Raw genomic sequence first — 230,686 nt, 5'->3', positions numbered from 1 at the left:
TCATTCCATAAAACATCACGGCTGTATGCCTTAACGTTTTCGAATAAGTTCCATTCTACACCATCTTTAGACCAAATGTGGATGCCTCCACCTTCTTCTCCGCAAATTTCACCAGAACGATCTTTCATCACTCCTTCATATCTATCACCTGCCCACCAAATGTATGGATCTTCAACATCTACATGGCTATTTCCTGGCGTTTCAAACCTAAATACGGGCTCTTCACTTAAACGTTTATACTCACCTCTTGGGCTATCTGCCATAGCAACCCCCAATAATAACGGTGGTTTTGGAGTTACAGAAGATTTATACATCAATAAAATTTTACCTGTTTTTGGATCTACTGCTGGCGAAGGGTTGGATGTAATAGTAGCATCCCAATATCCTGGTCTAGGCTCTATAACTGGTTTATCAACACGTTCCCAAGGACCAAAAATAGAATCACTAATAGCCAAACCTACACGCTTGTTTAACCATGCTTTATTCCAATCATAACCATCTGGTTTCGGATTATCTTTTGTTGGTTGATCAAAATCGTAAGTTGTTCCAAAATGATATAATAAATACTTGTCTTTATATTTTACAATTCTTGGATTATGCGTACACATACCATCGAAAAACTCCTTTCCTCGAACAGGAAGCACAACTTCTTGAAATTCGTAAGGTCCAACTGGAGTATCGGCAACTGCACGAACAACTTCAGAATTTGTAACCCAATTACCAAAACCAACATCTTTAGACCATCTAGAAGCAAACATATGGTATTTACCATCCTCGCCTTTTATAACCGAAGATCCCCAAATCCAGTAATTATCATCACGAAAACCACCCCCTATCGGTGCAGGTAAAACACGATCTATAAATGCTTCGGGTGTTTGGTTTCCCGACATACAGGATAATAAACTTACCGATGATAAAGCGATTGATCCTTTTATAGTTGTTTCAATAAATGTTCTTCTTTTCATGTCTTCTTTTAAAATCTTAAAATTCTACTACGGCTCCAAAAACCAACATATTTTGGTTTCCTTCAAAACGAGTATTACCACCTAGCGTATCTAAACTAGCATTGTCTAATTTCTTTAAAATATTGGTAAAACCATAAATATATTGCGCTTTTAACTTAAAGTTTTTAATACCAACAGAAGCACCTACTGCACCATTAAAATTGAATTGAGAAATATTAAGAATATCTGCTGCCGATAAATTAGTGTAGTTAGCAATGTAATATCCATCTTGGTTTCTATCATTTAACTCCAATTTACCATTGTATTGTAACATGGGTCCAACATCTATTGTAAAATATTTTGGAATCACTTTTATATGCATCAATAAAGACAATTGAGCCGCAAACATTTTATAATCAATATAAGTTTCATCGAAACTAATTAAACTTGGTCGTCCTAGTATTTCAATATGATTTTCAGAGAGCTGCATACCAAAACTCATATTATACCATCTGTGTGGTATATCAACTATTGCACTCATTCCTCCTAAAAAACCTTGTGCACTTTTTGTGTTAAAATTATCTGTAGTCATATCAAATTGGGTAATACCACCACCTATATTTATATTGTTAGTAATTCGCACATTACCATGTTGTGCAAAGTTTTTTGTAACAAAACATAGTGTAATGGCTACTAATAGTAAAAGTCGATTAAATTTCATACGAGTTGAGCTTATAAACGACCAAATATAATATAATTTTTGTATCTTAAATTTTCTAATCATTTAATATAAAACCTATGGATTTCCTTTTAATTCCCCTAATTGTATTTGGGCTATTTATTTTAATTTCATCATTCTTTACGGTAAAACAACAAACCGCTGCAATTATAGAACGCTTCGGGCGCTTCCATAGTATTCGTCAGTCTGGTTTACAAATGAAAATTCCGTTAGTAGATCGCGTTTCAGGCCGTTTAAGCCTAAAAATCCAACAATTGGATGTTATAGTCGAAACGAAGACGAAAGACGATGTATTTGTTCGTCTTAAAGTTTCTGTGCAATATAAAGTTATTAGAGAAAAAGTGGAAGATGCTTACTATAAACTAGATTATCCCCACGATCAAATTACAAGTTATGTATTTGATGTGGTACGTGCCGAAGTTCCAAAAATGATTTTAGACGATGTATTTTTACGCAAAGACGATGTTGCCATTGCTGTAAAAACAGAATTGAATGAAGCCATGCAAAATTATGGTTACGATATTATAAAAACATTAGTAACCGATATTGATCCAGATGCACAAGTAAAAGCAGCTATGAACCGTATTAACGCGGCCGACAGAGAAAAAACTGCGGCACAATATGAAGGTGATGCGGCTCGTATTTTAATTGTTGAAAAAGCAAAAGCTGAAGCTGAAAGTAAACGTTTACAAGGGCAAGGTATTGCCGATCAACGTCGTGAAATTGCACGTGGTTTAGAAGAATCTGTAGATGTATTAAACCGTGTTGGTATTAACAGCCAAGAAGCATCTGCGCTTATTGTTGTAACCCAACATTATGATACATTACAAGCCATTGGTAGTGAAACTAATAGTAACTTAATTCTATTACCAAATTCTCCACAAGCTGGTAGCAATATGCTAAACGATATGGTTGCTAGTTTTACAGCAAGTAACCAAATTGGAGAGGCCATGAAAAACTCTAATAATAATAAAAAGGAAAAGGAAGAATAGAATATCAAATTTCCTTAAATTGAAATTAAATCCTCAAAGTTCAGCTTTGGGGATTTTTTATGTTTAGGAAAGTTTATTAACTTTTAAAAGGATGGCGCTCTTCCCACTCTTGTGATGGATTCATCAATTTAAAAATCTGTTTCAGTAATGCATTCATGATACCATTGGTGTGTTTTAAATACACCAGCATAGGTTTAGCCTCTGCACCTACCGAGCTTTTAATTTCCATGGCTGTACGTGCATAAACTATACTTTTAAAACTATTTTCTATACCAAATTTTAGCATATCATAAAGCATGTTTAAATAGAGCTGATGCGAATATTGGTGTTCACTATCATACCCTAAAAAATAGGTTTCCAAAGCTTTATTATTCAAGATTAACGTGTAAAAACCAACAAGTTTATCATCCAAATAATATCCAAAAATTCTAAAATTATCTTTTAGTTGAAATTTCAAACTATAAAAATGATTTTCGGGTAAAATGAATGTATTAAACTTAGCATTATCTGAAACATTTAGATACAATTTATGTAATACTTCAGAATTGTTTTTAACATCATCTAAAGATAATTCTATAGCTTTAATTGAGTTAAATTTCTTCTTGGCACGTTTATATCTATCTCTGTATTTTTTATGTAATGAAGCCGTATAATCTTCGATAGTAAACCAATCCTTTCTAAGAGAAAGTATCATATTAGGCTGCATGTGCACCTGATGTAATTTGGCAGCATTTAAGCTTTCTTTTTCTTTGTGAATAGGATCGTTTTCAAAATAATCTTTCAACACAAACATTCTAATTGTTTTATTTTGTTTGGTTTTTATAATCGTTTTAATTTCATTTAAAGCCTTATCAATAACTTCAAAAAATTCTCGATTAGATAGATCTTTCTTTCCAAAAAACAAACCATGTTGCCCAGTATGTGTTAAGTTTCCTATAACTAAAATATTACCTTTTAAAATTTTAGAAACTAAATCCCGAACATAAGCTTTAAAACAAGACAGCTCCGTTTTTCTAAACATATCTTGCAAATACAACTGTACACGTTGTGTAACGGCTGCACCAACCAAAACACCTTCTTTAAAAACACCAATGTAAAATAACTCTAGGTTATTTGGCGAGGCTTCTTCCAAAGCTTGTAAATAGGGCGTTTGCAAGAAAACATCGTGTTTTACAAGTGCGTTCCAGCCTTCTGGAAGTTTGTTAAATGAATTATAAATTTTATAATGTATCAATAGAAAATAAAAAAGACCGAAAATTACACTTCTCAGTCTATAAATATGTTAAAAGTTTACAAAAATTTTATTTCCAACCACATATAATGCCTCCCATAATACCTAAAGTCACAATCCAATATCCAGAGTTCACCAAAATGTATTTAGTACTTTTTCTTTCGAATAATGCATTGGTGCCTAATATTGGTAAAGCCACAAATACGCCTGCTAAAACACCGTGTAACGCACCGTGTTTAAAAGTTCTAAAATGATTACCATAATCGGCCATAAACGCAGCATAAGAAGGCAAAGCTTTTGAAGGATCTCCACCAACCAAACTCAACGCTCCGGTTTGATGAATACTCATTTGCATCATGGTCATCGCTAATAAAAAGGCAAAAATAAAAGCCATAATAAAAATTTTAGCCATGTTTCCCCCTTTCATATTTTCTACACTCATTCCAGCTTCTTTCATCCAAATGGTTCCAAAAACTTTTGGGTTGTACCAAATAAAACCAACAACCAAGGCAGAAATAGCAGCTACTAAAAGTGCTATTGGGTTAAAAAAATCCATAATATTTTAAGTTTAGTTAGTTTTTAAAGATAGTTAAATTTAGATAATAACTTATTTATTATCAATAAATTACTCTTACCAACTTCCGCTAGAACCACCGCCACCAGAACTTCCTCCACCACCAGAAAAACTACTGCTTGAAGATGAACTGCTATAACCTGAACCTGAACTACTATAACTTGAGCTAGAACCACTAGAAGAAAAATTCTTGCTCATAAAACTTTTATCACTTTTTAGTATTGATAATTTAAAAGGCTCATGATTTTTATTAGAACGGGTTAAAAAAACTATAATTAAAGGAATAGCAATAAACAAAACAACTACGAAAATAATTAAGTTAGCTATGTTTAAAAATGAGGCATTTTCTATAAACATAAAAGGATCACCAATTTGATTATTATTCATTCCAATATTAATAAAAATGGCGCCAAAAATCAAAGGCATAATAATAAATGGCAAACTAAAAGCAACTGTAATTATGGAGAAAAAAAGGAAAAATGGAAATGAAACAATACTAACCTTCCCAGTAATTAAACCTCTAAATAAATTTATTAATTGCTTATATCCTTTATAAAACAAAGTCCCTCCCGCTCCTATAAAAAGACCCAAAAATATAAGTAAAATAAACCCTATTATTATTTTTCCCCATAACGGCATTTCACTTCCTTCTTCATTTAAGTTAGCAAATTCTTCACGGTATTTAGGGTCGTCTATAAGTTTTATAATTTCCGATGTTGCTAAATCTACACCCTTGAAAAAATCACCCTTTTTAAATTCGGGCGTCATGGTTTCTCTAATAATTCGAGACGCAAAAGCATCGGTAATTATAGGTTCTAGACCATAACCTACTTCAATTCTAAACTTTCTATCATTTTTAGCTATTAAAATTAAGAGTCCATTATCAGCTTCTTTTTGTCCTAGTTCATTGTTTTCAAAAACCTTTAAAGCATAATTTTCAACAGTATTATTTTCTAAGGAATTAATTGTTAAAACTACTATTTGATGTGTGGTTTCAGTTTCGTAAGCCTTAAGTTTTTCTCGAAGTTCTAAAGTTTCGCTTTCGCGGAAAAGTGCCGCATTATCGGTTACAATTTCGGTTAAAACAGGAAAATCCTCTTGCCCGTTGGTATATTGAAACCAAACAAAAAACAAGAGGATTATTATTTTTATTTTACTCAAATGCTGTTAGTAACCTACGATTTAATTAAATGTTTTAGCTTCTTTCACTAATAACTCATTTTTATCATCTAATGCCTTTTCAATAAACGCATTAATATCATCATTTTTAGCTTGTCCGTTTTCCAACAAAACTTTTAAAATAAGGGTCACAGCAATACGTGTTCCTACTTTTTTAACAGCGGTGTTAAAAAGCGGTTCTACCTCATGGTAAGTAACATCTTTGGCTAGTTCTAAAATTTCAGTTCTAACTTTTAGTCGTTTCTCTTCAGGTAGATTCGTGTATTTTTTTCCTAATTTTTGAATCACATCAATCGCTTTTCTTTGCGACTGTTGTTGTGGTTTTTGTTGATTATTATTTGCATTTTTATTCGCTTCTGCCTGCGGCTTCACCTTTGCCCAAGAATCGCGTAAACCAACCGTTTTATTAAATACTAATTTATCTGAAGACGAATCGTTATCTACATTAAAATATCCTAAACGTTGAAATTGGAACCTTTGCCCTATTTCAGCATCTTGTAAACTTGGCTCAACAAAAGCTTCCACTAATTTTAAAGAATCTGGATTTATAAATTCCATAAAGTCTTTATCTTGATGGCTATCTGGAGCTTCATCTAAAAATAAACGATCGTATTCTCTAACTTCAGCTTTTACAGCATGCTTTATAGATACCCAATGTAATGTTCCTTTTATACGGCGTTCGGTATCATCAGAATAGGTGCAATGTACTTCTGTAATGTTTCCTTTAGCATCTTTTACAACCGATTCTGCTTTTATAATATAAGCGTTTTTTAAACGTACTTCTCCGCCTAATTTCAAACGGAAAAACTTATTACTTGCTTCTTCTTTAAAATCCTCTTTTTCAATATAAATTTCACGAGAAAATGGCACTTTTCTAAAACCAGCGGCATCATCTTCTTGGTTATTTTCAGCTTCAAACCATTCCTCTTTATCTTCAGGATAGTTTGTAATAACCACTTTAATCGGGTCTAAAACCGCCATAACACGTGGTGCCGTTTTGTTTAAATCTTCGCGAATACAAAATTCTAAAAGTGATACATCAATCATGTTTTCTCGCTTGGCAACACCAACCGCTTCCACAAATTTTCTAATAGAATTTGGTGTATAACCTCTACGACGCAAACCAGAAATGGTTGGCATACGTGGGTCGTCCCAACCATTCACCACACCATCCTCAACCAATTTAAGCAACTTACGTTTACTCATAATGGTGTAACTTAGGTTTAAACGGGCAAATTCGCGCTGTTTTGGGCGTAATTTATCAGTTGTAACTACTTGGTCCAAAAACCAATCGTAAAGCTCTCTGTGAGGTTTAAATTCAAGTGAACATAACGAGTGTGATACCTGCTCTAGATAATCACTTTCACCATGCGTCCAATCGTACATTGGATAAATACACCAATCGTTTGCCGTACGGTGATGATGTTTCTTTAAAATACGATACATAATAGGGTCACGCATTAACATATTTACATGTTGCATGTCTATTTTAGCACGTAAAATATGTTCACCTTCGTTAAATTCTCCCGCTTTCATACGTTCGAATAAATCGAGATTTTCTTCAACAGTTCTATTTCTAAAAGGTCCATCTACACCTGGTTGCGTTGGTGTTCCTTTTTGTTCGGCCATAGCTTCACTAGACTGCGAATCTATATATGCTTTGCCATCTTTTATAAATTGTACTGCCCAATCGTATAATTCTTGAAAATAATCGGATGAAAACAATTCCTTATCCCATTTGTACCCCAACCAAGAAACATCTTCCTTAATTGAATCTACATATTCCTGCTCTTCTTTAGCTGGATTGGTATCATCAAAACGCAAGTTTACTGGTGCATTATACTTTTCACCCAAACCAAAACTAATTCCGATAGCTTTGGTATGGCCAATGTGTAAATAGCCGTTTGGTTCTGGTGGAAACCTAAAACGAAGACTGTTTGTTGGCATTCCGTTTGCCAAATCTTCTTCTATAATTTGCTCTAAAAAGTTGAGTGATTTTCTTTCTTCCGACATATTTAAATAAATAAGCTTCAAAATTACGTAAATTCAAGTTATTTTTGACCTAATTCTAGCTAAGAAGCGTAACAAATTTGGATTTATTGTAACTAATATTTTAAAAGCTATGCTATGAAAAATAATAATTACAGTTGTCCAAAATGCGCAAACAGAGAATTTGAAACCAGTGAAATGCGCGCCACTGGTGGTCGATGGTCTAAAATATTTGATGTACAAAACAAAAAATTTACTTCGGTAACTTGTAAACGTTGTACATATCCCGAATTTTACAAAGCCAAAACCAGCGCCTTGAGTAACATTTTTGATTTATTTACAAACTAATGGGAATAATTAAAGTAGAAAACATTCGCGTATTTGCATACCACGGCTGTTTAAAAGAAGAAACAAAAATTGGTAGCGATTACCGTGTAGATTTAAAAGTAAAGGCGAATTTACAAGAATCGGCAAAATCGGATAAACTTAGTGATACTGTAGATTATGTGTTTTTAAACCGTATTATAAAAGAGGAAATGGAAATTCCATCGTATCTTTTAGAAACGGTAGCTAAGCGTATTTTAGATCGTATTTTTAAAGAAGATACTATGGTTACAAAAGCAACGGTTTGGGTAAGTAAATTAAACCCTCCAATTGGCGGAGATGTTGCTCGTGTTACCGTAAAAATGACCGAAAAGCATAAAAAGTAATTTAAAGTGTTGGAAATTGTAATTTTTTTTTAAATTTGCACCTCCATTAAGGTGTCGTGGCCGAGTGGCTAGGCTCAGCTCTGCAAAAGCTGCTACAGCGGTTCGAATCCGCTCGACACCTCAACAAAAAAGCTTTCTATTTATTTAGGAAGCTTTTTTTATGCCTTATATTTTCTAAGACAAAATCTCATTTTATTTAACTTAAACGCACAATTACGCTATATTGATTTCCAACCAAGCCGTTTAAACTGTAAAAAATAGATGAATTATGAAGGAAATGCTTTTAATTAATTATTTTCTCCTAATGGACTAATTTGTTCTAACTTTTCTTTTAAAAGCTCCTTTTCCTTCGGAAAAAATCCTTGCACTAAAAGCAATACACCAAAACCTAAAATAACCAAAGCAATTACCTTTTTTGTTTTATATATAAGGCGTGGTGTTAATTTGTTTTTAAGTTTTTTAGCGACTACAATTTTTGCTAAATCAGTCAAAAAGTAAACAATTAAAATAGTACTCAAAAATACAACTACTCCATTTTTAGATGTGGTTAACGAGTTTGCTAAAACAATAAAAGCCACCCAACCAAGCAACACACCAATATTTATAAAATTAAGCAAAAAGCCTTTTAAAAATAATTTTCCGTAGCCTTTTTTAACTTCAACTTTATGATATTCTCTAACAATTTCACGAAAGGATTTTGAAGTTTTTATGAATGAAATTAATCCGTAGACTAATAATAATACACCACCAAATACTAAAAAATTTGGATCGTCCTTTATCTTCTCAAGAAGCTTATTGGTACTAAAAAATGCAACCAAAATAAAAATAATATCGGCTAGCATTACGCCACTATCAAAAATTAACGCGCTCCGAAAACCTTTTGTGGCACTCGTTTCCAACAGCACAAAAAATACTGGACCAATGGTGAAAGCTAGAATAATTCCGAAGGGAATAGCTCTTAAAATATCGTCAAACATAAACTTAATAGAAGTTTATACAAAGTAATGAAATATTTTAAAACTTTCTTGTTAATAACAAAAGAAACCCATAATCAAAGTTTACTTAGCGTTCAATAACAAATAACAGTGTAATATTTACACACTCTCCTACCATTTTACACACTTTTTACACATAAAATATTATCACTCATTTTTTCATGAAACCATAAAATACTATTAATCAGTTAATTAAAAATAAAAAAACATTTAATTCTATTTACGGCATATTTATTTCTCTTAAGTAATCGTAAAACAATTTACAGTAATCAAAAAACAAAAATCATGAAAAAATTAATTTTAACAGTAGCAATCGTAGCAAGTGGATTTTCAACTTTCGCATTATCAATCAATCCTATTCAAAATGAAATGATAAGCGTTTCTATTACAGAAGAATTTAAGGAAATTACTTTAGAAAGTTTACCTGCAGAAGTTACAACAGCTATAGCAAAAGATTTTGCTTCAGCTACGCTTAACAAAGCATATGTAAACGGGAAAGAGCAATTTAAACTTGAAATGACTATCGATGGTACAGACAACGTAGCATATATTGATAAAGATGGTAACTGGTTGAAAGCAAGTGATGTTGAAGCTACTGAAAATAGCGAGGAATAATATTTTATAAATAATTAAGTATATAATAATCAAAAAACAAAATCATGAAAAAATTAATTTTAGCAGTAGCAATCGTAGCAGGTGGATTTTCAACTTTCGCATCAACAATTAATCCTATTCAAAATGAAATGATAAGTGTTTCTATTACACAAGAATTTAAGGAAATTACTTTAGAAAGCTTACCAGCAGAAGTTACAGCAACTATTGCAAAAGACTTTACTTCAGCTACGCTTAACAAAGCTTATGTAAACATTAAGCAACAATATAAACTTGAGATAACTATCGATGGTACAGACAATGTAGTATATATTGATAAAGATGGTAATTGGTTGAAAGCAAGCGATGTTGAAGTTACTGAAGAATAATATATTCTATCACATTTATTATAAAAAGACGTTTTGAAATAAAACGTCTTTTTTTCTGTTTTAAAAATATACCAATCAACTAAACTTAATACATTTGTTGATCAATCACTTTTTATGAAGCAAATCTTATTAATTGAAGATGATGTCTCCTTTTCTAAAATGCTAAAACATTTTTTAGAACGGCATAATTATGCAGTTACTGTAAGTTATAATATTAATAGTGCGTCTACGCTTTTAAAACAACAGAACTACGATTTAATTTTTACAGATTTACGCCTTCCCGATGGAAATGGTATAGATTTACTAAAACAAATAAAGGATAGTAAAAACACGGTTCCTGTAGTTTTAATGACTGGCTACGCTGAAGTTTCGACCGCAGTAAAAGCGATGAAACAAGGTGCTTTCGATTATATTTCTAAACCCTTTAATCCAGAGGAAGTCTTAGAGGTTATTAGTAACGCTTTAGAAAAGAAAACCATTGATTCTAATTTTGAAACAACTAAACCTCCAAAAGACAAAACTAATATAGATTTTGTTAAAGGTATTAGTGCAGCTTCTACCACTCTAAACGAATATATTCAATTAGTAGCACCAACAGATTTATCTGTGTTAATTACCGGCGAAAGTGGTACAGGTAAAGAAGTTGTAGCAAAAACTATACACTTAGAAAGTTTACGAAACGGTAAACCATTTATACCTGTAGATTGCGGTGCTATACCTAAAGAAATAGCATCTAGTGAGTTTTTTGGACATAAAAAAGGAGCTTTTACAGGTGCAACAGACGATAAAATAGGCCATTTTGAAGCTGCCAATGGCGGTACTTTATTTTTAGATGAAGTTGGCAATTTAACCTATGAAAATCAAATACAATTACTGCGAGCTTTACAAGAAAGAAAGGTTAAGCCCGTGGGAAGCAATAATGAAATTAATGTTGATATCCGGTTAATAACAGCAACAAACGAAGATTTACTTGAAGCTGTTGAAAAAGGTACTTTTCGTGAAGATTTATACCACCGTTTAAATGAATTTTCTATTAAAATTCCCAATCTAAAAGATAGAAACAACGACTTAATTCTTTATGCAGATTTCTTTTTAGAAAAAGCGAATAAGCAATTAAATAAATCGGTAATAGGTTTTTCAAAAAGTGTTTTAAATATTTTTCAAGATTACCAATGGCCAGGTAATTTAAGAGAATTATCTAATGTGATTAAAAGAGCCACTTTATTAACGCAAACTGAAATTATTGATACAAATGTTTTACCCGTTGAGTTAAAACAACCCAAAGAATCGAATACAATTAGCAACACATTTTCAACTAAAGAAAATGAAAAAATGCTTATTATAAAAGCTTTAAAAGAAGTTGGAAATAATAAAACTAACGCTGCAAAATTATTAAATATCACAAGAAAAACACTCTATAATAAAATTAAGGAATACAACCTTAACTAAGGTAAGCTTCTAAATTCTTTATAAACTTATCTAAATAATTTTTAAAATCTATAAAATCATTATTTTCAATAGTTTTACCTGATTCAAATTTTTCTAAAAAAGGAATAACTGTATCTACATTTAACTGTTTAAACATAGTAAGCATTTTATGGCTTGTACCATTTATGGTATCCATATCGTTACTGTTTTTAGCAACTTCTAATAGTAGGTAATTCCTTTTAGTATCTTCTAAAAAAGTATCTAATATACCTTCTATTGCAGCAGTATCATTATTAAAAAAAACGTTCAATGAATCGAGACTAAATCCTTCTGTTTGTATGCCACTATCCGTAATAGAGTTAATTGTTTTATGAGATGCTTTACTACTAAAAAAAGATTGTAAAATACCTTCAATTTTACTAGAACTAAATGGTTTTATTAATACTTCGGAAAAACCACTATTTATATAATCTTTGGTAGCCATATTTGCCCTTCCAGTCATTGCAATTATAGGTTGATTTTTATAAGACGAATCATTTTTAAGAACTTCCATAAAATGAATACCATTCATTTTTGGCAACTGAATATCGGTTAAAACAAAATGGTAATCTATATGTTTTATTTCATCTAAAGCCGTTTTTGCATTATTAAACATATAAACCTCAACACCGTATTGTTTTAGCACATCATGAATAAGTTGTCGCATAGAAACATCATCTTCTACTACTATGGCTTTCAAATTAAAATTTAAGGCTTCTAACGGCTTACTAGACGTATTTAAAACCTTATCCGAAAGCTTTACAGGTATCTTTAAAGCAAATACACTTCCTTTATTTATTTCGCTCTCTAACGTTAATTTTCCTTCTAAAAGTTCAACTAGTTTTTTAGAGATTGTTAAACCTAATCCAAAACCAGTATGGTTAATATCCTGGTTATTATCTGCCTGTGCAAATTCCTTAAAGATATGTTCCTTTTGGTCTTCACTAATACCAACTCCTGTATCAGTAACTTTAATTTCTAAAGTGTTATTTTTTAGAGAACTAGAAATTGTGATACTACCTGCATTAGTGAATTTATAGGCATTAATAATTAAATTAAACAAAATCTGCTTTAATCTAAATGGATCGGTAATTATAAGTTTACTTATAGATTTATCGTGTTCTATAATAAAATCAACAGGTTTATATTTAACAATATTTTTTACGTTTTGGACAATTTCATCTATATGTTTTTCTAAGTTAAACGGTACAGGCTCTATAGCTATATTTCCATTTTCAAGTTTCGAAAACTCTAAGAGATCATCCACTAATTTCCCCATATAATTAGAAGCACTAAAAATGTGTTCTATATAATTCTTATCCTTTTTATCTTGTATTGAATTTTGAAGTAATTCACTAAAACCTGTAATTGTGCTTAAAGGTGTTCGTAAATCATGACTAACCATAGATATTAATTGTTCTCTACTTTTTAATAAAGAAGATGCAGTTTCATTAGCGGTTTCCAATTGTTTTCGATAACGTTGGGTTTTTCTAAACTCATTTAAAATGATAATTGAAAAAATAATGATAACTACAAAACTAATGCCTGCAGCAAATAAAATAATATTTTTACTACGGTTAATCGTTACTTCTCTTTGTTTATTGATATTACTAGTGTAACGAATAATATCACGTTCTAAAGCGCTTAATAATTCTTGTAATTTTTTAAAAATAATTAAATCATTCTCTATAAGCTCTCCTTCTTTTTTCTGTAAAAATGCACGCTGATTATTAGATTTAACCTGAGCATCTTTTAGCATGTTTTTTGAAATAGATAATAATGAATCTATTTCTTCTTGATCCACTTTATTTATTGAATCTCTAGGGTTATATTTATTTAGTATTTTTACGTATTCTTCAAAATTTAAACGTGTTTTTTTATCTAAAGCTTCAGGGTTCTTAACAAGATCGTTAATAGAAACCTTTCCTAAATGAGAATCGATTGAGGTAAGTTTACTAATTGCTTTATTTATAGATTCATTAGAGTTATCACCGTTTTTTAAGTTTTTCAAATACGTAATGTTTTCAAACTTTCTATCTACAAATACTCTAATACTATCTAAAATATTTTTTTGAGAACTACTATTAATAAGCAAGTTAAGCGAATCTATTTTTAAAAGTAGTTGATCATTTTCAAAAACATATTCCTTAAACTTTTCCGAAGAATTTAATTGAATTGCAGCTCTTGCTAAACTTTCATTTTCATAAATATCGGCGATTAAACTTCCTGTTTTAATAATTTTACTACGATCTGAAATATCTTGTTTTTGTAAGCTTGTAAATGTTTTTATTTCGTAAAAAATTAAAAACCCAGAAGTAACAGCCAAAATAACTAGTATAATATAACCAATTATAACTTTAAAAGTAATAGCACGTTTAGCATATTTCATAAAAAATAAATAATGTTTAACCTTATAAAAATTGGTTAATAATACTGTTTTTGCTTTATACTTAAATCTAATTTTTTAAATAAAAAAAGTAATAATATTAATTACTATTCTTTCAACTATAAACTGTTTAACTTATTGTTTTTTTTACATACTTTTTGCAATAAAAAATACTAGTTTAACTTATAAGCTAGCATAAGACCACCACGATAAGGTAACCACTCCCCACTTTTATTATACTTTGTAGCACCTTCAAGACGCTCACCAGTGTCTATGTGATAGCCTTTATAGAACCCTTGATGCCATCCACCACCAAGAAAAATATCGAGCATCCACTTATCATTTATTTTTTTCTGAAAACCAATAGTAGAACCAAGCATATAACCCAAACCTTGTTGATATACATAATCCCGATCTCTAAAATTTTTAGCTATTTTAAACGTTGTACCAGCTAAGTGTATTCCCGCATAAAAACCATGAAAACGCTCTTTAAAATGATATCTTAATTCTGAAGTTGCTATGCCGAATTTATATGGTAATCCGTCGATAGAATTCCAAAAAGAAGCCATAATATCAAATTGGTAACTAAATTTTTCACCAACAGTAGTTTCAATTCCGAAGTGTGGAACCGCTAATAAAATAGTTGCAGCATTACCTTTAATGTAAGTTTCTCTTTTAGGTGAATTTCTTTCTTCTACATCTTGAGCATGTATTTGAAATGTTCCTAGAAATAAAACAATACTGAATAGATAAAAATTAAAATTCATATAGTTAGTTTTTTAGTTTTAAAACACCTAGGACACTTTTTATCAGAGATATTACAAATCTAAAGTTTTTAACTACATGAATTTTAAAAGAATTTTTATTGAAATAAATGAGACTATTATAATAACCTAATCTACGTATATAACACGTCCACCAAAAGCTTTATTTTCGGTAACATTTTTTGGTTTACCATAAATAAATACATCGCCTCCAGCTCTAATATTAACATCAATTTCATCGGTAGCGGTAACATGAGCATCACCAGCTGCTTTAATAGCTACTTCAGTTTTAGTAGTTTTAAGTTCTTGACCTTGGTATATTCCACCACTAAATAAAGAAATTTTCTGACTTGTTGACGTTCCCGTAGTTTCAATAATACCACCTGTAATAGCTTTAATGTTAGCAAAAGTAACATCTAGAGCTAAATTTATAGATGCACCTTCCTGAGCTCTTAAATCGATTTCAAATTGCTTTAAAACATCATTAGAAATCACTTTGGCTCCTTCGTTAACATCAATAACATCCACAGCTGTATAATGTAGTTTTATTTTTATATTGTTACCATCGAAAATCTTATCTAAACTCATTTTTATTTTTAATAATCCGTTTTTATTAACGATTACAACATCTTGAGAGTTTTTACCCGAAATCTCAACCTTATTAACATTATCTTTTACAAGCTCTACCTCTATTAAATCGTAAACTTTTAAGGTTGTAAATTCTCCGATTTCTTTGTCTATACCGTTATTCGCAAATAAACTTGTAGTGATACAAAGCACTAAAATTTTAACTATTGTTTTCATCTGTATTTTATATTATTTGATTCCTGTTTCTATTAGACGTAAAATTATCAATAATTGTTCCGAAGTTTTAAACTTTAGCAAAACATTATCATTCATTTGCAATATAAAAAACTAAACCACAGTAACAGCGGTACCTGTAACAGAAACCACAATAATACCCGAACTTGGTAAAGTTTCTACATCTATGCCAATACCAACAACTGCATTTGCCCCAAGTTTACTAGCATTATCTTTTAATTTCTGAAATGCCTCTTCTTTAACTAGATTTATTTTATTCTCGTAAGATTCATAATATTTTTCCATATTAAACGTAAGCGTTGTTTTTGGCATACTTACATCTACGCCTGTTACGATGCCTAAATAATTTTTTATATTGTGATCTTCTATAGTGTCTGTTGTTGTTAAAATCATATTCTTGTATTTTTTATATTGGTGTTTAATTAGCCGATAATGTTACAAGTTCTTAAATTTATTTAAAAAAAATGTATCTTTTTTACCTTTTCTAGGTCTCCTTAATGAATAATAAAATTTAAAAGATATGACTACTTGTAAATGTACTAATTGCGATTGTACAAAATGCAATTGCACAAATTGTTTAGAAAAAAATTGCTCTTGTAATACATGCGAATGCAATAAATGTAATTGTTGTTAAACCCTTTATAAAGGTTAGTATTAATACTAACCTTTTCTTTATTTTTGAATATGGAAACTAAAAACATATGGAACAATTTCAATGACGAGCTTTATTTTTTTATTCTTAAAAAAGTAAAAAACGAAAACGATACCAAGGATATTTTCCAGAATACATTCTTAAAAATTCATAAAAATCTAACGAAACTTAAAAACAACGAAAAAGTAAAAGCTTGGGTTTTTCAGATAGCGAGAAATGAAATAATAAACCATTTTAATAAAGAATCTGTTTACGTAAAAGAAGTAAATACAAATAAAGAAACTCCACAAAACATATATCAAGATGTATGCTGTTTTGATCGCTTTATAACCGATTTACCAAAAATTAACAGAGACGTTATCGAGCTCGTTTATATAAAAGGTTTAAAACAAAAAGAAGTTGCAAATACTCTAGATATAAGCTTAGAAAATGTAAAAGTCAGAATAAAAAGATCTAAAGAAATTTTGAAAAACAACTTTAAAGCATGTTGTAAATACGACCTAGATAAAAACGGTAATTTAACTGGAGAGCCAAATTGTTCGGTTTGCAACCGTGTTTAAGGTTTTTCCTAAATTTTTCTTATTTTTTTCACTAAACTTTCCGATAAGCTATATAACCATCTTACTTGTTCGAATACTAATTGCGTTTCATGTAATTGCATTCTCATTTCTTTTGAAATAGGTAATCCTTTTTCAATTTCTTTATCTCTTTGTGTAGATAAATTATGAAAATAGTTTTCATAATTTCCAGTTGCCATGGCTAATTCTTTATTATCTAAACTTATATTAGATTCCTCTTCATTATTTAATATTCCATTTGCTATTTCTAAATTAGATAAAATATGTTTTACATAAATTTCAAATTGTTCCGGAACTTTACCAGTTTCATTGGTTCTAATGTACATTCCTAATGCTGAAAGGGATGATAAATAAGTATTAAAAACAGTCATTAACTCATAAACTATAGCACTATTTTCTTGTTTAGATTTTGGTTCTTGAATTAATCTTTGATATGCTGCATTTAAATTTCCTACTTGTAAAAAAGCTTCTTTTCTAGCTAACTTATATGCTGTAGATGCTTCACCTTTTACATGATATAATTTATCTATTTCCTTTAAAAGCTCTAAAAAACTTTCAATCGAATTTGAAAAGAATTCTTTAATGTTTTTAGATTCCCAAGCGGGCCAAAAAAAGTAATTACCCACAAAAGCCAATAAAGAACCAATTAAAGTATCGAAAACTCTAAACTTTATAACTGTTAAAATATTCGGGTTAATTAAAGCAAACATAAAAATTACATACACTGTAATAAATGCAGCCGCATTTCTGTAGTTGTTTTTGACTAAAGAAAACCCTATTATTAACGACGAAGCCGCTATTAAAGCATAAATTATTGGGTTTTGAGTTAAAAAAACAATTCCAACACCAATTGCAGCTCCAATTAACGTTCCTACTACTCTGTGCTTAGTTCTCTCTTTAGTTAAACCATAGCTAGGCCTCATAATAACCACCACGGTTAATAAAATCCAATAAGGTTGTTGCATTTCAATTACATAACCAATAATAAAACCAATTAACATAGTGAGTGTTAACCGCAATGAATGCCTAAATATTGGTGACTCAAAACTAAAATTGGCTATTAATTTTTTAAGATCATAATCTTGAGGTGTAATAAATTGTTCGGCGTCTTTTATACCTCTAATTGTATCGTTTTTAGAGTAACCATTTAATATTCTAAAAATATCTATTAGGTTACTTATTTGCTTTTCTTGGTATGTTTTGTAGTTTAATAAAAATATAGTGCCTTCTCTAGATTCTGATATGCCAATGCTTACTTTATAAATTTGAATATGATTTTCTATTTTTTTAAGTAAAACTTTAAAATTGTTTTTAAACGAAAGCTTTTCCTCATTTAGAATAACTTTAGAAACATGTTTTAATCTATTTGAAATTTCAAAAATTAATAGTTTAAACTCATCTATTATTTCAGGATGTTCTTTAAACGAAGCATCAAGCTTATCATAATCAATAGTATTAGAAATAGCCAACTCATATATTTCCATTATTTTGGAAAAAATTAACTGTTGTCGTCTTGTTCTATTACTAAAACCAGAGCTTAATCTCTTTTCTAAAATAACTTCTCTTATGGTTTCGTGAAGCTCATTTATTTCTGTTTGAAGTTTAAAATTCTGTTCTAAAAGATTACTTCTATCATCGATTTCAACTAATAGCTTCCCTCTAATTTTTACAAATTCCGAAGTTTTTTCAATCAGTTCAATAAATAAATAATCTACTTGAACTCTTGGTAATACCAATTGCGTTAACATGGTTAAAAATAAAAACCAAACTCCACCTAAAGCTATAAATAATGAATGTTCTAAAATAGAAATTTCTCCACCTTGATGCGCAAAAGCTAAAACCAAGGATAATAGTCCAACTAATGAGATTAGCGATGCTCTAAAACCAAATACAGAAATATAAGAAACTGAGAAAACTAAAACGATTATTAGAGGCACTAATACTATAACATAATTACTAAAATAACCTATTAAAAAAGTTATTGAAAAAGCCAAAATTATCGACACCAATATACCGTAAAACTTATGTTTTAAACTACCTGGAACATCTGATGGTGCACATAAAATAGCTCCTAAAGCAATGCTAAATCCTATATCAAATCTATCGAAAAAATAAATGGATATTAATACAGGTATTGCCATTGCTAAAGCAACCAAAAGTGCTTTAATAAAATGTATACTTTTAAAGTATCTAATTAAATTATTAACCATAATTAGGATTAAGTTTCAAATTTAAGAAGGATTTTTAGGTAAGTCTACCTATTTGGAATATTTAAACTTAAAATAATGCTAAAATTACTTTAAGCGGATTAACTACTCTTAAATTTTATAAATGATTAAAAAAAAGGGTAGAAATTTATAAATACGGTTTAGGTATAGCTAGTAATTTAATTAAGTAAACTTATTAAAATGTTTTATTAGTATTATCAAAAAAACTAAGAAACAACTAAAAAAGTAAAGTTTGTAGCTTATAAATTTCTTAGATATTTTAAAAAAATAGGTTTTATAGTTTTGGATTCTGATTGTAATAAAAAAACCCTTCAATACCCCATGAAACACAGTAAATATGTGCGTTAGGGATTGAACGGTTTGTTTGAAATCCTTTTTGTTTTTTCTTTAAAAACAAAAAGATTGAGTAGTGAAAGCCCGACTCTAACCACGCCTTAAAAGCGTGGTTAGAGTAACGCCCAAATTATTATTTTATATTTCTTATTCTGGTTTTCCTATTAAATGAAAATCTAAATGCTTTTTAACTAAATCGGCATTTTTAACGCTTACAATAATCTCGTCTCCAAGTTGATAAGAAATTTTATTTTTACTTCCAACCATGCTGTAAGTATCTTGATCAAAGGCGTAGTGATCGTCTTTCATGTCACGAACACTTACCATACCTTCGCATTTATTTGAAATGATTTCTACATAAATTCCCCAATCGGTTACTCCAGAAATAACACCCACAAATTCTTCATCTTGATGATCTTGCATGAATTTAATTTGCATGTATTTTATAGAATCGCGCTCGGCTCTAGTTGCCAAACCTTCCATGTTACTGGAATGTTGACATTTTTCTTCGTAAACATCTTGGTTTGCCGATTTTCCACCGTCTAAATACAACTGTAATAATCGATGTGCCATAACATCTGGATAACGACGAATTGGCGATGTAAAGTGACTGTAATAATCGAAAGCTAAACCGTAATGCCCAATGTTTTTGGTAGTATATTCGGCCTTACTCATGGTTCTAATTGTTAAAGTATCTACTAGGTTTTGCTCTTTTTTACCGTTTACTTCTTTTAGCAAATTATTAAGAGATGATGATACGGATTTACGATCTTTAAAATCTAATTTATAACCAAATTTACTCACTACATTTTGTAGTGTTTCTAATTTACTATCGTCTGGCTCATCGTGCACACGATAAACAAACGTCTTTTTTGGATCTTTTTTACCAACAAATTCCGATACTTTTCGGTTTGCTAATAACATAAATTCTTCAATTAATTTATTAGCATCCATACTGGTTTTAAAGAATACGCCTACTGGATTTGCGTTTTCGTCTAAATCGAATTTTACTTCTACTTTATCGAAAGAAATAGCACCAGAACCCATACGTTTTCCACGCATTATTTTAGCTAGATCATCCATTTTTAAGATGGCATCGGCTACTTTTTGATCGGTTTTATAGGCTTCGCCTGTTAACGAAACTTCTTTTGGAATGTTATTGGTTTTACTTTCTATAATGGCTTGCGCTTCCTCGTAAGCAAAACGCGAATCGCTATACGTTACTGTACGGCCAAACCATTCGTTTTTAATCTCACACTTATCATTCATCTGGAAAACGGCAGAGAAGGTTAATTTCTCTTCGTGTGGACGCAGAGAACAGGCGTTGTTCGATAATACTTCTGGAAGCATAGGAACTACACGATCGACTAAATAAACCGATGTCGCACGCTCGTAAGCTTCATCGTCCAAAATAGTACCTTCTTGTAAATAATGAGATACATCGGCAATGTGAATACCAATTTCGTATAAACCGTTGTCTAATACCTCAAAAGATAAGGCATCATCAAAATCTTTGGCATCTTTTGGATCTATTGTAAAGGTTAAATCTTTACGCATATCTCTACGCTTTCCAATTTCTTCTTCGGTAATTGTAGTATCGATATTGTTAGCAAACTCCTCGACTTCGTGCGGAAATTCCATTGGTAAGCCGTACTCTGCTAAAATAGCGTGAATTTCTGTATTATGTTCGCCTGGTTTACCAAGTACTTTTATTACTCTTCCGTTAGGAGAATCGGATTTTTCTGGCCAATCTTCTAATGAAACAAGTACTTTATCGCCATCTTCGGCTTTATTAATTTTGTTGATAGGTACAAAAATATCTTTGCTCATTTTGTTGCTATCGCAAACTACAAAAGCAAAATTCTTTTTTTCGTGAATTTGGATTACCCCAACGTACTCACTTTTAGCACGTTTGATAATGTTGGTAATTTCACCTTCCATTTTACCACGTACTCTACGTTTATAAGCGTAAAATTCTACTTCATCACCATTTAACGCTTTATTGATATTGTTTGCGGCAATATAAACATCGTCTTCAAAATCGTCGCAAATAATATAGCCGTTACCTCTAGCTGCTAAATCTAAAATTCCGGTATGGTATTCTGCATTAATAACAGCTTTAAACTTACCGCGTTCTACTTCTTCAATTTCATTTTTACCTTGTAAATCGCGAAGTTTTTTTATAATTTGATTTCGACTACTAGCATCGTTAACACCAATTTTTGCTGCAATTTGCTTATAGTTAAAAGTTTGGTTTCTTTCTTTTTTTAATATACTTAAGATTGTATTTGATAGGTTGGAAATCCCTTTACTTTTGGATTTTCCTTTTTTCTTTCTTGTCATTTAATTTGTAATCATTTTGATTTCCTAAGATAATGGAAATTCTGTTATCTAATAGCGTAATTTTAGAGAAGATGCGCTATTTATTTTATACAAAGCTACAATTTATATATTAAATGACATTTTGATAGCGTTAAATTTCTGAAAACAAAATGTTAAAAACATAAATTTAATAAATAATTAAGCCTCATAATATTATTTAATTAAAAACAATATCTACAGGCTTAAATTTTAAACTTGAATACTTAATTTATTGCTTTACAATGCGTTTTATCACTGTTTTATAATCACCTTTCATTTTTATAAGATACATGCCCGAAGATAAATGGGCTAAATTTATTTCTAATTTTTAGTGAATTTTAATCTTAAAAAAACATTAATTATTTGATATATAGATATTTAATAATAAACTTTCTAATACAACCCTTATTTTAATAAAACTAAATAAAAAGAATTCAACACCTTTAATAGTTAATCTATCTTATTAACAAACTTTTATTTATAGACTAAATTATTTTAAATTGAAAAAGGTTAAACGAATTTAGAAACTAAAATTTATTTAAAACAAAGTGAGTTTTACTATTCACAATTCGTTTTATAAAAAATTTAATTTTCCTTAAATTTTAGAGTTATCCACATATATATATATATAATCAGTTTTTCTTTTAAATTTAAAAAAATAAATGGTGCTTATTATAGCTTGTGAATAGCGGTATAACTTTTTCAAGCTTTATTTTGATTTGTATTTTATTGAATGTTGTTGATAACAAATGAACAGCTTTAAACACTCTAACTCATTTAATTTAAAGGTTTTTAAAAACACTATTAACAATTGTTAATAACCTATATTAACAACAATTTTTAATAACTAAAGCTATTAACAAATCTAAGAAGTACCCTTTTTGATGCTAATAACTTAACCAAAAATTTACATTAACTTATTTGCATGTTACCTAAATGTTATTGATTGTGAAAATTATTGGATATTCAATGTTTTTCTTTTACAAACTAATGAACACTTATTAACAACTAATGAATATTTTAATACACATAATTGTTAATTGTTAATAACCTAAACGGTAATTATGCTTTATAATTTTCAAGCTATTGATTTGTAAAGTATTAATCCATTTTAGCACAAATTTAGCATTTGTACATATAGATAGCACGATGCAAATATATAATAGGACTACATTATTTAGTACCTTTGTTTAAGTTTACTTTAATATATATATAATGACAATTTCCATAGGAAACGACCACGCAGGAACAGAGTACAAATTTGCAATTATAAAGCATTTAGAAGCAAAAGGAATTACAATTATTAACCACGGAACAGATGCTAACGATAGTGTTGATTATGCCGATTTTGTACATCCAGTTGCAGACGATGTTGAAAACAAAACTTCTACTTTTGGCATTTTAATTTGCGGAAGTGCTAATGGTGTGGCTATGACGGCTAATAAACACCAAAAAATTCGTGCAGGTTTATGTTGGAATAAAGAAATTGTACATTTAATACGTAGCCATAATAACGCTAATATTTTATGCATACCAGCTCGTTTTACTGCGGTACAACAAGTTATAGAAATGGTGGATGTTTTTTTAAATACTGAGTTTGAAGGCGGACGTCACCAAAACCGCATCGATAAAATTCCATTATCATGTTAATTTAAATTTTGCTTCTATATAAACTACAGTTTAAATAAAAAATGGGGCACAATCACGAACATAGTCATTCGCACAATCATAATGATATGAAGGATAAAAATCTTATGATTTCTATTCTTTTAAACATTGTAATTACAGTAGCGCAGGTAATTGGTGGATTAATTTCTGGTAGTTTATCCTTGTTAAGTGATGCGCTACATAATTTTAGTGATGTTATATCGCTAGTGGTAAGTTATGTAGCTTCTAAATTATCAAAAAAGGAAGCATCAGAATATAGAACTTTTGGTTATAAACGTGCCGAAATTTTAGCAGCTTTCATCAATGCATCTACCTTAATAATTGTTGCTGTTATTTTAATAAAGGAAGCTGTAATACGATTTCAAAATCCGCAGGCTATCGAGTCTAATTTAGTTATATTCTTAGCCTTACTTGCTATTGTTGGTAATGGATTTAGCGTATTATTATTGAAAAAAAATGCCGAGAATAATATCAATATAAAATCTGCTTACATTCATTTATTGACAGATATGTTGGCTAGTGTAGCCGTGTTTATTGGTGGTATGTTAATGAAATATTATCAACTTTTTTGGGTAGATAGTTTATTAACTTTTCTTATAGCATTGTATTTAATTTGGATGGGTTTAGATCTTTTAAAAACCTCCACCAAAATGCTTATGCTCTTTACACCCGAGCATATCGATATTAAAGAATTGGTGGTCGATGTTGGTACCATTAAAAACGTAAAACTATTGCATCATGTTCATATTTGGAATTTAAGCGATGATGAGTTGCATTTAGAGGCCCATTTAGATTTAGAAGAAGATGTTTCTATAACCGAATTCGATGCTGTTTTATGTGAAATTGAAGCCTATCTTCATAAAAAATACGATATTAATCACGTTACCATTCAGCCAGAATTTAATAAAAACGATTCTAAAGATATTATTGTTCAGGATTGATGATTATTGAGTTAATCGAAACCAATCAGAATTAAAAATTTATGATAAATATTACAGTAAAAACTTTCGAAGCACTCACTAAAATAGAACTGTATAAATTACTTCAATTACGAAGTGAAGTTTTTGGAGTAGAACAAGATTGTGTATATCAAGATATTGATGGTAAAGACCAAAAATCACTACATGTTTTAGGTGTTAAAAATGGCAAAATTGTAGCTTACACACGTATTTTTAAACCAGGCGATTATTTTAAAGAATCTAGTATTGGTAGGGTAGTAGTGGCTAAAAATCAAAGGCAGCATAAATATGGTTACGATATTATGCACGCTTCCGCGGAAGCGATACAGTTACATTTTGGAGAGACTGTTATAAAAATTTCAGCACAGTTATATCTTAAAAAATTCTATAATAATTTAGGTTTTTCTGAAATTGGAGATCCTTATTTAGAAGATAATATTCCACATATTGCGATGATAAAGCAGTAATACACTAGCGTTTTAGCGTAAAGTGCCCTTTTAAAGTTTCTTTTGTATTTAAGGTAATAACATACCAATAATCTGAAGGTGGTAGTAATTGTCCATTATAAATACCATTCCAACCAATAGAATTAGTATTAAACGCTTTTAAAAGCTTTCCATGTCTATTATACACATAAATGCTCTCTACCAAATTTAAAGTGTCGTAAACCTGCCAAAAATCGTGATTTCCATCATTATTTGGTGTAAAATACTTCGGAATATAAAAAGCATCATTAATAATAGTTACATTAAAAAAGGACTCGTTACTATGGCACGCTGTGTTGTTAAAAATAAATATATTTTGTGTTGTGTTAATAACTTCGTTAGGCTTTAATGATAGGCCGTTCCCGTTAGATTCTGTAAAATAACTTCCGTTGGTAATTTCTGGTAAAACATAACTTATACCAACAAAATTATTTAAGCTATCTACGGGAACATTAAAATGGCATTCTGCTGTAGAATTAACATAATCAGTAAATGAACTAGGTTCCCAATACGAATATTTATTTCCGGGATTATCGACAACCACACAGCTTAAATTAGAATTTGTACTAAAATCTAAAGCATTTAAATTGTTGTTGTTTCCATTTTTAATATTCAAACTACACAAATTATTATAACTGCAATTTAGCTCTACTAAATCGGGATGTTCCGAAGCATCCAATTGTTCAATCTGGTTGTTACTGCAATCTATAGTTCTTAGTTTTTTAGTTATGGAAATATCTAAAGTTTTTAATGCGTTAAAACTACAATCTAAAATGGTTAGTATATTATTTTCCGAAAGATCTATATTGGTAAGGAGATTTCCATTGACTAATAGTGAATTTAAATTTTTATTTTCAGTAACATTTAAGTCTAACAAACCGTTATTTGAGCAGGATAATACAGTTAATTTTTCATTTTCGCTAGTATCTAAATAATTTAAATAATTAGTGTTACATACTAACGAAATTAAATTAGGGTTTTTAGTAATATCAAGTTTTGAAAGTAGATTATTATCGCACCAAAATATTTTTAGATCAGGAAGTGAGGTTACGTTTAAATCTGTAATAACATTACTATTACAGTATAATTGTGTTAAGTTTATATTTGTAGAAATCGATAAACTTGATAAGTTATTATCCGAGCAATTAAGTATGGATAAGGCATTAAAATCTTCAATTCCGGTAAGGTCTGCAATATTTTTAGAGTCAATTTGTAAATTAGTAACTGTGTTAATATTTGCAGTAGGTACAAAGTTGTCTAAAGCTCCAGAGTCGAAGCCAGAATCTATTAAAAATTGTTCGAAATTATCGTCAGGAATAAAGGTGTTTTGCGATTGTATATAATTACTAAATACACACAGGCAAACTAATAAAAAATAGATTTTCCTGCGCATAATATATTAATTAGAGTCACCAACATAGGTTACTAAAACTTCTACGCGCCTATCTAATTTTGGATCGCCACCAAGTGGAAACTTTCGGCGCATGCCCATGTATCGCATACGTCTTTTATTCACGCCTTTTTTAATAAAATAGTCGTAAACAAATTTAGCTCTTGTTTCCGATAGATTACGTTGTTTTGTTTTTCTATCCACAGCATCTCTAGTAAGTTGTGTACAGCAAACGTGACCTTGTATCGTAAAGTATAGGTTCTTACGGGCTACTAAAATTTCAGCAAGCGTATCTAATGTTTTTTTAGATGAAGATAAAATAGTGCTATATCCTGTTTTGAATAATATATTTTCTAGAATAATTTTATCACCAACCTTAAGTTTACCTTGAAGTTTTTCTGGCGCATTTTTAGGTTTTGGTGGTTCTACAACTTCTATAATTTCTTCAACTACAACCTCTTCAATAACTGGTGGTTTTGGCTTAACGTTAATTTCTACTTTTCGGTTTAAACCGCGAATGTTTAATAGATTATTTTCTTCAATAATTTTGAGTAAAATTTCTCCTTTGCCATCAACATTGGTAATTAAATCTTCGCTAATTTCATTGTCCGAAAAAATAATTTTTATAGCATCTGCACGATCTTGAGATAGTTTTAGATTATAAGTATCGGCACCAACATCATCACAAAAACCATAGATGGAAATAGACTCTATTTCAATATCTGATAAGGTTGAAATAAAAAGGAGTAGTCTGTTTTTTTCAGTAGAAGGCACATCAAATTTATCGGTATCAAAATAAACGTCGTGGCTTAGTTCACTTTGTGAAAAAGTAATACCAATGGTTAAAATGGAAAGTATCGATAAAACGAGTTTATGCATTGTTTGGAGGCTATTTTGACTGTAAATATACTGTTTTTAAGATTTTTAATATTTATAATGAAACTAAGAGAACTTTTTAAAGCAATTAATACTGCATTTTCCTATTTTAAAAACTCCGAATATTTGTTAGGATTATTTAGAATTTCGGTTGCTTTTTTAATTCGAGCATCGTGTGTTTTATAGTAATCGAATAAACCTTCACGATATGCATAATGCTTCACAATATCTTCAGTTATAGATTCCATTAAAAATGATTTATTCTCGTCAATAACATCAGATTTAGATTGTTTTAAATTCGCAATTAAAGTGTTATAATCTTTTTCAATATTATCGTTAAGTTCTTCGTTAGTAGCTATTTCAAAGGCTTTATAAAGTGCCTTTTCTGTTTCGGTTTCAAAAGAAAAGTTATTTGTTTTTAAATATTTTTTAAAATCTGAAAAATCGGCATCCGATAATTCAAACGTATTAATATCATCAATTTTATGTGAATAATAATAGTTGGTAGCGTAGTTAAAAATTAAATCGTTATTAACAATTGCAGTAGCTACAGGCGATTTTTTATTTTGCCCAACTAATACATCTGGATAAACACCACCACCATCGAAAACTTGGCGACCGTTTTTGGTTTTAAACGCATTATATTGTTCTTGTTTTACACGAACAGCATCTCCTTTTTCGTCACGATGCCAATAATCTAAAGCCTGAATACAACGTCCAGAAGGTGTATAATATCTAGAAATTGTAATTTTAACCTGTGTACCATAAGTAAGTAGTTTTGGGCGTTGTACAAGTCCTTTTCCAAAACTTCTAGAACCAACAACCACGGCGCGATCTAAATCCTGTAAAGCACCCGAAACAATTTCACTTGCCGATGCACTTCTACCGTTAATTAAAATTACTAACGGTATTTCTGTATCAATAGGTTCGTCTTGGGTATAATAGGTTTTATTGTATTGTTTAACTTTAGATTTTGTGGTGACTACCAGTTGGCCTTTTGGTACAAAAAGATTCACAATTTTAATCGCTTCGTTTAATAAACCACCAGGATTTCCGCGTAAATCTAAAATAATACGCTCGGCACCTTGAGCTTTTAAATCGCGCAGTGCATAATTAGTTTCCTTATGTGCTTTTTTATTGAATTTACTTAAAACAATGTATCCCGTTTTTTCGTTAATCATTGAAAAATAAGGCACAGCTTTTATTTCTACTTCGGCTCTTTTTATAGTGGCTGTTTGTGTTTTACCTTGGCGTATGTAAGTAACTTCAATTTCAGAATTTGGTGCACCTTTTAATAAATCGCCAGCGTAATCTTTATAAGTTTCAATTAGCACAGATCCTACTTTTATAATTTTGTCACCCGCTTTTAATCCGGCTTTATCGGCAGGATAATCTTTGTATGGTTCTACAACAACTAGTTTATCTTCAAAAGTTTTTATTTTTGCACCAATACCTGTATAATCACCAGTATTGTTAATTCTAGCAGCTTCCACATCTTGCTCGTTCATAAAGTTTGTGTACGGGTCTAAACTTTCAAGCATACTTTTTATGGCAATATCCATTAAATCACCAGGGTTAGTTTCATCAACATAATTCATATTGATTTCTTTGAACAATGTGGTAAAAATTTCTAATTGTTTGGCAATTTCAAAAAAGTCGTTTTTAAAAGCTGTAGTCGATAAAAACAGGATACCAGCTAAAACTGGAATTATTATTTTCTTTTTGAAGAATTGTTTCATGGAGCGTAATTTTATTCAGAAATTTTATTTGAAAATTTTTCGAAAAGTTGTTTCATTTTGGTTTCAACTTGTAAAAATTCAGGCTTTTCTTTGCCAATGTACAAAATCATAAACGCATGTTGTGCCGTTAAATTGTTAAAATACTCGGCTTTATTTAACCTATAAGCTTCACGTAACAAACGTTTTATACGGTTTCTATCTGGAGCTTTTTTAAAGTTTCGTTTACTAACCGATACACCAGTTTTAGCTAAAACACCATCATCAAAACTGGTTGACAAATAAACCATGCGCAAAGGATATGCCGAAACCGATTTTCCTTCGGTAAACAGCTTTTCAATTAGCTTTCTACTTTTTAATTTTTCTTGTTGTGGGTATGTAAAACTCAATGCCTTTATATTATTGGTCAAAGGTAATGAAATAAAAAAACCACTGTGAAGTGGTTTGTAGTAAATATTTGGTTCTTTTAGAATGATAAAGGAATATTTCTATCTTAATTAAGCCTTTATAGAATCTTTTAAATTACCCAACGAGTCTACAATAGCTTGTGTATTAAAAGTAAAAATAGAAGCACCCAACGTAACAACATGTGTAGATATGTCGATGGCTTTTTGAACATCTTGTAAATCCTTATACGATTTATTAATTTTTTCGGTAATACCATCCAGAGTTTCCAATGATGCTGTAACATCGTCCATCACGAAGGTTGCCGACATAGTAAATAAATCATCTGAATAATCCAATGTTTTTCTATGAGTTTCTCGTAGTTTTTTATTCTGAAGTTTAGTTAAATTATCGAAGTTTAAAATTCTATAATCACCCATAGATTGTGCAAATGCTAAAAATTTGTTAGCGAGCTCATTCACCTGTTTTGAAGTTAATTTTGCCATGGTTTTCTATATTTTTTTTAATTCGGTAATAATCGATTTAATTTCACTTGCCGACTGGAATAGTTCTTGTTGAATGGCTTTTACGGATAGATGCTCGATATCATCATAAAGTTTTTGATGACCATTAGATATCGCTGATAAGGTTTTAGAATAAGCTACAAATTTGGCTTGTTGCTGTTCAATTTCTAATATATTGTTGTAATATTCCTTTATAGCGTTTCTTTTTTCAAAACTTGAAAGTGAACTATCTTTTATTAAATCGAAATAATCTGCTTTAAGTCTGTTTTTTTTCACCTCTAATTTTCCGCTTAAATTCGATGAAATATTAAAATCTAAAAATAAAATTAATTCTTTTACCGGTTCATTTGCATCTTTAACGTATGTTTTAATTTTCTTTTTTCTATAAGAATCGGTAAAGGCATGAATTAAAAGTTGGGATACTGTAGTGTACGATTCTACATGTTCTTTTTTTATGGTGATTGAGCCAAAATCACCTTCGGATAAAGCATTTGTTAAGGCATCTGTTTTATAAGATGTTAAATCGTTATCCGAAAGATTTGTTAAGCCATCAAAATAACCAAAAACAGAAGCATAAATCTTTAATGTAATACTATCGGCAACTTTTTCTTGTTCACAATCGCAATTTTGATCTAGAAATTCTAAATCGATAATTTTTTGTTCAAAACATTTATCCAAACAACTTTGTTGAAAGCTATAGTTTATTGCTTCAAAATATTGAACACCTTCAAGGGATTCTAAAGAGTAGGCATTAACATGTTTTAGGTTTACACAGCTTGAAATGCTAATAAGGCATATAAATAGAATACCATAAATTTTAAGATGTTTTATCATTTGGAAAAGATTTTTAATTAACCTTGTTTAAAGATAAGTATGAATAAGTAAATTGAAGCGAGTGTTTTTACTAAATTATATATTTTTCTGACAAATTAAAAATTTTTTCAAAAATAGTAGTTGTTAAAATTATTTTAAACCATTGATTATTAAGTGTTTTTGTTTTTTTTACATGAGTTTATTAAATAAAAAAGCCTTTTCGTTTTCACAAAAAGGCCTTTAAAACTGTATTAAAAAATTATTACTTTTTATTGTTTGTGCTATCAACATCGGCCATTAATCCCGACGGATCAATTTCAACCGTTTTTACAGCTTTTTTTGCATCGAAGCTATAAGTTGGGTAGGCCCAAGCCCAATCGCTAATTATGGTAGCCGTGGTTGGTTTTTCACCACGCATCATTTGTAAAGGAATGTAGAAATCTTCCGAAGAACCATCAACATACGTTACTTTTAAATCTATAGGCATCGGCATTAGTCCAATACGCTCTAGAGTAATTGTTTTTCCTTCAACCGTTTTTACGCCATAATCAATAGTATTTGTAGTTTGCCCAAAATCGGTTAAATACCAATCAAGTTCTAAACCAGAAACACGTTCTGCAGTGCGCACAATATCTAATGGTTTTGGATGTTTAAAAGAAAAATCTGTAAAATACTTTTTAATAGTTTTCTTTAAATTTTCTTCACCAATAACATAACCTAACTGACTTAAAAACACAGCGCCTTTACTGTATGCTGCGATGCTGTAAGATCTATTATAAGCGTAACGATCAGAATGGGTAGTTAAGGGTTGCTCTTTGCCAGAATTGGCTAAATAAATATAACCTTTGTAAGCGTTGGCTAAAGGATTTGCTTTTCCTTCGTCCATAATATCGTTCATGGCCATATTACTTATATAAGTTGTAAAACCTTCGTCCATCCATTCGTGTTTAGACTCATTTGAAGCTAATAAAAACTGAAACCAAGTGTGTGCTAATTCGTGAGCTGTTACACCAACTAAGCTTCCGTAACTTCTATTTCCAGTAATTAAAGTACTCATCGCGTATTCCATACCGCCATCGCCACCTTGAATTACCGAATATTGTTTGTATGGATATTGGCCAATATTTTTACTGTAGTATTGCATAAGCTCAACCGTTTTAGGTTGCATTTTTTTCCAATTAGCTTTATGCTCGGCATCTAAAGTGTTTTTGTAGAAAAAATGTAAAAGAGGTCCGTTTGGTACTTGTTTAGTATCGTGAATATAATCGGTATCTGCAGCCCAAGTAAAATCGTGCACGTTTGGTGCAACAAAATGCCAAGTCAATTTATCTGAATTTGTTTTGCTAACTGTTCCGGTTTCGTAACCATGACCAATTTGGTTTGGGTTTTGTAAATAACCAGATCCAGCAACCGTATAATTTTTATCAATAGTTAAGTTTACATCAAAATTACCCCAAACACCGTGAAATTCACGTCCAATATAAGGATCTGCATGCCAACCTTCAAAATCGTATTCGGCTAATTTTGGATACCATTGAGCCATAGATAAAGCTACACCTTCTGCATTATTTCTACCAGAACGTCTAATTTGTGCAGGTACTTGTGCATCGAAATCCATGGTAAAAGTTACTTTTTCTCCTGGTTGGATAGGTTTTACTAATTGAACTTCTAAAACAGTACCAACTGTTTCGTGCTCTAATGTTGTTCCATTTTGTTTTAAACTGTTAACTTTTATATAACCAATTTCGTTTGGTTTTAGTTCACCAATTCTATTACCAACGCGAGAATCTGGATCGGGAATAGTTTGAGAGCGTATATCCATTTCACTACCTGGTTGAAAGGCATTGAAGAATAAATGATAATATACACGATCTAAAACGTCGGGAGAATTATTGGTATAAACCAATGTTTGTTTCCCTTGGTATTGAAAGTTATTTACATCCATATCAATATCCATTTTATAATCCACATGCTGTTGCCAATAGGTTGCAGTTGCAGGTGAATTTAAAACCATTGATGTACTAGAATTTGTTGTAGATGTTACTGTTTTTGTTGTTGTACAAGAAGAAAGTAAAGCGATACTTAGAATAGAAAGATAGATTTTTCTCATAAAAAATTGAATAAAAAAAAGAGGCTGTTTAAAGCCTCTTTTTAAGTTTTGATTAATGTGTTTTCGAGGCTAAAATTAATGCGTTATAAGCGTTTACTATTTTACCGGATTTTGATAAATCGGCAAATGGTTTTATATTATTAGTGTCGCCACCAACAATCACTTTGCTTTTAATAGCTAAACCGGAATCCATAAGAATTTGTTTTACTTGAGCAGCACTTAATTTAGGATAGTAAGAGCGTATTAACGCTGCAACACCGGCTACAGCAGGAGCAGCCATAGACGTACCACCTTTTGTATCGTATTCGTTTTCTGGAACAGTAGAATATATTTTTGCTCCTGGAGCAAATACATCTACATTTATTTTTCCATAGTTAGAAAATCCTGCAACAATTCCAGAACCATATTTAGGCTCTAAAGCGCCAACAGTAATAAAAGTATCTGATACTTCTGGACCAACACCAACAGCATCATTAGGATACACATTTTTCTCATCTAAATTAGCACCTTCGTTACCTGCTGCATTTACGAAAAGAACATCGTTTTTTCCTGCGTAAGTAATCGCTTCGCGTACCCAATCACTATGTGGTGAGTAGTATTTCCCGAAACTTCCGTTTATAATAGATGCCCCATTATCAACAGCATAGCGAATAGCTAAAGCAATATCTTTATCGTACTCATCACCGTTTGGTACTGTACGAACACTCATAATTTCAACGTTATTAGCTACACCGTTTACACCTTTACCATTATTTCGCTCTGCAGCAATAATTCCGGCTACGTGTGTACCATGGCTTTCTGTTTTTACGGTTGGTTTTACATTACCATTTCCGTAATATTTAGTAGACATATCATCTGGGTTATCTCCATTAATACGTCCTTTAAAATCTTTATTTAGGTTGTAGTTTAAACGATCGTTAATTTGAGTTGAGCTATTATCAATTTGTTTTTTAGCTTCAGTTAAAGACTCCATACCGTTGCTGTAAAAATATTTTGCAATTTGCACAGCTTTTAAAAGTGTTTCATCTTCAGTTTTAATAGCGTTTACATCTGCTTTCGTGTAATCTTTTTTATTTAAATGTTTAGCTAGAGTTTCATCGGCATTCGCAATTTGAAGAGCCATTTGATCATAATTAGTTTTATAACCCATGTATTTTTGGTACTCAGCATCATATTCAGCCTTAGCTTTAGCATAATCAGGATCACTTGTGTCTCCTTTTGCTAAAACTCTAACAAATTCTAATTGTTCGTTGTAAGTATCTCCTAGAAAATTCCATCCGTGAATATCATCAATGTATCCGTTTTTATCGTCGTCTTTTCCATTGTTTGCTATTTCTTTTGTATTGGTCCAAATAACATTTTTTAAATCTTCATGGTCAATATCAATACCTGCATCGATAACGGCAACAATAACTTTATTTCCTTTTTTGTTCTTAATAATTTCAGCGTAAGCTTTATCAACACTCATTCCAGGAATGGTATCTTTTACTAAATCTAAATGTCCCCAATTATGTTTTTCGATTAGTGTTAAATCCGAAACTTTTAATGGTGTATTATCAATGCTTTCAACTGGTGTAGAAATTATTGGTGCTGCACCTCCACAGCCTGTAATTAGTAGTGCTGCAAAAGCAGATACGGTAATTAATTTAAATGTATTCATGTTTGCTATTTGAATTAGTTTTATTTATTTGAAAATATCTTGAGTTGTATAAGTTTTGTTTAAGCGTACACCTTTTTCGGTGTGTTTTACGGTAATAATTTCGTTATGTGCATCGTGTTCTAAAAACATATAGAAATTATTATCGGCAGCTAAATTAAGGAAGGTTTCCTTTTCATTTAAAGTAAGTAAAGGTCTGGTATCGTACCCCATAACGAAAGGTAAAGGCAAGTGCCCAACGGTTGGTAACAAATCTGCCATAAATGCGATGGTGTTTCCTTTGTAATTTATAAGCGGAATCATTTGTTTATCGGTATGGCCATCAGCAAAAAAGATATCGAATCCTAAATCTGAGTTTTTAAGTAGATTAGAATCAGGAAGTCCAGTAAACTTTAGTTGTCCGCTATCTTCAATAGGAAGAATATTTTCTTTTAAAAAGGATGCTTTTTCACGATTATTGGGTTGCGTTGCCCATTGCCAATGGTCTTTATTAGTCCAATAGTGCGCATTTTTAAAAACCGGTTGGTAACCAGTTCTATCCTTATTCCATTCAATGCTTCCACCAGAATGGTCGAAATGTAAATGCGTTAAAAAAACATCGGTAATATCATCACGATGAAAACCATGTGATTTTAAAGAACGATCTAGCGTGTCGTTTCCCCAAAGAAAATAGTAACCAAAAAACTTATCGGACTGCTTGTCTCCCATGCCTGTATCGATCAAAATGAGCCTGTTGCCATCTTCAATAAGCAAGCAACGTGCTGCAATATCAATCATATTATTAGCATCTGCAGGATTGGTGCGTTGCCATAAAGATTTGGGTACAACGCCAAACATAGCGCCTCCATCTAGTTTAAAATTACCGGAGTTAATAGGGTATAAATTCATAGAACCGTAAAATTACGAAATCTATTGTTAATTGTTCAAAACGTTAGGAATTTATTAAGAGATAACTGCTTTTAAACGTTTTCCAAAATCGAAGAGAGCTTTTATCTCTTTCATACCAGCCAAACGTTGTCTGCCAAAAATAAGTAGGGCAGAGCCGTTAGATTCAACGTGATAGTAAGGGTTACTTTCAAAAAAGTGGGTAATATCATCATTAAAAAACTGACTAATTTCGTTTACGTTTTCACCTAAAAGGTAGAAACGATCCGAGAAATCATCATGGTTTTCAATATCAATATCTTTAAATCCGGCAAAAGCAGATACTTTTTCTAAGAAGCCTTCTTTATCTAAGGTAAACTTAGGGATATCGGTATTTAAGTTAATATAAAGCATGGTTTTTCTAATAACTTCTTTTGCTATAAATTCTCCTTCGGAAAATTCAATATCAAAAAGTTTCATCTTTTTATCTTCATGCGATAATTTGTTATAAATATGATTGATATTTTTGGTGTTGAAAAATTGGAAATTATTTAAAAACGAAACTTCTTTTTCTTTTTCAGGATTGTAGTTATAACGATAATCGTTTGCTAAACTTTTCATACTAGTTTGGCGTCTCGTCAAGCTGTTTTTAATAATTTTAGGTACAGGAAGCATGCGTCGTAAAGCGAATGGATGCTTAGAATCTGTATCGTGCATATCTAAACCAATAACATCAAAATGGCCACCACGTTTTTGAAACAATTCTTGGTAACTATTCATGTTTTCCATTACGGTATGGTCCACAAATTCGCAAAGCGAAAAATCTACAATTATATCTTGGTCTTCGGGTACCTCATCTAGTTGTTCTTTAAGTCTGTAATAATTTAAAAAACTACAAAAATGCTTTACACTCACATAGAAATTATTTTCCCCATCTGTTTCTTGATACATTAAAACATTGGGTTTTAAAACATTTCTTATAAACAACCCAACACTTTTATTAATGATAATATGAATAATTAATGTTGCAATTACTCCAGAGATAATACCAGAAATTAATCCGATTTTTAAGGTGATAATAAGCGTTACAAAAAAGATAACAAGCTGCTCTTTTCCTATAGAAAATATTTTGGTAATTACGTTTGGTGATGCTAATTTATAACCTGTATAAACCAAAATAGCCATTAAAGCTGGTAACGGAATTCGGGTAAGTTGTGTACTAAATAATACAATAAATAAAACCAAGAAAAAAGCATGGAAAAAATTTGCCGATCGGTTAGTGGCTCCATTATTAACGTTTACCGAACTACGTGCAATTACAGTAACTACATTTAATCCGCCTAAAAAACCACTACCAATAGTTGCTAAACCTAGGGCTTTTAAATCTCTGTTTACATTAGATCGTCTTTTTTCTGGATCAAGTTTATCAACGGCTTTAATACTTAAAAGCGATTCTATACTGGCTATAAGCGTAAGCGCTAAAACACTTGCCCAAAATGAAAAACTCCAAATACCATTAAAGTTCGGGGTTGGTATATCGGCAATAATATCCTGAAAACTCGGTATGCCAGAAATCATGTATTCTTTAGCAATTGGGTTGGGTTCGTGCAAGCCAATTTCAAAGTAATAACTAAACCCAATGGATAAAATAACAATCCACATTGGTGCAGGAATAAGTTGTAAATATTTATTTCTAATTTTAGAATAAAATAGCATAATAGCTAAACTAATTACACCTGCCAAAGCCGCAAAAACAAGGCCCTTACTCTCGTAATGTAACGCGTCGTTAATTGTAAAGGGTATTTCTAATAAATAATCTATGGTGTCTTCGCGCTTTATTTTGTGCGCGAACATAATATGAAATTGTTTTCCTAAAATAATCAAGCCAATGGCTGCCAACATACCTTGTATGGCCGATGACGGAAAGAAATTAGCCAATGCGCCCATGCGTAGAAAGCCAAGACCCATTAAAAGTACACCCGAAAAAATAATGGCGATATACGCGTTTTGCAATCCTAAAGTAGTGATTGCTACTAAAATTACGCCTACCAAACCATTTCCCGGACCAACAATAGTTACATGACTTCCACCTAGAATAGAGACCAAAACACCACCAATAACGGCCGAAATTATTCCAGCAATTGGAGGTGCATCACTTGCCATAGCCAACCCTAAACCTAAAGGTAGAGCTATGAGGCTTACCACAAAACCAGAAAATATGTTTTTGGGTAAGGTTTGAAAAAAGGTGCTTATGTTATTTTTTTTTGAACTCATTGCAAAATTAGGACGTCGGTTGGTAATTCGGTTAAAATATGTTCAATGTCGTGTGGAAATAAACGGTCCCAAAAAGTCATTTTTGTTGGCGCGTTCATAACTAATAAATCGGCACGCGAAATTTGAGCATAATGCCCAATAGAATATCCTTTTTTACCAAAAATAGGTTGTAATTTTATGGTTTTATTGATTGTGTATTCTTCTGGAATATGACTAATTATTTCCTTTATTCTTGAGTTCTCTCTTAGCTTAATACGCTCTTTGGTTATTGTAGATCGACGTAAGGACTTATCATCATTAACTTTTACTTGTCCTTCGTTAATTTCTTCAACAATGGTTAGTTTGTTAGCTTTTAATTGGTTGGCTACATAAAAAGCTGCCGTAATGGTGTTTTCGGTTTTGGGATCTTTCAATCCATTAACAACAATATGTTGACAAGGCGCACGAACAACCGATGGCTTAACTAACAATAAAATAGAACATTTAGCTTGACGGGTAATTTTCCGAGCAATCGAACCTACATAATATTTTAAAAAGCGTTCACGTTGTACTGCACCAAGTATTAATAAATCTATTTTTTTTTCTTCCGAAGTAGATAAAATTACATCTACAGGATCACCTGTTTTAAAAACAACTTCAAAATTTAAATGGTCTTTTTCAAAACTTTTAAGAATTTCGTTTAGTGTCTTAGTTTTATCTTCGGAAGGATTACCAACATGGATTAAAAATAACTTGGCCTCAAAAAATACCGAAAGCCTTGCAGCCTCAAAAAGGTTCGCTTTTAGGTTTGGCGAAAACGCCACACCAATCCCAATACTTTTAAAAGGCTTTAAATTCACGTGCTTTACTATATTTTTGCTAAAAGTTGAAAGATAACATTTTTTAAAAACATCAAGTCGTCTGTTTTACTTAAATTAGTCTTTTTTATAGATTTTTCAATATGATAGAACTCGCAGGAATTATAATTTTAGGCATTTTGGCGCAATGGGTAGCTTGGAAATTTAAGATTCCAGCTATTTTACCGCTTATTTTAATTGGCTTATTAGTTGGGCCTATTGCAGCCGAATTTTTGAGTGGAGATGGAACCAAATGGATAGAACCTATTTGGAATGGTACCGAAGGTTTGTTCCCAGGGGAAAGCTTATTTTACTTTGTGTCCTTAGCTATTAGTGTTATATTATTTGAGGGCGGATTGACCTTAAAACTAAGTGAAATTAAAAATGTTGGACCTGTAATAACCAAGCTTATTACTGTAGGTTCTATGGTTACTTTCTTTGGTGCGGCTTTAGCTGCTCATTATATTTTTGATTTAAGTTGGCAAATTTCTTATTTATTTTCAGCATTAATTATTGTTACTGGCCCAACAGTTATTACGCCTATTTTAAGAAATATACCAATGAAGAAAGATGTTTCGGCTGTTTTAAAATGGGAAGGTATCTTAATAGATCCTATTGGTGCTTTAGTTGCCGTATTGGTTTTTGAGTTTATAAGCGTGGATGCAGGTGGTGAGTTTACCAAAACAGCATTGACTGAATTTGGTAAAATTGTACTATTTGGCTCCACTTTTGGTTTTGCTTTTGCACATGCCATGAATTTTATAATTAATAATAAGTGGGTGCCACATTATTTATTAAATGTATTTGCATTAGCTGCTGTTTTGGGTGTTTTTGTATTATCGGATGCTTTTGCTCACGAGTCTGGTTTATTGGCTGTTGTAGTTATGGGGATGGTTTTAGGTAACTCAAAATCGCCGTATTTAAAAGAGTTGCTTTATTTTAAAGAATCGTTAAGTGTATTACTGATTTCTATACTATTTATTCTTTTAGCTGCCAATATAAATGTTTCGGATTTAATGTTAATATACGACTGGAAAACAGCTATTCTTTTTGCTGTAATTGTTTTTGTAATTCGACCAATTGGGGTGTTTCTAAGTACACATGGTTCGTTATTAAAGTTAAACGAAAAAATATTTATTAGTTGGGTTGGCCCTCGTGGTATTGTTGCCGCAGGTATTGCATCTTTATTTGGGTTGAAACTGGCAAAAAAAGGTGTTCCAGGGGCTGAATATATTACGCCTTTGGTATTTATGATTGTTCTAGGAACTGTATTATTAAACGCAACTACAGCTCGGTTATTTGCGAAATTGATTGGTGTTTTCTTGAACAAATCTGAAGGTGTTTTAATAATTGGAGCATCTAAAGTATCTCGATTATTAGGACATTATTTAGAATCTAGTGGAAGAAATGTTGTGCTTATTGATAGTAATGAGCGTAATATCCAAAAAGCAAAAGAATTAGGTTTAACAGCTTTAAATATGAATATTTATTCTGATAGTTTAATGGATGATATTGAATTAAATAATATGGGGTATTTAATGGCCTTAACAGCAAATTCTGATATTAATAAATATGCTATTAATAAATTTAGTAAACAATTTGGCGAAAATGGTTCGTTTAGGTTAATAACTAAGGAAGAAATGCTAGATGAAAATAACAACCCTAAGGAAGGTTTATTTAGCAAAACCGATGATTACCGTGCGTTGAGTGATATTACTAGAAACCATCCATCAATTCAAGAAATTGATTTACTAGACAAAGCACATTATGAAAATTTAATTGAAATCACCAATCATGATAAAGATATTATCCCGCTCTTTATTAAAGATAACGAGGGCGAATTACATATTATTTCTTCTAATAATTTAAATGTAGAAACTATAGAAAAAGGTTTTCAGTTGGTGTATTTAGGTAAACCTATTGATGTTGAGAAGGTTTAATATTATAAAATAACAGTGAAAATTCTTTCAAATTTAGTAAACTTGGTATAATTATTGGTATTGTTTTAATTTAAATTCTTTACTATGAAAATGAAAATTTTACTTGCTTTTTTTATTGGAATTACGGTTTCTAGCTATTCACAAGGTGTTAATTATTTATGGGAATATACCTTAATTAATAAATTAAACGAAGATATTACTGTTTATGGTTTTGAACTACCCATAAGTAAATTACGTGGTGGTTTTGCTGTGTTAGATAAGGCAGGAAAGCAGACTGGCGAACATATAAATCCTGATGATTTTGAGTATCTTATATTCAAAAATTCAAAGGGAGAGGTTGTTAGATTAAAATCTTTACCTATTAAAAAATCTATTAGATCTTATATTTATTCCAATGCTTTTATGCTTACTTATATTGAGAATTTATCTGCAGATATGGAACAAGGAAAAGTTAATTTTTATGTTGATGAGTTTTCAGATATAAGAGCTTATTCATTTGGTGATAATGGAATAGATATTGCAGGAGAAAGTCGTCAAGGCTATAAGCGTAAGTATTTTAAGTCTTTTTATTTTGAAGATTTAAATGGATTACACAAAATAAACAACAAATCTGATTTTAATAAATTCCCTGAATTATTAGGGAAAGAGCTTTATAGAAAAATGAGACTTTCGGATATGGAATATGAAGATTTTTTATTCAATTATTTTACTAATTATAACAATTCTATAGATAGCACATTGGTTTCTGAAAACCTATAAACAGTTTTCTTAGAATATAATACTTGGTTTTAATGTTTATGTTAAATCTGTTTTTACACGATCTTCCGTAGGGTGAATTAGAGCAAGATATATAATTATTAAAATTCCAAAGAGTACAAAATCTTTATTCAGGAATAAAATTATAAAAGCAGCGCCTTCAAGGATAGCCCATCTTATTATAGATGCGGTTTGATATAGCGCCATGTTATCTTCTGGCTTTAGTTTACGGTCGGCATTTTTTAACTGTGTTTTAAACATAAAATTACTAAACACATAAGCTATTACAGGAATAAGCACATAAATAATATTAGACTGACTTAGCGGTGGCATATTAAAGTTTATAGACGTTACATTGCCTACTAGAATATACGCCATTACTAAACCTGCACATAAGGCTAAATGAATAATTTTAATAACTTTTAGTTTTTCTTCCATGAGTAATAATATCTAGTTGTTATTTCGGTGAACGAATTTAGATAATTTTTATTTGAATAGAAAGTTTACATTACAAGTAAACCAATTGCTTTAATTATTAATAAATTTAGCGGATTGCTGCAAAAGCGATAGTAGTGGTTAGCTTTTGGCGAGGCGCGCATCGAGCCAAAACTAGTAACGGATAGCGCGGTGGCTTGCCATTTGCTCTAAAAAGAAAAACCTCTTCGTTTTCACAAAGAGGTTTTAGCACTATTGGTATTTTGATATTAACCCTTAATTTGAAGGTTTGTAAATTCTTTAGTTACCACTAGGGTGTTATCTTTAAATTGTACGTCTTTTAAATCCACATATTCGTTATCTACTTTTATAGATTTTACTTCGAAAGGTAAACCATATAAGTTAATTTTAAAAGTGCTATAATTGGTGATGTATTGACCTGTTTTATGGATACGGATAATTAATTTATCTTCTGTTCCAGCTAAGTTAAATTTCTTTAAACTGTAACGGCCTTTAGTGTAATCATAACCATCGTCGGCATCTTCATAAAGCTCAGAATCTTCTTTACCATTTTTATAGTAAACATCTAGACCAAGTTCTTCAATAACTTTTTCGCCTACGTACTGTTGTATAGGGTATTTTGGAATAACAGCACCTGCTTTTATAAATATTGGCATGCTATCTAAATCGGCATCTACCCACATTTCTTTTCCACCAATTACTTGTTCTTTGCTCCAGAAGTTAAACCATTCGCCTCTTGGAATATACATGCGTCTTCCTTTAGCATTTGGCTCGTTTATTGGACAGACTAATATTTGATTACCAAAGATAAATTCGTCTATTCTGTAATGCGTTTGTACATCCTCTTGATCGAATAAAACCAAAGATTTTAGCATTGGTATATTGTCTTGTGAGTATTGGTAAAACGACGTGTATAAATACGGTAATAATTGGTATCTAATTTCGATAAATTTTCTAACAACATCGGTAATTTCTGTATCGAAAGCCCATGGTTCTTGATCACCATGATCTCCAGAAGAGTGTGTTCTACAAAATGGGTGGAAAGCTCCTAGTTGAATCCAACGGGCGTATAATTCTCCATTAGGTTGTTCTGCAAAACCTCCAATATCCGATCCTGCGAAAGAGAATCCAGACAGGGCTAAACGTTGTGCTTGAATATTTGCTATTTGTAAATGTTCCCAAGAAGCGACATTATCACCCATCCATGTGGATGTGTAACGTTGTGTTCCAGAATAAGCCGAACGTGTAATTACAAACGGACGTTTAGGGTAATTAAATTTTTTCACACCATGGTAAGTGGCTCTGGCCATTTGCATACCATAAATATTATGCGCTTTGTTGTGGCTACATGGGTTACCGTCGTAATCATGACGAACATCTGGCGGGAAGGTTTTCCCTGGCACATCCATTACAGCTGGCTCATTCATGTCGTTCCACACGCCTTTAACACCTATATCTTCAATAAGTTCTTTAAATAAACCGGCCCACCATTCGCGAACTTCTGGTCTCGTAAAATCTGGGAAATAACACTCACCTGGCCAAACTTTTCCTTTCATGTAAGGGCCATCGGCACGTTTACAGAAATAATCTTTTTCAAGACCTTCTCTAAATACGCTGTATTCGTTATCTATTTTAATTCCTGGATCTATAATTACAACGGTTTTAAAGCCATCGTCTGCCAATTCCTTAACCATACGTTTTGGGTTAGGGAAATAGTCTTCACTCCAAGTAAAACAACGGAAACCTTCCATGTAATCGATATCTAAATAAATAGCATCACAAGGTATTTTAAGTTCTCTAAATTTTGCTGTTATTTCCTTTACATTAGATTCTGGATAGTAACTCCATTTACATTGGTGGTATCCTAATGCCCATAATGGTGGTAATTCTGGAGTTCCTGTTAAATCTGTATAACTTGTTACTACATCTTGCATTTTAGGACCGTAAATGAAGTAATAATTCATTTCACCACCTTGTGCCCAGAAACTAGTTACATTTCTACGTTCGCTACAAAAATCGAAGTAAGTTCTAAATGTATTATCAAAGAAAATTCCATAAGATTTTCCGTTATGTAAGCCTGTATAAAACGGGATGGCTTTGTAAATAGGATCGGTGTGCTTTCCGAAGGCATAAGAATCTGTTGCCCAGTTCTCAAAACGACGACCTTTTAAGTTTAAATGCTCTGGCTTATCACCTAGACCATAGTAACTTTCACCATTTTGAGCGGCTTTACTCATTTTTACAATATCTCCACCAAGCTCGTAACTTTCTTCCCAGTGAAAACCAAGTTCGTCTTCACAAATAATTTTATTATCAATAGCATCAAACAGAGAAATTCTTAAATCTGATTTGTGAACGTGGCAAATTAATTTTGATGTAGTAATGACGTATTTTTCATCATCATTAGTAATTTCTAAATGGTTGTAACCTCTACTTGCTTTTTCATCTATGGCATAAGAGAAGTCTCTTTCAAATTTACCAACAGTACTGTAAGTAAATCGAAGTACACTATCGCGTAGAACCGTAAGTTTAAGAATGACATTATTTGAAGTTGAAAAATGTAGAACATCAACATCTTTGCTATAGTTTGTTATATCGGCTGGAAATAAATTTCCTTTATATTCTAGTTCTGTATTTAATATCATAAAGAAGGTATTAAAATTAATTTTCGAATTTACTGATTTTTAAAGCGCCAATAGGCTTCTTTTTGCTAAAAATTGAAATGAAATAATGTGTAAAACTCAAATATATAGTGGTTTATTGAAATATACTTAAATAATAGCAAAAGTTCCGTTTTTCGAATTTCGAATTTTTAATAAAATGTTAAATGTGTTGAGTTTTTTTGAAAATAATCAATTAATATAATAGAAAACACCAATTAGTATTTTTTCAATATGAAAATATATGCTAATTGGCATTAATCTTTTTAAATACAATAACTTGTTTTAAGTGAGTGTATTACCTCTTTTTTATTTAAACTGAAAAATAGTAACCGATAAAGGTGACAAAGTAACTTCAGCTGAAAAATCTTTGCCATTCCAAGGCTCTTTCTTGATAGTAATTTGTTTTTTGTTTGAAACACCACTACCGCCAAACTCTTTAGCATCACTATTAAAAATTTCTTTAAGCTTTCCTTTTACAGGAATTCCTATTTGGTAATTTTCACGTATGGTTGGTGTTAAATTACAAACTACAACCACATCATTTTCGGCTTCATAACCTTTTCTAACGTATGATATTACACAGTTTTCATGATCGTCGTAACTAATCCATTCGAAACCTTCTCCCGAAAATGCTTTTTCATATAAAGCTGGTGTTGTTTTGTATATTTTGTTTAATTCTTTAAAGTAATTCTGAAAGTTTTTATGAGGTTCGAATTCTAATAAATTCCAGTTTAAACTACCTTGGAAATCCCACTCATTATACTGTGCAATTTCGCCACCCATAAAGTTTAATTTGGTTCCAGGATGTGTAAACATATAACCGTAAAGTAAACGCAAGTTTGCAAAACGTTGCCACTCATCGCCAGGCATACGACCTATAATAGAGTTTTTACCATAAACCACTTCATCATGTGAAAGTGGGAGCATAAAATTCTCTGAGAACGCATAGGCTAAACTAAAGGTAATATCGTTTTGATGATATTTTCTATATACTGGATCTTTGGCAAAATACTCTAGTGTATCGTGCATCCAGCCCATCATCCATTTCATTCCAAACCCTAAACCGCCTAAAAAAACGGGTTTTGATACGCCTGGAAATGCTGTAGATTCTTCGGCAATGGTTTGTACATCGGGAAACGATGCATATATCTCTTGGTTTAATTCTTTTAAGAAATCTATAGCGGCAAGGTTTTCTCGGCCTCCATAAATGTTTGGTTCCCACTCACCTTCTTCACGAGAATAATCTAAGAATAACATGGACGCTACGGCATCTACACGCAAGCCGTCGGCATGGTATTGATCCATCCAAAAAGCAGCATTACTTATTAAAAACGATTTTACTTCGTTACGTTCGTAATTAAAAATTAAACTTTTCCAATCTTGGTGATAACCTTTTCTAGGGTCTGGGTGTTCATATAAGTTGGAGCCATCGAAAAAGCCTAAACCGTGGGCATCTTCTGGAAAATGAGATGGTACCCAATCTAAAATTATTCCAATATCATTTTGGTGTAATTTATCCACTAAATATTTAAATTCTTCAGGATAGCCAAATCTAGATGTTGGAGCAAAATAACCTGTAAGTTGATAACCCCAAGATGGATCGTAAGGATATTCCATAATAGGCATGAGTTCTACGTGAGTAAAATTCATTTCTTTTACATACTTCACTAAATCTTCGGCTAATTCAAAATACGACAAAAATCGGTCTTCTTCAACCTGTCTTTTCCAAGATCCTAAATGAACTTCGTAAACAGAGTAAGGAGCATCTAAAGCGTTGTGGTCTTTACGCTTTTTCATCCAATCTTTATCTTTCCATTTATAAGAATCATCCCAAACAATAGAAGCTGTGTTTGGTGGGTGCTCACAACGACGTGCATATGGATCTGCCTTTTCTGTTTTTATATCGTTATTATTACTTTGGATTTTATATTTATAAGTATCGCCTTTTCCAACGAGAGGAATAAAGCCTTCCCAAATACCACTAGAATCCCAGCGCACATTAAGTTGGTGCTCGCCTTCCATCCAGAAATTAAAATCGCCTATTACAGAAACTTGTTTTGCTGTGGGTGCCCAAACGGCAAAATAGGTGCCTTCAATACCATCTACGGTTACTAAATGCGACCCCATTTTTTCGTAAAGCCTGTAGTGTTTTCCTCCTTTAAAAAGGTCGATATCGAATTCTGTAAATAAACTATACGGTTTTACTTGTGCCATAAAATTATTTTGTTAGTTCCTATTTAAAGGAAAATTATGTCGTTTTTTAGTATGGGATTTTAACCCTTAATTTTTACTTATTAATCTTGAAAATATGAAATGGCATAGTAGGGTGTAACTCTACATAATTCCATTCGCTATGCCAATTATAACGGCTATCGGTTATTAAATCGTGCATTTCAAGATTGTGTCCGTTATGGACTGCTATATCTTGCAATGGTAATTGCACATTGGCTTGTTGCGAGTTATGTGGATCTAAACTAATAATAACTAGAATTTCGTTTGTTCTATCATCGTTCCATTTATAGAAAGCTAATAAATTATCATTCTGAATATTACAGAACTTAATATTATTAGTTTGCTGCAAAGCTTCGTTGAGGTTTCTAATAAAATTAATTTTCGAAATTATTGTTATTAGTTTGTTTTTAAGGTTCCAATCGTAATGTGTTATTTGGAATTTTTCTGAATTTAAATATTCTTCTTTTCCCAGTAATGGATCGGAAAGCATATATTCGAAAACAGGTCCGTAAATACCAATACTAGAGCTTAGTGTTGCTGCTAAAGCATAACGTTGCATGTGTTTAGACTCGTTGGCGCCCTGCAAGTGATATGGGTTAATATCTGGCGTGTTTGGCCAAAAATTTGGTTGCATATATTCTTTAAGTTCACTTTGTGTTAACTCTTCGACATATTCGGTTATTTCGTGTTTGCTTTCTCGCCATGTAAAATAGGTGTACGATTGTGTATAACCTTGTTTTGCTAGCTGCTTCATTACTTTTGGAGCAGTAAAAGCTTCGGCTAAGAAAATAACGTCTGGATGTTTTGCTTTTACTTCAGAAATAATCCAATTCCAGAAATAGAAAGGTTTTGTATGTGGGTTATCAACTCTAAAAATATTTACCCCACAGTCTATCCAATAGAGCATAACGTCTAAACATTCGTTCCAAAGTGCTTTATAATCTTCACTTTCCCAATATATAGGAAGAATATCTTGGTATTTTTTAGGTGGATTTTCAGCATATTGTACTGTGCCATCTGGTCGCCATTTAAACCATTTTGGATGATCTTTTACCCAAGGATGATCTGGTGCGGCTTGCAAGGCATAATCCATAGCAATTTCGAGATTGTTATCTTTTGCTGCTTGAATAAGTGATTTAAATTCGTCTAGATTTCCTAATTGTGGATGGATGGCTTTATGGCCGCCATATTGCGAACCAACGCCCCAAGTAGAGCCAACATCGCCTTCTTTAGCTTCGGTGGTATTGTTTTTGCCTTTACGGTTTACTTCACCAATAGGATGGATAGGAGGCAGGTAAACCACATCAAACCCCATATCTTTTACTCTTGGTAGTAAGCGTTTACAATCGTTAAATGTTCCATGAACACCCTCGTGCTCGGAAGCTGAACGTGGAAAAAACTCGTACCATGTGCTAAATCTTGCTTTTTTTCTATCTACATAAACTTGATATGTTTTAGAGGTGTTGGCAAGTATTTTTGTTGGGTTAGCAAAAAAGATATTGTATAATCGTTCCTTTACAGCTTCGGTAATAGCTTCTCCATAGCTGTTTTCATCTTTAAAAATGTGATGTAAATGCTCTAAATATGTTTTGTCTTCAGCGTTTACTTTTTCTATTAATGGCTCGATATATTCTGCACCTTCTAATAATTCTGAAACCACATGTTGGCCATCGTTTATTTTACGAATTAGGCCGTATCTCCAATTTAAGGCATAATCTACCCAAGCTTCAACTTTATAGCTGTAAAACCCTTGTTTTTCAACAGAAAATGATGAACGCCACTCATCGTTCGAGCTTAGCATCATTCTAGTTTCTTGCCAAGTTGTCTCATTTTCGTGTTTGTATAATACAGATGCTCCTAAAACATCATGGCCATCGGCCATAATATGTGCATCAATATTTACAATTTCATTTACAACACGTTTTATATAAAATTCGCCACCATTAACGGTTGGTGAAACATAATCAATTATAACTCTTTTTTGATTTTGCATTATTTGCTTAGTTATGTATGGTAATGAGTATATGGTTTTAATTCCTGCTTGGATTAATTAGTTTAATACAGGCAGAAATAACCTTTTTCTAAGAATATTACTAGATTTTATTTCGATTAAATAACGTATCCTGAAGGAATAGTTGCTCCGCTTTTAACTACAACAATACCATCTTTAATAAAGTACATATCGGTTTCTTTATCTTCTAAATGTTTACCACCGTTAATACGAACATCATCACCAATACGACAGTTTTTATCTAAAATACAGTTTTTTATAAAGCAACGCTCTCCAATACCTATAAGGACTTTAATATGATGATTTTCAATTTCATCTAAAGTTTCATAGTAGTCATTACCCATCATATAGGTGTTAATTACTGTAGATTCTTTGCCTATTCTTGATCGAATACCAATTACGGATTTTTCGATTTTTGCAGCGCCAATAATACAACCTTCAGAAACTACACTTCTGTCTAAAACGGTTCCTGCAATTTTTGTGGTAGGTAACATTCTAGCGTGCGTATAAATACGTTTTTTTTCATCGTATAAATCGAACTTCGGAATATCATCAGTTAAACCTAAGTTGGCTTCGAAAAAGGAATCAATATTTCCAATATCGGTCCAGTAACCTTCATATTGGTAACTTAAAGTTTTATGATCGCCTATAGATTGTGGGATAATTTCTTTACCAAAATCAATGGTATCTGGGTTTTCCATAAGTTTAACAAGTAAATCCTTGTTAAATACATAAATTCCCATGGAGGCTAGATAATTACGGTCTTGGCCTTTCATTTCATCGCTTACTTCCGAAGTCCAATCTGGTAATAATTCGGCATCGGGTTTTTCTATAAATGATGTAATAACATGTTCTTCATTCGCTTTTAAAATACCAAAAGAAGTAGCATCTTTTGCGTTTACAGGAATGGTTGCAATAGAGATTTCTGCATTAGAGGCCTCATGAGCTTCAATCATTTTATCGTAATCCATTTGATATAATTGATCTCCCGAAAGGATTAACGCATATTCAAATTCGTGACTTAAAAAATGATGCATACTTTGTCTAACCGCATCGGCAGTACCTTGAAACCAAGTTTTACTTTCTGGAGTTTGTTCGGCAGCTAATACATCTACAAAAGCACTACTAAAAAAACTGAAGTGATATGTGTTTTTAATGTGCCTGTTTAATGATGCCGAATTAAATTGTGTTAAAACGAAAATACGTTTAATATCGGCGTTTATACAGTTAGATATTGGGATATCTACAAGTCTGTACTTTCCCGCAATAGGAACTGCTGGTTTAGATCTTCTATCGGTTAGTGGATAAAGTCTGGATCCTTGACCACCACCTAAAACAATGGCTAAAACTTTGTTATTTATCATATTTTTAGTTTTTTAGTGCTTAGTTGTTAATAGTTATATTAGTGTTTTGTATAGTGTTTCTACTTGTTTAGCAATGGCCACCCAATCGAAATAATCTTCAACGCGTTTCCTTCCATTTTTCGCCATGGTTTCTCGTAAGTTTTTGTCGCTAATAACTTGGTTTACACCGTTGGCTAAATCTCTAGAAAACTTGTCGGGATCAATAGGCTCAAAAGGTGCTTCGGTTTGTTGTTCTAGTGGAATTAAAAGTCCGGTTTCACCGTGAACAACAACTTCTTTTATACCACCAACGGCACTTGCTACAACAGCAGTATTACAAGCCATAGCTTCAATGTTTATAATACCAAAAGGTTCGTAAATAGAAGGGCAACAAAATACGGCAGCATGAGAATATAACTGAATAATTTCTTCTTTAGTAATCATTTTATCAATCCAAATCACGTTTTTACGCGTTTTTTTAACTTCGTTAACCGCATTCTCCATTTCTTCACCAATTTCAGGTGTATCTGGAGCGCCTGCACAAAGTACAATTTGAGTATCTGGATCTATATATTTTATAGCATTCACTAAGTGGATAATACCTTTTTGGCGGGTAATTCTACCCACGAAAAGCACATAAGGTTTTGTTTTATCTACACCGTATGTATCTAAAGTTGCTGTTTCGTTTGTTTCAATATATTGTTCTAGGTTAATACCGTTATATATAACGTGTACTTTGCTTTCGTCTACATCAAAATGTTTAAGAACATCTTCTTTAGTTTCTTTGGATACGGCAATAAGTGCATCTGCCATTTCAATAGCTGTTTTTTCTACCCAAGAAGAGGCATCGTAACCACGACCCAATTGCTCGCGTTTCCATGGACGCAAAGGTTCTAAAGAGTGCGTGGTGATCACTAGTGGTGTGCCATAACAAAGCTTTGCAATAATGCCGGCAAAATGCGCATACCATGTGTGGCAATGAACAACATCTGCATCGATAGGTTCCGTGTTCATTTGGATGCCTGTGCTTAATGTTTTAAATACCGATTTTAACTTATCATCTGCACCATCAAAAATGGGGTTATCAAACGGGTAACCCTTTACACTTAAATTTTCCGATTTAGAGTCTTGGTCTCCAAAACATCGAACATCAATTTTCATTAGTTTAGACAGCTCATCAGCTAAATATTCAACATGTACGCCGGCTCCTCCGTATACGTACGGTGGAAATTCTCTTGTGTAAAAAAGTGCTTTCATTTAGTTGTTTTTGTTTTTTATGTCAATAGAAACATGTATATCAAAATGGTTTGGAGCAATTGTATTTTGAATATTTAAATTTTTCATGATAGGAGTATCAATATAACTTGTTTAGTATCACAATAAAAGTAAAAACAATTTATCTAATTACTTCATTTTTTTAAGACTATTTAAAAAAAATATTAACATCATTTTATATGATGTGTTTTGTTGTAAAAGAAACAAAACGATGTCTAGATTTTGAAAAATTGGTAGTAACTATTAATGTGAAAAAATATTAATTAATTGGAAAAAAGGCTCAGGAAAACACAGTATTAATAAGTGTTTTTGCAAGTTTAAATATTATTAATATTTCCTATGTTATAAACATACAAAATTATTGTTAACAAATTTGGCGGAATTTTATTTTTAAAGAAAAAAAGGTGTTATCGATATTATTCAAAATATTCAATAATTAATTTTACATAAACATCAAAAGGCTTGAAGAATAGTGATTGTATTTTGTTAGTACTGAAAGAAAACAACCACAAGCTTGGGTTGGCTTATATAATTTATATATTTAAGGTGTTTAATAATTAGAAAAAAGAAAGAATAAATGGGTGTAATTATATTTTTTTAATGAAAAGGAGCTTAACTTTAAATAGAACCCATTCAACCTTTTTTTATCCCATTTTAGATAATTGTATTTTATTTACTATCTATTTTTATTCAGATTTGTGATATCAAAAAACCGGACAATTATGGATACAATCATTAAATCACTCATTATTTTTCTTATAGGAATTGTTTCAGCTTATGCTCAAAACGATATTTCTGGTCTTATTTTAGACGTTAACAACAAGCCTTTAGAGTTTGCTAATGTTATTCTGCATCAGACAACTTCAAAAGAAACCATTACAGGTGTTATATCTTCGGAAGAAGGACTTTACAGGTTTGAAAGTGTAGAAAATGGAAATTATTATTTAGAAATTTCAGTATTAGGTTTTAAAACAAAAACATCCGAAGCTTTTCAACTAGAAAATAATCCAGAAACTATAAATTTTATATTAGAGGAAGATGTTTTAGATGAAATTTTAATAACTCACAAACGCCCCGTAATTAGACAAACGGCCGAAAAATTGATTATAGATTTAGAACAATCGGAAATGATTAACTCTAATTTACAAGATGTAATGCGAGGTGTGCCAGGAATTATTGTAACCAATAATGGTATTAGTTATGGCGGACAAAGTAATATTAGAATTCTTATAAACGGGAAAACCACCGATTATATGGATATTGATACTTTATTACGTGATATGCCTGCCGATAATATAGCAAAAGTAGAGTTGGTAGAACAACCAGGTGCTGAGTTTGATGCGGCTGGTTCTGGACCAATTATTAATATTATTTTAAAGAAAAACGTAAAACTAGGCACGCATGGTAATGTGGCAACTTGGGTTGGAGAGGATGAAGGTTTTGAGCATGGTACAAGTGCGTCTATTGCAAGTTATAAGAATAAACTAAATTGGCAAGCTAGTACTGGATATTCTAGCCCAACATGGCGAGAGGATTTATTTATTAAAAGAACGGTTGGAGATGAAACCTACGATCAAGCCACCATAGAGCCATATAACCCAAAAAGCTTTCGTGTTAGCGGAAGTGTAGATTATTATATAACCGATAAACATTCGGTTGGTATTGGTGTTAAAAATAGTAGTACAGATTCCGATAGGATTTCTAATAGTTCAAATATTATTACAACATCTACCACTACCGATTATTTGTATTCTGAAAATAGTTTTAATCGCGACCAAAAAGTGTTTAACGTAAACCCGTATTACGAGTTTAAAACCGATGCGCATAAGCTTACTGCCGATTTTAATTATGTAGATTATAAAAATGATAACGTAAATACGTTATCATCTGTGGAAGGAAGTACTATTTCTTATAATAACCAACAATATTTACAAAATGGAAATTATCAAATTAAAACTTATAAGAGTGATTATAGTCGGATGTTTTCCGAAGATTTTAAACTTAGTTTTGGCGCAAAATATTCGCAAGTAAATACAGATAGTGATTTACAATCTTTTACTCAAAATGAAAATGGCGGATTTGATTTTGAAGAAGCGTCGAGTAATACCTTTTTAGTAGATGAAAATATTTTTGCACTCTATTCAAAAATAAACATCACTAAAGGAAAATGGTCTTTTTCTGGTGGTTTACGTTTTGAGGATAGTAACACAAAAGGTACGTCTAGTAGTGATAATGAAGTTCGAGAACGAAAGATTTCTAAATTATTTCCAAGTGCGGCATTAAGTAGGAAAGTAAATAAAAATTTAGCTGCAAGTTTGGCATACAGTTACCGTATTAGCAGGCCTAATTATAATACTTTAAACTCGTTTGTAACGTATTACGATCCCTTGTCTTCCGATGTTGGAAACGAGAATTTAAAACCATCTTTTACCAATAATTATCAATTTAATTTAACTTTCGATGGGCAGCCGTTTTTTACTATAGCTTATAGTGAAACTAAAGACGATATGTTTCAGTTTGTTTCACAAGATAATGATACGGCGCAAATTGAACGAACAACAATTAACCTAGATGAGAGTAAGAATTTGAATTTTCGATTATTTGGCCCGCTAAGTTTTATAAAGGATGTAGAGGGTTATACAGGTATAATTGTAAGTCATAATAAATTTGGATCTAACCTTAATAATTTAAAATTAGAAAAATGGAGTTTAATTTGGATTGCTCAAGCTAGTTATGAGCTGCCGTGGAAAATTAATGCAGAAATAAACGGAAATTATGGAACGGGTGCATTGGAAGGTGGTATTGATGCAGATTGGTTTGCAGATTTAAATTTTTCTTTTGGAAAAAAGTTTTTAGACGATAAACTAAAAGTAAATTTAGCTTTTAGTAAAATGCTAAATAGAGGATTTGTTGGTGTTATCGATTATAACAATTTATATGCTAACATTGAGAGCAACCAGTCCAGACAAAATATTCAATTAAGGTTATCGTACAGTTTTGGTTCTAAATTTGGGAAAAAGACGAGTAGAAAAAATGCATCGGAAGATGAAGAAAACAGAATTAATGATAATAATTAATATGTTTGTATAACTATGAATAAGAAAATAAATAGAACCGATTTTTTAATTTTAGGCGTTTATTTTTTGGTGTCGTTTATTATTCAAGGCAAGTATTATATTGAACGTGATGCGTTGCTGAGAGAATATTTAATCGATTTTCCTGTCGAGATTATAAGTGTTACAAGTGTTATTTTTTTATTTACATTTTGGTTAATACCAAAAGTAGTTGTTCAAAAAAAATACGTTTTGTTTATAATTTACGGCGTTTTAATTTTACTTATTATTCCAGGGATCGATTATACTATCGGTTTTTGGACAGGGGCTAACGATTGGGCGAAATTTCCAAAAGGCATCGATTTTGTTTTACAAATGATTAGTTTAGGAACTCAGCAATCGGCCTTTCCATTTGCTTTATTTCTAACTAAAAAATTCTATGAAGGGCAAACCGAATACTTGAAAATTGAAAAACAGCAGAAAGAAAACGAACTTAAATTACTTCGCTCACAAATAGACCCGCATTTTTTGTTCAATAATTTAAATACCCTAGATGCACTTATTGATCGCGATACAATAAAAGCTAAAGAGTATATTAATAGGTTGTCGCTTATTTACAGGTATTTAATAAAAACCAAAGATGCTGAGGTTATGGAGTTATCTGAAGAAATTGAACTAGCCGAAAATTATATGTTTTTAATTAAAACACGTTTTGCAACAGATTACGATTTTAAAATAGAAAAGAAAATTGATATTGAAGATAAGTTTATACCAACAGGAGCAATACAAACATTACTAGAAAATGTGGTGAAACATAATAAACCCGTTGACGGTAGTGCTATAAAAACGGTAATTTGTATTGATGAAAATGAATTAACGGTGGTTAACACTAAGTCTAATATTATATCTAAAAACGAATCGTTTGGAACAGGTTTAGAGAACTTGAGAACACGATACAAATTCTTATCGGATAAAGAGGTTGTTATTGTTAATACTGAAGAGGAATTTAAAATAACAATTCCGATTATTAAATTAGTTGAAGAAAATTGAAAACAGTATGAAGATTTTAATTTTAGAAGACGAAATACCAGCATACCAAAAGCTAATATCTTTTGTAAACGATTATTTTGAAGATGAAATTCCTCACGATTGGGCGCGTTCTTTAAGTGAAGGGAAAGCTTTGTTGATTAATAATACTTACGATTTTATTCTGTCGGATATACAATTGTTAGATGGACTTTCATTCGATTTATTTAATGACGTTTCTATAAATACGCCCATTATTTTCTGTTCGGCTCACGATGATTATTTATTTCAAGCTTTTAATACCAATGGTATTGCTTATATCTTAAAACCATACACAGAGTCGGACTTTAAGAAGGCTATCGAGAAATACCAGTCACTTTTTAAACAAGGGTATTACACAGCATTAAATCAAGAAACAATAACCGAACTAAAGTCGGCTTTAAAAGAAGAACACGCTAGTTATAAAAAACGATTTGTTATTAAAAAAGCCAAAGGAATTCAGTTATTAAACGTTTTGGAAATAACAAAAATTGAAGCTTCTGGAGATTTTTGTATTGCAACCGATTTAAAAGGAAAACGACATACTATTTCTCAAAATTTAGGATCTATTAATCAGCAATTACATCCTAATAAATTCTTCAAAATTAATAGAAGTGAAATTATATGTATTGATGCTATCGAAAATATAGAAAGTCATTTTAAAAATCGCTTATTAATTACTATTACAGGAATTAAAGAAAAAGTTATGACGAGTTCGTCAACAACTTCCGATTTTAGAAGGTGGTTGGAGCAGTAAATAAAAAAAGCCTGATTAAATTAATTAATCAGGCTTTTTTCTATTGTTATCTATTTTCTTAGTTTAATCATTCAACTTTAAAACAGCCATAAACGCTTGTTGAGGTATTTCTACATTACCAACTTGACGCATACGTTTTTTACCTTTTTTCTGTTTTTCAAGTAGTTTTCTTTTACGAGAAATATCACCACCATAACATTTTGCTGTTACATCTTTTCTAAGGGCTTTAATTGTTTCTCTCGAAATAATTTTTGCACCAATAGCAGCTTGAATTGGAATATCGAATTGTTGGCGTGGAATTAATTCTTTTAATTTCTCACACATTTTCTTACCAATATTCTGTGCATTATCGGCATGAATTAAGGCAGAAAGCGCATCAACAGTAAGTGCATTTAAAAGAATGTCTAAACGTACTAATTTAGATTCTTTCATTCCAATAGGATGGTAATCGAAAGAAGCATACCCTTTAGAAACTGTTTTTAAACGATCGTAAAAATCGAATACAATTTCAGCAAGAGGCATTTCAAAAGTTAACTCAACACGTTCTGGTGTTAAATAGGTTTGATTAAGAACGATACCACGTTTTTCAATACAAAGAGACATCACATTACCAACAAAATCGGCTTTGGTAATAATAGTCGCTTTAATATATGGTTCTTCTACACGGTTTACGGTAGAAGGATCTGGTAAATCCGATGGGTTATTTACAATAAAAGCTTCGTTCGGGTTTTTGTTCGTAAAGGCGTGGTACGATACATTGGGAACAGTAGTAATTACCGTCATATCAAACTCACGTTCTAAACGTTCTTGGATAATTTCCATGTGTAACATTCCTAAAAATCCACAACGGAAACCAAAACCTAAAGCTGCAGAACTTTCTGGAGCAAACACTAACGATGCATCGTTAAGTTGTAGTTTTTCCATCGAGTTTCTAAGTTCTTCGTAATCTTCAGTGTCTACTGGGTAAATACCAGCAAATACCATAGGTTTAACATCTTCAAAACCTTCAACGATATTTGTTGTAGGGTTGTCAAAATCTGTAATAGTATCACCTACTTTAACTTCTTTTGCAGTTTTTATACCAGTAATTAAATAGCCAACATCACCAGTTTTTACACTTTTTTTGGCAACTTGAGTTAGTTTTAAGGTGCCAACTTCGTCTGCATAATATTCTTTATCCGTTGCAACGAATTTAATTTTTTGTCCTTTTTTTATTTCGCCGTTAAAAACTCTAAAATAAGTTTCAATACCTCTAAAAGTATTATAAACGGAATCGAAAATTAAAGCTTGTAAAGGTGCATTTGGATCTCCTTTAGGAGCAGGAACACGATCGATAATAGCTTTTAAAATATTTTCGACACCAAAACCTGTTTTTCCACTAGCGTGAATTACTTCTTCCGGAGAGCAACCTAATAAATCTACAATATCATCGGTTACTTCTTCTGGGTTTGCACTTGGTAAATCTATTTTATTCAGTACTGGAATAATCTCTAAATCATTTTCTAGAGCTAAATATAAATTAGAAATAGTTTGTGCTTGTATACTTTGTGCGGCATCTACAATTAGAAGTGCACCCTCGCACGCTGCAATAGATCTAGAAACCTCATAAGAGAAATCCACGTGGCCAGGAGTATCAATTAAATTTAATATATATTTTTCACCATCTAATTCATAATCCATTTGGATGGCGTGCGATTTTATGGTAATACCACGTTCGCGCTCCAAATCCATACTATCAAGTAGTTGGGCTTGTTGCTCTCTAGCGGTTACAGATCCTGTAAAATCTAACAAACGGTCGGCAAGTGTGCTTTTTCCGTGGTCAATATGTGCAATAATGCAAAAGTTTCTAATGTTCTTCATAGTCAACAGTCTTCATAAGGAAGATTTGCCAAAGATAGCTGTTTTCATTGAGTTTTACGATTAGACTTTTTAGGTTTCTTACAATGTTTGAATTTCAATTTAATATGAAGTAAAAATTATTCGTCACTTTCATGTGCTTTCAAATCTTCGGTTAAATCTAATTTTCTAAAAGAAGGTGAAGCTAAGCCGGTGGCAACTACAGTAATTAAAGTCATTGTGCCTCCAAAAACCACAGCGGTAACCGCTCCGAAAAGTTTCGCGGTAACACCACTTTCAAAAGCACCTAATTCATTGGATGATCCTACAAACATAGAGTTTACTGAGGATACACGCCCACGCATATGATCGGGTGTTTTTAGTTGAAAAATAGTTTGCCTAATTACCATAGAAACTCCATCCGTCATACCGCTGAAAAATAGAGCTATTGCCGAAATCCAGAATATATTTGATAATCCAAATACAATAATACATACTCCAAAACCAAAAATGGCAACTAATAATTTCATGCCTGCATTTTTACTTATCGGAATATAAGCTGTAATCAACATGGTAATAAAAGCTCCAACGGCTGGTGTAGCGCGTAATACGCCAAAACCTTCGCTTCCCACTTTTAAAATATCTTGAGCAAAAACCGGAAGAAGTGCGATGGCACCTCCAAAAAGTACGGCAACCATATCTAAAGTCATCGCACCTAAAATGGCTTTGGTTTTAATTACAAAGCGTACGCCTTCTTTTAAACTTTCTATTACCGGTTCGCCAATTTTAGGATTTAAAATAGGCTTGCGTTTTATTTTTAGTAAGATGAAAAGGGAAGAAAGTATTAACCCAAATATGATACAAAGCGACCAATGTACGCCAATCCAACCAATGGTGAAGCCTCCTAAAGCGGGGCCTAAAACACCAGCCATTTGCCATGTAGAACTGTTCCATGTGGCGGCGTTTGGATATACTCTTTTAGGCACGATTAAAGCTACGAGTGAAAATATTGTAGGTCCAAAAAATGAACGTAAAAAGCCGCCAAAAAATACTAAGGCGTATATGGAATATAATATGCTTTTAGAATTCCAATCTCCAACAATTTTATTCCAAGTGAGTAAAAATAAACCTAAACTAATTAAGGAAAAGGCGGCAATACAAGTTGCTAAGAGATTTCGTTTTTCTTTTTGATCTACAATATGACCCGCAAAAAGCGCCATGGTAAAGGCTGGTATAATTTCCATTAAACCAATAATACCAAGAGATAATGGATCTTTTGTAAGGCTGTAAACTTGCCATTCGATAACAATAAATTGCATAGACCAACCAAAAACTAGTAGAAAGCGGACTAATAAAAATATGTTGAATTCTTTAATACGCAATGCTGCGTAGGGATCGGTTTTTGCCATGATTACCTTTCTGTGAAGACAGAAATTTTAGTTTTAACTTATGCTATATTAGCTACTAAGGTTTTGTTTTTAAGCCTTAATATCGCGTATTTTCATTTGTAAGCTTACATTACCTTGCCATTCGTTTTCGTCTATAGAATAAACGGCTTTAAATGGTTTGCTATTTGAAATTATTTCAAATTTATCTGCCATGCTAAAACCGATACCAACTATTTGTTTTGAAGTACCTTCTTGTGTTGCTGTTAATCTTAAATGGGTTTGATCTGCACCAACTGGTTTTCCGTAGCCTGTATCGATGAGGTTTTCTGTTAAAAAAACGGGTGTCATATTACTTGGTCCGTAAGGTGCAAATTGTTTTAAAATTCTATTAAATTTAGGCGTAATGCTTTCTAAATCTATTTCGAGATCAATTTTTATTTCTGGTGTTAGCAAATTTCTGTCGATGGTTTTAGAGACTTCATCTTCAAAAGCTTGCTTAAAAGCTTCGTAATTTTCTTCTTTTAATGTTAATCCCGCAGCGTATTTATGTCCACCAAATTGTTCAATATGTTCAGTACACGCTTCTAATGCATTGTAAACATCAAAACCTCTAACCGAACGTGCTGAAGCAGCTAAAAATTCACCACTTTTAGTAAAAACTAAAGTTGGTCTGTGGTATGTTTCGGTTAATCTAGAAGCTACAATGCCAATAACACCTTTGTGCCAATCCTTATGATAAACTACGGTTGTTATGCGGTCTTGTTCTTTATTTTCTTCAATTTGTATAAGTGCTTCTTCGGTTATTCTTTTATCGGTTTCGCGACGTTCAAGATTATAATCGTTAATTTCAGCAGCATATTTGGTAGCCAACTCATCATCATCCTCGGTTAATAAGGTTACAGCGTAATTACCATGTTTCATGCGGCCAGCAGCATTAATGCGTGGAGCTACAATAAAAACAACATCGGTTATGGTAAGTTCTGTTTTTTCTACTTGAGTTAAAATCGCTTTAATTCCTGGTCGTGGATTGGTGTTTATAATCTGTAATCCAAAGTAGGCGAGAACACGATTTTCACCATCTATAGGAACAATATCTGCTCCAATAGCCGTGGCTACTAAATCTAAATATTCGGTTAAATCCTCAGCTGTTTTTCCCTTTTTAGACGCTAAAGCTTGAATAAGTTTAAAACCTACACCACAACCACAAAGTTCTTTATATGGGTAGTTACAGTCTTCTCGTTTTGGGTCTAAAACAGCAACTGCATCTGGAATTTTATCGCCTGGTCGGTGATGATCACATATAATAAAATCTATTCCTAATTTTTTTGCATGCTCTACTTTATCAATCGCCTTAATACCGCAATCTAGTGTGATTATTAATGTGAAGTTGTTTTCTAAAGCAAAGTTTACACCTTTAAATGATACACCATAACCTTCATCATATCGATTTGGAATGTAGGTGTAAACAAGGTTATGTAGGGTTTTTAAATAAGTAGACATTAAAGCAACCGAAGTGGTGCCATCGACATCATAATCACCATAAACTAAAATGTTTTCTTGGTTAGCAATCGCTTTTTCAATGCGCACCACAGCTTTGTCCATATCTTTCATTAAGAATGGATCGTGCAAATCTGTTAAACTGGGGCGGAAAAAAGTTTTTGCTTCTTCAAAAGTTTTAATGCCACGTTGCAAAAGTAATGTTGCCGTGGTAGTGTCTACTTGTAGTGCTTTTTGCAAAGCTTCAGTTTCTTCTACTTGTGGTTTTTCTTTTAATGTCCAACGCATTTTGTGTTTATTTAAGAACCTTCAAATGTAGTTAAAACTTTATACTTTAATGTGCTTCAACTAAAAATCTAAATTTTCGAACTTAAATACTTTTGCATTTTTAACTTCAATAAAGATTATTTTAAATGAAAGTGGGTTTCAATGGTTAATTCTGAAAATTGACGGAACATTTCCATAACGCCACAATATTTTTCAATAGATAAATCGACTGCTTTTTGAAGTTTCTTTTCGTTTAAATTATTTCCATAAAAATGGAAATGCATAGCTACTTTATCGTAATATTTTGGGTGTTCTTCTGTTAAATTAGCTTCAGTTTCAATTTTGAAAGTATCAACATCTAGTTTCATTTTTTTAATTAATGATGCTACATCAAGTCCAGAGCAACCTGCTAAAGCAGACAGCATAAGTGCTTTTGGGCGATAGCCTTCGCTTTTTCCACCGTTTTCTTCACCTGCATCTATAAAAAGGTTGTGTCCGGATGGGTTAGTGCTTTCAAATTTCATTTCACCTAACCAGGTTGTAGTAACTAAATTTTTCATTTTTCTTAATTTGTTTGCTCAAAAATAGTATAAAATAATGTAAAAATGATTTTTCTTAAAGTAAAGGTCTATGGCTTCAATACTCATTCAAAACCTCGCAAAGCGTAGTGATATCATCTTCCGTATGCGCTGCACTTATAACAATTCTACTCATTATAGGTGAAGTTTCATCTGGATACCGAAAACTTGTTACTATAATGTTGTTGTTTTCGAGGTGTTTATTTAAGTTTTCTTCGGAAAAGGTAAACGCCGGGTGTCCTTTCATATAATTAAAACCTTCAAGATTTTTTACATGTTTCAAGAAAAGTTGTGTATTGCGTTCTAAATCATTTCGTTTAGATTCATATATAGATTTTGCATTAATTACAGTTGCTAAGTTTGCGGGTGAGGCAGGACTTGCTCCTCCAAAAAATGAAGTGTTTTCAAATGAAGTAATTCGCTTTTTTGATCCAAATATAACACCAGCTTGAACCCCGAAACCCTTCCCTAAGGAGCTGCAAACTATTAATTCCATTGGGTTTAAATTTTTAATAGTTTTATAAATACCTCCACCATTTGCACCAACAATGCCAATGCCGTGTGAGTCGTCTATAACTAAAAGAATTTTAGAAAGCGGAAGTGTTTTTAACCCTTCAAAATCAGGGAAATTATTACCTTGAAAATCAATAGCATCTAAAAACACAACAGGTGTTTGTTTTTTATTACTTTTTAAATGAAGGTTTAAAGCGATTTTTAACTCTTGATAAGATGATGCAGATTTATTTTCTGTAATCGATAAACTTAATGCGGAATGTGTGTTTGGAGCATAAAAAAAAGTATAATCTTCAGTATTTAGAGCTTGAGCAACAAGTTGTCCTGCTAGATATCCAGAAGATAAACTAATGCAGGATTCACCACCAATATATTTTGCTAAGTAAGTCTCCACTTCATCATAAATAGAAATACGAATATTAGATTTTCGTGAAGCACCGTAATTTGTGCCGTACTTTCTAATGTTTTCAATAAATATATTTTGGAATTCAGTGTCAAATTGAAGTCCTAAATACGAGGTTCCGCCAAAATAAAGATAGGTTTTACCTTCAATTGAAATGTGACTAGATGGAAAAGAATTTAGATTAAAGATCATTATTTTAAAGTTACACCACTGCCTCCTAAAGTCGGAAATATCACACTCGCATCTTCTTGAATAATTACACCGTTTGCAATATCTTCTTTAAGTAAAAGCGCACCATCCATATCAACATAATCTAGTTGAGGTATAAGTTGGGCAATAGCCGAAATACCAACGGTAGATTCCGTCATGCAGCCAACCATAACTTTTACGCCCATGGCTTTACCTTTTTTAATCATGCGTAGTGCAGGCGTTAAGCCTCCGCATTTAGTAAGTTTTATGTTTATACCGCTAAAATGTTTGCAGCAAGCTTCTACATCGTCTTCAACAATGCAACTTTCGTCTGCAATTACGGGTAAAACAGAATGTTTCATAACTTTTTTCATGCCTTCCCAATCATCTGCTTTTAGCGGTTGTTCTAAAAATTCAACTCCTAACTCTTTTAAAAGAGGTGCGTTTTTAATAGTTTCATCTGCTGTCCAAGCACAATTAGCATCAATTCTAAAAACGGCATCGCTTTCTTTTCTTAGCGCTTTTACAATGTTAACATCGTCGTTGGTGCCTAGTTTTATTTTGTAGATAGGCCATGGCATTTCTTTCATTTTAGCAACCATTTTATCTATGCTAGCAATGCCAATGGTGTAATTTGTGGTCGGGAATGCTTCTAAGGTTGTTCCCCAAATATCGTAAAGAGGTTTACCTTCTAGTTTGCCGTATAAATCGTGAGCAGCTAAATCTAAAGCGCAAATAGCGAAATTGGTTAAGCCTTTTTTTACTAAAAATGCATGAAAAACTTCGGGTGTTGTAAAGTTGAAGTTTTCAATATCCTTCGAAATCGCGTTAATTTCTGTCGTCATACTTTCAACAGTGATGTTGTAATACGGATTAGATGTTGCTTCTCCATAACCTGTTTTTCCGTTTAGGGTAAGACAAGCGATTAAGCTAGGTTGAATGTCGTGCGACTCTCTAGATATGGTGAAGGTGTGTTTTAGTTTAAGGTTGTACGGCTTTAATTCTATTTGCATGTATGAGTTTTTAAAACTTAAATAAAGTTAATGAAAATAATGTTTGTGACGAATGCATGAATTCGTTTATTTGAAATCTTTGCAGAAATGGGCGTTTTTGTTGTCGTAAAATGAAGGAAGCATAATTATAATAACGTTTCAACCCTTTTTTGCAACATGGGTATAACTTCTGTTTCAAACCAAGGATTCTTCGTTAGCCAAAATCTATTTCTAGGTGAAGGATGTGGTAAGGGTAGAAATTTGGGTAGATACTCTTGGAAATTATCAACCGTTTCTGTCAACGTTTTTTTCGCTGTTTTCCCTAAATAATATTTTTGTGCATACATACCAATAAGAATAACTAACTCAACGTTTTTAAGTTTATTAAATAAGAGCTCGTGCCATTGTGGTGCACATTCTGGTCTTGGTGGTAAATCGCCTGTTTTTCCTTTTCCAGGATAGCAAAACCCCATCGGGATTATGGCGAATTTTGTTTCATCGTAAAAATCTTCAACGGAAACATTTAGCCATTTTCTCAGTTGTTTTCCACTAGCATCATCCCAAGGAATTCCAGACAAATGCACCTTGATTCCTGGTGCTTGCCCGATAATTACAATTTTAGAATCTGGGTGAGCAGAAAGCACAGGTCTTGCGCCTAAAACGAGATGTTCTTCGCAAATTTTACATTGTCTTATATTGGATAAAAGTTCCTGCAGAATAATTATTTTTTGGTTAGAGGATTACCTTCAAAACTTAAACCATTAAACCCGGTTTTCATAAAGTTTCTAATATTTTGGTGTCCGGTTCCATTTGGATCTTTTAGAACATCATCAAAATAAAACTGACCAAAACATGCTAAAGTGTCTTCTTTCATTAGTTTCTCGAGTTTTGCAAAAGCAAATAGTTTACAAGACCCTGAGTTTTCTCCAACACCATTTTCTAATGTTCCATTTTTAAAAGCGGTTGGTGTAAAGTTATATTTTGCTTCAATTACACTTGTAGTATCAGTAAAAACAATGGTTTCAGGAGTGTTTTTTAATTTTTCTATAAATAATTCTAATGTCATTTTCTATTTCTTTTTTCCTCCAACAATAATTACTATTTCTCCTTTTGGTGGTTTGTTGGTGTAATGTTCTAAAACTTCTTTTGCGGTACCACGAATGGTTTCTTCATACAATTTTGTAAGCTCGCGGGATACCGAAACCTGTCGGTCATCACCAAAATACTCACAAAAATGCCCTAGAGTTTTTATTAGTTTATGCGGACTTTCGTAAAAAATTATGGTTCTGGTTTCTTCAGCTAAAAGAAGTAAACGTGTTTGGCGTCCTTTTTTAACGGGTAAAAAACCTTCGAATATAAATTTATCATTTGGTAATCCAGAATTCACTAAAGCTGGCACAAAAGCTGTGGCACCTGGCAGGCAATCTACTTCAATACCATTTTCAATACAAGCACGAGATAATAAAAATCCAGGATCAGAAATAGCAGGTGTTCCGGCATCGCTAATTAAAGCTACGGTTGTTCCGCTTTTTAATTTCTGAATTATATTTTCGACCGTTTTATGCTCGTTATGCATATGGTGGCTTTGCATGTGGGTCGAAATTTCAAAATGCTTTAAGAGTTTTCCAGATGTTCGGGTATCTTCAGCTAATATTAAATCGACATCTTTTAAAATTTCAACAGCTCTAAAAGTGATGTCTTTTAGGTTTCCAATCGGTGTTGGTACAATATAAAGTTTACTCATTATTCAAATTTACCTTCAATAATTTCCATGAAGCGGGTTTCAAATTCTTCTTTATTGGCCCAATTATTATAGTCTGGTTTAACCATAGTTTCAATAAAATCTTTGGCGTTTGGAAAAGATTGCTTGGTGTTTAATTGCGATATTACACGATCGTAATCTTCGTTTTTACCATCAAATAAATGTTTAATAAAAGCTATTTTATCATTTAAGCCAATTTTCAATCCGCCCGATTTAAGCTTATCATTCAACGATTTTTTATCGCTTAATACGCCATTTTCATTTTTCTTAACCGGATCAAAAATAGGTGTTTCTTCAAAGCCTAAAGTAAGATCTTCCAAATTATGTTTTATAACAGGAGTTTTAGGTTCTGTTCTTTCAAACAATTCATCTACTTCTTGCGTTTCATAAGGCATTTGGGCTACCATATCTTTAATAGTTTCCATTAAAGGTTCGGTAATCTCTTCATTTTCATTTTCTTCTAAATTTGTGTAAATATTATCTTCATGCTCAATATTATCACTAAATTTATTATTGAAAGCCGTATCTAGCATGCTAAAAAACGACGAATCGTTACCAATACTCGGGATGCTATCTTCAAAATTTTCCTGAGCAAATTTTAAAACCGATAGCTTTTCAAATAATTCTTTAGCTTCGGTATGCATTTTAATTACATCTTCTTTACCTTTCAGTTTCAGAATTCTATGGGCTATGCTTACAAGTTCAGATTCTAATTTCTTCTTCATTGTTTATAAATTTAAAATTTAAAGGTATTAAGGCGTTTGATTTTTAATAAATTTGCGTCACCTTTATACAAACCAATTTTAGTGTTAAAATTACGAAATGTTTCTTGAAAATACGGTAAATCATAAAGAACAATTTGGATGGATTGAAGTCATATGCGGCTCGATGTTTTCGGGAAAAACCGAAGAACTCATCCGTAGACTTAAACGTGCCCAATTTGCAAGGCAACGTGTTGAGATTTTTAAACCTGCCGTAGATACGCGTTACGATGAGGAAATGGTAGTGTCTCACGATTCTAACGAAATACGTTCTACACCAGTGCCAGCAGCTGCAAACATCCCTATTTTAGCCGATGGTTGTGATGTAGTTGGCATAGATGAAGCTCAGTTTTTCGATGATGAAATTGTGCGCGTTTGTAACGATTTAGCTAATAAAGGTGTGCGTGTTATTGTTGCCGGATTGGATATGGATTTTAAAGGAAATCCTTTTGGACCTATGCCAAACCTTATGGCAACCGCAGATTATGTTACCAAAGTACATGCTGTTTGTACCCGAACAGGGAATTTAGCACAATACAGTTACCGGAAAGCAAAAAGTGATAGTTTGGTGCTTTTAGGTGAAGTTGAAGAGTATGAACCTTTAAGTCGAGCGGCTTATTACAAAGCTATGGAACGTGATAAGGTGCGGAACATGCAAGTTAAAGATGAAGAGGAGGTTGGATCTAAAATAAAAGATTCCGATGTCTAAAGCAAAAGAAACTGTTCTTGAGATCGATTTAAAAAAACTAAAACATAATTTTGAGTATTTAAAATCGAGACTTAATAAGGACACACTGTTTTTAGCGGTTGTAAAGGCATTTGCCTATGGTAATGAAGCTTCGGAAATAGCAAATTATTTAGAAAATCTTGGAGTCGATTATTTTGCTGTAGCTTATATCGATGAAGGTGTTGCATTAAGAAAATCGGGTGTTACTAAGCCTATTTTAGTGCTACACCCACAAACTGTTAATTTCAAAATCTTAATTGAAAATGATTTAGAACCAAGTATTTATAATTCAAAAATATTAAAAGAATTTATTGATATCGCTTCCGCGGAAAAAACACAAAACTACCCTATTCATATTAAGTTTAATACGGGTTTGAATAGATTGGGCTTTTGGCATGGTGATGTTGAAATGATTCATAATATTATAGGTGAAACCAAAAATATTGCTGTAAAATCTATCTTTTCGCATTTAGCTGCGAGTGAAGATTTAGAAGAAAAAGTGTTCACTTTAAATCAAATTGATATTTTTAAAACGATTGCTTATAATTTTGAAGTCGTTTTTGGTTTCAAACCCATGCTTCATATGTGTAATACTTCAGGGATTTTAAATTATCCTGAAGCACAATTTAATATGGTGCGTAGCGGTATTGGATTGTACGGTTTTGGAAATTCCGAAGAAGAAAATAAAAATTTTAAACCTATTGCGACATTAAAAACGGCCATTTCACAAATTCATCAATTAGAAAAGGGCGAAACTGTTGGTTATAATCGTGCTTTTAAAAGTGATTCCGTATTAAGAAGTGCAACTATACCAATTGGTCATGCCGATGGTATTGGTAGAATTTACGGAAACGGTAAAGGCTTTGTTACTATAAATAATAAAAAAGCAGCCATAATTGGTAATGTTTGTATGGACATGATTATGGTGGATGTTACGGATATAGATTGTAGTGAGGGTGATGAGGTTATTGTTTTCGATGCTAATTCTACCGCAGAAACTTTAGCACAAACGGCAAACACAATCTCTTATGAGCTGATAACGAGTATTTCCCAGCGAGTAAAGCGACGAATTATTGAAGCTTAAGTGAATACATTTTATTAAGACTGTGACTTTTTAACTATATTGGGGTCTTAATTATTATTAACCAAGAAAATTATAAAATTTAAAATTATGCTTAAAGAATTTAAAGAGTTTATTACAGGTGGCAACGTTATAGAGTTTGCTGTCGCTGTTATCATGGCAGGAGCTATTGGTGGAGTTGTAAAAGGTTTCGTTGATAATATTGTAATGCCGGTTGTTGGTCATTTTACAGGAGGAACCGATTTTGCTAACATGAAGATTGTATTAACAGAAGCAGCAGTTAATGCTGAAGGTGCGGTAACTACTGCAGAAAATGCAATTATGTATGGTGCTTGGATTAACACTATTGTTAATTTAATTATTGTAGGTCTTGTAATGTTCTTAATTGTAAAAGCATATAATAAAACAAAGAAACCAGTAGAGGTTAAAGAAGAAGCTCCAGCTGGACCATCTCAAGAAGATTTACTTGCTGAAATTAGAGATTTACTTAAAAAATAACAATCTGTTAAATATTTAACACGCTGTTATTTGTTGTTAAAAAGCCCTCATTTTTATAAAATGAGGGCTTTTTTTAGATTTTAAAATGGAATTAATACTTAATTTTGCTAACAGAATTTTAATAAATAAAGAATTATGAAAATAGCAGTTGTAGGCGCTACTGGAATGGTAGGTGAGGTGATGCTAAAGGTTTTAGAAGAACGTAACTTTCCTGTTACCGAATTATTATTGGTTGCTTCAGAGCGTTCTGTTGGAAAAAAATTAACTTTCAAAAATAAAGAATATACTGTTATTGGTTTAGCCGATGCTGTTGCTGCAAAGCCACATATCGCTATCTTTTCTGCTGGTGGTGAAACATCTGAAGAATGGGCACCTAAATTTGCTGCAGTTGGTACAACGGTAGTCGATAATTCTTCTGCATGGAGAATGGATCCAACTAAAAAATTAGTGGTTCCAGAAATTAATGCAAGCGAATTAACAAAAGAGGATAAAATTATAGCAAACCCAAACTGCTCTACCATCCAAATGGTGATGGCTTTGGCGCCGCTACATTCAAAATATAAAATGAAGCGTGTTGTTGTTTCTACATACCAATCTGTTTCCGGGACTGGTGTAAAAGCTGTAAAGCAACTAGAAAACGAAATTGCTGGTATTGAAGGCGAAATGGCTTATCCTTATCCAATTGGTAGAAATGCATTGCCACATTGCGATGTGTTTTTAGAAAATGGATACACCAAAGAAGAAATGAAATTGGCTAATGAGCCTCAAAAAATATTTAACGATCGTTCATTTTCTGTATCTGCTACAGCGGTACGTATTCCTACAGCTGGAGGACATTCTGAATCTGTAAATGTAGAATTTGAGAATGATTTCGATTTAGCCGATGTTCGTAAATTATTAAGCGAAATGCCAGGAGTTGTACTTCAGGATGATACTTCTAAAAACGTTTATCCTATGCCAATTTTTGCACACGATAAAGATGAGGTTTTTGTTGGAAGATTAAGAAGAGATGAAACACAACCAAATACATTAAATATGTGGATTGTTGCCGATAACTTACGTAAAGGTGCTGCAACAAACACCGTACAAATTGCTGAATATTTAGTAGCAAATAACTTAGTGTAATTTACACTTTTTTAAATATTTTAAGCTCCTGTAAATTTTACAGGAGCTTTTTTTTGGTGTTAATCTTGGTTTATAAATTCAATATTATCAGGTGTTGAAGCTTTGTTTAAAATAGTTTGAAAAATATATTCGCAAACCAGTTTTTCACCTTCTAAATTTATAAGTTCTAAAGTGTCTTCGGGTGTGTGGTATTGCGGATGCCCGCCAGTATGTACACCTAAAACCGATATGTTTTTCTTATAGAAAGAAACATGATCGGAACCGCCAACAGACCCTGCATGAACTATAGGGTTTAAGCCTAAAGATTTTCCGAGATTCTTCATAAAATCCACACCATCAGTAAATGTGCCTGCGCCCCCAGCATATACATGTTTTTTCTCGTTTAATCGACCAACCATATCCATGTTAATCATTAATTTTATTTGAGAAAGTGGAATTAGCGGGTTTTCTGTAAAATATTTACTTCCTAGCAAGCCTTGTTCTTCGGCTCCAAAAGCAATAAATAAAACACTTCGTTTTAGTTGGTCTTGTTTTGAAATTAATTTTTCTGCAATTTCTAATAAAGCGGCAGTTCCGCTAGCGTTATCATCAGCACCATGATACACCACGCCTCTTTTATCCGATTTGGACGATGGTCCACCAAGTCCCAAATGGTCGTAATGCGCTCCTAAGACAATGAATTCGTTTTTTAATTCGGGATCATTCCCTTCAATAAAACCAACAACATTACAGGTGGTTACTTCTGGTTTTTCGTCTAGACCTTTATCAACTCGTAATTTGGCTTTAAAACGCTGTTCGTAATTTTTACTTAAAGATTTTAAGCCTATAGTTTTAAACTCTTTTTTAATATATTTCACAACACGTTTAGCGCCTTTTTCTCCTGGAAATCTTCCGCCGTTTTTATCTAATATTAAAAATTCTATATGGTCTTTTATTTCATTTTCGGTTATTTCAGCTTGAGAAAACATACTGAAATACGATGCGATGGATAATACGAGTAGCACTGTTTTTTTCATCATTAGGGTTTTGAATAACATTGTCAAATATATAATTATACCGCATTTTAATTCCATAATTATTGAATAAATCTAGAGCTTTAGCTTGTGTTTTTTGCGTATTTTTGAATGATTAATATAATAAATCATGAAAAAAATAGTGTTAACGTTTTTCTCATTAAGCTTGTTAGTCGCTTGCGGAAATGATAAAACAGAAAAAAAAGATATTGTTGTGAGTTACCCAGAAACAAAAACTGTAGATACTATTGATACTTATTTTGATGTTGAGGTAAAAGACCCATACCGTTGGTTAGAAGATGATAGAAGTGAAGAAACCGAAGCTTGGGTAAAGGCCGAAAACGTGGCTACAAACGCATATTTGGATAAAATCCCTTTTAGGGAAGCATTAAAAAATCGCTTATCCAAATTATGGAATTACGGAAAAGTAAGCGCTCCTTTTAATGAGGGCGATTACACGTATTTTTATAAAAATGATGGTTTACAAAATCAAAGTGTTCTTTATCGTTTTAAAAAAGGGGGCGATTCTAAAACGGCAACGGTTTTTTTAGACCCGAATACGTTTAAAGAAGATGGAACAGTATCTTTAGGAGCAATAAGTTTTTCTAAAAACGGAAAAATTTTAGCCTATACTATTTCTGAAGGAGGAAGCGATTGGCGAAAAATTCTAATTATGGATGTAGAGTCTAAAGACATCATAGAAGACACGCTAATTGATGTGAAATTCACACAGTTATCATGGTACAAAAATGAAGGTTTTTATTATTCTAGTTACGATAAGCCCAAAGGAAGTGAGCTTTCGGCTAAAACCGATCAACATAAAGTATACTATCATAAATTAGGAACAGCACAAAGTACAGACGAATTAATTTTTGGTGGAACACCCGAAGAAAAACACCGCTATATCTACGCTAACGTTTCCGAAGATAATAGATATCTGTTTATAGCGCCGCGTATTTCAACCTCTGGAAACAAGCTTTTAATAAAAGATTTATCAGTGCCAAATAGTAAGTTTGTTTCTATTTTAGATCATACAGATAGTGATACTGGAGTTTTAGAAAACGAAGGAAGTATGTTGTATTTGGTAACTAATTTAAATGCCCCGAACGAAAAAATAGTAACGGTAGATGCTGCAAATCCAACCCCAGAACATTGGGTAGATTTTATTCCAGAAGCCGAGCATGTGTTATCCATTTCTAAAGGGGGTGGTTATTTTTATGCGACATATATGATTGATGCTATTTCTAAAGTTAAACAATACGATTATAGTGGTAAATTTATTAGAGATATTGAGTTACCAGGCCTTGGAACTGCAAGTGGTTTTGGTGGTAAAAAAGAAGAGAAAACTAATTACTTCTCGTTTACCAATTACAATACACCGGTGACAACTTATACATTAAATGCGGACTCTGGAGTGGTTAAGTTGTACCGAAAATCTGCTATTGCATTTAATAGTGCTGATTTTGAAAGCCATCAAGTATTTTACACATCTAAAGATGGAACAAAAATACCAATGATGATTACGCATAAAAAAGGATTGGAATTGAACGGTAAAAATCCAACTATTTTATATGGTTATGGAGGGTTTAATGTGAGCTTAACGCCATCGTTTAGCACACCAAATGCTGTTTGGATGGAGCAAGGCGGTATCTACGCGGTAGCCAATCTTCGTGGTGGTGGTGAGTACGGAAAAGCTTGGCACGATGCCGGAACACAACAAAAAAAGCAAAATGTATTTGATGATTTTATCGCTGCAGCGGAATATTTAAAGGCTCAAAAATATACATCTACAAATTATTTAGCAATTAGAGGCGGTTCTAACGGAGGTTTACTTGTTGGAGCAACTATGACGCAGCGTCCAGATTTGGCAAAAGTAGCTTTGCCTGCCGTTGGTGTTTTAGATATGTTACGTTATCATACGTTTACCGCAGGAGCTGGTTGGGCATACGATTATGGAACGGCTGAAGATGATAAAACTATGTTTGAGTATTTAAAAGGCTATTCTCCCGTGCATAATGTGAAATTTGGTATAGAATACCCAGCAACTTTAATTACTACTGGAGATCATGATGATCGTGTGGTGCCAGCTCACAGTTTTAAATTTGCTGCCGAATTGCAAAGCAAACAAGCAGGACGCAACCCAATATTAATTCGTATTGAAACCGATGCAGGCCACGGTGCAGGAACTCCAATAAGTAAAACTATTGAGCAATATGCTGATATTTATGGTTTTACTTTTTATAATATGGGGTTTAAAGAGCTATCTTTGTAAGTTAATTAGAGTTAAAAATAAAACTTATGCCTGTCAGTAAATTAAAGCTTGAAATTCAAAAAAAGGAGATAAAAATTCTTTTTACTGATTATTTCGACACTTTAGTTCATCGAGATGTTCACCCTAATTATGTGATTAAAATATGGGCAAAGCACATGATAAGAGAGTTTGGTTTAAATATTTCTATTGAAACGCTTTACTTTATTAGGCAAGAGGCTGTAAGTTATTTATCTGGTAAACTAAATAAAAATAGCTTAGAAATTGAGTATGATGTTTTAAAGGGAGAAGTCTACAGTAGGTTAGTTAATAACGATATTATTTGTGATGTAGATAAAAAACAATTTTTTGACTATTTTGAAAAAGCCGATTTAAAATCCGAAACGGGAGTTCAGTATCTTAATAGTCAGATGATTGATTTTTTGAGAGATTTTAATAAAAATGGAGGTACCATATATTTAGTTTCAGATTTTTATGGCTCTATATCTTTATTTAAAAAGATGTTGAAGTATCATGGTGTTTTAGATTTGTTTAAGGCTGTTTTTAGCTCATCTTCATTGGGAGAAAGCAAGCAAAAAGGAACTATTTATGGTGCTCTAACATCTAACCTTTTATTAGATTCAAGTAAGGTTTTAATGGTTGGTGATAATAAAGTAAGCGATTATGATAACGCTATAAAATCCGGACTTAATGCTTGCCTTTTACCTCATCAAAAATATTTAAGAAAAAACCAATTCAACAAAATTGGTAACGAGAATAAAAAACTAAAAAAGATAATAAAAAAGGTCTATAAAAATTGTAATAAAAAAGACGCGATGCCATTTACGGAGTATATTCTTTTTTATCATTTTTTTGCGGAAAGATTGTATAATAAGTGTAAAAAAGATGGAGTTAAAAATTTATTTTTTTTATCAAGGGAAGGTCAATTCTTGAAAAGAATATTTGATTCATATCAAAAATATCATGGCTTAAGCGAAACGTTTAAAACAAACTCCCATTATTTAAAGATATCAAGGCAAGCTGCGATGCAAATTAGTCTTAAAGAGCTAGATTCTGAAGGTTTTAGTTACCTTTTAGAGAACTACCCCGAAATGACTTTAAGCGACTTTTTTACCTTTTTAAACTGCCCTCAAAATATTAAACTGAAAGTTGTTAATGAGTTGAATTTAGATCTTAACATGGGATTTAAAAGCTTTTTTGAGTCCGATGATTTTAATAAGTTAAAGTTAAATGTATCTTTTAAAAGTTTTTATGATAAGCACCGGAAGTCTAATATTTCTGCCTTTAAAACTTATGTAGAATCTTTTGATGTTCAAATTGAAAAAGCAGGGATGCATATTGTTGATATTGGTTGGGGAGGTACAATGCAAGACGCACTTTATCAATTTTTTCAAGAAGAAATACCTGTAATAGGGTATTATTTAGGTGTTAAGGAAAATTACGGTATAACGGAAAGTACTAAGCGGTACGGATTATTGTTTTCTATTTTACCGTATAGTAATTATGATGATAATATTTTAAAGGCAAATAGCCAATATTATGAGCAATTTGCATCAGCTAACCACGGTAGTGTTGTTGGTTACTCTAAAGATTTGCCAAATTATGCTATTGAATACTATAATCAAAACGAAAAGTCTCTGTATGAAAAATATATTTTAGAACATCAGAACGAGATGTTTAAAGTTCATTTGTTTTTATTGAAACAATTAGAAAGCATCTGTTATAATCAAGATATGGTGCAGGGTTTAATTTCAAAAAAGGCCTTATATAGTGGGTTATTTTATAGTAACAGAAAACTAAAATTTATACAGATTTTGAATTCTGGTTTTTATCAGAATATTGGAACGAATAATGTGGGTATTGCATACAAAATAAATGATGATATTAGTTTTAAAAAATTGTTTAAAAATTTCCTGTTAACCCCAGAACTTGTTTTTCGATATGTTACAAAAATTGAACCTGTAATTTTTAAAAAGAATAGGTTGTTAGCGAGATTGTTTCCGGCTTATTTTATTTATAAATACATTGTTTTTAATAGGTTTGTTCGATTTAATATTTTAACAAATAGGGTTTTGTTAAAGTTTATATATTTTAAATAAAGTTTGGTGTTTTACCACCAAACTAAAAAGGACTTGTTTAGTATACCATTTGGATGTTTTAACCAGAAAATGGGTGAAAATTTCCGTTCTAAAATGGGGTTTACAACTTCGGTAAAGGCAGAATAATTTAACCAATCTACTTGCGTATGCGGCTCAATAATCCAGTCTATTTTTTGGGGAATGTAAAATTTGTAATCTAAAAATTGAGATAGATTTTCTTTTTTTATATAATACCCAACAACACATTCTGGATTTAGAATAGATAAGTTTATTTTTTCTCCAAAAGGAATAAATAATTGCGCTTTAAAATAAACTTGTTGATCAATTTCTGAAGCTCTTAAACCTAAGTTTTCTAAGTAAGGTTCACAGCTTTTAGAATAAAGTAATGGCAATTGCTTTTCGCTAAGTTTTTTCAACTTTTCAATTAAAGCATCTTTTCTATTAGGACCAATAAAATGATCTATTTCTGAAGTTCCTACCGAAGCATCATAAACATAAAATTTGTAAATAACCTCTAGATGAATTGGTTTTTCATCCTTTAGAAGTAAACAATCAATTTCTCCTAAAGTGATTTTCCCATCTTGTATTTGAAGATTTTCCGAGAGTATTTTAACCGCTAGATTTTGGCTTAATTCGAAAGAAACTAAGCGTTCTATATATTTTCCGAGTCTAAGTTTGTCATCAATATCTAAATCTATTTTATCAGATTTAGAATGTATTTCAAACTGCTTCATGTTGAAAATCACATCCTTTTTCCATAAACTAGGTGTTTTTCGGAAGCCGTCGTATCTATTCTGTACGTCTTTGGTGTGTTTTGTCACAAACTCAAAATAATTATAGACTTGCCGAAATATTTAAAATTCAGCAAGTCTTTTAGGGTTCTAGTATTTTAATAGCCAACCTTTTCACGAACTCTGCTTAATACATCATTAGCAACCAATCGTGCTTTTTCAGCGCCAATGGCTAAAGCAGCATCAATTTCGTTTAGGTTACTCATATAATAATTGTAGCGTTCACGCTGCGTTGCAAATTTTTCAACTATTAATTCAAATAACGCTTGTTTAGCATGACCGTAACCATAATTACCATTTTCGTAATTGGCTTTCATAGCGCTAATTTGAGCATCGTCTGCTAGTAAGCTGTAAATAGCAAAACAGTTACAAGTACTCCAATCTTTTGGATCTTCAAGCGCTGTACTATCTGTTTCGATAGACATAATTTGCTTGCGTAATTTTTTATCTGTTAAGAATAAATTAATCGTATTATTAGCGCTCTTACTCATTTTCCCACCGTTGGTTCCAGGAATAAGCATGGTGTTTTCTTGTATTTTTCCTTCTGGTAATACAAATGTTTCACCCATTTTAGCATGAAAACGCGATGCTACATCACGCGTCATTTCTATATGTTGTAATTGGTCTTTTCCAACAGGGATAATATTGGCGTCGTATAATAAAATATCGGCAGCCATAAGCATTGGGTATGTAAACAATCCCGCATTTACATCATCTAAACGGTCGGCTTTATCTTTAAAACTATGTGCTAGTGTTAAACGTTGGTAAGGGAAAAAGCAGCTTAAATACCAAGATAATTCCGTGGTTTGTGGAATATCACTTTGGCGGTAAAACACCGTTTTTTCAACATCTAAACCAAAAGCAAGCCAGGTTGCAGCAGTAGAATACGTGTTTTCTCGTAAGGTTTTAGCATCTTTAATTTGTGTTAAAGTATGCAGGTTTGCGATAAATAAAAACGAATTGTTTTCAGGGTTATCAGCCATTTTAATTGCTGGAATAATTGCTCCTAAAATATTCCCTAAATGCGGTGTTCCTGTGCTTTGTATGCCTGTAAGTATTCTTGCCATGTGTGCGCTTCCCAAAATACGGGAATCTTGTTAAAATTAAACTCAATTTTTGATATGCTAGCAAAGGTAATTTTTTTAATAGAATTGCTCAATACAATTATGTATTTTTGAAGACGATGAAATTTTTTAAATACATTTTCTGGGTATTCTACCGTATTTGGTTTTATATATTGGTGGGTTTACCTATAATTATCTTGTTTCCAATTCTTTTAGTTTCTATAGCTAAAGAAGCTTGGTATCCATTATTTTTTAGATTAGCGCGTTTTTGGGCGAAGATTATTTTAATAGGCATGGGCTTCGCTTATAAAATTGATTGCGAACAAAAGCCAGATCGCTCAAAAAGTTACATGTTTGTAGCAAACCATACATCTATGGTAGATATTATGCTCATGTTAGTTTCTGTTAGAAATCCGTTTGTTTTTGTTGGAAAAGCAGAATTATCTAAAATCCCACTATTCGGGTTTTTCTATAAACGCACCTGTATTTTAGTCGATAGAAGTTCAGCTAAAAGCAGGCAAGCCGTATTTTTAAGAGCGCAACGCCGATTAAAAACCGGTGTTAGTATTTGTATTTTTCCTGAAGGTGGCGTGCCGGAAGAACATATTGATTTAGATGAATTTAAAGATGGAGCTTTCCGGTTAGCTATAAATCATCAAATACCGATTGTGCCAATAACTTTTGCGGATAATAAAAAGCGGTTTTCATATACTTTTTTTAGTGGAGGTCCAGGAAGAATGCGCGTTAAAATTCATAAATTTCTACCAACTGAAGGTTTAACAGCAAAAGAAACTAGAGCATTGAATGATACTGCTCGAGAGATTATATTTAATCAACTACAAGAATTTAAAAAATAAAAAACTGCCCTAAGTAGAGCAGTTTTGTTTGATATTGATTTCTGAGCTTAAAGGAAATCGATACCTAGATTTAACCAAAAATCTAAAATTTAATAGCTAACCCGGTGTATACGCCAACAAAGAAAGGTTGGAAATCACCAGAAGTATTGTTGAATGTGTTTATTTGATATTTAAGCATCGGTTCTAAATTTAGATCTATTTTTTTACTGACCTGATAGCTTAAACCTAACCCAAAATTGGCACTATAACTTACCTTGTTAATATTACTTGCTTCACCTAAATATGTGCGATTTCCATCTTGAGCTTCCGAAAACACTTCGTTATTATTTAAAAATAACGAACTAAAACCACCAATAACATTAACACCAAATTTGTTATTTAAAACGGCGTATTGTAATTCTAAAGGAACTTCGATATAACCTAAACTTTGGTTAATAGAGGTGTTGGACGTTTTTAATAAACTAGCTGCGTTTTTCTGACTTAAATTATCCGCGCTAATTAAAGATGTTTGTACGGTTGATGCTGGGCTATTACTAAAGTCATTATTGGTTGATGCATTACTGTTATAGTTAACATTTTGTAATGAACTAGCTGCAGAGTTTGTTGCAATAGATTGATAACTCACAACATCGTTCGTGTTATAGCCAAGGTTTACTTTGTTAATACCCGAGCGAACGCGCAGTCTTTTATTTAAAGCATAACTAGCTGTAACACCATAACTCATATTAACTTCTCCGGTTTTGGAGTTACTATTAAATTGCGGGTCTATAGACGAGCCTTTCCCTGTTGTATTAAAATAAACAGGAGCTGCATTGGCCGCCAAACTCCAGCGATTTATTTCGCTTTCTTGATCAATAATATCATCTGTTTTGTTTAAAACCTCTTCTATAGTTAGGCTCTCTTCTTTAGTATTATTGTCTGCTATAGTTTCGTTGGGTTCCTCTGTATTTATTCCTTTGTCATTGGTTTCTGTACCTGCAATAGCGTTTTCTTTTGTTGAAATTGTATTGTTTTCTTCGGAAGTTTGATTTGCTACACTATTATTAGCATCTGTATAAAGTGTCTTTCTTTTTTTCTTTTTATATGAAGAAGAAGCGACTGTTTTAGATGTTTTATTTGGATTTTGAGCCGATTGTCCGTGATTATTATTTTGGTGTGTTACAGGTTTTGTATTTGCAATTACTGAAGCTGTTGAAGGGGTCTGATTGTTTTTGTTCGTGTTTTGATTGATGTTATTAATGTTTTCCTTTTCGGAATTTTGATTGATATCATTTTCCTGATTTGCATTATCAGAAATAGCCGAATTAATATTAGAATTCGAATGGTTTTCACCAGAAATGGATTCGTTTTCAGTTTCCGAAGATTTTGTAGAATTAGTATCAACCACTTCTGGTTGCTCTACATTTTCCGAAGTATTATAAAAAGTATTAATTCCTAAAGTTAAAAAGACTAATAACAACGCAGCAACGCCTGCATAACGCCACCAAATTGGAATAACTCTACGTTTTTTCTTGTCTTTATTAAGTTCGGCTTCTATGTTTTTCCATACAGCATCGCTGGGCGTGGCTTCAAAATCTTTTAAGCCTTCCTGGAAGAGTCTGTCTATGTGTTTTTTATCACGCATTATAATGATTGCAAACTAGTTGCGGATTTATGTGTTTCTATCGTTTGCTTCAAAATCTGTCGAGCTCGCGCTAAATTGGATTTTGAAGTTCCTATTTTTATTTTAAGCATTTCAGCTATTTCTTTATGCGAATAATCGTCTAGTACATAGAGGTTAAAAACCAACCTATATCTATCCGGTAATTCTTGAATTATTTGTAATAAATAATCAATAGAAAGTTGATCATCGTCTATATCAACTTCAACATCTTCAATGGCATCTTCATTAATAATATCAAAAACCTTTTCGTTTCGGTAGCGCTGCATTACGGTGTTAATGGTAATACGTTTTAGCCAACCTTCAAAAGAGCCTTTGTTTTTAAATTGTTCAATTTTTTTAAATATAGTTAAAAATGCGTCTTGCAAATTATCTTCTGCTTCGGCATAGTTTCTAGAATACTTTAAGCACACAGCGAAAAGTTTACTCGAAAAGAGTTTGTACAGTTCGCCCTGTGCCTTAGTGTTGTTAGTTTTACAATTTTCTATGAGTTGATTTAAACTCAAAATAATAAGCGTGTTAATTAGTTATTCTTCTTCTACAACAGGTACTTCTATAATTAAATATTGATCTTCACCATCGGCATCTTCGCCTTGCCAAAATTTAAAAATATAAGATCCATTACCGGTTACATTAAAATTAAATGTGTTTTCAACCAATTCGTTTTCTAGTGTTTCGCAGTTATCTTCTTCAAACACATAATTAATTGGAGCAACGGTACGTTCGTTATTGTTTTTAAGATAATAAAATTCTCTAAAAGAGTGGCAGCTAGATGGTTTAAGGTATGATATTGTTATTGGATAAGTTTCGCCTATTACAAACTCCGTTGGAATATCAACACTTTCTACAGGTAAAATCTCAAAACTATAATTAACGCTATCATCATCCACACTACAAGATGCCAAAATTAGCATTAAACAAATTACAAGCAATTTTTTCATTTCAATACTTTTTTTAGTTAAAATTTGGGTTTTGTTTTATAGATGCCATTTTTGCTGAATGGTTGCGTAGGTAATTGATTTTAGTTTAGTAAACCCTTAAGTTTAGAGCAAAAAAAATCCCGAATGTATCGGGATTTTATATATTTAAAAGAAAAGGTTGTTTTACTTAAGTCCTTCTTTTATAGCTGCTTTTATTTTTTGTTCTAACTCATCAAAAAGCTCTGGATTGTCTTTGATTATTGCTTTTACAGCATCACGACCTTGCCCAAGTTTAGTATCTTCGTAACTAAACCAAGAACCACTTTTCTTTACAATTTCGTATTCTACAGCAACATCAAGAATTTCACCTACTTTACTAACACCTTCTCCGTACATAATGTCGAATTCGGCCATTTTAAATGGTGGAGCAACTTTGTTTTTCACAACTTTTACTCTGGTTTTATTACCTAAAACATCGCCATTGCTGTTTTTAATTTGTGTAGAACGACGAATATCTAAACGTACAGACGCGTAAAATTTTAATGCGTTACCACCTGTTGTTGTTTCTGGATTACCGAACATAACACCAATTTTTTCACGTAATTGGTTAATAAATATCACGGTACAGTTTGTTTTACTAATAGAACCTGTAAGTTTACGTAAGGCTTGAGACATTAAACGTGCGTGTAAGCCCATTTTAGAATCTCCCATCTCACCTTCAATTTCACTTTTAGGTGTTAATGCGGCAACAGAATCGATAACAACAATATCGATAGCGCCAGAACGAATTAAATTATCGGCAATTTCTAAAGCTTGCTCACCATTATCTGGTTGAGAAATAATTAAATTATCGATGTCTATACCTAAGTTTTCAGCGTAAAAACGATCGAAAGCATGCTCTGCATCAATAAAAGCAGCAATTCCGCCAGCTTTTTGAGCTTCTGCAATAGCGTGTAATGTTAATGTGGTTTTACCAGAAGATTCTGGTCCGTATATTTCAATAACACGTCCGCGTGGATAACCTCCAACGCCTAATGCGATATCTAATCCTAATGATCCCGACGGAATAGCTTCGACATCTTGAATAGCGGCATCGCTCATTTTCATTACTGTCCCTTTTCCGTAGGCTTTATCTAATTTATCTAAAGTAAGTTTTAGTGCTTTTAATTTCGCTTCTTTTTCGCTGCTCATTATATGATTTTTTTTCTGAAGATTTGTCTGCTAAATTACTACATCTTTTGGGAGAACACAATAATAGTTTTCAACATAATTTTACTTGGCAAAATGATTGATTTACTGATTTTTGGAAGAAACTGAAACTATTTACGCAACCTTTTAGTTTGTTTTGCATCTATTAAATGAAAAAGGGAAAATTGTTTGCTGTGAAATTTAACAAACGAGCACTTGATAACGACTAGCTCAAACTATTTTTAAAAGCACTTAAATATGTATTATTTAGGTGCTTTTTTTGTGCGTGAAACTTTAACAGATATTTTGTTTGTCATTCTTTAAAAGAAAAAACAAAACGGGTAAAACGAGTTGCGTGCCTTAAAAAAAGGTATTTGCAAACACGAGCGCTAGGGATTGCAGCATTGTTGGAGCTCTTTTTGTGTTGTTGCACCTATGCAACACAAAAAAGCGACTGCGGAAAGCCCGACCCTTTTCGGGTAGTGCCCAAAATAGCGTTGTTATACTGCCAAGTTGTTTTGAAAATATTATCTTTGCCGCTTAAAATATTTTCTTAACCTTAAAAACTTAGTATAGCATGCAACTGTACAACAAATTAAGCGCAGAAGAAAGGGCCGAATTAATTGACAACGCAGGAAAAAGTCGATTAACACTTTCTTTTTATCAATATGCCAAAATTGGCAATCCACAAATTTTTAGAGACCATTTGTATTTAGCTTGGGACCCGATGGAGGTTTTGGGTAGGATTTACGTGGCCCACGAGGGTATTAACGGACAATTATCTTTACCAGCAGATCGCTTTAACGAGTTTAAAGCGCATTTGGATACCATAGATTTTTTAAAAGATATTCGATTAAATGTTGCTGTAGAGCAGGATAATAAATCGTTTTTGAAGTTAAAAGTAAAGGTGCGTAACAAAATTGTTGCCGATGGTTTAAACGATGATACGTTTGATGTACGGAACATAGGTGTGCATGTGGATGCTGACAAATTCAATGAATTAATTGAAGATGAAAACACTGTTTTGGTGGATATGCGAAACCATTATGAGAGTGAAATTGGGCATTTTAAAAATGCTGTAACTCCAGATGTGGATACGTTTAGAGAATCTTTAGATATTATTGAAGACGATTTAAAAGCGCATAAAGAGGATAAAAATTTAGTGATGTATTGCACAGGTGGAATACGTTGCGAAAAGGCGAGTGCGTATTTTAAACATAAAGGTTTTAAAAATGTGTTTCAGTTGGAAGGTGGTATTATTGAATACACGCGCCAGGTGAAAGAAGATAAGCTTGAGAATAAGTTTTTAGGACAGAATTTTGTGTTCGATGAGCGTCGTGCTGAGCGTATTAGTGATGATGTTATTGCGAATTGCCACCAATGCGGAACACCGTTTGATGTGCATACTAATTGCGCAAACGAGGCCTGCCATTTACTGTTTATTCAATGCGATAGTTGTAAAACAGAAATGGATAATTGTTGTTCTACGGCTTGTAAAGAGATACATGCTTTGCCTTTTGAGGAACAAAAAGAACTGCGTAAAGGACAAGGTAATAGTAACGATATTTTTAAGAAAGGCCGTGCCGACCACTTGCCATACAAAAAAGATTTACGTAACATTTTTGAGACTTTAAAAGTCGATAAAATTTAAATCCACAGTTATGCAAAAGATAGAATTAATGGCACCTGCTGGTAATTTTGAATCGCTGCAGGCGGCTTTAGATAATGGCGCAGATTCGGTTTATTTTGGAGTAGAACAATTAAACATGAGAGCAAGAGCTTCGGTAAATTTCACTTTAGACGATTTACCTGAAATAGCAAAACGATGCGAAGCTAAAGGCGTAAGAAGTTATTTAACCTTAAACACGATTATTTACGATCACGATTTATCTATCGTAAAAACCTTAATTACCCAAGCTAAAGCAGCGAACATAACTGCTGTTATTGCTATGGATCAGGCCGTAATTGCTATGGCTAGAGAAAAGCAAATGGAGGTACATATTTCTACCCAAATAAATGTGACGAACATTGAAACGGTTAAGTTTTATGCGTTGTTTGCAGATACCATGGTTTTGAGTCGCGAGTTGAGTTTGCGTCAGGTTAAAAAAATTACCGAGCAGATTGAAAAAGAGCAAATAAAAGGTCCGTCGGGAAAACTTGTTGAGATTGAAATATTTGGTCATGGTGCCTTGTGCATGGCGGTTTCTGGTAAATGCTATATGAGTTTGCATTCTCAAAATTCATCTGCAAATAGAGGTGCTTGTAAACAAAATTGCCGAAAAAAATATACGGTTATCGATCAGGAAACAGGTTTTGAAATGGAGTTGGACAATGAGTATATTATGTCGCCTAAAGATTTGTGTACTATAGATTTTTTAGATGAAGTGGTCGATGCTGGTATAAAAGTTTTAAAAATTGAAGGTCGTGGTAGAGCGCCAGAATATGTAGCTAAAGTTATTAAATGCTATCGTGAAGCTATTGATAGTATTGAAAACGGAACTTACAGTAAAGAAGAGGTGATAACTTGGATGAAAACCCTAGAAACAGTTTACAATCGTGGTTTTTGGAGTGGGTATTATTTAGGGCAAAAACTTGGAGAATGGAGTAAAGGTTCTGGATCTCATGCTACACAAAAGAAAGTTTATATTGGTAAAGGCACACACTTTTTTCCTAAGGCAAATGTTGGCGAGTTTAAAATTGAAGCTTACAATATTAATGTTGGTGATACTATTTTAATTACTGGTCCAACTACAGGGGCGCAGGAATTGGTGGTTGAAGAATTTTTGGTAAACGATAAAAAATCGACCGAAGGAACTAAGGGTGATATGGTGACTATAAAATTACCGTTTAGAATTCGCCAGTCTGATAAACTATATAAAATTGTAGAAAATAAAGTGGAAGCTTAATGGTGGTTATTACATTACAGAGAAAAAAATGTATTGGTTGTAACTACTGTGTAGAGTTGGCGCCCGATCAATTCCAGATGTCGAAAAAGGATGGAAAAACGGTATTACTGCACGGTCAAGATAAAAAAGGATTTTTCACTTTAAAATCTAACGACGAGCTTATTTTTGAAGCTTCGGATAACGCAGCCAAGGCTTGTCCGGTTAAAATTATTTCGGTAAAGCAGGTTTAAAATTATTCTAGTTTAAGCCATCATACTCCCGCAAATACCCAAACTAACAATACAATAAACGGCGGCTAAAATGAAAAGAATTTTAGCTGCTTTTTTATGTTTTTTAAACACTATAAAGCCAATAATAGCCAGAAAAATTGCTGGGCCAAACATAATGGCTAGAATAAGATATATTAAACCATCTAAATTTCCTACTTCTAAAAACATCATAATATTTCTTTTCTAAGTTCTTCTAATCTAGCCTTTTTATCATCACGATAAAATAAGTTCATGGTTTCAAAAGGTATAATTTTATTGTCTTTATCCACAATATGCACGCACGATTTTTTTATGGCACGTACATCAAAATTATAAGCATCAATAAATTGCATAATTATTACCCGAAACAAATTATCATAACCCAAATTTGGCGCATCAATATCTGGTAAGCAACACATAATGCTTTTTAAGTTTTCTTGAGCCACTTCAACCGAATTTCCAGTGCTAAACAACTCAATCATTTTATCTTGCAATTGGCTGTCTTGCTCGTAAATAATGGTGTTTTTACTATTGTCCAATAAATCGTTTGGATTTATATATCGGGTTAACGGAAAAACCTCTTCGCCCAATTTTAAAGCATAACCCATCACTAAAGCATCTGGATTGCAGGGCACAGGCAATAAATCGTCCGGATTAAAAATATCGGTTTGTTCCATTATTTTTCTTCTCACTTCCGTTAAAGTCAGTCTATCCGTTTCCGGATTAAAATTATCTAATCGGCCAGCAATTTGTGTAGGTTGCAATGTCACCCCACGAATACATTTTTGTTTTAAAGCATACTCTATAATTTTACCAATTTCATGGTCGTTTAAGCCTTTTTGTAAGGTAACAACCAATGTTGTCGATAGGTTTACGGTGTTTAAATTAGCAATAGCCTGCGCTCTAATATGGTTTAAATCGGCGCCACGTAATTCCTGCAAAACGCTATTCTCGAAAGAGTCGAATTGTAAATAAATCTCAAAATCGGGTGCATAGGTTTTTAACCGTTCCGCGAAAGCGATATCCTTAGCGATTTTTATACCATTGGTATTCAGCATTAAATGCCTAATTGGTAGCGATTTTGCATAATCCATAATCTCCCAAAACTGTGGATGTATAGTGGGTTCTCCACCCGAAATTTGCACCACATCAGGCTCCTTTTCATTGCGCACAATAGTGTCCAGCATGGCCTTTACCTCGTCTAAAGTGCGGTGCCTGCCGTAAGTAGGCGATGACCCTGCATAACAAGTTGGGCACGTTAAATTACAACGGTCGGTAACTTCCACAACTGTTAAGCAACTGTGCTGCTCATGGTCTGGGCACAACCCACAATCGTACGGGCAACCATAATCGGTTTTGGTGTTAAAAACATAAGGCGTTTCGCTAGGTTTATTGTAATTCCGTATGTTTTTGTAATACTCAATATCGTCGGCAATTAACACCTTAGAATTCCCATGCTCCTTGCAGCGTTTTAGCATATAAACGTTACCGTTTTCGAATACAATTTTAGCATCCACACGCTTTAAACATTCTGGGCATAAGCTTAAAGTAAAATCGTAATAAGTATAATTTCTAACAGGCATTTTTTTGTTTTTAAATAAATATTTGGGCGTTACCCGAAAAGGGTCGAGCTTTTCTCTGTAAGTCCTCGCACTTCCTTCGTCAGGCTGTGGGCTTTCCGTTGCAATCCCTAACGCGCCTTTTTGTTCACTTTTAGGCTAAAAATAGTGGTTCTGTAATACAGCAAACAAATTAAACATAATATTTGAATTGAGCTTAAACCAAAAATATAAAACACATTAGGCTTTAAAAATTCTATAAAAAACCGGAAAGTGAAATACAGAACCATAAACCATTTAAAAAGCGTGCCGTTTTCTAGAGTTGCAGATGTTTTAAGCTTTTTTAAACCTATAAAAAGTAATATTAAAAACACCAATTCGTAAAGTGATGTTGGGTGGCGTAAAACACCGTCACCTAAATCCATTCCAAAAATTGATGATGTTGCTTTACCGTAAGTAAACTCATTAATTCCTGATAAAAAACAGCCCACTCTTCCAATAAAAATGCCGATAATTATCGGAAACACAAACAAATCGCCAGAGCGTTGCGTTTCTCCAACTATTTTTTTAGCGAGTTCTACACCAAGTAATCCACCAAATAAACCGCCCATTATGGTTTTGGCGTTTAGCAATTCTACCAGGTTTTCTCTTGAGAATTCCACTAAGGGGTTTTCTAAAAAACCAACCAAGCGCGAACCAATAAGTGCACCCAAAGCAGCACCAAGAATTATTGATAAGCGGTTGGTGGTAGAAATTACATCTTTACTATTACGCCGTAAAAACAAGTAATACCGAAAACCAATAAAGAATGCTAAGTATTCTAAAACTAAGTGAACATTAATAGTGTAACCGAAAATTTCGGGTGTAAATGGAATTTGCAAAAGGGTGTTTTTTTTATAAATATAACCCAATTTTTTAATCTGCGTTTTCCTAAAGAGGTCTGTGTTATTTATGTTGCTTTATAAATTAAACCTTTGCATGATTTTGAAGTCTTATTTCTTTAAGGGTTACAAGTTTAATTACAGAAAAACCCTTATATTATATTTTTTTTAAACTAAACTAAGCCACATTGAATAATATGAAAAAATTACTAAGCTGTTTTTTTTTAATAATAGTAACAACATCATTATTTTCTCAAGAAAAAAAGACGATTGCGGACATTGAAAAAATATATATTCATACCGATAGAACACGTTATGTAGCCGGAGAATCTTTATGGTATAAGGCTTATAATGTTTATGCTTACAATAATTTCTTATTTAATAATAGTAAGATTCTTTATGTAGAGTTAATTTCGTCAGACTCTAAAATAGTTTCAAGAAATAAAACAAAATTATTAGGAGGTTTAGGGCATGGTGATTTTAAATTAACCGATTCTGCAGGTATAAAACCAGGGAAATACCAACTAAGGGCATACACAAATTGGACTCGAAATTTCGGAAAGGATTTTGTGTTCCAAAAGGAAATTGAGGTTTTAGACGTTTTTAATGATGTTACTGAAACTAGCAGTAAGCCATCTAGTGTGAATTCTGAAAAAGAGGAAGCCAATTCATCTGCAATTCAAAACCAAAAAATAAAAATCCAGTTTTTCCCCGAGGGAGGATCTCTTATTCAAAATGTTACTAGTGTTGTAGCTTTTAAAGCTATTGATGCTTTTGGAAATCCAATAAAGGTTCAAGGAAAGGTGTTTGATTCCAATAACGAGTTAGTTACTTTTTTTATGAGTGCTCACGATGGCATGGGGCAATTTCAGTTAAATCCTGCGACAGATAAAAAATATTATGCAAAAATAACGGCTACAAATTATTCCGATATGGAAGCGCCAATTCCTGATGCTCACCAAAAAGGGTTTTTATTAAGTTATAATGAAATTAAAGGTCGGTCTATAATGACTATTAAAACCAATGAAGAAACGTTAATAGAGCATTCTAAAAAACCAATTATTATTCATTATAAATCGCGAGGCCTTTTATATTTCGAAGAAACACAAGTGCTTTCTAGTACTAAGGTATTATTAGAATTGCCTAAAGCGGAATTACCAGAGGGTATTACTGAAATCACGTTATTCGATGGGGATTTAAAACCACAAAGCGAACGCTTGGTTTATGTTCAAAAAGACAAAAATGTAAAGGTTGAAGTAATAACGAATAAAACAAGATACAAGCCAAACGAAAAAGTAACCCTAAATATAATTTCAAAAAATGGTTTAGGAGAAGCTGCTCCTGCTAGCTTTTCAATAGCTGCCACAGATCTTAATGGTTCGAAAGATTTAAATAATAACGGAACAAATATTAGTTCTTATTTTTTAATGGAATCTGATATTAGAGGGAAAGTGCATAACCCTGGGTATTATTTCGATGCTAGTAATCCAGCTAGATTTCAACATTTAGACTTATTGCTTTTAACTCAAGGTTGGCGAGATTTTTTATGGAAAAAAGATTTGAAAGTTGATGATAACCCTTTGTATAAAGTTGAAAAAGGCATTGAGATAACAGGTAAAGTAAAACGTCTTTTTGGATCTAAACCAGTGGTTGGAAATACGGTCTCTTTATCCATATTTAGTAAAGCTGTAGATGGAATAAGTGTAATTACGGATGATTTAGGTGAGTTTAAATTTAAAGACTTAAATATTACCGGAAAATCTCGTATTACATTAACAACAAAAAATAAAAACGGGAAGAATAGCGGCATGTTTGTTTTAGATTCCATTTTTAGATCTCCCATGCATGTCGATCCCATTCCTAAAGCTAACAACATTAGCTTTTCTAAAGAGATAAAGCGTGTGAAACAAAATATTTATAAAAAATATATTGAGTTTAATGTTATGCCAGAGAATGTTTTAAATGAAATTGAAGTTTCGGGGAAAAAACTAGATGCTAGCGAAGATATTAACATTAATAGCAAAATGTTTACCGGGTATGTTGTAGATGAAAGATCACCAAAATTTGCAAGTATTTTTGAATTATTAGAATACGCCATTCCAACACTCGAAGTTGGTAATCGTGAAACTATTAAATTTAGCAGAAATCCAGGAGGCGCATTAATATTAATAGATCAAAATCGTTTATTAGATCCACAGCAAGAGGGGTCAGATTTGATCATTTCAATGTTAACAGATATTCAACCTGAGGATGTTCTAAAAATAGAATCGGATAATAGTGCTGTTTCTACAATGATGTATGGAAACCAAGGAAGAAATGGTTCTATTAAGATTTATACAAAACATAATTCAAATTCTAATTTTGGTAATGAAAACCCTAAAGATGCCTTACAAACTATAAAACAACAAATAGAAGGGTATAATGAAGGTCGTGTTTTTTATTCACCAGATTTGGAAAATATAGTGGATAGCAAAGATAAGAATGCCTCTATTCGTAACACATTGTATTGGAATCCTTATGTTCATCCAGATAAAACAGGTGTTTCCGAGGTTAATTATTATAATACTCGAGTTGAAACTAAAGTGAAGTTAGCTTTAGAAGGTATTACTGTAAGTGGTATTCCTGTGGTGGTGAAAACAACATATGTTGTTGAGAAATAGGTTGTTTTTGTGTTTAACGTATTTTTGTTTTTCTATCAATTTAACGATTTAATCAAAAAACATTAATTTCGCACCAAAATTAACAACACCAAAATTTATGTTTAAAAAATCATTAGCCATATTATCTCTGTTTTTCGTTTTAACCTCTTGTTGGAAAGATAAAAGCCCAGAAGATTTAATTCGATTAAAAGATAAATTCAAATCTCAAGTATCCACTTTTGAAAGTAAAAAAGAAGTTGCTAATAAAAATGTAAATAGAGGATTAGAATCTTTAGGCGCATTAAAATTAGCTTTAGAAGATGCTAAAAACGAAGACAAAGAATTTGCAAAAGTTTATGGCGATTGGGAAAAAGTTGATAAACGCGTAAAAAATCTAAACAAAGAATACGAAGATTTAAAAACTAAAGCGGCAAATTTATTCACCGCCATGGAAACGCAAACCAATAGTTTAAGCGATCAAAAGAGTAAAAATACATTGTTATCGGCCATTAATAAAGCTAAAACAAAATATAATGGAACACTTGCTAATACCTCTAAAGCCATCGATAAACTAAAACTTTTGCATAACGATGCTGTTGAGGTTGTTAAAGCCTTGGAAGTTGCGGCTGCATTAAACTCTTTCGATTCTATTAACGGACAAATGAAAAGTATAGAAGATCGCGTAGATGGGATTATGCAAGAACTTAACGTAGCTGTAGTAGAAAGTAAAAAACTATACGAGAAAAAAATCACAGAATTAGGCGAAGATTAATAAGCTTGATTCTAATATTATTTCTAGACCTGACCGGATTTAAAAACCAGTCAGGTCTTTTTTAATCAAAAAACCTTAATTTTGCCCAAAAACAAATCCACTTGGTAAAAATAGATCACATAGAATTGCCCGATTTCCCATTGCTTTTAGCGCCAATGGAAGATGTTAGCGACCCGCCATTTCGCGCACTTTGCAAAGAACAAGGCGCAGATGTGGTTTATACCGAATTTGTATCGAGCGAAGGCTTAATCCGTAACGCTGCAAAAAGCGTGATGAAACTCGATATTTACGAAAAAGAACGCCCAGTAGGTATTCAAATTTTTGGAGCAAACTTAGATAGCATGCTACAAACCATAGATATTGTAGCCGAATCTAAACCAGATATTATAGATATTAATTTTGGTTGCCCAGTAAAAAAAGTGGTAAGTAAAGGAGCAGGAGCAGGCATTTTAAAAGATGTATGTTTAATGGAGCAACTTACCGCCGAAATGGTAAAACGCACCAGTATTCCTATTACGGTAAAAACGCGTTTAGGTTGGGATCAAGATTCTATTCGTATTGTTGAGGTTGCCGAGCGTTTGCAAGATGTGGGCTGTAAAGCCATTGCAATTCACGGTCGTACACGTGCTCAAATGTATAAAGGCGATGCCGATTGGAAACCTATTGCACAAGTAAAAAATAATCCACGTATGCATATTCCTATCTTCGGAAACGGAGATGTTACCACACCAGAACGCGCCATGGAAATGCGTGACGATTACGGATTAGATGGCTGCATGATTGGCCGTGCGAGTATTGGGAATCCATGGTTTTTTAAACAAGTAAAACACTTTTTTACAACTGGTGAGCATTTGGCACCAATAAGTCTAGAGGAGCGTGTAGAAGCTGCTCGTCGTCATTTACAAATGGCTATAGATTGGAAAGGAGAAACGTTAGGTGTTTTCGAAACTCGCCGTCATTATACCAACTATTTTAAAGGCATTCCTCACTTTAAGGAACACCGCATGAAAATGGTAACATCCGATCAATCTGGAGATGTTTTTGCGGCTTTCGATGAGGTTCTAGAAAAATTTTCAGGATATCAATTCACAGAATAAACCTTAAAATAGTTTAATTATAAAAATTAGGGCAAATGGCAAGCCACCGCGCTATCCATTACTAGTTTTGGCTCGATGCGCGCCTCGCCAAAAGCTAACCATTACTATCGCTTTTGCAATAATTTGCGAAGGTAATTTTATTGAAGACTATTTTTACTGCTTAACGACGTTAGGAGGAATCACAAAGAGAATGAACTATACCCGACTATAGCTGCGATACCTCCCGTTGTCGATAATTGAAATTTCTTTTAAACCAATGCACCATTAGCGCCAATAACTTGTCCGGAAACCCATTTAGATTCATCGCTGGCTAAAAACACAACAACGTTGGCTATATCAATTGGTTTTGCTAATCTATTAAAGGCGTTCATACCGCTAAGTTTATCAATAAACTCCTGCGATTTTCCTTTTAAAAACAACTCTGTTTCTGTGGCGCCAGGAGCAAGTGCGTTAACCGAAATACCACGTCCGATTTCTTTAGAAAATACACGCGTCATTTGCTCAACAGCCGCTTTGGTGGCTGAGTATATGCCATAAGTAGGAAACATTAATTTTGCAGTACTCGATGAGATATTAATAATATTTCCATTATCTGCTAGTTTGCTGTCTGCTTCTTGTAGCGTATTAAAAACACCGCGCACATTAACATCAAACTGACTTGTAAAATCTTCTTGAGTGTTATCTTTTATAAGTTTATTGTTCATTATACCAGCATTGTTAACCAAAACATCAACTTTACCATACTTTTCTATGGCTTTATCAAAAAGGTTTACAACATCTGCTTTTTGGCTTACATCAGCTTTTACAGAAATTGCTGCACCACCATTATTAACAATAGCATCGACGGTTTCTGTTGCTTCTGTTTCGCTGTTAGAATAATTAACAATTACTTTTGCGCCATTTTTGGCTAACTGTATAGCAATTTCTTTTCCTATACCCTTAGACGATCCGGTTACTATAATAACTTTGTTTTCTAGATTCATAATGTATATTATTTATTTCATTGCAATTAATTGATCTGCTATGTCTTTTAAATTAGACTCCGATAATTCAGGTAATGGTGCCAAAGGGTATAATTGTGCTCCCGGACGACTAATAAAAGCACCACGCCAATTGGCCCAAAGCGCGCCAGCAATATCCCAACCATGAGCCGCTACCAACATGCACTCGCTAGGTTTAACACCCATTTTTCTTGCGGCCCAGTCGTAAGCATCGGCATGTGGTTTAAATTTACCCATATCTTCAATACTTAAACGTTGTTCGAAATATTGCGTTAATCCAGCATTTTTAAATTGTGTTTCCACACCTTTGTTAGACGAGTTTGTAAATGATACTAAAGTGTATCCGGCATCTTTTAAACTCTGTAACGCTTGTTTTACTTCTGCATGTGCGGGTATAGAACGTAAAGGACCTAAAATAGCCTCTCTACCTTCTTCTTCGGTAATCGAAATGTTATGGTTGGCTGCAACCATTTGTAGTGCCGCAGAGCCTATAATTCCAAAATCGTTATACTGTCGTCCTACTGTAGTTACTAAAGAGTATTGCAGCATGGTAGTAAACCAAAGCGGTAATAAATCTGGGCGATTGCCAAGTACTTTACCAACACTCTCTTTCATGGCCGTTAAATCGAGCAGTGTTTCGTTTACATCAAAAAACAATACTTTTGGTCGATTGCTAGATGTTGAATTCATTGAGTTGTTTGCTTCTGATGATGAAAATACTAAATGTGGAGCTGCTAAACCTACCATTGCCGATTTTTTTAGAAAATCTCTTCTTTTGTTTTTTTCGTTTTTCATATTGTAATTGTTTTTAAAACATACTAATAGGTATGTTTTTTATGTAAAAAAATATTAACTCTTAATTTGTTGTAAATAAATAGATAAGCCAGCCATGTATTGGTCTAAAATAATATCTGTGTCATATAGTTTTCGAATACCACGTACGCCTTCAAAAGCACTTATTAAATATACAGCAACCGATGCGCTTGCGATGTTTTTTTTAATGGTGTTTTCCAATTTTCCGCGTTCTAATAATTGGATTAAGGCATCGCGCCAATTATCTATTATTTGTTTGAGAGCCATTTGGTATGCAGTTTCAAAATCGCCAATTTCGTTTATAAAATTGTTTGTTGGGCAACCGTGTTTTTTATCGTGCAGAGAGAAAGATTTTAACCTTTCGGAAAATGTGTTTTCTAGAATATCTACAACGTTTCCGGGTTGTTGTAAAGGTTCTATCATACCTTTAAAAACGCGCTCTTGTAGTTTTAAGCTTATTACGGCAAGACCCAATTCTTTTTTGTTTTTATAATGATGATAGAACGCACCTTTTGTTAGTTTGGTGGTTTTCATTATAGTATCTACACTTGTAGTTTTAAATCCGTTTTTATAAAACAGTTTAAACGACTCGTTAAGAATGGTTTGTTTTGTGAATTCCGATTTTTGCACCTGTAACATATTACAAATGTATATAAAAAATACTAGTAGGTATGTTTTTTTAACTTTTTCTGTTAAATTATACTTTGTACTGATACAAATACTTTGTGGTGTTATGCTTTTGGTTGGCAGATAAACCCGCGAGAAGGATTGATGCGGCATCCTTTTTTTATACTTTTAAATAGAAAGTTTAGATATTGGAATTTGGCAGAGATTATATTTAATGGATGAAATATTCAAACAAGTTCTGTATAAAAAAAGATATAGCGGAAAGCCTGTTTGACATTTTTCATGGCAACTCGCCCAAATAATTTAGACGGTTTCTTATTTAACATAACAGCAATAAAACGCCCTTTTTTCCTTTCTACTTCAACATAAAAAGAAGCCGTAACTAAGGCTATGCTTTATTTTTTATATAAAGAAAAAAATCATCATTTTATTTTACAGTAATTTCAAACCAGATATGGTATTAAACGGTTTTTACCATGTTTTTTGTAATACGAACCGATGCGATTTTTGATGCAATAATTCCTAAAACGGAAATGGTAAGGAATACGATAAAAAAGTTTTCTACACGTATAGCGACGGGATATGGCAGAGATGGCGTGATCATCACTAAACTGAAATGTTGTTGTAATAGTGTAATTATAAATGCTACTCCTAGTCCGATTAGGCCGCCAATAATACTCATTAAACTACCTTGGTAGAAGAAAATTTTACGAATATCTTTTACCGTAGCTCCAATGTTAAACAGGGTGCTTAAACTTTTCTTTTTATCGAGCATCATCATAATTAATGATCCGATAACGTTGAAAAATGCAATAATGAGTACAAGCGTAAAAATGAGGTATACTGCTAGGTTTTCGGTGTTTAGCATTTTGTAAAGCGCATCGTTTAATTGGGCGCGATTTTTTATAATAACGTTATTGCCCAAAATGGCTTGTATGCTTTGCTTTGCTTCGGTTTCGTCTGCGTTAGGACTAAGTTTAAATTCTATCGAAGATATTTGATTTTCTTTGTAATTAAGGAGATTTCGGGCTAAATCTATAGGTGCATAAATGTAGCCATCGTTTAGTGTTTCGTTTATGTAGAATACCCCAACATTTGCTGCGCGAACCGTGTTAAAGGCATCTTTTGTAGATGTTATTTGCCCTTTTCCAGGTTTGGGTACATAGATGTTTATAGCTTTTGTGAAATCGAGAACACCTAGCGATAAGTGGTTTGCAATGCCCCAACCCACTACAATTTCGTTTGTGTTTTGTTCCACCCAATTACCCGTATCCATGGCAGAATCTATATTTACTATATTTTGGAAATTGCCATCGACGCCTTTTATTCTAGCAATAGTTGTTTTATTATTGCTAGTTATAAAAATGCGCTCTTCTATAATTTTAGAATACTCGGCAACGGCTTCTAAATTATCGAGTTTTTCAGCGATATCTTTAGTAAGCACAAAGGTTTTACCAACGGTGGTTTCGGCCTTTAAATCTGGATCTATTTCTGTAGAAAACTGTAGTGTAAAATCTTTTAATCCGGCAAAACCAGATAGCACAATAAATAAAGATGCAGCTCCAAGAATAACACCAATAATAGCAATGTTGGTTATAAAATTAATAGCGTTATTGCTGCTTTTGGAGCGCAAATAACGTTTTGCTATATATAGTGGAAAACTCAATCTACGATTTTTTTCTTTTGTCTAAAATATTAGGATCTTTTATAGGGTTTTCTTCGCCTTTTAATGATTTTTCAATCTGGTCGATGTACTCTAAAGAATCGTCTATAAAAAATTCTAAATTAGGCATACGGCGTAACTGATGTTTGGTGCGTTGTGCTAATTCGTGACGAATTAATGGTGTATTCGATTTTATGCCCTCCATAAGTGCAGGCGCTTTATCGTTAGGAAAAATGCTTAAATAGACTTTCGCAACCGATAAATCTACAGTCACTTTTACTTTAGATACCGATATTAAAACACCGCGCATTCCGCCTTGTGTAGCAGCTCCTTGAAGAACTTCTACTAAATCTTGCTGTAAAACACCGCCTATTTTTTTTTGTCTTTGACTTTCTGCTTCTTCCACTTTATAAAATGCTTTTAGATTGCAAAAATAAAGGATATTTAAAGATTATCTTCTTTTTCGGAATGTATTTTAATATTTTCAGATTAATTTAGATAATAATTAGCAGATTTTCGCTTTCGCGGAAGAAATACAGGCTCGTTTATTCTTTTAGCCTGGGGTAGATTATTTAGTGATATTCTCGCCAAGAGGATTTGAAAGAAGTGCGTCGAAACAGATTTGATATTTTCTTTTGCATGTATTGTTAGAATAAAATTAAGATTTTCGCATTTACAGAAATGAAAAAACAGGTTTCTAGATGAAAAAAATAGAACATATTGGCATTGCTGTAAAAAATCTAGAGGCTTCTAATAATTTACATTCAAAACTTTTTTGGGAACTATCTTAATAAAACTGAAGCGGTAGAAAACGAACATGTAAATACATCATTTTTTAAGGTTGGCGATAATAAAATTGAATTGCTAGAGGCAATCTCGGAAGATTGCGCAATAGCACGTTTTATTGATAAAAATGGAGAAGGAGTCCATCACATTGCGTTTGATGTTGAAGATATTGAAACTGAAATTATCCGTTTAAAAAATGAAGGTTTTTGAATTATAAACCAGGTTCCAAAGCGTGGAACCGACAATAAATTAGTAGCTTTTTTACATCCGAAATCTACAAATGGTGTACTAATTGAACTTTGTCTAGAGATAAAGTGATATTTTTTTTGGTTACATCTAAAATAAATAGTAATATTGCACTCCAATTTCGGTCCCATAGCTCAGTTGGTTAGAGCACCTGACTCATAATCAGGTGGTCCTTGGTTCGAGCCCAAGTGGGACCACATAGAGATTGTAAAGCTTCACAGCAATGTGAAGCTTTTTTTGTGCTTTAAAGTTAAATATGATCGAAACGAGGGACTTTATTGATAGAATGTGTGTGTTGCTATTCTGTTTGTTTTTAGAAATAGAGGTTGTTTTCTAGGAACATCTTATTTGTTCTTTACCAAAAAACATGAAGTAATGATTTCGATTTGATGTAGAGCTCGTTTTAAATAAATATTTTAAGCGTTTACCTCCGGCTTTATTCACTTCGTTTGTAAGATCGTTTAAGTATTGTGTTAAACAGCTTAAAAGCGTTCTATACCTTGGTAATTTGTTTAAGTATCTTAGATGGTTTAGAAGCCTTGAGTGTTAGTTCACGTTTTCTGTTTATAGAGCTATAATATTATGAGGCCCTATTGAATTCTCAGAAAAACCAAAACCTATTAAAAACAAAAAAGTCTAACATTTCTGTTAGACTTAATTTTGCTCCTTCTCTAGGGCTCGAACCTAGGACCCTCTGATTAACAGTCAGATGCTCTAACCAACTGAGCTAAGAAGGACTGTGCTATTTTGCTTAGCGGTTGCAAATATAGAACTTTATTTAAATGCCGCAAACATTTTTTTAATTTTTTTTAAAAAATTAATCAAAAATTGCTTTGTAAATATCATTTCCATTTGCAAACAGTACTAATGCTATTAAAAGAAAGAATCCAACCATTTGTGCATACTCCATAAATTTATCGCCTGGCTTTCTTCCAGATATCATTTCGTATAGCAAAAACATAACATGCCCACCATCTAAAGCAGGAATAGGTAATAAGTTTAAAACACCTAGCATAATAGATAAAAACGCTGTAATACCCCAGAATACTTGCCAGCTCCAAAAGCTAGGAAATATATCGTAAATAGCTTTAAAGCCTCCTACGCCTTTGTATGCGCCTGTACTTGGTGTGAAAATAGCCTTAAACTGTGTGATGTAAGACGATATTTTATCGCCAGTTTTTTCTAACCCAACAGGAACGGCTTCAAAAAAGCCATATTCTTTAGTTTCAAATTTATAGTAATTTAAAGCTTCTAGTGTTGAAAATGTAGATTGTGGTGCGTAGACTATACCTAATTTACCATCGCTACTAATGCTTAAAGGTAAGGTCGTTTCTTTACCATCTCTTAATACGGTAGCCGAAACTTTTTGACCTTTAAATTTATCTAAGCCAGTAACAACTTGATCTACATATTTAGTTTTATAATCATTTAAGCCAACAATAATATCTCCTTTTTTAAGTCCGCTACTTTTGTTTGCAGAGGAGTCTGGTACTTCAACTACAGCGAAAGGCATTCTTAAACTTATAAAACCTTTTTCTTTAGATTCTATTAATTGTGCTAAAAAATCTTCAGGAAATGTAATGGTCTTTTCTTGTCCGTTGCGCTCAATGGTAATGTCTTTTCCAAAAAGAACTTTTTCAGATACTTGAGAAAAATTTTCAATTTTAGTCCCATCAACGGCAACAACATTATCACCAGTTAGAAGTCCAGCGTTATTAGCTACGCTACTTTGTACTAATAAACCATCTTGAATATTTTGAATAGGAAGAAATTTGTCACCATAAAAATAACTCATTCCAATATAGATAACCACTGCTAAAACAAAGTTTACAGTAACACCACCTAGCATAATAATTAAACGTTGCCAAGCAGGTTTGGAGCGAAATTCCCATGGTTGGGGGTCTTTTTCCATTTGTTCGGTATCCATACTTTCATCTATCATGCCGGCAATTTTAACATAGCCACCAAGAGGTAACCAGCCAATTCCATAAACGGTATCGCCTATTTTCTTTTTGAATAAAGAAAACTTTACATCAAAAAATAAGTAAAATTTTTCTACTCGCGTTTTAAAAAGCTTTGCAGGGATAAAATGCCCTAATTCGTGTAAAACAATTAACAGCGAAAGACTTAGCAAAAATTGCGATATTTTAATAACAAACTCCATATATTCTTCAATCAATTTTTTATAATCGCACAAAAGTAAGCTTTTAAACCAACTTTAAAAAAGTCTATCACACAAAGCAAATGGTTTTAACAGGAATTTAGGGTTCAATCACAGTCTGCTTCTCTAATTTATCTCGTATTTTTGTTGAAAATTTATGAATAATGGGCTCTATTTTTAAAGAATACAAGATTTTCTTCATTGTTTTCGGGGTTATCTCCTTGGTTATTATTACTTTAATTTATAATACTTTAAATGTTTACCAACCATTACCCATTTATCAACCCGCTTCGGTAAGTGCTGAGTTGGTAGATAGTACGCTTCATTATCAAAAAAAATATCATAAAATAGCCGATTTTTCATTGTTGAATCAAAACGGAAAAACTATTACTCAAGATGATTATAAAAATAAAATTTATGTAGCCGATTTCTTTTTTACTACCTGCCAAACCATCTGCCCGATTATGACAGATCATATGGTGAAAATTCAAAAGGAAATAATAAATGATGATGAGGTTATGTTGCTTTCACATTCCGTAACGCCCGAAATTGATACGGTAGCACAATTAAAACGCTATGCAATTGAGAAAGGAGTAAACGATAAAAAATGGAACTTAGTTACAGGTGAAAAAAAAGAGATTTACGATTTGGCCAGAAAAAGTTATCTCGCTGTAAAGGATGCGGAATTTGGTGGCTCCTATGATATGGTACATACTGAAAACTTTATGCTTATTGATAAAAAACGACAGATTCGTGGTTTTTATGATGGTACAAAAGAAGAAGATATCGACAGGTTATTAAGTGATATTTCAATCTTAAAACAAGAAAAGTAATAGTCGATTTGTTATTAAATATTGGTTGTTACGACGAAAACTAGCAATGTGAATTTTAATAAAAACAAGGCAACTGTAAACTATTTTCTAGATAAACTTTTTAACTTCTAAACATTTACATTACTTTTGCTTCTTTAAAATCAATCTAAATAAGCTTGCAAGACACTATAGCACATTTAAAAAGAGGCGAACGCGCAGTTATTACCGATGTTTCATCGAAAAACATTCCATTGAAATTATTAGAAATGGGTTGTTTGCCGGGGAATTTTGTAGAGCTCATTCAGCTTGCGCCTTTTAAAGATCCTATGTATTTGAACATAAACGGGTCGCATGTTGCTATTAGAAAAGAAACGGCTTCGCATATTTTAATTGAAAAAGTAACGCATGAGTAAGCAAATAAATGTCGCCTTAATCGGGAATCCAAATACCGGAAAAACCTCTGTTTTTAATGCCTTAACGGGTTTAAATCAAAAAGTTGGAAACTATCCAGGTATTACGGTGGAGAAAAAAGAAGGTGTTTGTAAGCTGCCACGTGGTGTAAAAGCTCATATTATCGATTTGCCCGGCACGTATAGTTTAAATGCATCTTCGCTTGATGAAAATGTGGTTATTGAGTTACTTTTAAATAAAAACGATAAAGATTATCCAGATGTTGCTGTTGTTGTTAGTGATGTTGAGAACTTAAAACGGAATCTTTTAATCTTTACTCAAATTAAAGATTTAGAAATCCCAACGATTCTTGTTATTAACATGTCCGACAGGATGAAGTATAAAGGGATTTCGTTGGATATCGATTATTTAGAAGAACAACTTCAAACCAAAATAGCATTAGTAAGTACACGTAAAAAAGACGGTATAGATCGCTTAAAGGAACTTATTACAAATTACCGTGATGTTTCAGCAGCGCCTTGTTTAGATCCGTCGGAGATTGATAAGCCGTATTTTGATGCTTTAAGAAAAGCATTTCCTAACCAATTAATATATAAGCTTTGGTTGGTAATTACTCAAGATGTTAACTTCGGAAAAACGGACCGGAAAGAAGTTGATGCCATTGCAAGTTTTAAAACTAAAACCAGTGGCGATTTAAAACGTTTACAACAGCGTGAAACTATAAAACGCTATCAGTTTATAAATAATGTTCTTAAAAAAGGAAAAACGGTAGATGCTTCTCAAGCTAAGGATTTACGTTCTAAACTTGATAAAGTTTTAACTCATAAAGTGTGGGGTTATCTTATTTTCTTTTTTATTTTACTTACTATTTTTCAGGCTATTTACGATTGGTCTAGCGTACCAATGGATTTAATAGATGGTGCTTTTGCATCGTTAAGCGAATGGGTTAAAGTCACTTTGCCAGCTGGTGCTTTTACCAATTTATTAGCTGAAGGTATTATTTCTGGTCTTGGAGGAATCGTAATTTTTATTCCACAAATAGCTTTTCTGTTTCTCTTTATTTCTGTTTTAGAAGAAAGTGGGTACATGAGTCGTGTGGTGTTTTTAATGGATAATATTATGAAGCGTTTTGGCCTTAGCGGAAAAAGCGTTGTACCACTTATTTCTGGTACTGCTTGTGCTATTCCTGCTATTATGGCTACTCGAAATATTGAAAGTTGGAAAGAGCGTTTAATCACCATTCTAGTTACGCCTTTTACAACCTGTTCGGCACGGTTACCGGTTTATTTAATTATTATTTCGCTTGTAATTCCCGAAGGTCGATTTTTAGGTTTAAGCTATCAAGCACTTACCTTAATGTTACTTTATTTACTAGGTTTTGGTTCTGCAGTAGTTTCAGCGTATATTTTAAATAAGATTCTTAAAATAAAAAGTAAATCCTTTTTTGTAGTTGAAATGCCGAATTACAAATTGCCACTTTTTAAAAATGTAGCATTAACCGTTATAGAGAAAACAAAGTCTTTCGTATTTGGAGCTGGTAAAATTATCTTAGCTATTTCTATTGTGCTTTGGTTTTTAGCATCTTATGGCCCTGGAGATAATTTTAATAAAGCAGAAGAAATTGTTACAACAGCAAATGTTTCTAATAATTTATCTGATGATGAATTGCAACAAAAAATAGCGTCGTATAAGTTAGAACATTCTTTTATAGGTATTGCTGGCCATGCTATTGAGCCTGCAATTAGACCTTTGGGTTACGATTGGAAAATAGGTATTGCTATTGTAAGTAGTTTTGCTGCTCGTGAAGTTTTTGTTGGTACGCTAGCAACTATTTATAGTGTTGGAAATGATGACGTAGATACTATTAAAAACCGAATGGCTAAAGAAACCAACCCTATTTTGGGCGGTCCGTTATTTACTTTGGCATCAGGGATTTCATTATTACTGTTTTATGCGTTTGCTATGCAGTGCATGAGTACTTTGGCTGTTGTAAAACGCGAAACGAATAGCTGGAAATGGCCGGTTTGGCAATTAGTAATTATGACAGCAATTGCGTATATTACTGCTTTAATTGCTTTTCAATTACTGAAATAATAAATTAAGAAAATGAATACAATTATTCAAAATATACTTGTTTTTGCAGCCATGGCTTTTGCTGTTTTCTTTTTGGTGAAAAAATACTTCTGGAAAAAACCGAATTCTAAAAAAGCCTGCGGTGGCGATGATGGCTGTGGATGTCATTAGTAGATATTCATAATATAAATATCACCGCTTTTTTTAAGAAAATCTCTATATTTGGCTAAACTAAATAAGCCAATCCATGAATTCTAAATTAAAGTACATTTTTCTGCTACTAATTTTTACAAGTTTAATTTCAGTAGCGCAAAAAAAATCTAAAACTATTCATTTATTAGACGAAAACTTAAGCCAATTTGATAAATGGCTTGGTGTTCCGCATGTAACTGTTACGGGGTTGCCGGATGGTACTTATCAATCGGATAACGTGCATAAAGGAACTGCATTAGGTTTAAATAATGATATTAAAGATGTTTTTACAGTTTCTAAGGAAAATGATGAATTGATTTTACATATTAGTGGAGAAATTTTAGGCTGTATAAGTACAAAAAAAGATTACGAAAATTATCATTTAAGCACCATGTTTAAATGGGGTGATAAAAAATGGGAGCCAAGATTAGACGCTAAGAGTGATAGTGGAATCCTTTACCATTGCTATGGTGAGCACGGCGCTTTTTGGAAAACATGGAAAACCTCGTTAGAATATCAAGTACAAGAAACAGATTTAGGCGATTTTATTCCTTTAGGAGGAGGAACGGCAGAACCTAAAAGAGGGAAGCCTACTGCAGATGTTAGAGGTGAGTCTAAAAAATACAACCCAAATTCCGATGCGTATTTTGAAGCAAACGGATATATTAATGCGGGATCAGAGCACGATGCACCGCACGGTGAGTGGAATCATTTAGAGATTTATGTGGTAGGAAATAATGCAGTACATTTAGTAAACGGCCATGTCGTTATGGTGGTTGAAAATGCTAAAAATGATAAAGGTGAAATTTTAAATAAAGGGCAAATCCAAATCCAATCGGAAGCAGCTGAGTGTTATTATAAAGATTTGACTTTAACTTCAATAAAGAAATTCCCAAAAAGTATTAGAAAAATAGTTAAGTTTAAAAAGAACTAATTTATCGTCTTAATAAAGCTTCTAAGTAATTACTTGTATTTAAGTATTCTAATCGCATCTGTTTTAAATATTTTAAAACGGATGCTTTATATAGGTTATTAGGTTTTAAGCAATCATTCATGGCTTCATCGTTTACGGTAATGACAATATACCAGTTACCCTGTCTCGATGTGTAACTGTCTTCAAATAGCGGATCGTACCCTTCATGGTCTAACTTAGCATCTAGTATTACAGGAATAAGGTTAAAAGTCTTGTTTGGTATTTCTACTTCATGAAACGAGAAGTAAAGTAATTGACCATCTACTTTAAAAGGCACATTAAATTCCACGTCTTGGTGTTGTAACTCGTATTTTGTGTTTACGTAATTATAAAACTCGTTGGAGTTTTTTGGATCTTCAAAAATAAAAGCCTGACGTTTTGGAAGCTTTCGTTTAAACTTTTTTGCTACCATAACTTTGTCCGTTTTGATGGTTGGAGCAATACGCACTGGAATACAGGAAAAACAAAATACAGTTATAAAAATAAGAGATAGCAACTTCATGTTTTTTGTTTTAAGTAAAAGTAAGCAACAAACTTCGTGCCTATAGTTGTTTTTTTTTCTTTTTCAGAATAAAGCTGAAGATTTGTACATTTTATTGAGACTAACTTATAACGGGCTTTTGAGAAAAAGAAAAGAAATGGAGAATTGCTAGGTTTTACTAACCTTTACAAAAATATTATTTGCAATTATATTAGAAGTTATAAACTCTAAGTTATTAATAGTTATAGTTACCGAATTATCAAACGGCTCTTTGTGAGTTATCTTTAATTCTGTTCCCAGTGCAATATCGTGTTTATCTAAATATTTTAAAAATTCGGATGAAGAATCTTTAACGCCAACACAAATACAAACATCGTTAACGTCTGCTTGGGCTAGTAATATTTTATCAATACTTTTTATTTGTCCTGTTTCATCAGGAATAGGGTCTCCATGCGGATCGTGAGTTGGGTGTCCTAAAAAAGCATCTAATTGTTTTATCAGTTTTTCAGATTTAATATGCTCAAGTTGTTCTGCAACTTCATGAATTTCATCCCAAGAAAAATTTAATTTTTCAGCTAAAAAAACTTCTTATAAACGGTGTTTTCTAACCACATTAACGGCTATTTTCTTTCCTTTTACGGTTAAGGTAACACCTTGGTATTTTTTATAATCGGCATATTCTTTTTCCGAAAGTTTCTTAATCATATCTGTAACTGAAGAAGCCTTGGTTTCCATTTCTTGAGCAATAGCATTGGTGCTTACGTTGTTTTCGCCTTGTTTGCCTAAATGGTATATGGCTTTAAGGTAATTTTCTTCCGTAAGGGTAATCATGATTGGTTTTTTAGGTATGGCGCAAATATATAATAAATATAATATTAAAATTAATTTTAGACTAATCTAAATATTATTTTATATTTGCAGAAAAATAATATCATGAGAGGTCTAATATTTGGAATGTTAAGTTTGTTCAGTTTTACGTTTAATGCCCAAACTATAAAAGGAAAAACAACAACAGATGGCGATGCGCTAGCTTATGTAAATGTTTATTTAAAAGGGACTCAAAAAGGAGCGGTTTCAGGAGATAATGGTTCATTTAGTATAAATAATATAAGCCCAGGAAAGTATACTGTTATAGCTTCTTTTACAGGATACCAAACACAAAGAAAAAGCATAACAGTCTCTACAGAAGATATTACTATAAATTTCGATTTACCAGAATCCGAAATATTATCAGAAGTTGTTGTCACTGGAACATTAAAAGCGGTTTCTCGTCTAGAGAGCCCGGTACCAGTGGAGGTTTATTCATCTACGTTTTTAAAAAAGAACCCCACTCCAAATATTTTTGAAGCCTTACAGAATGTAAATGGAGTTCGCCCACAAATTAATTGTAATGTTTGTAATACAGGAGATATTCATATTAATGGCCTGGAAGGGCCGTATACTTTAATTTTAATAGATGGCATGCCAATTGTTAGTGGTTTATCTACTGTTTACGGTTTATCGGGAATTCCGAATTCTTTAATAGAACAAATTGAAATTGTAAAAGGTCCAGCCTCATCACTTTATGGAAGTGAAGCCGTTGGTGGCCTTATTAATATTATAACTAAACTTCCCGAAAATGCACCACGTTTTTTTGCAGATAGTTACGCAACAGGTTGGGGAGAACTTAATTTAGATTTAGGTTTTAATACTAAAGTTGGAGAAAAAGCCAACCTGCTGTTTGGTGTTAATTACTTTAATTACAACAACCCTATTGATAATAATGGTGATAATTTTACAGATTTAACACTTCAGAATAGGATATCTGTTTTTCAAAAATGGAATTTTAAACGTAAAGAAAATAGAGTACTCTCTTTGGTTGGTCGCGTGTTTTACGAAGATCGATGGGGAGGAGAAATGCAATGGGATTCTTCTTTTAGAGGAGGCAATGAAATTTATGGCGAAAGTATTTATACAAAAAGAGGTGAGTTTATAGGTAAATACCAACTTCCTATTAAAGAAAAGGTTATGTTTCAATTTTCGTATACAGATCACGATCAAAATTCGGTTTATGGAGACGTTAAGTATTTAGCGCAGCAAAAAATTGGTTTCGGACAATTTACTTGGGATAAATCTCTTAAAAATCACGATTTACTTTTTGGAGCAGCGGCACGGTATAATTATTATAACGATAATACACCAGCGACCGCAGCAGCAGATGAAATGGTGATTCCTTCTCTTTTTGTACAGGATGAAATAAGACTAAGCGAAAAGCAAACCGTATTACTAGGCGCACGTTACGATTATGACGAAAGACACGGGAACATATTTACACCAAGAATTGCTTATAAATTTAAACCAACAGCCGACGATATTTTTAGAGTAAACGCAGGAACCGGTTTTCGAGTGGTTAATATTTTTACCGAAGAGCACGCCGCACTTACTGGAGCAAGAGATGTTATTATTGCAGAAGAGCTAAAGCCAGAGCGTTCTTTTAACATAAATGTTAACTATCTTAAAAAAATGTATACAAAATCTGGGATGATTATTGGGCTAGATGCCTCGGCATGGTACACGCATTTTTCAAACTTAATTACACCCGATTATGATACAAATTCTACCCAAATAATATACGATAACCTCGATGGTAAGGCTATAACAAAAGGTGTAAGTTTAAATCTAGATGCTACCGTAGCTAGTGGCATAAAGCTTCTTGTTGGTGGTACGGTTCAAGATGTTACGCAAACCGAAAACGGTATAAAATCACGTCAAATACTTACCGAACGTTTTACGGGAACCTGGGCGGCTTCATATAAAAACTACAAATACAATGTAACAGTAGATTATACGGGTAATATTTACGGGCCAATGCGATTACCGCTATTAAGTGATTTGGATCCAAGAAGTGAATACTCGCCTACTTGGAGTATTCAAAACATACAATTTACTTATGATGGTATCGATAATTTAGAAATTTACGGAGGAGTCAAAAACCTTTTAAACTGGACGCCAAATAAAGGGAATCCATTTATTATCGCGCGAGCAAACGATCCTTTCGATAAAGATGTTACTTTCGATAATGAAGGCAACCCCCAGGTTTCTCCAGATAATCCGTACGCATTAACCTTCGATCCGTCTTATGTTTACGCACCAAACCAAGGAATAAGAGCTTTTTTAGGATTAAGGTATTCGTTTAAGTAAATAATTTCAAAACAGTCTTGAATACCGTGTTTAAAGCTTCTTAAAAATAGTTTTTAGGAGCTAATCCTGCTATACGCTATATCTTTTTGAGAAGCAATTTCGATCTTAATTAAAGGGTTTAGTATCTTTATGGAAAAATTCGACTTATTAATTTAGTGCAGTTAAGATTTAAGCTTCACAAAAAGGATGTCGCTGCTATCAGGGCTAGGTTATCAGCGAATTTAGTTTAAAATTAAAAGTGAAATATTTTTTTGTAAAGTGTAAAAAATGAAAACATTTCCAGTTATAACTTCAACTATTTCCGCACAAGAATTAGGCGATTATATTAAAGAAAAATACAATTTAGATTCTAACCTAGAATGCAAACTTTTCCGAACAGGAATGAATCATACCTACATGCTTTCCTCTGGGAAAATAAAATATGTTTTAAGATTATATTGTTATAATTGGAGATCTAAAACTGAAATTCAAGAAGAAATTAGCTTGTTAAATGTATTAAAAGAAAATGGTTTAAGCGTTTCTTTTCCTATTCGGGATAAAAACACAAAGTACATACAAGATATAAAAGCTCCAGAAGGACTTAGGTATGCCGTGCTTTTTACATATGCAAAAGGAGAAAAAGTAAGGTTTATGGATAGCAGCTCTTGTTTTGCAGTAGGCGAACTTATGGCGAAAATTCATAAAGTCACCGAAAACAAAAAGCTTAAGCGCAGTATTTATAATAAAAAATCGCTTTTAGAAACTTCTTATAAAAAATTGAAGCCGTACTTTTCAGAGGCATTACCCGAAATGGAATTTATTAAAGCCATTGAAACATCGTATCAAGATTCGCATTTCGAGCATACAAAACAAGGTGTTGTTCATATGGATATTTGGTATGATAATATGAGTATTGCTAATAAAACGGATATTACAATTTTCGACTTTGATTTTTGTGGCAATGGTTCGCAAATTTTGGATGTTGGCTATTTTTGTAAACAACTTTTCTATATCGAGGCAGATAAAAATGAATATGAAATAAAAAAAGAAAGCTTTTTAAAAGGCTACGAAAGCATCACTAAATTATCTGAAAAAGAATTAAAACTCATTCCTATGGCGGGACTTGTGGTTTTTGTGTTTTATCTTGGTGTGCAAGCTCAAAGATGGGATTGGTCTAATATTTTTCTCTCGGAAAATTACCTTAAAATGTTTGTTGGTAGATTTAAATCTTGGGCAAAATATTATCAAATTGAAAACCTGTAAAAGCATAGCTGTTCAGGTTAGTTGTAAAATTAAGTATACCTTTGGTTTATGGCAAAACATAACGAGCTTGGTAAAAAAGGAGAACAATTGGCAGTCGATTTTCTATTGAAAAATGGTTATGATATTGTGGAACGTAATTACCATTATCAGAAATCGGAAATTGATATTATTGCTAAAAAAATTGACGTTCTTGCTGTTGTTGAAGTTAAAACAAGATCGACCAGCGATTTTGGAAACCCAGAAGAGTTTGTAAAACCCAAACAAATTCAGCGCTTAGTAAAAGCGGTAGATGAATACGTGATTTCTAACAGCCTAGATGTTGAGGTGCGTTTTGATATTGTTGCGATTGTAAAAGAAGGCAAAGGTTTTAAAATTGAGCATTTAGAGAACGCTTTTTATCATTTTTAATAGATATTATTCTTCATCAGTTTCTTGTCCAAAAAAGGCTTGCAATACTTTAAAATCTTCAGGTTTAGAAATAATTTTTTTGTCTTTATCTAGAATAAAATATGTTGGCGTTGCAGTAACGCCGTAATCGTTTCCTATTTTGTTATCCCATTTTCCTTCGCCATAAACGTGTATAAAACTTGGGTAAGTATAGGTTAAATCTTTCCATTTATAAGGATCATCTTCTAGACCAACTGCTACAACTTGAACTAAACCTTTATCTAAAGATTGTACAAAAGATTGTAACTGTGGAATTTCATCTAAACAATGAGAACATGTGCTGCTCCAAAAAACAACCACATAAGTTTGAGCTATATCTAGCGCGCTTAATTGTGTTTTAACTAGCTTCTTATCTTTCTTGATTTCTAATGTGAAATCTGGTGCTTTTCTACCAATAGATGTGTTTTTAAATAAGGTTAAACCATCGATTAAATCTTTATCATTTAACGATTTTGCAACTGGCATTAAATACTTGTCTGAAATGTAGTTAGCAACCGACTCAAAACCTAAATCTGCCATTTGTTGCCATAAATCGACTAATAAAATACGTTTTACACCTTGTGGCGTTGTTTTTAAAATTTCATGAAAAACATCGATATTATTCTTGTAAACTGTAGCTTCATCTTCAATTTTAGAAGACATTCCGAAAACATAATTCAGCATTTTTTCTTCTAAAAAATTAGAGCTCTGTAGAGTTTTGCTATTGAAGTTTATATGATCGAAATAGTGTACTCTTAAGTTATTTATATAGGTTTTTAAGTCTTCAAATTCAGTTGGGACATAAGGTTGGTTGGCTTTAATAAAATCTAAAGCCATCATGCCTTCTGCTGCTTTTTCAAAATTTTCTTGTGTTTCTTGTTGTGTTTTAAATATTGATTTTAAAGCTTTGGAGTTTTTGCTTTCTTCTCTAAAATAATTTCCAATGCTTTGCGTAACCATCGACATGCTATTGGTGTACGATGCTAATAATTTGTTTTCGTCAGATTTTTTGAAAGTAACGCCGGTTTCAGAATTAAAAGTTAATTCAATATCTTCTTTACCGTTGTAAATAATATCAAAATTATAATCTTCTTGAGGTATAGCATATACCACACGATACATTCCTTTTGTTTTAGTAGAATCTAATTGAAACTCAAAACAACCAGTTTCTTTATCAATTTCTGTATTAGAAATATATTCTGACAAAGTTGGAGTTACCTTGTAAAGTAAAGCAAAATTGTATTCTTTCGCGGGAGAGAATTTTCCTTTAATGCTGTGTTGTGCTAATAAAATACTTGGTAAGAGGTAAATAAAAAATAATAAGCGTTTCACGGTTTTGAATGTATTAATTGTTCTTCTAATTAAAGAAATGGACTATTTTTATTTTAAAATGAAACAAGAATTAAGCCACAATAGGTTGTAAGGCGCTTAGTGCTTGTTTTACTGTTTTTATTTTTTCGAAAGTTAGCATTAATCTTAAACCATTTCGAGTTTGCTTTTCCTTCATTTTACAGGCGCCAGGATTTTTCTGGACAAACTGTAATACTTTGGTGAAACCAGAGCTTTGATAAAAGTTGCTTTGTTGGTCATTAATAAAATAACCAATAAGTTTACCTTGTTTCATAATCACTTTTTCGAAACCAATTTTGGTAGCTAACCACTTTATTTGGACACTATTTAATAAATCGGTCACTTGTATTGGTAATTCTCCAAAACGATCAATCAATTCTGTTTCAAATGTAAGCAATTCAGCATCAGTTTTTAAATTATTTAGCTGTGTATATAAGCTTAATCTTTCGGCGATATTATTTACATAGTCATCAGGGAAAAGAAGTTCGAAATCGGTATCGATGGTCACGTCTTTTACGTAAACGCGATCTTCTTCGGGCTCATCATATAAGTCTTTAAACTCATTTTCTTTAAGCTCATCAATAGCTTCGCTTAATATTTTTTGATAGGTATCGAATCCAATTTCATTAATAAACCCACTTTGTTCTCCACCAAGTAAATCGCCAGCACCACGAATTTCTAAATCTTTCATAGCGATATTAAAACCACTTCCTAACTCTGTAAATTGTTCTAATGCGGTTATACGTTTTCTGGCATCGTCCGTCATAGCCGAGTATTCTGGCGTAATAAAATAGCAAAAAGCCTTCTTGTTACTTCGCCCAACACGACCACGCATTTGGTGTAAATCACTTAAACCAAAATTATTAGCGTTATTTATAAAAATAGTATTGGCATTTGGTACGTCTAAACCACTTTCAATAATAGTTGTACTTACCAAAACATCAAATTCGCCATCCATAAAGGATAGCATGAGGTGTTCTAGTTTTTTACCATCTAATTGACCATGGCCAATACCAATTTTAGCATCTGGGACTAAACGTTGAATTAAACCAGCAACTTCTTTTATGTTTTCAATTCTATTATGGATGAAGAAAATTTGTCCGCCACGTTGAATTTCATAACTCACGGCATCACGAATATCTTCCTCGTTAAAACGAATAACATTACTTTCTATTGGATATCGGTTTGGAGGCGGCGTAGTAATAACAGATAAATCTCGGGCTGCCATTAAGCTAAATTGTAGCGTTCGTGGAATAGGCGTTGCGGTTAGCGTTAAGACATCAACATTATCTTTTAGTGTTTTTAATTTTTCCTTTACTGCAACACCAAACTTTTGTTCTTCATCTACAATTAAAAGCCCGAGATCCTTAAATTTTACATTTTTGTTTACAAGTTGGTGTGTGCCGATTATAATATCAACACTTCCTTTTTCTAATCCTTCTAAAGTGGTGCGTTTTTCTTTTGCAGTTCTAAAACGATTAACATAATCTACCGTTACAGGGAAATCTTTTAAACGCTCACGAAATGTTTTTGCATGCTGATAGGCTAAAATGGTAGTTGGTACTAAAATAGCGACTTGTTTACCATTATCTACGGCTTTAAAGGCGGCTCGAATTGCTACTTCGGTTTTACCGAACCCTACATCACCACAGATTAAACGATCCATAGGGCGTTCGCTTTCCATGTCGACTTTAATATCGGCAGTTGCGCTACTTTGGTCGGGTGTGTCTTCGTAAATAAAAGATGCTTCCAATTCATGTTGCATGTAGCTATCGGGATTATATTGATAGCCTTTTTCTGTTTTCCGCTTAGCGTAAAGTTTTATTAAATTAAATGCCACATGCTTAACACGGGCTTTGGTTTTTTGTTTTAAAGTTTTCCAAGCGGTGCTGCCAAGTTTGTAAATTTTGGGAGGTTTGCCATCTTTACCATTAAATTTAGTGATTTTATGAAGGGAATGAATACTTAAATATAGTACATCACGCTCGCCGTAAACCAACTTAATAGCTTCTTGTTTTTTGCCTTCAACATCTATTTTTTGAAGTCCGCCGAAACGACCAACACCATGATCGATGTGTGTTACATAATCGCCAATATCTAGGTTTGTAAGTTCTTTTAAGGTAATGGCTTGCTTTTTTGCATAGCCGTTTTTAACATTGAATTTATGGTAACGTTCAAAAATTTGATGATCGGTATAACATACTATTTTTGTATCGTGATCCACAAAACCTTGGTATAGAGAAAGCACGATGGTTTGGTAGGAGACTTCACCTTCAACATCATCAAAAATATCGTGAAAGCGTTTGGCTTGTTGTTCACTTACGCAGGCAATATAATTGGTGTAGCCTTTGTTATGATTGCTGTTTAGGTCTTCAATTAATAAATCGAATTTTTTATTGAAAGATGGTTGCGGAGTGGTTTTAAACTCTATTTTTTGCACTACGCTACCAATTTTCGTCATTATAGACGAGCTTCCAAATTCGATAATTGAAAAATCTAGTAATTGTTTTTTTAATAAGGTTGAATTGCAGAAAAGCTCCTTTGGTTCTACTTGTTTTATTTCCGAAGATAAATTTCTGAAAGCGATTTCTGCTTTATTGTAAAAATCGTCGATTCTAGAAAAAAGTAACTCGGCATTTTTTAAACAGATAACTGTTTTATCGGCGATGTATTTTAGAAAACTTTGTCGTTTTTCGTCTAATAATTTATTGGCAACGTTTGGAATAACGTTTATTTTTTTTATTTGATCAATGGAAAGCTGAGTTTCTACATCGAAAGTACGGATACTGTCAACCTCATCTCCAAAAAATTCTATTCGGTAAGGTTCATCATTAGAGAATGAAAATACATCTACAATACCACCACGTACTGAAAACTCACCAGGTTCGGTAACAAAATCGACACGCTTAAATTGGTATTCAAAAAGGACTTCGTTTACAAAATCTATTGATAAATTATCGTTTACTGCTACTTTTAGTGTGTTGCGTTCTAGCTCTTTTCTAGTAACAACTTGCTCAAAAAGGGCATCGGGATAAGTAACAATTATGGCTGGTTTTTTCTGTGAGTTTATGCGGTTTAAAACTTCGGCGCGTAATAATACATTAGCGTTGTCTGTTTCTTCTATTTCGTATGGTCTACGGTAGCTTCCTGGGTAAAAAAGCACATCTTTATCATTGCAAAGTTGCTCTAAATCGTTGAGGTAAAAAGCGGCCTCTTCTTTGTCGTCAAAAACCATAAGAAAAGGCTTGTCGGCTTCCTTAAAAATGCTTGATATTATAAAGGATAACGATGAGCCTACAAGGCCAGTTAAATGTATTTTATTTTCGTTTTTGGCAACAGCAGTTTGCAGATTTTGCTTTTGCAAAGTCTGTAAATACGTTTGCGAGAGGATAGATTTACTCACCTAATTATGGTTTTACGGTTACAAATATAGGCTTTAATATTTTTTTAAAATTAGACTCTTTTGTGTTTTTTTTAAGAAAATTGTACAAAATTTAATCCTTATTGAGTACTTTGCATTTTTTATCTAAATTTTAGATGAGAATTTAAAAAAATAGCAAAAATCTCCCAATGGAATCCCTTCAGTCTACCCTGCTCATCGATGATGATAAATTCACGAACTTTTATAACGAAAAAATAGTAAAAAAACACAATACATTTAACTCTATTACATCTGTAAACAGTGGCGCTGATGCTTTAGTTTATTTACAAAAAGCGATGGATGGTTTAGTTAAAAAACCGGATGTTATTTTTCTAGATATTAATATGCCAGCAATGAATGGCTGGGAGTTTATTGAGGAATATAGTAAATTGGATAAAACATTTACTTCTAGCATTAAAATTATTATGCTAACAACATCATCTAACCCGCAGGATCAAGAAAAAGCAAATAGCTCAAGCTTTATAAATAGCTATATTAATAAGCCATTGTCTACAACTCTTTTAGATGAGGCTTTAAACTTTGTTAAGTAATCCACATGGAAAAAAGGAGGTTTCTATTAATATGTTTATTCATTTGTTTTTTTGTGAATACGACTATTTATGCTCAAAATAGAGCATCTGTAAAAGGAAACATATCTGATACGTTTGGTGTATTGCCTGGAGCTTTAGTAAGTGTTGAGGGCTATGAAACTCAAACAACAACTAATATAAACGGAGATTTTAAACTTGATCTTGAAGAAGGAGATTATGTTATAACAGCCTCTTTTATAATGTATAACAGTAAAAGTAAGGCTATATCTCTTAAAGTAGGAGATGAGGTTCGTGTTGATTTCCATTTGGAAACTGGGTTTTCGGCAGATGAACCCGTGTCTTTGGGTACACGCTCTAAACCACAGTCTGCGTTGGAGACAACAGTGCCTATTGAGATTATAACTCCCGAAGAAATAAGCAATTCTTCTCATTTTGAATTAGGACAATTGTTACATTATTTAGTACCGTCGTTCCATTCTACACAACAAACCGTTTCTGATGGTACAGACCATATAGATCCTGCAACTTTACGAGGTTTAGGGACAGATCAAGTTTTGGTTTTAATTAATGGGAAACGACGTCACACATCTTCAATGCTAAATGTTAACAATACCATTGGTAGAGGAAGCGTTGGTACAGATTTTAATGCTATACCTGTAGCTTCTGTAGATCGTATTGAAATCTTAAAAGATGGAGCAACTTCGCAGTATGGATCTGATGCTATTGCTGGTGTTATAAATATTATACTTAAAAAACAAACCGATGTTATAGATATTGATACAGGAACTAAAATTAACCAAGAGAAAGACGGTGTTAACCATTACTTTAGTGGTAATTTCGGTTTAAAAATTGGTAATACGGGGTTTATAAATATAACTGGAGAATTTAGAGATAGAAGTGCAACTAATAGAGCAGGAGATTATACAGGGAATATTTATGTGGATGATGACGATGTGCTTGATAATCAATTAATATCACAAAATGATTTTTTCGGTCAAACAGGTTATGACGATAAACAAGTCATGGAAGTTGGTAGTGCGGCTACCCGAAATTCTGCGTTAGCTTTTAATGGCGAATTATTACTCTTTGATAAAGCCAATTTGTATTTTTTTGGTGGGCGTAATTCTAGAGAAGGCACATCTAAAGGATTTTATCGATTTCCTAGAGAGGTTGATCGCGTGGTTGAGGAGCTTCATCCAGATGGCTTTTCACCAGAAATACTTACAAACATACAGGACGATGCCATGACGGTTGGGATTAGAGGAAAAAAGAACGATTGGGATTTAGATTTTAGTCACTCTATGGGTTCTAACAGTATAGATTTTACTGTTAACAACTCTAACAATGCTTCACTTGGACTTATTTCGCCTAGAACGTTTAAATCTGGTGGCTATCAATACCAGCTTAACACGACTAATTTAGATTTTAGTAGACCTTTCGATATCATGCATGGGCTTAACTTAGCCTTTGGAGGAGAAATACGTGTAGAGCGTTATGAAATAATTTCTGGTGAAGAAGATTCTTATATCGATGGTGGTGAAATTTATACTGATGAAAATGGCATTTCAAAACCGAAAATTATTGGAGCCCAAGTATTTCCAGGAATCCAACCTCAGGATGAGCTTATTCGTTATAGATCTAACGCCTCTGGGTATGTAGATGTAGAATTAAAACCTATTGAACCTGTTTTAATTAAAGCGGCTTTTCGTTATGAGTCTAATAATGACTTTGGAGAAAATTCGCTTTGGAAACTTTCTGCTAGATATAAGTTAGGTAAAAAGACATCTTTACGATCAAGTTATTCCACAGGTTTTAGAGCGCCATCTATGCATCAAGTGTTTTTTCAAAAAATTAGTACACAATTTTTTGATGGAGATATTAGCCAGGTCGGTACTTTTAATCATGAAAGTACTTTGGTTTCCGATGCTTTTGATGTAAGCAAATTAAAACCAGAATTATCGAAACACTTTAGCTTTGGTTTAAGCACTAAAATAGAAAATAAATATACCCTCTCTTTTGATTATTATAATATAAATATTAAGGATCGTATTGTGTTATCTGGACAATTTGATGAAGGTTATGAGGATTTATTATCTCCTTTTAATGTTACTGCTGCTCAGTTTTTTACTAACGCCATAAACTCTAGAACTAATGGTGTAGAAATGTCTTTTAATTATAAAAATAAAATAGGGGCAGGAAAATTAAACGGAAAGCTATCTGCAAATTTCACTAAAACGGAAGTTACTAAAGTTAATATGGTAAATAACGATGTTGAATCTTTGTTTAATCGAGAGGAGCGTTCGAGAATAGAGTCTGCTCAGCCAAACTTTAAAGTAAACTCTTATTTAAATTATGAAATTAATGATTTCAAGTTTAATATAGTAGGTACTTATTTTGGAAGCGTAAAATATATCCATCCAGACGATGGTGATTCCAGTAATTGGGTACTAAATGAGTTTTCGGGTAATATTGAGACTCGTGACCAAAAATTCGATCCAAAGTTTATTACCGATCTATATTTAACATACAACTACCAGAATTGGTTTCAAGCAACTGTTGGGTGCAATAATGTTTTTAATATATATCCAAATAAGCATACACACTCTGCAAACACTGTAAATGGTAGTTTAACTTATAGCAGACGTGTACAGCAATTTGGTGTAAATGGCGCAAATTACTTTGCTAAAATTTTATTACGCTTATAATGTTATGAAATCTAATTTTTTAATAAAATGTGTTTTTATAGTATTCTATATAACTTCTGTGCAAGTTTATTCTCAAAACACGAGTATTGAGCAGGTAAAGCGTGTTAAACGCGCTATTTTTATTTTCAATATTGCAGAGCAAACAAGTTACGGTGATACTAATATAAGCTCTGAATTTATTATTGGAGTTTTAGGAAAAGACCGAACTATTATAGATTTAAAAAGTCTAGCAGAAAAAAGACAAATTAAAAACAAACCCGTTAAGGTGGTTGGTTTTAGCAGTGTAAAGGATATTGAAAATGTTGATATTATTTATACTAATTACAATAAGAATTTTGATGTTGATTATATTTTAAATAAAATATCAGGGAATAACACATTACTAATCACTGAGAATTATCCTTATAATTCTTCTATGATAAATATTGTTAATGTGGGAAATGATTTTCAGTATGAAATCAATGAAAATCTTATGCAGCGCAATAATATTTCAGCTTTTTTTAATCTTCGGAAAAACGCCATTTCATCTATAGAAAAATGGAAACAGTTTTTCCAAAACTCAGAAAACACATTAGCCAAAACCAAAGATCAATTATCTAAAGCGGAAGATAGTGTTAAGCTTAAAGATGAAGAAATACAATCTCAAAAGCAGATTATTAGCATTAATGAAAATAAACTAAAAGCCAAAGACCAATCTTTGGTTAATCAAAAAACTGAAATCAAAGAGCTTATCTCGATTTCAGAATTTCAAAAGAAAAAATACTCCGATAAATTAATTATAGAAAAAGAATTAGAACATCGTATTCTTAAACAAATAGATTCTCTTAATAAACAGAAAGAGCAAATTGTGTTAAGTAATAGTGAAATTGAGATACAACAAACAACTCTAGCGAAACAAAAAGAAGATATTCTAAATGAAGAAGTAAAGGCTAGGGCTATTAGTGAAAAACTAAATACACAGCGTACTGTTAACTATTTATTGTTAATATTGATATTGTTTGCTCTTATATTTGGATGGGTGCTTTTTAAAAATTATTACAGTACAAAGCGATTAAATAATGTTTTAAAACAAAAGAACGATACCATTTATAACCAATCTTTTACATTGGCTTCTAAAAACAAGGAATTAGAAGAATTCGCATATATTACAAGTCATGATTTAAAAGAGCCATTAGCGACTATTTCTGGACTTATAGACCTCTTAAAGGATGATTATAAAGACAAGCTCGACGAGGATGCTATGACTAGTATGGATTTTATAGATAAATCTAGCGAGCGCATGAGAACGCAAATAGACGACTTGCTCGAATATTCTAAATTAGGTAAATCTAAAGATAAGACTAATGTTGATTGTAATGATTTATTAAATGAAATCACATCTGATATAGCAAATGCTATTACGCGCTTTAATGCCAAAATAATATATCAAGATTTGCCTACCGTATCTGGTAGCAAAGTAGAACTTAGAGGTGTTTTTCAAAACTTAATAAATAATGCTATCAAATTTAAAAAAGTTGGAGTAAGCCCGCAAGTAACAATAAATTATACAACCTTTATTCTAGAAGAGCAGAATAAAGCTTTTTGGCAATTTGAGGTAACGGATAATGGAATTGGTATTGCAGAAAAACATAAACATAAAATTTTCTCTATTTTTCAACGGTTACATTCTCGCGAAGAATACGAGGGTACAGGTATTGGTCTTTCCTTTTGTAAAAAAATAGTAGAATCTTTAGGTGGAGAAATTTGGTTTGAATCTGAATTAAATAAGGGCACAACATTTTTCTTTACTATACCCAAATAAAGCCATCATTTAGCAACTAAGAAGGGGGTTAATTTATATAGTTGAATAACAAATTTACAGTAATTCTTTCCGCGTTAGGGATTGAGGTATTTGTTGAAGCTCCTCGAAGAGAGCGACTACCGAAAGCCCGACCCTTGTGGTAACGCCCAAATATTTGAAATTTCGGATTAAAATATTAAAAAAAATATGTAGGTTTGCATCACTAAAAAAAAGAGAAATATATGTCGTTTTCAGATTTATTTGATAGTGGTTTTAAAAAGCGTAATGAAGATCATTTTGCTGCAATTGTAAAAATAGCAATGGGTGACGGAGTTATTTCTGATGATGAGAAAGCATTTTTACAGCGTTTAGCACGCCGTTTAGATATTGGTGAGGCCGATTATAATCTTATATTGGAGAATTATAAAAAACACCCTATTAATCCACCAACGTCTTATGAACGTCGTTTAGAGCGTTTGTATGATTTAACGCGTATGGTTTATGTAGATAAAATAAAACACGACCGCGAAGAGGTTTTACTTAGAAAAATAGCTTTAGGTATAGGGTTTCATACTGAAAACGTAAAGTATATTGTGGATAAGGCATTAGTATTAGTTAATGATGATGTGAGTTTAGAGGTGTTTAAGGATGCTATAAAAAATATGAATAAATAATATATTTTAAGAATCTACTTTATAATATTAGCACCCTTTTAGGGTGCTTTTTTTGTGTTATAAACTTTTGTATTCGGCATATTTTAAGTTGTTTGGTAAGTCTATGGATGAGAATTCCAGATGTAAAACGCGTCTTCTTCGTTGTGTTTTTGTTACAGGTGAAGCGTGTAATAGTAAGGGTTTTATTAATTGCACACCACCAGAGTTTACCTCGCTTACATAAGGGATGGAGTTGTTTGTTATTAGTTTTATTTCATCATGTGTTAAGCGCTTGTTGTGAGAACCTGGAATAACTTTTAAAGCGCCATTTTCTGCTGAAGTATCGTCTAAATGAATACGCATAGAGAATGTGTTTTTTAAAATATTTTCTGGTGGACATACACTAATAACTCCTTTTTTATTGGTCCATGAGCCAAAAAGTTCGGTATCTATTTTTTCGGATACATTTATTGGTATATCTTGATGCCAAGTTACGTACCAATTATCTTTAGGTGATTTATCAAAATAGATAGCTTTAGTTAAAAAGACGTTTTTATCGATAGCTTTTATTAATTTTTTAAAATTTTTGTTAAATAGAATACCTTTTAACTCTGGCATTTTTTTAAATACTTCTCGCATGCCAAATGCTTGTTCTTTATTTTCTTTAATGTATGTATCTAATTTCGATTTTAATTTTCGGATATCTCTATTAGTATACACATGATTTAAAATGCCAAATCCTTTATGTTCTAACCGCTTTGCAATAGTTCGTAAATTTTTATCATTAATTTCAGTTTCGTATGCATCTACAGCATCATGGAGTCGTTCTTTTATGTTACGTTTTAAACGTTCTGGCGCAATTACCTTTATGTTTTCGCCAAGACCTAAAATTTCTTTTTCTAACTCAAAATTATATTGAACATCTAAGGAAATGGTAACGCCATAGTTATCGCGAGCCACTTCTTTCTGAGTATGATGAAAGGGTTTGGTTAGTACGTAAGGTGCGTGTTTGCGATTTACGTAAAGTAATACGTTTTCGGTTGCTATAGTTGGACTTATTGAGACACCTATGGCATTTTTATAGTAGGTTTCGGAATTAAAAGTATCGTCAGGAATAAAAGTTTTATCCGTTTTTTCTATTGAAATAATACGATCTAAAGCTAAATTCATAATGCCTTCATTTTTAAATCGTTTTCCTATTAAAAACCAACGATTTCTAAATTCTTTTAGTAAATAAGGGTAGTATGTAAATGTGTTTTCTTGTCGAGCCTTAAAAGATTGATATGTTATTTCGATTGCTTGCTTTTTTAAGATATTTTGGTATAATTCATCTAGAAACTCTAAACCTTTTAGGTTTTCATTTTTCTCGAAATCTATTAACGATTTTTTATGCGTTTTTTGTGTATAAACATGATCTTCTAGTTTTTGAACCATACTTCCTAATTCATCAAAATGAGAAAAACCTTGAAACTGTTTTAAGAAAGAAACAGCTTCTGATAGCTTGGTTAAATCTTGATTAGAAATTGGGCTATTTGTAATGCTGTAATTTTCAGTTTCATATTTATAATACTTCCTGTTGTAAACTACAATTGGTGCATTATAACCCAGTTTATCACTACGCATCATCTGCAAGTCCAATTGTACTGTACGTTTACTAACATCAACATCTTTGCCTTCATAGTCATACAAAGCATCAGAAACAGCCTCAATTAAATCATTAAGTGTCCAGTGCTTAAAATTGTTTTGAAGGCATTTATCAATAGTTTTATATCTAATTAATGCGTTTTTATTTACAGCCATTTTCTAAAATATTTCTTCTAATTTATAAGAAAATATCTAGTACGCAAAAAGATTGCGCATACAAGTAAGTGATTTTTATCAAATATTAAAACTATGGAAGCTTTAAAACTAAAAATATTTGATGTGTTAACTAAGAGAATAGCTGCTTCTGAATTTGAAAATTGGTTGTATAATTCAGAAGAATTTATGAACCAAATAAGTTTAAATTCGTTTTGATGTAATTTCTATCAATTATAAAAATGATAAATGGAGTTCAGAATTGAACTGTTTAGCTAAAAAATACCTTGATGAAGGTTATCTAGAAATACTGAAAATTAAAAAAAACTGCTTAAATATTCTTGAAACAAAAAGCTTTAAAGAAACACATAAAGTATTAACTGCTTCATTAAGAGGTTTTGATTATGACACAAATTATTCTATACTTTGGGAACTTAGTTGTTTAAAGGATTGTTTTGGTTTAGTAGAAGAAGGTTTTTGTGAAAAAGAAACACTAGAAATTGAGGTTAAATTTTACTCAACAGTAACTATTGAAATAATAGAAAAGAGTGAAGGGTTCGATAAATTAAAACTAGCGTTAGAAGGGAACTTGAAATCATATAAAAGCTCTGAAATTCAACCCGAAAACACCTGGTCTCAAAAAATATTTGCTTTTTTCAAAAAAATATAATACTTCGTATTATGAAGCTAAATTTTAACTGCTTAGAAAAATAAATTTGGAGAAGTCGAAAATAAATTTAGATATTTGCAACGCATTTCGACCAAAATCAAGTTGAATTAAAAATTAGAAACTATGAGTTTATTTATAACATATCAAATCGATCCTAAAGGCATTATGCCTTTTGTGATGCTTCGTGATTATCGTTAGATAAACTTTTCAATTTTATAAATGAAAGATCCGAAGCAAGTTAAAAACTGTTTCGGATTTTTTATTTCCAGTCATTAGCAAGCCTGCTAAACATATTTCCAAAAACAGTTATAAGTAGATATTATTTTTTACTCAAGACACAATCTTGAGTGGCTCTAATAATTGTTTAAAATCAAAAAAATAAAAATAAAACAATGGACACGAATTTGTTAAACAACTACGTGCTTAAAGCTATAGATGCTTATCCGTATGAGTTAGAAGAAACTGTAGAAAATCTAAATTACGCCTTGTCTTACCAAAGTAATAATGCTTATGCTTTATACTTAATGGCACGTTTACAGGCAGAGCAATTAGGCGACTACGAAAAAGCAAAGCAATATTATGCCGAAGCTTTAGCTAACAATATGGGTTTTCAAAAAGTATATCCAAGGTACATTCAAGTGTTACTCGATAATGAAGATTTAGAAGAAGCCAAAAAATTAATCGATTTTGCCTTAACCATAAAAGGTGTTGATAAAGGTTGTATTTGGGAGAAACAAGGTCGGCTTTTCGAAATAAAACAAGAGTACAAAAAGGCAATTAAAGCGCTTAAAACAGCGAAGCAATTTGGATTTAGTAACGATTTTATAAGCTTTATAGATTTAGAGATCTCTAGAAACAAAAGCAAAATAAAACCTAAAAAGAAACCATCTAAAAGCAAAGCGAAGAAGAAAAAGTGTAAAAAGAAGAAGAATAAATGAAATTAATTATTACTACGCAAAAACATTGCGCAACAACCTGTAATATTTGCAGTGTAATTAAAAGGAAGTCTTTTGGAATCAGACTTTAAAAAGTAGTTGCTCCACCAGACAAGGATGCTGGTGGAGCTTAATAAAAGTTCTTTAAAATATTAAAATTGGAAGTATTGAGCAATTGGTTGGCTCGCGAGACTGTAACTCTCGTTTCTTAAATGAACATGTAGGTTCGAGTCCTACTACTTCCACATCAAGCAAGTCTTGTTCTGTGTTTCAGTATAGCACTATTGTATAAACCCTTGCGGTTTCGCATCAGGAGTTTATATTCAACTTGACTTGAAGGCTTTCGGTTATTTAGCCAAATAAATAATCTCATCTATGTACGCGGGTTCGAATCCTGCCTTCATTAATTTGAAGTAGCTAAGTCCGGTTAAGCAATAGACAATTATGTAGGTTCGAGTCCTACCAAAATCAAAAGGTTTTGTGGCGAAATTGGTAGACGCACTGTATTTAGGTTACAGCAATTGAGATGGACTCAAAATCCATTATTTCACGAAGAAGGTCACTTTTAAAAATCGACTACCAAGTGTGTCTCACTTAAAAAGGCAAAAACAAAGTAAAGGCAAACTCGCTCAAACAACTTGTTGTTGCAGCAGTCCGGAAAACACCTTGAAATACAAATGTATTTTTAGATGCTTTAAGTATCCTTTTAAAGAATCATTAGTTAAAATACGGTTTGAATATTATTCATTACAATTAATTAATCATCTGTAAAACGCCACTTAAAACGCTTTAAATCAATTGTCTTTCCGTAGTTAAAAAGATGGTTTGCTTTTGCTTTGTTTTAATAAAGGATAGTCATTTCAGCTTGACTGAAATTCTATTATAAATAATTAATAGTTCTGAATAAAAAAACAAAAATAACAGAACATTAAAAAACAAATAAGATGAAAAGAGTAAGAATTCATGCAGGAAAAGTAGGGTTAGTATTTAAAAATGGTAATTACAAATGTGTTATTACCCAAGGATCACATTGGTTAAAGTTTAATGAACATGTAATAGTTTATAGCTTAGACCTGGCCTTTAATACACCAACAGCATTGGAGATTTTACTTAAAGATCAAACGTTGGCAAATATGTTGCACGTTATTAATGTAGAAGACAATCAAATGGTATTAGTGTATAGCAATAATAACTTTAAAAACGTATTAACAGCAGGACGACACACCTTTTGGAAAGACCTAATAAGCTATAGATTTATCACCGTAGATTTAAGCGATATTACTATTCCAGAAACAATAAATAAAGCCTTGTATACCAACAATGCTTTGCGTCTACATATTCGCACGTTTGAAGTTGCAGCACATGAAAAAGCAGTTTTAATTATTGATGATACGTTTGATAAAATTTTAGATCATGGTACATACCACTACTGGAGAAATAATCAAACCATTAAAATCGCGAAAGTAGATTTACGTCAATTACAATTAGAGGTTGCAGGTCAAGAATTGTTAACCAAAGACAAAGCCACGGTGCGCATTAATTTTTACGCACAGTACAAAGTTACAGATATCGAAACCGCTTTAATGCGCAACAAAGATTATGAAAAACAATTGTACACCAACTTGCAATTAGCATTAAGGTCTTTTATTGGAACTTACACTTTAGACGAGTTGTTAGATCAAAAAGACAACATTGCAAAAGCAGTAGTAGAAGATGTACAAACACAAGCAGAAAAGTTAGGTGTAACTGTTTTACATGCAGGTTTGAGAGATGTGATTTTGCCAGGAGACATGAAAGAAATCATGAACCAAGTATTAATCGCTCAGAAAAAAGCGCAAGCCAATGTAGTAACAAGACGAGAAGAAACCGCGTCTACACGTAGCTTGTTGAACACTGCAAAATTAATGGAAGACAACAGCATGTTGTTTAAATTAAAAGAGATGGAATATGTAGAGAAAATTGCAGATAAAATTGGCGAAATTACAGTGGCTGGAAACGGTAACGTAATCGAACAATTAAAAGATGTTTTCTCTGTAAATAAGTGAAATTATGGCGTAACCCAAACCAGAAAAAAGTTTGGGTCGCGCTTTCCGTTAAATCTTTTGCAGAAAAAGCAAAAGGATACCGCATCAATCGCTTACGCGGGTGTACTTGCTAAGTATTTATTTAATTCTAAACTGGTTTTAGAATCATAAAATTAAAGAAACAATGAAAACACAAATAACAGGAAACGATTTAATAGCCTTAGGATTCAGACAAGGAAAATGGATGAAAGACGCTATTCAATATATTAACACCAACACATTATCTCAGGTTGAACTATCTAATTATTTAGAGCAATTCAAATCTCCCGATCCAATCGGGTTACATGCAAAACCAGTTGATTTTGCAATCAATATTAAAGCCGAAAACGAATTAGAAAAAGACAACGTTTTTAAAGTGGTTAACTCTATGCAAACCTTAATGAAAACACCTACTTTAGTTGGAGGCGCTATTATGCCAGACGCTTGCCCAACGGGACCAGATGGAATAATCCCAGTTGGTGGTGTTGCAGTTGCTAAAAATGCAATTCACCCAGGAATGCATAGTGCGGATATTTGCTGTTCTGTAATGCTAACCGATTTTGGTAAAGCAGATCCAAAAGTTATTTTAGATGCAGCTCATGCAAACACACACTTTGGTCCTGGCGGACGTGATAGAGATTCTCAATTTAGATTTCCAAAGGAATTATTGGATGCTTTTGAGTCTAACGTGTTCTTAAAAGATAAGCAAATGATTCAAATAGCAAGAACTCATTTAGGGACTCAAGGTGATGGCAACCATTTTTTGTTTGTAGGTAAATCTAAAAAAACAGGAAACACAATGATGATTACGCACCACGGATCAAGAGGTCCAGGAGCGAGATTATATGATAAAGGCATGAAGGTTGCTGAACGTTTTAGAAAGGAATTATCGCCGGAAACAATGAAACAAAATGCGTGGATTCCGTTTAAAACAGAAGAAGGTCAAGATTATTGGAATGCCTTACAAACCATAAGAGATTGGACAAAATTAAACCATGAGGTGTTACATAATACTGTAGCAGAAACACTAGAGATCGCTATTGAGAACAGATACTGGAACGAGCATAACTTCGTTTTTAAAGATGGTGATTTGTTTTACCATGCTAAAGGTGCAACACCTTTAGATGCTAAGTTTATGCCAGATATTACAGGTCCAAGGTTAATCCCTTTAAACATGAGCGAACCGGTTTTAATTGTTGAAGGAGATACAACAGCAACCAATTTAGGATTTGCACCTCATGGGGCTGGTCGAAACGTGAGTAGAACGCAACATAGAAGAAGCAAAACAGGAACTACTATGCAAATTTTTAAAGAAGAAACTAGAGGTTTGGATGTTCGGTTTTTTTCAAAGGAAATCGATATTACCGAATTACCTTCTGCTTACAAAAATGCAAATACGGTAAGGGCTCAAATGGACGAATATGGCTTAGGTAAAGTCATTGATGAGGTTTTACCTTATGGTTGTATTATGGCTGGAGATTGGCAGAAAAATGCACCCTGGAAAATTAAAAGAGATAAGCGTTATAAAAACAAACGCTAGGTTTATCATTTAATTAATTTTAAACCTAGCATAAAAAATACGCAGTATCACAATAACACAAAAACGCATTTGTTATATTTACAACATGAGAATTTTTTTAATACTATGCCTGTTTATAAGTGTAAGTACCTTTTCGCAATCGGATATTTTGGCGAAAGAGTACTTTAAAAACGGTGATTTTAACAAAGCCTTGGTAGAGTATAAAAAAATATATGCTCAACCATCTACAAGTATTGCTAATATTGATGCTATTGTTGAAACTTATCAGCAATTAGAACAATATGCCGAGGCCGAGGCATTTTTGTTAGAAGTTAGTAATCGTGTAAAATATGCTGGTTTTATTGTGGAGTTGGGATATAATTTTCAGTTACAAAAAGATACTGTAAATGCAAGACTTCAATATAATAAAGCTTTAGAAACGATCGATTTACAAACTAGTAATGCATTTGCGGTAGCTAAAGTTTTTCAAAAATATAATTTGTTAGATGAAGCTATAGTGGCTTATGAAAAAGGTATGGCGTTAAACCCAGAGTATAATTTTAATTTACAATTGGCTCGGTTGTTTGGTGAGCAAGGTAAAATTGAAAAAATGTTTGTGAGTTATATTGGTTATGTTGAAGTTAATCCGTTTGCCGTGAACAATATAAAGCGATCAATTAATGATTTTATAAGTGAAGATTCTCAAAGTGAAAACAATATATTATTCCGAAAGATATTGTTAAAGAAAGCGCAGCAAGCACCTAATTTATTATGGAACGAGTTGTTGAGTTGGTTGTTTGTTCAGCAAAAAGATATCAAAAAAGCATTTGTTCAAGAAAAGGCGATTTTTAATCGAGCACCCGAGAGTTTAGATAGAATAGCCGATTTAGCCACCATTGCAACTAGTGAAAAGCAAAAGGAAACAGCTAAAGAAATTTACGAATTTATTATTGAAAAATCACAAGATATAGAAACTCAAGTTAGTGCAAATTATCATTTACTTCAGCTAGAAACTAATGTAAATAATAAAGAGAATTACAGTGAGATAGAAGCTAAATATTTAAAGTTGTTTGATGCTTTTGGCTCGGTTTCGCAAACTTTAAAACTTCAAATAGCTTATGCTCATTTTTTAGCATTTTATAAGAATGAAACAGGAAAAGCGACTTCTTTTTTAGAAAACACTTTGGAGCTGAGATTAACCAAGTTTCAAAAGGCTGAGGTGAAATTAGAATTGGGCGATATTTTGGTGCTTCAAGAAAAATTTAACCAAGCTTTAATTTATTATACACAAATTCAGCGGAATTTAAAAAACAGTTCTATTTCTCAAGAAGCTCGTTATAAAGTTGCTAAAACCAGCTATTATAAAGGTGATTTTAAATGGGCGGAATCCCAACTTAAAATTTTAAAAGCATCGACTTCGCAATTAACAGCTAATGATGCGCTTGATTTGAAATTATTAATATCGGATAATAAATATGAAGATTCACTGCAAACAGCTTTAAAACTATACGCAAAGGCAGATTTGTTGGCTTTTCAGAATAGAAATGATGAGGCTATTAATTTGTTAGATCAAGTATTAAACGAACATAAAACCGAGCCTATTATTCCTCAAGCCTTGTATAAGCAAGCCGAATTATTTGAAGGAAAACAACAGTTTGAAAAGGCTGCGAGCAATTATAAAGCAATTATAGAAAATTACAGGGAAGGCATTTTGATTGATAATGCATTATTTAAGTTAGCTGAATTATACGTAAAGCATTTAGAACAACCTGATAAAGCAAAACCACTTTATGAAGAGATTGTCTTCAATCATTCTGATAGTATATATTTTATTGAAGCTCGAAAGAAATTTAGAGCTTTACGTGGTGATGCCATAAACTAATTGCTAATATTAAATTAAGCGCGTTGTTATTTGGGTATTGCAGTTTGGAACTTTAATTTTGGACTTTAATTAGAAACTATGATAATATATAACGTAACTTCAAACATCGACGAATCTATAGAAGTCGAATGGTTAACTTGGATAAAAGAGCATATTCCGAAAGTTTTAGGAACTGGGAAATTTGAAAAAGCAATACTGAGCAAAATTTTGGTAGAAGAAGATATGGGAGGCGTAAGTTACTCGGTGCAATATCGTTCGTATTCCCGCGAAGCTTTAGATGCTTATATTCGTGATGATGCTGATAAGTTTAGAGCAGAAGGTGTTAAGAAATTTGCAGATAAATTGCTTTCATTCCATACCGAGCTAGAAATAGTAGATGAGTATACGGTTAATTTTAAATAGTAAAACCTAAACAAAAAAAAGCCTTTAAAATTAAATTTTAAAGGCTTTTTTTTGTTTATAATATCTATTATTTATAATGCACTTTTAAATTGCTCTAAAAAACGGACATCGTTTTCACTTAGTAAGCGAATATCTCCAATTTGGTGTAATAACATTGCAATTCTATCTATTCCAACTCCAAAAGCAAAACCAGAATATTCGGTAGAGTCTATTTTGCAGTTTTCCAAAACGTTTGGGTCTACCATACCACAACCACCAATTTCTAACCAACCTGTACCTTTAGTTATTTTATAGTCGGTTTCGGTTTCTAAGCCCCAATACACATCTATTTCTGCACTTGGTTCTGTAAACGGAAAGTATGATGGACGTAAACGGATTTCGCTTTTCCCAAACATTTCACTTGTAAAATGTTGTAGTGTTTGTTTTAAATCGGCAAAACTTACATCTTTATCAATATACAAACCTTCTAATTGATGGAAAAAACAGTGAGAGCGAGCAGAAATAGCTTCGTTTCTATACACACGCCCTGGAGAAATAGTTCTAATAGGCGGTTGGTTGTTTTCCATATAGCGTACTTGTACCGAACTGGTATGTGTACGTAATAAAATATCGGGATCTGTTTGAATAAAAAACGTATCCTGCATATCTCGCGCCGGATGGTATTCTGGTAGGTTTAATGCGGTAAAGTTGTGCCAATCATCTTCTATTTCTGGACCTTCACTTACATTGAAACCAATACGAGAAAAGATATCTATAATTTGATTTTTAACTATAGAAATAGGGTGGCGTGCTCCAATTTGAACAGGTTGGCCTGGGCGAGATAAATCGCCGTAAATACCTTTTACTTCTTCAGTGCTTTCTAGTTCTGCTTTTAAAGCATTAACTTTATCTTCAGCTGTTTTTTTAAGCTTATTTATGGTTTGGCCAAATTCTTTTTTCTGGTCGTTCGCCACATTTTTAAACTCAGAAAAATAGTCGTTTAGTAAACCTTTTTTACCTAAATATTTTATTCTAAATACTTCTACCTCTTCTTTAGATTGTGCTTTAAAAGCTTCGGCTTCTGCAATAAGTTCTTTTATTTTATCTATCATGACTTGTTCAAAGTGTGCACAAATTTAATGATTTTATCCAAATTTGCGTTAGGGATTGAAGCATTTGTTGAAGCTCTTTTTGTGTTGTTGCACCTATGCAACACAAAAAAGCGACTGCGGAAAGCCCGACCCTTTTTGGGTAACGCCCAAATTAATCGAGTTTTTATGTTTTTAAATAATAAATAAAATAGTTTTTGAGCGTATAAACCTTGGAGAGAGACATAGTGTTCTCATCGTTTTTTTTGTTGATATAGTAAGGTGTGTTGCGGAAATATAACTTATCGAATTTTTTTTGTAACAAATAGTAGGCTCAAGCTACTAATATAATGAAGTTGGATCTAGCCTTTTGAGCAAGTAAGGTGTTATTTGCTGATTTAATGCTTAAGCATTAGTATGATGTTTGTAGGAAATAAAAACACCTTAATTAGGTGAGAAACATTTTTATTATCGATGTAATGTTTAGAAAGGATGTAGTTTTTGCTATACTCTTAAAATTAATTGTTCGGTTATAAAAAAGGTCTTACATTTAAATCAAAATTATTTATTAATTTTTTAAATCTCAAGCTATGGAATGGTTTTCAAGTTTAGCGTTTTTCGAACAATTTTATTGGGGACTTTCGTTAATTGGATCTTTTATTTTTTTAATAACTATTATCACAACTTTTCTAGGTGGGGATTCTGGTGATTTTGAAAGTGAAACGGATTTGGATGCAGATGCTGGTGTTGGATTTCAGTTTATCACCTTTAAAAACTTAGTTGGCTTTTTTACTCTTTTTGGTTGGAGCGGTATAGCATGTATGGATGCAGGATTCTCTAAACCAATAACCATAGTTGTTTCTTTTGTATGTGGTTTAATTATGATGGCTATTATGGCTGCCATGTTTTATTTTATGCAAAAACTTAACGACAGCGGAACATTAGAATTTAAAAATGCCATTGGTGGTGTTGGCGAAGTATATTTAACCATTGGCGCAAAACGCTCCACAATAGGTAAGGCTCATGTAAGAATTCAAGGGGCTTTACGTGAATTAGAAGCGTTAACCGACTCCGAAACCGATTTAAAATCTGGTGCCGTAATTTCTGTAAAAGATGTAACCAAAAACGGCATTTTAATAGTAGAACAATTAAACCAATAATCTATGTTATCATTACTTGTACAAGGAGATCTTCAATTAGGTCTTCCAATTGCTGTTATTGCAGCTATTCTATTTGTCTTTTTATTTTTTATAGTATTAGTTAGGCGCTATAAGCGTTGTCCTTCAGACCGTATTCTAGTAGTATATGGTAAAGTTGGTGGCGGGCAATCTGCCAGATGTATCCATGGTGGTGCCGCTTTTATTTTACCAGTAATTCAGGATTACGAATTTCTAGAATTAACTCCTATTTCTATAGAGGTAAACTTAGTAAATGCACTTTCTAAACAAAATATTCGTGTAAACGTGCCATCTCGTTTTACAATTGGTGTGTCTACAGAACCGGGTATTATGCAAAATGCAGCCGAACGTCTTTTAGGTTTAGGTCAAAACGAAATTCAAGAATTGGCTCAGGAAATTATTTTCGGTCAGTTACGTTTAGTTGTGGCTTCTATGGATATTGAAGAGATTAACAATGATCGTGATAAGTTTTTAACTAATATTTCTCAAAGTGTAGAAATGGAGTTAAAGAAAGTAGGATTAAAACTGATTAACGTAAACATTACGGATATTGTTGATGAGTCTGGATATATTGAAGCACTTGGTAAAGAAGCTGCGGCTCACGCTATTAATGCGGCACGTAAATCTGTGGCAGAAAAGAATAGAGATGGATCTATTGGTGAGGCGAATGCTGTGCAAGATGAAAGAACTCAAGTTGCTGCTGCAAATGCACAAGCTGTTGAGGGTGAGAATACCGCTAAGATTGCTGTTGCAAATTCAGATTCTTTACGTCGTCAACGTGAAGCAGAAGCAGAACGTGTGGCAAATGCATCAGAAAAAGTACAAAGTGCAAAAGCATTAGAGGAATCTTATGCTGCAGAGCAATTAGCAGAAACAGCGAGAGCAGATCGTGAGCGTTCTTCTCAAATGGCAGATATTATTGTTCCTGCTGAAATTGATAAAAAGAAAGTGGAAATTAATGCTGAAGCAGATGCAGAAAGAACTAGACGTCTTGCTAAAGGTGAGGCCGATGGTATTTTATTTAAAGCACAAGCAGAAGCACAAGGTTTATATGAAGTATTAACGAAACAAGCTGCTGGTTTAGATCAAATTGTAAAAGCTGCCGGAAATAACTCTAAAGATGCCGTGTTACTTTTAGTTGCTGATAAATTACCAGAGTTAGTAAGAATGCAATCTGAAGCGATTAAAAATATTAAAATCGATAAAGTTACTGTTTGGGAAAATGGTGGCGGAAAAGACGGGAAATCGTCAACTGCTAATTTTCTTTCAGGTATGTACAAATCTGTACCACCTTTACAAGAAATGTTCGATATGGCTGGTATGCAATTACCAGAGTATTTAAAAGGAAAAGATGTTGTTAAGGATGTTGAAGATGATACTACTGTAGTAGAAGAATAAACATTAAAGATTCTATTTTATAAACTCTGCCTAAAAATGATGATTTTTATTATTTTTAGTGCAGAGTTTTTATTTATAAGCTTCGGCTGCTTTTAGTATTATTAATCTTTTATATAAATTCAAATGAAGCAATTCCTTTTAGTTTTTTTAGTTGTATTTAATTTTTCTTGTATCAATTCGCAGGAAAACTATATAAATCATTCTAAAATTAAAGAAGATTTAAATAAAATAATTGGCGACTTAGAGACTAATTATGTGTATTTGGATGACAAAGAAGTTGACTTAAATTGCATTCGAGATTATTACGAGAGTCAAATAAAATATGTAAAAACAGAAGAGGAAACTGTGCTTTTGTTTGAGTATTTATTAAATGAGTTTTACGATAGTCATCTTATTTTAAATACAAACCGATCATCATCTTACCGCTTAAGTGCTCCAATTTATGCTTCTGTTAAAAACGGAAAAATTTTGGTTTCAAGTGTATGGAAAACACAAATATTAGGATTGGTTCCCCAAATTATCGAAGCTGAAATTCTCAAGATAAATACTGTCGATTTTAGCGAAGCCATTGAGAAATTCCCAACGCATTGTAGTGATAAAAATAATGAAGTTGTACGCGAATGGATTGCAAATAAAGTTTTAGCTGGCCAGTATAATGAGCCTCGAGTTTTAACTTTAAAGTTGAAAAGTGGAAAAACGACAACATTAGATTTGGATAAAATACAAATTAGGGTCGAACCTTATTATTTAACTTCTAAAAGACTTGATAACATTGGAGTCATTAGAATTAATAATGCTTTAGGAAAAGATGTTTTAGTAACGGAATTTGATAGAGCGCTCGATAGTTTAATGGATACTAAAGGTTTAATTATAGATTTAAGGAATACGGTTGATGGTGGAAACTCTTATGTTGCTCGTGGTATTATGGGGCGGTTTATAAAAGAGCCAAAACCTTACCAAAAGCATTTGTTTTTAGAAGTGTCTAAATCTAATCCTATTGTAAACCCGTTGATAACGCGTAGTTGGGTAGAATATGTAGATCCACGAGGAGAAACTTACACTAATCCTGTTTTTGTTCTAGTTGGTCGCTGGACTGGAAGTATGGGAGAAGGTTTAGCTATTGGTTTTGAAGGTATGGAGTGTGGTGAAATTGTAGGTTCCGAAATGGAAAAATTAGCAGGTGGTGTCAGTAGTTTTTCGTTTAAAAACCAAACGTATGGTTATAGAATTTCTACGGAAAAACTTTTTCATATTAATGGTATAGCTAGAGAGTTGTATGTGCCAACACATTTTGTAAATCAAACTTCTGCTATTAAAGATGAGGTGTTGGAGAAAGGGATTGAATTAATAAACAATGAATAATAATATTTTACATCATTTGAGAAAGGTATCAACCATGAAACTTGTTTTTGGGGCTGTCTTGTTTTGCGTAGGTATATTTGGAGCAATAACAAATAATGTATTTAATTTAGTGTTATCTTGAATTGGTGTTTTTCTAATGCTTCGAGAAGGATCAGAGATCGATTTGGCTTCTAAAAAATATAGAGAAATATATTCCGTAATGGGTATAAAATTTGGAGTCTGGAAAGATTTGCCTGATATAGAATATGTTTCAGTTTTTAAAACTAAAGAAAATAAACGGGTTCAAGGTATGGGAGCTTCAGCTAATTTTTCTAATGAAGTTTATAAATTAAATTTGTTTTATAATAGAAATAATAAAATAGAGGTTTATCTTGCAGAGGATATAAGTAATGCTTTTGAAAACGCAAAATATATAGCGGACGTATTAAATATTGATGTTTTCGATGCGACTGAAAGAGTATCTAAATGGTTATAGGTTTGACTAAAATAAAGACGCATGAGAGACACTTTTAAAACCATTGCGAGGTTTCAGTATTCTACCGAGGCACAAATTATAAAAGGACGTTTAGAGGCCGATGGTATTCAGGTGTTTTTATTCGATAATCTTACTATAGATACAGATCCCTTGGTTAGCAATGCTATTGGGGGTGTGAAATTGAAAGTATTATCGAATCAAGCTGAAGAAGCGGAACAGATTTTAAATTCGATAAACAAATTCTCTTTAGATAACCAAGGCAATGCCATAAAATGCCCGAATTGCAAAAGTGAGAAAATTGAACTTTATTCCACAATAAAGGATTTCAAAGCGCTTTTTGCCTTTATTTTTGCTTTCCTAACTAATATTATCATGTCTGCTTTGCCAATTTACACAAAGCATAAATATAGATGTGAAGATTGTAAAACGGAATTCGATTTAAAAGAAGTAGCCCCTATTTATGTTGTAACAGAACCTTGAGCTACAATATCATAAGCGGTTTTTAAACTTTTAATTACCGACTCTATTTCTTCTTCGTTTAGCTGCCCAAAACCAAAACGAATAGCACAAGTATCTCTGTCTTGGTAGAGTATTGTTTTTGGAATGAATAAGTCGTAATTTTCTGCTTCTTCAGCTAATTTAACCAATGAAATCTTGTGTTTAAACTGTAACCATATTGCTAATCCGCCAGATGGTTTTTCCCAAGTCATAATATCTTCAAAATAGGTTTTTAAATACCTGCATAAACTATCGCGTCTTTGCTTGTAAACTATGATGTTTTTTTTCATGAGGCGGTATATTTCACCTTCATGAATTAATTCGGCAAGTATCTGTTCTTGTATCATGTCGCCTTGTTTATCTAATAACTGTAGATAGTTTTTTGCTTCAGAAATTAAACTTTCGGGTGCAATAACAAACCCAGTTTGAAAACTTGGGAATAACGATTGTCCCAGTTTTCCTAAATAAACCACCACTCCATGACCGTCTGCACTTGCCATGGGTAACATAGCAGATCCTTTATATTGAAAATCGTAATCGTAATCATCTTCAATAATGGCAAACTTATATGTTTTAGCTAGTTCTAAAAGTTTTAGGCGCCGTTCTACACTTAGTGTTGCTGTGGTTGGGTAATGCCTATGGGCACAAACATACACGCAGCGAATACTACCTTTTACAAAATGAGTTCTTATATAATCAACATCTAAACCATTGGCATCTACAGGAATTGTTTTAATATTAGCACCAGCTTGCTGAAAAATCATGTTAGCTGCATAGTTGCTTAAATGCCCAACCAAAACAATATCATCTGGTTTTATTAAAAGCTGAGAAACAATATATAAACTCATTTCTGTACTTCGTGTACTTATAAGGTTACTTGGTTTTATATGAAATCCTCTGGTAGCATTTAAATAATTACCCAGTTGGGTTTCAAATTTTGAATCTAATAATGGAGTGGTTCTATTCCATTTTGAAATTAATGATTTTCGTTTCATTGCGGCACTATACCATCTAGAGAATTCATGAACAGGGTGTAGTCTTAAATCCGGATTACCTTCGTTTATACTATATTTAGCCTTTGTTGTTTGTAATGTAGATGCCAGATTAAACGAAGGCTGAAAAGGGAAACCAGTGGTTTTTGGATATTGATACACCTGATCTATTTGGTGAGATGTAGCTTTAATGGTTGCCGTAGTTTGCTCTGGAACCAAAACAAATGTCCCTTTATTGGGGATTATCTCCACCCAACCCTGAGAGGCTAACTCATCGTAAACAGCGACAACGGTATTTCTATGGATTTTTAATGTCTGACTTAAAACGCGGCTTCCTGGTAATACGGCGCCTATAGATAAATAGCCACGTTGAATAGCATTTATAATTTGCTGTGCTATTTGAATATACACGGGTTGTGAAGTACATTTGTTAAAATGTATTAATTGTTTTAATAAATTATTAACCGGACTATTCATTGTTTTAAAACTGGACTATGTTACTCGTCCGGAAAGTTACGACTTTTGCAACGTTATAAACAAATCATTTTATGAAGACTACATTCGCTTTAACGACTTTAATTTTATGTGCATTCATGTCACATGCGCAAAAAGAGGAGCAAAAACAAGATTTAGATACTATCGTTATTTCATCGACAAGGATAAGCCTTCCGTTTAAAGAAAACTCAAGAACTATAAATATTATTTCTTCGGAAGCTATTAAAAATAGTGCTGCCAATAATATAGCTGATTTACTGCAACAAGTGGCTGGTATAGACGTAAGACGTCGTGGAACAGCAGGAAGTCAGGCCGATTTATATATTAGAGGCGGAAGTTTCGATCAAACACTGTTACTTATAGATGGTGTTAAAATGAACGATGTACAAACAGGGCATCACACCATGAATGCAGCATTGCCAATTGAGGTTATTGAGCGTATTGAAATTATTAAAGGACCCGCTGCACGCGTGTTTGGGCAAAATGCTTTTAATGGTGCTATTAATATTGTTACTAAAAAAGAATTAAACAATACGGTTTCTGTTAAGGCAGAAACAGGCTCGTTTGGTCAATTAAATGGAAGTGTTACTATTGGTACAGACCTAGAAAACTCATCGCATATAGTACATGTTGATAAAATGTCTTCGGCTGGTTACCGACACAATACAGATTATGATAATAGTAATTATTTTATAAAAAGTATTTTCAATAAAAACAAAAAAGCTATTGAAATGGTAGCAACGTTCCAAGAACGTAAGTTTGGTGCAAACGGTTTTTATGCAAGAGAAAGTGCAACGGAACAGTATGAAGAAACTCAAAATAGTCTAATTGCATTTTCTACGAAGTTTCAAACAGAAAAATTAACCATTAAACCGCGTATTTATTGGAAACGAAACCAAGACGAATATGTGTATTTACGTAATGACCCAACAGTTTATAGAAATTTACATATCTCTAATAAAATAGGAGCTGAGGTTAACGGATCGTATAGATCGAAAGCAGGTATTACAGGTTTTGGAATCGATATTTCTGAAGATTTTATTACGAGTAATAATTTAGGGGATCGAGATAGGTTTATGACGACATTGTTTTTGGAACACAAGTTTAAAGCCTTAGATAGTAAATTGGATATTACTCCTGGAGTTGCGGTTACTTATTTTTCTGATTTTGATTTTTATTCCTTTCCCGGTTTAGATGTTGGCTACAAAATAAGTGATGCTTTAAAAGCATATGGAAATATTGGCTATACTTATAGAATACCTACGTATACTGATTTGTATTATAATGACCCAAGTACTACTGGAAATCCAGATTTGGAAGTAGAAGAAGCTTTTTCTCAAGAAATTGGAATTAAATATTTTTCACCTCAATTCTCTGGTTCTGTTGCTGTTTACAATAGAGATGCAAAAAACTTAATTGATTTTGTTCGTTTAAATACTACAGAAACGAGTTATGTAGCAACAAATATTACAGAGGTTAATACTAAAGGTTTAGAGGTTGATGCTGCTTATAATTTTAGGCTAAACACCTTTAACCAAACATTAGCTGTTGGTTATAATTTTTTAGAAGATGATATTTTAAACCAGAATAAAGAATTATCACGCTACTCTTTAAACACATTAAAGCATCATTTTACAACACGTTTAAGCACACAGTTGTTTAAAAATGTAAGTCAGAATATTATTTACAAACATGCGCAGCGTACCACTGGTGATAGCTATAATGTTTGGGATGCTTCGTTAGTGGTTAATGTAAAGCAGTTAGAGTTTACTATAACAGCGAGCAATATATTTAATGCCGATTATATTGAAGCTGGTTTTGTGCCTATGCCGCCTAGTAATTTGTTGTTTGGTATGCGATATAGTTTAAATTAATTCAACTTTTTATTAGAATAAAAACTGAAACCTATGAGCGATACAAAGCACAATTGGACCAAAGAAGAAATTCTAGAAATCTACAATAAACCGTTAATGGAATTGCTATACGAAGCGGCTACTGTACATCGTTTAAATCACGATCCAAACAGTGTTCAGGTTAGTACGTTGCTCTCTATTAAAACAGGTGGTTGTAGTGAAGATTGTGGGTATTGTCCGCAAGCTGCTCGTTATCATACCGATATTGAAGGAAACGATTTAATGACGGTGCCACAAGTTAAAGCGCAAGCATTACGTGCAAAAGCAAGTGGGAGTTCTCGTGTTTGTATGGGAGCTGCGTGGCGAAATGTAAAAGATGGTGAAGAATTTGACGACGTTTTAGAAATGGTACGTACCATTAATAAGCTGGATATGGAGGTTTGCTGTACTTTAGGCATGATTACCGAAAACCAAGCACAACGTTTGGCAGAAGCCGGGTTGTATGCGTATAACCATAATTTAGATTCTTCGGAAGAATATTATAAAGAAGTTATTTCTACACGTGGTTACCAAGATCGATTAGATACTATTGATAATGTTCGCAAAACCAGCGTAACTGTTTGTAGTGGTGGTATTATTGGTATGGGTGAAAATATAGAAGACAGGGCGGGTATGCTTGTTGCGCTTTCTACATTAAATCCGCAGCCAGAATCTACTCCAATTAATGCGCTTGTTGCTGTTGAAGGCACACCACTTGAAGAAGAAAAACCCGTTTCTATTTGGGAAATGATTAGAATGGTAGCAACCACCAGAATTGTTATGCCAGAAACCCAAGTGCGTTTAAGTGCTGGTAGAACACAAATGAGTAGAGAAGGACAAGCTATGTGCTTTTTTGCTGGTGCAAACTCTATTTTTGCTGGCGATAAATTATTAACCACGCCAAATCCTGATGTTAATGAAGACATGAAAATGTTCGAGTTATTAGGATTGAATCCGCAAAAACCTTTTACTAAAAAAGTGCAACCGCAAACGGTTGAGGCTAATGATTCTGAATTTGAATCTTTAGGTGAAAAACCAAAATGGACACGCCCAGAACATAAAATTGAACGTAACGAGTTGGCTAAGGAGAAAGGAAAATTGATTAAATAGCGCTTTTTTTAGAGGATGAATTTATAAGAAAGTTTGTTGATAGCAAGTTAAAAGGTGTTATTGGTGGGCTTTTTTGCGTTAGGGATTGCAGCGGTAGCTTTTGGCGAGGCGCGCATCGAGCCAAAACTTTTAGTGGAAAGCCCGACCCTTTTCGGGTAACGCCCAAAGATTTATAATTTATTTTTTAATAAAAAATTATTGTTAATCAATAATTTTTATATATTTGTTATCGAATAACAATAATTTTATCATGACTAAAAATAGACTTTTAAACATTTCGATTGTGCTTTGTAAATTTATAAAACTTGGTTACATTGTATTTTTTATAGGTTTAACCTTTGTTTTTGTTCATGTACAGATGGATAGAGATTATTATAAGGGCAAGGAGTTGACGATTAATGCTGGTAGTACAGATTTTTTTATATCATCCCGTTCTATATTGAAATCTGAAAGTACGGATACTAATATTTATACTTTAGATAACATAAAGACCTTTTCTTTATATTTATGCTATTTTCAACTATCAGGAATATTATTGGTTTTATTTTTAAGTATAAAAGAGTTTCAAAAGGTTTTAGAATCAGTAAAAAAAGTGAAGTCTTTTGAAGAGGACAATATAAAATCTTTTAGGCGCATTGGTAAATTTATTTTTATTTATGCTTTGCTAACCAGTTTCCAAATAATGAATTTTAATAAAGGGTATTTTCATGGCTTTGGAATTTCATTAACGCCTTTGTTTTTAATTTTATTAGCATTTATTATGGGTGAGATGTTTAAAGAAGGGTATGCCTTAAAACAAGAAAATGACTTAACTATATAACGGATGCCGATTATTGTAAACTTAGATGTCGTACTTGCCAAACGCAATATGAAAAGTAAAGACTTAGCCGGAATTATTGGGATCACTACAGCTAATTTATCGATACTAAAATCTGGAAAAGCCAAAGCTGTTCGTTTCTCTACATTAGAGGCCATTTGTAAAGCTCTAGATTGCCAACCAGCAGATATTTTGGAATATGTTGAAGATTAATATTGTTTACCAATTGATGTTACTAGTTTAAAAATGTATTTTTGATAAATATTACAACACAAAGATTCTATTATGAAAACGTGCTTTCTCTTTATATTCATTTTTATAACATCTATGAGTTTCGCTCAAAAAGGTGAAATTATTAAAACCGAAGATGGACGTCGCGTTTTTCTTAAAAGTGATTATACCTGGGAATATATTGACAGCGAAGATTCTGCGGATTATACGAGAGCTCAGGAATTACTAAAACCTATCGATAAAAATGCTTGTAAACTTGAGCATGATTATAAGGAGCCAAAATTGGATAGCAAAATTCAATCGAAATTAAAACGTGGCCATTCTACTATTGAATATGTAAAAAAGAAAGTTGCCAAGGATTATAATTGTGCGGTAGACGATGTTTTGTTGTTATCTTTTTCTGAACAGAAACAAAAAGCAGTTTATCGTTTTTGTGTAAATGGAACCAAGGTAACTTATAAGCGATTAGGGAATTCTATTATAAAAGCATCGACATTGTTTTAATGTGAGGTGAAAGTTCTTTTTATAGTATTAATCATTTAAAATAAAATCAACTCCTGCCATTGAATGAATTTCAGTTGTATTGAAAACAGGGATATTTAGATCTTTGTCAAAAACCATTAAAGGGAATTCTGTACAGCCTAAAACAATACCTTCAGCGCCTTTATCAACTAAATCCTGAATCACTTTTAATACATACGTTTTTGATCTTGGTTTTATAACTCCATAAGTTAGTTCTTCTTCAATAATTCTTTGTAATTCAATAAGAACCGTTTTTTCTACGGGAACTAAAACTTCAATACCATTATCGGCTATGCGTTTTGTAATAAAATTGGCTTCCATGGTGTAAATAGTTCCTAAGAAGCCAACGCTTTTAACGCCTTTATTATGGATGGCTTTTGCTGTAGCATCCGCAATATGTATTATGGGGAAATCTAATTGTGCTTGTACGTCATTATACATTTTATGTGGCGTGTTTGCACAAAACATAACAGATTGTGCACCTGCTTTACGCAAACTTATAGCGCCTTCGGTTAACATGGTTGCTATAGAATCCCATTTATCTTCCTTTTGAAATCGATGTATTTCTGCTTGGTTTAGTGTGTAAACCAGTAAAGGCGGATTGGTGTTATTTCCATAATAATCATTGATAGATTGGTTAATAGCAGCATAATATTCTACTGTTGAGTGCCAGGATGTACCGCCTATAAGGCCTAATGTATTCATGTTTTTATGCGTTGTTTTTACAAGATTTACTTCTGAATTATTATTTATTAATGGCTCGCTATTATTCACTGATTTATTGCAAGACAAAAAAGCTGAAATTATTAAACAATATATAGAAATTTTCATAAGTATTCTTTTATAGCGTAAAACCTTTGCCTAATGATTTGGACATTTGTGCTATTAGTTTTTTGTTTTCTGCTTTATTGGCAATATTAATGTTTTCTTGTGGATCAGTTTCATGGTCAAAAAGTTCGCGCGCTATAAAGTCACCTTTCGTTTTTTGTTCTGCATTCCACTCATACCATTCTACATAACGGTACCGGTCTGTTCTAACCGTATAGCCCATCCGTTCCATTTTTCGTAGTTCTTTAGGTCCATATCTACCTAATAAAAACTGGCTATAGGCTGCCTCTTTTACTGTGGTTTCCGGGTTTTCTAAAATTGGTTTTAAACTTGTTCCTTGTAAATATGTTGGTACTTCAAAGCCTGTCATATCGCAAAGTGTTGGGTAAATGTCGATAAATTCGGTTAAGGATTGGCTTGTTTTTCCTTTTTCTTTTACGCCTAGTCCACTTATAATAAGTGGTGCTCTCGTATCAATTTCATAATTGGTTTGTTTTGCCCAACCGTTGTGTTCTCCTAATTTCCAGCCATGATCTCCCCATAAAACAACTATAGTGTTTTCAGCAAGTCCAGAGCGTTCTAGCTCGTCAATTAAACGACCAATTTGAGTATCTATATAAGTGATACAAGCGTAGTAAGCACGTATGAGTTCTTTTTGTTCAGCATCGGATAATGAACCTTCATTAGGTTTCGGTAAGTCGTGACGCTCCGTGTAACCTCTAAGTTCAGTATCTCCATGTACGGCAAATTCTGGACTGCCTTTTGGGGGGAATTGGTTTGTCGCTAATGGAATATCTTCCGGATTATACATGTCCCAGTATTTTTTTGGAGCCGTAAAAGGTAAATGGGGTTTGTAAAAACCTACCGATAAAAAGAAGGGTTCGCCTGTTTTTTTAAGTTCACGCATCTTTTTTATGGCCATGGTGGTTTGTGCGCCATCATAATAATCGTCGTCGCTTACATCAGCCATTTCAATAGATTTCGCCTTAGTATAGATAAACCCGTATTTATCAAACTTATAATTTCCGGATTTTATTTTATTAAGCTCTTTTTCCTTTTGAATAATTAAATTCTCTTGGTTGACATAAACGGCATCTGGATCGAAAGGGAAACCATCAACATGTAAGTATTCATTCCAAGCTATGGAATCTTGTAATGTATTATGAAATGTTTTTCCTAAGCCAACCGTATAATAGCCATTGTTTTTAAAAAACTGAGGTAAGGACACGATATCGGGCATAGCATCTCTAAAGTGTGTTTTTAAGTCCCAAATTTGGGTAGAATCTGGTCTTAAACCGGTTAATAAACTTGTTCTAGAAGCTGTACATACGGCTTGTTGGCAATAGGCACGGTTAAAAACCATGCCGTTACTTGCAAGTTTATCGATGTTTGGCGATTTTATAATGGTGTTGCCATAAGCGCCTAAATCTGGTCTAAGATCATCTACAGGGATAAATAGAATATTTGGCCTACTTGGTTTTTGAGTTTCTGCTTTCTTTTCACTTGCATTTTGGCATGAGTTTAAGATAAGTATAGCTAAAAAGAATAGTGTATTGAGCAGTTTTATTTTTTTCGTCATGATTTTATTTTTGAAAACCTAATATTTTCAGACTCGTTGATTACGACTTGTTTTCTGGTAAGGCGCCTCTCCAACCTGCAGATAATTGTTTAGACAATTGCTTAACGATTTCATTTTTATCTGGGTTTTCAGCAATATTTACTGTTTCATCACTATCTACATAATGATCGTATAATTCTGTAGCGGCATAATCTCCTTTTTCTTTTTTATCATTATCCCATTGGTACCATTCTATAAAATGATATTGCTCGGTTTGCATCGAATAACCCATATATTCGTTTCCGTCTTTAGAAACACGTGCGCGCCTTCTAAATTGCGTAAAAACAGCATCTTTCCATTCAAGTTCTGGGTTTTTGAACACTGGAGTTAAACTTGTACCTTGTAAGTAATCGGCTTTATCTACACCGGTTAAATCACATAATGTTGGGAAAATATCAACCAATTCAGATAGGGCTTCAATGCGTTTTCCTTCTTTTTGGTAGGCTTCTTTTATTATTAGAGGAACATGAGTATCTATATAAAAGTTTGTCATTTTACCCCACCCATTATGGTCGCCAAGTTTCCATCCGTGATCGCCCCATAATACAATAACGGTATTTTCATAAAGACCTCTTTCTTTTAGTCCTGCTATTAGTTTTCCTACGCAAGCATCAATATAACTCACACTAGCATAGTAGCCTCTCTTTAAAGAATCTGCATATGCTTCTGGTAATGGTGCATCTTCTGGTCGTCCAATTTTATGAGGGTTAGTATAGGCTCTTAACTCGTAATTAGAATTAGCCGACATTACCGGTGCGTTTTTAGGTAATTTGGGGTTTGCTGCAGGTGAAACAGACCCAACAGGGTAAAGATCCCAATACTTTTTTGGTACTACAAAGGGAAGGTGTGGTCTGTAAAGCCCAAGTCCCATAAAAAACGGTTCATTTTTGTCTTTGATTCTATCTATGGTTTCTAATGCTAATTTTGTTTGCATAGCATCAAAATATAGTGAGTCTGGAGCATCTGCTGCTTCTATTGCAGGGCCTCGATTCCAACCATCGCCGTATACTTTTTGACCTTTTCTTTTTTCTAATAGCAGGTCTCGTTTTCTTTTTTGATCTTTTAGAGCAGCTTCGGTGTAATAATAAGTTTCAGCATCTCTTTTAGCATATTCTTTTGTATTGTATGGAAAAGGTTTTAAGTCTGGTTCGTTCCAAGAAATAGAATCCGGCATGTAATTATGAAAAATTTTACCAATATTAACCGTGTAATATCCTGCCTTGTTGAAATATTGGGGCATGGTTACAGCATTGGGATTTATTTTTCTAAATTCATCACCAAGGTGCCATACTTGGGTAGAATCTGGTCTGTAACCAAGCATGGTACTTGCTCTCGAAGGGGCACAAACTGCGGCTTGGCAATGGGTGTTTAGCATTACCATGGAGGTTCCTGCTAAGGCATCTATATTTGGTGTTTTTATTTCGCTATTCCCATAGCTTCCAAGATCGGCTCTTAAATCGTCTATCGATAAGAATATGATATTGGGTTTTTGCTGTTTAACAGATGCCATTTTTTTCTCTTTGTTACATGCTGTAAAAATGAAAAATAAAGAAAGGTAGGCTAGTAAAATTTTCATAAGGTTGGTTAATTTTTTGGTTGCTATTTTAAAAAGAGCATAACATAATATCTCATAAGCACAAAAAGATAGAAATAGTGTTTTCTAGTGTGTAGAGTCTACTAGCAAGTAAAAATACCGACTTTTTAAACGAAAATATAGCTTTAGGAAAAAATTACAGATTCCGTATTTTTAGGGTATAAAAAACATGAAAAATCAAATTATATGGTTTTAATTTCCTTTACCAAGTAATTCAATCCATTCTTTAGTGTAACCAATATTTCTTACGCCATTAGAATGTCCTTTTTTTCCTTCTGGAACAGGTAGATCAAAAGCATAAATGTGGTTTTCGGGAATACCCATAACATCATAGCTCTCTTTTATTATGTTAGCAAGAGGTTCTGTAGTATGGTATGTGCCATACCAACGATTTAATGGTGTTACACTTGTAGAATAATACCATTTTGCTGTTTTTGGTTTAGCTGAATAATCCCAACCTCCAGAAAAGTCAATCACTCTATTAACTAGGTGCTGTTTGGCTATAAAAGCGGCCATGCCTCCACCTTGCGATTGTCCAGAAACAACAATTTTGCTCCATTTTGGAGTACCGTTTTCCAAATAGATGCTCCAATTTCCTTTTTTGTCATGTTCAGTAAGGTAGATTAATAATTTGGTTAACCTATTTACAATGGCATCTTGTGGTTTGTCGTTAATTAATGAAAAAGCATTATTGCCATAAATACGTTTAGTTCTAAATTCTTCGGTGCAGTTAGAGTTTTCTTCTAATATTTTTCCTTTACATATCTGGGCAACTGCAGGCTGATTTATGTAAGAAATATTAATAACGTGATATCCTTGGTTAATTGCAGTCGAAAATAATTTCCGAGGACCTTTTAATGCTATTCCTCCGGTTCCTGGCATAAAAAAAAAGAGTTTACCTTGTTTAGTATTTGGGTTGTAAGCAACTAAATGAGACGAGTTAGCTTCTTTAATTCTAGAGTCTGTTTTAGAAGGTTCAATATTTAGAACGGTGTATTCTTCGGGAAACCCCTTTTTAGCCTGAGTGAAAGCTAAATTATAAAAAAGCAAAAAGACGATACTTAGGGTTGGGTAAAATTTCATGTTTTTTAAAAATCTTGTGTTTAAACGAAGCTCGATTACACAAACCTAATGTAAATGCTGATGTTTTTAATTGATTTATGAGTGTTTTTTTGATTATTTTTCATCTAAAAAATAGAGTAATACTCTTTTTATTCAACCTTAATTAAGGTTGGCCAATAGTTTTGGTTGTAGATATGCAATTTGAATTTGTTTTTTAAAAGGTTTCACTATTTCTTATGCTAGAAAAGGATAACTTAAAAATAAATATGAATTTGGTAGTTCTAAAAGTTAAAATCCCCTTTAAAAACATTGTTTTTAAAGGGGATTAAGTACTCAAGGCGGGAATCGAACCCGCACTCCGAAGAATCGGATTTTGAATCCGACGTGTCTACCAATTCCACCACTTGAGCATTTGGAGACGCAAAAATATAGATTTTTTCGATATATAACTCAAAAAATACGCACCAATATACATTTTAGGTAAAAATAAATCCATAAATTTGCACCCTGTTTCAAACAAGTGATGTTTTTATCGCTATAAAACAACATATTAGCCATGCCTATAGTAGTAACCGAAGCCAAAATTTTTGCGTGTACCCAAAGTAAAGTCTTAGGCGAAAAAATCGCAAAAGCATATGGTACAGACTTAGGTAAAGTAATTACCTCAACCTATAGTGATGGAGAATTTCAACCATCTTATGAGGAGTCTATACGAGGAGCGCGTATCTTTATTATTGGTTCAACTAATCCGGGGCCAGAAAACTTAATGGAAATGTTGTTAATGATTGATGCTGCAAAACGCGCATCGGCAAGACACATAACAGCGGTTTTACCATATTTTGGATGGGCAAGACAAGATAGAAAAGACAAACCAAGAGTGCCAATTGCGGCAAAATTGGTAGCGAAAATGCTAGAAGTAGCAGGCGCAACACGTATAATCACTATGGATTTGCATGCCGATCAAATACAAGGTTTTTTCGAGAAGCCAGTAGATCATCTATTTGCATCCACTATATTTTTACCATACTTACGCAGTTTAAACTTGCCAAACTTAACTATTGCATCGCCAGATATGGGAGGTTCTAAAAGAGCTTATGCCTATTCTAAAGCATTAAAAAGTGATGTAGTAATTTGTTATAAACAACGAGCAAAAGCCAATGTAATTTCACACATGGAACTTATTGGTGATGTAACAGGTAAAAACGTAGTATTAGTTGATGATATGGTTGATACCGCCGGAACACTAGCAAAAGCAGCCGATTTAATGATGGAGCGTGGTGCATTAAGCGTTAGAGCTATTTGTACTCACCCTATTTTATCTGGTGATGCGTATAAGAAATTAGAAAACTCAAAATTAGAAGAACTTATTGTAACCGACTCTATTCCGGTAAAACTATTAAGCGATAAAATTCGTGTATTAAGTTGCGCAGATTTATTTGCTCAAGTTATGGATAAGGTACACAACAATACGTCTATCAGTTCAAGTTTTATAATGTAATTTTTCCCGAAAGGGAACACAAACTAGAGTATTAATTAAATATATATATTAAAAATGAAATCAATTACAATCAACGGATCTCAAAGAGAAAGCGTAGGCAAAAAAGCAGCAAAAGCCTTACGTAATGCTGGTCAGGTTCCTTGCGTATTATACGGAGGAGACAAACCAGTACATTTTGCAGCAGCAGAATTAGCCTTCTCAAAACTAGTATACACGCCTAATGCGCATACAGTTGTGATTAATTTAGAAGGTGGCGAAACTTTTGGAGCCGTTTTACAAGACATCCAGTTTCACCCAGTAACAGACAGAATTTTACACGTAGATTTCTATCAGTTATTCGAAGACAAAGAAATAGCATTAGATATTCCTGTACATTTAGTAGGAAACTCAAAAGGTGTTAAAAATGGTGGTATTTTACGTAGAAACAACCGTAAATTACGTGTTAAAGCACTTCCAGCAAACCTTCCAGATTTTATCGAAGTAGATATTTCTCCATTAAAAATTGGTGATAAAGTAGCTGTTGGTGAATTAGCAAGCGAAAAATACACATTCTTACATACTGATAATACAGTTGTATGCCAAATTAAAACTTCTAGAACAGCAGTTGCTGAAGATGAAGAAGGTGAAGAAGGTGAAGCAGCAGCAGAAGCTCCAGCGGCAGAAGCTCAAGAATAGAACATATTCACATCAAAATACAAAAAGCATTCTGTTAATTCAGGATGCTTTTTTATTTTTACAAAAAATTAATAATTTGGGCGTTACCCGAAAAGGGTCGGGCTTTACGCTGCAAGTCCTCGCACTTCCTTCGTCAGGCTGTGGGCTTTTCACTGCAATCCCTAACGCAAAGGCAAGTTTATCAACAATAGGTAAACACAATAAATTAGAGGTGTTTTGGTTATGTTTGTTTAAAAGAAAACAATAAAATGTGGCAGTTTTTATTAAAAATATTTAGAAAAGAAAATAACATAGAAGTGCAAAATCCTATGAAAAAATATTTAATAGTCGGTTTAGGAAATATTGGAGCAGAGTATGCTAACACTCGCCATAATATCGGTTTTAAAGTCTTAGATTACTTAGCAAGTCAAGAAGACCTAACCTTTACTACACAGAAATTAGGCGATCTTACAACCTATAAAATAAAAGGGCGTACCTTTATTTTGCTAAAACCAAGTACCTACATGAATTTAAGTGGTAAAGCCGTGCAATATTGGCTTACCAAAGAAAAAATTCCTTTAGAAAACCTGCTCGTAATTACAGACGATCTTAATTTACCCTTTGGTAGTATTCGAGTAAAAACAAAAGGTAGCGATGGTGGCCACAACGGATTAAAAGATATCCAAAGCACACTAAACACCACAAAATATAACCGTTTCCGCTTTGGTATTAGCGACGCCTTCAGTAAAGGCAAACAAATAGATTACGTACTTGGCGAATGGAGCGACGAGGAAAACAAAACTCTAAAAGAGCGTTTAACCAAGTCTGTAGAACTTATTAAATCTTTCGGTTTAGCAGGAATGAGCAACACCATGAATAGCTTTAACGGTAAATAAGTTTACAGTTTTAATTATTCAATAATAATTTTCCTGGTGGCTTGTTTAAACCCGTCGGTTACATTTAAAATATACATACCCGATTGCGCATGGTTTAAGTTAATGTTCTCATTAACGCTACCGTTGCCTTCAAAGGCTTGTTCGTAAATTCTACGTCCGCGAATATCATAGACTTCAACATTAACCTCTTGTGATGCTGCAGCTAACTTAAGCGTGAATTCACCATTATTTGGATTAGGGAATACTTTAAGTTCATCGAGCGTGAAAGAAGTAACGCTTAGCGGCTCTGTGGTAGTCGTACAAATTTCAATATACCAAGAATTTAAAACTCCGGTATCATTAGCTCCTAAATCGGCATAAGCCAGTGTCCAATTTCCAGAAGAGTCTTCACCATTAAAATCAGAAAGGCTTTCTAAAGGCAGATAGCTTTCGTTACCTACTGTATTATTACAATCCATAGCAGTTGCGTTATCATCAAACTGAATAATTAAGCTTCCTGTAGCACAAAACAGTGGTTTCATTAAATCAATAAATTGATTTGTAGGGCTTATTAAACCAAGTTGTAGATCTCCTTTATAAGTGTGTGTAATGTCGACACCTACATTAATATCTGTTATAGTTGTAGATGGACTTACATTAATAGTGCTATATTCAAAAGCTGTTGCATTATCAGGAATGCTCGCGTTTGGCGATGCGCTATACTGCGTACAAGTTTTAGTTACTGTATAGCCAATAGCAAAATCTTCGGTGTTTATCGCAAAAAAGATGTTGCCGTCTGCCTCAATCATTATTCTACAGTTTTGTGCTGTTACGTTTGGTACCGTTATATCTTCCGATCCATCGTTATCCACGCTAGATGCTAATGTAGTTGGGTATGTTAATCCTCCATCGGTAGATAAAAGGATGTTTACTTTTGCGGTGTTTACACCGTTGCCAGTTGTTCCAGCTACATCCCAAGTAATGGTTTGTGTACTGCCTTCTGTCCAGCTTATACCAGAGGTGTTTTGTGATGTAACAACAAAAGGTCCAGCAGCAGTAACGGTTGTTACCGTCATGTCTGCGGTTGCTATTCGGCCATATTCTTCGTTATCTCTTACTATTAATTTAAAATTTATATCGCGGTCTACGGAAGCTAATTTTTCCCAAGTTGTAGAACCGTTAAAATAAGATAAATCTTTTAAGTTAGGAATGTATCGCGTAGAGTTTGTTGTACCTTGATATGAGCGAACTAAAGGGCCTGTAGTATTAGTTGAGTATGGTAAGCCTGAGTTTCCTAAGTCATATTGTTCCCAAGTGTAGGTGTGTGAAGCTATGCCATCTGCATCTGTTGATGATCCAGAAAGTTTATATGGTGTAGATTGTGGTATCGTGTAACTTGTTCCATCTACAATAGCTTCTGGCTCGGCGTTTCCGCTTGTGGTTTCTGTTGCACACGAACCATTAGTACTGTTTATATGATTCCAAATAAGTTGTAAGCTATTAATGTGAAAATAGTCATCACTATTTGCTTGAATGTTGTCTGGAGAACAAATTCCAGCATAGGCCATTATAGTTGTTCCGCCTCCTGGTTCGTATGCGCTGGTAGTGCTACGAGTGAGATTAGAACAATTGCTGTCAGCAGGAAGAACACTATTAAATGTGTGAGGCGCCCCAAACTGGTGCCCCAACTCATGTGCTACATAATCAATGTCATAGGCATCTCCTACGGGTGATGACGAACCTGTAACACCTCTCGCTTTTGATGTTGTACGGCATACAGACCCTAACTCTGCTAAACCTCCTGCTCCTGTGCTGAATGTGTGCCCAATATCGTAATTGCCGTTTCCAATAATATTATCGATTTGAGTTTGGCTTTCGTTTATTAATAGATCGTCATCATTATTAGTGAAAGAATCGGAATCTATAAAAATTAGATTCTCATTGTCTGCTACAAACTGCATGGTAACAGATAGTTCTCTTTCATAAACACCATTAACTCTAGTCATGGTTACAATCATGGCGTTCATAACAGCGTTCTTTTTATCAGCCTCTGTATCGCTAGATGTTAAACCTGCAGCGCCCCAATGAAATTCAGAATATTCAATAGTACTAGCTATTGCTAATCTATAGGTTCTAAGAAATCCATCGTTTAAAGCCACCGCGGTTGCTTTGGTTCCTGCAGATTTTCCTGAAATTTCTTTACTTATAACTTCACAAGAAAAGTGATCTTCTAATTGTGGTAAATCACTTTTGCTATATACTAAATAGTTGTTTTCACCATAACTTATAGGATCTATATATTGCGTACTTTGATCGGCAGACATAAGCATCGTATGCAATCCTTGTGGAGTTATACTAAAACGAATGGTGTTTTCTGGATTTTCAATACTTTTCCCAATATAACTTCTAGAGTCTGGCATTTTTGCCTGAAGATCTGGGTGTAAAACAGAAGCTTCTTCTATTTTAAACTCCTCAAAATTTCCGTTGGAAACAGGGAAATTTAAAATAACATTTGATGTTGTTTGAGCTTCGCGTTTTGGCGCGTTTTTTAAATACGTTTTTAACCCTTCAATATTTAAACTGTATTCTAATGCTTTTTTAGGAGTAGATTTTCTTGCAAGCTTTTTGGAGTTAGCCGATTTACTTTGAGCTGTTTGTCCCCATAAATCTCTTCCGTTTTGGCTGTTCCCATAGGTAGAAAACAAAAAAGTTATTAATAAAAAAAATATTGATTTAGGGTATAAATGTTTCATTATTATAGTTTTAAAAAAAAGCATAGTCAATAAAAATAGGTTGTTAAGTTATGAATAGCAAAAAAAATACTCAATCATCCTTAAATAAGTACGTTTATATGAGTAAATCTTACCTTTCGACCTGTTTTTTTATACTGTAACATCATTTTTCATTTTAAAATAGTCGCTTTTATTCATGGTTTAATACAGACTTAATAAGTAAATTTGTTCAAAATTGATACGTTGAAATTAAGTAATTCTACAAACGCTATAGAAAACCAAGACACTATTGTAACCATTGGCACCTTTGATGGCGTGCATATTGGACATCAAAAAATAGTTAAGCGATTAATTAATGCTGGAAATCTACAAGGATTAAAATCCGTGGTTCTTACTTTTTTTCCACATCCGCGTATGGTTTTACAAAAAGATTCCAATATTAAACTTATAAATACCATCGATGAACGTCATGATATTTTAGAGGCTTTAGGTTTAGATTATTTACTAGTTAAAAAATTTACAACAGAATTTTCGCGCCTTTCGGCAGAAGATTTTGTGAAACAAATATTAGTCGATAAGCTACATGCTAAAAAAGTAATTATTGGTTACGATCATCGATTTGGCAGAAATAGAAACGCTGATATTAACGATTTAAAAGCCTTTGGTGAACGTTTTGGTTTTCAAGTTGAAGAAATTTCGGCGCAAGATATAGATGATGTTTCGGTGAGTTCTACAAAAATTAGAACAGCATTGTTAGATGGTGATATTGCCAAAGCTAATAGTTATTTAGGTTATCAATTTATGCTAAACGGAAGTGTTGTAAAAGGCAAAGGCTTAGGTAAGCAACTCGATTATCCAACAGCAAATATTAAAATTCAGGAAGATTACAAACTCATTCCAAAACAGGGTGCATACATTGTGAACGCTGTCATTAACGGCGAATTAGTTTACGGTATGATGAATATTGGTATGAATCCAACCGTTAACGGAAGTAAACAAACTATTGAAGTTAATTTTCTAGATTTTGATAAGGATATTTATGATGAAAATCTTCAGATAAATTTATTAGAGCGTATTCGTGATGAAGAAAAATTCGAGTCGGTAGAAGCTTTAAAAGTACAACTTTCAAAAGATGAAATTTTTACACGCGATTATATCCAAAAATTGAATGGGTAATAAACTTCTGTTTAAACATATTGATAATTCGGCACTTATTGTATTCCGAATTATTTTTGGATTGTTATGTTTTTTAGAATCGGTTGGCGCTATTTTCACAGGTTGGGTTAGAAAAACTTTAGTTGAGTCAAAATTTACATTTTCTTTTATTGGTTTCGAGTGGTTACAACCACTTCCCGGAAACGGTATGTATTTTTATTACGCTATAATGGGCGCTTTTGCGTTCTGTGTTATGCTGGGTTATAAATACAGGTTTAGTATTATTGGTTTTACATTAATGTGGGCTGTGACTTATTTAATGCAAAAATCGTCGTACAACAACCATTATTATTTACTTATGCTACTTAGTAGTATTATGGTTTTTATGCCAGCAAATCGCTATGCTTCAGTAGATGTATACCAAAAACCTAGTATTAAAAATTTCTCTATGCCGCAATGGTGTAAGTGGGTTTTTGTTCTGCAATTATTTATTGTTTATACCTATGCATCGGTTGCTAAGTTTTATCCCGATTGGCTTGATACTACAGTTGTTGAACTGCTTATGCGAAATAAAAGAAGCTACTTTTTAGTTGGTGAATTACTGCAACAAAAAGTAGTACATTATTTTCTGGCTTATGGCGGTATTTTGTTCGATGGATTAATTATTCCATTGTTACTTTTTAAACCAACCAGAAAGTATATGTTTTTCATTTCAGTATTCTTTCATCTGTTTAATGCTGTGGTTTTTCAAATTGGTATTTTCCCTTTTTTATCATTAGCTTTTTCTCTTTTCTTTTTTGAACCTGAAACTATTCGGAATATATTTTTAAAAAAGAAGCCGTTTTATAATGCTGAAGCTGTAATTCTTCCGAAGAAAAAAAAATCTTTAATAGTTTTATTTTTAATCTATTTTGTAATCCAGATTGGTTTACCGCTACGTCATCATTTTATTAAGGATAATGTATTATGGACGGAAGAGGGGCATCGATTATCATGGCGTATGATGCTTAGAATTAAAAGCGGAAGTACATCTTATACTGTAGAAAACAAAAAAACGGGAAAAAGGTTTATTGTTAAGCAAAATGACTACTTAACTGCGAAACAGAAACGATCGGTAAGTACAAAACCAGACGTAATGTGGCAGTTTGCACAACGATTAAAAGCCGAATATAAAGCGAGTGGGCAAGATATTGCGGTTTACGTAAATTCTAAAGTGAGTGTTAATGGGAGAAAATATAAACAGTTTATAGATAGAAATATAGATTTAGCCAGTGTAGAATGGAGCGTTTTTAAGCATAGTGATTGGATTTTAACCTCAGATTTAGAAGCTAAGTAAGTGGCTCTGTTTACTTTTAATTGTTTCCAATTAGCGATTCATACTAATTAATGAAATTGGTTGCTACTAACAGCTTAAAATAATTACCAATTCCCTAAATTTGTTGCTTAAATTTTTAGCACATGTTACAAGTACCTTTTATTAGAGAAAACAAAGATTTGGTTATTAGTCGTTTGGAAAAAAGAAACATCGACGCCACAAGCATGATTAACGACGTTATTGAGCTAGATGAAGATCGTAAACGCTTACAAACGGAGTTAGATAACACGCTAGCCGAATCGAACGCACTTTCTAAAGAAATAGGAAACTTGTATAAAACAGGACAAGCTCAAAAAGCGAATGTTTTAAAAGAAAAAACAAGTGAGTTAAAAGAAGCTTCAAAAGAATTTAATGATGCGCTAAATGCTACAGTGGAATCTTTAAATCAATTATTATATAAAATTCCTAATGTACCGAATGAAACCGTACCTAAAGGAAGTACAGAGGATGATAACGAAGAGATTTTTAAAGAAGGCGATATTCCTGTATTACACGATGGTGCTCTGCCACATTGGGAGCTTGCTAAAAAATACGATATTATAGATTTTGAGCTTGGTAATAAAATTACAGGCGCAGGATTTCCTGTTTATAAAGGTAAAGGTGCACGATTACAACGTGCTTTAATCGCTTATTTTTTAGATAAAAATACAGCTGCAGGCTATACCGAATACCAATTACCACTTTTAGTAAATGAAGCATCTGGTTTTGGAACTGGTCAATTGCCAGATAAAGAGGGACAAATGTATCACGTAGGTGAGGATAATTTATATTTGATTCCTACGGCTGAAGTTCCTGGAACTAATATTTTTAGAGATACTATTGTTGATGAAAGTGAATTACCAATTGGTATTACCGGTTATACACCATGTTTTAGACGCGAAGCGGGTAGTTACGGCGCCCATGTTCGTGGTTTAAATCGTTTACATCAATTTGATAAAGTTGAAATTTTACGTGTAGAACACCCAACACAATCTTACAAGGCGTTAGATGGTATGGTGGAACATGTAAAAGGTATTCTTCAAGAATTAAAATTACCATACAGAATTTTAAGACTTTGTGGTGGTGATTTAGGGTTTACTTCAGCTTTAACTTTCGATTTCGAATTGTTTTCTACAGCTCAAGACCGTTGGTTAGAAATTAGTTCTGTATCTAATTTTGAAACTTTTCAGGCGAACCGATTAAAACTTCGATTTAAAAATGCTGAAGGTAAAAATGAATTAGCCCATACATTGAACGGGAGTTCTTTAGCTTTGCCGAGAGTTCTTGCTGGTATTTTAGAAAACTATCAAACGGAAGAAGGTATTGTAATCCCAGAAGTACTTCAATCTTATACAGGGTTTAAAATTATTAATTAAAATAGTTTTAATTTCTTTTTTATAAGTTTTTTCTTGCTTTTTTAATTTATTTTATCGACGAAATACATAAAATTTATGTTTTCGTGTAGATATTTGGTGGTTTTCTTTGCTTTTTCAGGAATATTCTTGAATTTAGCATAACCAATCTACCAAAACCTATTTCCATGAAAAATTTTAAACGCGTCTTATTACTTGCAGTGCTAGTTTTTATTGCTAGTCAGGTTTTGTTTTCAGATTTTGAAATAATAAAACCGGAAAACAAAATTGCAGTAATACTAAATAAGTAGATCTTTAATTTTTCCACTATTAAAATTAATCACACCAAACAGCATGTGGATCATGTTGAACTTGTCCCCAATTAAATATGATCTAGTTTTTGACTTAGCGATACGTTAATATAGAACTTTATTTTTGGTTGGTTATGCCCGAATTTTATTCGGGCATTTTCATTGCTCTAATCTTAAACTCCTTTTATATACTAGCTTTTACATATTTGTATGGTTTTTGTATAGGTCTGTTTATCTGATAAATATATCTTTTATCAAATCATTTTTATAATATAGCCGAACCATTGTTTTTAAAATAAGAAAGACAACAACTAAAACTAAAGCTATCATTATAACTAAAAACCTCATATTAGGGCTAATTCTATCATGTTTTGTTATTACTAAATCGCAGGCCCAACTTGGCTTTTGTAACGGTAATTCTGGCGATCCTATTTTTGTAGAATCTTTTGGCACGGGAACTTCTAATAATTCACTACCTTCTGGTGTAACAACATATAATTATGCTAATGGTTTTCCTGGTGATGGTTTTTATACCGTACGTAATGGTACCATTGGTAATGGTTTCGATTGGCATCAAATAGAAGATCATACCCTATCAGATTCCAATGGGAAATGTTTAATTGTAAATGCCGCGACCGATCCAGGTGAATTTTATAAAACCACTATTACAGGGCTTTGTGAAAATACAACATATGAGTTTTCTGCATGGTTAATAAATTTGGTGAAGGCTAATAGTTTTTGCTCAACCCAAACAGGAGGAACCATACCAATTAATGTGAGTTTTGAAATATGGGATGCTACAGATACTAATTTGTTAGCTAGTGGTGTTACAGGTGCTATAACGGAAACATCCAGTCCAAAATGGGAGGAATATGGATTAGTTTTTGAAACGCTTTCTTCGCAAAATACGGTTATTTTAAAAATAATAAATAATGGAGTTGGTGGCTGCGGAAATGATTTAGCTATTGATGATATTGAATTTAAATCTTGTGGTGATAACGTTATAACCACAGGAACATCAACAAGTAATTCTGTAAGTTTATGTAGCACGGAAACACCTTATAATACAACATTAACAGCCACACCAGATTTTTCAGTTTACAAGACTCATTTTTATCAATGGCAAGTAAGCTTTGATGGTGTTATTTGGAATGATATTGCTGGAGAAACAAATGCATCTCTTTCTGTTTCTATTTCAATGACTAGTGTTTATCGCGCAAAAATAGCACAGGTCGCTATTAATTTAAATAATCCACAATGTGTTTCGTTTTCTACTGAATATCAAGCTACGGTAACAACTATAGCTGCTGCGCCTAGTTTAGAATGTTGGCAAACGGCAACTGTAAATACTTCTACTTGTAGTTGGGATATAACAGGAACACAGCCAACTCAGCCTACGATAGACTGTTGGGAAATTGCTACTTTTAATACAACCACATGTTCTTGGGATGTGACAGGAGCTCAAGCCATAGCACCAACAACAGCTTGTTACGAAACTGCAACATTTAATAATGTAACCTGCGTTTGGGATATTACGGGTACACAACCTACTCAGCCTGCGATAGACTGTTGGGAAACAGCTACCTTTAATACAACCACATGTTCTTGGGATGTTATAGGAACTCAAGCGACATTACCAATAACGGCTTGTTACGAAACTGCAACATTTAATAATACAACTTGTGTTTGGGATATCACGGGAACACAGCCAGCTCAACCTACGATAGACTGTTGGGAAACTGCTGCTTTTAATACAACCACATGTTCTTGGGATGTGATAGGTGCGCAAGCCATAGTACCAACGACAGCTTGTTACGAAACAGCAACGTTTAATAATGTAACCTGCGTTTGGGATATTACTGGTACACAACCTATTCAGCCTGTTTTAAACTGTTGGGAAACTGCAACTTTTAATACAGCAACTTGTTCTTGGGATCTTTCGGGTGATCAACCCGGATTAACTTTTGAGAATGAACTTGAATTATGCGATTCGGAAACTTTAATTTTAGAACCCGAAACAGGCATTGCTAATCCATTATATCTTTGGAATACGGGTGAAACAACAGAAACCATTTCGATTACTTTATCAGGAAGTTATTCTGTTGAAATTACGGGAAGTACTTGTAATTATGAGACAAGAATATTTAATGTGTCAGTTGCGGAAACACCAATCATTGATTCTGTAACATCTGATGGAAATGATATTGTTATTTCAACTGAAAACTCTGGTAATTTTTTATATTCTATTAATGGGAATATTTTTCAACCTAATTCTGTTTTTTATAATATTGAAGGCGGACGTTATACCATTTATGTAAAATCTCAAAACTGTTCGGATATTGTTAGTCAGGAATACCTGCATTTTTATATTCCTAAATTTTTCACCCCTAATAATGATGCTGTTAATGATAGCTTCCGTTTATCTGGTATTGAAGCGTATGGTAAATCGCAAGTATCTATTTTTGATCGTTACGGTAAATTATTAAAATTTAGTAGAAATGGCTCTTTTGATTGGGACGGTACTTTTAAAAATAAACATGTTCCTACCGGAGATTATTGGTATGTGGTAATAATAGATGGGCAAAAACTTACGGGGCATTTCACTTTAAAACGTTAGTTAAAAATTGGTATTGAGGTTTTCCTATTTAATCTATTGGTGTAAGTTTTTTTAATTATTTAATTATCATTTTTTTGATAATTTTTGAATGATCTGTTTCAATTGTAAAAATATAAATACCTAAAGCTAGATTAGCAGGTAAAGTTATATTTTTATCAGAAGAATTAATCGCTTCATTCAATACCTTTTGTCCTAAAATATTAGTTCCTATTATGTTTTCAATTGAAAAATTATCAGGATTAGTAATCTGTATAGCGGCATTAGAAGTATTATAATATACACCAACAACATTTTCTAATAAATTATTATCAGAAATACTTAAAGTACTTGATGGTTTAGCAAAAACAATTTCGAACCGATTTGAAGTTACTCCTTTTTCTACAGTTGTCGTGAAGCTAGTGTTTTCAATTAAATCGTGATAGGTATCTGTTAAATTATCTTTTATGTATAATTCAAAATCTTCGGTTGGATAATTTAATTCGGCTAAAGTAATTTCAATTTCACCTGCGGTTTTTGCTTTTATAGAAAGAGGTAATTTAGTTTCTGTATTTGGTTCATCAATACCTTGGATAACAAAGTTATTATCGTCAATTTCCCAATACATATCTTCCACATTGTCCTCAGTTAAAGGAGCGTCATAACCTCTATCGATTTCCATAGTTGCATTCTCGTCTATGGTTGTTAATATTTGGCGTGTATACCCGTTAGGCGAATTATAGTTTAAGCGTAATTTGGTTCGTAAATCATCTAGGCTAGTATCTATTGCTGCTATTTTAGCTTTTCCAGCTGTTCCTTTCATAAATAAAGAATTGGTGGCACTAGCTTCGGTAACAAAAACACGTTGATCATTATTAAAACTTGTGTTTCCCGATGCAGTAGCAGTTACAAAGAATCCTTGGCCCACGGCGATATATCGAGTAGGAACTTTTGTTGATATACCAGTTTGACTAACATCTGCGTTTGGAGTAGCTTTTGTTGCTATTGCAGGAACTCCACCAGAGTAGTTGTATGTGCCATAGCCGCCTTCGTATTCTCTTAGTATATGTGAACCGCCTCCGTAATGTTCCCAAAAATATAGAGTACCATCTAAATGAGGATTATCATTTAAAAATTTTATACCATCAATAGCAGATGGATATGGGTTTCCAACTAAGTAATCGTTTCCTGCATCTGTTTTTAAAAGTATTTCTCCATTATTTGGAGTGCCTTGAAACACGTAGTTCTTATCTGTAGAAATAGATCCTGTTCCTGGTCCTTTCATTGTATACCCTTCTCCAACTTTTATTTCTCCAGTACTTTTTACCTGTTGCCAATGAGCATAACTATCACTTGGGCTATTTGCAAATTTCCAAATCCAATAGTTTGCAATTTCTATTGGGCTAGATGTATTATTACCATTATAACCAGAAACGAATGAAATAGGTTTTGGAGTTAGAGGATCTTCACCATCTTTTAAAACGGTTGCTACGGTATATGTTTCGTTACCATTTATATCAACATCTGGATTAGTAGTATGTATAGGGGATGACCAAGCATTATAAGTATATAAATTTTCTGTGCCTTGTTGGTCTTTTTCTATAGATCCAGTTGCAACCAAAACACTATTTTCTGTTTGAATTAGTTGAGATTCACCTTCTAAATCGATAAGTCCAGCTAGGTCTAAGTACCAAGAGTTGTTAAGTTCAACATCACTTTGTATTGATAATTCAACACCAGCATCAACTATTAAACCAGCTGTTGCATGTCTAGTTGCGGTTGTTAGACTGTGTTTAACATGTACTATAGACCAATCTTGATTGGTTGCTTCCGCGTCAATATCCCAAACATCACCGTGTAACCATGTATTTGTTGAACTCCAAGATCCTACAGCTTTAGTTTCATAAGGTAATGGTGCGGTTTGAAAGTAAATGTTTTTGATGTTATGTAGCCTTGCACCCGTGCCAACATCGATAGTTAATGTTGTGGCGTCATCCACAATATCATCTTTAAAAGTATCCATTTTAAAATACCTAACTAGAGATGTGTTAAATGTGTTTGCGGCATCAATATCTAAAGGAACTATGGCGCCTTGATTAAAATTAGTATCACTCAATTCTTGATAAACCATTCTTTGGAATGAAGTTTCACTTAAAGCTTCGTTGAATAAACGTACTTCATCTATTTCTCCTTCAAAATAGCGGGTGTCTGTATTTGGTGTTCTTCCTATGGTAAAGTTAGAGGTATCTGTAAATAAACTATTCGCAACAGAGACTACAGGAAGAGGATCGCCATTAACATAAACTATGAACTCTCCATCCGTACTACTATAAGTTGCTCCAACATGAACCCAAATACCTTCGGGTAAAGCAGTACTACCTTCTCGAGTATCACTGTTAGCCTCAACTTTAATACGACCACCATTGGTTACCATAATATTAAAACTATTTTGGCCAACAACAACGCGATCACCGGTTGCTCCTGGTTCAATTTTAATCCATGCCATAAGGGTAGCATTTGCCCAACCATTTATTACATTACCATCTTCTACATAATCATTTCTTCCATCGAAGAAAAGTGTATAGCTGTCGCTTAAGTCTCTTGGTGAGCCAAAGACGTTATTATCTGTATCGAAAGCATCTAGGATTCCGTCGTTGTCCAGGTCGCTAGTTCCATCAATAATGCCATCGTTATCGGCATCTAAATACGCATAAATTTGTGTAGTATCTATATCACTACCGTTAGTAGTATTATTTGGAGCATCGTTACTATCTATATCTAAATAGTTTGGTACACCATCACCATCCGAATCTAAAGGAGCGTTATAAGTAAGCGTTCCGTGATCTGTGCCATCCGAATCATTGTCATTATCATCTACTATTGATAAAATACCATCACCATCTTGATCATCGGTATCAATACCAGATATAGCATCTTGATAATCTGAGCCATCACCGGTACCATTACCATTGACATCTATATCACCAAAACCATTATATTCAACAGCATCAAAAACACCGTCATTATCACTATCTAGATCAAGGTAATCTGGTACACCATCACCATCGGAATCTAAAATTGTTATAGTTTCGTATGCATCATGCATTCCGTTCCCGTTAGCATCTACCCAAGGGTTTGTTGTGTCATTATAAACAGTGGAATCAAAGTTGTCATCTATTAAACCTAACTCTACAACGTTTGGTATACCATCATTATCATTATCTAAATCTATAATATCCGCAACACCATCTCTATCTAAATCGCAAAGTGTTTGCGTTACAAAAATATCATCAATAGCTAAATCGTTTCCGTTACCTCCTAGATTAGCATTACTTAATACTACAGTAAATTGAGAAACGGTACTAACAAAACTTGCAGATACTTTTACCCAATCTCCATCAGGGTTTGAGGCACTTGTTGGAGGAATCTCTCCTGATGTATCTGTGGCAATTACATTACCAAGGTTGTCATAAATAGTTATAACTACTTCTGGTTTTTCTCGACCACCTACACCAGGTGCGTTATCGCGATCTAAATTAATAGCATAAAACCCAAACTGAATTGGCACACCTGTGGTAACTCCTGTTATATCTTGACTATAAAAAGTACCAGGGTCTGTTGCTGCATTAAAAATAGCCATTCTACCATTTGTATCTCCTGTTGTATGGTCACCTCCTGAATACCAATAATCTTCTGCCCAATCAGAAAGATCCACATTTATACCTTCTGTTACCCCATTATTATTGGTAACCGAATGATATACTGTATAATCTCCGTCATTTACACTTGTTGGATTATAGGTTGCTGGACATGAGCCATTACCATCTTCCCAGCAATAGGTGGTTGTTGCTCCTGCATAATTGCCATTAATTTGAATTCTATCGTTTCCTGCTCCAAAAGTTTCATTTAAAAAAACAACTTCTGCTGTCGAAGCATTAGAATTACTGTTACAAATAGAACTCTCATAACTATCTGTTAATCCATCGTTATCATCGTCTATATCTATATTATCTGGCACACCATCTCCATCAGTATCAGGAAAGGTTTGTGCGCCTTCACCAGAGACTGTAAAAGTAAATGGATTTTCATCTACATCATTAGAAAGAATAGAAATAACTCCTGTATACGCCCCTATTACATCTGGATTAAAAGCAATTGTAAATGTTGTAGATTCCCCTGGTGTTAATGTTGTTAATACTGGTTGTGTAGCTACTGTAAAAGCAGTAGAACCAGATACACTAACATAAGGTGCTTGTAATACTAAATCTGTGATACCTGTATTTTCTATAACATATGTTCTTGTTACTGCACCAGAATTAATATCATAAACACCAAAATCTGTATAATTATCTGTACTTGTCATTGTTGCCCCAGAAACTATACCTAAACCATTACCATACAAATCAATCTCTTGCGCTGTAGCGTCACTTTTAATATCTACTATATAATCTTCAAACTCTTCAGGTTGCCCATCTGTATTTCCACACGGTTTAGATGCATCCCAATAACGTCTTGCACCAATACGCATCAATGTTTTTCCTAAACCTGCTGTGGATGGAATAGTTATAGAGCCTAGATTAAATGTGTTATCTGTACTTGATAAGGATTGGTCTTCACCACTAGATGAGGGATTTGCACTTGCAGAACTCCAAACTTCTTCTGCTATTGTAATATTTCCATCTCTATTTAAATCAATATATACTGTCCAACCAGATCTGTTCTCTGAAGCCATTTGGTTTGAAACAGAAAGCTCTATTGGATAAGTTGATCCTCTCGTTAAATCTGCACTTTGCGTTTCAATATAATTCCCATAACCACCATCATCTCCAGAAGAATTATTAATCATTGTAGTTTCTCCCGGTAAATACACATTAGTTATATAATGCGTCCCATTAGAATTACTTGTTGGAACACAAGCATTAAAACCGACAAAAACACTAACTATACCCGTTTCGCACTGTGAAAATTGATTACACAAATCATATGTAAAACTATCTGATCCTACAAAATCACTATTTGGTATGTATTGAAACACGCCATCTGATTCTTCAGTTACAATTCCATTAGAAGCAACTGTAGACAAGCTATAATTATCAGTATCACCTCCTGCTGTTCCAATATAATCATTACTAGCTACATTAACTTGATTAGCCGTTCCAGCGGCACTACCCACTAAAACATCCAAATTATCATCAGCTACGACTGGTGTTATTGATACTTGATTAATATTTAAAGTATAATCTTCAACATCTCCTCTATAAGTATTTGTAAAATCGCAACCATCTAGGGAAATGATAGCTCCATCTGAACCCCCGCCACAGTTTGAACAATAGGAAACTTGGATTCGTACTTTAGAAGTTCCAGAATTAGCAGTTGGGTCTATTGTAAAAGAACCGGTTTTTGGATTTGATGTATTAAAATCTTCAAAGTAGACTTCTGTGTATGTGCCATTGTTATCGTAATCTATCCAAATACTAATAGCGCTATTGTCCCATGGGATATTACTATTTACAGAAAAATCATAGGTATTACCCACAGTAACATCAGCAGATTGGCTCGTGTAATCCGTATAACTCGTATTTATGTTAGAGTTGTTAATTTCTGTAGAGGAATTATCACCTTCTATAGTAACCTTTGAAATATAATGTCCGTTCCAGTCAACTAGGTCGTTGCCTCCTAGATTGTTAATATCATAAGAGCACTGAGCATCAACAGCATTAAAAGCAAACAAACACAATAAGGTTGCTAATATGTTTTTTAATACACTTCGTAGGTAAGAGTATATTTTGTTCATAAGTAGGTGATTTTGTTGAGAGAAAAATATGTTGATTTTTAGGGGCTTGTGGAGTTATTTTTATCTGTGTCCACAAAACACATTTTTTGATTATCTTAATTCTTGTACAAATTTACTTTAATTGATAACTCTGTTAATAAGTTTTCGGTGAATGGTATTTGTCTTTAAAATATTTTAAGCAAGAATAGGCGATAAGGACTTAAATTGAGAATTAATCCGTTGTAGTGATTAAAACATAAGTCAAACGGTTATAGACTAACGGTAATGCTACATTTTTGCTCGTTTCCAAGCTCATCCATAACAGTAATAATATGCTTACCAACGGTAGGAATAATAGCCATTTCATGGATGTTTTTTGTAGAGCCAATAAACCGTTCGTCTATCGACCAATAGACAATTCGTTCCGGTTTTGAGTGTGCTATTTTTAGGATAAGCTCGTTAGTTTTTCCGTCAAAATCTTTAGGAAGGAAAATAGTATTGTTTTCTTTAGGGTAAATAAACTCGATAGAAGCGGCTTGTTTGCCTAAACAATCGGGCTTAAATTTGGGTAATGGTTTGTAAAATGGATTTTTAGTTTTGTAATAATAACCCATTAATGGTGGTAATACAAACCACGATTTATGGATAATGTTACTCAAATCTTCGCAGGAGGAATTCACTTGAAAGTTTTCCGTTTTATCCAAATGAATTAAAACATGATAAGGGCAAGGTTTAGTTTTTAAACCCGATAGTTGAATAAATTTTTCTTCCGTGTCATCGCAATTTTGTGAGGCGCGGTGACCGCTTTGTTTGCAAATGGTTACTTTTTTCATTTCATCAAAAGGTTCTGAGAACCAATTGCTATTTGGTAAAGTTTCGAAAACATCGAACATTATTGGCGCTGCTGTTTGCACACCAACTAGTCCTGGCCGGCCTTCGCCATCTGCATTGCCAACCCAAACACCCACAACATAATCTTTAGTAGAGCCAATAGCCCAAGCATCTCGAAAACCGAAACTGGTACCTGTTTTCCAAGCAATTTGTTTAGACCCATCAAAAAACTCCCAACTTTCATCGCTTTCTGGACGATTAACTTCCTTTAAACTTTTGTATGTTAAGTACGTGGAAGCGGCATCAAATAGGGTTTTATCCGTTGTTTTCTTTCCAAAGTTTACTTTATATGAGGCTAAAAAAGAGGGTTCGCAAAATTCATTTGAAAAATAGGTGCTCGAATTTTCAGAGAAATGATTTAAAGTAGAAGATAGAGCGGCGTAATTTTTACATAAATCCCAAAGGTTACTTTCGGCACCACCAAGAATAAGTGATAAACCGTAATGGTTGGCATTGTATTTTAAATCTTTAAGTTTTAGAAATTTTAAATATTGATAAAACCTGTCTAGACCAAATTCCTGTAACATTCTCACGGCTGGTACATTTAAAGATCTAGATAATGCTCGACTTGCAGGCACGGCACCATCGTAAGTTTTATTGTAATTTTCAGGGTTATAACTGCCGTATTGTGTAGGTACATCTGCAACCAAGGTATTGGGTAATAAATCGCCAGCATCCAACATGGCAGCATATAAAAAGGGTTTTAAAATACTGCCTGTACTACGTGGTTTATCAATAATGTCAACATCTTTTTGATGGGCTTTATCGGTTGGTGTATTACCAACATAGGCTAAAACTTTTCTGGTTTTTACATCTAAAACTAAAACAGCTGCGTTGTAAATCTCATTCTGACTTAATTTATTATAATGGTTTTTTACAATGTAGTTTACATGGTTTTGTAATTTAATATCAATAGTAGTTTGTACGCGCTGTCCAGATTGTTTTAACGCTACTTTTTGTAATAGATGAGGTGCTGTTTGCGGTAATCTATAGGGTTTTTGTGGTAAGCCTTCGGCAACAGATAACTCGTAAGTAAGGGTGTCTATTTTAGCGCTTTCTAAAAGTTTTTTTAGTAATCTATCGCGCTTTATTAATAGCCGCTCTTGGTTTTTTCCTGGGTAAATTAAGCTTGGTGCGTTCGGCAAAACAGCCAAGGTTGCACTTTCTGCCCAAGAGAGGTTGTTGGAGTTTCTATTAAAATAACGCCATGATGCCGCATCGAGACCAACTACATTTCCCCCGAAAGGGGCATTACTCACATAATGCGTTAAAATTTTATTTTTAGAAGCCGAAAGTTCTAACCGTGTTGCTAGAATAATTTCAATAAATTTCTCGAAATAAGTCCTTTTTTGTCCTTTCCGCGCTAAGCGAATAACTTGTTGTGTAATGGTACTTCCGCCACGTCTTATACCGCCAGATTTTAAATTTTCTTTTAAAGCTTTAAATATTGAAAAGGGATTAAAACCAGGATGTTTATAAAAATATTCATCTTCAAACTGAACAATACAAGTTTTGAATTTATCGGGAATAGAATCGTTATGCGGGAATCGCCATTGTCCGTCTTTTGCAATTTGTGCGCCAAGTAATTCGTTATTAGAACTTGTGATTACCGTGGCTGTTGGATCTTTAAATAAGGGCTTTGGTAAGCAAAAATAATAGGAAACTAAAAGTAATGTAGCAATTGCCGATTTTACTTTATTCTTTTTTATGTAGTTTATTAGGGTCATCACTTAAATTATATACTCTAAGCCTTCTTGTTTAGATGTGAATTCGCATAATTTTAGGATGAATTAATGAAAGCTGTATTCACGTTCTACCTTGCAAATTTTTACATTGTACCAGCTATACCAACTTTTTTTTCCTTTTTGTTGGGCTTCTATATGGTCGGTTTGTGCTTTCCAATTTCTTATAGCTTCTAGGCTTTTCCAGTAACTTACGGTAATACCAATTTGGTTTCTAGCGCTTTCTATACCCAAAAAACCATCTTGTTCTTTAGCCAAGGCTTCCATTTTTTCGGCCATAGCGTTGTAGCCTTCGGTGTCTTCGTTTAAAGTTGATGTAAAAATAACCGAATAATAAGGTAAATGGTTCATTATAGGAAGATTTAGTTAATTGGAGCGCTTTTTTTTACTAATATAGCTATTCGTATTATTTAAAATACGAAGCATAAAGAAAAATAGTAAAGTCATTAAAAAAGAAACTCTAATATTATTTATTTTTTTACTCGCTGTAAAAGCCCAAGCACAATTGGGGTTTTGTAGCGGTAATTCTGGCGATCCTATTTTTACTGAAACGTTTGGGGTAGGTACAAATAATGTGCCATTACCAGCAGGAACAACAACATACAGTTTTGCTAGTGTAAAGCCGTTTGATGGGTTTTATACCATTTCTAATAGAACAAATTGGTTTGGTTGGCACGATATACCCGATCATACTGCGGGCGATACCAACGGGCGAAGTTTAGTGGTTAATGCCGATTATACTTCTGGCGAATTTTATAGAACGGCTATTAGTGGTTTGTGTGAAAACACAACTTATGAGTTTTCGTCTTGGATGGTAAATTTATTACCCGCCAACCATAGTTGCGGTATAGGCATTCCAATTAATGTAAAGTTTGAAATTTGGGATAATACCGATACGCAATTATTAGCAAGTGGTAATACTGGAGACATTTATGGTACTTCAAGCGCAGATTGGAGGCAATATGCGTTGGTTTTTCAATCGGAGCCTGGGCAAACATCTATTATTTTAAAAATGTTGAATAATGGTATTGGAGGTTGTGGAAATGATTTAGCGATAGACGATATTGTTTTTAAAACCTGCGGAGATACCGTTATTATTGAAGATGTTTTAAACGAAACACATATTGATGTTTGTGAAGATAACTTGCCGTTTTCAACCGAATTAACCGTGACACCTGATTTTGTTATTTTCTCAAGTCATTTTTATCAATGGCAAGAAAGTAATGATGGTATAAACTGGATAGATATTATTGGTGAGAATGCTGAAAAATATACTACACCACCACTTAATAACACTACATTTTATAGAGTTAAAGTTGCTGAAGACGTTGTTAATTTAACCAATAATTCTTGTAATTCTACTTCCGATATTTTTGAAGTGCGAGTTATTCCACAACCCAATGCACCAGCGAGTAATGGAGATGTTTTGGTTTGCGAGAACGATACTACGCCGTTAAGCGTAACGGTACCTTCAGGAGTTGTTGTAAATTGGTATAGTGCTGCAATTGGCGGAACTTTACTCCAAGCGAATAGCACAACTTATAATGCCACAACAAATGGGTTGTATTACGCTGAAGCGGAAACTGTAAACGGAAATTGTATTTCTAATACGCGAACTGAAGTGAGTATTACATTTTTTGAAATTCCTGAAGTTGAAGATGAAACATTGGAGTTTTGCGAAAATGAAAGTATAGAACTTCATGCCGACACCAATATTTTTACTGCAACTTATTTATGGAATACTGGTGAAACCACTGAGGTTATAAATGTAGATCAAGCCGGAATTTATACTGTAGAAGTTGCAAATGAAAGTTGTGCTGTAACAAAAATAATAACGCTTTCGCAGATAGATTTACCAATTATTGCATCTGTCGAGTCTGTTGGTAAAAGTATTGTAATTACTACGGAGAACAAAGGTGATTTTTTATATTCTATTACCGGAAATATATTTCAGCCAAATAATATTTTTACAAATATTGAAGGCGGTAATTATACTATTTATATGAAACAACAGAATTGCGACGAGATCGTTTCCATGCAATTCATTCATTTTTTTATTCCTAAGTTTTTTACACCAAATGGAGATGGCGCAAATGATAGCTTTGCTTTAAAAGGAATAGAATATTATCAATCTACGCAAGTTTCTATTTTTAATCGTTATGGAAAGCTTTTGAAGTTTTCTGAAAATGCACCGTTTTTATGGGATGGATTATTTGCTGGAGAACTTTTAGAAACAGACGATTATTGGTATGTTATTATCATTAACGGGCAGCAGTTTACAGGCCACTTTACTTTAAAGCGTTAAAAAACATTCTAATTATTTAGGGTCTTCAATCTCGTAAGTTTTTAACTCAAGTTGTTCACCATCAAAAACGCCGTAGGTGAAATATTGAATCCAATCGCCAAGATTTAGATAATCTGAATTTTGACCAAGATTGATTTCCATTGGTAAGTGGCGGTGTCCAAAAACAAAATAATCACGATGTTTATTAACCAGCTTTTTTTTGGCATATTGCACGAGCCATTCGTTTTCTTCTCCTAAAAATTTGGCATCGTCGTCGCCCGAAATAAGTTTGTTTTTTACTGATAAGTATTGCGCTATGCTTACTCCAATATCTGGATGTACCCAGCGAAACAACCACTTAAAAACAGGATTGGTGAACACTTTTTTCATGCGCTTATAGCCTTTGTCGTACGGGCCTAGACCATCGCCATGACCAATAAAAAATATTTTATTATTGAACGTGAATTCTTTTGGTTTGTGGTAAACGGGTATGTTAAGTTCTTCTTCAAAATAACCATTCATCCAAAGATCGTGGTTACCCACAAAATAATGAATTGGTATTCCAGAATCCGATATTTCGGCAAGTTTTCCTAATGTTCTAGTGAAACCTTTTGGTACTACGGTTTTGTATTCGAACCAAAAATCGAATAAATCACCAACTAGAAATATAACTGCGGCGTCTTGTTTTATTTCGTCTAACCAAGCTACGAATTTTTTTTCGCGCGGAAAGGAAGCGTCTTTTGTTGGTGCTCCTAAATGGTTATCTGAGGCGAAATATATTTTTTTTCCTTTTGGAATTTGCATGCTGTAAATATAACTTTTTTAGGCGAAAAAAACCGATGTTTGCGTTTTTGGAATTGGTCTTTGTAAACTAGTATGTTAGATCTTGAACGGTGTATTTAAGTCCCTTACTAAAGAAGGAAGCGCATAGTGAATATTTATATTCATGAGTTGCTTAATTTAAAACAACAACTAACGAATAAAGCTAGACCACTTGTGGTAACTCCCAAATTATTTTTCATGATTTTAGTCAAAAAGAGCTCTTAGTTCCGAGGCTTCGTTAGGTTTTATTTTTCCAGCTAGTAGTAAACTTAATTGTTTACGGCGTAATGCGGCATCATAACGTTCTATTTCGAGTTCGGTTTCTGGGTGTATTTCTGGCACAGGAATTGGACGACCAGTTTCATCTACGGCTACAAAAGTGTAAATAGCTTCGTTGGCTTTGGCACGGTCGCCAGATTCGCGATCTTCGATCCAAACATCTAGAAAAACTTCCATTGAGGTTTTAAAGGCACGAGATACCTTAGCCTCTACAGTTACTACACTGCCAAGTGGCACGGCACGGTTAAAAGCTACATTGTTTACAGTGGCGGTAACCACAATGCGACGCGAGTGGCGGCGAGCTGCAATACTGGCTGCACGATCCATTCGTGCTAATAATTCGCCTCCAAATAAATTATTTAGAGGATTGGTTTCACTAGGTAAAACCAAATCTGTCATTATGGTTCTAGATTGTTCGGGTGTTTTTGCTTGCATCAAAAATAATTAGGTTTAAGATGTGGCGAAGTTAACAATTATGGCAGTAATAGAACGGGGGTTTTGTGAAAACTACTAATCGAGTTTTTTAACAAGTAACCAAGCGTCCTTATTATGCGAAGCTTTTATAGTGTTTAAAGCTTTGCGAGCTTCTAAGCGGGTTTCATAACTAGCATAGACAACTTGGTGTAATCCGTATTTATTTGTACCAATTTTTCGAGCGCTAAAACCATCGGCTTTGAGTTGTGCTACTGTTTTGTCGCAATTTTCTTCTACTCTAAAAGCACCTGCTACAATATGGAAATTACCGGTTTGTTTAGTAATATTAAGGGTAATTGCTGGTAATGGGTTTAGATTAAAGGTAGCTTGTTGTATTTTAGTATCTAACTGTTTTTCGGCTTCTTGTTGTGCCAATTGGTTATGTGTTTCTATTTGATTCACATAAAAATTAGAGGCCACTAAACCGCCAAGTGTCAAGGCTACAACTGCTATGGCTGCGTATTTTAAATAGGATCTGCTTTTACGTTTTTCTGCTGTAACCGCAATTGGTATTACTTTTTCTATACGTTCGGCTTCTACTTTGTAAACCTCACGTGTTACTGCTGGAGACTCGAATTGAGATAATCCAAAAGCATCGGTTAAATAGTTTAATTGGTAAGATGGCTCGAATATAATTTTGCCCTCGTTGCTAAAAACAATATCACCTATATTTTTAAAGGTTAATATTTGGCCTTCTGTTAAACTCTCTTTTAAAGTTTTAACGTGTGTTGCAATTTTTTTATTAGCAACTTCGAAAGATATTTTTTCTACGTCGGCAATATAATGCGCCAATAAACCATCGTTTTTTTGAATTTGCTCGTTAAAAGACAAAACTTTTTTAGGAGGAAAAAACGCGTTTGTATTTTCGTTTATAGTCGCAGATACAGATTGTGTTAAAAACGAACCCAACTCAGGGATGGTAACACATTCATATCTATATAGTAAGTCGCTTATGTAAGTATCTAGTTGCATAAACACAAAGTTAGAAAATTATAGTTTTCGATAAAATTTATCGCGATGTTTTTATTAACAGATTAAAAATTCTTTTATTGTAGGTTGAAATTAAGCATTTTACAATGATAGAAAATAATTTACTTTACGCTTTAGCCTTACAACATGTACCCAATATTGGAGATATTACAGCAAAACGATTAATTTCTCATTGTGGCTCTCCCGAAGCAGTTTTAAAAGAGAAAAGACAAAATTTACTTAAAATTGATGGTGTTGGTAACGTTATTTTAGAGGGTTTGTTTAAACCTCATCATTTAAAAGAAGCAGAAAAAGAGATGCGTTTTATTGAAGAAAATAATATTAAGGTGTCTTATTTTGAAGATGAAGATTATCCTGAAAAGCTAAAACATTGTATTGATGGACCTATTTTATTGTTTCAATCTGGGCATGTTAACTTAAAAAAGCAGAGGCTTATTAGTATTGTTGGCGCTCGAAAAATTACCACAAGTGGTATTGCCTTTTGTGAAAAATTAGTAGAAACGCTTAAACCTTATAATCCTGTAATTATTTCTGGCTTTGCTTACGGCGCAGATATTACAGCACATAAAGCAGCTATGAAACATGGTTTGCAAACTGTAGCTTGTTTGGCGCATGGGCTCAATCAAATTTATCCAAAAGTGCATAAAAAGTATATGGTAGATATGGAGAAAAATGGTGGGTTTTTTACCGACTTTTGGAGCACCGATAATTTTGATAGAAACAATTTTTTAAAACGAAACAGAGTAATTGCGGGTTTAAGCGAAGCTACAATTGTTATAGAATCGGCTGAAAAAGGTGGGAGTTTGGTAACTGCTGATATTGCAAATTCTTATAATCGTGATATATTTGCTGTACCAGGCCGCACCACTGATAGCCAAAGTGTAGGTTGTAATAATTTAATAAAGCAACAACGTGCACATATGCTCACCACTCCTTTAGATGTGCCTTATATTTTAAATTGGCAATTGGAAGATGCTCAAAAGCCTGCTATACAAAAACAATTATTTGTAGAGTTGGACGCCACCGAAAAGGTGATTTACAATTATTTAAAAGAAAACGAAAAACAGCAGCTAGATATTATTGCTATTAGTTGTAATTTGCCTATTTTTAAAGTAGCTAGCATTTTATTAACCATGGAGTTAAAAGGTGTTGTACGACCATTACCAGGTAAGTTGTTTGAGATTCTTTAAAGTATAAAATCTTGATTTAATTACCTCAGGCTTAATAATAATTTCTAAATCAAGATCGAGTGCATCTTATTTCATTAAAAAACACAAATGCTTCAAGTTAATAATATTTCTTTTTCATATAATAAAACCGAGATTTTAAAAAACATTTCTTTTTCTGTAAGAGCAGGAGAGCAGCTTTCTATTATAGGTGAAAGCGGCTCCGGAAAAAGCACCCTTTTAAAATTGCTTTATGGGGAGTTCGATTTAAACGCTGGTCATATTTTTTGGGGAGATACAGAAATACTTGGACCAAAATATAATCTTGTTGTGGGGTATGATTTTATGAAATACGTTGCTCAAGAATTCGATTTAATGCCTTTTACATCGGTTGCTGAAAATATTGGTGCGTTTCTTTCTAATTTTTATCCCGAAGAAAAACAAGAACGCACCAAAGAATTACTTGAAGTTGTAGAGCTTACTGAGTTTGCTAATGTAAAAGTAAAAACATTAAGTGGTGGACAAAAACAGCGGGTAGCACTGGCACGAGCTTTGGCAAAGGAACCCGAAATTATGTTGCTTGATGAACCTTTTAGCCATATTGATAATTTTAAAAAACAATCCTTACGCCGTAATGTTTTTAAGTATTTAAAATTGAAAAACATTGCATGTATTGTGGCTACACACGATAAAGAAGATGTGTTGGGTTTTGCAGATAGAATGCTCATTTTAAATAATCATGAAGTTGAAGTTGAAGGCACACCAGAAGATCTTTTTAAAAATCCTGAAACCCCTTTAATTGCTTCGTTTTTTGGTGAGTTTAATGAGATTGATAATCAGATTATTTATGCACATCAACTTAATGTAGTGCAAGATTCTAAATTAAAAGCTATTATTAAACGAGTGTATTTTAAAGGACATTATTATTTAATTGAAGCAGATTTGAACGGAGAATTAGTGTTTTTTGAACACGAAAGCCTTCTTAAAATTGATTCAGAAGTTTGTCTTTATTATTAAAAAATTTAAACAAAAAAAGAATGAAGATTATGGGGGCAATCTTCACTCCTTTTTATAGTAAATAGGTTTAAACTCAGAGGAGGTTACATAATAGATTTGTGTTAATTTCAACTTTCTTCTTCCCCAACTTCTTCGCCTTGGGTAGTTACAGAACCTGTACTTGAATTACCGTAAACAGGTGTTTCATTTCTTAAAATATCTAAAACTCTAGCGAAATTAGAAGATGTCATGTATGGTGTTTCTTCTCTTTTTCCTTTGAATGTTGTAAAATAGAATTTACCGAGGTCAATTTTTGGATCCCAAAGAGCTTGGTAACCTTTTAATTTTGTCCAACCTGTGGTTCCTTGTGCATAATGTGGCATAACTTTTAGTTTAATGGATTAATAATATTGTAAAATTATATTAATTCTATACCTATTAAGTAAGGAGATTACCCCATAATGAAAGGGTGATTTTCCTGATTTTAAAGAAAAAATAAAAAAACAAAGTAAATGATGAAGAGGTTACAACTTTAATTCAATTTATTTATTTTTGGGTTCGCCTAGATAAGGGCTGTTATTGTTACATTGTTCATTACGAAGAAACTTTAGAAATGAAAACTATAAAAAATATTATTTTCGATTTAGGTGGTGTTATTCTGAATTTAAACGTTCCTAAAGCCATAGCCGAATTGGAAACTATCGGGATAACTGATATTGTTAATAAAACAGGACATCATTATGAGTATTCTTTTTTTTATGATTTTGAAATAGGAAAAATTTCTGAAGACGAGTATCTTGAAGCTTTATTCAATTTATCTAATGAAACACCAAGTTACGAGCAGATTAGAACGGCTTGGAATGCCATGATTTTAGATATACCAAAAGAGCGCATTGCATATATAGAAAGCTTGAGAAGTAAATACAATGTTTATCTTTTAAGTAATACGAATGCCATTCATCAGAAAAAATTTTTAGATGAATATGAAGAGGCAAACGGTTCTAAGTTTAATGATTTATTTAAAAAAGCCTATTATTCTCATGAAGTAGGGATTAGAAAACCCGATGAAAATATTTTTAGTTTTGTTTTAAATGATAGTAAATTAAATGCTGAAGAATCTATATTTATTGATGATTCTATTGATAATATAAAGGCTGCGGAAAGCTTAGGAATACAAACATTTTATATAAAAGATTATAATTTGTTATCTGGTTTTGCCACTCAAATACTATAAGACAGATTTAATTTTAAAATTTTGATTTCTAAACTTAATAGAGTCCTCAACTGTTTTCCCCATTAGCAACTGCCCAATAGGTGTGTTTGGTGAAATGGCATAGAATTTTTGGTTGTTGTATGTTAATTCACCAGAGCTAATAGCAATATAGTAATTGGCTTGCGAAGTATAAATAATACTACCTAAACCTATAGTTTGTGATGTTTTTGATACATCAATTTTGGAAAGAGCTATTTTTATTTTGTTTATTTCAGCGAGTTGATTACCTGCCTTTTCACGTTCTAATTGCAACATTGCGCGACCTGTTTCGTGTTTGTCTCCAGCACTACTTTTGGTTTCTGAAGTTAAAGATTCCTGAATTTCGTTTATAGTATTTTGTATGGTCTGGAACCTAGAATCTATAGATTCTAAACATATCTTGAATAGTTTTTGCTTAATTTCTATAGATTGTTTCATTTGTTGTTTTGTGTTCAAGGCGACTAAAATAGTGTATTTTTAATTGGGGTGATTAGGATTGTATTGATTAATGAAGAAGATTGATTTTCTTAATTTACGGTGTTTTGTTTTAAAGCCGAGTTCGCGTTAGGGATTGATGCGGCATACTTTTTTGTGCTTTATAAGAAATAAAATATTGGTGGTTAGAACTTCGCTACTTGAATAATTCTTTTTTGGGAGCTGAGACAGGTTTTGCGCAAATAAAGATATAGCGGAAAGCCCGACCCTTGTGGTAACGCCCAAATTATTTTTATAGAATGGGTTTAAACCAAAAAAACTCCGAAAATGATTTCCGGAGTTTTTAATTATTTATTCTTCAACTTGTTTTTTTAATACAAAATCTTCCATGAATTTGGTGGTATAATTACCTGCCAAATAATCTGGATGATCCATTAATTGTCTATGGAACGGAATAGTTGTTTTGATGCCTTCGATAACGAATTCATCTAACGCACGTTTCATTTTACTAATGGCTTCTTCCCTAGTTTGCGCAGTTGTAATTAACTTTGCAATCATAGAATCGTAGTTTGGAGGTATAGAGTAACCTGCGTATACGTGAGTGTCTAAACGAACGCCGTGACCTCCTGGTGCATGTAATGTAGTTATTAGTCCTGGAGATGGTCTAAAGTTGTTAAATGGATCCTCGGCATTAATACGGCATTCTATAGAGTGTAATTTTGGCGTGTAGTTTTTACCTGAAATTGGCACACCTGCAGCTACTAAAATTTGCTCGCGTATTAAATCGAAATCTATTACTTGTTCTGTAATTGGGTGTTCTACTTGGATACGAGTATTCATTTCCATGAAGTAGAAGTTACGATTCTTATCAACTAAGAATTCAATGGTTCCAGCGCCTTCGTATTTAATATATTCGGCTGCTTTTACAGCGGCATCTCCCATTTTTTTACGTAGAGCAGTCGTCATGAATGGGGACGGTACTTCTTCTGTTAATTTTTGGTGACGACGTTGGATTGAGCAATCTCTTTCTGATAAATGACATGCTTTACCGTTCGAGTCACCTACGATTTGAATTTCAATATGGCGCGGCTCTAAGATAAGTTTTTCCATGTACATATCGTCGTCTCCAAAAGCAGCTTTAGATTCTTGTCTTGCAGAATCCCATGCGTCTTTTAAATCTTCTGGTTTAAAAACACCTCTCATACCTTTACCACCACCACCGGCAGAGGCTTTAAGCATTACAGGGTAACCGGTTTCATCGGCAATACGTATGCAATCTTCAAAAGTTTCTATAACCCCATCACTTCCAGGTACACAAGGTACTCCAGCAGCTTTCATGGTTTCTTTAGCGTTTGCTTTATCTCCCATACGATCGATCATCTCTGGAGATGCACCAATAAATTTGATACCATGTTCTTCACAGATTTTAGAAAACTTAGCGTTTTCTGATAAAAAACCATATCCTGGGTGAATGGCATCTGCGTTTGTAATTTCTGCCGCAGATATTATATTCGACATTTTTAAGTAAGATTCGCTACTTGCTGCTGGGCCAATACATACGGCTTCGTCGGCAAATTTTACGTGCAAACTTTCGGCATCGGCAGTTGAGTAAACCGCAACCGTTTTTATGCCCATTTCTTTACAGGTTCTAATAACACGTAGTGCTATTTCACCTCTATTGGCTATCAATATTTTTTTAAACATATCTTTTTAAGAGTTTAAGAGTTTATGGTTTATGAGAATATAAGTTTATCACTTGGTGTTAAACTTTAGACTTTAAACTTTAAACTTCAAATTAAGATGGATCTACCAAGAATAAAGGTTGGTCGAATTCTACTGGTGAAGAATCGTCCACTAATATTTTTACGACTTTTCCTGAAATTTCAGATTCGATTTCGTTGAAAAGTTTCATGGCTTCTATAATACAAAGTACGTCACCTTCTGCAATGTTTTGACCTACTTCAACAAATAAAGGTTTATCTGGTGATGGTTTTCTATAGAACGTACCAATAATTGGTGATTTAATAGTAATATATTTTGAATCTTCGTCGGCAGGTGCTGCAGCTACTGGTGCTACTGCTTCTGTATTTACGGGTACTGCTGCTTGTTGCGCTATTTGTGGCATTTGGTGAGCTGCAGGGACTTGGTGTACGATAGTTGTATCGGACTCTGAGCCTGTTCTAATGGTGATTTTAATATCGTCCATTTCTAATTTAACCTCGCTTGCTCCAGATTTTGCAACAAATTTAATTAAGTTTTGAATCTCTTTTATATCCATAATTTTGGTTTTTTAGGTTGGTAGTTACTTTGTGTTATAAGCCCATTTTAAATAAATAGATCCCCAGTTAAATCCACCTCCAAAGGCAGCGAAAATAACGTTATCTCCTTTTTTAAGTTGGGATTCGTAATCGTTTATAAGTAAAGGGAGTGTTGCAGATGTTGTGTTTCCGTATTTTTCTATGTTTATCATTACCTTTTCTGTTGGTAAATCCATACGGTTTGCTGTTGCATCAATAATACGTTTGTTTGCTTGGTGCGCAGCTAACCAATCTACAGTGTCTTTAGTTAAGTTGTTACGTTTTAATATTTTTTCAGCAGCATCGGCCATATTAAAAACAGCATTTTTAAAGACGGTTCTACCTTCTTGAAAAGCATATTGCCCACCTTGATCTAATATTTCGTGAGTTAAGGCATGAGATGATCCACCGTAAGTGGCTTGTAAAAAATCACGACCTGTTCCGTCACTTCTTAAATATTCATCTTGTAAGCCTAGATTTTCTTCATTAGGTTCGAAAAGAACTGCTCCAGCTCCATCTCCAAAAATAATGCAAGTGGCTCTATCTTTATAATTAATAATTGAAGACATTTTATCCGCTCCAATCAACAATACATTTTTATAACGGCCAGATTCAATATAACTAGCAGCAACAGACATTCCGAATAAAAAACTAGAACATGCCGCGTCCATATCAAAAGAAAAAGCATTTATAGCACCAATTTCTGATGCTGTAAATGATGCTGTTGAAGCAGCTTTCATATCTGGAGTTGCTGTAGCAACAATAACAAGTTCTATATCTTTTGGGTCAATACCTTTTTTGTTTATTAGGTCTTGAGCGGCTTTTATTGCTAGGTACGATGTACCCTTACCATCGTCTTTAAGAATACGGCGTTCTTTAATTCCTGTTCTAGAAGTAATCCATTCATCATTTGTATCAACCATCGTTTCAAGGATCTGATTGGTTAATACGTATTCCGGTACATAAGCACCAACAGCTGTAATTGCTGCAGAGATTTTACTCATAACTTTTTAGTTGGTTTGACTGAAAAATCATTAAAATTGAACAAAAACGATCAAAATTGTTTTAAAAACCACTAAACCGAGCGGAATTTTACGCAATTTACGTTTTTTTGCTATTCGAAAAGTAATTTCATAAAAAAAACACTCATAAATGAGTGTTTTATTATATGCATGCATAATGTTATGCTACGTTTTCTACTTCTGAGTTGTCAATTAATATTTGACCTCTATAGTATAATTTACCTTCATGCCAATGTGCTCTGTGGTATAAATGCGGCTCACCTGTTGTTGGGCAAGTAGCAATCTGTGGCGCAGTTGCTTTGTAATGTGTTCTTCTTTTATCTCTTCTTGTTTTCGAGATTTTTCTTTTAGGATGTGCCATTTTATATGTTTATTTATCCGTTAATAATTTCTTTAATGTATTCCAGCGAGGATCTATATCATCCTCGTTTTGTTCGTTTTTTTCTTTAAGCCCAGGGCTTAATTGTTCTAATTTATCAAGTATGTCGGAATCTAATGTTCCATCTTCTACACCTGGATGAATACGTTTTATTGGAACAGATAATACAATTAGTTCATAAATGTATTGATCAATGCTAACTTCGTAAGTACCGTGAGGTAGTATTAGAATATCAACGTTTTCATCGTTATATTCATCACCGAAATTAACCACCAAATGAAAATCGTTTTCAATCGATTGGTCGTAAGGTTCGTTTGTTAAATCGCAATTTACGTTAACAGAACCTGAGATTTTAAAATCTAACTCTAGCAATGTGGCCTTTTTTTCTAAGATCACATCTGCTTTAACGTTTACATTGTTAAAATCTTCATACTCAAAATGTTCAAAGAACGCTTGTTTAATATCAAACTTAAATTGATGTTTGCCGATCTTTAACCCTACAAATGGAATTGTAAACTCTTTTAATGGCTTCATTATCACTTCTAATTTGAGCCTGCAAATATATAAATTTTTATTTACGTGGCGTTACTTATGAACTTTTTTTTGTTTATATCTTTCTTTTAAAGAAAGATATATCGTGTTTATGGCAGAAAACACCTATTACTACCTGTCTTTATAGTTTTTACTGCGTTCGTTTCGAGGGGCTTTTTTTAATGGGTTTGAAGTTAATTCTTCGAATTCAGTTCTGTTCTTGTATATTTTTAAAGCAGTAAATAAAGCTTCCTTAAATGAATTTTCGTTAGCATCTCCTTTTCCTGCTATTTCGTAAGCTGTGCCATGATCTGGCGAAGTGCGTATTTTATTTAGTCCTGCTGTAAAATTAACGCCTTGACCAAATGATAAGGTTTTAAAGGGAATAAGGCCTTGATCGTGATATGATGCAATTATAGCATCGAAATTTTTATAATTATCCGATCCAAAGAAACTATCTGCGGCATAAGGGCCGTAAACTAGTTTGCCAGATTCTTTTATTTTTTTAAGTGTTGGTCTTAATATATCATCATCTTCACTACCAATAACACCATTATCTCCTGTGTGCGGATTAATACCTAAAACAGCAATTTTTGGTTTTTGTATGTTGAAATCTGTTACTAAGGATTTGTATACCGTTGCTATTTTTTGCTGAATTAATTCGGCTGTAATATGTGTTGATATATCTTTTACGGGCACATGGTCTGTTAATAAGCCGACTCTTAGAGTATCGGTTACCATGAACATGAGGCTTTCTCCTTCTAATTCTTGTGCTAAATAATCGGTATGCCCTGGGAATTTAAAATCTTCAGACTGTATATTATGTTTGTTAATTGGAGCGGTTACCAATACATCAACATCTCCATCTTTTAAAGCTTTGGTTGCCGATGCTAAAGATTTTACTGCATATTCACCAATTTTTAAATCTTCTTGGCCAAAATTAATTTTTACAGGTTCTTTCCATGTATTAAATACATTTACTTTCCCTGTGGTTATTTGATTCACGCTATTTATGCTATGAAAGTTTATGCCCGAGTTAAAATGGGTTTTTAAAAAACTCATTACTTTTATAGATGCAAAAATAACTGGTGTACAGAAATCTAAAATTCTTTCGTCTTCAAAAGTTTTTAAAATAATTTCTCCACCTATACCATTTAGGTCTCCTATAGATATTCCTACTATTATATTTTCTGCTTGCTTCATTAAAAAAGACAACTTTTGTTTGTAATTTTGAAATTCAATTGCTGTTGCAAATTTAACTAAATAAACAGATAATACTATGTTTACCGGAATAATTGAAGATATAGGAGAAGTTTCAAGCCTAAAAAAAGAATTAGATAATCTGCATATTACCGTTAAAAGCGGAATAACTTCGGAATTAAAAATAGATCAAAGTGTAGCTCACAATGGGGTTTGTTTAACGGTTGTAGCTGTAGATAATGATGAGTATACCGTTACCGCTATTAAAGAAACACTAGATAAAACTAATTTAAATACCTTAAAAATTAATGATAAGGTCAACTTAGAACGCGCCATGAAATTAGGTGATCGTCTTGATGGGCATATTGTTCAAGGGCATGTGGATCAAACCGCAATTTGTACAAATGTTGAAGAAGCAAATGGAAGTTGGGTGTTTACTTTTAGTTACAATTTTGATGTAAACAATAATTTAACTATTGAAAAAGGATCCATAACTGTAAACGGAACAAGTTTAACTGTTGTGAACTCTAAAAAGGATAGTTTTAGTGTCGCTATTATACCTTATACTTATGAGCATACGAACTTCAAAACCTTTAAGAAAGGTAGTGTTGTTAATCTCGAATTTGATGTTTTAGGGAAATATGTGGCTAAACTAGCTTCGTTTTAATAGTTTTTTAGCACCATAAAATACACCGACGCAAGCTCCTATAATCACTCCGCCGTCTATTGGTAAGCCAGGGAATGATGGAGGTAATGGCGGGGGCGGCATGTTACCTTGAGCGGTACATACAAAACTTATTAATACAAATAAGATTGAGGCAAATATTCTTTTGTTTTGTATTGTCATTATCTGGTAAAAATATTAAAAAAACTCAACTAACAAAGGATTAAATCTACTATTTACGTATAAATACCTGTGAAACGACTAAAAGTATCGATAAAAGGTTGTTTTTTGAGCTTGTTATCATGTGCTTTAACGTTTTTATTTGTTGAATAGTGTGTTTCATTTAAGAAATATTTGTATTCACTTAAATCGTTCTGTGGTTTTTTAACAAAAAAAACCTTGAACTGTTTTTAATATAATTAAAAACTAGCATCAAGGTTTATATCTTAAAAAGATTAATAGCATGACAAATTTAATCTTAATTTTATTTAATAGCTATTTTTTATGTTAATTTATGGTTAACTATATTTTATTTTTCTTAAAACCCTGATGGTTTCTTTGTATAAGGTGTAAACTTCTCCGTTGTATAATTTTAAATAAGGTTTGGCTTCGTTGAGTTTATCTATAGCTTCATGAAATAAGTTAAGGTAACAAATTAAATAGGTGACTGGTAGGTTTTTTAAATCGTTGTCTTCTTCTTTGGTTATTGTTAGTCCTTTTTTTAGTTTTTCTAAAATAGCGTTATTGGTATTGTAAATGTGGTATAAAAGTTTTTTATCATACTGTGGAGGCTGAAATAGAAGTTTAGTTTCAATAGTGTAGCTGACATTATTTTCAAATTTAATAACGGTTTCTTCTAATGGATAATATTTATTTGAGTTTTGAAACCCTAAATTAACATATTCAATAATTTTAAAAGTATCATCGTCTATTATTATGGATACTTCGTCAAGTGCTGAAAAAAAGAGAAGTACCTGTTCGTTTATTAGTTTAATATCTACTCTTGAAAAATAAACTTGATCTTTCGTTATCTTTTTTTGTCCGGCCCAACAGATTACAAAATATTCTTTAAACACTTTATATTGCGGGTTGTAATCTACTCGGTTTTTCATGAAGTCGAAAACCCCATCGAGCGTGTGTTCTATATTGTTTTGGGCGTTTTTTTCTATGGCTTCAACAATTTCAGAGTTTACGTCTTCAATTTCAACATCGAAAACCTTTGGCATACTTATGCTTCCGTCTCTAAAAAACACAGAGCCTCCATAATATTTCCAAACATTTTTCTTGAGTGATGTTAGTTTTCCTGTTGGTCTAATAGTTACTAAGCCAACTACTTTATTATCTGGTAAATGAGGAAACGGAATGTTTTCATATTGAACAATTGGTGGATTGGTTAAATATGCATTTATTAAATTTTGAATTTTACTATCATCAAAAAAATCGACACCAACAATATTATTATCTTCATCTTCAACACCAATTACAATATACGAGTTGTTCTTGGGGTTGCTATTTGATAAGGCACAAACGTGTTTTAAAAATTTAGCTTTTCCTTCCTTGTGACCAATATCAATTTTCCGCTTTTTGTCATAAAAACTGTTCTCGTCATTGTGAGCTAAAAGGTGTTTTATGAGAAGGCGTTTATTAATCATGCTTCTTTTTTAATAATAGTAGAGCTAGCCTGTGCTGTGCAAAACATTAAAATATCGGCAAGGTTAACATGTGGCGGTCGGGAAATTGCAAAATATATAACATCGGCAACATCTTTGGCTTCTAGAGCTTTAAAACCTTTGTAAACATTATTAGCACTAGTATCTCCTTTAAATCGTACTTCTGAAAATTCGGTTTCCACCATACCAGGATTTACGGCTCCAACTTTAATACCGTATGGGTTTAAGTCAATGCGCATACCTTCCGTGATCGCTAAAACGGCATGTTTGCTGGCGCAATACACATTCCCTTTTGGGTAAACTTCTTTTCCTGCCGAGGATCCAATATTAATAATATGTCCCGATTTTCGTTTTGTCATTTTGGGGATAACGGCTTTGCTAACATAAAGTAATCCTTTTACATTTATATCTATCATAGCATCCCAATCATCGATATTACCTTCATTAATAGCGTCTAGGCCATGTGCATTTCCTGCGTTATTTATTAAAATATCAATCGTTTTAAAATTGTCAGGCAAATTATCAATAGCAGCAAGGGTGGCTTGCTTGTTGCGTACATCAAAATTTAGAATATGTACATCAGTTAGGAGTTTTAGTTCCTTTTGTATGATGTTTAGGCGTTCTAGTCGTCGGCCACACAGTATTAATCTAATTCCGTTTTTAGCAAATTCATAGGCGGTTGCTTTGCCAATACCACTTGTTGCTCCTGTAATTAAGGCTGTTCTTGTCATGCTGTTTTTTTATTCAATTTAATTCATCTATAAAAATACTTAAAAACATATTGCAGTTTACTTAGTTTAATAATTAATATGTATATCCGCTTAATGTCCATTAGCTGTGATACTAACTATTACTAACCTGTCAAATATCTTATCTCCAAAATATCTTCTGTTGAGTTTGTAAACAAATTCATTAAGATATAATTGGAGGTATTTAGCTTTAATTTTATGATAGGTACCTACAAAATTTCTTTTAGCATTACTAATAGCTATATGCACCCATTTTAAAGTTTCCTTAGTTGTCTGTTCATTAGATTTTTTACTCACATGTATCTCTACATAATCGGCTATATTCACATATGATGTGCTTTGATCTGTAAAAACAATATTCTGATTACCATCAATGCTTGATTGTAAAGTTTGGTCAGTACCCTGTGGTTTATGATCCGTAAGGACTTTAGCTTTAAAATATCTACATTGGCGCTCAACTTCGCCTGTATCTAGATTTTCAAGCACTGTACTCTCTGCCATTATCATAACATTTGACTTAGTTTTACTTCCACGACCAGATTTCTGTGTTTTATGATCATTTTCTGAGGCTTCTATTGTAAAATAACCTTCATCCATTTCTATCATGCCTTCTAAAGTATATCGATCATCTCGCTCTCCCATTGCTTTACGTAACTTGTGAACCATTGCCCAAACAGGCTCATAACGTTTTAAACCCAATTGACGCTGTATTTCCTTACTTGAAAAACCTTTTTTTGTAGTACTCATTAGAAATATAGTTTTATACCAAGTCATAAAGGATAACTTGGAACTTTCCATTATAGTTCCACTACGTAAAGAAATTCTGGCTTTACAGGATTTACACTGATAACTCCACTTATTTTTTAACCAATAGTGATCTTTCCCCTGACAACGGTGACAAATCACTCCTTGTTTATCTCGCTGTTCTTTAAAATGTAAGCGACAACTTGATTCATCAGTAAAATGAACTCCAAAAGAAAATATATCCATAAATTAAATAAATTACAACTAGCTAAAGATAAGTAAATTAATACAACTTAGGGATGTTTACGGATATACATTATAATTAATTATAATTTAAAGGCTTTTTCCTAAAATAAATAAAAAAATAATTAAGAAAAACTTATCATAATAATAGGTTAAAGTGCGAAATCATTGAATTTGCTTTAATTTTTAACCAATTTTTAACAGCCTCAACCGAAAAATTTTAACAATTTGCACTACTCAAAATAAGAGCTGTATATTCGGCTTTTAAATTACTAGAAAATAATGGAAGAAACAGGTACAATTGATATTAAGTCGATAAACGAGAAAATTGAAAAGGAAAGTGCTTTTGTTGATTTACTAATGCTTGAAATGAACAAAGTGATCGTAGGCCAAAAACATATGGTGGAGCGTTTACTAATTGGTTTATTAGGACAAGGACATATTTTATTAGAAGGTGTTCCTGGATTAGCAAAAACATTAGCGATTAATACGTTGGCACAAGCTGTAGATGGTAGTTTTAGCCGTATTCAGTTTACGCCAGATTTATTACCGGCCGATGTTACTGGAACATTAATCTACAACATGAAGCTTAATGATTTTTCGATTAAAAAAGGACCTATTTTTGCAAATTTTGTATTAGCAGATGAGATAAACCGTGCGCCAGCAAAAGTGCAATCGGCATTATTAGAAGCCATGCAAGAAAAGCAGGTGACTATTGGTGATGAAACTTATAAGTTAGATAAACCCTTTTTAGTAATGGCAACGATGAATCCCGTAGAACAGGAAGGAACTTATTCTTTACCGGAAGCACAGGTCGATCGTTTTATGCTAAAAACTGTGATAGATTATCCTAAATTAGATGAAGAACAACTTATCATGCGTTCTAATTTAAAAGGATCTTGGGAAAAAGTAAATCCTGTAGTTTCTGTAGCTCAAATATTAAGAGCGCAAGAAGCGGTTCGTGAAGTTTACATGGACGAGAAAATTGAAAAATACATACTGGATATTATTTTCGCAACGCGTTATCCGGAAAAATATAAACTTAGCGATTTAAAACCATTAATTTCATTTGGAGCATCGCCTCGTGGTAGTATCAATTTAGCTACTGCAGCAAAATGTTACGCTTTTATAAAACGTCGTGGTTATGTTATTCCAGAAGACGTTCGTGCTGTAGTTTACGATGTGTTGCGCCATAGAATTGGTATTACATACGAAGCTGAAGCTGAAAATGTAACGTCTGTAGATATTATTAATAAAATCGTTAACGAGATTGAAGTACCATAGAATGAGTTAACAGTAAAACGGTATTGAGGTAGGTAATGGCTTATTTGAGTACTATTTTGTTATGACTGCTAACTGAAGACTGCACACTGCATACTGAAAACATGGATACTAAAGAATTACTAAAAAAAGTACGTAAAATTGAGATTAAGACACGACGACTGTCTGATCATATTTTTGGAGGTGAATATCATTCCACTTTCAAGGGGCGTGGTATGACGTTTAGTGAAGTGCGCCAATACAATTTTGGCGATGATGTTCGAAATATAGATTGGAATGTTACCGCGCGCTATAGCGAACCTTACGTAAAAGTTTTTGAAGAAGAACGTGAACTTACCATGATGCTTGTGGTTGATGTTTCGGGATCGGAACTATTTGGTACCGAAAGTCAATTTAAGAATGAAGTAGTTACAGAAATTGCTGCAACTTTAGCTTTTTCTGCAACACAGAATAACGATAAAATAGGACTTATTTTATTTTCTGATAAGGTAGAATTATACATCCCGCCTAAAAAAGGACGTTCGCATGTACTTCGTATTATTCGAGAATTAATAGAATTTCAACCAGAAAGTAAACAGACTAATTTGGCCGAAGCTTTAAAGTTTATGCAAAACGTGATGAAGAAAAAAGTGATTGCTTTTGTTCTGTCAGATTTTATTGCAGACGATTATTTTCAAACCATGAAAATTGTTGCTAGAAAACACGATGTTACTGGAATTCGAGTTTACGATAAGCGTGAAGAAGATATTCCTAATTTAGGGATGGTGCAAATGCAGGATGAAGAAACAGGTGAATTTATGTTAGTAAACACATCATCAAAAACGGTACGTAAAAACTACAGTAAATTTTATCACGAAAAGGCAAAATACTATAAAGAAAGTTTTACTAAATCTGGAGCAGGCGCAATAGATTGTAGAGTGGACGAAAGTTACGTTAAAAAGTTATTAGGTTATTTTAAACACCGCGCATAATTCTAAAATAAGAATTAAAAAAATATTGAAAGTGAAACAACATATTATAGAAAATATAAATAAATCAAACAAAGTGTCGGCCATCGGAAAATGTTCCGTTATGCTGGCTATCTTCTTTTCTTTGTTTTCTTTTTTCTCATTTTCTCAAGTTACATCGGCAATCGATTCTACTTCAATAAAAATTGGTGAGCAAATTACCTATCATATTCAAGTTGAAACCGATACTACGAGTTTAGTCGTTTTTCCAGAGGGGCAATCTTTTTCTCCTTTAGAAATGATAGAATCTTATGCCGTAGATACCTTAAAGAATAAAGACAAATACAATCTTGTTAAAAAATACGGATTAACACAATTCGATTCGGGTTCGTACACCATTCCCCGTCAAAAAATAATTATTGGTACTAAAATATTTTTCACCGATTCCTTAAAGGTTGAGGTTAATAATGTAGTAATAGATACAACAAAACAAGGGCTTTATGATATTAAACCTATTATCGAGGTTCAAGAATCTTCTAGCGATTGGTGGAAAACAGTATTAATAGTATTGTTAATTATTGCTGCCGTTGGTTTTCTGTTATATTGGTTTATTTGGCGTAAAAAGCCGCTTTCCGAAGAAGAAAAAATTGCTTTATTGCCACCATACGATCGTGCAAAATTAGCCTTGGTGAAGTTAGATGAAAGCACCTATTTAGAACAAGAAAATTTAAAAGATTATTATTCTGAATTAACGTTTATTATCAGAAAATATTTAGACGAAAAAGTTTATGATCGCGCATTAGAAAGCACAACCGATGAGTTGATAAAGCGTTTAAATATACTGAAAGAAGGTAATCAAGTTGATTTGAGTAAAGAAGATATTAAAAACTTAGAAAGTATTTTAAAACGTGCCGATTTAGTGAAATTCGCGAAATCTGCTCCAGATGTTGAGTTAGCAAAAATAGATAGAAGTACAATAGATATTGAAATAGACAACGTAAAAGAAGCTTTACCAGAACCAACTGAGGAAGAAAAACTTTTAGATGAAAAATATCGTGAAGAGCAAGCGCGTAAAAAGAAGCGTAATAAAATTATTTTAACCGTAGTGATTGCGGTGTTTTTAATGATAGCAACTTTTGTAGGCTTCTCTTTAAAATATGGATTTAGTTATGTGAAAGATACCATTATTGGGCACGATAGTATTGAGCTTTTAGAAGGTGATTGGGTAACTAGTGCGTATGGTGTTCCGCCAATAACTATTACAACACCAAAGGTTTTAAAACGTAATTCGGTAGAGCTTCCAGAGGAAGCAAAAGCCCAAATGAGTGCTACAAGTTTTAGCTATGGAAGTTTATTAAACTTCTTTAGTGTCGATGTGTCTACCATTGTTTTAAAGCAAGCTAATCCGGAAGAAGATATCGATTTAAAACAAGCTCAAGACGGGGCTATAAAACAGTTAGAGCAAGCTGGAGTTACAGATATTGTTGTATTAAGCGATAAGTTTACGACTCCAAATGGCGCTGAAGGATTAAAAACTCATGGAACTGCAAGTTTCCCGATTTTAAACTCTAAGGAGTTTTATGAAGGTGAGTATGTGATTTTACAATTTTCAACTAAAAATATTTTACAGCGTATTTCTATTGTTTGGAATAAAAGCGATGATTATGCCGATAAAATTGTAGAACGTATTATAAATTCCGTTGAACTTAAAAAAGCAGAAGAATAATGTTTGAAGGCATCGAATTTGTAAATAAAGAATTTTTCTGGTTGTTTCTTTTGCTACCACTAGCTGTTTTGTGGTATATCTTTAAGAGAAACAAGCAAACGGCAGAATTAAAAATATCGAGTTTAAAAGGGTTTAAAGTAACTAGTTCTTGGTTAACAAAATTGAAACCCATCATGTTTGCTTTACGTTTATTGGCTTTAGCTTTATTAATTATGGCTTTGGCGAGACCGCAAACGGTAGATGTTTCATCTAAAACAAAAACCACACGAGGTATCGATATTGTTATGGCTATTGATGTTTCGGCGAGTATGTTGGCGAAAGATTTACGCCCAAATCGTTTAGACGCTTTAAAAGAAGTTGCCGCAGAGTTTATTAAAGGTCGACCAAATGATAGAATAGGTTTGGTAGAATATGCTGGAGAAAGCTATACAAAAACACCAATAACCAGTGATAAAGCGATTGTTTTACGTTCTTTAAAAAGTATTGAGTACAATAATATTATTGAAGGCGGAACTGCTATTGGTATGGGTTTAGCAACATCTGTAAACCGATTAAAAGATAGTAAAGCTAAAAGTAAAGTTATTATTTTATTAACCGATGGTGTTAATAATTCTGGTTTTATAGATCCTAAAATTGCGAGTGAACTAGCTGTTGAATATGGTATTAAAACCTATACCATTGGTTTGGGAACCAATGGTATGGCGTTATCTCCGGTAGCTATCGATCCTAGAACGGGCCAATTTCAATACGGTAGAATTAAAGTTGAAATAGACGAAACTTTATTAAAAGAAATTGCAACCGTAACAGGTGGAAAATATTTTAGAGCCACAAATAATAAGAAATTAGAAGAAATTTATAGCGAAATCAATAAGCTCGAAAAAACAGATGTTGAAGAGTTTAAATTTTATAATTACGAAGAAAAATATAGACCATTAGTGCTTTTAGCAGGCTTTTTATTGTTGTTAGAATTACTATTGCGTAATACATTGTTTAAAAGTTTTATTTAAAAAGAAGTAGACAGTATTAAGATTGACTGCCAACTGAATACTGAAAAACTGAATACTGATACATGTTTCAATTAGAAGAAAAAATATGGTTTTGGACCTTAGCGATTATTCCTGTAATAATCGTATTGTTTTTGTTGCTTCAATTTTGGAGATACCGAACACAAAAAAAGTTTGCCGATAAAGAGTTATTAAAACGTTTAAGCCCGAATAAATCGCTGTTTAAATCGATTTTAAAAGTGGTGGTTTTAAGTTTAGCATTCTTGTGCTTAACTATTGCGTTGGTGAACCCTAAAATTGGTACAAAACTAGAAACGGTAAAGCGTGAAGGTGTCGATATTGTGTTTGCTGTCGATGTTTCTAAAAGTATGTTGGCCGAAGATATTGCGCCAAATCGATTAGAAAAATCGAAACAACTAGTAACGCAAATCATTAACAATTTGGCTAGTGATCGTGTTGGTATTATTGCATACGCAGGTAAAGCATTTCCGCAGTTACCTATAACTACAGATTATGGATCGGCTAAAATGTTTTTAAACAACATGAATACCGATATGTTGTCATCACAAGGAACAGCAATCAATGAAGCTATTAAATTAGCAACCACTTATTTTGATAACGAGGAACAAACCAATCGTGTTTTAATTATTATTTCAGACGGTGAAGATCATAGTGAAGATGCCTTAGCTTATGCTGAACAAGCGCATGATGAAGGTATTCGGATATTTACCATTGGTGTTGGCGATGTGAAAGGTGGGCCAATTCCTCTTAAAAAAAATGGGATTGTTTTAAATTATAAGAAAGACAATCAAGGTGAAACGGTAATTACACGTTTAAATGAAGATACTTTAAAAAAGATAGCCGACGAAGCGGATGGTGTATATATTAACGGAAAAAACACTAATGATGTGGTTGAAAAGATTCGTGAAATATTAAACGGTATGGACAAAACGGAGTTTGAAGCCAAGCAATTTGCCGATTTTAAAGATCAGTTTCAATGGTTTTTGGGTTTGGGAGTTTTCTTTTTACTGATAGATATCTTCTTATTAGAACGAAAAACAGGCTGGTTGAAGAAATTGAATTTATTTAATGAGAATTTATAATTTCATTAACAACAAAAAAATCTAAGTTTTTTATCTTAGATAGAACAATTTAAAAATGAAATACTTAGCAACACTTATAATTTTATTTGTAACCCTTTTTTCTTTTTCGCAAGATGAAGAAAAAGCACAGTTACAAGCACTCAAAAAAGCCAATGATTATGTTTACGAGGGCAATAATTTGGTAAATGAAGATGATTATGTTTCTGCGGAAATGGAATATAGAAAAGCCATTTCAGAAAACCCTAATAGTATTGCGGGTGCATACAATTTAGGGAATGCTTATTATACTAAAGGTAGTTTTGATGAGGCTGTTTACAGGTTGCAAGAAGCCGCAAAAAAAGCAACTTCAAAATCTGAAAAACATAAGGCATTCCATAACATTGGAACTATTTTAATGAAAGGTAAAAAATGCAAAGAAGCCGTTGAAGCTTTTAAAAGTGCGTTAAGAAATAACCCTGCAGATGATGAAACACGTTATAATTTAGGTCTAGCGAAAGAATGTGCGAAGGAGCAGCAAGATAAAGAAGACCAAAATAAAGACGATAAGAAAGACAAAAACGAAGACCAGAAGGATAACAAGGATAAAAAAGACGATAAGGAAAATAAAGATAACAAAGACAAGGAAGGCGATAATAAAGAAGACAAAAAAGACGAGGGCGATAAAGAAAAGAAGGAAGGCGACGATAAAAAAGATGATGAAGGTAAGCCTAAAGATGAAAAGGAAGATCAAGGTAAAGATGGCGATAAGGATAAAAAAGAGCAACAACAACCTAAACCACAACCAGGACAAATGTCTGCTCAGCAAATGAAAAACTTGCTTGAAGCCATGAATAACCAAGAACAAAAGGTTCAAGAAAAAATGAATGCTGAAAAAGCACAAGGAGTTAAGGTTAAAGCCGAAAAGGATTGGTAGTTTAGCAGTCAGTTTTCAGTATCCAAAAGATTTTAAAATTCTTAAAGTTTTTTAAATTTAAAACATGAAAGTAGTAAAACATATATCCATATTATTTTTCGTTCTTATTTCAAGTATGGCTTCTGCTCAAGTTAAATTTGAAGCCAAGGTAAGTAAGAAAACATTAGGTGTAAATGAGCGTTTACGTGTCGATTTTGAAATGAATAAAGATGGCGATAATTTTAATCCGCCAGATTTTTCAAACTTTAATGTTAGTGGGCCAAACCAATCTGTGAGTAACTCTTGGATTAATGGTGTGCGTACTTATAAAAAAACATACACCTATTTTTTAACACCAAAGAAACGAGGCGATTTCACAATTTCTCAAGCTACTATTGTTATCGATGGCACAGTTTATAAAACAATTCCTGTGAAAGTTGTAGTTACCGCAGCAGTAGATAAACCTAAAGATCCTAATGATCCTAACTTTATTGCTTCAGAAAACATTCATTTGGTTGCCGAAATTTCGAAAACCAATCCGTATTTAAATGAGGCTATTTCGATAGTTTATAAGCTTTATGTGTCGCCAAATATTGCAGTGGATAATTGGAATGAAATTGATAGCCCGAGATATAATGATTTTTGGAGTCAGAATATAGATACGAAAGGTCAAAAAGTTCAAAACGGTAAATTTAAAGGAGAAGATTATCGCTATTTAATATTGCGTAAAACAGTATTATATCCGCAAAAAACAGGGAAATTGAACATTGAGCCATTGAGTTTAAATCTCTCTATGCGTGTTCCAACAAACCGTCGTGATATTTTTGGCGGGTCATTAATGACGCGAGTAAGTAGAACGGTATCAGCGGGTAATCAAACTATAACAGTTAAGCCTTTGCCAGAGCAAGGTAAACCTGCCGATTTTACAGGTGCTGTTGGTAGTTTTAGTTTCGATGTTACGAGCTCAAAACAAGTGTTAGATGCTTCGGAATCACTTCAAATAAAAGTAGGAGTTAAAGGAAATGGTAATTTAAAGCTTTTTAAACTTCCTAGACTATCATTACCAAGCTCATTAGAGGTTTATGAACCGGAACATACAGAAAACGTGAAAACGAATTCTGCGGGTATGCAAGGTGATATTTTAGATAGTTATACAGTAGTACCACAGTATAAAGGTAAATATCCAATTCCTAGTATTTCATTTTCATATTTCGATTTAAATACTAAAACTTATAAGCGATTAAATTCTGATGAAATTATTATCGATGTACAAAACGGTCCATTAAACAATGCTAACGCAAATACTGAGAATACTAATGCTAATAGTAATAAACAGGCAGTAGTTTTAAACAACGACCAGTTTGCTTTTATAAAAACTAAAACTAATTTCACGAGTATAAAACCTAATGATTTCTTTAAAACTAATTTGTTTTGGAGCTTGTTATTATTACCGTTTTTAGTGATACCGATTGCTATTGTTTTTCGTAATAAGAAAGCAAGTAGAGATGCCGATGTTTACGGAAACCGTATTCGAAAAGCAGATAAATTAGCTAAGAAATATTTAAGTAGCGCTAAGAAATCTTTAGGTCAAAAAGAAGCGTTTTATATCGCTTTAGAAAAAGCATTGCATAATTATTTAAAGGCAAAATTACATATTGAAACCAACGAATTGAGTAAAGATAAAATAACTGTTTTACTTTTGAAAAAAGAAGTAGATGCTCAAGTAATAAAGGATTTTGAAAGTATTTTAGAAAGCTGTGAATTAGCGCGTTACACGCCAATAGATATTGTAACCATGCAGGAGGATTATGATAAAGCCGCTAAAACTATTTCGTTAATTGATAAACAAGCACGTTAATATGAAAAATTTATTATACATACTTTCGTTTTTGTTTAGTTTTGGATTATTTGCTCAAAACGATGCTCTTTTTAAGCAGGGTAATGCACTTTATAATGAAGGTAAATATGCCGAAGCTATTCAAAAATACGATGATATTTTAAGCACTAAAAAACATTCGGCCGATTTGTATTTCAATATGGCTAATGCACATTACAAGCTTAACAATATTGCGCCAAGTATTTTTTATTATGAAAAAGCATTGCAGTTGGCTCCAAATGATAAAGACATTAAAAACAATTTGGCATTTGCGCAAAATATGACGGTAGATGCTATTGGTGTGGTTCCAAATGTTGGCTTTTCTAAATTATTTAAAAACATCACTAATAGTATGTCGTTTGATGCTTGGGCAAAAGCAACTGTAGTACTTGTGTTTGTGTTCGTGATATTATTTTTAATCTATTACTTTGCTTATTCTACTGGCCGAAAACGTTTAACTTTTATTGGAAGTATTTTATCACTTATATTATTATGCGTGACTTTAGCATTCGCTTTTCAGAAATACGCATTGGATAAAAAAGATAAACCAGCTATCGTTTTTGCTCAAGAAACTCAGGTTAAAAGCGAACCTAATTTACGTAGTGAGGAATCTTTTAGACTTCATGAAGGAACCAAGGTTCAGGTTATAGATTCTGTTGATAATTGGAAAAAAATAAAACTATCCGATGGCAAAATGGGATGGTTAGCTTCCGAAGATATTAAAATATTAACAGCATTTTAATATGCTATTAATATCCCCATAAAATTTTAATAGTATATTAGCGGTTGATAAAATTTAAAATAAATGTCGAGAAACTTAGTTTCTATATTCTTTTTATTTGCTTTTTTGGTGTTTCTATCAGCGCCAACCGTAATTGCTATTGTTAATGATTCGGTTGATATTTCTTTGTTTTTCTCTATGGCAGAAGAAGAAGAAAACGGTAACCCAAAAATTAAAAACATAAAAGACATTATTTTAGAAAATCTAGATAACGAGGATTTTGTAAGCTTAAAGCAAGAAAAAAATCATTTAAATTTTTATGTTAAAAAGTACTCGAAACCATATCTTAATTTAATTTCTCCACCACCCAAATTCTCTTAATAATTTTTCAGTCATTGAACATTTTTGTTCAATTCAATTATTAAAAATTATTAAAACTGCTGAAGTATTATGCTTCGGCTAAAGTGAATTTATCTATGTTTAAAAATATTAAGAGTGACTTGCCAGCGAGTATAGTTGTATTTTTTGTTGCATTACCATTATGTTTAGGTATTGCATTAGCTAGTGGTGCGCCACTATTTTCAGGAGTAATTGCAGGCGTAATTGGCGGTGTTGTTGTTGGTAGTTTAAGTGGCTCTAACCTTGGTGTTAGTGGTCCGGCTGCTGGATTAGCAGCTATTGTTTTAACTGCTATTGGCACGTTAGGAGGTTTCGAAAACTTTTTAGTAGCTGTTGTTTTAGGTGGTGTTATCCAAATACTTTTTGGTATTTTAAAAGCTGGAGTTATCGGGTATTATTTTCCGTCTTCAGTTATTAAAGGGATGTTAACCGGTATCGGAATTATTATCATCTTAAAACAAATTCCACATTTTTTTGGTTATGATGCTGAGGTGGAAGGAGCCGATAGTTTTGTTGAAAGTTCTGGTGAGAATACTTTTTCTGCTTTACTAAATATTACCGATCATCTTATTTTAGGTTCGCTTGTAATTGGCCTAATAGGTCTTGGAATTATACTATTTTGGGATAAGGTTTTAGCAAAAAAAGCTAAAATATTTCAAGTTATACAGGGGCCTTTTGTAGCGGTTGTCTCTGGTATTATTTATTTTGTTGTAACGCAAGATAGTGATACATTAAGCATTGCTTCATCTCACCTTGTAAGCGTACCAATTCCAGAAGATTTTTCTTCATTCATAGGGCAGTTTAGTTTTCCTAATTTTTCGGAAATTACAAATCCTGATGTTTGGATTGTTGCTTTCACCATTGCTTTAGTAGCCAGTTTAGAAACTTTATTAAGTGTTGAGGCTACCGATAAGTTAGATCCACATAAAAATGTAACACCAACCAATCGCGAATTATTAGCACAGGGTACAGGTAACATTATTGTTGGTTTAATAGGTGGTTTGCCTATCACTCAGGTAATTGTGCGTAGTTCTGCAAATATTCAATCGGGTGGTATGTCAAAAATGTCGGCTATAATTCACGGATTATTATTATTAATATCGGTTGTGGTTATTCCTAAGTTATTAAACATGATTCCGTTATCAGTTTTAGCAGCTATTTTATTAGTTGTAGGATATAAATTAGCGAAGCCAAGTTTGTTTCTTAAAATGTATAAAATGGGTTGGAAACAATCTATCCCTTTTACAGTAACTGTTTTAGGTATTGTATTTATCGACTTACTTTGGGGTATTGGTTTAGGCTTAACTGTAGGTATTGTAGTTATACTTTTAAAAAGTTATCAGAATTCGCATTTTCTTCATATTGAAGATAATAGCAATGGTAAACATAAAATTAAAATGACTTTAGCTGAAGAGGTTACATTTTTCAATAAAGGAGCTATTTTAAAAGAGTTAGATAGTTTGCCGATCGATACAATTTTGGAAATTAATCTTATTAAAACGCGGTATTTAGATAATGATATTATCGAGATTCTTGAAGATTTTCTATTTAAAGCTGAAGAAAGAAATATTGACATTAAGCTTGTTTCTAAACGCGGTATTGTCGAAAATCCATCGAGTTTTATTAAGTTTTTTAACGAAAGAGAGAAGTCTAATTTGAGTTTAAGCTAAATCACTATGAAAAATAAGAAATTTAAAATTTTAGTGCTTTCAGATTTAAAGAAACACACTAATAGCACAATAACAAGCGCTGTTAGTTTGTCTAAAATGATAGATGCAGAGGTCGATTTATTTCATGTAAAAAAACCAACCGATGTTATAGGCACCGATAGTCAGTTATCGGCGATACGTGCTTTAAATCATGAGCAAAACCAATCGCGAAATAAAATTAAAGAAACTATAAACCCATTAAGCCAAACTTATGGCGTTAATATTACTTCTAATTTGAGTATTGGTAATGTGAAATCTGAAATTGAAGCTTACATAAAAGCAACAAAACCAGATATTATTGTTTTAGGAAAAAGAAATTCTAAGGTTATAAAATTAGTTGGTGATAATATTACCGATTTTGTTTTAAAAACCTATGAAGGTCCAGTAATGATAGTTTCTAACAAAAATTGGATATCGCCTGAAACCGATTTGCATATTGGTTTGCTAAATGGAAAATCTCAAGATTTTAATCAAGCCTTTACGGAAGATTTACTAGCTAAAACTAGTAAGCCTTTAAAATCGTTCAATATTGTAGATAGCTCGAATAAAGCAGAAGAAAACATTGATTCTTCTATCAATAAAGGCGTAGATTATGTGTTTGAAAAAAATGATAATACTATTAAGAATTTGGCGAATTACTTAGAGAAAAGTCATGTAAATCTATTGTTTATAAACCGTGCAGATAACACTGATGCAAGCGCTAACAATAAGGCGGAAGTTAAAGGTGTAATTAACAGCGTTAACGTGTCGCTCTTTATTACGGGTAGCACACAAAAATTAGCTGTTTAAAAATTAAATAAATAAAATATTATGAAAGCACATACAAAAGAAACACAATCGACAATGACTCCTGAAAAGTCATTACAATATTTAAAAGAAGGAAATCAAAGATTTCAAAATAATTTAAAAGCAAATAGAAACCTTTTAGAACAAGTAAACGATACCAGTTCTGGACAATTTCCATTTGCCACTATTTTAAGTTGTATAGATTCTAGAGTTTCTGCTGAGTTGGTTTTTGACCAAGGGTTAGGAGATATTTTTAGTATTCGTATTGCAGGTAATATTGTAAACGAAGATATTTTAGGTAGTATGGAGTTTGCATGTAAGTTGGCAGGCACAGAGCTTATTGTAGTTTTAGGGCATACTAGTTGTGGTGCTGTAAAAGGTGCTTGCGACCATGCCGAAATGGGTAATTTAACTAAATTAGTTAAAAAAATAACGCCTGCAGTTAAGGCTGTTTCAGAGCCTAGAGATGAAAGCTTAAGAACTTCGAAAAATTTAGAATTTGTTGATGAAGTATCACACATAAATGTGGAATTAATGATTGATAGAATTCATGCGGAAAGTCCAATACTTACCGAAATGGAAAAAAATGGAGAAATAAAAATTATTGGGGCTATGTATGATGTTAATACAGGAGCTGTAAGTTTTTATTAAATAAGCGTAAATAGTTAATTCCTTTATTAAAAAAAAATAAGTTGTGGTAGCATTAGCAGTGATGTTAATGTTACCTATATTTATATATGCTGAAGAAAATGATTTAGTAAATTGGGTTATAGATGTTGGAAACAAAAACTAAAAAGCAATGGGCATCCTTTGCAAATTACAACACAGAAATTATGATGTTGTAAGCGGTTTAGGTTATGCCTTTTCGGAACACTTACGATCAGAGTTGGGGCATGTGAATTAGTTTTTTGAGACTCCTAACAGTGATTAAATCAATTAGATTGCTTTTGTTAATTTCTGATAAAAGAAGGTCTGCAATTTTTAAATCATTAAAAATTTAAGTTAACTTAGAGAAAAAGTTAAAATAAGTATATGAAGAACCTATTCTCAAATATTAAAGGAGATGCCTTTGGTGGAATTACCGCAGGTATTGTAGCGTTACCATTAGCATTAGCTTTTGGAGTTTCGTCTGGTTTAGGGCCGGAAGCAGGTCTTTATGGAGCTATATTTATTAGTTTTTTTGCAGCATTATTGGGAGGTACTAATACACAAATTTCTGGACCAACAGCTCCAATGACGGCGGTAAGTATGGTTGTTATTGCTGGTATTGTTGCAGCAAATGATGGTAGCGTAGAAAAAGCACTGCCGGCTATTTTAACTGTTTTTATGTTAGCTGGGCTAATGCAGGTAGGTTTAGGTCTTTTGGGGCTTGGTAAATACATTAGGTATATTCCTTATCCAGTAGTATCTGGGTTTATGACGGCTATTGGTGTTATAATTCTTTTAACTCAAATTTTACCATCTATAGGTTATTACCCAAAGGAAGATGTTGAGTTTGTAGCACAATTTAAGCCACAGGCAGAAGAGGTGATGCTTGAAAATATTCTTAAAGAAGAAGCCGGTGAAGGTATATTAGTACTCGAAAATTTTAAAGAAACTATTAGTCAAGCCAAAGGTATTACTCCAGAGCAAATACTAATCGAGTCGCAAACCTTGGCTGCTAAAGAAGCCTCCGGAACGGTTGGTGCTATTAAAGTTTTGCCGCGTGCATTGCAAAATATTGATTGGCTAGAATTGGCTTTGGCATTAGCAACCATATTTATAATTTATGGTTTTAAACGTATTACCAAAGCGGTGCCAAGTACATTAGTTGCATTGGTTGTGGTCTCGGGTATTGCCTATGGGTTTAATTTAGGTTATCGACGTATTTCTGAAATCCCTGGTGGCATTCCAGTCCCTAAACTCGAAATGTTTACAAGCTTTAGTTTAGGTAGTGTAACGCCTTATGTGTTTACTGCGCTTACTTTAGCCTTATTAGGTGCTATAGATTCACTTTTAACAAGTGTGGTTGCAGATAATATGACAAAAACTAAACACAAACCAAATAAAGAATTAATTGGTCAAGGAATAGGTAATAGTATTGCTGCACTTTTTGGAGGTATTCCTGGAGCAGGTGCTACCATTCGTACGGTTGTAAATATTAATGCAGGGGGGAAAACCAAGTTATCCGGAATGATTGCCGGTATTATGTTATTAGTAATTATGTTGGCTCTTGGACCGATAGCATCAAAAATTCCTGCTGCTGTTTTAGCGGGTATTTTAATAACTGTTGGTATTGGGGTTATGGATTATAAAGGTTTAAAAGCCATTCCTAGTTTGCCGAGAGATATTAAAATAGGGCCTTTAAAACTAAGTTCCGAAGTGTTAATTATGCTTATTGTATTAGTGTTGTCAACCTTTTGGGATTTAATTTATGCTGTAGGTATTGGTTTAATTATTGCCTCATTAATGTTTATGAAGAAAATTGGAGACTTAACAGCCGAACGGTCGGATGTGAAATCTTTAAAAGAAGAAACTTGGGCAGATGAAGTTGGTTTCCCCGAAAACTTGAAAGAAGAGGTTTTTATCAAACACCTTAAAGGACCCTTATTCTTTGGGTCTACAAGCGATTTTCAGGCCTTGACGTTACAAATTCCGAATACAGCTAAAACCGTTATTTTAAGGTTAGGTCGTATGCAGTATATGGATCAATCGGGTTTATATGCTATGGAAGATATGCTTCAGGAGCTTAAAAAGAATAATGTTGAAGTTCTTTTTGTTGGTTTACTAAGACAGCCGCAATACATGATGGAACGTATTGATATTATTCCAGATTTTATTCCAAATGAACATATTTTTAAAGATTTTAAATCTTGTTTACAATGGGTGAAAAGTAATATAACAGATATTAATTAACCTAATCTTACTTTCTTAGAGAGGAAAAAATATAAAATATGGATTTAGATAAAGTATTTAAAAGTAATGAAGATTGGATTAAGAAGCAATTAGCTATTTCAGAAAATTATTTTGAAGACTTAGGGAAAGGGCAAAATCCAGAATTATTATATATTGGCTGCAGTGATAGTCGTGTAACAGCCGAGGATTTAATGGGTTTAGGTCCTGGAGAAGTTTTTGTACATCGTAACATTGCTAATATGGTTATTAGTATAGATTTAAATGTTATGTCTGTAGTAAACTATGCTGTAGATCATTTAAAAGTTGATCATGTTGTTGTTTGTGGGCATTACGGATGTGGAGGAGTTAAAGCTGCAATGCAATCGGCAGATTTAGGTATTTTGAACCCTTGGTTACGTAATATTCGTGATGTTTATAGAATTCATAAATTAGAATTAAATAGCATTGAAGATGAAGAGAAAAAATACGATCGTTTGGTGGAGCTTAACGTAAAAGAACAGTGTGTTAATCTTATTAAAACGGCAGCTGTACAAAAGGCTTATAGAGATAGAGGTTTACAAGTGCATGGTTGGGTATTCGATTTACATACTGGTAAATTAATTGATTTAAAAATCAATTTTGAAAAGTATTTACATGATATTATGGAAATTTATCATTTAGATTAGTATAATTTTTAATTAGTTATATAAAAAAAGACCCGATAGATTTTAAAATCTATCGGGTCTTTTTTAGTCTTTAAAGTTTACTTTTCAACTTCAACCCATTGCCCTTTAGTTCTTACTAAAAAGTCATTGTCATACATAGCTTCCGCTTGAATTCCGTATAAATAGTAAGTTCCTAAATACGATGCATTCAGCATTACATTAAACGTTTTGGTGCTATATTTTCCTTTTTCAGATAAATCGAAATAGAAGTTTACACGATCATCACGAATATCAGTAAAACGAGCTTGGCTTGTTGTACTACTGCCAAAAGCTGTAAATCGTGTATTTACAATTTCCCATCCCGATGGAAATATTTGTGTTAATGCAATATCGTTTACGCTAGAATCTTTCAAATTACTAACCTGAACGGTTGCCACAAAATCTTGACCTTGTTGTAGTTTTGAAATATCCATTTTATTTCCGTCTAAATCTTTATAGATAATAGAAACACTTAAACCACGTTGTTCCACTAATTCGTTACCCAGTGGTAATTTTCCGGAGTTTAAAACACGTACATAAATCAAGTTCTCTTTTTGGTTAGTAAACGTTATGGTGTTGGCGCCATTGTTTACTTGTAACTCACGTTGTGCAATAGCGCTTTTAGAAGTTATGGTTTCTTCTTTTCCATTAATAGAGTAACTTAAATTAAGTGCTTTTCCACCGTTAGTGTTTACCATTTTAGCCATGGCTAATAAGCTGAAGGCTGTGGTTTGTGTGCTCATCCAGTTATCGCTCGATAAATCTTTAGCAATCGTTTCTGCGAGATCGCGCATTTGGGTGTTTTTGGTAAGTACCATAGTTTCTAAAGCCATGGCACGATTTCTATCTACCGATCCGTAAGTGTAATAGTTGTTTTTAAAAGGTTTGAAGTTGATATTTGCCGATTGTGAAATACGATCACTTGCCTCCTTTTGTCCTGCTAACGCATAAGCAGCAGCTAGGCGCCATTTAGCTTCGTTAGAGATTTCGCTAAATTCACGTAAACGGTTCATACTCGATAAATCTGGACTTCCTGCCAGGGCTAAAGTGTATAAACGATAAGCTTGTGCTAAATCGGAATTATAACTGCGGTAACTTGGTCGCCAATCTCGAGCCGATTGTGTTTGATATTTTATCCAATTACTTTTAAAAGTTAGTGGTAATACAAAACCTTTCTTTTCGGCTTCAATCATAAAATGACCCGCATAACTTGTTCCCCAATCATTGGCTGAGTTTTCACCAATCCAATAACTTAAACCTCCATTTGGTCTTTGAAAATGACCTAAACGTTTAATGCCTTTTTCAATATTAGTTTGAATATCTTTTTTCTTATCAAAAGTAAGATCGAAAATATCGCCTAAAAACAATTGAGGGAACACGCTCGATGTGGTTTGTTCTACACAACCATGCGGATATTGGATAAGATACTGCAAACGACGTGAAAAGTCCATTGGAGGCAAGGTTGAAAACTCTATTGTTGCTGCATTTGTTCCAGCAACACCAAAGGTTGAGAAATTAAGAGTTTCACTTGCATTCGCTTCTAGAGTTTTATCGATAACTTTAGATGTTATTGGGTTAGGGTTTACAACATCTAATTCTACTTTATAGGTGGATTTCTCACCATTTCCAGTTGCAATAACTTCTACAGTATTTATCCCTTTTGCTTTACTAACATCGAGTTCAAAATACGTCATTTGTTCATCGGGCTTCGCAAAAGTTAATACTTTCTTCTGTTCGCCAACAACCGAAATTCCGTTGCTTAGTTTTAAGCTAATACTTACGTTTTTTACTTTTGGCTCCATAGCAAAAACCGTTACCGGAAGCGTTACTTTCTCGCCTGGGCTCAACTTCCGCGGAAGCGTTGCTAAAACCATTAAAGGCTTTTTAACTTCAACAGATTTGTCGGTACTACCGTAAGCTTCATTTTTATTATCGCCTGCAACCACCATGGTACGCACGGCTCCAATATAATTTGGTAGTTTTATGCTGTGGGTTTTCTTTTGTCCTGCTTCTAATTTAAAAGGGCCTAAAAAAGTAACAACAGGCTTAAAACGGTTGGCTTTTTTATTCTTTCCGCCAGCTGCGCTGCCATCGCCACCAATTGCAAAAACTTGATCGATACTACCAGAATATGCACCAATAACATCATCGAAAACATCCCAAGTTTTTACACCCAAAGCTTCACGTTTATAGAATTCGTTCCATGCGTTTGGTGTTTTAAACCGAGTTAGATCTAATAAACCCTCTTCTACCATAGCAATGGTATATGTCATAGGTTTATTGTTTTTTTCTGAAATTTTTACATCAAATGTTTGCTCTGGACGTAGCGCGTCTGGCATAGCTAATTGTGGCTCTAGTTTGGTTTCTGGATCTTCTACCATAATAGGGATTATACCATATAAACGTATTGGTAAATCGTTAGCCGAAATAGCATGTGGCTGTAAAAGAGATATGTTTACAAACACATTTGGAGCCATATCTGGTGTAATGCCAATATTTACAACGGTTTCTCCTTTTTGAGTTTTTACCCACTTGCGATCTAAAACTTCGGTACCGTTTTCAATACTTACTAAAGCGCGACCTTCACTACCTGAAGCAAAGGTTATTTTCGCTGTTTCTCCAACATTATATTTTTCTTTATCAGCAGAAAAAACAAGCATTTTCGCAGCTTCTTTATCCTTTGATCCCGAATTTTGCCACCAGTTTTTATAGAAATAAACGGTACGGCCTGTAGCATGACCACTAATAGGATCGGAAATTCTTATTAAATAACGTCCGCGATCATCATTAGGGATTTTTAAGTTGAAAGTACCTTTGCCTTTTGAATCTGTACTTATTTTTGAATTAGAATATGGCTTATGGTAACTACTAGAAACGTAGCTCGATAAATCATCGTATGATGAATTCCACCACCAACGCCATTCGATTTTATAGACTTTAACCTCAAGGTTATTTCGTTTAACGGGTTTACCATGGGCATCGACTACAACAACATCAAAAGTTTGATTTTCATCTGTAAAAAATGATCCATAAGCATTGCCTTTAGGTGAGCGTAAACCCACAAAAGACTCATAAGGTGCATATTGTTTAGTAAAGGCATCCATAGAGAAATCGCCTCCATTTTCAAAGGCACGTACCAAAAACTGTACATTAAGCATACCTGGTGCATTTTTCCCAATGGTTAATTTATTATCAATTTGTGCTAAACCATTTTCAGCTACTTTACCATCAAAAATAATGGTTTCTTCCGTTTGAAAATTACGTGTAGGATCGTTAAAAGTGTATTGCTTATAGTTCTCGAAAGCAGTAGATGCCGTGCTAAACTTTGCTTTAATTTCTGCTTTTAGATTTTTTCCAACGGCACCATGTAACCACTTTACATCTAATGTTCCTTTTAGAGGATTGTTATTTGTTAAAATATCATCTTCAAAATTGACTTTAATTTTTAGTCGGTTTGGTTTTACCGTTTCAATTTTCAATCCTTTATAAAATGTAGCACCACCAACCGAAACTTTGGCGTTGTATTGGCCTGTTTTATCCTCTTGGGCGGTTGGTACAGTAAATTTAAAAACATTGTTTAAGTTATCTGTTGTAACTTTTTTATAGACTAATTTTCCGTTAGGATCGGTAATTTCTAGTTTTACAGGATGACCACTTGGTAATTTATTAGCATTATCATTCAGCATAAACGTTAAATGTAACGTGTCACCTGGTCGCCAAACGCCTCGCTCACCATAAATGTAACCTTTAAGTCCGCGTTGTAATCGATTTCCGGAAACATCAAATTTACTTAACGACAACGAGTTTGCGTCGTGAAGCTTTATATAAGTAGTGTTTTTTCCTTTGGAAATAATAGCGAATGCTGCTTTTTTATCAGAATCTATTAAAGTTAAGCCTTCTTCATCCGTATTTCGGCTCGCTAATTCTTGTTGCTGAAAATTATAAATAGAAACTTTGGCATTCGCTTCTGGCTCTGTATTTAAAATATTAGTTACTGCAAAATAATAAGAGTTGTTTGCGCCTTGTTTTACTATAACACCAAGGTTTGAAGCTAATAAATTTTGTGATACAATTTTGTTTTCGTTATAGTAAGCTTCGTGACATGGGTTGTTTTCTTCACGCCAATTATAGCTGTAATCTTTATAACGGTATGTTATATTGTCCCAATAGGCTTCCTCTCGTAATTCCTCATCTTCAGAATCAACCTCGGAATAATCACCTTCATAATATTCTTCTTCGTAATAATCATTGTAGTCATCATCTTCGGAGTTTGACGTTGTTGGGTTAGCTTCACAATCGTACAAAGAATAACTTTTATTATAACTTAATTCAACGCGATAAATAGCACCTGCATCAGCTTTAAAAAACTGAGATAAATCGATGCTATAAGCTTTCCATTTCCCCGTGTTTTCGGCTACAGATTGTAACTGAATGGTTTGTTTCGCAATACGGCGACCAACCTTTTTTATATCGTATTTATTATTAGAGTTTAGGTTGTTATCTTGAAGAAACTGAAGCACATTATCTTCAAAAATTTTGATAATACGTACATCTACTGCGCTTAAATTAACGGCTTCAAAATTGAATTTTAATTCCTCGGAATTTGGTAAAATGGTACCATTACTAATTAGTCGTACTTGAGGTTTTAGTTCTTCGAAAGCTATAGTTTCCGAAAACATTTTTTTCAATTTATAGCCATCGGTGTTTTTTATACCTTGGAAAATATCAACCTGAATGTTACCCACTAATTTGCTTGAGGGATACACTTTTAAAACATTTCCGTCAACAATATATTTTGAGTTTTTACTTTTTTGAATAGTCACTAAACCATCAAAATTTTGTTGCTTTTTTAAGGGATCGGAAAAGTTAATTGATAAATGCTGTTCGGGCGATTGAATCACGTCTACTTCAATAATTGTAAAGTTATTAACACCAGGAATGGTAATTATATTTTCACCTTCATTAGAAGCTTTTATGGCTTTTCCATTCCATTTAACTAGAATGTTATCGTCTTCTATCTTTCTATTGATGCTATCAATTTTAAATTCGAAATATTTTGCAGTTTCGCTCGCTTCATTAAAAACAATATTTAATTTTTTTCCGCTTTGCGTGGCTTCAACTAAAGTTTTAGCATCATTAATAGAAATAATATCGGCCGATTTGATAACGCCTTCAAGGTATTGCCATTTTTTGCTGTAAGATTGCAAATTATTGGTTTCAATATTAAAATTTGGTGCAATAGTTTTAAACTGAAACGTATAATCCTTAAAGCCAGCTGGCATGTTTTTGTATATGTCTCCAAGTTTTATGGTAACGGCATATTCTGTGTCGGGTTCTAAATGTTCGTCTGGAGTAAATAGTAATGTATGGTTGTTCCCAACAGTAAGTTTACCTTCAATGTGTGGTTTTGTGATTACAATATTGTCGGTTATTTCCTGATTCATTTCCCAACCTTCAACAGGTTTAGTTAAATTAATTTGAATAGGATTGGCAACCGAAGTTTTTCCTGAAGTTGTGTAACTGATGTAGTCTCTAAATTTGAAAATGTTATCGGTTTCGACTACTTTCTTTTTACAAGAAGCAACAATAGCGACAAGAATGACGAAGATTAAAAGTTTTTTAAAAGACATAAATAGACGAGTTAAATGAAAATGAGCGCTGTTTTATGAGGGTAACAGTGAGGTCTGTTAATAAAACACCTTCGCTTTTTAATATTTAGGTTTTTTGGTTTTGTTAAATTGTTTATAAAGTTAAACGTTTTTGATGATTTTGATTGATTTTATGATGAAAAAAGCAACATTATTCTTAGTCGAATTTAAGAGTAAATATCAGTAAATACGGCTTTTTAATAGTATATTCGTAAAAGAAATTAAACAAAAACTATAAATCTGTAATAGATGGAAGCTATAGCAAGTAAATTTGGAATACACGACGCACTAAAAACCTTAGGTGTTCAAACTATAAATGAAGGAACATCAACAGGTTCTAACCAGTTTTCGCATAGCGATGATGGTGCCGTTATTGAGAGTTTTTCGCCTGTAGATGGGCAATTAATTGGTAAGGTTAAAACAACATCTCAAGCCGATTTTGATTTGGTTATGCAAACGGCAACTTCTGCATTTAAAACATGGCGAACTATGCCTGCACCGCAACGTGGAGAAATTGTACGCCAATTTGGAGATAAATTACGAGAAAAAAAAGAAGCTTTAGGTAAACTGGTTTCTTATGAAATGGGAAAGAGTTACCAAGAAGGTCTTGGAGAGGTTCAAGAAATGATTGATATCTGTGATTTTGCCGTAGGTTTATCGCGCCAACTTCACGGATTAACCATGCACTCCGAACGTCCTGGGCATCGCATGTACGAACAATACCATGCTTTGGGTGTGGTTGGTATTATTTCGGCTTTTAATTTTCCTGTCGCTGTTTGGGCTTGGAACACCGCTTTATCATGGATTTGCGGAGATGTTTGTGTTTGGAAACCTAGTGAAAAAACACCCCTTTGTGGTATCGCTTGCCAAAATATTGCAGCCGAAGTCTTTGCTGCAAACAATTTACCAGAAGGTATTTCTTGTTTAATAAATGGCGATTATAAAGTTGGTGAATTTATGACCAAGGATACTCGAATTCCTTTAATCTCTGCAACTGGATCTACTAGAATGGGGAAAGTTGTTGCTCAAGAAGTTGCAGGACGATTGGGTAAAAGCTTACTAGAACTTGGTGGAAACAACGCCATAATTGTAACACCAGATGCCGATATAAAAATGACGGTTATTGGTGCTGTTTTTGGTGCGGTTGGTACTTGTGGGCAACGTTGCACATCGACTAGAAGATTAATAATTCACGAAGCTATTTACGATAAAGTAAAAACAGCCATTGTAGATGCTTATAAACAATTGCGTATTGGAAATCCACTAGACGAAAACAATCATGTTGGTCCGTTAATTGACGTCGATGCTGTGAATATGTATAAAAATGCTTTGCAAAAAGTAGTTGAAGAAGGTGGGAAAATTATAGTTGAAGGAGGTGTGCTTTCGGGAGAAGGTTACGAAAGTGGTTGTTATGTAATACCGGCGATTGCAGAGGCTAAACCCGATTTTAAAATTGTACAGCATGAAACATTTGCTCCTGTTTTATATGTGTTGAAATATTCGGGCGATGTTGAAAATGCCATTGATATTCAGAACGAAGTGGCTCAAGGTTTATCATCGGCTATTATGACGAACAATTTACGGGAAGCTGAACGTTTTCTGTCTGTTTTAGGGTCAGATTGTGGAATTGCTAATGTAAATATTGGAACTTCTGGTGCTGAAATTGGTGGCGCTTTTGGTGGAGAAAAAGATACAGGTGGTGGTCGAGAATCTGGTTCGGACGCTTGGAAAGTATATATGCGACGACAAACAAACACGATTAATTATACAACAGAATTACCTTTGTCACAAGGTATAAAGTTTGATTTATAACATCTAAAAAATCACTTATTTAAAAAGTCGCATTTCTATAAATGTGACTTTTTTTGTTTTATTGTTTCTTAATGTATGAGCTAAAGTGTTATATTGTAAACACTTATATTTTACTAACTAATAAACAAAGTCTAATGAGTAAAAAAACATCCTATCTTTTAGGAATTATACTCACTATTATTCTCGGTACAATTTTGTATTATTTTCTATGTTGTAGTGTATGCTGTGGCAAGGAAACGTGTAAACAAAAACAAAATGAGACTAAAAGTGTTGTAACTCCAGAAATTAAAGAAGTAACCAAAAACGCATTCGTAATTAGTGATGCTAACGGTGATTTTAACTTAAATTTGAATGACAACTTTAATTTTAAAACATCAAATTTTTCAATTTTACAACCCGTTTCTAGTAATATTGGAGATGGTGTATTAAAGTTGAAAGACTATCTTTTAACAAACCCATTAAAAACTGTTGATATTACAGGTTTTTATAAAAGTGATGAAACTAATAATTCTGCATATCCAAATCTTGGAATAGCAAGAGCTAATGAAGTTAAAAATTACTTGGTATTACATGGTGTTTCTTCTAAACAAATAGATACAAACGGAAAATTAAATGATGCTATTAATCCAGATGAAAATAGTACGTTATTTGGTCCATTATCATTTGGAGTGTTCACGGCAGATGCATCAGATACATCCTCTATGGAAGTTTTAAAAACGGCATGTGATGCTATTAGAGAAAATCCATTAGTATTACATTTTCAAACGGGCCAAGCTTCTATTGCTTTAACTGCGGATCAACGTCAAAAAATTGCCGATATATCTCATTGTGTAGATAAATTGGGTGTAAAAATGCAAGTTGTAGGGCATACCGATAATACAGGAAATGCTGCAAAAAATGTTGTTTTAGGACAACAACGTGCCGATTTTGCTAAAGACTATTTAACTAAAAATGGTATTTTAGAAAGTAACATAGAGACATCATCTAAAGGACCACAAGTGCCTATTGCAGATAATGCTACTGAGCAAGGTAGAGCAGAAAACAGAAGAACAGTAATTACAATTAACTAAAAAAATAAAATTATGAATTGGTGTATATTAATCCCATTATTAGTAGGTGCTATTTGCGCAATATTAGGTTACTTATTAGGTAAACTTTTAGGCGGAGGAAACCATGACGAGTGCAATACAAGAATTGCGAAACTTGAAGCAGACTTAAATGCTTGTAAATTGAGTAAAGTATCTTTAGAAGGTGATTTAAAAACAACAAAAGCTTCATTAGCATCATCTGTTTCTGCAGAAGCTTCTGCTAAGGCATCTTTAGAATCGACTAAGGCGTCGTTAGCTTCATCATTATCTGCAGCAGCAATAGCTCCTGTTGTTTTAAGTGTGTTTGATGGCGCGGCAGCAAAAGCAGTTTTTGGAAAAAAAATAAAAGAAAACGATTTAACGGTTGTTGAAGGTATTGGACCAAAAATTCAAGGATTATTTCATGATCATGATGTTAAAACATGGAAAGCATTATCAGAATGTAGTATTGAAAAATGCCAAAGCGTCTTAGATTCAGGAGGCGAACGTTATAAAATTCATAAACCAGGTACATGGCCAAAACAAGCAGGGTTAGCTTCTGAAGGTAAATGGGCTGAGCTTTTAAAATGGCAAGATGAATTAGATGGCGGTAAGTAATACTTTAAGTCTAAAACTATAATGTTAAAAAACGTTTATTCCGATAGCTATCGGAATAAACGTTTTTTTTTAGAAGAAATTTTCACGCACCTATATTTCTTGGTTAAGACTTGCATACAATGCTTAATAATATGTTTTATTTTTAAATACTATAATAAAGTGGTTTGTTTTGTGTTTTAATAAATGATTTCGGAACCATTTATATATATGACTTGTATTATCTTAATATGTAAATGTTTAAACTTTTTTAATTCATCCAAGTCAAAGTAATAACAAATTCGTTGTTTTCAATTTTAAAACAATAATTTAAATTGAGTTATATGAAAAGTAATCATATTCAGCATTTGTATTGGCGTGTTGGTTTTGGTATTCTTCCAAACAAACTCGAAAAGCTTTCAAAAAAGAATAAAAAAAAGATAGTTGATGGCATCATCGAAGCATCAAAAAAAGTAACACCTTTAAAAGTTGATACAGTTGAGCTCGATGAGTTGTTAAATGGTACACACGAAAAGACGAAAGCAAATATTAAAAAATTTCAGAAGTTAAGTCGGCAGAAAACAAAAGAACTTAATGTTGCTTGGGTTGAAAGGTTGGTGAATTCTAATGAAATGCTACGAGAAAAAATGACACTCTTTTGGGCGAATCATTTTGTATGTGAAGATAATAATTACGTTTATACTCAAAACTTTCATAATCGACTTCGCGAACATGCTCTTGGAAATTTTAAAGATTTTGTAAAAGCGATTTCTAAGGAAGCCGCCATGACAAAATACTTGAATACCAAGCAAAACAAAAAACAAAAACCTAACGAGAACTTTGCTCGAGAACTCATGGAGTTGTTCACATTAGGAGTTGGGAATTACACCGAATACGATATTCAAGAAAGTGCTAAAGCCTTTACTGGTTATGGCCATAACTTAAAAGGAGACTTTCTTTTTAAAAATCGCACACACGATGAAACTGATAAAACATTTTTTGGGGAAATAGGGAATTTTACTGGTGATGATATTGTCGATTTAATCCTCGAAAAAAAGGAATGCGCCACATTTATTTGTGGTAAAATTTATAGTTATTTTGTTAATGATACTATCAATAAAAATCATGTAGAGGAGCTTGCCGATGTGTTTTATAAAGATTACAACATCGAAAATCTAATGCGGTATCTAATGCTTTCTAGTTGGTTTTATGACGAGGAAAATATGGGTACAAAAATTAAATCGCCTATAGAGCTTTTGGTTGGTTTAAAAACTGTTGTTCCTGTTAATTTTAAATCATCGAAACAGCTATTCGTTCTTCAGAAATTATTGGGACAAATATTATTGAATCCGCCTAATGTCGCTGGTTGGAAAGGTGGGCGAACTTGGATAGATTCTAACACTATTACACTGCGGTTAAAACTGCCTTCGCTTATATTAAATGATGCTTATATTTCTAAAGCCAAGGTTGGTAGAACTGACGATGCTATGGTTGAAACTAAAGAAAATTTTAAAAAGAAACATGGAAAGCGTTTTAAAACGGAAGCTGATTGGTCTATTTTCAATAGACATTTTAGTAATGTAGAAATTTCCGATTTAGAGAATTACCTATTAGCATGTACAATTAACGAAAATGCTAATACATATCTAAAATCGTTAAGCAAAGTTTCAAAGCAAGAATATTGCATTCAACTTATGTCGTTACCCGAATATCAAATGTGTTAATCATGGATAGAAGAAAATTTTTAAAACAATCGTCGCTTGCAAGTAGTCTGTTTTTTGTGCCAAGTTTTGTAAAAGCATTCGAGAAAGTAGCGCAAAGCCAATTGGGGTATAGGCGCTTGGTAATTATTCAACTTTCTGGAGGAAATGATGGATTAAACACGGTAATTCCATATCAAAACGATTTGTATTATAAAGCACGTCCAAGTTTAGGGATAAAAAAGGGAGCGATTTTAGAATTAAATGATGAGGTTGGTTTACATAAAAGTTTAAAGCCGTTAAAAAAACTTTACGATAATGGTAATTTGTGTATTATAAACAATGTGGGATATCCAAATCCAATTCGTTCGCATTTTAGATCAATGGATATTTGGCAAACAGCCTCCGACTCCGATAAATACTCGCAAAGTGGTTGGCTTGGTCGCTATCTAGATCAGTATGGTAAACATCCGTACAGTGCTATTGAAATAAATGATAGCTTATCGCTTGCCATGAAAGGAGAGGATGTGAATGCCATTGCGACTCAAGATGCTAAAACGCTGTATAATTTATCTAAAGACCCGTATATTAAAAACGTAATAAAACATCAAGATGATGCACATTTAAGTGAGCATAATTTGGGTTATTTGTACAAGTCAATGATTTCGGCAGAATCGTCTGCAAAATATATTTACGAAACCAGTAAAACATTTTCTTCTAAAACTGAATACCCACAAAATCACTTTGCAAATCAGTTAAAAACTACTGCAAAGTTTATTAATTCTGGGCTGGATACTAAAGTATTTTATAGTGCTTTGGGAGGTTTTGATACGCACGTAAACCAGTTGGGAGCACAAAGTAAATTGTTAAATATTTATGCTGAAAGTGTTGAAGCCTTTGTAAACGATTTAAAAATGAATAACACCTTTAACGATACTTTGATTTTAACCTTTTCGGAATTTGGTCGTCGTGTAAAACAAAATGCAAATGTGGGTACCGACCATGGTACATCTAACAATGTATTTGTTATCGGTGGTCAATTAAAAAAACAAGGTTTGTATAATAATATGGCGAGTTTAAGCAATTTGGATGATAATGGTGATTTGAAATTTGAAATCGATTTCCGTACTATTTATGCCACTGTTTTGAATAAATGGCTCGATGTTAATGATGAAAAGGTTCTTGGTAAATCGTTTAATCAATTAGAGTTTATTTAGTTTATTATTGCTTATTTCAATTCTGAAAGTGTTTTAAGTTTTATTTATGGCTTTACTTTCTGTTATTAAAATTATACGGAATTCTTTATTAAAAAGGAAGTTAGTGGATGGGCAGCTCGATATTAATACTGGAGATCCTAGGTTAATAAAATAAACTAGTAAAAACCAACCTGAGTAGCTAGTTTTTTGTTAGGGATTTAACGGTTTGTTTTATTTTAAGTTTTAAAAGGGTTTGGGATAAAATATTTCTTGCTAGTACTTGTTTTTAAGTATGAATATGTATTAAAGTTTCAAAATAGTTATCATTATAAGTCCTGAATAATATGATATGTATAAATCAGTCAAATTTAATTAAAATCTGCGCTCTTTCTGTATCTGCTCATAAGCAGCTTGCACTTGTCTAAATTTTTCTTCAGCACCTTTTTGATGTTCTTTTCCTAAATGGATTACTTTATCTGGGTGATACTTTTTAGCCATGCTTCGGTAGGCTTTTTTAATTTCGTCTACACTAGCACTTTTAGTAATTTCTAAAACTTTATAAGCATTTTCACTGCTGTTGTAGAACATGGCTTTTATACTCTCGTAATCGCGAGAGCTAATACCTAAATAACCGGCTATGGTGTAAATTTGTTTTACCTCGTCTTCGGTTACAGTACCATCGGCTTTAGCTATTCCGAAAAGGAAATGCATAAGTTGCAAACGCGATGGATGATCCATCATTTGTTTTATTTGTAAACACACTTGGCGTGTAGAAATATTATTTTGTTTGTTAATGTTTTTAAAAAGCGCAAAAGCAGAGTTTGCTCTTTCTTTTCCGTACATATTAACAAATTGCTGACGCACGAAATCGAGTTCGCGTTGGTCTTGCTTGCCATCGGCTTTTATTACTATGGATGCTAAAATAAGCAGACTGACTTCAAAATCGCCCGATTGGGTTTGTGGGCGCTGTTGCGTTCGTGTGCTATATGTGGTTCTTTGACCTTGTTGAGGTTGTCCTTGTTTTAAAAAAGGACTTCCTTTTCCATCAGACATGGCATCTATAACGCTACCTAATGCTAAGCCTATTATGGCGCCTATTGGTCCGCCAAACGACCAGCCTAAAGAGGCGCCTATCCATTTTGAGAAATTCATGTATTGTATTTATTTTAATTTTCAAATATACTATTGTTAGTTGAGTTTTTTGTGGTTTTGTTACAGCATCGGCAAATTTGTGATGCTTTTAACTTATGCTATCACTTTGCTGATATGTGCGTTAAGGATAGAAGCGGCATCCTTTTTTTGTGCTTTTACTATAGTTTAAATTCTAGCTAAAACTTTTGATTCTTACTGTGTTCTAGTATGAAGCGGAAATCATTTTGCACTAAAAAAGATATAGCAGATAGCCTGACCCGGAGGGGAACGCCCAAATAAATAAACGGGAAAATTTGTCAGGTTTTGATGGTTATGAACGACTTAAACCTGACAGTTGTCTTAAATCGCACGATTTTTGATTAACTTTGTATCGAGATTAATTATAAAATAAAAAAATAAAAGATATGTATCCAGCAGAATTAGTAAAACCAATGCGTGAGGATTTAACCAAAGTTGGTTTTGAGGAATTACACACTGCCGAGGCGGTTAAGGCGGCTATTGCAAAACCGGGAACTACGCTTGTGGTTGTAAATTCGGTTTGTGGTTGTGCAGCAGCTAATGCGCGTCCAGGTGCGAGAATGAGTTTACAAAACGCAAAACGCCCAGACCATATTACTACGGTTTTTGCAGGTGTTGATAAAGAGGCTGTAGATGCGGCGCGTGGATTTATGGTTCCGTTTCCTCCAAGTTCACCTTGTATGGCTTTATTTAAAGATGGCGAATTAGTACATATGTTAGAACGTCACCATATTGAAGGTCGTCCAGCTGAGTTAATTGCTGAAAACCTTTCAGATGCTTACAACGCAAATTGTTAGTCGAGTTTTTTTCGATAAAACATTTAAGATCGCTGCACTGAAAGAAACAAGAATTAAGACTTGATTGTAATAAAGTGATGCGATTTATATTATAAAAAAAACCTACGATAAATCGTAGGTTTTTTTTATTCACGCAACTCCTTTGGATGCTTTTACATCTATTAAAAAAACATAATGAAGCTGAAGCTGATTTTAATAAGAAATGGAATGTTATTTCAGATTGTTCAGTGATAAATCCGCCAACTCATATTATTTGCGAAAATAACAAGTGCGTGGCTGTTTTTTAAAACTAAGTTTTTACTTATTTTTGAAGCATGGTAAAACTAATATCTTATCCGTTAACTATTTTATATGCCTTTGCGTTTTTGCTAACCATTGTTATATTCCATCCTATCCAAGCTTTTTGCTATCGGGTTTTTGGGTATGAAGCGCTTAAAAAAAGTGTGGACGCCTTGCAGTTTTGTTTAATGCGTTGTTTAAATATATTGGGTACGCGGTTTACATTCGATAATCCTTATGATATTCCTACAGATCAACCTATAATTATTGTTTCTAATCACCAAAGTATGTACGATATATCGCCGCTTATGTGGTATATGCGTAAACATCATCCTAAATTTATTAGTAAAATTGAGTTAGGTAGAGGTATACCAAGTGTATCTTATAATTTACGTCATGGTGGTTCTTGTTTAATAGACCGTAAAAACCCGAGACAATCGTTGCCTGCTATTATGAAATTTGGTGAATATATTGAAAAAACGAATCGTGCAGCCGTGATTTTTCCAGAAGGTACGCGTAGTGTTGATGGGAACCCAAAACCATTTCAAACAAAAGGTTTGGAAATTTTATTAAAAAAAATCCCTTCGGCATTAGTGGTGCCAATCACCATAAATAACTCTTGGAAAACGTTGCGATATGGCAAATTCCCTATGGGTTTGGGCACGCATATAAAATTTACCGTGCATAAGCCTATAAAAATTAATACCTTTGCTAATAAGCGAGATTTGATAAATAGTGTGGAAACCACTATTATAGAACATATAAAACTTTAAAAACACATCCTGATGGCGTTAAAAAACAAGCGAATTGAAGTAATGAACTTTTTGGAAAAGGATATTGATGCCTTAGTGGAAAAGTATTTAATTCCCATTGAAAAAATTTGGCAACCTACCGACTTTTTACCAAATACAGAAGGTAAGGATGAAGAATTTTTTGAAGAAGTTAGAGAAATTAGAGAATTGGCCAAAGAGTTACCTTACGATTTTTGGGTAGTTTTAGTAGGTGATATGATTACTGAAGAAGCGTTACCAACTTACGAGTCTTGGTTAATGGACGTTGAAGGTGTAGATCAAGTTAATGGTAAAAATGGCTGGTCTAAATGGGTGAGCCAATGGACGGGTGAAGAAAATCGCCATGGTGATGTGCTTAACAAATACTTATACCTTTCTGGTCGTGTAAATATGCGCGAAATTGAAGTAACAACGCAGCATTTAATTGCAGATGGTTTTGATATTGGAACTGATAGAGATCCTTATAAAAACTTTGTTTATACAAGTTTCCAAGAGTTAGCGACTTATGTTTCGCATAACCGTGTGGCTAAAATAGCTAAGGATTTTGGTAACAAGCGTTTATCTAAAATGTGTAAGATTATTGCTGGTGACGAGATGAGACATCACCATGCTTATTCTGAATTTGTAGAACGTATTTTTGAAGTGGATCCAAACCAAATGATGATGGCTTTTCACTACATGATGAAGCAAAAAATAACCATGCCTGCTCACTTTTTACGTGAAACTGGCGGGAAAATTGGTTCGGCTTTCGAAGAGTTTTCTAATACAGCACAACGTATTGGGGTTTATACTTCACTAGATTATATCGATATTTTAGAGAAACTAACTAAGCGTTGGGAAATTGATAAAATAACCAACCTTAATGACGAGGCTGAGAAGGCGAGAGATTACCTTATGAAATTACCGTCTAGAATGACCCGTGTTGCTGAGCGTATGAAAGTACCTGAAAATTCTTTTGAATTTAAATGGGTTCAACCTGCAATTATAAAATAATCTTCTTTTTAGTTGATTAACTACAACAATAAAAAATTTAAACCTGTTTCAATGTCCAAAAACAGTGAAGTTTCATCTTCAGCTGTTTTTGGATATAAACAAGAGGGCTCCATTATAACTTGTGCTTATCGCGATAGTTCTATTATTTCTGGACACTTAATTGGTTTGGTTGAAAATGATGGAAGTATCAATATGCGCTATCATCAAATTAATGCAAATGGAGAGTTAATGACTGGAATTTGCAACTCCACTCCCGAAATAATGTTAAATGGAAAAATTAGATTGCATGAAAAATGGCAATGGACTTCGGGTAATCTATCTAAAGGTACTTCTGTTTTAGAAGAAATTTAAGCGATGCTACAAAATCATGATAAAGATTACATAAAACGCGTTAACACGGCTTTAAAGTATATTGATTTGCATTTAGCTTCCGATAAGCTATCTTTAGAAAACGTTTCTAGAATTGCTTTATTTTCTCCTTTTCATTTTCATCGTATTTTTAAAATTATAATTGGAGAAACTCTAAATGCTTATATTAATAGAAAGCGTTTGGAAAAAGCCTCGGAAGGATTAATTCATAAAAAGAATTGTAATATTAACGAGTTAGCTTTACAAAGTGGTTTTAGTAGTAACTCTGCTTTTACTCGAGCCTTTAAGAAATTTTATAGCGTTAGTCCTTCAGAATTTAGAAAAAAGCATCCCCATAAATTTAGCAAGATAGGTATAGTTGAAAGCAAGAAAGGACAAGAAGACTTTATGCTTGAAGCTTATTTTTGCAACATTAATAACCATTTAAATTGGATTAAAATGAATGCAAAAATTGAAATTAAAGAGTTGCCAGAATTACATTTTGCTAGTGTAACTCATATTGGTGTCGAGAATATAGATAAAGCTTTTGAGCGTATTATAAAATGGGCGATACCAAAGGGATTAATGCAACAACCCGAAACGCGATTAGCGAGAATATTTCACGATAGTTTTAAAATTACGGATGCCGATAAGGTCCGTATGAGTGTTTCAGTATTAACTAAAAATGAGGTTTTAGTTGAAGATGATATCCATAAAACAACTACAAAGGCTGGAAAGTATATTGTAGGTAGTTTTGAGGTCACTTCTCTAGAATTTGAAAAATCGTGGAGTAGCCTTTTTATTTGGATGCATGATAATGGTTATAAAAAAGCAGATGCTAATCCTTTTGAAATCTATCAAAATGATATGCGAGAACATCCGGAAGGCAAGGCTATTGTTGATTTTTATATACCGGTTAAGTAGGTTGTTAAATTTTATGGTTTATATTAAGTGTCAACTCCTTTTTTTTAATCGATAGAGATTTTTATTTTTATACTTTTAGAGTATTAAAACCAAATATTTTCAAATGAGTGATAGTGCTATAATCGTATTGGTTTTATTAATATATTTCTCGCCTGTATTTTATCAATTATACTTCCTTTTAAAGGAGCGTAATGTTCAGAATAAAATATTGCTCAAAAAGTTATTACGTTTTACAAAATATAGTGTTTTAGTATTGTTGTTTATCACGATGTTTTTTGGTGCTTTAAGTCATACTAATTTCTTGAATTATGAAGAACCTTTAACTTTTGACAAGTATAACCAGATTACATTTAAAAATTTTCGAGGATTGGAGTTTTTTAAAAAGTCCCTTTACGGAAATGAAAGGTTTGCTTATGTGGTAACTTCTATAGATGTGGATATTGATGAGAACTCGGCAACTATTCAATCTTTGTTTCATCCATCGCGCTCTTTTGTTTATAAGAGGAATATCTATAGTGAGGAGCTTTTAACTCACGAGAAATATCATTTTAAAATTACAGAATTATTTGCACGTAAAGCTAAGGCAGAAATATCTAGTTTGTCTGCTTTTGAGAAGGCTAGGGTCGAAGAAATAGTTCAAAGAATAAGACTAGAAGAACGTGCTTTTCAAAAAAAATATGATTATGACACATTTCATAGTTATGTTTTAAGAGAACAAAAAATATATGAAAAAGAAGTTGATAGTTTATTAACTTCGCTAACCAAATATGAATCACCAAAAATTGTAATTGATGTCAAAAATTAAATATTTGTTTTTATTGTTTATTTATTTAATGTTAACACATTGTAAAATGGAAGAACAACATGGTTTTCCTCTAAATAAAAGATATTGGGATACTACGGATTATGATAATGCTATTCGAGAATTGAGATTTGGTTACCAGGATGATGAAAAAAAGCCAATGTTTAACGATCCTGAAAGTAGATTAGTTGTTGAAAAACTAACAGATGAGCAGAATTTTAAGATTGTTCTCGAAGATACTGAGTTAGGTGTAAAGCACAGAAATAATGTTGGTAGTACTTTTTTTGATCACTGGCAGGATATGACTGAAATTTATAAGGAAACAGACAGAAAAGATAAATACGTTTACGAGATAGAAATGTTGGCTGTTTGGCAATTTGGTTTAGGTTTACAGCTTGACTATTTTAAGTTGGGAAATGACAATATTATTGAGAGTGCAGACGAACCAAACTCTTTACGGGTAAAAAATAGCGTTAATGTAAATGTAAAAACTCTTATTAGTAATTATATTATTTATTTAGATGAGGTTAATAATGAAGATGCTTTTTCGGAAGAAGGGAAATCTAAATTTGTAATTGGGATTGATACGTATTTTCCCAAATTAATAGCGCTTTATCCTGATGGTAATTATAGCGGAATGAAGAATAAAACTGAGTTAATGCTTAAAAAGAGTGAGTCGGATAAAATTAAATCTTCTTTGTCAAAGCTTATTGAGTTAATAGATTCTAAGAAAAACGAGGTGTAAATCCTGTTATATTATCATGATAAACCAAGAAAGTATAATATCTAAAACCATCACTTTTGTAAAAGAAACACTTAAAGATGCCGAAGGTGGGCACGATTGGTTTCATATAGAACGTGTTTATAAAAATGCCCTTTTAATTTCAAAAACAGAAAAAGTGGATGCATTTGTTGTGGTGCTTGGGGCATTGCTTCATGATATTGCTGATAGTAAATTTCATGATGGTGATGAAACCGTTGGTCCTAAAGTGGCAAGTGATTTTCTGTTGGAACAAAATGTTGATAATTCAACGATTAAACATGTAGTAAATATTATCGAAAATATATCTTTTAAAGGCGGAAATGAGGAACAGAATTTTACTTCTCCCGAATTAAATGTGGTTCAAGATGCCGATCGTTTAGATGCTATTGGAGCTATTGGTATTGCACGTTGCTTTAATTATGGTGGTTTTAAAAACAGGGCGCTTTACAACCCGGAAATAAAACCTGACCTCAATATGAGTAAGGAAGCATATAAAAAATCGACTGCACCAACAATTAATCATTTTTACGAAAAATTATTGCTTTTAAAAGATAGAATGAATACTAAAACAGGAAAGTTGATTGCTGGAGAGAGACATGAGTTTATGCTTCAGTTTTTAAATCAATTTGATAAAGAGTGGGCAGGTGTTTTGTAATTAAGTTACTGTTGCTTTTTTTGTTTTATAGATTTTATTTCGTTCTATCTAATTTGGTTTAATCAAGCCTTTTATGAAAAGAAACTTAATTCTTACTGTTTTTATTTTAGTGCTAGGGTTGCCAGTATACGGCCAGGTAGAATCTGAATTTTTGAATTTTGATAGTGCTTCTTCCTCTTTAGATGATAACCTATTCCCCAGCATCAGTTATAACTCTTTTGGGTTTGTTGATGATACTTGTGGTTTAAATGATAAAACGGTTGATTATAGCATCGACTCAAGTTTAAATTTAGTTTCTCCCAATGGTAATGAGTTCTGGCAAGTAGGTAAGAATCCAAATATTATTTGGGAAAGCAATAATTTAGTTAGTGATATTGCTATCGAATACTCAGCAAATAATGGAAGGTCATGGAATGTTATAGCAACAGTTCCTAGTACTACGGAGAGTTACCGATGGGTGATACCTAATAAGGTTTCTAGAAATTGTTTGGTGAGATTAACTTCTGGAAGTTTAATAGATAGTAGTGATGACGTTTTTGAAATATCTAACAATACCTCAGTGTGTGCCATTGTTGTTATTGGGTCTTCTACTGCCGAAGGATTAGGAGCTTCTTCAATAGAGAAATCGTGGGTGTATAAATATAAGAACGAACTATTTCAAAAAAACACAAGTCTTGTTGTATTTAATTTTGGTTTGGGAGGGCTTACAACATTTAATTTGCTGCCAACAGATTCGCCTACGTTATTACCTTCAGGAGTGACTATTGATGTAAATAGAAATATTACAAAAGCTCTATCGTATAATCCTATAGCTATTATTTTAAATCTACCATCAAATGATACTTATAATGGTTATTCAAAACAAACACAACTTACTAATTTTGCCGAAATTAATGTAGAGGCAGAAAAGCGTTCTGTTCCAATTTGGATAACAACAACACAGCCAAGGTATTTTTCTAACCCTCTTGATGTTAAAACTCAAAGAGATGTTAAAAAAGCTATTTTAGGAAGGTATACCGATAGAACTATTGATTTTTGGACGGGTATCTCGAATGCTAATGGTACTATTTTATCTTATTTAGACAGCGGAGATGGTACGCATGTTAATGATGCAGGCCATAATATATTGTTAGATCGTGTTTTGGGTGAAAATATTGATTATTTAACCTGTTTGCGTGGTACAGATATTGAAAACAAGGATAGTGTAAAAAAAATGTCGATTAAAAGGCGTTCTAAATTAGTAGGAGATAAATTTAATATTAATTTCTATAGTTTTAATGCTGGAGAGGTACAAGTAAGGCTATATAATAAACTAGGACGAAAAATTATTACTAAAAAAGGGTTTTATAGATTTAAGGAAGGAAGCAATAAATTTAAAGTAAGATTAAGGCATGCAAAGCCTAAGGTGTTTTATTTCATATTCGATTTTAAATTTAATAGAGAAACCGCGGTTACAAAAAGTTATACGCTATTTGTAAAATAAAATTTAATATATATCAATGACAGTCTTAAATCTTTAAGCTTGCCATTAAACTTTATAATAAAACCTCAAGTGTATTACTGAATAATATGCTTAATTTCTTTTCGGTATTGCGAAGCTGTTTTACCTGTAATTTCATTAAACTGTTTGTTAAAATGCGAGAAATTGTTAAAGCCACACTCAAAACAAACATCAGCAATACTCATTTTACTTTCATTTAAAAGTTTGGTAGCATGTACCACTCTATATTCATTCACTAATTGTGTAAATGTTTTTCCTGTAGTTTTTTTAAAGTAACGACAAAAGGCAGGCACGGTCATGCTTACTTCGTTTGCAATATCGTCTAGCGCAATATGCTCATTAAAATTAGTATTGATGTACTTATAAATGGTATTAATCTTATCGCTGTCTTGTGGGTTGGTTTCTAAGGCAATTCCGTCGGCATTTAATAAAGTATAATCATCCGTTTTGGATAAGTGATTTAAAATCTCTAAAAACTTCAGCATACGTTTTAAACCATCATGCTCTAAAAGTTTTTCAATTTTAAGACCAATTTTCTTTTTAGTATCAATTTGAAAACGGATTCCTTTTTTTGCTCTTTCAAATAAGGCAACAATACTTGCCATTTCTGGAACAGTTAAAAAATCATCTCCTAAAAAGTTCGATTTAAATTGCACCGTAGTCTCTGTGCCATTAGCAGTAAGTCGATCACTAAAACCATTATGAGGTAAATTAGCACCTATTAATATAAGTTGACTATTATTGAAGTAGGATAAATGGTTTCCAATATGTGTTTTACCTTGTCCTTTATTTACGTATACCAACTCTAGTTCCGGGTGAAAGTGCCAAAAAGCGTTGTTTTTATCAGCCTTTTCGCCATGTTGCCTAACTAAAATAGAACTGCCAAAACTGGGGCTAATTTTTTCTAATGTAGGTTTTTTAATAATCATAGGGGAATATTTGTTGCAAAATTACGACATATTATGCACACATTGTATATTTAATTACCTTTAATATGTGTTTAATTAACTTAACATTCTGTTAACACTCTATTAATAGATAATTTAGCACATAAATAGGCTAAAATTGATGTTTTTTAAGCTTTGTTACTCGTGTATCTTTGTACCGTTAGTCATAATTAACCCCAAATCATGAAAAACGCTATTATCATCTCAAAGAAAATTGTATTGTTAACCGCATTTTGTGCTACGCTTTTAAGTAACGCGAAAACAAGTTATACTACTCTAGAGAAAAAGGATATAATTAAAACAGCATTAACGATTAACAATGTAAAAGCTGGAAATTTATTATCTATTAAAGATGAAAACGGTATAACATTATATAAAGAGTTCATTGAAGAGTCTGGGATTTATAGAAAAGGATTTGATTTAACAGCTTTACCAAACGGAAATTATTTTTTTGAAGTTGATAAAGATGTTGAAATAAAAACGATTCCCTTTACAGTAAATAGTAATGAGGTTTTTTTTAATAAAGAAGAAGAGGTTACTGTTTTTAAACCATTTGTTAGAAAACAAAATGATGTGGTTTATATTACGAAATTAGCACCAAATCTTTCAACTTTAAAAATTGAAATATATGCTAACCATAATGGAGAGTTCGAATTGCTACATACAGATAGTATCAAAAATTCTATAGTTATTGAAAAAGCATACAAACTTGAAAAAGGAAGTTATAAAATATTATTAAGCTCTGATAAAAAAGAGTATACAGAATTCATTAATTAGTTTAATGTCTTATTTAGTTTAGTTTAGTTGGTAAAGTGGGCTGTGGTGGCCCACTTTTTTATGCGCTAAATTTAACCTCAGTTATTTTTATCTTTTTTAGTAATAAAAGATGTTATTCTCCAGGAAGATCAATTCCTTTTTATTCTTCAGTAATTAAAACAATCTTATCTATTCATTTATTTCAAATTACAATTTTTAATTAAAAATATTCAATTTATGAATAGTTCGATATTCTATTTATATGCATTTTTAACTGCGTTATATGTTATTTTAATCAACATTGAGTTAATCTAATGTTAACGGTTAAAATAGTATATAAATCCATCAAAATCAATGATTTGATTTTGGTTCGTCTGTTGTATTTTTGACCTGTTGAACGTTACTAAAACCAAAATTATGAAAAACGTAATTAAACATTCCAAAAAAATCCTATTAGCAGCAGCTATGTTAACTGTATTAGTAGGTAATGCAAAAGATAAATCTTCAGCCTTAAAGAAAGGACTTATAAAAACAGCTTTAACAGTAGATAATGTTAAAGAAGGTAATTTATTATCAATCAAAGATCAGAACGGTATTACTTTATATAAGGAGCTTATTTTAGAATCGGGAACTTATAAAAAAGGATTTGATTTAACAGCTTTACCAAATGGTGATTATTTCTTTGAAGTTGATAAAGATGTTGAAATTAAAACAATTCCTTTTACTGTAGAGTCAAATAAGGTGGTGTTTAAAAAAGACGAAGAAGTAACAGTTTTTAAACCATTTGTTAGAGAAAATGATGGTGTTGTTTACATCTCAAAGCTTGCTCCAGATTATGCTAGTTTAAAAATTAGTATCTATGGTAATTATAATGGTGCGTTTGAATTAATTCACTCTGATAAGTTTGAAAACTTACAAACCATTCAAAAAGCATACAAACTTGAAAAAGGAAGCTATAAAATAGTATTAAACTCGGATAATAACGAGTACACAAAATTCATTAACAATTAGTTTAATGTCTTATTTAGTTTAGTTTAGTTGACAAAGTGGGCCGTGGTAGCCCACTTTTTTTTGTTTAAAACTTACAGTAAATCAAATGGTGTAAGTTTCTAAGTTTTGTGCATAGTATATTCTTAGTAGGGTTTTAGTCTTTCTTCAGAAAAACCCATGATGTCTTATTTTAAATTTACTGAGTTTGCTTAATTTCATTTCTATGGCATTATATGTGTTTTTAACCACGTTGTATGGTATTTTAATTAACATATATTTAATGTAATGATAACGGTTAAAATAACACATAAATACATCAAAATCAATGATTTGAGTTTGGTTCGTCTGTTGTATTTTTGACATGTTGAACGTTAAAAAAACCAAAATTATGAAAAACGTAATTAAACATTCCAAAAAAATCCTATTTGCAGTAGCTATGTTAACTGTATTAGTAGGTAATGCAAAAGACAAATCTTCAGCCTTAAAGAAAGGACTTATAAAAACAGCATTGACAATTGATAATGTTAAAGAAGGTAATTTACTATCAATAAAAGATCAGAATGGTCTCACCTTATATAAGGAGCTTATTGTAGAATCTGGAACTTATAGAAAAGGATTCGATTTAACAGCTTTGCCAGATGGTGATTATTTCTTTGAAGTTGATAAGGATATTGAGATTAAAACGATTCCTTTTACTGTAAAGTCTAATAAGGTCGTGTTTAAAAAAGACGAAGAAGTAACAGTTTTTAAACCATTTGTAAGAGAAAAAGATGGATTTGTTTACATTTCAAAGTTTGCTCCAAATTATGCTAGTTTAAAAATTAGTATCTATGGTAATTATAATAATGATTATCAATTACTTTATTCTGATAAGTTTGAAAACCTACAAACTATTGAAAAGGCGTACAAACTTGAAGCCGGAAGTTATAAAATAGTATTAAACTCGGATAATAACGAGTACACGAAATTCATTAACAATTAGTTTAATGTCTTATTTAGTTTAGTTTAGTTGATAAAGTGGGCCGTGGTAGCCCACTTTTTTTTGCTTTAAACTTTCCTGGGAACATAAACAAATCTGACTCGTGAGGTTTTTATTTTTTGATCTATGTTATTAGGTTGTAAATATTTTTAGTAGAATTGACTGTATTTTTTTATTAAAAATATTATCAATTGCTAATCTAAAATTTCTATTTATTAAGTTTACCCTATTTTGATATTAGGTGTTTATATGCATTTTTAACCTCGATATATGGTATTTTAATTAACATATAGTTAATGTAATAATAACGGTTAAAATAGCAAACAAATGTGTCAAAATCAATGTTTTAGGTTTGGCGGATCGGTTGTATTTTTGACATGTTGAACGTTAAAAAATCCAAATCATGAAAAACCTAGTTAAACACCTTAGAAAAGGAATCTTAATGGTAACAATTTTTACTACCACTTTAAGTTTCGCAAATGAAGTTTCATTTATTACAATAAAAAATGATGCTGACAAAACCTCACTTACTTTAACAGATGTTAAACAGGGGAACCTATTATCTATTAAAGATGAAAATGGCATTGTACTATATAAAGAATTCATTCAAAAATCTGGAAGCTATACTAAAGGTTTCGATTTAACTGAACTTCCAAATGGTTCATATTTATTTGAAATTGATAAAGATGTAGAAATTAATACAATACCGTTTACAGTTGATGCGGATGTTGTTACTTTCGCTAAAGGCGAAGAGAAAATAATTTATAAGCCTGTTACCAGAGTAGTTGGAGATTTACTTTATGTAACTAAACTTTCTTTAGATGAAGCACCTTTGAACATCGAGATCTTTTTTGAATCTGATTCAAGCAATGGTGTTTTAGAAACTATTCACTCAGAAAAAGTTGAAAACTCTAAAGTTATCGAACGTATTTACAAGCTAGAAGGCTTAAGTCTAGGTAAGTTTGAAGTAGTTTGCCGTACAGATGGTAGAACTTTTACAAAATCAATTAATTAATTCTAACTTAATTTGATAAAGGTGAACCGTAAAGGTTCACCTTTTTTCTTCTTCAAAAACTAGGCTATAAAAATACTTAATTTACTTAAGAATTATAAAAATAACAAAACCAATAATGGTTTAGGGAAAAATAGCACACAATCCAATTGGATATTGAAACGTATTATTTTACACATAGTTTGGGGTGTTTTAAATATAGTGGGATTAATTTGTTTTTCGAGATTAATTGCTAATACACGTTGGGAATATTTATTTATATCAATTGGTGTTCTCTATTGCGTACTATATTGGATTATTGCTACCAAAATATTCGACAAACTAATTGGAGATGAAATTGATAACCTTAAGAGGTGGGAAGCGTAAAATTGTTTTAACTATTTGATATTGAGTTCTTATTGAATAATTGGTTATAAAAAAGGAGTAGCTTATTTAAATAAAAAGCCACTCCCAAATAAGTTGTTTTAAGTAAGTGTTACTCTCCTGGAAATTGAGCAGGACGTTTTTCTAAAAAAGCGGTAGTGCCTTCTTTAAAATCTGCCGTCCCAAAACTTTTTCCGAATTGTTTTATTTCTGTTTTATAACCATTTTTGCCGTCTTCAAGACCTGCGTTTACGGCTTTTATTGCTTTGGCAATAGCTACAGACGAATTTCTCATCATTTTATTCGCTATTTTTTCTGCTAATGGAATTAATTCTGCTTGAGTAACCACATGGTTTACTAAGCCGTAACTTTTCGCAGTCTCGGCATCTATCATTCCAGCGGTCATAATCATTTCTAGAGCGCGACCTTTCCCTACTAATTGTGGTAAACGTTGTGTGCCTCCATATCCAGGAATTACACCAAGCGAAACTTCTGGAAGTCCCATTTTCGCATTATCGCTAGCAATTCTAATATGGCAAGCCATTGCTAATTCTAATCCACCACCAAGCGCAAAACCATTTACTGCAGCAATAACAGGAGTCGATAAATTTTCTACAAAATCGAATAATATTTTTTGTCCTTTAGCGGCAAGTTTCCCGCCCTTTTCCTCCGAGAAATTAGCGAACTCACTAATATCTGCACCGGCAACAAATGCCTTTTCTCCGCTCCCTGTTAAAATAATTACTTTGGTGTTTTTATCCTTGTTTGCAGTTTTAAAAGCCTTGTGTAATTCTTCTATGGTGTCTTTATTAAGTGCGTTAAGCTTTGTTGGGCGGTTAATTGTGATTTTTGTGATCCCGTTATTGGTTTCGCTTAATATATTTTGGTAACTCATAATGTTTGATGTTTTTTAAACTGATGTTAATTTAATTATTTTCTTTATTCTTTCTAAGAAACACCATCTCTGAAGTTTTTAGAATGTTCGAATTTTTGAGGGAAAACAACTTTAAAAACGGCGCCTTTGTCTTTTTCAGATTCAAATGAAATACTTCCGTTATAGGTTTCTACAATATTTTTTACCATAGCTAAACCAAGCCCCATGCCACTTGTTTTTGTTGTAAACTTTGGTTCAAAAAGTTTTTTCTTGTTTTCTTCTAGTACACCTGTGCCGTTATCGGAAACCGTTAAAATTACGTTGCCGTTATTTGTGCCAACATAGACGTCTATTTTAGGGTCATCTTTTATAGGCATAGCTTGTGTGGCGTTTTTTACTAAATTGGTAACTACACGTATAAGTTGTGTTCTATCGAAAACGGCAATAATTTCTTCTTTTTCGGAGGTGAAATAAATGTAGTGTTCATTAAAAATATCTAAAGCTAGTTTTACAATTTCAACTACGTTTAGAGTTTCGTTTTGTTGTGCGGGCATTTTTGCAAAATTAGAAAAAGCAGAGGCAATAGAACTCATGGTATCTATTTGCTGAATAAGAGTTTTACTGTATTCGTCTAATTTTGAGTGTATATTTTCGTCTTCAGGGTTAAACTTTCGTTGGAAGCTTTGCACCGTTAAACGCATAGGTGTTAATGGGTTTTTAATTTCGTGAGCTACCTGTTTTGCCATTTCGCGCCAAGCTTGTTCACGTTCGCTTTTTGCTAATTGCACAGCACTTTCCTCAAGCTCGTCAATCATGCTATTGTATGATGTTACCAGGGTTGAAATTTCTTCGCTGGTATCACTTATTTCAATACGTTCGTTTCTTTTTTCTAAACGCGTGGTGTTTATTTTATCACTAATTGTTTTCAGGGATTTTGTGATGTATTTTGATAATAAAAAAGCAATTCCGATGGCCATAAGAAGTACAAATAAATAGGCGTAAATAATACGAGATAAAAACTCGTCTAATTCTTTGGCAAGAAAATCATCATTTTCTAGATAAGGAATGTTTAATATGGCTATGGGTTTCGATTTAATATCGGTAACATAAGTAAAAGAAGACTGGAAGGTTTGTCCGTTTTCCATATGTTTATCCACATAGCGATGATCTGGCGTATTAGATATAGCGTTCAAAACATTGGCACTTAAACATTTTTCTACGGCCGATTTTTGTAAACCTGCGCTAGAAGCAATAAGTAAGCCGCCATCTAAATCGTAAAGTATAATTTGAAGTTTATGTATGTCGGCAATACTATAGATTTCTTCTTTAAATATTATGGGGATATTTTCGGTTTTTACTTCCCAAGTGTTTTGGCGTCCATTTAAAACACGTTTTATGTGTGTTTTTGTGTTAAGCTCCTTCCGTTCTAAGCGTTCGGTATGGTAATCTTGCGTTTCTTCCTTATATTGGTAAATGGCTATGCCTGTAATTAGAACGGATGCCAGTAGAACCAAAAGGATCATGGACAGAAATATTCGGGTACGAAGTGATGGTTTTTTTATTTTCATTAATAAAATTGTAGTGGTCTAAATATAACAATAATCGCACCAAAGCTTGCAGCGGTAAACTTAAAAGTTTTTTTAGTCTTTAATTTAGCGGAGGCCTGCGTTAGGGATTGGAGCATTGTTGGAGCTCTTTTTGTGTTGTTGCGCCTATGCAACACAAAAAAGCGACTGCGGAAAGCCCGACCCTTTTCGGGTAACGCTCAAATAATTTAAAAAACTGCACTAAATCGTTAAATTTTGTACAGATGTAACAAATTATCGTTAAGAGCTTCTAATAAGTAATGGCAATAATGAGAATTTTTATATTTTTGGAATAGTAATTGTAATTTCTTGCTTGTTACAATAATTGTACATTTAAAAAGTTACAAGATATGACCCACATACAAATGAAGAGAATACTACTTATATTATCGTTGGTTTTTGTTGCGCAAACTGGGTTTTCGCAGCCCGAATCGGCTTTTGAAGATGGCGAATGGTTTAAATTTAGGATGAGCTATAGTAATTGGCTTAAAGCAGGAAATGCTACGTTAGCCGTGCATGATGAAGTTTTAGATGGAAGACCTGTTTACCATGTTGTAGGTAAAGGGTGGACCACTGGCATGATTAAATGGTTTTTTAAAGTGAAGGATAGATACGAGAGTTATTTTGATAAAACGACTATTTTGCCTTACAAGTTTGTTAGAAATATTGACGAAGGTGGGCATACTAAGGATTTAGAAATTGATTTTGATCAAAAAAATAATAAGGCACATGTTAATGATAAAAAACATAAAAAAAAGATAATTGTTGATACAAAGCCTAATATCCAAGATATGGTATCGACTTTTTATTATTTACGTAATCATTTAGATACCGATAATTTAGAGGTTGGTAACGAGGTAAAGATTGATATGTTTTTTGATGAAGAAAATTATGGTTTTAAATTACAGTATCTAGGTGAAGAAACTATTGATACCGATTTTGGTAAGGTTAGAGCCTTGAAATTTAGACCGTATGTTATGGCAGGGCGCGTTTTTAAAGAGGAAGAAAGTTTAACGCTATGGGTTTCGAAAGATAAAAATAAATTACCTTTGCGTATAAAGGCAGATTTGGCTGTGGGTTCGCTTAGAGCAGATTTAGACGCTTTTAGAGGGTTGAAACATCCTTTTAATATTGTTGTTAAAAACCAATAAACTTTGAACTCTAAACTTACCGACCAAATTAAAGATAAATTTGATGCTATTGATCAAGATGTTGATGCGCATTTAGAAGGCTTACTGCATAGTAAGCCTATTAATTATTGGGATTATATACAAACCGATGCGTTGTTGAGTTTGCAAGTACAACGTACTGTTTTTCCAGACGAGTTGGTTTTTATCATGTACCACCAGGTTAACGAATTGCTGTTTAAAATGGTGCTTTCGGAAATGGATCAAATTGCAAAAAA

General features: G+C 32.9%; 194 protein-coding genes, 5 tRNA genes and 2 pseudogenes (2 of these 201 cut by a window edge). 107 read left to right on the top strand and 94 right to left on the bottom strand.

The window, feature by feature from the left end; genetic code table 11:
• Both GQR97_RS06050 and GQR97_RS06045 read right to left on the bottom strand, forming a co-directional pair.
• Positions 1-965, bottom strand: the 5' portion of a protein-coding gene (locus tag GQR97_RS06050; RefSeq protein ID WP_158846470.1) for a glycoside hydrolase family protein. It extends 151 nt beyond the left edge of the window; 965 of the gene's 1,116 nt are visible here — the first part of the coding sequence; the start codon lies at positions 963-965; the stop codon falls past the left edge of the window.
• A 16-nt stretch (positions 966-981) separates the two neighbouring features.
• Positions 982-1,665, bottom strand: coding sequence for a hypothetical protein (locus GQR97_RS06045; RefSeq protein ID WP_158846468.1), 684 nt, complete (start codon positions 1,663-1,665; stop codon positions 982-984).
• Positions 1,666-1,742: 77 nt separating this feature from the next.
• Between GQR97_RS06045 and GQR97_RS06040 the strand changes: the two genes are divergently transcribed.
• On the top strand, positions 1,743-2,675 hold the full coding sequence (locus GQR97_RS06040; protein WP_158846466.1) for an SPFH domain-containing protein: 933 nt from the start codon (positions 1,743-1,745) through the stop codon (positions 2,673-2,675).
• Between the two features lie 76 nt (positions 2,676-2,751).
• Here GQR97_RS06040 and GQR97_RS06035 read toward each other — a convergent pair whose 3' ends face one another.
• The 4 genes from GQR97_RS06035 to GQR97_RS06020 all read right to left on the bottom strand — a co-directional run bounded on the left by GQR97_RS06035 (position 2,752) and on the right by GQR97_RS06020 (position 7,672).
• Positions 2,752-3,909, bottom strand: a complete 1,158-nt coding sequence (locus GQR97_RS06035; protein ID WP_158846464.1) for a GNAT family N-acetyltransferase — start codon at positions 3,907-3,909, stop codon at positions 2,752-2,754.
• Positions 3,910-3,976: 67 nt separating this feature from the next.
• Positions 3,977-4,462, bottom strand: coding sequence for a DUF1761 domain-containing protein (locus tag GQR97_RS06030; protein ID WP_158846462.1), 486 nt, complete (start codon positions 4,460-4,462; stop codon positions 3,977-3,979).
• Positions 4,463-4,537: 75 nt separating this feature from the next.
• Positions 4,538-5,614: a TPM domain-containing protein gene (locus tag GQR97_RS06025; RefSeq protein WP_233267610.1), complete on the bottom strand. Its 1,077-nt coding sequence runs from the start codon at positions 5,612-5,614 to the stop codon at positions 4,538-4,540.
• Between the two features lie 48 nt (positions 5,615-5,662).
• A complete protein-coding gene (locus tag GQR97_RS06020; RefSeq protein ID WP_158846458.1) occupies positions 5,663-7,672 on the bottom strand; it encodes a glutamine--tRNA ligase/YqeY domain fusion protein in 2,010 nt (669 codons plus the stop codon).
• A 114-nt stretch (positions 7,673-7,786) separates the two neighbouring features.
• Here GQR97_RS06020 and GQR97_RS06015 point away from each other — a divergent pair, with 114 nt between their 5' ends.
• The 3 genes from GQR97_RS06015 to GQR97_RS06005 all read left to right on the top strand — a co-directional run bounded on the left by GQR97_RS06015 (position 7,787) and on the right by GQR97_RS06005 (position 8,479).
• Positions 7,787-7,996 (top strand): zinc ribbon domain-containing protein, encoded by a 210-nt coding sequence (locus GQR97_RS06015; protein WP_158846456.1) that lies wholly within the window; start codon positions 7,787-7,789, stop codon positions 7,994-7,996.
• On the top strand, positions 7,996-8,358 hold the full coding sequence (folB, locus tag GQR97_RS06010) for a dihydroneopterin aldolase (protein WP_158846454.1): 363 nt from the start codon (positions 7,996-7,998) through the stop codon (positions 8,356-8,358). Before GQR97_RS06015 ends, folB begins: the two co-directional genes overlap by 1 nt.
• A 50-nt stretch (positions 8,359-8,408) precedes the next feature.
• Positions 8,409-8,479: transfer RNA gene (locus GQR97_RS06005), tRNA-Cys, on the top strand.
• Between the two features lie 166 nt (positions 8,480-8,645).
• Here the strand turns inward: GQR97_RS06005 and GQR97_RS06000 are convergent.
• Complete coding sequence (locus GQR97_RS06000) at positions 8,646-9,335, bottom strand: LysE family translocator (RefSeq protein ID WP_158846452.1); 690 nt, start codon at positions 9,333-9,335, stop codon at positions 8,646-8,648.
• 303 nt (positions 9,336-9,638) lie between these two features.
• Here GQR97_RS06000 and GQR97_RS05995 point away from each other — a divergent pair, with 303 nt between their 5' ends.
• From GQR97_RS05995 to GQR97_RS05985, 3 genes are all read left to right on the top strand, one after another.
• Positions 9,639-9,968 (top strand): hypothetical protein, encoded by a 330-nt coding sequence (locus GQR97_RS05995; protein WP_158846449.1) that lies wholly within the window; start codon positions 9,639-9,641, stop codon positions 9,966-9,968.
• A 44-nt stretch (positions 9,969-10,012) separates the two neighbouring features.
• A complete protein-coding gene (locus GQR97_RS05990; RefSeq protein ID WP_158846447.1) occupies positions 10,013-10,333 on the top strand; it encodes a hypothetical protein in 321 nt (106 codons plus the stop codon).
• A gap of 114 nt (positions 10,334-10,447) precedes the next feature.
• Complete coding sequence (locus GQR97_RS05985) at positions 10,448-11,782, top strand: sigma-54-dependent transcriptional regulator (protein ID WP_158846445.1); 1,335 nt, start codon at positions 10,448-10,450, stop codon at positions 11,780-11,782.
• Here GQR97_RS05985 and GQR97_RS05980 read toward each other — a convergent pair.
• The 4 genes from GQR97_RS05980 to GQR97_RS05965 form a co-directional block, all read right to left on the bottom strand.
• Positions 11,775-14,189 carry an ATP-binding protein gene (locus GQR97_RS05980; protein ID WP_158846443.1) on the bottom strand — a complete coding sequence of 805 codons (2,415 nt, stop codon included), beginning with the start codon at positions 14,187-14,189 and terminating at the stop codon, positions 11,775-11,777. The genes GQR97_RS05985 and GQR97_RS05980 overlap by 8 nt on opposite strands.
• 170 nt (positions 14,190-14,359) lie before the next feature.
• Entirely contained in the window at positions 14,360-14,953 is a 594-nt protein-coding gene (locus tag GQR97_RS05975; RefSeq protein WP_158846441.1) for a DUF3575 domain-containing protein, read from the bottom strand.
• Between the two features lie 126 nt (positions 14,954-15,079).
• The gene (locus GQR97_RS05970) at positions 15,080-15,754 is read right to left on the bottom strand and encodes a head GIN domain-containing protein (protein WP_158846439.1); all 675 of its coding nucleotides are present in this window, start codon (positions 15,752-15,754) and stop codon (positions 15,080-15,082) included.
• Between the two features lie 111 nt (positions 15,755-15,865).
• A complete protein-coding gene (locus tag GQR97_RS05965; RefSeq protein ID WP_158846437.1) occupies positions 15,866-16,165 on the bottom strand; it encodes a heavy metal-binding domain-containing protein in 300 nt (99 codons plus the stop codon).
• A 291-nt stretch (positions 16,166-16,456) separates the two neighbouring features.
• On the opposite strand from GQR97_RS05965, the gene GQR97_RS05960 reads away from it, so the two are divergent.
• Positions 16,457-16,984, top strand: a complete 528-nt coding sequence (locus GQR97_RS05960; RefSeq protein ID WP_158846435.1) for a sigma-70 family RNA polymerase sigma factor — start codon at positions 16,457-16,459, stop codon at positions 16,982-16,984.
• A gap of 8 nt (positions 16,985-16,992) precedes the next feature.
• On the opposite strand, the gene GQR97_RS05955 is transcribed toward GQR97_RS05960, so the two are convergent.
• The 3 genes from GQR97_RS05955 to GQR97_RS19955 all read right to left on the bottom strand — a co-directional run bounded on the left by GQR97_RS05955 (position 16,993) and on the right by GQR97_RS19955 (position 22,216).
• On the bottom strand, positions 16,993-19,212 hold the full coding sequence (locus tag GQR97_RS05955; protein ID WP_158846433.1) for an FUSC family protein: 2,220 nt from the start codon (positions 19,210-19,212) through the stop codon (positions 16,993-16,995).
• A gap of 498 nt (positions 19,213-19,710) precedes the next feature.
• The gene (gene rnr / locus GQR97_RS05950) at positions 19,711-21,906 is read right to left on the bottom strand and encodes a ribonuclease R (protein WP_158846430.1); all 2,196 of its coding nucleotides are present in this window, start codon (positions 21,904-21,906) and stop codon (positions 19,711-19,713) included.
• Between the two features lie 247 nt (positions 21,907-22,153).
• Positions 22,154-22,216 (bottom strand): hypothetical protein, encoded by a 63-nt coding sequence (locus tag GQR97_RS19955; protein WP_410488946.1) that lies wholly within the window; start codon positions 22,214-22,216, stop codon positions 22,154-22,156.
• 923 nt (positions 22,217-23,139) lie between these two features.
• Here GQR97_RS19955 and GQR97_RS05940 point away from each other — a divergent pair.
• The 3 genes from GQR97_RS05940 to GQR97_RS05930 are packed head-to-tail and all read left to right on the top strand — an operon-like array spanning position 23,140 to position 25,018.
• On the top strand, positions 23,140-23,574 hold the full coding sequence (locus GQR97_RS05940; RefSeq protein WP_158846428.1) for an RpiB/LacA/LacB family sugar-phosphate isomerase: 435 nt from the start codon (positions 23,140-23,142) through the stop codon (positions 23,572-23,574).
• A gap of 41 nt (positions 23,575-23,615) precedes the next feature.
• The gene (locus tag GQR97_RS05935) at positions 23,616-24,533 is read left to right on the top strand and encodes a cation diffusion facilitator family transporter (protein ID WP_158846426.1); all 918 of its coding nucleotides are present in this window, start codon (positions 23,616-23,618) and stop codon (positions 24,531-24,533) included.
• 41 nt (positions 24,534-24,574) lie between these two features.
• On the top strand, positions 24,575-25,018 hold the full coding sequence (locus GQR97_RS05930; protein ID WP_158846424.1) for a GNAT family N-acetyltransferase: 444 nt from the start codon (positions 24,575-24,577) through the stop codon (positions 25,016-25,018).
• A gap of 4 nt (positions 25,019-25,022) precedes the next feature.
• Here GQR97_RS05930 and GQR97_RS05925 read toward each other — a convergent pair whose 3' ends face one another.
• The 11 genes from GQR97_RS05925 to GQR97_RS05875 form a co-directional block, all read right to left on the bottom strand.
• Positions 25,023-26,429, bottom strand: a complete 1,407-nt coding sequence (locus tag GQR97_RS05925; RefSeq protein WP_158846422.1) for a T9SS type B sorting domain-containing protein — start codon at positions 26,427-26,429, stop codon at positions 25,023-25,025.
• Between the two features lie 6 nt (positions 26,430-26,435).
• Entirely contained in the window at positions 26,436-27,305 is an 870-nt protein-coding gene (locus GQR97_RS05920; protein WP_158846420.1) for an OmpA family protein, read from the bottom strand.
• A 101-nt stretch (positions 27,306-27,406) separates the two neighbouring features.
• Positions 27,407-29,041: a S41 family peptidase gene (locus tag GQR97_RS05915; protein ID WP_158846418.1), complete on the bottom strand. Its 1,635-nt coding sequence runs from the start codon at positions 29,039-29,041 to the stop codon at positions 27,407-27,409.
• A gap of 11 nt (positions 29,042-29,052) precedes the next feature.
• A complete protein-coding gene (rnpA, locus tag GQR97_RS05910) occupies positions 29,053-29,427 on the bottom strand; it encodes a ribonuclease P protein component (RefSeq protein ID WP_158846416.1) in 375 nt (124 codons plus the stop codon).
• Positions 29,428-29,535: 108 nt separating this feature from the next.
• Positions 29,536-29,928, bottom strand: a complete 393-nt coding sequence (locus GQR97_RS05905; RefSeq protein ID WP_158846414.1) for a hypothetical protein — start codon at positions 29,926-29,928, stop codon at positions 29,536-29,538.
• 6 nt (positions 29,929-29,934) lie between these two features.
• Positions 29,935-30,780, bottom strand: a complete 846-nt coding sequence (locus GQR97_RS05900; RefSeq protein ID WP_158846412.1) for a hypothetical protein — start codon at positions 30,778-30,780, stop codon at positions 29,935-29,937.
• A gap of 241 nt (positions 30,781-31,021) precedes the next feature.
• On the bottom strand, positions 31,022-32,869 hold the full coding sequence (locus GQR97_RS05895; RefSeq protein ID WP_158846410.1) for a M1 family metallopeptidase: 1,848 nt from the start codon (positions 32,867-32,869) through the stop codon (positions 31,022-31,024).
• Between the two features lie 52 nt (positions 32,870-32,921).
• Positions 32,922-34,529, bottom strand: coding sequence for a S8 family peptidase (locus GQR97_RS05890; protein WP_158846408.1), 1,608 nt, complete (start codon positions 34,527-34,529; stop codon positions 32,922-32,924).
• 24 nt (positions 34,530-34,553) lie between these two features.
• The gene (locus GQR97_RS05885) at positions 34,554-35,414 is read right to left on the bottom strand and encodes an MBL fold metallo-hydrolase (protein ID WP_158846406.1); all 861 of its coding nucleotides are present in this window, start codon (positions 35,412-35,414) and stop codon (positions 34,554-34,556) included.
• Positions 35,415-35,468: 54 nt separating this feature from the next.
• Positions 35,469-37,664, bottom strand: a complete 2,196-nt coding sequence (locus GQR97_RS05880; RefSeq protein WP_158846404.1) for a SulP family inorganic anion transporter — start codon at positions 37,662-37,664, stop codon at positions 35,469-35,471.
• Entirely contained in the window at positions 37,661-38,503 is an 843-nt protein-coding gene (locus tag GQR97_RS05875; protein WP_158846402.1) for a universal stress protein, read from the bottom strand. Before GQR97_RS05875 ends, GQR97_RS05880 begins: the two co-directional genes overlap by 4 nt.
• A gap of 101 nt (positions 38,504-38,604) precedes the next feature.
• On the opposite strand from GQR97_RS05875, the gene GQR97_RS05870 reads away from it, so the two are divergent.
• Positions 38,605-40,440, top strand: coding sequence for a cation:proton antiporter (locus GQR97_RS05870; RefSeq protein ID WP_158846400.1), 1,836 nt, complete (start codon positions 38,605-38,607; stop codon positions 40,438-40,440).
• Between the two features lie 90 nt (positions 40,441-40,530).
• Positions 40,531-41,199: a hypothetical protein gene (locus GQR97_RS05865; protein WP_158846398.1), complete on the top strand. Its 669-nt coding sequence runs from the start codon at positions 40,531-40,533 to the stop codon at positions 41,197-41,199.
• A gap of 36 nt (positions 41,200-41,235) precedes the next feature.
• Here the strand turns inward: GQR97_RS05865 and GQR97_RS05860 are convergent, their stop codons facing one another.
• The 6 genes from GQR97_RS05860 to glgA form a co-directional block, all read right to left on the bottom strand.
• Positions 41,236-41,634: an MFS transporter gene (locus GQR97_RS05860; RefSeq protein ID WP_158846396.1), complete on the bottom strand. Its 399-nt coding sequence runs from the start codon at positions 41,632-41,634 to the stop codon at positions 41,236-41,238.
• A 266-nt stretch (positions 41,635-41,900) separates the two neighbouring features.
• Positions 41,901-44,297 (bottom strand): glycoside hydrolase family 31 protein, encoded by a 2,397-nt coding sequence (locus GQR97_RS05855; protein WP_158846394.1) that lies wholly within the window; start codon positions 44,295-44,297, stop codon positions 41,901-41,903.
• A gap of 324 nt (positions 44,298-44,621) precedes the next feature.
• Entirely contained in the window at positions 44,622-46,529 is a 1,908-nt protein-coding gene (gene glgB / locus GQR97_RS05850) for a 1,4-alpha-glucan branching protein GlgB (RefSeq protein ID WP_158846392.1), read from the bottom strand.
• Positions 46,530-46,602: 73 nt separating this feature from the next.
• Entirely contained in the window at positions 46,603-48,540 is a 1,938-nt protein-coding gene (locus GQR97_RS05845) for an alpha-1,4-glucan--maltose-1-phosphate maltosyltransferase (protein ID WP_158846390.1), read from the bottom strand.
• A gap of 116 nt (positions 48,541-48,656) precedes the next feature.
• The gene (locus GQR97_RS05840) at positions 48,657-49,922 is read right to left on the bottom strand and encodes a glucose-1-phosphate adenylyltransferase (protein WP_158846388.1); all 1,266 of its coding nucleotides are present in this window, start codon (positions 49,920-49,922) and stop codon (positions 48,657-48,659) included.
• A 33-nt stretch (positions 49,923-49,955) separates the two neighbouring features.
• Positions 49,956-51,158, bottom strand: a complete 1,203-nt coding sequence (glgA, locus tag GQR97_RS05835; RefSeq protein ID WP_158846386.1) for a glycogen synthase — start codon at positions 51,156-51,158, stop codon at positions 49,956-49,958.
• A gap of 740 nt (positions 51,159-51,898) precedes the next feature.
• Between glgA and GQR97_RS05830 the strand changes: the two genes are divergently transcribed.
• The 3 genes from GQR97_RS05830 to GQR97_RS05820 are packed head-to-tail and all read left to right on the top strand — an operon-like array spanning position 51,899 to position 56,051.
• A complete protein-coding gene (locus GQR97_RS05830; protein ID WP_158846384.1) occupies positions 51,899-54,253 on the top strand; it encodes an outer membrane beta-barrel protein in 2,355 nt (784 codons plus the stop codon).
• A 15-nt stretch (positions 54,254-54,268) separates the two neighbouring features.
• Positions 54,269-55,279 carry a sensor histidine kinase gene (locus tag GQR97_RS05825; protein WP_158846382.1) on the top strand — a complete coding sequence of 337 codons (1,011 nt, stop codon included), beginning with the start codon at positions 54,269-54,271 and terminating at the stop codon, positions 55,277-55,279.
• Between the two features lie 7 nt (positions 55,280-55,286).
• The gene (locus GQR97_RS05820) at positions 55,287-56,051 is read left to right on the top strand and encodes a LytR/AlgR family response regulator transcription factor (protein WP_158846380.1); all 765 of its coding nucleotides are present in this window, start codon (positions 55,287-55,289) and stop codon (positions 56,049-56,051) included.
• Positions 56,052-56,114: 63 nt separating this feature from the next.
• Here GQR97_RS05820 and lepA read toward each other — a convergent pair whose 3' ends face one another.
• The 10 genes from lepA to GQR97_RS05770 form a co-directional block, all read right to left on the bottom strand.
• A complete protein-coding gene (gene lepA, locus GQR97_RS05815) occupies positions 56,115-57,911 on the bottom strand; it encodes a translation elongation factor 4 (RefSeq protein WP_158846378.1) in 1,797 nt (598 codons plus the stop codon).
• A 116-nt stretch (positions 57,912-58,027) separates the two neighbouring features.
• A complete protein-coding gene (locus tag GQR97_RS05810; protein ID WP_158846376.1) occupies positions 58,028-59,296 on the bottom strand; it encodes an MFS transporter in 1,269 nt (422 codons plus the stop codon).
• Between the two features lie 69 nt (positions 59,297-59,365).
• Positions 59,366-61,060, bottom strand: a complete 1,695-nt coding sequence (gene recJ / locus GQR97_RS05805; RefSeq protein WP_158846374.1) for a single-stranded-DNA-specific exonuclease RecJ — start codon at positions 61,058-61,060, stop codon at positions 59,366-59,368.
• A gap of 116 nt (positions 61,061-61,176) precedes the next feature.
• A complete protein-coding gene (locus GQR97_RS05800; RefSeq protein WP_158846372.1) occupies positions 61,177-61,599 on the bottom strand; it encodes an OsmC family protein in 423 nt (140 codons plus the stop codon).
• Positions 61,600-61,675: 76 nt separating this feature from the next.
• Positions 61,676-62,725, bottom strand: coding sequence for an aminotransferase class I/II-fold pyridoxal phosphate-dependent enzyme (locus tag GQR97_RS05795; protein ID WP_158846370.1), 1,050 nt, complete (start codon positions 62,723-62,725; stop codon positions 61,676-61,678).
• Positions 62,725-63,735: a dipeptide epimerase gene (locus tag GQR97_RS05790; protein ID WP_158846368.1), complete on the bottom strand. Its 1,011-nt coding sequence runs from the start codon at positions 63,733-63,735 to the stop codon at positions 62,725-62,727. The genes GQR97_RS05795 and GQR97_RS05790 overlap by 1 nt, the downstream gene beginning before the upstream one ends.
• Before the next feature lie 125 nt (positions 63,736-63,860).
• Positions 63,861-64,430: a uracil-DNA glycosylase family protein gene (locus GQR97_RS05785; protein WP_199269934.1), complete on the bottom strand. Its 570-nt coding sequence runs from the start codon at positions 64,428-64,430 to the stop codon at positions 63,861-63,863.
• Positions 64,431-64,435: 5 nt separating this feature from the next.
• Positions 64,436-64,780, bottom strand: coding sequence for a HopJ type III effector protein (locus GQR97_RS05780; protein ID WP_158846366.1), 345 nt, complete (start codon positions 64,778-64,780; stop codon positions 64,436-64,438).
• A 3-nt stretch (positions 64,781-64,783) separates the two neighbouring features.
• Positions 64,784-65,458, bottom strand: a complete 675-nt coding sequence (gene rsmI / locus GQR97_RS05775) for a 16S rRNA (cytidine(1402)-2'-O)-methyltransferase (RefSeq protein WP_158846364.1) — start codon at positions 65,456-65,458, stop codon at positions 64,784-64,786.
• Positions 65,458-66,201 carry a hypothetical protein gene (locus GQR97_RS05770; RefSeq protein WP_158846362.1) on the bottom strand — a complete coding sequence of 248 codons (744 nt, stop codon included), beginning with the start codon at positions 66,199-66,201 and terminating at the stop codon, positions 65,458-65,460. The genes rsmI and GQR97_RS05770 overlap by 1 nt, the downstream gene beginning before the upstream one ends.
• Positions 66,202-66,298: 97 nt before the next feature.
• Here GQR97_RS05770 and GQR97_RS05765 point away from each other — a divergent pair, with 97 nt between their 5' ends.
• From GQR97_RS05765 to GQR97_RS05750, 4 genes are all read left to right on the top strand, one after another.
• The gene (locus GQR97_RS05765) at positions 66,299-66,946 is read left to right on the top strand and encodes a thymidine kinase (protein ID WP_158846360.1); all 648 of its coding nucleotides are present in this window, start codon (positions 66,299-66,301) and stop codon (positions 66,944-66,946) included.
• Positions 66,939-68,048, top strand: coding sequence for an alanine racemase (gene alr / locus GQR97_RS05760; protein ID WP_158846358.1), 1,110 nt, complete (start codon positions 66,939-66,941; stop codon positions 68,046-68,048). The genes GQR97_RS05765 and alr overlap by 8 nt, the downstream gene beginning before the upstream one ends.
• Positions 68,049-68,135: 87 nt before the next feature.
• A complete protein-coding gene (gene mscL, locus GQR97_RS05755; protein WP_158846356.1) occupies positions 68,136-68,543 on the top strand; it encodes a large conductance mechanosensitive channel protein MscL in 408 nt (135 codons plus the stop codon).
• Between the two features lie 135 nt (positions 68,544-68,678).
• The gene (locus GQR97_RS05750; protein WP_158846354.1) at positions 68,679-69,668 is read left to right on the top strand and encodes an aspartate-semialdehyde dehydrogenase; all 990 of its coding nucleotides are present in this window, start codon (positions 68,679-68,681) and stop codon (positions 69,666-69,668) included.
• Positions 69,669-69,727: 59 nt separating this feature from the next.
• Here the strand turns inward: GQR97_RS05750 and GQR97_RS05745 are convergent, their stop codons facing one another.
• On the bottom strand, positions 69,728-70,687 hold the full coding sequence (locus GQR97_RS05745) for a M28 family metallopeptidase (protein ID WP_199269911.1): 960 nt from the start codon (positions 70,685-70,687) through the stop codon (positions 69,728-69,730).
• 124 nt (positions 70,688-70,811) lie between these two features.
• Here GQR97_RS05745 and GQR97_RS05740 point away from each other — a divergent pair, with 124 nt between their 5' ends.
• A complete protein-coding gene (locus GQR97_RS05740) occupies positions 70,812-72,953 on the top strand; it encodes a prolyl oligopeptidase family serine peptidase (RefSeq protein ID WP_158846352.1) in 2,142 nt (713 codons plus the stop codon).
• Positions 72,954-72,979: 26 nt separating this feature from the next.
• Positions 72,980-75,049: an HAD family hydrolase gene (locus tag GQR97_RS05735; RefSeq protein ID WP_158846350.1), complete on the top strand. Its 2,070-nt coding sequence runs from the start codon at positions 72,980-72,982 to the stop codon at positions 75,047-75,049.
• 11 nt (positions 75,050-75,060) lie between these two features.
• On the opposite strand, the gene GQR97_RS05730 is transcribed toward GQR97_RS05735, so the two are convergent.
• Both GQR97_RS05730 and trpS read right to left on the bottom strand, forming a co-directional pair.
• Positions 75,061-75,870 (bottom strand): DUF1853 family protein, encoded by an 810-nt coding sequence (locus tag GQR97_RS05730; RefSeq protein WP_158846348.1) that lies wholly within the window; start codon positions 75,868-75,870, stop codon positions 75,061-75,063.
• Between the two features lie 68 nt (positions 75,871-75,938).
• Positions 75,939-76,907, bottom strand: coding sequence for a tryptophan--tRNA ligase (trpS, locus tag GQR97_RS05725; RefSeq protein ID WP_158846346.1), 969 nt, complete (start codon positions 76,905-76,907; stop codon positions 75,939-75,941).
• 116 nt (positions 76,908-77,023) lie between these two features.
• Here trpS and GQR97_RS05720 point away from each other — a divergent pair, with 116 nt between their 5' ends.
• A complete protein-coding gene (locus GQR97_RS05720; RefSeq protein WP_158846344.1) occupies positions 77,024-77,761 on the top strand; it encodes a lysophospholipid acyltransferase family protein in 738 nt (245 codons plus the stop codon).
• 82 nt (positions 77,762-77,843) lie between these two features.
• On the opposite strand, the gene GQR97_RS05715 is transcribed toward GQR97_RS05720, so the two are convergent.
• From GQR97_RS05715 to recA, 4 genes are all read right to left on the bottom strand, one after another.
• The gene (locus GQR97_RS05715) at positions 77,844-79,385 is read right to left on the bottom strand and encodes an outer membrane beta-barrel protein (RefSeq protein ID WP_158846342.1); all 1,542 of its coding nucleotides are present in this window, start codon (positions 79,383-79,385) and stop codon (positions 77,844-77,846) included.
• Positions 79,385-79,927 carry an RNA polymerase sigma factor gene (locus GQR97_RS05710; RefSeq protein ID WP_158846340.1) on the bottom strand — a complete coding sequence of 181 codons (543 nt, stop codon included), beginning with the start codon at positions 79,925-79,927 and terminating at the stop codon, positions 79,385-79,387. Before GQR97_RS05710 ends, GQR97_RS05715 begins: the two co-directional genes overlap by 1 nt.
• A 21-nt stretch (positions 79,928-79,948) precedes the next feature.
• Positions 79,949-80,362, bottom strand: coding sequence for a hypothetical protein (locus GQR97_RS05705; RefSeq protein ID WP_158846338.1), 414 nt, complete (start codon positions 80,360-80,362; stop codon positions 79,949-79,951).
• A gap of 162 nt (positions 80,363-80,524) precedes the next feature.
• Positions 80,525-81,532: a recombinase RecA gene (gene recA / locus GQR97_RS05700; protein ID WP_158846336.1), complete on the bottom strand. Its 1,008-nt coding sequence runs from the start codon at positions 81,530-81,532 to the stop codon at positions 80,525-80,527.
• 574 nt (positions 81,533-82,106) lie between these two features.
• On the opposite strand from recA, the gene GQR97_RS05695 reads away from it, so the two are divergent.
• From GQR97_RS05695 to GQR97_RS05685, 3 genes are read left to right on the top strand one after another with little or no spacing between them, the layout of a single operon-like run.
• On the top strand, positions 82,107-83,180 hold the full coding sequence (locus tag GQR97_RS05695; RefSeq protein WP_158846334.1) for a rhodanese-related sulfurtransferase: 1,074 nt from the start codon (positions 82,107-82,109) through the stop codon (positions 83,178-83,180).
• 10 nt (positions 83,181-83,190) lie between these two features.
• Positions 83,191-84,435, top strand: a complete 1,245-nt coding sequence (locus GQR97_RS05690; RefSeq protein ID WP_158846332.1) for a peptidase U32 family protein — start codon at positions 83,191-83,193, stop codon at positions 84,433-84,435.
• A complete protein-coding gene (locus tag GQR97_RS05685) occupies positions 84,435-84,665 on the top strand; it encodes a ferredoxin (protein ID WP_158846330.1) in 231 nt (76 codons plus the stop codon). Before GQR97_RS05690 ends, GQR97_RS05685 begins: the two co-directional genes overlap by 1 nt.
• 12 nt (positions 84,666-84,677) lie before the next feature.
• Here GQR97_RS05685 and GQR97_RS05680 read toward each other — a convergent pair whose 3' ends face one another.
• The 3 genes from GQR97_RS05680 to GQR97_RS05670 all read right to left on the bottom strand — a co-directional run bounded on the left by GQR97_RS05680 (position 84,678) and on the right by GQR97_RS05670 (position 87,123).
• Complete coding sequence (locus GQR97_RS05680) at positions 84,678-84,875, bottom strand: hypothetical protein (protein WP_233267609.1); 198 nt, start codon at positions 84,873-84,875, stop codon at positions 84,678-84,680.
• The gene (locus GQR97_RS05675; RefSeq protein ID WP_158846328.1) at positions 84,872-86,266 is read right to left on the bottom strand and encodes a radical SAM protein; all 1,395 of its coding nucleotides are present in this window, start codon (positions 86,264-86,266) and stop codon (positions 84,872-84,874) included. The genes GQR97_RS05680 and GQR97_RS05675 overlap by 4 nt, the downstream gene beginning before the upstream one ends.
• Before the next feature lie 107 nt (positions 86,267-86,373).
• Complete coding sequence (locus GQR97_RS05670; RefSeq protein WP_158846326.1) at positions 86,374-87,123, bottom strand: prolipoprotein diacylglyceryl transferase family protein; 750 nt, start codon at positions 87,121-87,123, stop codon at positions 86,374-86,376.
• A gap of 197 nt (positions 87,124-87,320) precedes the next feature.
• On the opposite strand from GQR97_RS05670, the gene GQR97_RS05665 reads away from it, so the two are divergent.
• From GQR97_RS05665 to dusB, 3 genes are all read left to right on the top strand, one after another.
• The gene (locus GQR97_RS05665; protein WP_158846324.1) at positions 87,321-89,783 is read left to right on the top strand and encodes a hypothetical protein; all 2,463 of its coding nucleotides are present in this window, start codon (positions 87,321-87,323) and stop codon (positions 89,781-89,783) included.
• Between the two features lie 97 nt (positions 89,784-89,880).
• Positions 89,881-90,534: a hypothetical protein gene (locus tag GQR97_RS05660; RefSeq protein WP_158846322.1), complete on the top strand. Its 654-nt coding sequence runs from the start codon at positions 89,881-89,883 to the stop codon at positions 90,532-90,534.
• 101 nt (positions 90,535-90,635) lie between these two features.
• Positions 90,636-91,631, top strand: a complete 996-nt coding sequence (dusB, locus tag GQR97_RS05655) for a tRNA dihydrouridine synthase DusB (protein WP_158846320.1) — start codon at positions 90,636-90,638, stop codon at positions 91,629-91,631.
• 248 nt (positions 91,632-91,879) lie between these two features.
• Here the strand turns inward: dusB and GQR97_RS05650 are convergent, their stop codons facing one another.
• The 5 genes from GQR97_RS05650 to rbfA form a co-directional block, all read right to left on the bottom strand.
• Positions 91,880-92,614 carry an SDR family oxidoreductase gene (locus tag GQR97_RS05650; protein ID WP_158846318.1) on the bottom strand — a complete coding sequence of 245 codons (735 nt, stop codon included), beginning with the start codon at positions 92,612-92,614 and terminating at the stop codon, positions 91,880-91,882.
• Positions 92,615-92,626: 12 nt separating this feature from the next.
• The gene (locus GQR97_RS05645) at positions 92,627-93,427 is read right to left on the bottom strand and encodes a haloacid dehalogenase type II (protein ID WP_158846316.1); all 801 of its coding nucleotides are present in this window, start codon (positions 93,425-93,427) and stop codon (positions 92,627-92,629) included.
• 54 nt (positions 93,428-93,481) lie between these two features.
• Positions 93,482-94,084 carry a TetR/AcrR family transcriptional regulator gene (locus GQR97_RS05640; RefSeq protein WP_158846314.1) on the bottom strand — a complete coding sequence of 201 codons (603 nt, stop codon included), beginning with the start codon at positions 94,082-94,084 and terminating at the stop codon, positions 93,482-93,484.
• A gap of 448 nt (positions 94,085-94,532) precedes the next feature.
• A complete protein-coding gene (locus tag GQR97_RS05635) occupies positions 94,533-95,738 on the bottom strand; it encodes an ABC transporter permease (RefSeq protein WP_158846312.1) in 1,206 nt (401 codons plus the stop codon).
• A 1-nt stretch (position 95,739) separates the two neighbouring features.
• The gene (gene rbfA, locus GQR97_RS05630; protein ID WP_158846310.1) at positions 95,740-96,141 is read right to left on the bottom strand and encodes a 30S ribosome-binding factor RbfA; all 402 of its coding nucleotides are present in this window, start codon (positions 96,139-96,141) and stop codon (positions 95,740-95,742) included.
• 295 nt (positions 96,142-96,436) lie between these two features.
• On the opposite strand from rbfA, the pseudogene mce reads away from it, so the two are divergent.
• Together mce and GQR97_RS05620 are read left to right on the top strand one after the other, a co-directional pair.
• Positions 96,437-96,839, top strand: a pseudogene (gene mce, locus GQR97_RS05625) (methylmalonyl-CoA epimerase).
• Between the two features lie 51 nt (positions 96,840-96,890).
• Positions 96,891-96,964 (top strand) — tRNA-Ile (locus GQR97_RS05620).
• 466 nt (positions 96,965-97,430) lie between these two features.
• Here GQR97_RS05620 and GQR97_RS05615 read toward each other — a convergent pair.
• A tRNA-Asn gene (locus GQR97_RS05615) sits at positions 97,431-97,504 on the bottom strand.
• A gap of 80 nt (positions 97,505-97,584) precedes the next feature.
• Positions 97,585-98,931, bottom strand: coding sequence for an RIP metalloprotease RseP (gene rseP, locus GQR97_RS05610; RefSeq protein ID WP_158851610.1), 1,347 nt, complete (start codon positions 98,929-98,931; stop codon positions 97,585-97,587).
• 161 nt (positions 98,932-99,092) lie between these two features.
• On the opposite strand from rseP, the gene GQR97_RS05605 reads away from it, so the two are divergent.
• The 5 genes from GQR97_RS05605 (at position 99,093) to GQR97_RS05585 (ending at position 103,350) form a co-directional block, all read left to right on the top strand.
• The gene (locus tag GQR97_RS05605) at positions 99,093-99,761 is read left to right on the top strand and encodes an SCO family protein (protein ID WP_158846308.1); all 669 of its coding nucleotides are present in this window, start codon (positions 99,093-99,095) and stop codon (positions 99,759-99,761) included.
• 155 nt (positions 99,762-99,916) lie between these two features.
• The gene (locus GQR97_RS05600; RefSeq protein WP_158846306.1) at positions 99,917-100,153 is read left to right on the top strand and encodes a ferrous iron transport protein A; all 237 of its coding nucleotides are present in this window, start codon (positions 99,917-99,919) and stop codon (positions 100,151-100,153) included.
• Positions 100,146-102,245, top strand: a complete 2,100-nt coding sequence (gene feoB / locus GQR97_RS05595) for a ferrous iron transport protein B (RefSeq protein WP_158846304.1) — start codon at positions 100,146-100,148, stop codon at positions 102,243-102,245. The genes GQR97_RS05600 and feoB overlap by 8 nt, the downstream gene beginning before the upstream one ends.
• Before the next feature lie 12 nt (positions 102,246-102,257).
• The gene (locus GQR97_RS05590; protein WP_199269910.1) at positions 102,258-102,395 is read left to right on the top strand and encodes a FeoB-associated Cys-rich membrane protein; all 138 of its coding nucleotides are present in this window, start codon (positions 102,258-102,260) and stop codon (positions 102,393-102,395) included.
• Positions 102,396-102,471: 76 nt separating this feature from the next.
• A complete protein-coding gene (locus tag GQR97_RS05585) occupies positions 102,472-103,350 on the top strand; it encodes a DUF1080 domain-containing protein (RefSeq protein ID WP_158846302.1) in 879 nt (292 codons plus the stop codon).
• A gap of 1 nt (position 103,351) precedes the next feature.
• Here GQR97_RS05585 and GQR97_RS05580 read toward each other — a convergent pair whose 3' ends face one another.
• Positions 103,352-103,891 carry a hypothetical protein gene (locus GQR97_RS05580; protein WP_233267608.1) on the bottom strand — a complete coding sequence of 180 codons (540 nt, stop codon included), beginning with the start codon at positions 103,889-103,891 and terminating at the stop codon, positions 103,352-103,354.
• A 147-nt stretch (positions 103,892-104,038) separates the two neighbouring features.
• Positions 104,039-104,701, bottom strand: a pseudogene (locus GQR97_RS05575) (metal-dependent transcriptional regulator).
• 102 nt (positions 104,702-104,803) lie between these two features.
• Between GQR97_RS05575 and GQR97_RS05570 the strand changes: the two are divergent.
• The 3 genes from GQR97_RS05570 to GQR97_RS05560 all read left to right on the top strand — a co-directional run bounded on the left by GQR97_RS05570 (position 104,804) and on the right by GQR97_RS05560 (position 108,700).
• Entirely contained in the window at positions 104,804-107,050 is a 2,247-nt protein-coding gene (locus tag GQR97_RS05570; RefSeq protein ID WP_158846298.1) for a TonB-dependent receptor, read from the top strand.
• Positions 107,051-107,317: 267 nt separating this feature from the next.
• Positions 107,318-108,292: a phosphotransferase gene (locus tag GQR97_RS05565; RefSeq protein ID WP_158846296.1), complete on the top strand. Its 975-nt coding sequence runs from the start codon at positions 107,318-107,320 to the stop codon at positions 108,290-108,292.
• A gap of 48 nt (positions 108,293-108,340) precedes the next feature.
• On the top strand, positions 108,341-108,700 hold the full coding sequence (locus GQR97_RS05560; protein ID WP_158846294.1) for a YraN family protein: 360 nt from the start codon (positions 108,341-108,343) through the stop codon (positions 108,698-108,700).
• 6 nt (positions 108,701-108,706) lie between these two features.
• On the opposite strand, the gene GQR97_RS05555 is transcribed toward GQR97_RS05560, so the two are convergent.
• Both GQR97_RS05555 and mfd read right to left on the bottom strand, forming a co-directional pair.
• Positions 108,707-110,050 (bottom strand): TlpA family protein disulfide reductase, encoded by a 1,344-nt coding sequence (locus GQR97_RS05555; protein WP_158846292.1) that lies wholly within the window; start codon positions 110,048-110,050, stop codon positions 108,707-108,709.
• Positions 110,051-110,120: 70 nt separating this feature from the next.
• Positions 110,121-113,471 carry a transcription-repair coupling factor gene (gene mfd / locus GQR97_RS05550; RefSeq protein WP_158846290.1) on the bottom strand — a complete coding sequence of 1,117 codons (3,351 nt, stop codon included), beginning with the start codon at positions 113,469-113,471 and terminating at the stop codon, positions 110,121-110,123.
• 167 nt (positions 113,472-113,638) lie between these two features.
• Between mfd and GQR97_RS05545 the strand changes: the two genes are divergently transcribed.
• The 4 genes from GQR97_RS05545 (at position 113,639) to GQR97_RS05530 (ending at position 119,199) form a co-directional block, all read left to right on the top strand.
• The gene (locus GQR97_RS05545; RefSeq protein ID WP_158846288.1) at positions 113,639-114,040 is read left to right on the top strand and encodes a response regulator; all 402 of its coding nucleotides are present in this window, start codon (positions 113,639-113,641) and stop codon (positions 114,038-114,040) included.
• A 53-nt stretch (positions 114,041-114,093) separates the two neighbouring features.
• On the top strand, positions 114,094-116,745 hold the full coding sequence (locus tag GQR97_RS05540; RefSeq protein WP_233267607.1) for a TonB-dependent receptor domain-containing protein: 2,652 nt from the start codon (positions 114,094-114,096) through the stop codon (positions 116,743-116,745).
• A 4-nt stretch (positions 116,746-116,749) separates the two neighbouring features.
• Complete coding sequence (locus GQR97_RS05535) at positions 116,750-118,546, top strand: YfiR/HmsC family protein (RefSeq protein WP_158846284.1); 1,797 nt, start codon at positions 116,750-116,752, stop codon at positions 118,544-118,546.
• 221 nt (positions 118,547-118,767) lie between these two features.
• Positions 118,768-119,199: a TerB family tellurite resistance protein gene (locus GQR97_RS05530; protein WP_158846282.1), complete on the top strand. Its 432-nt coding sequence runs from the start codon at positions 118,768-118,770 to the stop codon at positions 119,197-119,199.
• Positions 119,200-119,256: 57 nt separating this feature from the next.
• Here the strand turns inward: GQR97_RS05530 and GQR97_RS19880 are convergent, their stop codons facing one another.
• A complete protein-coding gene (locus tag GQR97_RS19880; RefSeq protein ID WP_158846280.1) occupies positions 119,257-120,978 on the bottom strand; it encodes a WYL domain-containing protein in 1,722 nt (573 codons plus the stop codon).
• A 259-nt stretch (positions 120,979-121,237) separates the two neighbouring features.
• On the opposite strand from GQR97_RS19880, the gene GQR97_RS05520 reads away from it, so the two are divergent.
• The 7 genes from GQR97_RS05520 (at position 121,238) to GQR97_RS05490 (ending at position 128,446) form a co-directional block, all read left to right on the top strand.
• Entirely contained in the window at positions 121,238-121,645 is a 408-nt protein-coding gene (locus GQR97_RS05520) for a hypothetical protein (protein WP_158846278.1), read from the top strand.
• A 392-nt stretch (positions 121,646-122,037) separates the two neighbouring features.
• Positions 122,038-122,583: a hypothetical protein gene (locus GQR97_RS05515; RefSeq protein ID WP_158846276.1), complete on the top strand. Its 546-nt coding sequence runs from the start codon at positions 122,038-122,040 to the stop codon at positions 122,581-122,583.
• A 157-nt stretch (positions 122,584-122,740) separates the two neighbouring features.
• A tRNA-Tyr gene (locus GQR97_RS05510) sits at positions 122,741-122,825 on the top strand.
• 699 nt (positions 122,826-123,524) lie between these two features.
• The gene (locus GQR97_RS05505; RefSeq protein ID WP_158846274.1) at positions 123,525-124,625 is read left to right on the top strand and encodes a slipin family protein; all 1,101 of its coding nucleotides are present in this window, start codon (positions 123,525-123,527) and stop codon (positions 124,623-124,625) included.
• Between the two features lie 163 nt (positions 124,626-124,788).
• Positions 124,789-126,183, top strand: a complete 1,395-nt coding sequence (locus GQR97_RS05500) for an RtcB family protein (protein WP_158846272.1) — start codon at positions 124,789-124,791, stop codon at positions 126,181-126,183.
• An 85-nt stretch (positions 126,184-126,268) separates the two neighbouring features.
• The gene (locus tag GQR97_RS05495) at positions 126,269-128,044 is read left to right on the top strand and encodes a tetratricopeptide repeat protein (RefSeq protein WP_158846270.1); all 1,776 of its coding nucleotides are present in this window, start codon (positions 126,269-126,271) and stop codon (positions 128,042-128,044) included.
• 78 nt (positions 128,045-128,122) lie between these two features.
• Positions 128,123-128,446, top strand: coding sequence for a DUF4286 family protein (locus GQR97_RS05490; protein WP_158846268.1), 324 nt, complete (start codon positions 128,123-128,125; stop codon positions 128,444-128,446).
• 71 nt (positions 128,447-128,517) lie between these two features.
• On the opposite strand, the gene pheS is transcribed toward GQR97_RS05490, so the two are convergent.
• Complete coding sequence (gene pheS, locus GQR97_RS05485; RefSeq protein WP_158846266.1) at positions 128,518-129,537, bottom strand: phenylalanine--tRNA ligase subunit alpha; 1,020 nt, start codon at positions 129,535-129,537, stop codon at positions 128,518-128,520.
• A gap of 566 nt (positions 129,538-130,103) precedes the next feature.
• On the opposite strand from pheS, the gene GQR97_RS05480 reads away from it, so the two are divergent.
• From GQR97_RS05480 to GQR97_RS05460, 5 genes are all read left to right on the top strand, one after another.
• Positions 130,104-130,673 (top strand): hypothetical protein, encoded by a 570-nt coding sequence (locus GQR97_RS05480; protein ID WP_158846264.1) that lies wholly within the window; start codon positions 130,104-130,106, stop codon positions 130,671-130,673.
• Between the two features lie 3 nt (positions 130,674-130,676).
• The gene (locus GQR97_RS05475) at positions 130,677-132,089 is read left to right on the top strand and encodes a flotillin family protein (RefSeq protein ID WP_158846263.1); all 1,413 of its coding nucleotides are present in this window, start codon (positions 130,677-130,679) and stop codon (positions 132,087-132,089) included.
• Positions 132,090-132,212: 123 nt separating this feature from the next.
• Positions 132,213-133,451, top strand: a complete 1,239-nt coding sequence (locus GQR97_RS05470) for a S41 family peptidase (RefSeq protein ID WP_158846261.1) — start codon at positions 132,213-132,215, stop codon at positions 133,449-133,451.
• Between the two features lie 136 nt (positions 133,452-133,587).
• Entirely contained in the window at positions 133,588-133,926 is a 339-nt protein-coding gene (locus GQR97_RS05465; protein ID WP_158846259.1) for a hypothetical protein, read from the top strand.
• 21 nt (positions 133,927-133,947) lie between these two features.
• A complete protein-coding gene (locus tag GQR97_RS05460) occupies positions 133,948-134,406 on the top strand; it encodes a putative signal transducing protein (protein ID WP_158846257.1) in 459 nt (152 codons plus the stop codon).
• Here GQR97_RS05460 and GQR97_RS05455 read toward each other — a convergent pair.
• Positions 134,385-135,893, bottom strand: a complete 1,509-nt coding sequence (locus tag GQR97_RS05455) for a PLP-dependent aminotransferase family protein (RefSeq protein ID WP_158846255.1) — start codon at positions 135,891-135,893, stop codon at positions 134,385-134,387. The genes GQR97_RS05460 and GQR97_RS05455 overlap by 22 nt on opposite strands.
• Before the next feature lie 71 nt (positions 135,894-135,964).
• On the opposite strand from GQR97_RS05455, the gene GQR97_RS05450 reads away from it, so the two are divergent.
• From GQR97_RS05450 to GQR97_RS05430, 5 genes are all read left to right on the top strand, one after another.
• Complete coding sequence (locus GQR97_RS05450; RefSeq protein ID WP_158846253.1) at positions 135,965-137,785, top strand: TonB-dependent receptor plug domain-containing protein; 1,821 nt, start codon at positions 135,965-135,967, stop codon at positions 137,783-137,785.
• Positions 137,786-137,818: 33 nt separating this feature from the next.
• The gene (bioB, locus tag GQR97_RS05445) at positions 137,819-138,913 is read left to right on the top strand and encodes a biotin synthase BioB (protein WP_158846251.1); all 1,095 of its coding nucleotides are present in this window, start codon (positions 137,819-137,821) and stop codon (positions 138,911-138,913) included.
• A 250-nt stretch (positions 138,914-139,163) separates the two neighbouring features.
• Positions 139,164-139,733 (top strand): DUF2975 domain-containing protein, encoded by a 570-nt coding sequence (locus tag GQR97_RS05440; RefSeq protein ID WP_158846249.1) that lies wholly within the window; start codon positions 139,164-139,166, stop codon positions 139,731-139,733.
• A 3-nt stretch (positions 139,734-139,736) separates the two neighbouring features.
• Positions 139,737-139,943 (top strand): helix-turn-helix domain-containing protein, encoded by a 207-nt coding sequence (locus GQR97_RS05435; protein WP_158846247.1) that lies wholly within the window; start codon positions 139,737-139,739, stop codon positions 139,941-139,943.
• A gap of 72 nt (positions 139,944-140,015) precedes the next feature.
• A complete protein-coding gene (locus GQR97_RS05430) occupies positions 140,016-140,465 on the top strand; it encodes a DUF3157 family protein (protein ID WP_158846245.1) in 450 nt (149 codons plus the stop codon).
• A 27-nt stretch (positions 140,466-140,492) separates the two neighbouring features.
• On the opposite strand, the gene GQR97_RS05425 is transcribed toward GQR97_RS05430, so the two are convergent.
• The 5 genes from GQR97_RS05425 to GQR97_RS05405 all read right to left on the bottom strand — a co-directional run bounded on the left by GQR97_RS05425 (position 140,493) and on the right by GQR97_RS05405 (position 145,995).
• Positions 140,493-141,314 (bottom strand): aspartate/glutamate racemase family protein, encoded by an 822-nt coding sequence (locus tag GQR97_RS05425; RefSeq protein ID WP_158846243.1) that lies wholly within the window; start codon positions 141,312-141,314, stop codon positions 140,493-140,495.
• A 10-nt stretch (positions 141,315-141,324) separates the two neighbouring features.
• Positions 141,325-142,890, bottom strand: a complete 1,566-nt coding sequence (locus GQR97_RS05420) for a sulfatase (RefSeq protein WP_158846241.1) — start codon at positions 142,888-142,890, stop codon at positions 141,325-141,327.
• Between the two features lie 40 nt (positions 142,891-142,930).
• Positions 142,931-144,505, bottom strand: coding sequence for a sulfatase (locus tag GQR97_RS05415; RefSeq protein WP_158846239.1), 1,575 nt, complete (start codon positions 144,503-144,505; stop codon positions 142,931-142,933).
• Between the two features lie 210 nt (positions 144,506-144,715).
• Positions 144,716-145,606, bottom strand: a complete 891-nt coding sequence (locus tag GQR97_RS05410; protein WP_158846237.1) for a BPSS1187 family protein — start codon at positions 145,604-145,606, stop codon at positions 144,716-144,718.
• A 309-nt stretch (positions 145,607-145,915) separates the two neighbouring features.
• Positions 145,916-145,995 (bottom strand) — tRNA-Leu (locus GQR97_RS05405).
• Positions 145,996-146,141: 146 nt separating this feature from the next.
• Here GQR97_RS05405 and GQR97_RS05400 point away from each other — a divergent pair.
• From GQR97_RS05400 to pth, 3 genes are all read left to right on the top strand, one after another.
• A complete protein-coding gene (locus GQR97_RS05400; protein ID WP_158846235.1) occupies positions 146,142-147,083 on the top strand; it encodes a ribose-phosphate pyrophosphokinase in 942 nt (313 codons plus the stop codon).
• A 54-nt stretch (positions 147,084-147,137) separates the two neighbouring features.
• A complete protein-coding gene (locus GQR97_RS05395; protein WP_158846233.1) occupies positions 147,138-147,758 on the top strand; it encodes a 50S ribosomal protein L25/general stress protein Ctc in 621 nt (206 codons plus the stop codon).
• A 248-nt stretch (positions 147,759-148,006) separates the two neighbouring features.
• Positions 148,007-148,633, top strand: coding sequence for an aminoacyl-tRNA hydrolase (gene pth, locus GQR97_RS05390; RefSeq protein ID WP_158846231.1), 627 nt, complete (start codon positions 148,007-148,009; stop codon positions 148,631-148,633).
• A gap of 14 nt (positions 148,634-148,647) precedes the next feature.
• On the opposite strand, the gene GQR97_RS05385 is transcribed toward pth, so the two are convergent.
• The gene (locus GQR97_RS05385; RefSeq protein WP_158846229.1) at positions 148,648-151,365 is read right to left on the bottom strand and encodes a reprolysin-like metallopeptidase; all 2,718 of its coding nucleotides are present in this window, start codon (positions 151,363-151,365) and stop codon (positions 148,648-148,650) included.
• A gap of 222 nt (positions 151,366-151,587) precedes the next feature.
• Here GQR97_RS05385 and GQR97_RS05380 point away from each other — a divergent pair, with 222 nt between their 5' ends.
• The 4 genes from GQR97_RS05380 to GQR97_RS05365 all read left to right on the top strand — a co-directional run bounded on the left by GQR97_RS05380 (position 151,588) and on the right by GQR97_RS05365 (position 158,133).
• Positions 151,588-152,520 (top strand): bifunctional riboflavin kinase/FAD synthetase, encoded by a 933-nt coding sequence (locus GQR97_RS05380; protein WP_158846227.1) that lies wholly within the window; start codon positions 151,588-151,590, stop codon positions 152,518-152,520.
• Positions 152,513-153,835 (top strand): HTTM domain-containing protein, encoded by a 1,323-nt coding sequence (locus tag GQR97_RS05375; protein ID WP_158846225.1) that lies wholly within the window; start codon positions 152,513-152,515, stop codon positions 153,833-153,835. Before GQR97_RS05380 ends, GQR97_RS05375 begins: the two co-directional genes overlap by 8 nt.
• A gap of 122 nt (positions 153,836-153,957) precedes the next feature.
• On the top strand, positions 153,958-155,229 hold the full coding sequence (gene serS / locus GQR97_RS05370; protein WP_158846223.1) for a serine--tRNA ligase: 1,272 nt from the start codon (positions 153,958-153,960) through the stop codon (positions 155,227-155,229).
• Positions 155,230-156,237: 1,008 nt separating this feature from the next.
• Positions 156,238-158,133, top strand: a complete 1,896-nt coding sequence (locus GQR97_RS05365; protein WP_233267644.1) for a T9SS type B sorting domain-containing protein — start codon at positions 156,238-156,240, stop codon at positions 158,131-158,133.
• 55 nt (positions 158,134-158,188) lie between these two features.
• Here the strand turns inward: GQR97_RS05365 and GQR97_RS05360 are convergent, their stop codons facing one another.
• The 3 genes from GQR97_RS05360 to GQR97_RS05350 form a co-directional block, all read right to left on the bottom strand.
• The gene (locus GQR97_RS05360) at positions 158,189-163,903 is read right to left on the bottom strand and encodes a LamG-like jellyroll fold domain-containing protein (RefSeq protein WP_158846219.1); all 5,715 of its coding nucleotides are present in this window, start codon (positions 163,901-163,903) and stop codon (positions 158,189-158,191) included.
• A 248-nt stretch (positions 163,904-164,151) separates the two neighbouring features.
• Positions 164,152-166,500 carry a penicillin-binding protein 1C gene (gene pbpC / locus GQR97_RS05355; RefSeq protein ID WP_158846217.1) on the bottom strand — a complete coding sequence of 783 codons (2,349 nt, stop codon included), beginning with the start codon at positions 166,498-166,500 and terminating at the stop codon, positions 164,152-164,154.
• A 63-nt stretch (positions 166,501-166,563) separates the two neighbouring features.
• A complete protein-coding gene (locus GQR97_RS05350) occupies positions 166,564-166,866 on the bottom strand; it encodes an antibiotic biosynthesis monooxygenase family protein (RefSeq protein WP_158846215.1) in 303 nt (100 codons plus the stop codon).
• Positions 166,867-167,020: 154 nt separating this feature from the next.
• On the opposite strand from GQR97_RS05350, the gene GQR97_RS05345 reads away from it, so the two are divergent.
• A complete protein-coding gene (locus tag GQR97_RS05345) occupies positions 167,021-168,820 on the top strand; it encodes a T9SS type B sorting domain-containing protein (RefSeq protein ID WP_158846212.1) in 1,800 nt (599 codons plus the stop codon).
• Between the two features lie 12 nt (positions 168,821-168,832).
• On the opposite strand, the gene GQR97_RS05340 is transcribed toward GQR97_RS05345, so the two are convergent.
• The 3 genes from GQR97_RS05340 to GQR97_RS05330 form a co-directional block, all read right to left on the bottom strand.
• Positions 168,833-169,603, bottom strand: a complete 771-nt coding sequence (locus GQR97_RS05340) for a UDP-2,3-diacylglucosamine diphosphatase (protein WP_158846204.1) — start codon at positions 169,601-169,603, stop codon at positions 168,833-168,835.
• A 222-nt stretch (positions 169,604-169,825) separates the two neighbouring features.
• Positions 169,826-170,335, bottom strand: a complete 510-nt coding sequence (locus GQR97_RS05335; protein ID WP_158846202.1) for an acyl-CoA thioesterase — start codon at positions 170,333-170,335, stop codon at positions 169,826-169,828.
• Between the two features lie 75 nt (positions 170,336-170,410).
• Positions 170,411-171,346 carry an SPOR domain-containing protein gene (locus GQR97_RS05330; protein ID WP_158846200.1) on the bottom strand — a complete coding sequence of 312 codons (936 nt, stop codon included), beginning with the start codon at positions 171,344-171,346 and terminating at the stop codon, positions 170,411-170,413.
• Positions 171,347-171,450: 104 nt separating this feature from the next.
• On the opposite strand from GQR97_RS05330, the gene dprA reads away from it, so the two are divergent.
• The gene (gene dprA / locus GQR97_RS05325) at positions 171,451-172,554 is read left to right on the top strand and encodes a DNA-processing protein DprA (protein WP_158846198.1); all 1,104 of its coding nucleotides are present in this window, start codon (positions 171,451-171,453) and stop codon (positions 172,552-172,554) included.
• An 87-nt stretch (positions 172,555-172,641) separates the two neighbouring features.
• On the top strand, positions 172,642-173,547 hold the full coding sequence (locus GQR97_RS05320) for an ABC transporter ATP-binding protein (RefSeq protein WP_158846196.1): 906 nt from the start codon (positions 172,642-172,644) through the stop codon (positions 173,545-173,547).
• 107 nt (positions 173,548-173,654) lie between these two features.
• Here the strand turns inward: GQR97_RS05320 and GQR97_RS05315 are convergent, their stop codons facing one another.
• Positions 173,655-173,909, bottom strand: coding sequence for a hypothetical protein (locus GQR97_RS05315; protein WP_158846194.1), 255 nt, complete (start codon positions 173,907-173,909; stop codon positions 173,655-173,657).
• Positions 173,910-174,139: 230 nt separating this feature from the next.
• Here GQR97_RS05315 and GQR97_RS05310 point away from each other — a divergent pair, with 230 nt between their 5' ends.
• Positions 174,140-174,760, top strand: coding sequence for an HAD family hydrolase (locus GQR97_RS05310; RefSeq protein ID WP_158846192.1), 621 nt, complete (start codon positions 174,140-174,142; stop codon positions 174,758-174,760).
• Here the strand turns inward: GQR97_RS05310 and GQR97_RS05305 are convergent.
• The 7 genes from GQR97_RS05305 to pdxA all read right to left on the bottom strand — a co-directional run bounded on the left by GQR97_RS05305 (position 174,755) and on the right by pdxA (position 180,645).
• A complete protein-coding gene (locus GQR97_RS05305) occupies positions 174,755-175,216 on the bottom strand; it encodes a GreA/GreB family elongation factor (RefSeq protein WP_262922203.1) in 462 nt (153 codons plus the stop codon). The genes GQR97_RS05310 and GQR97_RS05305 overlap by 6 nt on opposite strands.
• A 348-nt stretch (positions 175,217-175,564) precedes the next feature.
• Positions 175,565-176,917, bottom strand: a complete 1,353-nt coding sequence (gene accC, locus GQR97_RS05300; protein ID WP_158846190.1) for an acetyl-CoA carboxylase biotin carboxylase subunit — start codon at positions 176,915-176,917, stop codon at positions 175,565-175,567.
• Positions 176,918-177,008: 91 nt separating this feature from the next.
• A complete protein-coding gene (accB, locus tag GQR97_RS05295) occupies positions 177,009-177,491 on the bottom strand; it encodes an acetyl-CoA carboxylase biotin carboxyl carrier protein (protein WP_158846189.1) in 483 nt (160 codons plus the stop codon).
• Between the two features lie 24 nt (positions 177,492-177,515).
• Complete coding sequence (locus tag GQR97_RS05290) at positions 177,516-178,514, bottom strand: beta-ketoacyl-ACP synthase III (protein ID WP_158846188.1); 999 nt, start codon at positions 178,512-178,514, stop codon at positions 177,516-177,518.
• A 178-nt stretch (positions 178,515-178,692) separates the two neighbouring features.
• A complete protein-coding gene (rpmF, locus tag GQR97_RS05285; protein WP_158846187.1) occupies positions 178,693-178,893 on the bottom strand; it encodes a 50S ribosomal protein L32 in 201 nt (66 codons plus the stop codon).
• A gap of 9 nt (positions 178,894-178,902) precedes the next feature.
• Complete coding sequence (locus GQR97_RS05280; protein ID WP_158846186.1) at positions 178,903-179,445, bottom strand: YceD family protein; 543 nt, start codon at positions 179,443-179,445, stop codon at positions 178,903-178,905.
• 129 nt (positions 179,446-179,574) lie between these two features.
• Entirely contained in the window at positions 179,575-180,645 is a 1,071-nt protein-coding gene (gene pdxA / locus GQR97_RS05275) for a 4-hydroxythreonine-4-phosphate dehydrogenase PdxA (RefSeq protein WP_158846185.1), read from the bottom strand.
• Positions 180,646-180,721: 76 nt separating this feature from the next.
• On the opposite strand from pdxA, the gene GQR97_RS05270 reads away from it, so the two are divergent.
• The gene (locus tag GQR97_RS05270) at positions 180,722-181,309 is read left to right on the top strand and encodes a riboflavin synthase (RefSeq protein ID WP_158846184.1); all 588 of its coding nucleotides are present in this window, start codon (positions 180,722-180,724) and stop codon (positions 181,307-181,309) included.
• On the opposite strand, the gene GQR97_RS19950 is transcribed toward GQR97_RS05270, so the two are convergent.
• The 4 genes from GQR97_RS19950 to GQR97_RS05255 form a co-directional block, all read right to left on the bottom strand.
• Positions 181,295-181,411 (bottom strand): PID-CTERM protein-sorting domain-containing protein, encoded by a 117-nt coding sequence (locus GQR97_RS19950; protein WP_368736169.1) that lies wholly within the window; start codon positions 181,409-181,411, stop codon positions 181,295-181,297. The two genes, GQR97_RS05270 and GQR97_RS19950, sit on opposite strands and share 15 nt — an antisense overlap.
• A gap of 413 nt (positions 181,412-181,824) precedes the next feature.
• The gene (locus GQR97_RS05265; RefSeq protein ID WP_158846183.1) at positions 181,825-182,958 is read right to left on the bottom strand and encodes an ATP-binding protein; all 1,134 of its coding nucleotides are present in this window, start codon (positions 182,956-182,958) and stop codon (positions 181,825-181,827) included.
• Positions 182,955-183,707, bottom strand: a complete 753-nt coding sequence (locus GQR97_RS05260; RefSeq protein ID WP_158846182.1) for an SDR family NAD(P)-dependent oxidoreductase — start codon at positions 183,705-183,707, stop codon at positions 182,955-182,957. Before GQR97_RS05260 ends, GQR97_RS05265 begins: the two co-directional genes overlap by 4 nt.
• A gap of 90 nt (positions 183,708-183,797) precedes the next feature.
• Positions 183,798-184,715, bottom strand: a complete 918-nt coding sequence (locus GQR97_RS05255; protein WP_158846181.1) for an IS1595 family transposase — start codon at positions 184,713-184,715, stop codon at positions 183,798-183,800.
• Positions 184,716-184,994: 279 nt separating this feature from the next.
• On the opposite strand from GQR97_RS05255, the gene GQR97_RS05250 reads away from it, so the two are divergent.
• From GQR97_RS05250 to GQR97_RS05185, 14 genes are all read left to right on the top strand, one after another.
• Complete coding sequence (locus GQR97_RS05250) at positions 184,995-185,996, top strand: AAA family ATPase (protein WP_158846180.1); 1,002 nt, start codon at positions 184,995-184,997, stop codon at positions 185,994-185,996.
• A gap of 101 nt (positions 185,997-186,097) precedes the next feature.
• Positions 186,098-186,964: a DUF58 domain-containing protein gene (locus GQR97_RS05245; protein WP_158846179.1), complete on the top strand. Its 867-nt coding sequence runs from the start codon at positions 186,098-186,100 to the stop codon at positions 186,962-186,964.
• A gap of 100 nt (positions 186,965-187,064) precedes the next feature.
• A complete protein-coding gene (locus GQR97_RS05240; protein WP_158851603.1) occupies positions 187,065-188,666 on the top strand; it encodes a FeoB-associated Cys-rich membrane protein in 1,602 nt (533 codons plus the stop codon).
• The gene (locus GQR97_RS05235) at positions 188,666-189,673 is read left to right on the top strand and encodes a vWA domain-containing protein (RefSeq protein ID WP_158846178.1); all 1,008 of its coding nucleotides are present in this window, start codon (positions 188,666-188,668) and stop codon (positions 189,671-189,673) included. The genes GQR97_RS05240 and GQR97_RS05235 overlap by 1 nt, the downstream gene beginning before the upstream one ends.
• A 62-nt stretch (positions 189,674-189,735) precedes the next feature.
• Positions 189,736-190,773, top strand: a complete 1,038-nt coding sequence (locus tag GQR97_RS05230) for a vWA domain-containing protein (RefSeq protein ID WP_158846176.1) — start codon at positions 189,736-189,738, stop codon at positions 190,771-190,773.
• Between the two features lie 55 nt (positions 190,774-190,828).
• Positions 190,829-191,686: a tetratricopeptide repeat protein gene (locus GQR97_RS05225; RefSeq protein ID WP_158846174.1), complete on the top strand. Its 858-nt coding sequence runs from the start codon at positions 190,829-190,831 to the stop codon at positions 191,684-191,686.
• Positions 191,687-191,750: 64 nt separating this feature from the next.
• Positions 191,751-193,523, top strand: coding sequence for a BatD family protein (locus tag GQR97_RS05220; protein WP_158846172.1), 1,773 nt, complete (start codon positions 191,751-191,753; stop codon positions 193,521-193,523).
• Between the two features lies 1 nt (position 193,524).
• Positions 193,525-194,283, top strand: a complete 759-nt coding sequence (locus tag GQR97_RS05215) for a tetratricopeptide repeat protein (protein WP_158846170.1) — start codon at positions 193,525-193,527, stop codon at positions 194,281-194,283.
• Positions 194,284-194,346: 63 nt separating this feature from the next.
• Positions 194,347-194,643 (top strand): hypothetical protein, encoded by a 297-nt coding sequence (locus GQR97_RS05210; protein ID WP_158846168.1) that lies wholly within the window; start codon positions 194,347-194,349, stop codon positions 194,641-194,643.
• A 95-nt stretch (positions 194,644-194,738) separates the two neighbouring features.
• Complete coding sequence (locus GQR97_RS05205; RefSeq protein WP_158846166.1) at positions 194,739-196,331, top strand: SulP family inorganic anion transporter; 1,593 nt, start codon at positions 194,739-194,741, stop codon at positions 196,329-196,331.
• Positions 196,332-196,337: 6 nt separating this feature from the next.
• Positions 196,338-197,159: a universal stress protein gene (locus GQR97_RS05200; protein WP_158846164.1), complete on the top strand. Its 822-nt coding sequence runs from the start codon at positions 196,338-196,340 to the stop codon at positions 197,157-197,159.
• A gap of 21 nt (positions 197,160-197,180) precedes the next feature.
• Positions 197,181-197,807, top strand: coding sequence for a carbonic anhydrase family protein (locus GQR97_RS05195; protein ID WP_158846162.1), 627 nt, complete (start codon positions 197,181-197,183; stop codon positions 197,805-197,807).
• Positions 197,808-198,188: 381 nt separating this feature from the next.
• Entirely contained in the window at positions 198,189-200,051 is a 1,863-nt protein-coding gene (locus tag GQR97_RS05190) for a SulP family inorganic anion transporter (protein WP_158846160.1), read from the top strand.
• 38 nt (positions 200,052-200,089) lie between these two features.
• Entirely contained in the window at positions 200,090-200,716 is a 627-nt protein-coding gene (locus GQR97_RS05185) for a carbonic anhydrase (protein ID WP_158846158.1), read from the top strand.
• 77 nt (positions 200,717-200,793) lie between these two features.
• On the opposite strand, the gene GQR97_RS05180 is transcribed toward GQR97_RS05185, so the two are convergent.
• A complete protein-coding gene (locus tag GQR97_RS05180; protein ID WP_158846156.1) occupies positions 200,794-206,364 on the bottom strand; it encodes an alpha-2-macroglobulin family protein in 5,571 nt (1,856 codons plus the stop codon).
• Positions 206,365-206,631: 267 nt separating this feature from the next.
• On the opposite strand from GQR97_RS05180, the gene GQR97_RS05175 reads away from it, so the two are divergent.
• From GQR97_RS05175 to GQR97_RS05155, 5 genes are all read left to right on the top strand, one after another.
• Positions 206,632-208,194: an aldehyde dehydrogenase family protein gene (locus GQR97_RS05175; protein ID WP_158846154.1), complete on the top strand. Its 1,563-nt coding sequence runs from the start codon at positions 206,632-206,634 to the stop codon at positions 208,192-208,194.
• Positions 208,195-208,328: 134 nt separating this feature from the next.
• On the top strand, positions 208,329-209,264 hold the full coding sequence (locus GQR97_RS05170; protein WP_158846152.1) for an OmpA family protein: 936 nt from the start codon (positions 208,329-208,331) through the stop codon (positions 209,262-209,264).
• Between the two features lie 12 nt (positions 209,265-209,276).
• Positions 209,277-209,879, top strand: coding sequence for a hypothetical protein (locus GQR97_RS05165; RefSeq protein WP_158846150.1), 603 nt, complete (start codon positions 209,277-209,279; stop codon positions 209,877-209,879).
• A 320-nt stretch (positions 209,880-210,199) separates the two neighbouring features.
• Positions 210,200-211,579, top strand: coding sequence for a DUF1800 family protein (locus GQR97_RS05160; protein ID WP_158846148.1), 1,380 nt, complete (start codon positions 210,200-210,202; stop codon positions 211,577-211,579).
• A 2-nt stretch (positions 211,580-211,581) separates the two neighbouring features.
• Complete coding sequence (locus tag GQR97_RS05155; RefSeq protein WP_158846146.1) at positions 211,582-212,772, top strand: DUF1501 domain-containing protein; 1,191 nt, start codon at positions 211,582-211,584, stop codon at positions 212,770-212,772.
• A 351-nt stretch (positions 212,773-213,123) separates the two neighbouring features.
• On the opposite strand, the gene GQR97_RS05150 is transcribed toward GQR97_RS05155, so the two are convergent.
• Positions 213,124-213,903, bottom strand: a complete 780-nt coding sequence (locus GQR97_RS05150; RefSeq protein ID WP_158846143.1) for a TerB family tellurite resistance protein — start codon at positions 213,901-213,903, stop codon at positions 213,124-213,126.
• Between the two features lie 404 nt (positions 213,904-214,307).
• Here GQR97_RS05150 and GQR97_RS05145 point away from each other — a divergent pair, with 404 nt between their 5' ends.
• The 9 genes from GQR97_RS05145 to GQR97_RS05105 all read left to right on the top strand — a co-directional run bounded on the left by GQR97_RS05145 (position 214,308) and on the right by GQR97_RS05105 (position 221,756).
• Positions 214,308-214,718, top strand: a complete 411-nt coding sequence (locus GQR97_RS05145) for a BrxA/BrxB family bacilliredoxin (RefSeq protein ID WP_158846141.1) — start codon at positions 214,308-214,310, stop codon at positions 214,716-214,718.
• A 314-nt stretch (positions 214,719-215,032) separates the two neighbouring features.
• On the top strand, positions 215,033-215,770 hold the full coding sequence (locus GQR97_RS05140) for a lysophospholipid acyltransferase family protein (RefSeq protein ID WP_158846139.1): 738 nt from the start codon (positions 215,033-215,035) through the stop codon (positions 215,768-215,770).
• A gap of 12 nt (positions 215,771-215,782) precedes the next feature.
• Positions 215,783-216,781: an acyl-ACP desaturase gene (locus GQR97_RS05135; RefSeq protein WP_158846137.1), complete on the top strand. Its 999-nt coding sequence runs from the start codon at positions 215,783-215,785 to the stop codon at positions 216,779-216,781.
• Between the two features lie 51 nt (positions 216,782-216,832).
• Positions 216,833-217,132, top strand: a complete 300-nt coding sequence (locus GQR97_RS05130; RefSeq protein WP_233267605.1) for a n-acetylglutamate synthase — start codon at positions 216,833-216,835, stop codon at positions 217,130-217,132.
• Between the two features lie 3 nt (positions 217,133-217,135).
• Positions 217,136-218,053 carry a GyrI-like domain-containing protein gene (locus tag GQR97_RS05125; RefSeq protein WP_158846133.1) on the top strand — a complete coding sequence of 306 codons (918 nt, stop codon included), beginning with the start codon at positions 217,136-217,138 and terminating at the stop codon, positions 218,051-218,053.
• Between the two features lie 103 nt (positions 218,054-218,156).
• Positions 218,157-218,858 (top strand): hypothetical protein, encoded by a 702-nt coding sequence (locus GQR97_RS05120; RefSeq protein WP_158846131.1) that lies wholly within the window; start codon positions 218,157-218,159, stop codon positions 218,856-218,858.
• A gap of 46 nt (positions 218,859-218,904) precedes the next feature.
• On the top strand, positions 218,905-219,600 hold the full coding sequence (locus GQR97_RS05115; protein WP_233267604.1) for a hypothetical protein: 696 nt from the start codon (positions 218,905-218,907) through the stop codon (positions 219,598-219,600).
• A gap of 19 nt (positions 219,601-219,619) precedes the next feature.
• Positions 219,620-220,273, top strand: coding sequence for an HD domain-containing protein (locus GQR97_RS05110; RefSeq protein WP_158851601.1), 654 nt, complete (start codon positions 219,620-219,622; stop codon positions 220,271-220,273).
• 73 nt (positions 220,274-220,346) lie between these two features.
• The gene (locus GQR97_RS05105; RefSeq protein WP_158846127.1) at positions 220,347-221,756 is read left to right on the top strand and encodes an SGNH/GDSL hydrolase family protein; all 1,410 of its coding nucleotides are present in this window, start codon (positions 220,347-220,349) and stop codon (positions 221,754-221,756) included.
• Positions 221,757-221,830: 74 nt separating this feature from the next.
• Here the strand turns inward: GQR97_RS05105 and GQR97_RS05100 are convergent, their stop codons facing one another.
• Positions 221,831-222,703 (bottom strand): AraC family transcriptional regulator, encoded by an 873-nt coding sequence (locus tag GQR97_RS05100; protein WP_158846125.1) that lies wholly within the window; start codon positions 222,701-222,703, stop codon positions 221,831-221,833.
• Between the two features lie 201 nt (positions 222,704-222,904).
• Here GQR97_RS05100 and GQR97_RS05095 point away from each other — a divergent pair, with 201 nt between their 5' ends.
• The 5 genes from GQR97_RS05095 (at position 222,905) to GQR97_RS05075 (ending at position 226,824) form a co-directional block, all read left to right on the top strand.
• Positions 222,905-223,498, top strand: a complete 594-nt coding sequence (locus GQR97_RS05095) for a hypothetical protein (protein ID WP_158846123.1) — start codon at positions 222,905-222,907, stop codon at positions 223,496-223,498.
• 396 nt (positions 223,499-223,894) lie between these two features.
• Positions 223,895-224,488 (top strand): hypothetical protein, encoded by a 594-nt coding sequence (locus tag GQR97_RS05090; protein WP_158846121.1) that lies wholly within the window; start codon positions 223,895-223,897, stop codon positions 224,486-224,488.
• A 367-nt stretch (positions 224,489-224,855) separates the two neighbouring features.
• Positions 224,856-225,449, top strand: coding sequence for a hypothetical protein (locus GQR97_RS05085; RefSeq protein ID WP_158846119.1), 594 nt, complete (start codon positions 224,856-224,858; stop codon positions 225,447-225,449).
• Between the two features lie 400 nt (positions 225,450-225,849).
• Positions 225,850-226,461, top strand: coding sequence for a hypothetical protein (locus GQR97_RS05080; protein WP_158846117.1), 612 nt, complete (start codon positions 225,850-225,852; stop codon positions 226,459-226,461).
• 153 nt (positions 226,462-226,614) lie between these two features.
• A complete protein-coding gene (locus GQR97_RS05075; protein WP_158846115.1) occupies positions 226,615-226,824 on the top strand; it encodes a hypothetical protein in 210 nt (69 codons plus the stop codon).
• Between the two features lie 109 nt (positions 226,825-226,933).
• On the opposite strand, the gene GQR97_RS05070 is transcribed toward GQR97_RS05075, so the two are convergent.
• Positions 226,934-227,716 (bottom strand): enoyl-CoA hydratase/isomerase family protein, encoded by a 783-nt coding sequence (locus GQR97_RS05070; protein WP_158846113.1) that lies wholly within the window; start codon positions 227,714-227,716, stop codon positions 226,934-226,936.
• A gap of 53 nt (positions 227,717-227,769) precedes the next feature.
• Positions 227,770-229,263, bottom strand: coding sequence for a sensor histidine kinase (locus GQR97_RS05065; RefSeq protein ID WP_158846111.1), 1,494 nt, complete (start codon positions 229,261-229,263; stop codon positions 227,770-227,772).
• A gap of 383 nt (positions 229,264-229,646) precedes the next feature.
• Between GQR97_RS05065 and GQR97_RS05060 the strand changes: the two genes are divergently transcribed.
• Positions 229,647-230,432: a DUF3108 domain-containing protein gene (locus tag GQR97_RS05060; protein ID WP_158851599.1), complete on the top strand. Its 786-nt coding sequence runs from the start codon at positions 229,647-229,649 to the stop codon at positions 230,430-230,432.
• A gap of 3 nt (positions 230,433-230,435) precedes the next feature.
• A protein-coding gene (locus GQR97_RS05055; RefSeq protein ID WP_158846109.1) for a tryptophan 2,3-dioxygenase family protein crosses the window boundary here: on the top strand, positions 230,436-230,686 show its start. Its footprint extends 667 nt past the window's final position; 251 of the gene's 918 nt are visible here — the first part of the coding sequence; its start codon is at positions 230,436-230,438; its stop codon lies beyond the right edge, outside the window.

It is taken from the genome of Algibacter sp. L1A34 (assembly GCF_009796805.1).
Taxonomy (GTDB): domain Bacteria; phylum Bacteroidota; class Bacteroidia; order Flavobacteriales; family Flavobacteriaceae; genus Algibacter.
The sequence above is the reverse complement of the archived record's forward strand: the minus strand, read 5'-3'. Positions and strand labels throughout refer to the sequence as shown.

What these genes read in the sequence shown, in the direction of transcription:
- GQR97_RS05720 (WP_158846344.1), top strand. Translation starts at nt 77,024, where the DNA reads ATGAAATTTTTTAAATACATTTTCTGGGTATTCTACCGTATTTGGTTT.
- GQR97_RS05425 (WP_158846243.1), bottom strand. Translation starts at nt 141,314, where the DNA reads ATGAAAATTTCTATATATTGTTTAATAATTTCAGCTTTTTTGTCTTGC.
- GQR97_RS05240 (WP_158851603.1), top strand. Translation starts at nt 187,065, where the DNA reads ATGCTGGCTATCTTCTTTTCTTTGTTTTCTTTTTTCTCATTTTCTCAA.
- GQR97_RS05320 (WP_158846196.1), top strand. Translation starts at nt 172,642, where the DNA reads ATGCTTCAAGTTAATAATATTTCTTTTTCATATAATAAAACCGAGATT.
- GQR97_RS05505 (WP_158846274.1), top strand. Translation starts at nt 123,525, where the DNA reads ATGAAAAGAGTAAGAATTCATGCAGGAAAAGTAGGGTTAGTATTTAAA.
- GQR97_RS05970 (WP_158846439.1), bottom strand. Translation starts at nt 15,754, where the DNA reads ATGAAAACAATAGTTAAAATTTTAGTGCTTTGTATCACTACAAGTTTA.
- bioB (WP_158846251.1), top strand. Translation starts at nt 137,819, where the DNA reads ATGAGCGATACAAAGCACAATTGGACCAAAGAAGAAATTCTAGAAATC.
- GQR97_RS05200 (WP_158846164.1), top strand. Translation starts at nt 196,338, where the DNA reads ATGAAAAATAAGAAATTTAAAATTTTAGTGCTTTCAGATTTAAAGAAA.
- GQR97_RS06030 (WP_158846462.1), bottom strand. Translation starts at nt 4,462, where the DNA reads ATGGATTTTTTTAACCCAATAGCACTTTTAGTAGCTGCTATTTCTGCC.
- GQR97_RS05245 (WP_158846179.1), top strand. Translation starts at nt 186,098, where the DNA reads ATGGATACTAAAGAATTACTAAAAAAAGTACGTAAAATTGAGATTAAG.
- GQR97_RS05865 (WP_158846398.1), top strand. Translation starts at nt 40,531, where the DNA reads ATGAAAATTTTACTTGCTTTTTTTATTGGAATTACGGTTTCTAGCTAT.
- GQR97_RS05965 (WP_158846437.1), bottom strand. Translation starts at nt 16,165, where the DNA reads ATGATTTTAACAACAACAGACACTATAGAAGATCACAATATAAAAAAT.
- GQR97_RS05745 (WP_199269911.1), bottom strand. Translation starts at nt 70,687, where the DNA reads ATGATGAAAAAAACAGTGCTACTCGTATTATCCATCGCATCGTATTTC.
- GQR97_RS05065 (WP_158846111.1), bottom strand. Translation starts at nt 229,263, where the DNA reads ATGAAAATAAAAAAACCATCACTTCGTACCCGAATATTTCTGTCCATG.
- GQR97_RS06015 (WP_158846456.1), top strand. Translation starts at nt 7,787, where the DNA reads ATGAAAAATAATAATTACAGTTGTCCAAAATGCGCAAACAGAGAATTT.
- GQR97_RS05305 (WP_262922203.1), bottom strand. Translation starts at nt 175,216, where the DNA reads ATGAAACAATCTATAGAAATTAAGCAAAAACTATTCAAGATATGTTTA.
- GQR97_RS05330 (WP_158846200.1), bottom strand. Translation starts at nt 171,346, where the DNA reads ATGCAACTAGATACTTACATAAGCGACTTACTATATAGATATGAATGT.
- GQR97_RS05470 (WP_158846261.1), top strand. Translation starts at nt 132,213, where the DNA reads ATGAAGCAATTCCTTTTAGTTTTTTTAGTTGTATTTAATTTTTCTTGT.
- GQR97_RS05995 (WP_158846449.1), top strand. Translation starts at nt 9,639, where the DNA reads ATGAAAAAATTAATTTTAACAGTAGCAATCGTAGCAAGTGGATTTTCA.
- GQR97_RS06000 (WP_158846452.1), bottom strand. Translation starts at nt 9,335, where the DNA reads ATGTTTGACGATATTTTAAGAGCTATTCCCTTCGGAATTATTCTAGCT.
- GQR97_RS05885 (WP_158846406.1), bottom strand. Translation starts at nt 35,414, where the DNA reads ATGAATTTATACCCTATTAACTCCGGTAATTTTAAACTAGATGGAGGC.
- GQR97_RS06045 (WP_158846468.1), bottom strand. Translation starts at nt 1,665, where the DNA reads ATGAAATTTAATCGACTTTTACTATTAGTAGCCATTACACTATGTTTT.
- GQR97_RS05930 (WP_158846424.1), top strand. Translation starts at nt 24,575, where the DNA reads ATGATAAATATTACAGTAAAAACTTTCGAAGCACTCACTAAAATAGAA.
- GQR97_RS05410 (WP_158846237.1), bottom strand. Translation starts at nt 145,606, where the DNA reads ATGAAATTTTACCCAACCCTAAGTATCGTCTTTTTGCTTTTTTATAAT.
- GQR97_RS05415 (WP_158846239.1), bottom strand. Translation starts at nt 144,505, where the DNA reads ATGAAAATTTTACTAGCCTACCTTTCTTTATTTTTCATTTTTACAGCA.
- rsmI (WP_158846364.1), bottom strand. Translation starts at nt 65,458, where the DNA reads ATGAGTAAACTTTATATTGTACCAACACCGATTGGAAACCTAAAAGAC.
- glgA (WP_158846386.1), bottom strand. Translation starts at nt 51,158, where the DNA reads ATGAAAGCACTTTTTTACACAAGAGAATTTCCACCGTACGTATACGGA.
- GQR97_RS05795 (WP_158846370.1), bottom strand. Translation starts at nt 62,725, where the DNA reads ATGATCTTTAATCTAAATTCTTTTCCATCTAGTCACATTTCAATTGAA.
- GQR97_RS05350 (WP_158846215.1), bottom strand. Translation starts at nt 166,866, where the DNA reads ATGAACCATTTACCTTATTATTCGGTTATTTTTACATCAACTTTAAAC.
- GQR97_RS05360 (WP_158846219.1), bottom strand. Translation starts at nt 163,903, where the DNA reads ATGAACAAAATATACTCTTACCTACGAAGTGTATTAAAAAACATATTA.
- GQR97_RS05840 (WP_158846388.1), bottom strand. Translation starts at nt 49,922, where the DNA reads ATGATAAATAACAAAGTTTTAGCCATTGTTTTAGGTGGTGGTCAAGGA.
- alr (WP_158846358.1), top strand. Translation starts at nt 66,939, where the DNA reads ATGTCTAAAGCAAAAGAAACTGTTCTTGAGATCGATTTAAAAAAACTA.
- GQR97_RS05175 (WP_158846154.1), top strand. Translation starts at nt 206,632, where the DNA reads ATGGAAGCTATAGCAAGTAAATTTGGAATACACGACGCACTAAAAACC.
- GQR97_RS05120 (WP_158846131.1), top strand. Translation starts at nt 218,157, where the DNA reads ATGAGTGATAGTGCTATAATCGTATTGGTTTTATTAATATATTTCTCG.
- GQR97_RS05420 (WP_158846241.1), bottom strand. Translation starts at nt 142,890, where the DNA reads ATGACGAAAAAAATAAAACTGCTCAATACACTATTCTTTTTAGCTATA.
- GQR97_RS05205 (WP_158846166.1), top strand. Translation starts at nt 194,739, where the DNA reads ATGTTTAAAAATATTAAGAGTGACTTGCCAGCGAGTATAGTTGTATTT.
- mscL (WP_158846356.1), top strand. Translation starts at nt 68,136, where the DNA reads ATGCTTAAAGAATTTAAAGAGTTTATTACAGGTGGCAACGTTATAGAG.
- GQR97_RS05105 (WP_158846127.1), top strand. Translation starts at nt 220,347, where the DNA reads ATGAAAAGAAACTTAATTCTTACTGTTTTTATTTTAGTGCTAGGGTTG.
- GQR97_RS05810 (WP_158846376.1), bottom strand. Translation starts at nt 59,296, where the DNA reads ATGGCAAAAACCGATCCCTACGCAGCATTGCGTATTAAAGAATTCAAC.
- GQR97_RS05860 (WP_158846396.1), bottom strand. Translation starts at nt 41,634, where the DNA reads ATGGAAGAAAAACTAAAAGTTATTAAAATTATTCATTTAGCCTTATGT.
- GQR97_RS05960 (WP_158846435.1), top strand. Translation starts at nt 16,457, where the DNA reads ATGGAAACTAAAAACATATGGAACAATTTCAATGACGAGCTTTATTTT.
- GQR97_RS05095 (WP_158846123.1), top strand. Translation starts at nt 222,905, where the DNA reads ATGAAAAACGCTATTATCATCTCAAAGAAAATTGTATTGTTAACCGCA.
- GQR97_RS05260 (WP_158846182.1), bottom strand. Translation starts at nt 183,707, where the DNA reads ATGACAAGAACAGCCTTAATTACAGGAGCAACAAGTGGTATTGGCAAA.
- feoB (WP_158846304.1), top strand. Translation starts at nt 100,146, where the DNA reads ATGAGTAAGCAAATAAATGTCGCCTTAATCGGGAATCCAAATACCGGA.
- GQR97_RS05125 (WP_158846133.1), top strand. Translation starts at nt 217,136, where the DNA reads ATGCTACAAAATCATGATAAAGATTACATAAAACGCGTTAACACGGCT.
- GQR97_RS05225 (WP_158846174.1), top strand. Translation starts at nt 190,829, where the DNA reads ATGAAATACTTAGCAACACTTATAATTTTATTTGTAACCCTTTTTTCT.
- GQR97_RS05155 (WP_158846146.1), top strand. Translation starts at nt 211,582, where the DNA reads ATGGATAGAAGAAAATTTTTAAAACAATCGTCGCTTGCAAGTAGTCTG.
- GQR97_RS05845 (WP_158846390.1), bottom strand. Translation starts at nt 48,540, where the DNA reads ATGCAAAATCAAAAAAGAGTTATAATTGATTATGTTTCACCAACCGTT.
- GQR97_RS05115 (WP_233267604.1), top strand. Translation starts at nt 218,905, where the DNA reads ATGGAAGAACAACATGGTTTTCCTCTAAATAAAAGATATTGGGATACT.
- GQR97_RS05665 (WP_158846324.1), top strand. Translation starts at nt 87,321, where the DNA reads ATGAAAAAATTACTAAGCTGTTTTTTTTTAATAATAGTAACAACATCA.
- GQR97_RS05590 (WP_199269910.1), top strand. Translation starts at nt 102,258, where the DNA reads ATGAATACAATTATTCAAAATATACTTGTTTTTGCAGCCATGGCTTTT.
- GQR97_RS05545 (WP_158846288.1), top strand. Translation starts at nt 113,639, where the DNA reads ATGGAATCCCTTCAGTCTACCCTGCTCATCGATGATGATAAATTCACG.
- GQR97_RS05920 (WP_158846420.1), bottom strand. Translation starts at nt 27,305, where the DNA reads ATGCATAAACTCGTTTTATCGATACTTTCCATTTTAACCATTGGTATT.
- pheS (WP_158846266.1), bottom strand. Translation starts at nt 129,537, where the DNA reads ATGATAGATAAAATAAAAGAACTTATTGCAGAAGCCGAAGCTTTTAAA.
- GQR97_RS05975 (WP_158846441.1), bottom strand. Translation starts at nt 14,953, where the DNA reads ATGAATTTTAATTTTTATCTATTCAGTATTGTTTTATTTCTAGGAACA.
- accC (WP_158846190.1), bottom strand. Translation starts at nt 176,917, where the DNA reads ATGTTTAAAAAAATATTGATAGCCAATAGAGGTGAAATAGCACTACGT.
- GQR97_RS05560 (WP_158846294.1), top strand. Translation starts at nt 108,341, where the DNA reads ATGGCAAAACATAACGAGCTTGGTAAAAAAGGAGAACAATTGGCAGTC.
- GQR97_RS05515 (WP_158846276.1), top strand. Translation starts at nt 122,038, where the DNA reads ATGGACACGAATTTGTTAAACAACTACGTGCTTAAAGCTATAGATGCT.
- GQR97_RS05440 (WP_158846249.1), top strand. Translation starts at nt 139,164, where the DNA reads ATGACTAAAAATAGACTTTTAAACATTTCGATTGTGCTTTGTAAATTT.
- GQR97_RS05905 (WP_158846414.1), bottom strand. Translation starts at nt 29,928, where the DNA reads ATGGCAAAATTAACTTCAAAACAGGTGAATGAGCTCGCTAACAAATTT.
- GQR97_RS05230 (WP_158846176.1), top strand. Translation starts at nt 189,736, where the DNA reads ATGTTTCAATTAGAAGAAAAAATATGGTTTTGGACCTTAGCGATTATT.
- GQR97_RS05640 (WP_158846314.1), bottom strand. Translation starts at nt 94,084, where the DNA reads ATGTTACAGGTGCAAAAATCGGAATTCACAAAACAAACCATTCTTAAC.
- GQR97_RS05705 (WP_158846338.1), bottom strand. Translation starts at nt 80,362, where the DNA reads ATGAAAAAATTGCTTGTAATTTGTTTAATGCTAATTTTGGCATCTTGT.
- GQR97_RS05160 (WP_158846148.1), top strand. Translation starts at nt 210,200, where the DNA reads ATGAAAAGTAATCATATTCAGCATTTGTATTGGCGTGTTGGTTTTGGT.
- GQR97_RS05255 (WP_158846181.1), bottom strand. Translation starts at nt 184,715, where the DNA reads ATGGATATATTTTCTTTTGGAGTTCATTTTACTGATGAATCAAGTTGT.
- recJ (WP_158846374.1), bottom strand. Translation starts at nt 61,060, where the DNA reads ATGCGTTGGACATTAAAAGAAAAACCACAAGTAGAAGAAACTGAAGCT.
- GQR97_RS05830 (WP_158846384.1), top strand. Translation starts at nt 51,899, where the DNA reads ATGGATACAATCATTAAATCACTCATTATTTTTCTTATAGGAATTGTT.
- GQR97_RS05735 (WP_158846350.1), top strand. Translation starts at nt 72,980, where the DNA reads ATGCCTGTCAGTAAATTAAAGCTTGAAATTCAAAAAAAGGAGATAAAA.
- glgB (WP_158846392.1), bottom strand. Translation starts at nt 46,529, where the DNA reads ATGGCACAAGTAAAACCGTATAGTTTATTTACAGAATTCGATATCGAC.
- GQR97_RS06020 (WP_158846458.1), bottom strand. Translation starts at nt 7,672, where the DNA reads ATGTCGGAAGAAAGAAAATCACTCAACTTTTTAGAGCAAATTATAGAA.
- rpmF (WP_158846187.1), bottom strand. Translation starts at nt 178,893, where the DNA reads ATGGCACATCCTAAAAGAAAAATCTCGAAAACAAGAAGAGATAAAAGA.
- GQR97_RS05475 (WP_158846263.1), top strand. Translation starts at nt 130,677, where the DNA reads ATGTTATCATTACTTGTACAAGGAGATCTTCAATTAGGTCTTCCAATT.
- GQR97_RS05375 (WP_158846225.1), top strand. Translation starts at nt 152,513, where the DNA reads ATGGGTAATAAACTTCTGTTTAAACATATTGATAATTCGGCACTTATT.
- GQR97_RS05455 (WP_158846255.1), bottom strand. Translation starts at nt 135,893, where the DNA reads ATGAATAGTCCGGTTAATAATTTATTAAAACAATTAATACATTTTAAC.
- GQR97_RS05695 (WP_158846334.1), top strand. Translation starts at nt 82,107, where the DNA reads ATGCAACTGTACAACAAATTAAGCGCAGAAGAAAGGGCCGAATTAATT.
- GQR97_RS05765 (WP_158846360.1), top strand. Translation starts at nt 66,299, where the DNA reads ATGTTTCTTGAAAATACGGTAAATCATAAAGAACAATTTGGATGGATT.
- GQR97_RS05480 (WP_158846264.1), top strand. Translation starts at nt 130,104, where the DNA reads ATGGAATGGTTTTCAAGTTTAGCGTTTTTCGAACAATTTTATTGGGGA.
- GQR97_RS05190 (WP_158846160.1), top strand. Translation starts at nt 198,189, where the DNA reads ATGAAGAACCTATTCTCAAATATTAAAGGAGATGCCTTTGGTGGAATT.
- GQR97_RS05740 (WP_158846352.1), top strand. Translation starts at nt 70,812, where the DNA reads ATGAAAAAAATAGTGTTAACGTTTTTCTCATTAAGCTTGTTAGTCGCT.
- GQR97_RS05650 (WP_158846318.1), bottom strand. Translation starts at nt 92,614, where the DNA reads ATGAATCTAGAAAACAAAGTTATTATAGTAACCGGATCGTCTAAGGGT.
- GQR97_RS05660 (WP_158846322.1), top strand. Translation starts at nt 89,881, where the DNA reads ATGTTTAAAAAATCATTAGCCATATTATCTCTGTTTTTCGTTTTAACC.
- GQR97_RS05060 (WP_158851599.1), top strand. Translation starts at nt 229,647, where the DNA reads ATGAAGAGAATACTACTTATATTATCGTTGGTTTTTGTTGCGCAAACT.
- GQR97_RS05235 (WP_158846178.1), top strand. Translation starts at nt 188,666, where the DNA reads ATGTTTGAAGGCATCGAATTTGTAAATAAAGAATTTTTCTGGTTGTTT.
- GQR97_RS05465 (WP_158846259.1), top strand. Translation starts at nt 133,588, where the DNA reads ATGCTTCGAGAAGGATCAGAGATCGATTTGGCTTCTAAAAAATATAGA.
- GQR97_RS05070 (WP_158846113.1), bottom strand. Translation starts at nt 227,716, where the DNA reads ATGAGTTACCAAAATATATTAAGCGAAACCAATAACGGGATCACAAAA.
- GQR97_RS05820 (WP_158846380.1), top strand. Translation starts at nt 55,287, where the DNA reads ATGAAGATTTTAATTTTAGAAGACGAAATACCAGCATACCAAAAGCTA.
- GQR97_RS05185 (WP_158846158.1), top strand. Translation starts at nt 200,090, where the DNA reads ATGGATTTAGATAAAGTATTTAAAAGTAATGAAGATTGGATTAAGAAG.
- GQR97_RS05790 (WP_158846368.1), bottom strand. Translation starts at nt 63,735, where the DNA reads ATGCAAATAGAATTAAAGCCGTACAACCTTAAACTAAAACACACCTTC.
- GQR97_RS05530 (WP_158846282.1), top strand. Translation starts at nt 118,768, where the DNA reads ATGTCGTTTTCAGATTTATTTGATAGTGGTTTTAAAAAGCGTAATGAA.
- lepA (WP_158846378.1), bottom strand. Translation starts at nt 57,911, where the DNA reads ATGAAGAACATTAGAAACTTTTGCATTATTGCACATATTGACCACGGA.
- GQR97_RS05215 (WP_158846170.1), top strand. Translation starts at nt 193,525, where the DNA reads ATGAAAAATTTATTATACATACTTTCGTTTTTGTTTAGTTTTGGATTA.
- GQR97_RS05645 (WP_158846316.1), bottom strand. Translation starts at nt 93,427, where the DNA reads ATGAAAAACGAAAAAAACAAAAGAAGAGATTTTCTAAAAAAATCGGCA.
- GQR97_RS05925 (WP_158846422.1), bottom strand. Translation starts at nt 26,429, where the DNA reads ATGCGCAGGAAAATCTATTTTTTATTAGTTTGCCTGTGTGTATTTAGT.
- GQR97_RS05385 (WP_158846229.1), bottom strand. Translation starts at nt 151,365, where the DNA reads ATGAAACATTTATACCCTAAATCAATATTTTTTTTATTAATAACTTTT.
- GQR97_RS05870 (WP_158846400.1), top strand. Translation starts at nt 38,605, where the DNA reads ATGATAGAACTCGCAGGAATTATAATTTTAGGCATTTTGGCGCAATGG.
- GQR97_RS19880 (WP_158846280.1), bottom strand. Translation starts at nt 120,978, where the DNA reads ATGGCTGTAAATAAAAACGCATTAATTAGATATAAAACTATTGATAAA.
- GQR97_RS05900 (WP_158846412.1), bottom strand. Translation starts at nt 30,780, where the DNA reads ATGATAAAACATCTTAAAATTTATGGTATTCTATTTATATGCCTTATT.
- GQR97_RS05935 (WP_158846426.1), top strand. Translation starts at nt 23,616, where the DNA reads ATGGGGCACAATCACGAACATAGTCATTCGCACAATCATAATGATATG.
- GQR97_RS05100 (WP_158846125.1), bottom strand. Translation starts at nt 222,703, where the DNA reads ATGATTATTAAAAAACCTACATTAGAAAAAATTAGCCCCAGTTTTGGC.
- GQR97_RS05165 (WP_158846150.1), top strand. Translation starts at nt 209,277, where the DNA reads ATGAATTGGTGTATATTAATCCCATTATTAGTAGGTGCTATTTGCGCA.
- GQR97_RS05080 (WP_158846117.1), top strand. Translation starts at nt 225,850, where the DNA reads ATGAAAAACCTAGTTAAACACCTTAGAAAAGGAATCTTAATGGTAACA.
- GQR97_RS05210 (WP_158846168.1), top strand. Translation starts at nt 194,347, where the DNA reads ATGTCGAGAAACTTAGTTTCTATATTCTTTTTATTTGCTTTTTTGGTG.
- GQR97_RS05340 (WP_158846204.1), bottom strand. Translation starts at nt 169,603, where the DNA reads ATGCAAATTCCAAAAGGAAAAAAAATATATTTCGCCTCAGATAACCAT.
- GQR97_RS05800 (WP_158846372.1), bottom strand. Translation starts at nt 61,599, where the DNA reads ATGAAAAATTTAGTTACTACAACCTGGTTAGGTGAAATGAAATTTGAA.
- rnr (WP_158846430.1), bottom strand. Translation starts at nt 21,906, where the DNA reads ATGACAAGAAAGAAAAAAGGAAAATCCAAAAGTAAAGGGATTTCCAAC.
- GQR97_RS05315 (WP_158846194.1), bottom strand. Translation starts at nt 173,909, where the DNA reads ATGCCACATTATGCACAAGGAACCACAGGTTGGACAAAATTAAAAGGT.
- rseP (WP_158851610.1), bottom strand. Translation starts at nt 98,931, where the DNA reads ATGGAGTTTGTTATTAAAATATCGCAATTTTTGCTAAGTCTTTCGCTG.
- GQR97_RS05270 (WP_158846184.1), top strand. Translation starts at nt 180,722, where the DNA reads ATGTTTACCGGAATAATTGAAGATATAGGAGAAGTTTCAAGCCTAAAA.
- GQR97_RS05535 (WP_158846284.1), top strand. Translation starts at nt 116,750, where the DNA reads ATGAAATCTAATTTTTTAATAAAATGTGTTTTTATAGTATTCTATATA.
- GQR97_RS05825 (WP_158846382.1), top strand. Translation starts at nt 54,269, where the DNA reads ATGAATAAGAAAATAAATAGAACCGATTTTTTAATTTTAGGCGTTTAT.
- GQR97_RS05915 (WP_158846418.1), bottom strand. Translation starts at nt 29,041, where the DNA reads ATGAAACAATTCTTCAAAAAGAAAATAATAATTCCAGTTTTAGCTGGT.
- GQR97_RS05605 (WP_158846308.1), top strand. Translation starts at nt 99,093, where the DNA reads ATGGGCTCTATTTTTAAAGAATACAAGATTTTCTTCATTGTTTTCGGG.
- GQR97_RS05250 (WP_158846180.1), top strand. Translation starts at nt 184,995, where the DNA reads ATGGAAGAAACAGGTACAATTGATATTAAGTCGATAAACGAGAAAATT.
- GQR97_RS05690 (WP_158846332.1), top strand. Translation starts at nt 83,191, where the DNA reads ATGCAAAAGATAGAATTAATGGCACCTGCTGGTAATTTTGAATCGCTG.
- GQR97_RS05150 (WP_158846143.1), bottom strand. Translation starts at nt 213,903, where the DNA reads ATGAATTTCTCAAAATGGATAGGCGCCTCTTTAGGCTGGTCGTTTGGC.
- GQR97_RS05400 (WP_158846235.1), top strand. Translation starts at nt 146,142, where the DNA reads ATGCCTATAGTAGTAACCGAAGCCAAAATTTTTGCGTGTACCCAAAGT.
- GQR97_RS05135 (WP_158846137.1), top strand. Translation starts at nt 215,783, where the DNA reads ATGGCGTTAAAAAACAAGCGAATTGAAGTAATGAACTTTTTGGAAAAG.
- recA (WP_158846336.1), bottom strand. Translation starts at nt 81,532, where the DNA reads ATGAGCAGCGAAAAAGAAGCGAAATTAAAAGCACTAAAACTTACTTTA.
- GQR97_RS05450 (WP_158846253.1), top strand. Translation starts at nt 135,965, where the DNA reads ATGAAGACTACATTCGCTTTAACGACTTTAATTTTATGTGCATTCATG.
- GQR97_RS05895 (WP_158846410.1), bottom strand. Translation starts at nt 32,869, where the DNA reads ATGAGAAAAATCTATCTTTCTATTCTAAGTATCGCTTTACTTTCTTCT.
- GQR97_RS05430 (WP_158846245.1), top strand. Translation starts at nt 140,016, where the DNA reads ATGAAAACGTGCTTTCTCTTTATATTCATTTTTATAACATCTATGAGT.
- GQR97_RS05130 (WP_233267605.1), top strand. Translation starts at nt 216,833, where the DNA reads ATGTCCAAAAACAGTGAAGTTTCATCTTCAGCTGTTTTTGGATATAAA.
- dprA (WP_158846198.1), top strand. Translation starts at nt 171,451, where the DNA reads ATGATAGAAAATAATTTACTTTACGCTTTAGCCTTACAACATGTACCC.
- GQR97_RS05495 (WP_158846270.1), top strand. Translation starts at nt 126,269, where the DNA reads ATGAGAATTTTTTTAATACTATGCCTGTTTATAAGTGTAAGTACCTTT.
- GQR97_RS05435 (WP_158846247.1), top strand. Translation starts at nt 139,737, where the DNA reads ATGCCGATTATTGTAAACTTAGATGTCGTACTTGCCAAACGCAATATG.
- GQR97_RS05940 (WP_158846428.1), top strand. Translation starts at nt 23,140, where the DNA reads ATGACAATTTCCATAGGAAACGACCACGCAGGAACAGAGTACAAATTT.
- GQR97_RS05140 (WP_158846139.1), top strand. Translation starts at nt 215,033, where the DNA reads ATGGTAAAACTAATATCTTATCCGTTAACTATTTTATATGCCTTTGCG.
- GQR97_RS05220 (WP_158846172.1), top strand. Translation starts at nt 191,751, where the DNA reads ATGAAAGTAGTAAAACATATATCCATATTATTTTTCGTTCTTATTTCA.
- GQR97_RS05955 (WP_158846433.1), bottom strand. Translation starts at nt 19,212, where the DNA reads ATGGTTAATAATTTAATTAGATACTTTAAAAGTATACATTTTATTAAA.
- GQR97_RS05990 (WP_158846447.1), top strand. Translation starts at nt 10,013, where the DNA reads ATGAAAAAATTAATTTTAGCAGTAGCAATCGTAGCAGGTGGATTTTCA.
- GQR97_RS05855 (WP_158846394.1), bottom strand. Translation starts at nt 44,297, where the DNA reads ATGATATTAAATACAGAACTAGAATATAAAGGAAATTTATTTCCAGCC.
- GQR97_RS05180 (WP_158846156.1), bottom strand. Translation starts at nt 206,364, where the DNA reads ATGTCTTTTAAAAAACTTTTAATCTTCGTCATTCTTGTCGCTATTGTT.
- GQR97_RS05780 (WP_158846366.1), bottom strand. Translation starts at nt 64,780, where the DNA reads ATGACATTAGAATTATTTATAGAAAAATTAAAAAACACTCCTGAAACC.
- GQR97_RS05750 (WP_158846354.1), top strand. Translation starts at nt 68,679, where the DNA reads ATGAAAATAGCAGTTGTAGGCGCTACTGGAATGGTAGGTGAGGTGATG.
- GQR97_RS05680 (WP_233267609.1), bottom strand. Translation starts at nt 84,875, where the DNA reads ATGATGTTTTTAGAAGTAGGAAATTTAGATGGTTTAATATATCTTATT.
- GQR97_RS05685 (WP_158846330.1), top strand. Translation starts at nt 84,435, where the DNA reads ATGGTGGTTATTACATTACAGAGAAAAAAATGTATTGGTTGTAACTAC.
- GQR97_RS05715 (WP_158846342.1), bottom strand. Translation starts at nt 79,385, where the DNA reads ATGCGTGATAAAAAACACATAGACAGACTCTTCCAGGAAGGCTTAAAA.
- GQR97_RS05310 (WP_158846192.1), top strand. Translation starts at nt 174,140, where the DNA reads ATGAAAACTATAAAAAATATTATTTTCGATTTAGGTGGTGTTATTCTG.
- GQR97_RS05490 (WP_158846268.1), top strand. Translation starts at nt 128,123, where the DNA reads ATGATAATATATAACGTAACTTCAAACATCGACGAATCTATAGAAGTC.
- pdxA (WP_158846185.1), bottom strand. Translation starts at nt 180,645, where the DNA reads ATGAAGCAAGCAGAAAATATAATAGTAGGAATATCTATAGGAGACCTA.
- serS (WP_158846223.1), top strand. Translation starts at nt 153,958, where the DNA reads ATGTTACAAGTACCTTTTATTAGAGAAAACAAAGATTTGGTTATTAGT.
- GQR97_RS05335 (WP_158846202.1), bottom strand. Translation starts at nt 170,335, where the DNA reads ATGCAAGCAAAAACACCCGAACAATCTAGAACCATAATGACAGATTTG.
- GQR97_RS05985 (WP_158846445.1), top strand. Translation starts at nt 10,448, where the DNA reads ATGAAGCAAATCTTATTAATTGAAGATGATGTCTCCTTTTCTAAAATG.
- GQR97_RS05460 (WP_158846257.1), top strand. Translation starts at nt 133,948, where the DNA reads ATGAGAGACACTTTTAAAACCATTGCGAGGTTTCAGTATTCTACCGAG.
- trpS (WP_158846346.1), bottom strand. Translation starts at nt 76,907, where the DNA reads ATGGCAAGAATACTTACAGGCATACAAAGCACAGGAACACCGCATTTA.
- folB (WP_158846454.1), top strand. Translation starts at nt 7,996, where the DNA reads ATGGGAATAATTAAAGTAGAAAACATTCGCGTATTTGCATACCACGGC.
- GQR97_RS05395 (WP_158846233.1), top strand. Translation starts at nt 147,138, where the DNA reads ATGAAATCAATTACAATCAACGGATCTCAAAGAGAAAGCGTAGGCAAA.
- GQR97_RS05500 (WP_158846272.1), top strand. Translation starts at nt 124,789, where the DNA reads ATGAAAACACAAATAACAGGAAACGATTTAATAGCCTTAGGATTCAGA.
- GQR97_RS05170 (WP_158846152.1), top strand. Translation starts at nt 208,329, where the DNA reads ATGAGTAAAAAAACATCCTATCTTTTAGGAATTATACTCACTATTATT.
- GQR97_RS05880 (WP_158846404.1), bottom strand. Translation starts at nt 37,664, where the DNA reads ATGAGTTCAAAAAAAAATAACATAAGCACCTTTTTTCAAACCTTACCC.
- GQR97_RS05090 (WP_158846121.1), top strand. Translation starts at nt 223,895, where the DNA reads ATGAAAAACGTAATTAAACATTCCAAAAAAATCCTATTAGCAGCAGCT.
- GQR97_RS06040 (WP_158846466.1), top strand. Translation starts at nt 1,743, where the DNA reads ATGGATTTCCTTTTAATTCCCCTAATTGTATTTGGGCTATTTATTTTA.
- GQR97_RS05290 (WP_158846188.1), bottom strand. Translation starts at nt 178,514, where the DNA reads ATGAGTAAAATCTCTGCAGCAATTACAGCTGTTGGTGCTTATGTACCG.
- GQR97_RS05280 (WP_158846186.1), bottom strand. Translation starts at nt 179,445, where the DNA reads ATGAAGCCATTAAAAGAGTTTACAATTCCATTTGTAGGGTTAAAGATC.
- GQR97_RS05770 (WP_158846362.1), bottom strand. Translation starts at nt 66,201, where the DNA reads ATGAAGAAGAAATTAGAATCTGAACTTGTAAGCATAGCCCATAGAATT.
- GQR97_RS05265 (WP_158846183.1), bottom strand. Translation starts at nt 182,958, where the DNA reads ATGATTAATAAACGCCTTCTCATAAAACACCTTTTAGCTCACAATGAC.
- GQR97_RS05565 (WP_158846296.1), top strand. Translation starts at nt 107,318, where the DNA reads ATGAAAACATTTCCAGTTATAACTTCAACTATTTCCGCACAAGAATTA.
- pth (WP_158846231.1), top strand. Translation starts at nt 148,007, where the DNA reads ATGTGGCAGTTTTTATTAAAAATATTTAGAAAAGAAAATAACATAGAA.
- GQR97_RS05085 (WP_158846119.1), top strand. Translation starts at nt 224,856, where the DNA reads ATGAAAAACGTAATTAAACATTCCAAAAAAATCCTATTTGCAGTAGCT.
- GQR97_RS05570 (WP_158846298.1), top strand. Translation starts at nt 104,804, where the DNA reads ATGAGAGGTCTAATATTTGGAATGTTAAGTTTGTTCAGTTTTACGTTT.
- accB (WP_158846189.1), bottom strand. Translation starts at nt 177,491, where the DNA reads ATGGATATAAAAGAGATTCAAAACTTAATTAAATTTGTTGCAAAATCT.
- GQR97_RS19950 (WP_368736169.1), bottom strand. Translation starts at nt 181,411, where the DNA reads ATGCCGCCCCCGCCATTACCTCCATCATTCCCTGGCTTACCAATAGAC.
- GQR97_RS05980 (WP_158846443.1), bottom strand. Translation starts at nt 14,189, where the DNA reads ATGAAATATGCTAAACGTGCTATTACTTTTAAAGTTATAATTGGTTAT.
- GQR97_RS05890 (WP_158846408.1), bottom strand. Translation starts at nt 34,529, where the DNA reads ATGAATACATTTAAATTAATTACCGTATCTGCTTTTGCAGCACTACTA.
- GQR97_RS05195 (WP_158846162.1), top strand. Translation starts at nt 197,181, where the DNA reads ATGAAAGCACATACAAAAGAAACACAATCGACAATGACTCCTGAAAAG.
- GQR97_RS05675 (WP_158846328.1), bottom strand. Translation starts at nt 86,266, where the DNA reads ATGCCTGTTAGAAATTATACTTATTACGATTTTACTTTAAGCTTATGC.
- GQR97_RS05585 (WP_158846302.1), top strand. Translation starts at nt 102,472, where the DNA reads ATGAATTCTAAATTAAAGTACATTTTTCTGCTACTAATTTTTACAAGT.
- GQR97_RS05580 (WP_233267608.1), bottom strand. Translation starts at nt 103,891, where the DNA reads ATGAAGTTGCTATCTCTTATTTTTATAACTGTATTTTGTTTTTCCTGT.
- GQR97_RS05145 (WP_158846141.1), top strand. Translation starts at nt 214,308, where the DNA reads ATGTATCCAGCAGAATTAGTAAAACCAATGCGTGAGGATTTAACCAAA.
- pbpC (WP_158846217.1), bottom strand. Translation starts at nt 166,500, where the DNA reads ATGACCCTAATAAACTACATAAAAAAGAATAAAGTAAAATCGGCAATT.